The sequence below is a fragment of the Sphingomonas sp. CV7422 genome (assembly GCF_027945725.1).
GTDB lineage: Bacteria > Pseudomonadota > Alphaproteobacteria > Sphingomonadales > Sphingomonadaceae > Sphingomonas > Sphingomonas kyungheensis.
Genome location: NZ_CP115900.1, coordinates 7,501 through 228,713 on the forward strand (window position 1 = coordinate 7,501; position 221,213 = coordinate 228,713).

The following is a 221,213-nucleotide window of genomic DNA, read 5'->3' on the forward strand; positions in this document are numbered from 1 at the left end:
CCGCGCTGGTGATGGCGGCGGGCGTGCGGCTGGTCGACTCGCTGCTGCCGCCGCTCGCGCCGCCGCTGCGGCTCGCCGCGCTGGTCGCCACCGGGGTCGCGCTCTACGGCAGCGGGATGCTGCTGCTCGCCCGCCCGCTGATCCGCGAGCTGATCGCGCTGCTGCGCAAACAGCCGCTGCCCGGCTGATCAGCCGCGCTGGATATAGTCGCGCATCGCCGCGGCCTCCGCCTCGATCCGGTCGATGCGATGTTTGACGAGGTCGCCAATCGAGACGAAGCCGGCCAGCCGCGCGCCATCGATCACCGGCAGATGGCGGATGCGCCGCCGCGTCATCAGCGACAGCGCGCCGATCACCGGCTCGGATGGCGCGACCTGCTGCACCGGCTTAGTCATCACCTGTGCGAGCGGCGCGTCGAGCGCGGCGACGCCCTGCCTGGCGAGCGAATAGACGACGTCGCGTTCGGAGACGATGCCGACCACCGTGCCGTCGTCGATCACCGGCACCGCGCCGATCCGCCGTTCGGCGAGCAGGCGGACCGCCTGCCCCAGTGTCGCATCGCTGGGCAGCGACACGACCTCGCTGCCCTTGTCACGCAGGATCGCCGCGATCGTCATCCATCCTCTCCTCGCTTCCCGACTCCGTCCGATGCGGAGTCGGTGACACGGCAGGAGATCATGTTTGCAGCGACTTGGCAAAGCCGCCGGCACGCCGTCACGAAAAAGGCCGGCTCCTGGCGGAACCGGCCCTTCGACATGACGCGATCGACGGCGGATCACTCCGCGGCGGGTGCATCCACGGCGGGAGCACGAACGCGGCGGCGACGCGGCTTGGGCGCCTCCTCCCCGTCGTTGGCCGCAGCGATGTTGAGCGACGGCGGCAGCCGGTCGGCATCGACACCGTTGCTCTCCGCAACGGGCGCCGCCTCGGCGGGAGCGGCGGTCGCCTCCGCCTCGGGCTGCGCGTCGCGGCGCGGGCGGCCGCGGCGCGGGCGCGGCGCGAGCACCGGCGAATCGGCTTCCAGCACCGCTTCGGTGCGCTGCTGGAGATCCTCGCCCTCGGCGAGCGGATCGGCGCGGCGCTGGCCGGCGACCTCGACCGGCGTCTCGCTCTCGAAGCGTGGGCGGCGGGTGCGATCCTCGCGCTGCGGACGATCGTCGCGCGCGGCGCGTTCCTCGCGCTGCGGCTGGGCGCGCTCGTCGCGATTGCCACGGTCTTCCCACTGGCGCGGCTGGCGCTCGCCGCGGGCCTCGCGCTGGCCCTGGTCGTTCCGTCCCTGATCGCGCTGGTTCTGTTCGCGCTGGCCCTGCTCGCCGTCCTGATCGCCGGCGCGGATCGGTTCGCCCTCGTCGCCGTAATCGTCGTCGTCGTTGAGGTCGAAGGGCTGCTGCCGCTTGGGCTGATTGTCCTCGAACCGGCCGCGCTGATCGGCGATCACGCGGAAATAATGATCGGCGAACTGGAGGTAATATTCGGTGTTGACCCGATCGCCCTGCCGCTGCGCCTCGCCGGCGAGATTCTTGTATTTCTCGAACAACTGGTTCGCGTTGCCGCGCGCGCGGCTGTCGATACGGTTGCCGTTGTCGGGCCGGCCCTGGCCGCCCTGGCGGGGGCCGTTATTGCCACCATTGTTACCGCCACGACCGCGACGGCGGCCGTTCTGCTGCCGATTGTTGATCAAGCTACTGTCCCATGATCAGAGTTAAATGGTCCCTGGACAACCAATCCGGTCGATCGCGGCCTGTCCGCATCGACCAGCCCGACCCGGCACATGCCGGTCGAACCAAGCGCCCTTCCGGGTCGCCGCGCGCCAAAGCAACGCTCGAGCCTGCCACGGCCACCGCGACGGTGGCGTCATGACGAAGGATGCGGGGTCAGCGCCTGACGGTGCGGCCAAAGCGAATGGCGAAAGCTGCTGCAACGTGCCCCGGCCCGACCAATAGCTGGCGCAAGGCCGCTCCGACAAGCGAAATATGCGGACGATGCGTGCCGATTTCAAGCTGCGGCGTCCTGCTCGACCAGCAGGCAGCGGTCGCGCCCGCCGAGATCGCGGTGCAATGTCGCCGTCAGCCCCGCCGCGGCGAACAGCGCGGCCACCGCCGCCGCCTGGCGATGACCAATCTCGACCGCGGCGCAGCCTCTCGCCGCGATCAGTCGCGGCAGCTGGCGGGCGAGGATCCGATAGTCGTCGAGCCCGTCGGCGCCGGCGAACAGCGCCGCCGCCGGTTCGTGTGCGCGCACCTCGTCGGGGAGCGGCTCGTCGCTGCCGATATAGGGCGGGTTGGCGAGGACGAGGTCGAACGCCGCATCGACCGCCGCCGCCCAGTCGCCGCGCACGAAGCCGGCGCGCGACGCGAGGCCGAGCCGCGCCGCATTGGCGCGCGCATAATCGAGCGCGACCGGCGAACGGTCGATCCCCAGCCCGCGCGCCTGCGGCCATTCGTCGAGCGCGGCGAGCAGCAGCGTTCCCGGCCCGGTCCCGAGATCGAGGATGGTGCGCGGCGTCGCGCCCCGCGCCAAAGCGGCAGTGAGCAGCGTCTCGCTGTCGGGGCGCGGCACCAGCACGCCGGGGCCGACCGCCAGCTCGATCGTCCAGAAGCCGCGCCGCCCGGTGATATAGGCGACCGGCTCGTGCGCCGCACGCCGTTCGACCAGCGCCGCGAAGCCGGGCGGCACGACGCGCGCCGGATCGAGCAGCAGCTGCGTCCGCTCGGTCCCCAAGGCATGCGCCATCAGCAGCTCGGCATCGAGCCGTGCGGTCGGCGAGGCGAAGCGCGCCGCGGCGGCGGCGAGCGTCGCGTGCATCGTGCGGGCGAGGTCGGTCATGCGGGTGTCACCTGCGGCCCCTTCCCTGACCTTGTCTGTGACTTGGCCACCTTAGTTCGTCATCCCGGCGCAGGCCGGGATCCATGGACACGGTAACGACGTGAGACGCGCACCATCGGCCGCCCGTAACCATGTATCCCGGCCTTCGCCGGGATGACGAATCGAGGGTCGTGTCGAACGTGGAATACCACACCGCGCGCGCCGAACGCCCCTCACCCGTCGAGCGACGCGAGCCGTTCCGCCTCGTCCTGCGCGATCAGCGCGCCGATCAGCTCGTCCATCTCGCCTTCGAGGATCTCGGGCAGGCGATGCAGCGTCAGGTTGATGCGGTGGTCGGTCACCCGCCCCTGCGGGAAATTATAGGTGCGGATCCGCTCCGACCGGTCGCCCGATCCCACCATCGCCCGCCGCGTGCCCGAGCGTTCGGTGGCGAGCCGCTCGCGCTCCGCCTCATAGAGCCGGGTCCGCAGCACCTTGAGCGCCTTGGCCTTGTTCTTGTGCTGCGACTTCTCGTCCTGCTGGATGACGACGAGCCCGGTCGGCAGGTGGGTGATGCGCACCGCGCTGTCGGTGGTGTTGACCGACTGGCCGCCCGGCCCCGACGAACGATAGACGTCGATGCGCAGATCCTTCGCCTCGTCGATCCGCACGTCGACATCCTCCGCCTCGGGCAGCACCGCGACCGTCGCGGCGGAGGTGTGGATGCGCCCGCCCGCCTCGGTCGCGGGCACGCGCTGGACGCGGTGGACGCCCGCCTCGAACTTCAGCTTGGCGAACACGCCGGTACCGGTGACCGAGGCGACCACCTCCTTGAACCCGCCCGCATCCGATGACGAGCCGCTGATCAGCTCGACGCGCCAGCCCTGCGTCTCGGCATAACGCTGGTACATGCGGAACAGGTCGCCGGCGAACAGCGCCGCCTCGTCACCGCCGGTGCCGGCGCGGATTTCGAGCATCGCCGCGCGCGCATCGGCGGCGTCGCGGGGCAGCAGCGCGAGCGCGAGCCGGCGGTCGGCAGCGTCGAGCGCGGTGCGATTGTCGCGCAGCTCCTCGGCGGCCATCAGCCGCAATTCCTCGTCGCCGGTATCCTCCGCCATATAGGCGAGGCTGTCGGCCTCCTGCCGCAGCCGCCGCACCTCGCCCGCCGCGATCGCGACGGGTTCGAGCTCGGCATATTCCTTCGACACCGCGACGAAGCGGTCGGAGGGCAGATCGCCCGTTGCCATCAGCGCCTGCAATTCGTCGCGCCGCGCCTCGATCTGCGCGATCCGCTCGGGGGAGATGGTGGTCATCGACCCATCCTCCGGGCGGTGGAGCGTGTGCGGAAGCCCCCCACCGTCAGCGCGCCGCGCTGCCACCTCCCCGTGCCGGGGAGGAAGTGCCCCGCGGTCATCGCAGCGCCTCGGCGAGATCGGCGAAGGCCACCTGTCGCTGCTCGCCGCTCGCCAGCGTCTTGAGCTGCGCGACGCCCGCCGCCAGCTCGTCGTCGCCGAGGATGATCGCGGTGCGGGCGCCGAGCGCGTCCGCCTTGGCGAGCCGCTGCTTCATCTTGCCCTTATAGGCCATGTCGACCGCGACGCCGGCGCGGCGCAGCTCGGCGACGAGGCCCGTCGCCCGCGCTTCCGCCGCCGCGCCCATCGGCACGACCACCGCGTCGATTGAGGCTGCCGCCGGCTCCGCGAGCAGCATCGCCAGCCGCTCGACGCCCGCCGCCCAGCCGACGCCCGCGGTCGGCGCGCCGCCGAGGCTCTCGACCAGCCCGTCATAGCGGCCGCCGGCCAGCACCGTCCCCTGTGCGCCGAGCCGGTCGGTGACGAACTCGAAGGCGGTGTGGCGGTAATAATCGAGCCCGCGCACCAGCCGCGGATTGCGCGTCCACGCCACCCCGGCCGCATCGAGCCCGGCGGTGACCGCGTCGAAGAAGGCACGCGCCTCGGCCGTCAGAAAGGCATCGATGTCGGGCGCGGCATCGGCGATCGGCCGGTCACGCGGGTCCTTGGAATCGAGGATGCGCATCGGGTTCTTGTCGAGCCGGACGAGGCTGTCCTCGGACAGCGCGCCGCGATGCGCCTCGAAATGCGCGACGAGGCCCGCCCGCCACGCCTCGCGCGTCTCGGCATCGCCCAAGGTGTTGAGCTGCAGCGTCACACCATCGGCGATCCCGAGCGTGCGCAGCAGCTGGTCCGCCATCACCAGCAATTCGACGTCCGCCGCCGGCTCGGCCGCGCCGAGCACCTCGGCATCGATCTGGTGGAACTGACGATAGCGCCCCTTCTGCGGGCGTTCGTAGCGGAACACCGCGCCGCTCGTCGTGATCTTGAGCGGCGCATATTGCTGCCAGCCCTCGGTCAGGAAGGCGCGCGCGATCCCCGCGGTGAATTCGGGCCGCAGCGTCAGCGAATCGCCGCCACGATCGGGGAAGGTGTACATCTCCTTCGACACGACATCGGTGGTCTCGCCGATCGAGCGCGCGAACACCTCGGTCGCCTCGAACACCGGCAGGTCGACGCGGCCGAAGCAATACAGGCGCCGCACGCGCTCGAAGGTGTCGAGCACCTGCGCGAAGCGGCGTTGTTCGTCGCCGAAGATGTCCTGGGTCCCGCGCACCCGGCGCGGCGTTTCGATACGGGCCATATGCGGGCGCTATCTAGGCGAGCCCGCTGCCAAGCGCTAGCACCCGCGCATGAGCCATCCGCAACGTTTCGGGGGAATCGGCAGCCGCATCGCGCCGCCGCGATTCGCGCTGTTCGCCGTGGTCTTCGCGATCGGCCTGGCGGTGCTGATCCCGCGGCTGGGCGCGGGGCGCGGCGCGATGGCGTCGTTCGATACCGCCGCAATCGTCTTCCTGCTGTCCGTCTCGACGCTGTTCGGCCATGGCGAGGCGGCGCGGATGCGGCAGACGGCGCGCGACAATGACGCCAACCGCGCGCTGCTGCTGGCGATCACCGCGGCGACGATGGTGGTGATCCTGGTCGCGGTGGCAGGCGAGCTGAAGGGCCGCAACGATGCCTTTGCGATCGCGCTCGTCATCACCACGCTCGTGCTCGCCTGGCTGTTCTCCAACATGGTCTATGCGCTGCATTACGCGCATCTCTTCTACCTCGCCGATGGCGAGGATGCGGCGGCGGACGCCGGCGGACTCGAATTCCCGTCGTGCAAGGAACCCAATTACTGGGACTTCCTCTATTTCAGCGCGACGCTGGGCATGACCTTCCAGACCTCCGACGTGTCGATCACCTCGCGCCGCATCCGCCGCGTCGTGCTCGGCCATTGCCTCGCCGCCTTCGTCTTCAACCTGGGCGTGCTGGCGTTCACGATCAACGTGCTGGGCGGCGGCGGCAATTAGGCCGCCGACCGGGGCGTGACGGGGGATCCCGCCGGCGCTTCGCCACCCGCCGGTCCTCGCCGCACCGTCATCGGCAAAGGACTGGACGGGTGACCTTTTGGGCGCTTACACTTTCGCCATTCCTTCAGCTGAAAGCGCTCCATGATCCGCACGTCCGCCGTCGTCTTCCTGCTCTCCGCCGCCGCGCCCGCCTCCGCCCAGGTGCCCGCCGGCAACAGCGCGCCGCAGCCGGCGCCGTTCGTCGATACGATCCCCGCCCCGCGCGACGTCCCCTATCCCGGCACGCTCAAGGTCGCGGTCGATGCCACGGATACCGATCGCGGCATCTTCCGGGTCAAGGAGACGATCCCCGTCGCGCAGGCCGGCGCGATGGCCCTGCTCTTCCCCAAGTGGCTGCCGGGCGCGCATTCGCCGCGCGGCGAGATCGAGAAGCTCGCCGGACTGGTGATCCGCGGCAACGGCCGCATCCTGCCGTGGACGCGCGATCCGGTCGACGTCTTCGCCTTCCACATCGACGTGCCTGCCGCGGTGAAGACGCTGGACGTCGAATTCCAGTTCCTGTCGGCGACCAAGCCCGATCAGGGCCGCATCGCGGTGACCCCCAACCTCATCAGCATGCAGCCCAATTCGGTCAGCCTCTATCCGGCGGGCTATTTCACCCGGCAGATCCCGGTGCAGATGACGGTGACCTATCCGACCGGCTGGACCGCGGCGAGCGCGCTGCCGTCCAAGGCGGCGGGATCGACTTACACCTACGACAAGACCAATTACGAGATCCTGGTCGATTCGCCGATGCTCGCCGGCCGCTACGGCAAGACCTGGCCGCTCAGCCCGCGCGTCAACCTCAACGTCTTCGCCGATTCGCCAGACCTGCTCGCCGCCAAGCCCGAGCAGATCGACGCGCACAAGCGGCTGGTCGATCAGGCGGTGAAGACCTTCGGCGCCCAGCATTACGACCATTATGACTTCCTGCTTTCGCTGTCCGACCAATTGGGCGGCATCGGCCTCGAACATCATCGCAGCTCGGAAAACGGCTCGCGGCCGACCTATTTCACCGAATGGGACAGCAACGTCGCCGCGCGCAACCTGCTGCCGCATGAATTCACCCACAGCTGGGACGGCAAGTTCCGCCGCGGCGCCGACCTGTGGACGCCCGATTACCGCACGCCGATGCGCGGATCCTTGCTGTGGGTCTATGAGGGGCAGACGCAATTCTGGGGCTATGTGCTGCAGGCACGCTCGGGCCTGGTCAGCAAGCAGGATACGCTCGATGCCTATGCGGGCATCGCCGGCAATTACGACCTCGCCCCGGCGCGGCGCTGGCGCGACCTCGTCGACACCACCAACGATCCGGTGATCTCCGCGCGCAAGCCGAAGGGCTGGACGAGCTGGCAACGGTCGGAGGATTATTACAACGAAGGCCTGCTGGTCTGGATGGAGGTCGACGCGATGCTCCGCCAGCAGTCGGGCGGCACCAAGTCGATCGACGATTTCGCCCGCGCCTTCTTCGGCGTGCGCGACGGCGACTGGGGCGAGCTGACCTATCGCTTCGAGGATGTCGCCGCGACGCTCAACGCGATCCAGCCTTATGACTGGGCCGGCTTCCTCACCAAGCGGCTGACCGAGACCGGCCAGCGGGCACCGGTCGACGGTTTCGCGATGAACGGCTATACGCTCGTCTATGGTCCCGAGCCGACCAAATACTTCACCAATGCGGAAAAGAGCGGGACGATCAACGTCACCTATTCGGTCGGCCTGTCGATCGCCAAGGATGGCGAGGTCGCGCAGGTGATCTGGGATTCGCCCGCATTCAAGGCGGGGCTCGACGTCGGTACGGTAATCGCCGCGGTCAATGGCAATGCGTATAGCGGCGACGCGATGAAGGCGGCGATCGTCACTGCGCAAACGTCCAAGGATCCGATCCGTTTATTGCTCAAGAATGGGCCACGTTATCGTGAAGTTGCCATCGACTATCATGGTGGCCCGCGGTATCCGCACCTGCAGAAGACCGGCACCGGCGAAACCGGTCTCGACAAGCTTCTGATGCCGCGGTGAACCGCGGCCGACACGACTGACAAGGGAACTCCATGCGTATCGATCTGATTCCGGTCGGCAAGAACCCGCCCGACGACCTCAACGTCATCATCGAGGTGCCGACCGGCGGTGAGCCGGTGAAGTATGAATTCGACAAGGCGAGCGGCGCGCTGTTCGTCGACCGTATTTTGCACACGCCGATGCGCTACCCGGCCAATTACGGTTTCGTGCCGCATACGCTGTCGCCGGACGGCGATCCGCTCGACGCGCTGGTGATCGCACGCTCGCCCTTCATCCCCGGCTGCGTCGTCCGCGCCCGGCCGATCGCGGTGCTCAACCTCGAGGACGAGGCCGGCGGCGACGAGAAGCTGGTCTGCGTCCCCGTCGATCAGGTCTTCCCATATTATTCGAACGTCGGCGGCCGCGCCGACGTGCCGGAGATCGTGTTCGAGCAGATCGAACACTTCTTCACGCACTACAAGGACCTCGAGAAGAAGAAGTGGGTGCGCGTCGGCACCTGGGGCGATCGCGACGAGGCCCGCCGCATCACGCTCGAGGCGATCGAACGCTATGACGCCGCCAAGGCGCAGGGCGAAGAGCCGCACAATCACGAAGTGCCGGGCCGCGAATAAGCCCGGGCAGGCGCCGGTTCAGCCGGCGCCTGCGGCCAGCCGGGTCAGCGCCGCGCCGCTGACCCGCTGCACCGTCCATTCGTCCATGCCGATCGCGCCCATGCGGCGATAGAAAGCGATCGCGTCGCCGTTCCAGTCGAGCACCGACCATTCGAAGCGCGTGCAGCCGCGCGCCACCGCCAGCCCCGCGACATGGCGGAGCAGCGCGCCGCCCACCCCGCGCCCGCGCGCCTCCGGCGTGACGTAGAGATCCTCCAGATAGATGCCACGCCGACCGGTCCAGGTCGAGAAATTGTGGAAGAACAGCGCAAAGCCCTGCGCCACGCCGTCCGCCTCGGCGATCACCGCCTCCGCCGCCGGGCGCTCGCCGAACAGCGCCTCCGCCAGCAACTCCTCGGTCGCCACCACGGCATCGGGTTCGCGCTCGAACGCGGCCAGTTCGCGGACGAAGCGCAGGAGGGTGGCGACATCGTCGCGGGTGGCGGCGCGGATCATAAGGCAGCTTCCGTTTGCGGGGCGGACGCCGGGCGGCGCACCGCGTAGAGACAGCCGGCGATGATGAACAGCGCACCGCCGACGGTATAGGGCGACACGCGCTCGCCGAAGACGAGCCAGCCGAACAGCGCCGACCAGATGAAGGCGGTATATTCGGTCGTCGCCAGGCTCTGCGCCTCGGCCCGCGCATAGGCCCAGGCGAGCGCCACCGCGGACACCGAGCCGAGTGCGGCGGCGAGCAGCACCGCCGGCAGCTGCCCCGGCTGCGGCAGGGTGCCGAACCACGGCGCGGCGAGCAGCATCCAGCCGCTCAGCACCAGGCTGGTGAACAGCGCCACCTCGATCGGATCGGCCGCCTGCGCCTGCTGGCGGAGCAGCACGAGGCTGACCGCATAGATCAGCGAGGCGGCGAGGATCGCGATGCTGCCCGCCACCACCGCGTCGGAGGCATGCGCCTGCACCTGTCCCGCCGCGATGATCAGCACGCCGAGACTGGCGACGAGCGACCCGGCGATCGCCGTGCGCCGGATCCGCTCGCCCAGCGCCAGCCCGGCGAGGAACAGCGCGATCAGCGGCGCCAGAAAGGTCAGCGCGACGCCCTGCGCCATCGGCACGCGGGCGAGCCCCCAGAAGAACAGCAGCACCGATGCGCCCCCGGTGCTCCCCCGCAGGACGTGCAGCCGCAGCGCGCGCCGCCCCGGCCAGCGCGTCCGCCGCGCGACGAACACCGGCGCGAGCAATGCCACCCCGACCAGCGACCGCCACAGCACAGCGGCATAGGCCCCGCTCGCGATCGACAGCCCCTTCATCACAGTGTCCATCGCCGAATAGACGGCGATCCCCGTCGCGGCGACGGCGAAGGCGGCATGGGTGGCAGCGGCGGGCTTCATCGGATCAGGCGGATGTCGAGGTCGAGACCGAGCGTGAGCCAGGCCCGATCGGCGGTCAGCACCGGAAGATTGCTGCGCATGGCGAGCGCGAGACAGGCGCGATCACCAAACGACAGGCCGCGACGACGCGTCAGCAGTCGCAAATCACCGACGATCCGCGCAAGCTCACCGTCAAAAGGATCAATGCTGAGCGGCAAGGCTGCCAGAAAGGCGTCGACATCGGCGCCCGCGCCGCCCCGTTCGAGGACTTTCGAATAGACCTCCCCCAGATTGACCGCCGAGAAATGGAAGGTTTGCCCTGGCCGGAGAAGCACCTCGCCGCCGACTTCGCCCAACAGGCCCGCCAACAGCACCGACGTGTCGACGACCTGGATCATTCTCCCCAGTCGGCGCGACGCTCGGCCAGGAACTGGTCAACGCTATAATCACGCATGGCTTCGCGCAGGCGATGGATCGCGTCCTGTCGTTCGTCTTCACGCCGCACAAACAATGTGCTGCCCGTCCGATCGACGCTGACCCGATCGCCCGGCGCCAGCCCAAGCTCCCGTGTCAGCTCGCTGGGAAGCGGCAGGCTGCCATCGGCAGCGAGTTGGGCGTGGTAGGTCATTGTGGGACCGTTGCCATATTTCTCACGCCGCGGTGACCGCCGGCACCGGCTGCGCCGCCGCCGCCGCCTCCGCCTCCGCCGCATCGATCTCGGCTGCCTTGGCCTCGACCAGCCGGACGATATGGTCGATCATCCCCTCGTCCTGGACGTGATGATCGGTGACGCCGGACAGATAGACCATATGCTTGCCGTTGCCGCCGCCGGTGATGCCGATGTCGGTCTCGCGCGCCTCGCCGGGGCCGTTGACGACGCAGCCGAGCACCGACAGGCTCATCGGCGTGCGGATATGCTGCAGCCGTTCCTCCAGCGCCTGGACGGTGCGGATCACGTCGAAGCCCTGGCGCGCGCACGACGGGCAGGAGACGACGCGCACGCCGCGGTTGCGGATGCCGAGCGCCTTGAGGATCTCGAAACCGACGCGCACCTCGTCCTCGGGCTCGGCGGAGAGCGAGACGCGGATCGTGTCGCCGATCCCGTACCAGAGCAGGCTGCCGATGCCGATCGACGACTTGACCGTGCCGCCGACGAAGCCCCCCGCCTCGGTGATGCCGAGGTGCAGCGGGCAATCCACCGCCTCGGCGAGCTGCTGATAGGCGGCGACCGCGAGGAACAGGTCGGACGCCTTCACCGCGACCTTATATTCGTGGAAGTCGTGGTCCTGGAGCAGCTTGATATGATCAAGCGCCGATTCGACCAAAGCATCCGGGCACGGCTCGCCATATTTTTCGAGCAGGTCCTTCTCGAGGCTACCGCCGTTGACGCCGATGCGGATCGAACAGCCGTTCGCCTTGGCGGCGCGCACCACCTCGGCGACGCGCTCCGACGAGCCGATGTTGCCCGGATTGATCCGCAGGCAGGCCGCGCCGGCATCCGCCGCTTCCAGCGCGCGCTTGTAGTGGAAATGGATGTCGGCGACGATCGGCACGCGTGATCCGCGGACGATCTGCTTGAGCGCCGCGGTCGATTCGACGTCGGGGCAGGAGACGCGGATGATGTCGACGCCCGCCTCCTCGCAGCGGCGGATCTGATCGATCGTCGCGCGGATGTCGGGGGTGGGCGTGTTGGTCATCGTCTGCACGGTGACCGGCGCGTCGCCGCCGACGGGAACGGTGCCGACCATGATCTGGCGGCTCGGACGGCGGATGATATCGCGCCACGGACGTAAGGACATGGGGGATATATACAGCGTTCGGGTTGCGGTTCAAAGACGCTGGTGTAGGCGTCCCCCGGTGACGACGCCGCGCGCCCCGATCCCTCGCCACTATGGCCTAGACTGGCTGCGCGTCGCCGCCTTCGCGATCCTGATCGTCTATCATGTCGGCATGGTGTTCGTGCCCTGGGGGTTCCACGCCAAGAGCGCGCATGGCGCCGCCTGGGCGGTGCTGCCGATGCTCGCGGTCAATGCGTGGCGGCTCAGCCTGTTGTTCGTCGTCTCCGGCTATGCCTCGCGCGCGCTGCTCGGCCGTGCCGCCGGTCCCGGCCGCTTCCTGCGCCAGCGCAGCCTGCGCCTGCTCGTCCCCCTCGCCTTCGGCATCGCCGTCATCGTCCCGCCGCAACCCTGGGTCGAGCTGGTGACGCAGCATGGCTATGCCGGCGGCTTCCTTACCTTCTGGACGCACGATTACTTCCGGTTCGCGCCGCTCGGCGGGATCGTGCTGCCCGCGGTCAACCATCTGTGGTTCGTCCTCTACCTGTGGCTCTACACCGTCGTCCTCGTACTGCTCGTCATGCTGGTGCGCTGGCGCGGCGCCCAGCGGGCATTCGATACGATCTTCGGCGGGCCGGGACTGCTGGTGCTGCCGATCGCTTGGCTGGTGTGCATCCACGGCTGGTGGTTCCCGATGGGCTATGAGACGCAGAACCCGTTCGACGATGCGATGGCGCATTGCCTCTATCTCCCCGCCTTCCTGTTCGGCTTCGCGCTGGCGGGGTCGGCGCCGGTGATCGCCGCCTGCGTGCGGTGGCGGTGGCCGGCGGCGGCGCTGGCGCTCGCCGGCTATGGCGTCATCCTCGCCATCGAGCTCGGCCAGAGCACGATCGCGCCGCGCTGGCTCTATCCCGTCTATGGCGCCGCGCATGCGGTGCAGCAATGGGGGGCGATCGTCGCGCTGCTCGGCTTTGCGGAGCGGCACTGGAACCGCGATTCGCGGCTGCGCCCGACGCTGACCGAAGCCGTCTTCCCCTTCTATCTCGTCCATCAGACGATCCTCGTCGTCGTCGCCTATTGGCTGATCCCGGCGGGCCTGCCGGGCGGCGTCGAATTCCTGTTGCTCGTCGCGGCGACGATCCTCGGCTGCTTCGCCTTCTACCGGATCGGCCGGCGGATCGCGTGGCTGCGCCCGCTGATCGGCCTGCGCCCGTTGCCCCACCCCAAGCCCGAGGTTGCCCCATGACCGCCACGCCAGACTGGTCGCTCGTCCTCCACGGCGGCGCCGGATCGATCGAGCGCCACCGGCTCACCGCCGCGCAGGACGAGGGCGTCCGCGCCGCGCTCGGCCTCGCGCTCGATGCCGGCGGCGCGATCCTCGCCGACGGCGGCAGCGCGCTCGACGCGGTCGAGGCGGCGGTGCGCGTGCTGGAGGAGGACCCGCATTTCAACGCCGGCCGCGGCGCCGCCTTCAGCCGCGACGGGACGATCGAGCTCGACGCGGCGATCATGGACGGGCGCAGCCGGGCCGCCGGCGCGGTCGCCGGCCTGACCGCGACGCGCTCGCCGGTCGGCCTCGCCCGCCGGGTGATGGAGGCGAGCCCGCATGTGCTGCTGAGCGGCGCGGGGGCCGAAGCCTTCGCCCGCGAACAGGGGATCGCCGCGGTCGACCCCGGCTGGTTCGCCACCGACGAACGCCGTCGCCAGCTCGACGAACTGCTCGCGCGCAACGCCGACGCCTTCGACGTCGACATGAAATACGGCACGGTCGGCGCGGTGGCACGCGACCGCGCCGGCAGTCTCGCCGCGGCGACCTCGACCGGCGGCGTCACCGGCAAGCGCTGGGGCCGGATCGGCGATTCGCCGCTGATCGGCGCGGGCACCTATGCCGACGACCGATCGGTCGCGGTGTCGTGCACCGGATCGGGCGAATATTTCATCCGCATCGGCGTCGGCCATGAGATCGGCGCGCGCGTCCGCCTGTCGGGCGAGTCGCCGCAGGCCGCCGCCGATGCGGTGATGGCGGAGGTGCGCGCGCTCGGCGGCACCGGCGGCGTCATCGTCACCGCCCCCGGCGGCGAGGTGGTGTGGAGCTTCACCACCCCCGGCATGTACCGCGCCCGCGCCACCGCCGCGGGGCTGCGCGAGGTGGCGGTCTACGGCGACGAGTGACGCGGCTTGCCGCCTGTGCGCGGTCCCTCCCGCCGGCCTTCAGTGCCCCTGCCCACCCGCATCGCGTTGAGATAAGGCGCTTCTAGCCGTCGCGATCCGCCGCTATGGGCTACGCCCATGAAAATGCTCCGCTTTGTCGCCGCCGTGCTGCCGGCGCTGGGTTTCGCCGCGCCGGCGTCCGCCTATTGGGAATTCGGGCACCAGACGGTGGCGCGGATCGCTTATGCCAATGTCACGCCGCGCACGCAGGCGGCGATCCGCACGCTGCTGGCCGAGACGCCGCTGCTCGACACGCCCGAATGTCCGGCGACGACGATCGAGGGGGCGAGCACCTGGGCCGATTGCGTCAAGCCGCTCAAGGGGCCGGACGGCAAGTCGCGCTTCGGCTATGCCTATAACTGGCACTTTCAGGACGTGAACATCTGCCAGCCGTTCACGCTCGAAGAGGCGTGCAAGGACGGCAATTGCGTCTCCGCGCAGATCACCCGCGACGTCGCGATCCTCAAGGATCGCCGCGCCCCCGCCAAGGCGCGCGCGCAGGCGCTCGTCTTCCTGATCCACTTCGTCGGCGATCTCCACCAGCCGCTCCACGCCGGCGAGAAGGGCGACAAGGGCGGCAACGACGTCGCCGCCGTCTATGGCGGCTATGGCCCGCGGCGCTTCAACCTCCATTCGATCTGGGACGGCACGCTCGCCGAGCGCGCGATCACCAGCGGTCCGTCGCTGGTGCGCCGCTACCCGGCGGCGGAGCGGCGCCGCATCGCCGCCGGGACCGTCACCGACTGGAGCCGCGAATCGTGGCAGGTCGCGCATGACGTCGTCTATGCGAGCGCGCTGCACGGCGACCCCTGCGCGCCCTCGCCTGCCAAGGTGTCGCTCGACGAGGCGACGATCGAGAAGATCGTCCCCGTCGCGCGGCTGGAGGTGGAGCGCGGCGGCCTGCGGCTGGCCAAGCTGCTCGATCAGGCGCTCGGCTGAGGCTGTCGCGCGGCGGCGCGGAGGGGGACGCGCGTGCGGCAGGCGCGGTCCGCCGCACGATTCGTCGCGGCTGACAAACCACAGCGCCTTGAGCGACGCTACTGGGCGAACCCGAATCTAGGCCATCGCCCCCGCGCTGATCACCGGCTGCGTATCCTGCTCGCTGCACAGCACCACCAGCAGGTTGGAGACCAACGCCGCGCGCCGGTCGTCGTCGAAGGTGATGATGTTCTTGTCGGCGAGCTGCTTCACCGCCAGCTCGACCATCCCGACCGCGCCGTCAACCAGCGCGGTGCGCGCCGCGATCACCGCCTGCGCCTGCTGCCGGCGCAGCATCGCACCGGCGATCTCCTGGGCATAGGCAAGGTGGGTGAAGCCGCATTCGTCGACGGTGATCCCCGCCACTGCCAGCCGTGCGATCAGCTCGTCGCGCAGCGCGGCGCTGACCTGCGCATGGCCGGCGCGCAGCGTCACCTCATGCGGATCGTGATCGTCATAGGGATAGCGCGAGCCGATCGTTCGGACCGCCGCCTCGATCTGCACCTGCGTGAAGTCGCGGAGATAATCGACGTCGAACAGCGCCTGCGCGGTATCGGTGACGCGCCACACCACCTGCGCGGCGATCTCGATCGGGTTGCCGCGCAGGTCGTTGACCTTGATTTTCTCGGACAGGACGCTGTTGGCGCGGAGCGAGATCTTGCGGGCGGTCGCCCAGGGCAGCGTCCAGCGCAGGCCGGTGACGCGATCGGTGCCGTGATAGCGGCCGAACACGATGATCGCCGCGGCATGATTGGGCTGCAACATGTAGAAGCCCTTGGCGATGAAGATCACCCCGGCGACCGCCGCGATGAGAACGACATCGCCGATCACCGACCCGGCCGCCACCTGTGGCATAGCGACGATGCCGATCACCGCCAGCGCCGCGACGAGCGCGAGCATCGTGTAACCACCGGTCGCACCGGCCCGACGCTCCTTCGAGCGCGTCAATTCCTGTTCCATCGCCGCCCCCGCGCTGCCCATCCTTCCTTATAGCGGCGGCGCAGGGGGCGAGGGCATCACGCCGGCAGATCGGGCGGGTCCGTCGAACCCGCCCCCACCGGTATGCGCGTCAGTTGAGCACCACCGTCACCGAGCGGCGGTTCTGCGCCCAGCTCGCCTCGTCCGACCCCAGCGCCACCGGGCGCTCCTTGCCGTAGCTGATCGTCGTCAGCCGCGACGGGTCGATGCCCCTGGCGACCAGATAGTTCTTCGCGGCATTGGCGCGGCGGTCACCCAGCGCGAGATTGTATTCGCGCGTGCCACGTTCGTCGGCATGGCCCTCGATCGTCGCCCGCACCTGCGGATAGCGCTGCAGCCACGTCGCCTGACTGTCGAGGATCGCGCGCGCCTCGCTGTCGATGTCGCTCTGGTCGAGGCCGAACAGGATCGTGTTCGAGCTGACCGAACGGCGGAAGTCGGCATCCGAACCCGGGACGATCGCGCCGTCGGCATTACCGCTGGTGGCGGGCGGCGGCGTCATGCCGGCATTCTGGTCGACCGGCGGCGGCGGCAGCTGCTTGGGCTTGTGCGCGCAGGCGCCGAGCGAGGCGAGCGCCGCAGCGGTCAGCAGGGTGTGGGTCAGTCTGGCCATCGTCGTATCTCCCGTGGATGATGAACGTATCGCGGATCAGGGGCGCAGCGGCCCCCAGGCAGGGTCCGACCCGTCGAGCGGCGTCGGGATCTTGCGTTCGACCTGTCCGGTCAGATCGACCATCCACAGATCGGCGCGCCCGCCGCTGCCCTGGCCGGTGCGATAGAAGGTGATGACGCGGCCGTTGGGCGACCAGCTCGGCCCCTCGTCCTGCCCGCCGGTGAGGATCTTCTCGCCCCCGCCGGACGGCGACATCGTGCCGATACGGAAGGCGCCGCCCAATTTGGTGAAGGCGATCAGGTCGCCGCGCGGGCTCCATACCGGCGTCGCATAGCGGCCGCCGCCGAAGCTGATCCGCTGCTGGCCCGATCCGTCGGCGTTCATCACATAGATCTGCTGCCCGCCCGACCGGTCGCTCTCGAAGACGATGCGCGATCCGTCGGGCGAATAGCTACCGCCGGTGTCGATCCCCGGCGAGGTGGTGAGCCGCTGCGGCGTGCCGCCCTGCGCCGAGACGCGGTAGATGTCGGTATTGCCGCCCTGCGCCATCGAGAAGAGGATCCAGCGCCCGTCCGGCGAGAAGCGCGGCGCGAAGGTCAGCGCGGCATTCTGCACCACCCGCCGCGGCCGCCCCGAGCCAAGATCGTAGACGTAGATCGACGGCCGGTCGTTCTCGTAGCTCATATAGACGATCGACTGCTGGTTCGGCGCGAAGCGCGGCGTCAGCACGATCGACTGGCCGTTGGTGAGGAAACGGTGGTTGGCGCCGTCCTGGTCCATGATCGCCAGCCGCTTGATGCGCTTGCCCTTCGGCCCCGTCTCGCTGACGTAGACGACGCGGCTGTCGAAATAGGGGCCCTCGCCGGTCAGCCGCGCATAGACCATGTCGGCGCATTTGTGCCCGGCGCGGCGCCAGTCGGAGGGCGAGACGACGAAGCCCGAGCGGGTCAGCTCGATCTTCGACGACACGTCATACAGGTAGCAGCCGATCGTCAGATTGCCGTCGCCGGTGGCACGGACGAAGCCCTGCACCAGCGCCTGCGCCCCGGTGCCGCCCCAGTAATCGAACGCCGGCGCATTGACCTCCTGGAAGCCGACGGGCCGCAACTGCCCTGCGCCGAGCGGCGAGAACAGGCCGGAGTTCTTGAGATCGTTGGCGATGATCTCCGCCATCTGCCGGCCAAGCGCGTCGGTCGATCCGGCGGGGGTCGAGACGATCTGCGCGGTCGGCATCGCCGGGATCGCGATCGGCAGCGGAGCCGAGACGCCGCCGGTGACCGAGACCTCGAGCGGCGCCGCCTCCTGCCCCGCCGCGGTCGCCGGCTGCTGCGGCGCGGGGGCTGGCGCAGGCGCGGGTGCCGATGCGGTCTGGGCGAGCGCCGGCACGGCGGCGGTGACGGAAAGCGCGATGAGCAACGACCGGATCATGACCTCAAACCCTTTTCGCACCTGATTGTCCCGTGGAGACGCATACCGTCCCCCTTAGCCCGTTCGCCCTGACCCTGTCGAAGGGCAGTGGGTCGCATGCGCCCGCCTCGGATCGCGCCGGCGGCTTCGACAGGCTCAGCCCGCCCGGTGGACGCGGACGCCTGCGCCCCCGTCATTGCAGCTTCCACTGGAAGTTGATGTTGTTCCAGCCGCCCGACGGCGTCGAATAATATTCCGCCGGCAGCTTGAGAGGCGCACAGCCCTTGAACGCGGCGATGCCGAGATCGACGACGCGCTGCTTGTAGCGCTCATTCTCATCGGTGACGCCCGACTGGCGGACCATGCGCGGCGTCGCGGCGAGCGTGCCGTCCTCGTTGAGCCGCAGGTTGAGCGTCGTCACGATCTCGTTCGCGCCCGGCCCCGGATTGACCTGGCGATCGGCGCACGGCTGGATCTGGCGCGCGATCGCCTGGACGATCGAGGCCATGGCGCGGCCGTCGATCTTGGCGGCGCGCGGCGCGGTCGATTTGCTCGGCGACGGATCGCTGCTCAGCCCGGCGAGGAAATCGTCGCCGAGTCGCGAACCGCGCGGCCTGGCGGCCTTGGACGATTCACTGCTGCCCGATCCCTTGGCGGCGGCGGGCTTGGCCGGCTTGGCGGCGCTGCTCGACGGCTTGGCGGCGGACTTGGCCGGCGCGGCGGGTGCCGCCTTGGCGGGCTTGGCCGGCGCAGGCTTGGCCGCCGGCTTGGCGGGCGCCTCGGCCGGCCGCGGCTTGGGCTTGGCCGGCACCGGTTTGGGGGCGGGCGCCGGCTTGGGCGCAGGCTTGGGCGGCGCCGGTTTGGCCGGAGCGGGTTTGGCGGGCGCCGGCTTGGGCGGCGTCGGCTTGGGCGGTGCCGGCTCGGGCTGCGGCGCGGGCGGTGCGGGTTCCGGCTCGGGCGCCGGTTTCTCGGCGGGAGCGGGCGGCGCGGCATCCTCGGGCGCGCCGGTGTCGGGCGCGGCCGATTGCGCCGGCGGCGTCACCGCCTGCGGCGCGCTCGCCTCGAGCGCGACGTCGGGGACGAGGCTCACCTCCATCGGCGTCTGCTGGAGCTTTTCCGGATTGGGCGTGGCGAGGAAGCCGACCGACAGCAGGCCGAAGAGCACGACGTGCCCGACGACCGCTATCCCCAGCCCGATCCGCTCCGCCCGATCCATCAGCGCGCGCTTCCGCCTTCGACGGTGAGCAGCGAGACGCGGTTGAGCCCAGCGCGGTTGAGTTCGCCCATCACCCGCATCACCCGCCCGTAATCGAGCGCGCGGTCGGCGCGCAGGAACACCTGCGGCGGCTGTCCGCCCGCCTGCACCGCGGCGATCTGTTCGAGCCGCTGCGGCAGCGCCGTCTCGCCGATCTCCTCGTCGTCGAGGTACAGCTTGCCCGCTGCGTCGAGCGACAATTGCACCGGCTTCTGGTCCTGGTCGAGCGCCTTGGCGCGGCTGTCGGGCAGATTGACCGGCACGCCCGCGGTGAGCAGCGGCGCGGTGACCATGAAGATGATCAGCAGCACCAGCATCACGTCGACCAGCGGCGTGACGTTGATGTCCGCCACCGGCGCGCGTCGGCCGCGACCGCGGTTGGAGGGCAGGTTCATGCTCATCGCCGGCTTACCGCCCCGAATCGAGCTGACGCGACAGCGTCGTGTGGAAACCGTCGGCGAAGCGATTAAGCGCCGCCTCGATCCGGTTCACACCATGGCTGAAGCGATTGTAGGCGATCACCGCGGGGATCGCCGCGAACAGGCCGATCGCGGTCGCGAACAGCGCCTCGGCAATCCCCGGCGCGACCACCGCGAGCGAGGAATTCTGCGCCTGGGCGATGCCGGTGAAGCTGCGCATGATCCCCCAGACGGTGCCGAACAGCCCGACGAACGGCGCGACCGAGCCGATCGTCGCGAGGATGTTGAGCCGGTCGGAGATGGTGTCGATCTCCAGCGCCGCCGCCGCGCCCATCGCGGTGGCGAGCCGCTCGCGCGTGCCGCTCTTGTCGATCGCGCCGCCCGCGGTCGAACGGCGCCATTCCTTCACCCCGGCGACGAAGACCCGCGCCGAGGGCAGATCCTTGTCCGCCTCCGCCTTGTAGAAGGCGTCGATATCCTCGGCCTTCCAGAAGTCGCGCTCGAACCCCGTCATGCCCTTGCGGATGCGGCCGAGCCGCCGCCAGAAGGCGATGATCAGCGCCCAGGTCCAGATGCTGGCGAACAGCAGCCCCGCCATCACGACCTTCACCACCAGATCGGCCTGGAGGAAGAGCGCGACGGGCGACAGCGTCGCCGCATCCATGTTGAACACCGGATTCATGAGTTGGTCCCCTGCCAGATCAGGCGTTGGTAGATATCCGTCCAGGCGGCCGGCTGACGCGTCGGCCGCCCCGACGGCGCGACCAGCGCCACCGTGACCTCGGCCTCCGCCAGCACATGCGAACCGCGCCTGACTGTGTGATGAATGACGGTGCTGGCCGCGCGCACCCGCATCACCCGGCTGACGACGATCAGGGCATCGTCGAGTCGCGCCGGCGCGCGATAGCGGATGGCGAGATCGGCGACCGCATAGGCGCCGCCGCCTGATTCGTGCGTCGCGCGCTGGTCGATCCCGGCGAGCCGCAGCATGTCGGAGCGAGCACGCTCCATGTAGCGCAGATAATTGGCATGATAGACGACGCCCGACAGATCGGTGTCCTCGAAATAGACGCGCACGGCGAACCGGTGCTCGCGCCCCGCGAACCGTCCTGCCTGCGGCTGGTCCTCGTCCGTCATCGCGGCCGGCGTTAACCGAACCTTGCCGCCGGGGAAACCCTATTGACGGATGTAACGCATGGGTTACATGTCACCTGTAGGTTACAGGAGGGCGTGATGGACACGATCGAATTGGCGGAACGCACCAGCCGCGCCTGGGCGCTGATGCTGTACCTGATGGGAGCGATGCTGTTGCTCTCCGAACTCTGCGGCATGATCCTGCTGCGCCGCGACTTCGTCGACGGGTTCTGGCTGGGCGTCGCGCTGGTCTGCGCGCTCACGCTGCTGCCGTGGCGGCGATGGCTGAAGCCGAACAGCGCGCTGAACAAGGTGCTGGAAGACGAAGTGGTGCGCGAACACCGGCGGATGAGCTGCACCGCTGGCTTCTGGGCCAGCCTTGTCGCCGCGCTCGTCACTGCCCCGTTTGCGCATGACGCGATGATCGGCGGCTATGACGTCGCTCGCATCGTCGCCACCGCGGGCCTGTTTGCCGCGATGATCAGCTTCGCCACACTCGAGCTGCGCGCCGCCCGGTGAGCGAGCTGCGCAACAGCCTGAAGGAGGAACGCGAGCGGCTGGGCCTGACCCAGGCGGCGCTCGCCGAGCGCGTCGGGGTCAGCCGCAAGACGATCAACACCGTCGAGAATGGCGTCTTCATCCCCTCGACGTTGCTCGCGCTCAAGCTCGCCGCGGCGTTGCAGCGGCCGGTCGAATCGCTGTTCCGAATCAGTTCGTGACGGTCGCCGCGGTTTCGGCGAACACGCTCGGATCGAGCGTCAGCCGGGGGCGCGGCGGCGGCGCGGCGGCGGGCACCGCCTGGACCGCGAGCACGCGCGGCGCCGGCGCGACCGGGGCGAGCGCCATCCGCGTCTCGGCGGCGCGTTGCGCCCGCCAGGCGTCGTAGGCGGCGTAGAAATCGGTGAACGGCTTTTCGAGCACCGCCAGCCGGCCCGCGGCGAAGGCCGGCAGATCCGCCGGCGCGATCGTCGCACCATCGGCGAGCGTCGCCGCCGCGGCGTTGCAGAAGGCCTCGCGCGCCTGGCTCTGCGAGAAGAAATTGTAGAGCCGCGTCATCTCGTCGTCATAGCGATCCTGCCAGTCGCCGCCGCCCGCTTTGTATTCGGCCGTCAGCCGCGCCTGCGCCGTACCCAACCCGTCCTTCTGCCGCGCGAGCAAGGCGTTATAGCCGGCGATGATCGCCGCCTCGTCCGGCCCGCGGCAGGCGAGCGCCGCGACGTTGAGCGCGGCGCGCAGATGCCACACGGTTCCGTCGGCGGAGAGGTTGCGATTGGGCGTCGCATAACGGCCATCCGCCATCAGCGCCGGGATCTGCATGCCGACATAGGCGCCCCTGGGCATCGCCAGCGGCGCCGGCGTCGGTGTCGCCACGGGCTGCGGCGGCGCCACCGCGACCCGCTTGGGCCGCACCGCACAGCCCGCGAGCAAGGCCAGTCCGATCCCGGTAAGCGCTATGATCTGCCGCATCGCCTCGATTCCTTCCAGCCCCCCGGCCGGTCGGAATGTGCGCCCGCAATGGTTAACGGCTGGTAAGCATCCTTGCCGCGACGGGAAGGAATTATGCCGCGCGCTTGTCCAGTGCGTGCGCCGCCTCGTCGATCAGCGCGGCGATGATCTCGGCGATCGGCTCTTCCTTGGTGACCATGCCGACCGACTGGCCGGCCATCACGCTGCCATGTTCGACGTCGCCGTCGATCACCGCGCGGCGCAAGGCACCCGCCCAATAATGTTCGATCTGCAACTGCGCCTCGGTCATCGCGACGCGACCCTCGTCGAGCGACAGCGCCACCTCGCGCTGCTTGGCGGTGAACAGCTCGCCGCCCGCGTTCTTGAGCGCACGCACCGGGATCACCGGCAGCCGCGGATCGAGCTGGACGCTCGCCACCGCGTCGCGCGCGCTGGCGCGGATGAACGCCTGCTTGAACTTCGGATGCGCGATCGATTCGGTCGCGCAGACGAAGCGCGTGCCGAGCTGCACCCCCGCCGCGCCCATGTCGAGATAGCCCGCGATCGCCTCGCCGCGCCCGATCCCGCCGGCGACGAACACCGGCACCTGGTCGGCGATCTCGGGCAGCATCTCCTGCGCGAGCACGCTGGTCGAGACCGGGCCGATATGGCCGCCCGCCTCCATCCCCTCGATCACCAGCGCGTCGACGCCCGAGCGGATCAGCTTCTTGGCCAGCGCCAGCGTCGGCGCGAAGCAGATCACCTTGGCACCGCCCGCCTTGATCGCCTCGAGCGAGCCCTTGGGCGGCAAACCGCCGGCGAGCACGACATGGCCGACGCCGTGGCGCGCGCACACCGCGATCAGCTCGGTCAGCGCCGGGTGCATGGTGATGAGATTGACGCCGAACGGCTTGTCGGTCAGCGCCTTGGTCCCGGCGATCTCGGCGTCGAGCAGCTCGGGCGTCATCGCGCCGCAGGCGATCACGCCGAAGCCGCCAGCGTTGGACATCGCCGCGACGAGATGGCGCTCGCTCACCCACGACATCGCGCCGGCCATGATCGCCACCTCGCTGCCGAGGAAGGCGGCACCGCGCGCCATGCGGCGGGTCAGCCGCTCCTGTCCGACGCTCACGCCGCGGCGTCCGCGGCGTCGAGGCCGTAGGCGGTGTGCAGCATGCGGACGGCGAGTTCGGTCTCGTCCTCGTGGATCAGCACGCTGACCTTGATCTCGCTGGTCGAGATCGCCTGGATGTTGATGCCGCGCTTGCCGAGCGTGGTGAACATCGTGCTGGCGACGCCCGCATGGCTGCGCATGCCGACGCCGACCACCGAGACCTTGGCGACGCGCGTGTCGTGGACCAGCTCGGCGAAGCCGATCGACTCGCGCGCCTGGTTGAGCGCCTCAAGGCTGCGCGCGAGGTCGGCGGACGGCACGGTGAAGGTGACGTCGGTCGAGCCATGGTTGTGCGCGATATTCTGGATGATCATGTCGACGTTGATGTTCGCCGCGGCGAGCGGTTCGAAGATCGCCGACACCGCACCTGGCTGATCGGGAACGCTGGTCAGCGTGATCTTCGCCTCGTTCTTGTCATGCGCGATACCGGTGATGAGCTGTCGTTCCACGTCGCCATTCTCCTGCTGGCCTGCCTCCTCCTCGCCCACGATCATCGTGCCGGGCAGCGTATCCGCCATCGGTGCATCGGGTCCGGTGAAGGACGAGAGCACCTGGACGCGGACCTGTTCCTTCATCGCCAGGCCGACCGACCGGGTCTGCAGCACCTTGGCGCCGACGCTGGCGAGTTCCAGCATCTCTTCATAGGTCACCTTGTTGAGCTTGCGCGCGCGCGGCACGATGCGCGGATCGGTGGTGTAGACGCCGTCGACGTCGGTGTAGATGTCGCAGCGATCCGCCTTGATCGCCGCCGCTACCGCCACCGCCGACGTGTCCGATCCGCCGCGGCCGAGCGTGGTGACGCGGCCGTCCTCCGCCAGCCCCTGGAAGCCGGGGATCACCGCGACCTCGCCCGCCGCCATGCTCGCGGCGAGCGCGTCGACCGCGATCTCGCCGATCCGCGCCTTGGCATGCGCCGCGTCGGTCTGGATCGGCAATTGCCAGCCGAGCCACGAGCGCGCCGGCACGCCCGCCGCCTGCAGAGCGATCGCGAGCAGGCCGCTGGTGATCTGCTCGCCCGCGGCGACGACGACGTCATATTCGCGCGGATCGTAGAGCGACGAGGCCTCGCGGCAGAAGCCGACCAGCCGGTCGGTCTCGCCCGCCATCGCCGAGACGACCACCGCGACCTGATTGCCGGCATCGACCTCGCGTTTGACGCGCGCCGCCACGCTCCGGATGCGCTCGATCCCGGCCATCGACGTGCCGCCGAACTTCATCACGATCCGTGCCATGCCGCGTCGCCAAACTCCTTGGGGTAAAGGGGCCGCACTGATAGGTAGCGGTCATGATGATGGCAAGCAGCACGATCGATCCGCGCGAGGCGAAGCATTTCGGCGCGATGGCGAAGGACTGGTGGGACCCGAAGGGCTCGTCGGCGATGCTGCACAAGCTCAACCCCGTCCGGCTCGGCTATATTCGCGCGGCGATCGACCGGCATTGGGACGGCGACGACACCAGCTTCACCCCCCTCGCCGGCCGCCGCGCGCTCGATGTCGGCTGCGGCGCCGGGCTGCTCTGCGAACCGCTCGCCCGGCTCGGCGCGGCGGTGACGGGGATCGATGCGGCGGCGGAGAATATCGCCGTCGCCACAGCGCATGCCGCTGAGGCGGGGCTGACGATCGACTATCGCGCGGTCGGGGTCGAGACAATGACCGGGACGTTCGACCTCGTCACCAGCCTCGAGGTGATCGAACATGTCGCCGATCCGGCCGGCTTCGTCCGCGGCCTTGCCGAGACGCTCGCCGACGGCGGCCTGCTGGTGCTGTCGACCCCCAATCGCACGCCGCTGTCGCGCCTCGCGCTGATCACGCTGGCCGAGGGCACCGGCCGCATCCCGCGCGGCACGCACGATTGGGACAAGTTCCTCACCCCCGACGAGCTCACCGATCTGCTCCGCCGCGCCGGCCTGACCGTCACCGACGTGCGCGGCCTCGGCTTTTCGCCCGCGACCGGCTTCACGCTGAGCGATTCAACGCAGCTCGATTATTTCGTCACCGCGAAGCGGGGATAGGGCGGGGACCGGCGCGATCCGCGCCTGCCGCCATTCCCGAATTGGCACGCCGCGCACCCGTCGCTACCGCGGGTCGCCATGTCCCCCCTCGCCAATCCGCGGCTGCGCCTGCCGATCCTCGTCCTCGTCGCGATCGCGGCGCGGGCGCTGACCTTCGGCAACCCGGTCGTCCATGTCGACGAGGAATTCTATTTCGTCACCGCGCAGCGGATGTGGCAGGGCGCGCTGCCCTTCGTCGATATCTGGGACCGCAAGCCGGTCGGGCTGTTCCTGCTCTACGCGCTTCCCGCGAGACTCGGCGTGCCGGCGGGGATCTGGGCCTATCAGCTGCTCGCGCTGGTCAGTGCGATCGCCACCGCCTGGGGCATCGCCAAACTGGCCGAGCGGCTCGGCTTCGCGGCCGGCGCGACCGCGGGCGGCATCGCCTATCTGCTGTGGCTCGACCTGCTCGGCGGTCAGGGCGGTCAGGCGCCGGTCTTCTACAATCTGCTGATGCTCACCGCGGCGGCGCTGGTGCTGCGGCCGCGGCGCGCGACGCACGGCATCGCCGCGATGACTTTGGTCGGCATCGCATTGCAGATCAAATATTCGGTGGTGTTCGAAGGCATCACCTTCGGCCTCTGGCTGCTCGCCGATACGTGGCGTCGCCAGCGCCGGCCGCTGCGCCTGATCGCCTATGCCGCCGCGCTGGTCGCCGCGGCGCTGCTCCCCACCCTGCTCGCGGCCGGTTATTATGCCGCGGTCGGGCAATGGGACGCGTTCGCCTACGCCAATTTCCTGTCGATCCTGCACCGCAACCCCGATCCGCTCACCGATCTCGCGAGCAATCTCGGCCAGCTCGTGCTGATCGTCTCGCCGCCGGTCGCGCTCGCCATCGTCGCGCTGCTGCGCGGCGGCGCGTCGCGGCCGCGGACCTTCGTCGCGCTCTGGCTGGCGGGCGCGATCCTCGGCGTCGCGATCTTCCGGCCGTGGTTCGATCATTATGCGCTGCCGATCCTGCTCCCCGCCTGCGCCGCGGCGGCGGGGATGCTGGGGCGGCCCGAGTGGCAGCGCTGGCGTACCCCGGCGCTGCTGCTCACCGCCGCGTTCGCCGGGCAGATCGTGTTGATCGTCCAGCGTATCGGCCGCGGTGATGGCAAGCAGCTCGACGCGGTCGCGCACGCCATCGGTCGCGGGCCGGGCTGCCTCTACGTCTATTCGGGCAGCGACATGCTCTACAGCGCGACCGGCCGCTGTCTGATGTCGCGCTACCTCGTCCCCTCGCACCTGATCCGCGCGCGCGAGGCGGGCGCGACCGGCGTCGATCAGGACACCGAGATCCGCCGCATCCTCGCCGCGCGGCCGGCGGTGGTGGTGGTCCGCCCCTTCTACAGCGGCGAGCGCCCGGCCGCGCATGCGCTGGTCGCCGCCGCAGTGGCGCGCAATTATCGGCTGACCGCGTCGCTGCCGATGGGCAACGAGATCATCCGCGTCTATCATCGCGCGCGATGAAACGCCTGTTCGCCTCGATCCACGACGTCTCGCCCCGGTTCGAGGGGCAGGTCGACCAGCTGCTCGATCATCTCGCCCCGCATGTCGGGCGGCGGCTGGCGATGCTCGTCGTGCCCGATCACTGGTCGAGCGCGCCGATCACCCCCGCCTATGCGACGCGGCTGCGCGGCTGGGCGGACGAGGGCGTCGAGATGTTCGTCCATGGCTGGACGCATCGCGACGACAGCGCCCACAGCGGCACGGCCGCCGCGCTCAAGGCCAAGCATATGACCGCGGGCGAAGGCGAGTTCCTCGGCCTCAGCCATGCCGAGGCGCTGGCGCGGATGCGGCGCGGCAAGGCGCTGGTCGAGGATATCACCGGCCGCGCCGCGACCGGCTTCATCGCGCCGGCGTGGCTCTATTCGGAGGGCGCGCGCGCGGCGCTCGCCGATGCCGGCTTCGCGCTCGCCGAGGATCATGCGCGCGTCTGGCGACCCGGTGGCGCGGTGGTCGCGCGCGGGCCGGTGATCACCTGGGCGAGCCGCACGCGGATGCGCCAGTTGAGTTCGCTCGCCGCCGCCGGCGCGCTGCGCCACGCGCTCCAGCCGACGCGCAACGTGCGGATCGCGGTCCATCCCGGCGACACGACGGTGCCGGCGCTGCTCACCAGCATCACCGCCACCTTCGCCGCCTTCCGCCGCCATCGCCCCGCGGCTTATGCGGAGCTGCTCGGCTGATCTTTGCGGCGGTTGGCGCAGAGGCACAAAGGACGCGCAGAGGACCCGCCGCGCCAGCGGCTCCCATCATCGCGCGGCAAGAGCTAGTCTGCGAACGCGGTCGCTCGCGAACCCCCTCCGCGCCTCCGCGCCTCCGCATGAACCAGAGTTGATTGCCGCTCGCCCTCGCGTTGCGACCGCATCCGTACAGCGCCACCGGCGGGCAAGCCGAGGTTTCACGCGGAGGCGCGGAGGCGCGGAGAAGATGCGATCGCTGGAACGGCGGCGTGCCTCTCGAATCTGTGATTGGCGGGCCGCGCTTGTCGCGAGCGAAGCCCTCTGCGTCCTCTGCGCCTCTGTGCGCGCCATTCACCGCCCGGCCAGAGGCCGGAATCTAGGCCCGCAACCGCCGCGCATCGCGCGCCGCGATCGCCGCGGCGTAATGCGCGACCAGATCGGCGGCATGTTCCTCGTCGTTGCGCACCCGCGTCGACGCCACCCGCGCGGCGCGGCGGACGAGCGCGCGGTCGCGCGCCAGCATCCGGCCGATCGCGTCGGCGCAACTCTGCACGTCGCGCTGGGCATAGACTTCGGCGAACATCGGCTCGGCGATCTCGGCGGTGCCGCCGCCGTCCGGCACGATCAGCGGCGTGCCGCTCGCCAGCGCCTCGGCGGGGACGAGGCCGAACGTCTCGGTGCCGCAGCCGTGGATGTAGACATCGGCGCTCGCCATGATCGTCGCCAGCCGCCGCCGATCATAGACGGGGCGGAACAGGCGGATATGCGGGCTCGCGCCGATATGCCGTTCGAGCGTCTTGGTATCCATGCCCTGGCCGAGGATCACCAGCCCGACCGGCGCCTGCGTCGCGACGCGATGCACCGCGTCGATCACCGTCGGCCAGCGCTTCTCGGGATGATGGCGGCCGACGCCGAGCAGCAGCGTCGCCTCGGGCGGCAGCCCGCATTGCCGCAGCAGTGCGGCGCGCAGCGTCTCGTCGCGCAGGTCGGGCGAGAAATGCGCCTGTTCGATGCCGAGCGGCATCGTCGCATCGACGCGGATGCCGCGTGCGGCGAGCTGCCGGGTCAGCGCCGGCCCGTTGGTCACCACCGTGTCGTAGCGGGCGAGGCAATGGTTGAGATAGCGATCGTACCAGGCGAAGGCACGCTCGATCCGCGGCTCGGAGGCGAGCGGCTTGAACCAGCGTTTCGGATAGGCCTCGAGATTGTCGTTGTGCATGAAATAGGAGCGCAGCGCCCGCCCCTGCCATTGCGCGACGATCCACGAGGATTTCCACGGCGAGCAATTCTCGACCACGTCGGGATCGAGCGCGTCGAGCCGCTGGTGGATCGGCGCGGCGTCCCAGAACAGCCCGTAATTGGCGTCGAACGGCATGCCCGGCGCCTTAATGTAATGGATCGCGCCGCCGCCGGGCCGTTCCTCGATCCGATCCTCGCGCCCCGGCGCGAGCACGATCAGCTCATGCCCCATGCCCGCCAGCACCTCGATCTTGCGATCGATATAGGTGCGCACCCCGCCGCCGGTCGGCGAGTAGATCTCGTTGACGTCGACGATCCGCATCAATCGTCCTTGGTCGGGGAGAAGCCGCCGAGGCCGTGCAGATATTGCATCCGGATCGTCCGGGTGACCGTACCCTCGCCGACGTCGACCAGCGCGCGCTCGACCTTGGGGCGGGACATGCCGATCTTGCCGGTACCGGGGAAGCCGGCGCCGTCGGCGAAGAAGTTGAACTTGTTCTTGTTATCCCGATCGTGCGTGACCAGCAGCGCATAGCGGCCGGGGCGCGGCACGCGGATGCACACCTGGATGCTGCCGGACTGCGGAATCGTCGTCCACACCCGGCGGAAGGTCTTGCCCGCCGCGATCAGCACCGAATCGTCAGCGAGGAAGTCGGTCTCGTTCGCCGGATAGAGTTCGAGCTTGATCCGCCCCTTTCGATCCTTGAGCCCGGCGATCTGCGCGAGGATCGCCGGCCCGCCGCCGAGCGAACAGGCCGCGGCATCGCTGCCCAGGATCTGTGCCTGCGCCGGCATCGCCGCCGCCATCGCCGCCACGGCGAGCGCCGCCCGGATCATTCGCGTGATCATGCCGGCTTCCGCGTCGCAAGATGGTGGATGCCGAAGCCGACGATGAGCAGCGCATGCACCAGCAGCACCGCCGCCGCGGTGAAGGCGATCAGCTCGGACAGCGCCTTGTCCTGGCCGATCATCAGAATCGCGAAATTGGCGAACAGCAGGTCCTTGTTGGGCAACAGCGGCAGGCGCGAGAACAGCATCCGCCCCGCCGACAGGAACAGCCAGGTGCCGATCGCCACGCTCGGCATCGCCAGCGCCCAGGCGAGCGCAAGGAAGAACCCGCCGAGGATCAGCCGCAGGCAGTGGATGCCGAAGATCGCCCACAGCTCGCCGCGCGACAGCGAGAACACCTTGCGCGAGAAGATCAGGAACGGCAGCGACGTGCCGAAGATCACCACCAGCGATCCGTAGACGTAGCGCATCATCTCGGGCGGGATGAGGTTGCGCCCGACCGGTAGCGCCACCGCGATCATCGCCAGCGTCACCGCATTGCCGGCGATCGCCGACAGGATCGACACGTCCTTGACCGCGCCGAACGGCGCCGCGACGGCCTGCGCCCGGCTGCGCGCCCAGGCGTAGAAATAGGCCTCGCCCGAATAGCCCATGACGACGTCGTTCGCGATCCGCTTCTTGATCAAGGCGACCAGCCCGCCGAGCGGGATGCGCCACAGGCGGCGGAAGATCCAGTAATCGGCCAGCGGCGGCACGAAATACAGCGCAGCAAAAGCCACGTAGAACAACGGGTTGCGCGGCGTCACACGGTTCAGCCCGGCGAGCCCCGAGCCGAGCAGCTCGTGCGCCAGTCCGGCGAGCATCGCCAGAGTCACCAACCCGCCGATGATCGCAGGCCACCGGCTTTTGATGGTTTTCAAGGGTTGAAGTCCCGCGATGTCGGGGGAGGGCGGCACGATCTCGACGAGACTGCGGCCGGCGGTGTGATCGATCTGCACCCGTTGATCCGAACGATGACGATGGGATCATTTAGCGTTAGTGCGCCAATGTTGCACATGAATTTCGCTTCACTGTCCCGTCACTCTGGCCGGCGGCGGCCATGACCGGGCCGGAGCACGTGACGGACCGGAGCGGATCCGCTTCGATGAGGCGTTGATGGCGATCGAACAGGGTCGTGCCGACCGCCGATGCGCCGGACGCCGGCGCGCCCGCGCTAGAGCGCCGGGTAGCGCAACCGCCCGACGAAGCGCGACAGGCTCGGCCGATGCTCATAGCGCTTGCCGAACGCCGCCTTGGCCTTTTCGAAGCGCATGATCCCGTCGATCCGGCGGGCGAGGAAGGCGCGCGTCTCGGCATAGCCTTCGCTCTCGTCGTCGAGGAAGACGGTGATCGTCGCGGCATAGACGCCGAGCAGGATCGTGCGCTTGGTGTAATGATTATAGTCGGTCGCGGTATCGCCGGCCAACCGCCACATCAGGTCGACGCTGCGCCAGCCGAGCCGCGCCGCCTGCGCCACGTTCTGCGGCAGCGCGAGGATCGCGCGCGCCCGGCGCAGCGATTCGCGATCGGGCGCGACGATCGCGAGCCGCGCCTCGACCAGAGCGGAGATGCGCGCGCGAATCTTCATCGCCGCGAGCGTTTCGGGCGGCAGCCGTTCCGCCATCCGCCGGTCGATCGCCGCGAACCAGGCATCGATCATCGCCACCGCGCCGTTGGCGAAGGCGAGCCGCGCGACGTCGCGATCGATCCCCGCCGCCTCCGCCGCCATGTCGCGCGCGGCGTCGCCCCAGCCGTCGAACGCGGCATTGGCGGCGATGCCCTCGGCGAGCGCGTCGCGGATCTCATCGAGCGTCAGGTCCTGCGTCATGCCTCTACCTCCTGCTGCGCCTCCTGCGCCGCCGCGCGCGCCGGTGCAACCTCCGCGCGCCGCACCAGCACCAGCGCGAGCGCCACCAACGCGACGCCCAGCCAATCCGGTCCCTGCAACCGCTCGCCATAGACGATCCAGCCGACCGCGCCGGCGACCACCGGCTGGATCAGCAAGGCGATGCCGATCACCAGCGGCGACAGCCGGCCGAGCGCATAGATCATGCACCCCTGACCGATCACCTGGCTGACCAGGGCCAGACCGAGCAGCGGCGTCCATTGCTGCGGCAGGATCGCCTCTCCCAACAGCCCGGCGAACAGCAGCAGCGGCAGCGCCGTCGCGGCGCTGGCCAGCGCCAGCGTCGGCAGCGGGCGCAACGCGCGGCGGACGCGCGCCATCATCACGATATAGACGGTGTAGAGGATGCCGGCGAGGATGCAGAGCAGGTCGCCCGCGAGATTGCGCGAATCGAGCTGGTACGATCGTCCCATCAGCAGCGCCGCGCCGAGCGCCGCAAGCAGCAGCGCGATCCCCTGCGTCCGCGTCGGCCAGATCCGCGCGACGAGGAATCCGTAGAGCGGATAGATCAGGATCGCCGAATTGCCGAACAGCGTCGCATTGGCCATCGTCGTGCGGACGATGCCGAGGTGCCAGCTGGCGAGATCGGCGGCGAAGGCGATGCCGCCGGCGACGATCAACACCCAGAGCAGCGGCCCGATCCGCCCCGGCCGCGCGCCGCCGCCGAGCGCGAGCGCGGCGAGGATCGGCACCGCGAGCGTGATCCGCCAGAAACCGGCCGCGACCGGGCCGACATCGGCAAGCCGCACGAACCACGGGCCGAAGGCGAGCGCGACATTGGCGACGACCAGCGCGACGAAGGCGGTTCCCTGATCCTGCGTTGGCGGCACGACAGATTTTCTTGGCGACGGCGGCCGATGCATGCCGCGCTGTAGCGCCCTATCTTGAGCGCGTCAGGTCCTTTGGAGCATCTATGCCAAGTCTCTTCGATCCCATCCAACTCGGCGATATCCCCGCCGCCAATCGCATCCTGATGGCGCCGCTGACCCGCGGCCGCGCCACCGACGATCACGTACCGACCGATCTGATGATCGACTATTACCGCCAGCGTGCCGGCGCCGGGCTGATCATCAGCGAGGGCACCGGCGTCAGCCGCCAGGGGCTCGGCTGGCCCAATGCGCCGGGGCTGTGGACCGAACCGCAGGTCGAGGCGTGGAAGCCGGTGACCGACGCGGTCCATGCCGCGGGCGGGCGGATCGTCGCGCAGATCTGGCATATGGGCCGGCTGTCGCGGCCGGAGGTGATCGGCATGACGCCGCTGTCCTCGTCGGCGACGCGCGCGCCCTATCACAAGGAGGACAATCCCTATGTCGAGGCGCAGGCGGCAACGCTCGACGATATCGCCCGCGCGCAGGACGATTATGCGACCGCGGCGCGCAACGCGATCCGCGCCGGCTTCGACGGCGTGCAGATCCACGGCGCCAATGGCTATCTGATCGACCAGTTCCTGCGCGACAACACCAACCTGCGCGACGACGACTATGGCGGCAGCCCGGAAAACCGCATCCGCTTCATGCGCGAGACGGTGGCGCGCGTCGCCGATGCGATCGGCGCGGGGCGGACGGCGATCCGCCTGTCGCCCAATGGCGAGACGCAGGGCGCCGACGACAGCGATCCGGCGAGCGTCTTCGTGCCCGCCGCGGCGGCGCTCGACGCGCTCGGCATCGCCTTCCTTGAGCTGCGCGAACAGGCGCCCGACGGCACCTTCGGCCGGACCGACGTGCCCAAGCTCAGCCCGCAGATCCGCGAGGTGTTCAAGCGGCCGCTGATCCTCAACCAGGATTATTCGGCCGAGGCGGCGGCGGCGGATGTCGAATCGGGCCGCGCCGACGGCATCGCCTTCGGCCGCAAGTTCATCGCCAATCCCGATCTGGTCGAACGGCTGCGCCAGGGCGCGCCGCTCGCCGAGGACAATCCGGCGACCTGGTACACGAAGGGGCCGCAGGGCTATACCGACTATCCGGCGCTGGAGACGGCGGCGGCCTGAGCCCGACGATCCCGTCGGACGGCAGGGTCCAGCAAAAAGCCCCGGGGGAGACCCCGGGGCTTTTTCGTTAGTCGATCTTCGGCAGCGTTTCGAACTGGTGATAGGGCGGCGGCGAGGACAGCGTCCATTCCAGCGTCGTCGCGCCCTCGCCCCACGGATTGTCGGGCGCCTTGGGGCCCGCGATCAGCGAGTAGATGACGTTGACGAAGAAGATCACCATGCCCGCGGCCATGATCTCATAGCCGTGGCTCGCCAGCGCGTTCCAATGTGCGTAGGCGTCCGGATAGTCCGGATAGCGCCGCGGCATGCCCTGCAGGCCGAGGAAGTGCATCGGGAAGAACAGCAGGTTCACGCCGACGAAGAACACCCAGAAGTGCAGCTGGCCGAGCAGCTCGTTATACATCTTCCCGAACATCTTCGGGAACCAGTAATAGAAGCCGGCGAACAGGCCGAACACCGCGCCGAGGCTGAGCACGTAGTGGAAGTGCGCGACGACGTAATAGGTGTCCTGCATGTAATCGTCGATGCCGCCGTTGGCGAGCACCACGCCGGTGACGCCGCCGACCGTGAACATGAAGATGAAGCCGATCGCCCAGACCATCGGCGTCTTGAACGACAGCGATCCGCCCCACATCGTCGCGATCCAGCTGAAGATCTTGATGCCGGTCGGCACGGCGATGACCATCGTCGCGGCGGTGAAGTACATCTTCACGTTCACCGACAGGCCGGTGACGAACATATGGTGCGCCCAGACGACGAAGCCGACCACGCCGATCGCGACCATGGCATAGGCCATGCCGAGATAGCCGAAGACGGGCTTGCGGCTGAACGTCGCGATGATCTGGCTGACGATGCCGAAGCCCGGCAGGATCATGATGTACACTTCGGGGTGACCGAAGAACCAGAACAGATGCTGGTAGAGGATCGGATCGCCGCCGCCGGCCGGATCGAAGAAGGTCGTGCCGAAGTTGCGGTCGGTGAGCAGCATGGTGATCGCCGCGGCGAGCACCGGCAGCGCGAGCAGCAGCAGGAAGGCGGTGACCAGCACCGACCAGACGAACAGCGGCATCTTGTGCAGCGTCATGCCCGGCGCGCGCATGTTGAAGATGGTGGTGATGAAGTTGATCGCGCCGAGGATCGACGAGGCACCCGCGAGGTGGAGCGCGAGGATCGCCATGTCGACGCTCGGCCCCGGCTCGCCATAGGTCGACAGCGGCGCGTAGACCGTCCAGCCGGTGCCGGCGCCGCCGAAGAAGGGCGAGGCGAGCAGCAGCGTGAATGCCGGGATGAGCAGCCAGAAGCTGACGTTGTTCATCCGCGGGAAGGCCATGTCGGGCGCGCCGATCATGATCGGCACGAACCAGTTGCCGAAGCCGCCGATCATCGCCGGCATGACCATGAAGAAGACCATGATCAGGCCGTGCGCGGTGATCAGCACGTTCCACAGGTGGAGCGCATGGTCGAGCCCGCCGTCGCCGCCGGGCAGCCAGTTCGCCCAGCCGACCAGATACTGGATGCCCGGCTGCGCGAGCTCGGCGCGCATCAGGCCCGAGATCGCGCCGCCGATGATCCCCGCGATGATCGCGAAGATCAGGTACAGCGTCCCGATGTCCTTGTGGTTGGTCGACATGAACCAGCGCGCGAAGAAGCCCGGTTTATGGTCCGCATCGCTATGGGCATGATCGTCGTGCGCGACGAAGGCATGGGGGTGGAGGGCGGTATCGGTCATCTTACTGTCCCGCGTTGCCGGTGGCCGGATTGCCGGTTGCACCCTGCGAAGAGGAAGGAGCGGCGGTCGTCACATTCTCGACCGGGCCGGTGGCGGCGTCGGCGGCATTGCCCTCCGCCTGCTTGGCGGCGGAGCCTTCGGCGCCCGGCTGCGGGATCACCTTGTCGGACGGCTTGCCCGGCGTCGGCATCGTGCCGCCCTTGGCGCGCACCCAGGCGGCAAATTGCGCCGGCGGCACCGCTTCCACCGCGATCGGCATGAAGGCGTGGCGCGCGCCGCACAATTCGGAACACTGGCCGAAGTAGAGGCCCGGCTTCTCGATCGTGAAGCTCGTCTCGTTGAGCCGGCCCGGCACCGCGTCGAGCTTGATCCAGAAAGCGGGCATCGCCCAGCTGTGGATCACGTCCTGCGAGGTGGTGATCAACCGGATCGGCACGCCGACCGGCAGCACGACGCGATTGTCGGCGGCGAGCAGGCGCGGGCCGTCGGCATCGGTGCGGAACCGCTCGCCCTTGGCGACCTGATCCTTTTCCTTGAGCATGTTGGCGGTGATCTCGAACCCGCCGTTATCGGGATATTGATAGGACCAATACCATTGGTTGCCGATCGCCTTCAGCGTCACCGCGCCCGCCGGGGCGGGCTTGAACTGCGCCTGGAGCAGTCCGATCGACGGCACCGCGATCAGCACCAGGATGAGCACCGGCGCCAGCGTCCAGATGATCTCGATCGCGGTATTGTGGCTGGTCTTCGACGGCACCGGATTGGCCGCCCGGCGGAAGCGGAAGACGACCCAGAGCAGCAGCAGCAGCACCAGCACGCAGATCGCGACGATCAGCGGCACCAGGATCGAATCGTGGAACCAGTGGGCGAACCGGCCATTGTTGGTCACCTGCGGCTGCAGGCCGTAGCGGCCGGCGACGGGATGGCCGATGCCGGCCTCCGCGGTCATCGCCGGCGCACCGTCCATCGCCAGCAACGGCGAGGTCGGTGCGGCCGGCGCGGTGGCACTGGCGGTGGTCGGCGCGATGTTGGATACGCCGGCCGGCGCGGCGGCGCCCTGCGGCGTGGGAGCGGCGGCGATCGGCGCGGCCGCGGCGAGCGCCAGCCCGGCAGCCAGTGCGATCCCATGTAAGCGTCTGCGCATGTGTGTCGTCACCCCGTCCAGATCCCCTCGCCGCCCGGCCAGAGGGCCGATGTCAGGCGTAAGGTACGCCCCTTTTGCCACGACCTATACGCGGGGGGTGGCCCGGCCTCAAGCGCCCATCTTTATCGTCCCCGCCCGCTTGGCGGCGGCGCGGCGACTTTCTATGAGCGGCGGCATCCGATCACATCCCGGGACCGCCGATGACCGACGACGACGTGCTGGCCGAATTCCGCGCCGCCGATGCGCTGCTCGAGGGGCATTTCATTCTCTCGTCGGGACGGCACAGCTCGCGCTACCTGCAATGCGCGCGCGTGCTGATGGACCCGCGCCGCGGCGCGCGGCTTGCCGAGGCGCTCGCGGCGCGCATTCCCGACTCGATCCGCACACGGATTGCGGCGGTGGTGTCGCCGGCGATGGGCGGGGTGATCGCCGGCCATGAGATGGCGCGCGCGCTCGGCGTTGAGGCGATGTTCGTCGAACGTCCGACCGGCACGTTCGAGCTGCGCCGCGGCTTCCGCCTCGCCGCAGGACAGGAGGTGCTGATGATGGAGGACGTCGTCACCACCGGCCTCTCCTCGCGCGAGGCGATCGGCGCGATCGAGGCGGCGGGCGGCACGGTGATCGCCGGCGCGGCGCTGGTCGACCGGTCGAACGGCAGCGTCGATCTCGGCGTGCCGTTCTTTCCGCTGATCCGGCTCGACGTCCCGACCTATGCCGCCGACGCGCTGCCGCCAGAGCTCGCCGCCGTCCCGGCGAGCAAGCCGGGGAGCCGCGCGGCGTGAGCGCGCCGCTGCGCCTCGGCGTCAACATCGATCACGTCGCGACGGTGCGCAACGCGCGCGGCGCGGGCTATCCCGATCCGGTGCGTGCCGGGCTGCTCGCCGCCGAGGCGGGGGCGGACGGCATCACCGCGCATCTGCGCGAGGATCGCCGCCACATCACCGACGACGATATCGCGCGGCTGTCGGCGGCGCTGACCATCCCGCTCAACTTCGAAATGGCGGCGACCGACGAGATGCTGCAGATCGCGCTGCGCCATCGCCCGCATGCCGCCTGCATCGTCCCGGAAAAGCGCGAGGAGCTGACCACCGAGGGCGGGCTCGACGCGGCAGGCCAGCACAACCGGCTCGCGCCGCTGGTCGGCGAACTCGGCGCGGCGCGAATCCGCGTCTCGCTGTTCATCGAACCCGATCCGCGCCAGATCGAGGCGGCGATCCGGCTCGGCGCGCCGGTGGTCGAACTCCACACCGGCCGCTACGCCGAACTCGATGGCGAGGCGCGCACCGCCGAGCTGCGCCGGCTGTCCGACGCCGCGGCACTGGCGGCGAAGAACGGCATCGAGGTCCATGCCGGCCACGGCCTCACCTTCGACAATGTCGGGCCGATCGCCGCCATCCCGCAGGTGCGCGAGCTCAACATCGGCCACTTCCTCGTCGGCGAGGCCCTGTTCGTCGGCCTCGACGCGGCGGTCCGGCGGATGCGCGAGGAGATGGACGCGGCGCGAGGGTGACGACGGACTGACGTTTAGCGCTGCTCGGTATCCCCCCGTAACCGCACCGGGCAAAGTCCTCGCCCTTCCTCCGCGTGTTCGATCGTCTTGCGGAGATGCACCAGCAGAGGCGAGGCGTAGCGTGCGGGCACGAAGAGGGTTCACGCGGAGGCGCGGAGGCGAGGAGGAAGAAGCCGGGCCGCGTTGCCGGAAAGGCTGCGCATCACCGGTGCTGGCGGAGGTAGCCCCTGATATAGGCGTCGACGGCGCGCAGGTCGTCGGCGGTCCAGCGATGCGGCGGGATGTGGACGTTGTTCTCCCGCAGCACCCGCGGGATCAGGTCGCCATTCGGGCGCAGCACGACCGAGGCGACGATGACGCCGGGATAGGTGGCCAGCCGCCGCCGGAAGGGCAGCGCGGTCAGGTCGATGGTCGGCGGGTTGCTCTTGTGAGCGAGCGGGCCGGTGCCGCGCAGGTCGGCACCGTGGCAGATGGCGCAACGCTGTTCGTACAGCTGCCGCCCGACATCGCCCGTCCCGGCCAGCACCGGCGTCGGCATCAGCAGCGCGATACAGGCCGACAGCCACCCCGCCCGCATCCTTGAGCCCTCCTCTGCCGCGATCCTTCACCCTTATAGCGGCAAGCGGCGGCGAGTAACGCGGATGCGCTGCTTTCCCTGCCGACCCCCGCCGCGTAAGAGAGCAACATGATGCGCGCACCGTTCCGCCCGGCCCCATCGTCCCGCCGCTCGGGCGGCGCGGCATGATCGTCGGCCTCGGCTCCGACCTGTGCAACATCGAGCGGATCGCGGCATCGCTCGAGCGGTTCGGCGAGCGGTTCGAGGCGCGGGTGTTCACCGACGCCGAACGCGCGCGCGCAGCGCGGCGGCCGTTCACCAAGGCGGGCACGCTCGCCAAGCGCTTCGCCGCCAAGGAGGCGTTTTCCAAGGCGGTCGGCACCGGGTTCAAGGCGGGCGTGTTCATGAAGGACATCGGCGTCGTCAATGCCGCTTCGGGCGCGCCGACGCTGGCGCTGACCGGCGGCGCGAAGGAACGGCTTGACGCGATGATCCCCGAAGGCCACGTCGCACGCTTACATGTGACCCTGACCGACGATCATCCATGGGCGCAAGCCTTTGTGATCATCGAGGCAATTGCGAACCCCAAGCCATGAAGGAAGCGGTGTTGGACGGCAGCAAGTCCACCGAGGCGGCCCCGATCGCGCCGGCTACGCCCGCGCCGGCAGCGCCGACGACGAAGAAGACGGACTGGTGGGGGGAGATCAAGGGCATCTTCTGGCTGATCCTGATCGTCCTCGGCTTCCACAGCTTCATCGCCAAGCCCTTCTATATCCCCTCCGAATCGATGCTGCCGGGCCTGCGCATCGGCGACCGGCTGGTGGTGTCGAAATTCGCCTACGGCTGGTCGTTCGTCTCGCCGACGATCCCCAATCCGGTGGCGATCTTCAAGGGCGTGGTGCTGCGCCAGCCCGAGGAGAGCTGGAGCGTCGGCCTGCCCTTCATCCACGGCCGCCTGTTCGGCAGCCTGCCGACGCGCGGCGACGTGGTGATCGTGACGCCGCCGGGAACGCGCAACGACTATATCAAGCGCGTCATCGGCCTGCCGGGCGATACGCTCGCGGTGCGCGGCGGCGTCGTCATCCTCAACGGCAAGCCGATCGCACGCGGGCCAATGCATTACGTCGACCTGCCGGTGGATACCAACAGCCCGTGCAGCGACCGCGACTATTACGGCGCGCGCCGGCCGGCGCCGGGCGGCGGCTATGTCTGCCATCTGCCGATCGTCACCGAGACACTGCCTAACGGTCGCCATTACGACACCGTCGACCTCGAACCCGACAGCCCGGGCGACAATTATCCGCAGGTGACGATCCCCGCCAACCACGTCTTCCTGATGGGCGACAATCGCGATCGCTCGGCGGACAGCCGCTTCCCGCTCGCGCAGCTCGGGCTCGGCGGGCCGGTGCCCTATGAGAATCTCGGCGGGCGCGCCGAATTCCTGACCTTCAGCCTCGATGGCGATGCGACACTCAACCCGCTGACCTGGTGGGGATCGCTCCGCGCCGATCGCGCCGGCCTGTCGCTCCACCCGGCAAGCGGACAGTAAGATGAGCGGGACGCCGCGTGCGCCGAGCCCGGCCGAACTGCGTGACCCGTTCGTCCGCCGCGAACTGACCCGGGCCGCGGTGTGGCTCGGCCTCGCCGGCGCGATCGCGCTGGTGGTGCTGCTCGTCCAGCCGCTGCTGATCATCTTCGCCGGGCTGGTCTTCGCCGCGCTGCTCGACGGCGGGGTGCGGCTGCTCGGGCGGGTGCTGCCGATCGGACGCGGCTGGCGGCTGCTGATCGTCGTGCTGCTGACGGTCGTCTTCCTGCTCGGCACCTTCTATCTGACCGGCGTCCAGGTCGCCGAGCAGTTCGCGCAATTGCGATCGACGCTCGAATCGCAGGCGGGCAAGCTCGCCGGCTGGCTCGGCCGGCAGGGCCTGATGCCCGGTGCGTCCGACGTCAGCGGCATCGCGCGCCAGGCGCTGGGATCGGTCGGGCGGATCACCGCCTGGGTCGGGACGGCGTTCGGCGCGCTGACGACGATGTTCATGATCCTCGTCATCGGCCTGTTCGTCGCGATCGATCCCGGCACCTACCGGCGCGGGATGGAATGGCTGGTGCCGCGCCGCCACCGTGCGGAATTCGCGACGGTGACGGGGCGGATGGGGCAGACGTTGCGCCGGCTGCTCGCCGGGCGGCTGGTCGGCATGGTCGCGGAGGGCGTGCTGACCGGCATCGCGCTCCGCATCGGCGGCGTGCCGATGGCGATGATCCTCGGCATCCTCACCGGGCTGCTTGCCTTCATCCCCAATATCGGCGCGTTCATCAGCGGCGCATTGATGATCGCGGTCGGGTTCTCGGCGGGGACCGAGGTCGGCTATTGGGCGATCGGCACCTATGTCATCGTGCAGGGATTCGACGGCTATGTGCTGCTGCCGATCGTCGCCAAGAAGACGGTCGACCTGCCGCCGGCGCTGACGCTCGGCGCGCAAATCCTGGCGAGCGCATTGTTCGGCATCCTCGGGCTGGCACTCGCCGATCCGATGACCGCGATGATCAAGAGCGCACTCGAACGCAGCAGCGAGCGCGAGGGCGAGCGTGACGGATCAGGCGAGCCGGTCGAACAGCGCTAGATAGCGTGCGGCCGAGTCGGCGCCCGGCTGCGGCACCGGCGCCGGGCGTGGCGCATCGAGCCAATGGTTGAGCGCGGCGGCAAAGCCCGCCGCATCGTCGCAGGCGACGACGCTGCCGAGCCGCGCGTCGCCGACGATCTCGCGCACCGACGGGCTCGACGCGGTCGCGACGACCGGCGTGCCGACCGACAGCGCCTCGCGCAGCACGCCGGGCACGCCCTCGTAATCGGACGGCAGCGCGAGCAGCGCCGCCTGCGCCATCGCCGCCAGCGGATCGGCGACATGGCCGGGCAGGCGTACGCGATCGCCGAGCCCGGCGGCGGCGATCTGCCGTTCGAGCGCGTCGCGCATATCGCCCTCGCCGAGGATCACCACCGTGACGTCGGCCGGCAGCGCCGGCACCGCGGCGATCAGCCGGTCCCAGCGCTTCTGTGCGACCAGCCGCCCGACGCCGAGCACGATCCGCCCCGCCGGCAGCGCGATCCCCGGCGCGCCGGGCGCGGGCGGGGCGGGCGGATTGGGGATGACGCTGGTGCGTCGCTCCATCCGCATCGCCCGCGCCGCGACCGCCGCGGTGGCCGGCGTCATCGCGACGAGATGATCGAGGAAGCGGCCATGCTGCGCGAGCCACAGCCGATGCCCGGCATCCATCACCCGGCCGTGATCGGCGCGATCGATCGCATTCGACAATTTGGCGACGATCGGCGGGCAATCCGCACCGAGCCGCCAGCGCAGCCACGCGGCGACCAGCGTATAATGGTTGCCGGCACAGAAGATCACGTCGGGCCGCAGCCGCCGGGTGATCGCGGCGAGGCGATATTGGGCGAGATAGTTGCGCTGGCCGAGCGACTCGACGTCGATCCCCGCCGGCACCTCCGCGGCGAGCGGTCCGCGCGCGTCGCCGACCACGAGCGTCACCCGCCGCCCCGCCGCCAGCCATGCGCCTGCGAGGCGGAGCTGCGCCCGCTCGACGCCACCGCCAGCCAGGTCCTGAGCAAAGGTAAGGATATGATCGGCCGGCATTTGCGGCAACCGCCCTGCCATAGACCCGCTGCGGGTGGAAGGCCGGCGATAGGGCGGCGGTGAATCGCGCCGCGATCGGAGCCGGTAGAAAAAGCCGCTGCCTTCGACTGCCCTTCCCGCTCACGCCTCTATAAAAGATTAATCGTCCACCGGACGCTTTCCATCGGTCGAATGCGGCCACCGCCACTTTACTCCCCCCTGGGTAAATGATAATCACTTGCATCATGGATATGTCGCGCACCGTCGTTCCTGCCCTCGACCTCGTCTCCCTGCCGCGCCGTCAGCGCGCGACGGTCGCGGCGATCGACTGGACCCGTCTCGCGCTGCCCGAAGCGCGACGGTTGCGCGAACTCGGCTTCGATGAGGGCGTGCCGGTCGAGGTGCTGCATCGCGCCTCGCTGGGCAGCGGGCCGATCGCCTGCCGGATCGGCCGGATGACCGTGGCGCTGCGTCGCGCGGTCGCCGGCGCGGTGCACGTGGCGCCAGCCACCGCCGACTAATCGTGCATGCAGCCCCGCTGGTCGCGCTGGTCGGCAATCCTAATGCCGGCAAGAGCGCGCTGTTCAACGCGCTGACCGGCGCGCGGCAGAAGGTCGGCAATTATCCCGGCGTCACCGTCGAACGCCATTCGGGCCGCTGGGTGCTCGATGACGGACGACCGGTCGAGCTGATCGACCTGCCCGGCGCCTACAGCCTTGAACCGTCCAGCCCCGACGAGCGCGTCACCCGCGACGTCGTCACCGGCGCGAGCACGCTCGAACGGCGACCGGACGCGCTGGTCGTGGTGGTCGATGCCGCCAATCTCGACAATCATCTGCGCTTCACGCTCCAACTGATCGCACTCGGCCTGCCGGTGGTGGTGGCGCTCAACATGGTCGACCTCGCCGAGCGCGACGGGCTGACTCTGGATGCCGCCGTGCTCGCCCGTGAACTCGGCGTGCCGGTGGTGCCGACCGTCGCGGTCCGGCGGCGCGGGCTCGACGATCTGCGCGCGATGGTGGCGGATGCGATCGGCAGCGCCGCGCGTCCCGCGGCGGCGGGCGCGGGAACGCAGGACGATATCGTCGCGCTGCAACGCCGCGCGCGCCAGATCGCCGCCGCCGCCACCGTATCGGAAACCGCGGCGCGGCGCTGGGCGAACTGGCTCGACGCGGTCGCGCTGCACCCGATCGCCGGGCCGCTGCTGCTCGTCTCGATCCTGTTCGTCATGTTCCAGGCGGTGTTCACCTGGGCGGCGGTGCCGGCCGATGCGATCGACGCCGGCTTCGCCGCCTTGCAGGGCGCGATCAAGGCGGCGATGCCCGACAGCTTCCTGCGCTCGCTGCTCACCGACGGGTTGATCGCCGGGGTCGGCGCGGTGATCGTCTTCCTGCCGCAGATCCTGATCCTGTTCCTGTTCATCCTGATCCTCGAATCCTCCGGCTATATGGTGCGCGCGGCGTTCCTGATGGACCGGCTGATGGCGACGGTCGGCCTGTCGGGCCGCGCCTTCATCCCGCTGCTGTCGAGCTTCGCCTGCGCGGTGCCGGGGATCATGGCGACGCGGGTGATCGAGGACGAGAAGGACCGGCTGACGACGATCCTGATCGCGCCGCTGATGACGTGCAGCGCGCGCTGGCCGGTCTACACCCTCATCATCGGCGCGATGATCCCCAACACGCCGCTGCTGCCCTTCGTGCGGTTGCAGGGCGTGGTGATGTTCGGGCTGCTCGTCATCGGCATCGCCGGTGCCTATGTCGCGGCGCTGGTGCTGCGACGCACCGTCACCAAGGGCGCCTCGTCGGGCTTCATGATGGAGATGCCGAAATATCAGGTGCCGCTGCTGCGCGACGTGCTGCTCGGCCTGTGGCAGCGCGCAGTGATCTTCCTCAAGCGCGCCGGCACGATCATCGCCGCGACGACGGTGGTGCTGTGGCTGCTGCTCAGCTTCCCCAAGCCGCCCGAGGGCAGCGGGATCAGCCCGGTCGACTATTCGGTCGGCGGGCGCATCGGCCACGGCATCGAATATGTCGTCAAGCCGATCGGCTTCAACCGCGACATCGCGCTGGCGCTGCTGCCGGCGATGGCGGCGCGCGAGGTCGCGGTGTCGGCGATCGGCACCGTCTATGCGATCGACGACAAGGACGGCGGCACCGACCGTATCACCGACCAGATCCGCGGCCGCTGGACGCTGCCGACCGCGCTCGCCTTTCTGATGTGGTTCGTCTTCGCGCCGCAGTGCATCTCGACGATCGCGGTGACCCGGCGCGAGACCAACGGCTGGAAATGGCCGCTGTTCATGGTTGGCTATTTGTTCGCCGCCGCCTACATCATGGCCGGGATCACATATTGGCTGGCGGTGTTCGCCGGCCTGTAGGCATTTTCGGGGCAGTTCATGGCGGGTAGCGTCAACAAGGTCATTCTCGTCGGCAACCTGGGGCGCGACCCCGAATCGCGGTCGTTCCAGAACGGCGGCAAGGTGGTCAACCTGCGCATCGCGACGTCCGAATCCTGGAAGGACAAGAACAGCGGCGAGCGCAAGGAGAAGACCGAATGGCATTCGGTCGCGATCTTCAACGAAGGGCTGGCCAATGTCGCCGAGCGCTTCCTGCGCAAGGGCTCCAAGGTCTATATCGAAGGCGCGTTGCAGACGCGCAAATGGCAGGACCAGCAGGGCAACGACAAATATTCGACCGAGATCGTGCTGCAGGGCTTCAACAGCGTGCTGACGATGCTCGACGGTCCCGGCGGCGGCCAGGGCGGCGGCGCCGGCGGCGGCGGTAGCCGCGGCGGCGACGATTATGGTGGCGGTGACTTCGGCGGTGCGTCGGGCGGCGGCTATGGCGGCGGCAACCGGACCGGCGGCGCGTCGGGCGGCAGCCGCGGCGGCGGCAGCTTCGGCCAGACGGGAGGCTTCGCCGACGATCTCGACGATGACGTGCCGTTCTGAGCGATCCTGCATCCCTGTCCTGCGCCACGCCGGCAGCCGGCTGGTGCGTCGACGAGGCGACACGCCGCGCCGCGATCGAGGCTTATGATCTCGACTCGCTGCGCGACGGCGCGGCGCTGCGCCAGATCACCGACTTCGCTGCGGCATTGTGCGGCACGCCGGTCGCGCTGGTCAGCCTGGTCGAGGAGCACGAACAGGTCTTCCTCGCGCGCACCGGGCTGACGCTGACCGAGACGCCGCGCGAGATGTCCTTCTGTCAGCATGCGATGCTGCAACCGGATATCATGGTCGTGCCCGACGCGACGCAGGATCCGCGCTTCATCGACAATGCGCTCGTCACCGGCGATCTGCACCTGCGCTTCTATGCCGGGGCACCGCTCGTCTCGGACGACGGCGTGCCGCTCGGCTCGCTATGCGTGATCGACACGATTCCGCGTCGGGGACTCACGGCATTGCAGCGCCAGGGGCTGCGCGTGCTCGCCGACAATGTCATGGCGCGGCTGCGCGACAGCCGCGACGCGGCGGCCTGGCGGGCGACCGAGCGCGCGACACGCCGCCAGCTCACCGACAGCGAGGATCGCTTCCGCACGCTCGCCGATACGATGCCGCAGATGGTGTGGTCGACGCTGCCCGACGGCTATCACGATTATTACAACGCGCGCTGGTATGAATTCACCGGCACGCCGCCCGGCTCGACCGACGGCGAGGGCTGGAACGACGTCTTCCACCCCGACGATCAGGCGCGCGCCTGGGCGGTCTGGCGGCAGTCGCTCGCCAGCGGCGATCCCTATCAGATCGAATATCGGCTGCGCCATTTCGACGGCACCTATCGCTGGGTGCTCGGCCGTGCCCTCCCGATCCGCGACGCCGCCGGGCAGGTCACCCGCTGGTTCGGCACCTGCACCGACATCCACGAACAGAAACTGGCACTGCACGAACGCGAGCTGATCAGCCAGGAGCTGTCGCACCGGATCAAGAACATCTTCGCGGTGATCTCGGGACTCATCTCGTTCGCCGCGCGCAGCAAGCCGGGCTTCGCGCCGATCGCGGCCGACCTGCGCGAGCGGATCACCGCGCTCGGCCGCGCGCATGACTTCGTCCGCCCGCACAGCCCCCAGTCGCGGCCGAACGCGCAGCAGGACAGTCTGCACGGCCTGCTCGGCGAATTGTTCGAACCCTATCGCCGCGACGACGCGCCGCCGATCCGCATCACCGGCGACGAGATCGCCATCGACGACCGCTCGGCGACACCGCTCGCGCTGCTGTTCCATGAGCTCGCCACCAATGCGACCAAATATGGCGCGCTCGGCACCGACGCCGGCACGGTAGAGGTCAGCATCCGGCGCGGCGCCGACACGGCCGAGCTGTGCTGGACCGAACGCGGTGGCCCGGAAGTGACCCCGCCCACCGGTGCCGACGGCTTCGGCAGTCAGCTCATCGAACTGTCCGCGGTGCGGCAGCTCGGCGGCAGCATCCGTCGCGACTGGCAGCCCGAAGGTCTGGTGATGACGGTGACGGTGCCGCTCGCCGCCTTCCGGCGGGACTGAGCTAGGCGCGATCCCGTTCGGTCACGACGATATCGTCGTTGGCGGGCTTCTGCCCATCGGCCGCATAGGCCGCCGCGGCAAGAATAGCTGCCTCGCTGAACGGCTTGCGGATATAACCGAGCGCGCAGTCGAGCCCCTTGTCGATCTGTGCCGGGTTGGCGGTGACGAACACCACCTTGACGCCATGTTCGCGGGCGATCTGCTCAGCGATCCCCGGTCCGGTCGCCCCGTCGCGCAGGTTGACGTCGACGAAGGCGAAGCCGCATTGCGGCGCCGCGGCGAGCGCGCTCGTGGTGTCGGCAGCGATACCCGCGACCGTATAGCCCGCGTCGAGCAGGATACGCTCGAGGTCGAGTGCCACGAAAATCTCGTCTTCGACAATCAGCACGGTCTTGGTCATCGTACGTCCCGGTATTGGCAAGGCCAAACCTCTGTTCCACCGGATTGTTCCCGCCTTAACCCTGTTACGTCCGAAATGAACCGACCTTTAGCGTCGCAGCAGGAATATCGCATGCTGGGCGAGCAGATTGGCCGCCGCCGAACTGCGCTGGCGATCGCCCGACAGAAACCATGCCCCCTCGACCGTGATCCGCCGGTCGCGCAGGAAGGCGCGGAAATCGTCGATCGTGACATGGTGGATGTTGGGGGTGTCATACCATTGTTCGGGCAATTGCCGCGTCACCGGCATCCGCCCGCCCCACAGCAACGACACGCGCACCCGCCATTGCGCGAAATTGGGAAAGCTGACGAAGGCGCGCCGGCCGATGCGCAGCAGATGGTCGAGCACCACGTCGGGCGCGCGCGCGGTCTGCAACGTCTGGCTGAGGATCGCATAGTCGAAGCTCTGGTCGGGATAGCCGGCGAGATCGACGTCGGCATCGCCCTGGATCACCGACAGGCCGCGCGCCACCGCCGCGGCGACGTTGCCGGGATCGATCTCCAGTCCGCGCGCGTCGCAGCCATGCGCGTCGCGTAACGCCGCCATCAGCGCGCCGTCGCCGCAGCCGATGTCGAGCACGCGACTGCCCGGCGCGACATGATCGGCGATCACCGCAAGATCGGGGCGCAGCATGCTCATCGCCCGCCGCGCAGGAAGCCGTCGACCACGCGGTTCATCTCGGGCGCGTCGAGCAGGAAGGCGTCATGGCCATAGGGACTCGTCAGCTCGACGAAGCTGACCGGCGCGCCGGCGGCGTTGAGCGCCTGCACGATGTTGCGCGATTCGAGGGTCGGATACAGCCAGTCGGTATCGAAGCTGACCAAGCAAAAGCGCGTCGTGCCGCCGCGGAAGGCGTTGGCGAGCAGCCCGCCATGTTCCTCGGCAAGGTCGAAATAATCGAGCGCGCGGGTGATGTAGAGATAGGAATTGGCGTCGAACCGGTCGACGAAGCTCAGCCCCTGGTGGCGCAGATAGCTTTCGACCTGGAAGTCGGCGTCGAAGCCGAAGCTCTTCGCCTCCCGCGCCTGTAGCCGGCGGCCGAACTTCTCGGTGAGCCCGGCCTCCGACAGATAGGTGATATGCGCCGCCATCCGCGCCACCGCGAGGCCGGCGGCCGGCGGCTCGCCGCCATAATAGTCGCCGCCGTTCCACTTGGGGTCGGCCATGATCGCCTGTCGCCCGACCTCGTGGAAGGCGATGTTCTGCGCCGAATGGCGCGCGGTCGAGGCGATCACCACCGCCGCCGCGACGCGATCGGGAAAGGTCGCCGCCCAGCTCAGCGCCTGCATACCGCCCATCGATCCGCCGACCACCGCCTTCAGCCGCGCGACGCCGAGATGATCGAGCAGCATCGCCTGCGCGCGCACCATGTCGCGGATGGTGATGACCGGAAAGCGCATCCCCCACGGCCGCCCGGTCGCCGGATTGACGCTCGCCGGCCCGGACGATCCCATGCAGCTGCCGATCACGTTGGAGCAGATGACGAAGTCGCGCGCCGGATCGATCGGCTTGCCCGGCCCGATCAGCCGCGTCCACCAGCCCGGCTTGCCGGTGCGGGGATGCGCGGAGGCGACATGCTGGTCACCGGTCAGCGCATGGCAGACGAGGATCGCATTGCCACCGTCCGCCGCGAGCGTGCCATAGGTCTCATAGGCGATCTCGACCGGCGACAGCAGCACGCCGCCGTCGAGTCGCAGCGGCCCCGGCAGCGTCGCCAGCCGATTGCATCCGAAACGGTCATCCGCGGTCATCCCCCGGTCGCTACGGCGCTGCGCCCGACAATACAACCGCCGTCTCTGGGCACGGGTGCAGGCGGTTTGTGCGCGCAAGGCGCAGAGCCGGTGCAGGCCACAGGATTGGCTTGCCCGCCATTCCCGCTTACAGCCACGCGCATGACCGCACCTGCTCCCAAGCCGTGGATTCTCGGAATCGCGCCCTATGTTCCCGGCCGCGCCACCAGCGAGGACGGCCGCAAGGTCGTCAAACTCTCGTCCAACGAAAATCCGTTCGGCACGCCCGAGCCGGCGCGCGCCGCCTATCGCGCCGCCGCCGATCACCTCGAACGCTATCCGGACGCCGCCGCGGTCGACCTGCGCGCCGCGCTCGCCGCGCATTACGGCGTCGAGGCGGAGCGGCTGATCTACGGCACCGGATCGGACGAGGTGCTCCACCTCGCCGCCGGCACCTTCGCCGGGCCGGGCGACGAGATCATCCACGTCCGCTACGGCTTCGCGGTCTATGAGATCGCGACGCGCCGCGTCGGCGCGACGCCGGTGATCGTCGCCGACCGCGATTATGCCACCGACGTCGACGCGATCCTCGCCGCGGTCACCGAGCGGACCAAGGTCGTCTTCGTCGCCAATCCCAACAACCCGACCGGCACCTATGCGACGGCTGCGGAGATCGCGCGGCTGCACGCCGGCCTGCCTGCCTCGGTGCTGCTGGTGCTCGATCAGGCCTATACCGAATATCTCGATCCCGAGGATGACGACGGCGGCCTCGAACTCGCGCGCACCGCGTCCAACGTGCTGGTGACGCGCACCTTCTCCAAGATCTTCGGGCTCGCTTCCGAACGCGTCGGCTGGGGCTATGCCGCGCCCGAGATCATCGCGGCGATGCATCGCATCCGCGCGCCCTTCGCGTTCAGCATCGGCGCGCAGGCGGCGGCGATCGCCGCGCTCGGCGACGACGCGTTCGTCGCGCACAGCCGCGAGCACAACCGCACGTGGCGGCAGTGGTTCAGCGATCAGGTCGATGCCATCCCCGGCCTGCGCGCGGTGCCGAGCAAGGCCAATTTCGTGCTGGTGCTGTTCGAGGGCCTGCTCACCGCGGAGGATGGCTATAAGGCGCTGATGGCGGCGGGCTATGCGACGCGCTGGCTGCCCGGCCAGGGCCTGCCGCAGGCGCTGCGCATCACCATCGGCAGCGAGAGCGAGATGCGCGACGTGGTCGCGGTGCTGCGCGCCGAGGTCGAGCGCGCCGGCTGATGCTGCCCTTCGCGCGCGTCACGATCATCGGCCTCGGGCTGATCGGCTCGTCGGTCGCCCGCGCGGTGCGGCAGGCGATGCCGACGGTGCGGATCACCGGCTATGACGCCGATCCCGCGGTACGCGCCACCGCGGTGCGCATTGATCTGGCCGACGATGTCGCCGACAGCGCCGGCGCGGCGGTGATCGATGCCGATCTGGTGATGCTCTGCGTCCCCGTCGGCGCGATGGGCGCGGTCGCCGCGGAGTTCGCCGACGACCTGCCCGCCGAGGCGATCGTCAGCGATGTCGGCGGATCCAAGGCGAGCGTGATCGCGGCGCTGCGCGCGGTGCTGCCACAGGCGACGATCGTCCCCGGCCATCCGGTCGCCGGCACCGAGCATAGCGGGCCGGAAGCGGGCTTCGCGACGCTGTTCCGCGGCCGCTGGTGCATCCTGACGCCCGAGGAGGGCACCGCCGAGGCACCGGTCGCGCGGCTGCGGGCGTTCTGGGAGGCGCTCGGCGCGCAAGTGGAGATCATGACGCCGCGCCACCACGACCTCGTCCTCGCGGTGACCAGCCACGTGCCGCACCTCATCGCCTATTCGATCGTCGGCACCGCCAGCGACCTCGAAGGCGTGACGCAGAGCGAGGTGATCAAATTCTCCGCCGGCGGCTTTCGCGACTTCACCCGCATCGCCGCCTCCGACCCGGTGATGTGGCGCGACGTCTTCCTCAACAACCGCGAGGCGGTGCTGGAGATCCTCCAGCGCCTGACCGAAGACGTGACGATGCTGCAACGCGCGATCCGCTGGGGCGACGGCGACCAGTTGTTCGACCTGTTCACCCGCACCCGCGCGATCCGCCGCTCGATCATCGAACAGGGCCAGGACGACGCCAAACCGGATTTCGGCCGGACGCACTGACGGCGCCTGCGGGCGGATCGTTGGTGCGCACGGAGAGTGCAGAGGGTGCAGCCCGTATTGCAGCGCGTGCTGTCTCAGGCGACGGCACCGGATGGGTTCACGCGGAGGCGCGGGGGCGCGGAGAGCCACCGCCCGGGGCCGGCGTCGGACTGGCTCGCGATGGCCTTGGGCCCGGCGAGCCAAACCGCCTTCGCTCCGCGCGACCAACGACCAAGTGGGTCACGCGCGCCACGTCCACTTCGACGAGACCTCTGCAACACACTCTCTGGCATGCCGGACATGTTCCGGCATCCACGGTTCCGCATGTGCGGAAGACGGTATTGTCGCGGCACGATGGACCCCGGAACAGGTCCGGGGTGACGACGCACTTTTGGGTGAGGCCGAGCGTGCCGCCGGCGTATCGCTGCTGATCAAGCCGACCGCTCGCTGCGGCGCAGTCGTTAGCAGACGCCCCACCATGAACGTGGCCACCCAAGACCCACCTGATTCGCCGAAGACGATCCGAACGTCTCGCCGCTCCCCTCCGCGCCCTCCGCGCCTCCGCGCGACATCTACCTGCGGAACGCGACGATCGCGCACGCCCCCCTCAGGCGAACACGCCATGCACGTACCACGCCCGCGCACCCTCGTCGGCGGCGTGGAAGATCCACAGGCGGCGGCCGCGGCGATCTTCGATGCGGTAATAATCGCGCAGTCCGGCGGCGTCGTGCCGCCACCATTCGCCCGCGATCCGCTCCGGCCCGGCGGCGCGTGCGACGTCATGCACGCGCCGGCGCCAGCGGAAGCGCAGCGGCGCGCCCTCGGGCGAATCGAGCACGCCCTCGATCCGCTGCGGCGGGTCGAACAGATGGATCGGCCGCGCGTCGCTCTCGGCGATCGCCCCCACCGGCGCGGCGGCGGGCAGCAGCAGCAGCTCGGCCTGCCCGTCGACCAACCGCCCGCCGCCACGCGCCTTGCGGCGGGCCGGCGGCACCGGGGCCCCTGCGTCGCCGCCATCGAGCCGCAGCAGCGCCGCATCGAGCCGGTCGGCGAGCGTCACCTCCAGCCGCACGAGATCATAGCCCGGATCGATTCCGGCCCCGCCAGTCCCGACCTGCTCGGCGAGACGACGCGTCACCGACGCGACATCGCGCGCCGCCTCGCTTTCCGCGTGCAGCCGTCGCACCGGCCCGTCGGACCGGAACAGCCAGGCCTGCCAGCGTCGCCCGCCCTGCCCGCGCGCCGCCAGCATCGCCGCCGCCTCGTCCGCCAGAGCCGCGAGCGCCGCCGCCACCGCCTCCCCGGCGAGCGGCGCGTCGAAGCGCCGGTCGAGCGACGACACCGCCCGCCGCATGCAGGGCCGCGCCGGCGCATCGAGCGCGTGCAGCGCCGTGATGACCTCCGCACCGAAATGCGCCGCCAGCTCACGCGCCGGCCGCGCCATCACCTCGCCGATCGTGCGCAGCCCCGCCGCGGTGAGCGCCGCCGCCGTCTCCGCCTCGAGCCCCAGCGCCGCGACCGGCAGGCGGCGCACTGCGCGCGTCTCGTCGGGGGCCGGCGCACCGGCATGGCGGGCGAGGGCGCAGGCGATCGCAGGCGTATCGCCGAGCGCCACCCGCGCCGCGACGCCGCGCCGCGCCAGCCGCGCCTCGACCTCGGCGAGCAGCGCCCGCTCGTCCGCGCCGCGAATCACCACTACCACCGCGTCCGGCGGCATCGCCAGCGCATCGCCATAGCGGCTCGCCTCCTCGGCAAGCCGGTCGAGCCAGTCCATGTCGGCGTGCGGATCAGCGGGAAACGTCTCGAGATCGGGCGCCAGCCGCAGCGCCTCGACCAAAGTCGCACCCACCGTCAGCCCGAGCCGCGCCGCCGCCGCATCGATCGCGCTGATCTGCTGCGCCGCGCCCTTGCCCTCGACGCAGGCGACCGGCGCCGCCGCGCGCCCGGCAAACAGATGCGGCCGCGTCAGCCGCAGCCGATCGACCGCGAGCCACGGGAAAACGAGCGCGAGACAGCGCGAGGCGGATGAGTCGCTCACCCCCGTTCTTCTAATGTTCACCCGTCGCATCCGCCAGATGCGAAATCATTCGCGCTTTTTTCGTCTTTGCTGTTGCAGCCCTCGCAGAGCGCTGCTAGTGGCGCGCCTCACCCAAACGGTGGCTCGCCAGAGCAGCCGTTTCAAGGCGCCAGAGCGGGCGTAGCTCAGGGGTAGAGCACAACCTTGCCAAGGTTGGGGTCGAGGGTTCGAATCCCTTCGCCCGCTCCAGTCTTCCCAGACATCATGAAACCGACGGGACGTCCGTCCGGACGCCCTAGACCGCCGCGAGCGAGGCGAGCAGCGTCGCGATCCGCATGCGCAGCGCGGTGTCGCGGGTGATCTCCAGCATCGCGGCGAGGCTGCTGCGCGCGGTGGTGACGTCGCCGTCGGCGAGTTCGAGCCGGGCGCGCTCCCACCAGCCGTGGCCGTAATCGGGCGCGACCACCGTCATCCGCCGGTAGAGGATCAGCGCCCGCCGCGCCGCCCCCGCCGCCTCGGCACGCGTCGCCTGGTTGAGCAGCAGCCGCACCAGCACCGCGCGATTCGGCATCGCCGCGACATGGCTCACCGCCGGCGCGCGACCGCCCGCCACGCCCTGCACCATCGCGGCGAGTTCGGCGGCATCGACGAAGCGGCCGTCGCGGAACGGATCGATCATCACCGGCGCGGCCTCGCCGCCGATCAGCACCAGCACATGGCCGGGCACGTCGAGCACATGCGCGCTCCAGCCGAGCCGCCGCGCCGCGGCGACGTAGAGGATCGACAGGCTGACCGGCAGCCCGCGCCGCCGTGCGATCACCTGGATCAGATCAGCGTTGGCGGGATCGTCATAGCTGTCCGAATCACCGCTGAAACCGAATTCGTCGGCGAACACCTGCGCCAGGACCTCGGCCTGGGTCTGCGCGTCGCGCGCGACGGGGGCGAGTTCGTCGAGCCGGTCGGCGACGGCATCGATCACCGCCCGCGCCGGATCGTCGTCGCCTTCGGCGTGGTCGAGCAGCGCAAGCGCCAGCGCGGCGTGGTCGAGAACGATATCCTCGTCATCGAGCAGGCCCAGGCGCAACAGATCATCACTCATGTCGCCAACATGGGGGCGGCAACGGCGGTGGCAAGCCGCCCGGCGCCTCACTCGGTGAGCAATTGCACCGTGCGGATCGTCGTCGCGAGATAGATTTCGATCGCGGTCACTGCGGCGGGGGCGAGCACGATCGTATCGTCGAGCGTCGCATCGGCGGGCAGCACCAACCCGCTGCGCGTCAGATGCTGCAACCACCGCGCCACCGTCGGCCCCGAGCAGGCGAGATTCGCGGCGACCATGCCGCCGGTCAGCGGCTTGCCGGCGGCATCGGCGATGAACAGGGTGAGCAGCATCTCCCACGGCCATTCGCCGAACAATTCGGTCGGCAGCAGTCCGTAACGCGAGCGGCGGTTGACCAGGATCGCGAGCGCCGCCTCGGTCAGCCGGTCGCCGCGGCTCTCCGCGCGCTCGCCGTCGACGAAACGCGTCATGCCCGCGTTCCGCATCGGTCGCGGCCCGCGCGCAACCCCTCATCTGCCATCGTCACCTCCCTCGGCGATCGCGGCACATGCCGCCCCCTTTAGCCTTATAGCGGCATCAGCCGGCCAACCGCTCGGCGAGGAAGTCGACGAACACGCGCACCCGCGCCGGCAGGTGCGCGCCGCCGACGAACACCGCCTGGATCAGCTCGATGTCACCGGGATTATAGTCCTCGAGCAGCGCCACCAGCCGCCCGTCGGCGATCTCGCGCTCGACGCTGAACCGCCCGACCCGCGCCACGCCGACGCCCGCCGCGGCGAGCTGACCCAGCGTCTCGCCGTTGTTGGCGACGATCCCGCCCTCGACGCACAGGGTGAAGTCGCCACCGTCGCGGCGGAACGGCCAGGTCGGCTCGGCGCGGCGGAAGCTGAAGTTGAGGCAGTTGTGCGCGTGCAGGTCCTCCGGCACCGCCGGCATGCCATGGCGCGCGAGATAGTCGGGCGCGGCGACGATGACGCGCCCGCTCTGGCCGATCTTGCGCGCGGTCAGCGCGCTGTCGGCGAGCGGGCCGAAGCGCACCGCGACGTCCGCCTGCCCCGCCGCGACGTCGACCAACGTGTCGGTCAACGCGATGTCGATCAGGATGTGTGGATAGGCGCGCGCGAAGTCGCCGAGCAGCGGCACGACGCACAGCCGCCCATGCGACAACGCCGCAGAGACGCGCAGCCGCCCGCGCGGGCTGCCCTGGTCGGCGATCTGCTGCTCGGCATCGTCGAGGTCGGCGAGGATGCGCCGCGCCGCGAGCAGATAGGCCTGCCCCTCCGCGGTCAGCGTCAGCGCGCGCGTCGAGCGCAGCAGCAGCCGCACGCCGAGCCGCGCCTCGATCCGGTCGACCGCACGCGCCACCGCCGAGGGCGTCAGCGCCAAGGTGCGGGCGGCGGCGGAGAAACTCCCCGCCTCGACCACGGTGACGAACAGCGCCAGCGCGCGCGCCCGGTCACTGCCACCCGCCAGCTTTGCATCCATCGCACAGATCCTTCGCCTGCCGCGGCGGTTCTCCACCGCCTTCTCCTGCGCCACCTAGCCGCTTCGGAACGGACAGCAAAAGGTGGATGATGGACTATCGGCAAATCGGATCGTCGGGGCTGCGCGTGCCGGCGCTGTCGTTCGGCACCGCGACCTTCGGCGGCAAGGGCGCCTTCTTCGGCGCCTGGGGGCAGAGTGACGCCGCCGAGGCGCGCCGCCTGCTCGACATCTGCCTCGACGCGGGCGTCACATTGTTCGACACCGCCGACGTCTACTCGGACGGCGCGTCGGAGGAGGTGCTCGGCGCGGCCATCAAGGGCCGGCGCGAAGCGGTGCTGGTCTCGACCAAGACCGGCCTGCCGATGGGCGACGGTCCGCAGGACTGGGGCGCCTCGCGCGCGCGGCTGATCCGCGCGGTGGAGGACTCGTTGCGGCGGCTCGGCACCGATCACATCGACCTGCTCCAGCTCCACGCCTATGACGCGCACACCCCGGCCGAGGAGCTGATGGCGACGCTCGACCGGCTGATCGCCGCGGGCAAGGTCCGCTACGCCGGCGTCTCCAACTATCCCGGCTGGCAGCTGATGAAGGCCCAAGCGGTCGCGGATCGCCACGGCTGGCCGCGGCTGGTCGCGCATCATGTCTATTACTCGCTGATCGGCCGCGCCTATGAGTGGGAGCTGATGCCGCTTGCCGCCGACCAGGGCGTCGGCGCTCTGGTGTGGAGCCCGCTCGGCTGGGGCCGGCTGACGGGCAGGATCGGTCGCGATCGCCCGATCCCCGCGGGCAGCCGCCTGCATGACACCGCCGCCTTCGCGCCGCCGGTCGCGGACGAGCATCTCTACCGCGTCGTCGATGCGCTCGAGGCGGTCGCCGCCGAGACCGGGCGGACGGTGCCGCAGGTCGCGCTCAACTGGCTGTTGCGACGGCCGACGGTCGCCTCGGTGATCATCGGCGCGCGCGACGAGGCGCAGCTGCGCGACAATCTCGGCGCGGTCGGCTGGGCGCTCAATCCGGAACAGATCGCGACGCTCGACGCCGCCAGCGACCAGCTCCCACCCTATCCCCACACGCCCTACCGCCAGCAGGAGGGCTTCGCCCGCCTCGCGCCGCGGCTGATCTGAGCGGAGATCCGTCATGAAGCTCAATCCCGGCCTGTTCGCGCTGGCGATCGGCGCCTTCGGCATCGGCGTCACCGAATTCGCGCCGATGGGCATGCTGCCCGTGATCGCCGCCGACCTGCACGTCTCGATCCCCTCGGCGGGCCTGCTGGTCAGCGCCTATGCGCTCGGCGTGCTGGTCGGCGCGCCACTGATGACGCTGACCACCGCGCGGCTCGATCGCCGCACGCTGCTGATCGCGCTGATGGCGATCTTCACGCTCGGCAACGCGCTGTCCGCGCTCGCCGGCGGCTATGCGCTGCTGATGGCGGCGCGCGTCGTCACCGCGTTCAACCACGGCGCCTTCTTCGGCGTCGGCGCGGTGGTCGCGGCGGGGCTGGTGCCGCCCGAGCGACGCGCCGGCGCGGTCGCGGCGATGTTCACCGGGCTGACGGTGGCGACGATCGGCGGCGTGCCACTCGCCACCTGGGCGGGCGAGACGATCGGCTGGCGTCCCGCCTTCGCCGGCATCGCCGCGATCGGCGCGGTGGCGATGGCGGCGCTGCGCCTCGCCCTGCCGCCGCTGCCCGCGCCGGCGGGGGTGGACCTCGCCGCCGAGCTGCGCGTGCTCGGTCGCCCGCGCGTGCTGCTCGCGCTGGCGCTGACCACGCTCGGCTTCGGCGGGGTGTTCACCGTCTTCACCTATATCGTGCCGATCCTGCGCGACGTCGCCCATGCCTCGACCGCGATGGTCACGGTCTCGCTGATGCTGTTCGGCGTCGGCGCGACGATCGGCAACATGATCGGCGGTCGGCTCGCCGACCGATCGGTGACGCGCGCGCTCGCCGCGATGCTCGGGCTGCTGACGCTGGTGCTGCTCGCCTTCGCCTGGCTGATGCACGCCCCGCTCACCGCCGCCGCCGCGATCCTGGTCTGGGGCATCGCCAGCTTCGCGACCGTGCCGCCCTTGCAGATGCAGGTGATGGCGGCGGCGGGCGAGGCGCCCAATCTCGCCTCGGCGATGAACATCGGCGCGTTCAACCTCGGCAATGCGATCGGCGCGGCCTTGGGCGGCGGGGTGATCGCCGCCGGGCTCGGCCTGCCCGCGGTGGCACTGGCGGGCGCGGCGACGGCGGCGGCGGCGCTGGCGCTGCTGCTGGTGGCGGCGCGTCAGCCGCTCGGTCGGGCCGGCGCGCGCCTTACTCGAGGCACAACAGACGCAGCCGTGTGAGATCCGCGTCGCTCAGCCCCATCGCCTCATGCAACCACCCGGTTGCGCCACCCGGGTGGTGGTCGAGCACCGCCAGCGCCGCTTCGATATAGCGCCGGTCCGCCGCGGTCATCGCCGTCAGCACTCCCGGCGGCAGCTGCGACCAGCCGGCGCTCGCCGGAGCGGCGGCAAGCGTCGCGGCATCGAGATAGCGGTTGGTGAGCAGATAATCCGCGATCACCGTTTCGCGCGGCACGCCCAGCGCGGTGAGCAGCAGCGCCGCGGCGACGCCGGTGCGATCCTTGCCCGCCGAACAATTGAAGGCGAGCGGCACATGGCCGGCGAGCAATTCGGCGAACATCCGCCGATACTGGCCGCGGAACTGGTCGAGCAGCCGCGGATAGCTGGCGGTCATCGCCGCGCGTGCCGCCTCCGCCGTCCAGCCCCGCATCGGCCCGGCGGGAAGCCAGTCCGCCATGTCGAGCGCATAATCGTCGCTCAGCACCCGCGGCGCCGGCGCGGGCCATGCCACCGGCTCCGCGCCGCGTTCGCGGCTGTCGCGCAGATCGCAGACGGTGCGGATGCCGCGCCGGCGCAGCTCGGCGAAATCCGCCGCGGTCAGCCCGTGCATCGATCCCGACCGGTAGAGCAGCCCCCAGCGGACCTGCCGCCCGTCGGCGGTGCGATAGCCGCCGAGATCGCGGAAATTGCGCCCGCCCTGCAAGGGGATCAGGCGTTGCGACACCAGCCCGGCGGGCGGTGCCGGGCGCGCCTGCGCCGGCGCCACCGGCGCGGCGTGCACCATGGCGACGAGCGCCAGCGCGATCACGCCGCGCCGACGCATCAGAAGGTCACCTGCGCCTGCACGCCCAATGTGCGCGGCTCGTTATAGAAGCCGGACAGGCCGGTGGTCACCGCCAGCGATTTGTAGAAGACATGCTGTTCGTTCAGCAGGTTGCGCGCCCATAGCGACACCGCGAGCCGGGCGTCGCCCTGCCCCATCGCGATGTCCGCCAGCCCGAGCGTGCCGTTGACCAGGACGGCACTGTCGCCCTTGGGCTGATAGACGTTCGCCGCGGCACCCGGCCCGACATAGACCGGGTCCTTCGAGTCGCTGAAGAAGCCCGAATCGTAATTGCCGTCGAGATGCGCGCGCAGCGTCGCGCCGGGCACGGGCGTTTCGTAATCGACCGCCACGCTCGCCGAATCGCTCGGCGTATACGGCTGGTAGATCGGCACCGCGAGCGCGCTGACGTCGCCCTTGGCGTTGGGATAGGGGTTCACCGCGGCAGGGATATGTACATAGGTATGCGCATAGCTGCCGTGCAGCGTCAGCCCGCGCGCCGGCAGCACGGTCAGCTCCGCTTCCAGCCCATGAATGCCGCCGGTGCCCGGCGCGTTGAGCGTCGCGATCGTCGTCCGCGTCGTCGCGCCGTTCTTGCCGTCGATATAGGGCCGCTGGAAGTCGACCTGGATGTCCTTGTACGTCCCGGCATAAGCGGCGAGGTTGAAGCGCGCGCGATGATCGAGGAATTCGGTCTTGGCGCCGATCTCGAACACCGACACCGTTTCCGGATTGAAGGCATCATATTCCTGGCTGCGCGAATTGGCGCCGCCCGACTTATAGCCGGTGCTCCACTTGCCGTAGACATGCACGTCGCGGGTCGCATCGACCGCGACATTGACCATCGGATCGATCCGCGCCCAATGCGCATCGAGCGGCAATTGCCGCGACACGCCGGCGCGGTCGACCGGCAGCTTGCCGTTGACGGTCAGCAAGGTTCCCAATTTGCTGTCCCGCGTCCAGCGCAGCCCGCCGGTGACATGGACGCGATCGTCGAGCGCCGTCGGCGACCACGTCGCCTGACCGAAGGCGCCGATGCTGCGCGTCGTCACATAGCTCGCCCGGTCGATCCGTTGCGCGGTATAGTCGAGCGGCAGCGCGGCATAATTGATCACGTCGGTGCGGAAATTGGGTGGCAGGATGACATAGCCCGTGCACCGCGCATTGCTGCACTGATCGGTGTAGAAGGCGCGGGCGTTATCCTCGACATGCTCCTGGTAATAAAGCGCGCCGGCGACGAACTTGATGTCCGGCAGGTCGCCGATCAGCTGCACTTCCTGGCTGAACTGGTTCTGGCGGAAATCGGCGAGGCTGTAGCGGGCGAAGACCCAGGGGATGGTATTGCCCCGCGCGTCCTTGGTCGTGAAGACCCCGTCCTTGGCGGACAGCGTCGTCGATGCCGAGCCATTGTCATATTGGGTCTGCGTCATCGTGCGATAGGCGCTGATCGACTTGACGGTCAGCGACGCCGCCGGCTCATAGGCGAGCGTCAGCTGGTTGCCGCGGACCTTGCCGATGCTCGGCTGCTGCGGCACGCCGACCGCGGCATTGCGGGCACGCCGGCCCTGCACCACGCCGAGCGGCGCCTGCGTGTAGCTGCCCGGCGCGAGCAATTGCAGATAGAGCGGCGTCGACGCGTCATAGGAAGTGTCGAAGGCATAATCGGCGCTGAATCCCGCCGCCGGCTTCCACAGCAATTCGTAGCGCAGGCCGCGCTTGTCATAGGCGTTGAACCCGTCCGCGCCGTCGAGCGGATTGCGTACCAGCGGGCCGCGGTGCGCGACCACCGCGTCGATCTTGACGCTGAGGTCGGCGACGGCCGGCAGATCGAGATGCACCTCTCCCTTCGCTCCGCCATAATTGCTGACGCCGGCGATCGTATTGAGATGGAAATGGCCGCTCGGCCGTTTGGTGACGATGTTGAGCGCACCGCCTTCAGTGTTGCGACCGAACAGCGTTCCCTGCGGTCCTTTCAGCACTTCGACATTGTCGATATCGAACAGGGCGGTGCCGAGGCCCTGCGCCCGGCCGAGATAGACGCCGTCGACATAGACGCCGACGCCCTGGTCGCGCGCCGGCTGGTTGCTGTCGCCGAGCACGCCGACGCCGCGGATGTTGACGATCAGTGCCGAATTGCGGGAGTAGAAGGGCGCGACCTTGAGCGACGGGATCGCCCCGTCCCCCAGGTCGACCAGCGACACGACATGGCGGTTGGCAAGGTCGTCGCCGCTCATCACGCTGATCGAGATCGGCGTCTTCTGCGCATTCTGCGGGCGCTTCTCGGCCGTGACGACGATGTCCCCGAGCTGGTCGGCGGTCTGTGCCGGTTCGGCACTGGCCGCGGCGGCGACCGCCTGCGGATCGGCGAGCGCCGGCGAGACGAGCAGCGTCGATGACAAAGCGCTCGCGGCGAGCAGCCGCAGCGCGGCCTTGGACGTGACGAACATCAGATTTTCCCCCGTTGATGGCGAACCATTGCCGGGCCCGATGCGGTCGGTTCGTTTCGGACGTATGACGTTTGCATCGCGGTTTTGCGACATGGCTCATCCGAGCCGCACAAACCGCGTCTGTACCCCCTCATGGTACAAGCCGCTCCATCCGACGGCCGAAAGCTACCAGGAACTTATCAGCTTAACCCAGGTTGTAGGACCATAACGGCCCTTTGGCCGCATCCCTGCAACCACGGCAATCCGCCCGGCTGCCTCCGTCGCCCGTCGCGCCGGACCGGTGGTCGTGCGACCGGAGTAACGTATGAACACCCATGAATGGCACGGTGGCGCCCGCTATGTCGGCGGCAAGGTTGAGAAAGCGGTCGGCGACGTGGCCGACAGCCGCGAGTGGCAGGCGGACGGCATCGTCGATCAGGTCGCCGGTGCCGCCGAGAACCTCTACGGCCGCGCCCAGGAGAAGGTCGGCGATGTGGCCGATGCGATCCCGCCGCTCGCCGACAAGGCACGCGAGGCGCTGACCGATGCCGGCCACCGCGCGGGCGAGGCGGCACAGCACGGCCGCGCCGTCGCGGCACGCAGCCTCGACGATCACCCGGCGGTCTGGGCGGCGCTTGCCGCCGCCGCGGCCGGCTATGCGCTCGGCTGGCTGGTCCACGGCCGCCACGGGTGAGCGACGCGCGCCCGGCGATGTCGACGCTGCCCAAAAGCCTGCGCGCGACCAGCGACCTGCGTCACCTGCGCCAGATCATCGCCGGGCTCGACGAGGGCGTGATCCTGATCGACCCCGACCAGAGCCTGCTCTGGGCGAATGATGCGGCCTTGGCGATGCACGGCGTCGAACGGCTCGACCAACTGGGCGAGACGGTCGACGATTATCGTGCGGGGTTCCGCCTGCGCTATCGCAACAACCACCGCCTTGCCGCCGACGATTATCCGATCGAGCGCGTCGTCGCCGGCGAGGCCTTCTCCGAGGTCGTCGTCGAGGTGACGGTGGCGGGCGAGGAGGAGGCGCGCTGGGTCCATCAGGTGCGCAGCCTGGTGCTCAACGACGCCGACGAGGACGCGCCCACCTGTGTCGTGATGATCATACAGGACGTCACCGCGCGCTACGAGGCGGAGGAGCGGTTCGAACAGTCGTTCAACGCCAATCCGGCGCCCGCGGTGATCTGCCGCCTCGCCGACCTGCGCTTCGTCAAGGTCAACCAGGGGTTCCTCGAGATGCTCGGCGTCGAGCGCGAGGCGGTGCTCGGCCGCACCGTCTACGACATCGACGTGCTGCACGCGGCGAGCGACCGCGACCTCGCCAAGCAGCGGCTCGGCGAGGGGCGGACGATCCCGCAGATGGAGGCCGAGCTGCAGCTTCCCGGCGGCGGCACGCGGCTGGTGATCGTCGCCGGCCAGCCGATCGAGCTCGACGATCAGCCGTGCATGCTGTTCACCTTCGCCGACCTCGAGCCGCGGCGCCGCACCGAAGCGGCGCTGCGCCACAGCGAGGAACGCTTCACCCGCACCTTCCAGCTCGCCCCCGTCGCGATGGCGATCGGCGCGCGCGACGGCCATGTGCTGTGCGAGATCAACGCGAGCTTTGCGGCGCTCACCGGCTATGAGGCCGAGGCGATCGTCGGCCAATCGCTCGCCGACCTCGGCCTGTGGGCGGACGAGACGGTGCGCGCCGGCGTCGAGGCGGCGCTCGCCGCCGGCGGCGACCTGCGCAACCACGAAGCGCGCATCACCACGCAGGACGGCCATCCGATCGACTGCGTCGTGTCGAGCGAGACGATCACCGTCGGCGAGGCGACCTGCCTGCTCTGGGCGTTCCAGGACATCACCCGTCGCAAGGCGACCGAACTCGAACTGGTCGAGGCGATCGAGGCGGTGATGAAGGATACGAGCTGGTTCAGTCGCTCGATCATGGACAAGCTCGCCCGGCTGCGCGCACCGCAGGCCAACAGCGACGGCCCCGGCCTCGACGCGCTCACCGCGCGCGAGCGCGAGGTGCTGGCGCTGATCTGCCGCGGGCTCGACGACAAGAGCATCGCACGGACGCTCGACGTCTCGGGCAATACGGTGCGCAACCATGTCGCGCGGATCTACGCCAAGATCGGCGTTAACCGCCGCACCGCCGCCGCCGCATGGGCACGCGCGCGCGGCTTCGATGACGGCGCGATCGCGCTGCGGCCGGGACGCGGCGGATGAGCAAGCCCCCCGTCAAGGCCACGACCCGCGCCGCCAAGGGCGCGGCGCACGAGACGATCGGCAAGTTGCTCGGCGACGATGCGGCGGTGCGCAAGGGACGCGCCGAGCAGCGCGACCGGCCTGATCCGACCGATCCCAAAGATCCAGAATAACCACAGGAGTATATATGGCTTTACATTCGACGGCCGGGACGTTCCCGGCCGATCAGGCGGGGGTGCGCGGCAAGCGTCTGTCGTGGGGGGCGGTGTTCGCCGGGGTGGTCATCGCGATCGCGGTGCAGCTCGTGCTCGGCATCCTCGGCACCGGCATTGGTCTGGCGATGGTCGACCCGGTCGAGGGGACGACGCCCGGCGCCGCCGGCTTCGGCATCGGCGCGGGGATCTATTGGCTGATCACCACGGTGATCGCGCTCGGCGCCGGCGGCTATGCGGCGGCGCGCGTCAGCAGCGCGCACGACCGGTTCGATGCGCTCGTCCACGGCCTCACCGTCTGGGGCGTGACGCTGATCCTGACGCTGTATCTGCTCACCTCGGCGGTCGGCGGCATCATCGGCGGCGCCTTCCGCACCGTCGGCGCGGTCGCCGGCGCGGCGGGCAGCGGCATCAGCGCCGCCGCACCGCGCGCCGCGCAGATTGCCGGCGTCGACGCGGGCGACGTCCGTGACGAAGCCTCCGCCTATCTGTCGAACGCGCCGGCCGACCCGGCGCAGATGACGCCCGAGCAGGCGCAGAAGGAAATCGCCAAGCAATTGCCGGCGATGGCCCGCGGCGGCAGCGACGGCGCTCAGGCCGAAGCGCGCGTCGTCGACATCGTCGCCGCGCAGCGCAAGATCAGCCGCCCCGAGGCGCAGGCGCAGGTCAGCCGCGCCAAGGCCGATGTCGTCCGCACCAAGACGCAGGCGATCGCCACCGCCAAGCAGGCGACCGACGCCGCCGCCGGCGCCGCGTCGCGCACCTCCTTCCTCCTCGTGCTGGCGCTGGTGATCGGTGCCGGTGCCGCCGGTTTCGGCGCCACCGCGGCGGCCCGCCGCCGGCGCTGAACAGTCGCGGCGGGTCGGGCGTATCGCGATCCGCCGCCGGTAAGGCGTACCCAGTAAGCGCGTATTTCGCGCCGTCGTCGCCGGGCCCCCTCCGCCCGGCGCCGGCGGCGCGGCTTGCCTTCTGGCCGTGCCGCCCCCATCTATGTGTCTCGAACAGTCGCATATCGACGGACCGACCCGGCCTGACGCCGTGCCGCTCGCCCTTCCCTGCCTCTCCTTTCCGCTGACGAGGTACCCGATGTCGAGCGACGCCACATTCTTCCGCAAACAGGCCGTGCAGGAGCGCAGCAACGCCTCCGAGGCCGATCTCGCCAACGTCCGCGACCGGTGCGAGCGCGCCGCCCGCTCATGGGAGGCGATGGCCGCCCGCGCCGAGCGCACTGAGGCGATGCGCGACCAGCGCGCCGCCGCGACCCGCGCCGCCAGCGTGCTCGCCGAAACCGACGATCCGGTCGCTACCCAGGCGTGAGGCCGCTTCGTGCCGCGCCGCTGCAGGGGGCAGCGGCGGCGCACGCCACGCTGACCCGGGGCGCGACCTTCCTCGCCGCGCTCGCCGACCGGCCGATGCTGGCAGGACATTGGCCCGATGGAGCCGCGGCGCGACCGCGGGCGCGCTTCGTCGCCAATTGCCTGCGCGAACTCGATCGGTTCCTCCACACGCTGCTCGACGAGCTCGGCAGCTCGGCGGGGCAGAGAGTCGATCGCGAGCAGCGCAATACCGCCAACAAGCTGCGCGACTATGGCGGCCCTGCGCTGACCGCGGGTGCCGACCGCCTGCGGCTGCTCGCGCTCGGCCGGTCGAGCGCCTGTCTGATCCATTGCAACGGACTGGTCCGCCGCCCCGACATAGCGGGTGGCGACGGGATGACGGCTGGCTGGCGCGGCACCGCGGGCGAGACGTTGCGCCGCTATCCGCTCGGCGACCGCCTCGCCCCCGGTCCCGCCGAATTGCGCGACGTCTGCCGCTTCTACGAGCGGCTCGGCAACGGGCTGATGCGGGGCGCGCGCGACGATGCGATCCTCCTGCCGCGGCCGCTGCAGCCCTATCTGCCGCAGCGCGACCATGAGGCGGTCGTCAAGCCCGTCCGTCTTGCCGGCCCCGCGCGGATCTCCGCCGGCGTGCTGGAAGAGACGCTGCGGCCCGGCGACCGTATCTAGCTCAACCGACGGGGTCGCCTCCATCCGCGCTCCAGCCGCAGGCGCCCCAACCTACCTTTACCCGCGACGATCAATTCTTTCGTCGCATGCGCCCGTCGCCACCCCTACATGCCCGCGATGAACAGGACGCTCGCGCAATGACCCGCCCCCCGTTCGGTGTGCAGGTTTTCATCGGCATGGCCATCGGCCTCGCGCTCGGCTTCGCCGCGCGCCGCTATGACCTGGCCGGTCTCGCCGAGGGGCTGAAGATCGTCGGCGACATCTTCGTCCAGTTGCTCAAGGCGCTGGTCGTGCCGCTCGTCTTCACCGCAATCGTCGCGTCGATCGCGGCGTTGCGCGATCTGCACAATGCCGCGCGGCTCGTCGCCGGCACCTTCCTGTGGTTCGGCCTATCGGCGCTGATCGCGGTCAGCATCGGCCTGACGCTCGGCACCCTGCTGCAACCGGGCGCGCATGCCGGGGTCAGCGCCGCGGCGGCGGTGCGGCCGGATACCGCGGGATCGTGGCTCGATTTCCTGCGCGGTCTGGTTCCCGCCAACATCTTCGGCCTCGAAGCCTCGACCCGGCTCACCGACGGCGTGGCCAAGACCGGCCTGTCGTTCAACGTCCTCCAGCTGATCGTCGTCGCGATCGCGATCGGCGTCGCCGCGGTGCGCAGCGGTGAGGCGGGCGCGCCCTTCCTCGCGTTCAACGCTTCGGCGCTGGCGATCTTCCGCCGCATCCTGCGCTGGGTCGTCCGCCTCACCCCGATCGGCACCGGTGCGCTGCTCGGCAGTGCGATCGTCCGCTACGGCTGGCAGTCGCTGTCGGCGCTCGGCACCTTCGCGATCGCCATCTACCTCGGCCTCGCGCTGGTGCTCGGCGTCGTCTATCCGCTGCTGCTGCTCGCCAACGGGATCAGCCCGCGGCGGTTCTTCGCCACCGCCTGGCCGGCGATCCAGCTCGGCTTCGTCTCGCGCTCGTCGATCGCGACGCTGCCGGTGACCGAGCAGGTGGTCGAGCGGCTCGGCGTCGCGCGCAGCTATGCCGCCTTTGCGGTGCCATTCGCCGCGACGACCAAGATGGACGGCTGCGCCGCGGTCTATCCGGCGGTGGCGGCGCTGTTCGTCGCGCAATATTACAACATCCCGCTGCACGGGGTCGATTATCTGCTGATCGTGCTGGTCTCGGTGCTCGGCTCGGCGGCGACCGCGGGGCTGACCGGTGCACTGGTGATGCTGACGCTGACGCTGTCGACGCTCGGCCTGCCGCTCGAAGGCGCCGGGCTGCTGCTGGCGATCGACCCGATCCTCGACATGGGCCGTACCGCGGTCAATGTCGCGGGGCAGGCGCTGATCCCGACGATCGTCGCCAAGCGGCAGGGGCTGCTCGGGGGGACGCTGGTCGAGGCGGAGCCGGCGTTCGCCTGAGGGCCGTCGCTTGGCGGGGACGTGGCGATCGGCGCGCGCGCCGGCTTGCGGCTGCCGAGACGCTAGGCTTCCGCAGAACCGAGACTAATCGAAAGTCGACGCTCATCCTCACCGCACCACCCCGGCGCAGGCCGGGGTCCAGTTGGGTGGAGCTTTGTCAAGACTAACGAACGTGTCCCAACTGGGCCCCGGCCTTCGCCGGGGTGGTCAGTAGGGCTTTGAATCGGCGTATCGGCTCGCCGCTGGCTCGATGCTTCGCCCGACCGATGTCACATGCCGACGGCTTCGCCCGCCGCGAGCGGTGCGAAGCGCGCCACCTGCCGGCCGATCAGGCCGAGCTGCTCGACCACCGCGGGGTCGCTGGCGCCGCCCTCGGCGTCGAACTTGGTGACCTGTGTGTTGATCGCCGCGGCGAACGGCGTCGGCCAGCCGCGCAGCGCGTGGACGATCGAGCGCAGCGCCGCGATCGTCGATCCGGTCGCCTGCCAGCCATAAGCGGTGGCGATCAGCCCGACCGGCATGTCGGCGAGATACGGCCGCGCGTCCCGGGCGGTCTCCTCGAGCAGGTCGAGCGCGTTCTTGACCACGCCCGAGATGCTGCCGTGATAGCCCGGGCTGGCGATGATCACCGCCGATGCCTGCCGCACCGCATCGACGAACGCCTCCTCGTCGGCGGTGCGCTGCGTCGCGCGCGGGTCGTAGAGCGGCAGCCGCGCCATGTCGGCGCCCCCGAACATCCGCGTGCGGAAGCCTTCGCGCTCGGCGGCATCGAGCGCGATGCGCAACGCGCGCTCGGTCGACGAGACGCCGCCGATGGTACCGCCGATGCCGACGACGAGCGGAGAGGAGGCGGAATCGACCATGGCCGCTGCGATAGCGCGGCTCGACGGACGGCGCCAGCCAAGGTAGACCGCTCCGCCCAATCCGCCCCGCGCTTGCCACCGCCGCTTTAGGATAGTAATACACCTCATGGCTGACCGCTGGGACGAGCCGATGCGCCAAGACTCCACCCGCCGCAGCGCGATCGGCCAACGCTATATCCTCGACGATGACCGCCCGCACGACGCGCGCTTCTCCGGGCGTTTCGACGATTTCGTCGCGCCGGGCGATCCGGCGGGCGAGCCGCCGCCGCCGCGCCGGCCGCGCAACCTCGGCCGCTGGATCGTCCGCGGCCTCGGCGTCGGCATCATCCTGCTCGTCATCGCGATCGGCTGGCTGGCGATCACCGCGCCGCTCAGCAAGTCGCTGCAACCGCCGACGCCGCCGTCGATCACGCTCACCGCCGACGACGGCACGCCGATTGCGCGGCGCGGCGCGATCATCGGCGCGCCGGTCGATGCGGCGAAGCTGCCCGCGCACGTCACCGACGCCTTCCTGGCGATCGAGGACCGCCGCTTCCGCTCGCATTGGGGGATCGACCCGCGCGGCATCCTGCGCGCCTTCGTCCACAACGTCGGCTCGGGCGGGGTGCGCGAGGGCGGCAGCACGATCACCCAGCAGCTCGCCAAGAACGCCTTCCTCGATTCGGACCGCACCGCCGCGCGCAAGATCCGCGAAGTGATGATCTCCTTCTGGCTCGAAGCGTGGCTGAGCAAGGACGAGATCCTGTCGCGCTACCTGTCGAACGTCTATTTCGGCGACAACGTCTATGGCCTGCGCGCCGCGTCGAAACATTATTTCGGGCGCGAGCCGGACAAGATGAACATCGGCCAGGCGGCGATGCTCGCCGGCCTCGTCAAGGCGCCGTCGCGGCTCGCGCCGACCGGCAATCTCGAGGGCGCGCGCAAGCGCGAGATGCTGGTGGTCAAGGCGATGGCCGACGCCGGCTTCATCACCAAGGCGGAAGCCGCGGGCGTCGAGCCGCAACGCGTCCTCGCCAGCCGTCCGGAGCAATTGCCGAGCGGTACCTATTTCGCCGACTGGGTGCTGCCCGACGCGCGCGACCAGGCCGGCGAGATCAAGACCGAGGCGACGGTCAAGACGACGCTCGACCGCCGCCTGCAGAACACCGCCGAGCGCGTCGTCCGCCAGGCCGGGCTGCGGCAGGCGCAGGTGGCGATCGTCGCGATGCGGCGGGACGGCCGCGTCGTCGCGATGGTCGGCGGCAAGAACTACGCGAAGAGCCCGTTCAATCGCGCCACGCAGGCGCGCCGCCAGCCGGGCTCGACCTTCAAGCTGTTCGTCTATCTCGCCGCGATGCGCGCCGGCATGACCCCCGACACGATGGCCGACGACAGCCGCGTCGAGATCGCCGGCTGGAAGCCCAAGAACGACGACAACCGCTATCTCGGCCAGATCCCGCTGCGCCGCGCCTTCGCCCGGTCGAGCAACGTCGTCGCGGCGCGGCTGACGCAGGAGGTCGGCGTGCGCAACGTCATCAAGGCGGCGCGCGACCTCGGCATCTCGACGCCGATCCCCAATGAGGCGACGATCGGGCTCGGCACCGCCGAGGTCTCGCTGCTCGAACTCACCGCCGCCTACGCCGCGGTCGCCAACGGCAGCTATCCGGTCCATCCGCGCGGGCTGGAGGACAGCGGCGCGAGCAAGAGCTGGCTGCAATCGCTGACCGGCGGCCCGCGCCGCATGCCCGACGGCATCCGCGACCATATGCTCGACCTGCTCGGCGCGTCGCTGCGCGGCACCGGCCGCGCCGCGGTGCTGACGCTGCCCGCCTATGGCAAGACGGGGACGTCGCAGCAGAGCCGCGACGCCTGGTTCATCGGCTTCGCCGGCGATCTGGTCGTCGGCGTCTGGGTCGGCAACGACGACAGCTCGCCCAATGCCGGGCTGCACGGTGGCGGCATCCCCGCGCAGATGTGGCGCCAGTTCATGGTCTCCGCGCTCAACATCGCGCCGGTGGTGACGCCGGTGGTGGTCGAGGAGAATGCGATGGACCCCGATGCGGTGGTCGGCCCCGAGGAGGGGATCGAGGCGCCGATCGGCGATCTGCCGATTCCGGAGGGGACGATCGACGGGCTCGGCATGCAGATGAAGCTCGGCCGCGACGGCAGCATCAGCATCGCGCCCAGCCGCGATCGCGGTCCGCCGCCGCCCGACGCCCCGCCGCCGCGCGATCGGCGCGGAGAGGATGACGGCGAGGAGTAGCGCCCTGCCATCGCCGCCGCGGCTGCGCTAGACGGATGCCACGATGGCGCAGCGACGCTCCCCTTCCCGCGCCCGGCGGCGCCGTCAGGACCTGACGAGCGAACGCTGGCTGCTGCTGCTCGGCGTCGTCGCGGTGGTGGCGGTCGTCGCCGGCTCGATCGGGCCGTGGCCGTTCGCCGCGCCGCCGGCGCCGCGCACCGCAAGGCCGCTCACCATGGCGGAGGCGCGGGCCTCCAACGCCGCGGTGCCGATCGACGCCAGCCGCCGGCTGCGCGCCCTGCCCTATCGCTTCCAGGGCGGCGCGGCGGCGCGCGAACAGGCCGCCGAATGCCTCGCCACCGCCGCGCTCTACGAGGCGGGCGACGACGCCCGCGGCCAGCAGGCGGTGATCCAGGTGATCCTCAATCGTGTCCGCGCGCCGGGTTTCCCCAAGACGATCTGCGGCGTCGTCTACCAAGGGTCGGATCGCGTCACCGGCTGCCAATTTTCCTTCACCTGCGACGGCTCGATCGCACGCCGGCCGATCCACCTCGGCTGGGGCGCGGCACGGCGGGCGGCGCGCGCGGCGCTGCGCGGCCGGGTGTTCGCGCCGGTCGGCCGCGCGACGCATTACCATACCGATTGGATGGTGCCCTATTGGCGCGACACGTTGGTCAAGGTCGCGCGGGTCCGCTCGCATCTGTTCTACGTGCGGCATTAACCGAAGCCTTTTCGCCGCCGATCTGGCAACAGGCTCCGACACTTTCAGGAAGAGCGACATGGCAAAACGATTCTGGGCGCAGATCATCGAGATGGACGAGGAGATCGCCGCCGCGAGCATCCCCGGCGTGACCGATCACGAAAGCGCCGCCGATGCGCTGGTCACCGATTTCGTCGGCGCGATGGGCGGCGAGATCACCAGCGGCGCGGTGCGCGTCTGGGTCGAGGGCGGCGCCGCCAAGATCTACGACTGGAGCGCCGAATTCGACATGCCCGAGGATGCCGATCTCGACGGCGACGAGGATATCGTGGTGGAGGGCGAGATCGTCCTCACCGAACGGATGGGGTGAGCGGTCGCGGCGGTTGACGGTGACGGCGCCGCGCCGCAAGACCCTGGGCGATGCGCTTCTTTTCCGACAATGCCGCCCCCGTCCACCCGCGGGTGATGGCGGCGATCGCCGCCGCCGACACGCTCGACACCGCCTATGACGGCGACGCCCGCTCGCGGGCGCTCGACGGGCGCCTGTCCGAGCTGTTCGGCACCGAGGTCGCCGCCCTGTGGGTGCCGACCGGCACCGCGGCGAACTGCCTCGCGCTCGCCGCGCTCTGCCCGCCGCACGGCGCGGTGGTCTGCCATCGCGACGCGCATATCCAGAATGACGAGGGCGGCGCGCCCGAATTCTACACGCACGGCGCCAAATTGTACCTTGCCGACGGCGAGGGCGCCAAGCTTACCCCGGCGGCCATCGCGACGGTGGTCGACGGCATCGCCAACGACGTCCATCGCGTCCAGCCGCATGCAATCTCGATCACCAACGCCACCGAATATGGCCGCGTCTATTCGCCCGACGAGGTCGCCGCGATCGGCGCGCTCGCGCGCGACCGCGGCCTCGGCCTGCATATGGACGGCGCGCGCTTCGCCAATGCGGTGGCGACGCTCGGCTGCTCGCCCGCCGCGGTGACGTGGCAGGCGGGGGTCGACGCGCTGAGCTTCGGCTTCGTCAAGAACGGCGCGATGAGCGCCGAGCTGCTCGTCTTCTTTCGCCCCTCGCTTGCCGCCGCGACGCTGTACCGCCGCAAGCGCGCCGGGCTGCTGCTCTCCAAGGGCCGCTATCTTGCCGCGCAGGTGCTGGCGATGCTCGAGGACGATCTGTGGCTCGACAACGGCCGCGCCGCCAATGCGCGTGCCGCCGAGCTTGCCGCGGCGGCGGGGGCGCGGCTGGTCCATCCGGTCGAGGCGAACGAGGTGTTCCTCCACGCCACGCCCGAGGAAGCCGCCCGGCTGCGCGCCGCGGGCTTCGACTTCTATGACTGGGCAGCGGGCGAGATCCGGCTGGTCACCGCCTGGGACAGTCCGGCGGATCAGGTCGCGCGGCTCGCCGCGGCGATCGCCGCGCTGTGACGCAGGCCCCGCCGCGCTCGACGCGCGCGGCGATCCTGGTGCCGTTCGCCCTCGTCACGCTGATCTGGGGATCGACGTGGCTGGTGATCCGCGACCAGATCGCGGTGGTGCCGCCGGGCTGGTCGGTGACCTATCGTTTCCTCGCCGCGAGCGTCGCGATGGCGATGGTGGCATGGTGGCGCGGCGAGCGGGTGACGCTCGACGCCCGCGGCTGGGGCTTTGCCGCGGCGGTCGGCGTGCTGCAATTCTGCCTCAACTTCAACTTCGTCTATCGCGCCGAACAGTACATCACCTCCGGGCTCGTCGCGGTGGTGTTCGCGATCCTGCTGGTGCCGAATGCGCTGTTCGCGCGGCTCTTCCTCGGTCAGCGGATGGGCGGCCAGCTGATCGCCGGCTCGGCGGTGGCGATGGCGGGGATCGCGCTGCTGTTCCTGCACGAAGCGCGCGAGGGGCCGACCGGCGCGGCGGCGACGCTCGCCGGCATCGGCTTCACCGCGGTCGCGATCGTCTCCGCCTCGCTCGCCAACGTCTTGCAGGCGACGCAGACCGCCAAACGCTATCCGATGATGGCGACGCTCGCGATGTCGATGCTGATCGGCGCGATCGTCGACGGTCTCGTCGCCTGGACGCTGACCGGGCCGCCGGTGATCGAGACGCGGCCCGGCTATTGGGCGGGAATCGCCTATCTGGCGGTGTTCGGCTCGGCGATCGCCTTCCCGCTCTATTATCGCATCCTGCGCGAGATCGGCCCGGCCAAGGCGGCCTATTCGAGCGTCATCGTCCCGGTGATCGCGATGCTGCTGTCGACGCTGTTCGAAGGCTATCGTTGGTCGCTGCTCGCCGCGGCGGGGGGCGTGCTCGCCGCGATCGGGCTGGTCATCGCATTGAGGGCGCGCAGGCCGAACCGATAATCGGGATAGGCCGGCTGCCAGCCGAGCACGCGCTTCGCCTTGCCGTTGGCGACGCGGCGGTTCTCCGCATAGAAGCCGCGCGCCATCGGTGACAGCGTGTCGAGCGCGACCAGCGGCGGCGGCGGCAGGCCGAGCAACCGCGCGGCGAAGGTCACGACGTCATCCTGCGCGCACGGCCGGTCGTCGGCGAGATTGTAGGCCCCGGCCGGCGCGTCGCGTGCGGCAAGCACGCCGCTGACGATATCGTCGACATGGACGCGGCTGAACACCTGATCGGCGCGGCCGATGCGATGCGCCTTGCCGCCGGCGACGCGATCGAGCGGCGAGCGCCCCGGACCGTAGATGCCGGGCAGCCGCAGCACGCGGGCGCCGCGCGCCAGCCACGCCGCATCGGCGGCGGCGCGCGCCGTTCGCCGCCCGCGCCCGGTCGGCGCCTGTTCGTCCACCCAAGCCCCCGCCGCATCGCCATAGACGCCGGTCGAGGACAGGTAACCGAGCCAGCGCCCGCCGAGCGCCTCGCCATATCGGCTCAGCACCGGATCGACCTCGTCCGCCGGGGGCACCGAGGAGAGGATATGCGTCGCCGCGCCGATCGCCGCCTGCACCGCCGCCGCATCGTCGAAGCGCAACGTGCCGTCGCGACCGTCGCGCGTCGTGCCGACGCTGGCGCCGGGCCATGAAGCGGCGATCCGCGTGGCGGTGTAACCGAGGCCGAAGATCAGCAGCATCGTGCCTCCATGTGGCTTGAACGGCGGCATTATGTCGCCGTTCCACGATCGCCGCCACCCGCAGGGACTGGCAGAGCCGCCGGGCGGTCCTATAAAGGCCGGATGCTCGACATCTCGCATGCCATCGCCCAGCCCGATCACGCCCCCGGCGCGATCAGCCGCCATGCCTATCGTCCGCCTGCCTGGCTGGTGCCGGAAACGCGGCTGGTGTTCGATCTGGATGCCGCCGCGACTCGCGTCACCGCGACGCTGCACGTCACGCGGCAGCATGGCGAGGAACCGCTGCGGCTCGACGGCGCGGGCCAGACGCCGCTGGCGGTGCGGATCGACGGCGTCGCGACCGACGCCTGGCGGATCGAGGGCGAACAGCTCGTCATCCCGCTCACCGGGACCGCACATACGGTCGAGACCGAGGTGGAGATCGCGCCCGAGCGCAACACGCAGCTGATGGGCCTCTATGCCAGCGGCGGTATCCTGTGCACGCAATGCGAGGCGGAGGGCTTCCGCCGCATCACCTATTTCCCGGATCGCCCCGACGTGCTCAGCCGCTACAGCGTGCGGCTGGTCGCCGATCCCGCGCGCTATCCGGTGCTGCTCGCCAACGGCGATCCGGTCGACGCGGGCGAGCTGGCGGACGGCCGCCATTGGGCGGAGTGGAACGATCCCTTCCCCAAACCCTCCTATCTGTTCGCGATCGTCGCGGGTGACCTTGCGGTCAACCGCGGCAGCTTCACCACCATGTCGGGCCGCGAGGTGCAGCTCGGCATCTGGGTGCGCGCGGGCGACGTCGCCAAGACCGACCATGCGCTCCACGCGCTCACACTGTCGATGGCGTGGGACGAGCGCGTCTACGGCCGCGAATATGACCTCGACGTGTTCAACATCGTCGCGGTCGACGACTTCAACTTCGGCGCGATGGAGAACAAGGGGCTGAACATCTTCAACAGCCGCTACATCCTTGCCGACCCCGATACCGCGACCGATTACGATTACGACGCGATCGCCGCGGTCGTCGCGCACGAATATTTCCACAATTGGTCGGGCAACCGGATCACCTGCCGCGACTGGTTCCAGCTCAGCCTCAAGGAAGGCTTCACCGTCTATCGCGATCAGGGCTTCTCCGCCGATCAGGGCTCGGCGGCGGTCAAGCGAATCGAAGACGTCCGCGGCCTGCGCGCCGCCCAGTTCCCGGAGGATGCGGGGCCGCTCGCGCATCCGGTCCGCCCGGAAAGCTATATCGAGATCAGCAACTTCTACACGGCGACCATCTACAACAAGGGCGCCGAGCTGATCCGGATGATGGCGACGATCCTCGGCCCGCAGGCCTTCCGCGCCGGCACCGACCTTTATTTCAGCCGCTTCGACGGCACCGCGGCGACCTGCGAGGATTTCGTCGCCTGTATGGAAGAGGCGAGCGGTCGCGATCTCGGCCAGTTCCGCCTCTGGTACAGCCAGGCGGGCACGCCGCGCGTCGCCGCCAGCCTGTCGCATCAGGCGGGCGAGGGCCGCGCGACGCTGCGCCTCGCCCAGCACGTCCCCGCGACGCCGGGCCAGCCCGACAAACAGGCGATGGTGCTGCCGCTGCGCATCAAGCTGTTCGGCGCGGAAACCGGCCAGCCGCTCGGCGACGAACGGCTGGTGCTGCTCGACCAGCCGGCCAGCACGATCGTGTTCGACGGCATCACCGAACGCCCGGTATTGTCGGTCAACCGCGGCTTTTCCGCGCCGGTGATCATCGAAAGCGACCGTTCGGCCGCCGACCTCGCTTTCCTCAGCGCGCAGGACGACGATCCGTTCGCGCGCTACGAGGCGATGCAGCAGCTGATGCTCGACACGCTGGTCGCCGCGACCGTCGAGGGGCGGGCCGATCACGATGCGGTGGTCACCGCGGTCGCCAATACGCTCGACGACCGCGCGCTCGACCCCGCCTTCGTCGCCGAGGCGGTGCTGCTGCCCTCGGAGAGCTTCATCGGCGACCAGCTCGCGATGGTCGATCCCGAGGCGATCTTCCGCGCGCGCGAAGGTCTGCGCCGGGCGCTCGGCCTGCGCCTCGCCGCTCGCTGGCGCGACGCCTATGACGGTGTTCCGGACGGCGCCTATGTCTACAGCCCCGCCGCCAAGGGCCACCGCCGGCTGCGCACCGTCGCGCTCGGCTATATCGCGGCGAGCGGTGCCGACGATGCCGCGACGATCGCCTTCCGCCAGTTCGAGCGCGCCGACAATATGACCGACCGTCAGGGTGCGCTCGGCACGCTCGCCAACGGCTATTCGGACGAGCGCGAGGCGGCGCTCGACATCTTCTACCATCGCTATGCCGGCAATGCGCTGGTCATCGACAAATGGTTCCAGACGCAGGCGCTGTCGTCGCGCGACGATACCGGGCGGCTGGTCGCCGAACTGGCGCGGCATCCCGACTTCACGCTCGCCAACCCCAATCGCGCGCGGTCGCTGGTCGGCGCGTTCGGCGCCAACCAGCGCGCCTTCAACGCCGCCGACGGCAGCGGCTATCGCTTCCTCGCCGACCAGTTGATCGCGCTCGACCGGCTCAACCCGCAGACGGCGGCGAAGCTGTTGCCGCCGCTGGCGCGCTGGCGCCGCTTCGACGCCGGCCGCGCCGCGCTGATGCGTGCCGAGCTCGAACGGATCGTCGCCGCGCCCGGCCTGTCCAAGGATGTGTTTGAACAGGCGACGAAGAGCCTCGGCTGAGGCGCGCGCCGGGGCGGCACGTCCCTACGTCCCGATAGAAATTTGAGCCCGCACCAACAGGTGGCCGCCGAGTCGTCGCAAAATGAAGTCAAAGTAATAAGTCGCTGAGTTTGATCCGTTATTGGTCGCAATCGCGATTGCCGCCGGCGAAAACCAAGCTTAGGCTCGTGAAGACATAAGGGGGATTCGACCGGTGGTGATACGGCGGACGGTGACGGGCGTGGCGATGGCAGCGATGCTGGCGAGCTGCGGCGGCGGGGGTGGCGGCGGCTCGACCGGGTCGATCGGCAGCGTCACGCCGACCCCGACGGCGACCGCCACGCCGACGCCGACCGCCTCGACCGGCTGTTCGCTGCGCGACCGGCAGGACTGGGTCGCGGCGCAATTGCGCGAATGGTATCTGTTCTACGACACGCTGCCCGCGAGCCTCGACCCGACGCCCTATACGACCGTCGACAGCTATCTCGACGCGCTCACCGCGACGGCGCGGTCGCAGAGCAAGGATCGCTATTTCACCTATCTCACCTCGATCAAGGAAGAGGACGCTTATTATAATTCCGGCTCGACCGCCGGCTTCGGCTGGCGGTTCGGGCTGACCAGCGATCTCCACCTCTACGTCACCGAAGCCTTCGAAGGCTCGCCGGGCCTCGCCGCCGGGGTCGACCGCGGCGCCGAGATCGTCGCGATCGGCACCAGCGCGAGCAACCTGCAGACCGTATCGGCGCTCTACCAGGTCGACAACAACGGCACCGCGCTCAACACCGCGCTGGGGTCGGACACCGCGGGGACGACGCGCTACTTCCAGGTGCGCGACGCGAGCGGGACGCGCACCGTCTCGGTCACCAAGGCCGATTTCACGCTGAGCCCGGTGTCGAGCCGCTACGGCGCGCAGATCATCACCGATGCCGGCCAGCGCTACGGCTACGTCAATCTGCGCACCTTCATCTCGACCGCCGATGCGCAGCTGCGCGCCGCGTTCGACCAGTTCCGCACCGCGGGCGTCACCAACATCATCGTCGATCTGCGCTACAATGGCGGCGGCCTGCTCACGACCGCGCAGCTGCTCACCAACCTGCTCGGCGCCAATCGCGCGACCACCGACGTGCAGAGCTACACCACCTTCCGCCCGGAGAAATCGGCGGAAAACCAGACCGCCTATTTCGCTCCGCAACCGCAATCGGTGGCGGCGACCAAGATCGCCTTCATCGGCAGCCACAATACCGCCTCGGCGAGCGAATATGTCATCAACGCCTATATTCCCTATCTGCACGCCAACGCCGGGCTGATCGGCACCAACACCTATGGCAAGCCGGTCGGCCAGATCGCGCTCGACCGCTCGGCCTGCGACGACCGGCTGCGCGTCATCGCCTTCGCCTTGCAGAATTCGGCGCGGCAGGGCGCGTACTATACCGGGCTCGCCGGCACGGTGGAGGCGAGTTGCAGCGCCGGCGACGACATCGGTTACGCGATGGGCGACCCGCGCGAGGCGTCGACGCGCGCCGCGCTCGACTTCCTCGAGGGCAAGAGCTGTACGCGGATCGGCAGCTCGGCGAGCGCCGACGCACGCGCGCTGTCGGTGGCGACCGCACGCGAGGCGCTGCAACCGGTCGGTCCGCGCATCTCCACCGCGCAGCGCGAGGTGCCGGGGCTGTTCTAACCCGGTCGTCAGCCTGTATGGGCGTCGCCTCAACCTTGGGGGCTATGCGATGCAGGACGACGATGACAGCTTCGTCTATGACGAGGCGACGGGCGAATGGATCAGCGCGGCGGATGCCGCCGCGGCGACGGCGGGGACCAGCCCTGGGGACGTGGTCGAGGTGCGCGACTCGGTCGGCAACCTGCTCGCCGATGGCGATCAGGTGACGCTGATCAAGGACCTCACCGTCAAGGGGGCCGGACAGACGCTCAAGCGCGGCACGCTCATCAAGAGCATCCGGCTGACCGGCGACGCGCAGGAGATCGACTGCAAATTCGACGGGATCAAGGGCCTGGTGCTGCGCGCCGAATTCGTCCGCAAGCGCTGAGGTGACGCCGGCGATCGATCCGAGCTGGCAGGCGGCGCTCGCCGGGGCGCTCGCCACGCCGGCGATGGCGGCGCTCGACGCCTTCCTCGCGGCGCAGGCGGCATCGGGCGAGATCATCTTCCCGCCCGCCGACGAGCGGTTTCGCGCCCTCGCGCTGACCCCGCTCGACCGGGTGCGTGTCGTCATCCTCGGTCAGGACCCCTATCATGGGCCGGGCCAGGCGCACGGCCTCGCCTTCTCGGTGCGGCCCGGGGTCAAGCCGCCGCCGAGCCTCGTCAACATCTACAAGGAGTTGCAGGCCGATTGCGGCATCGCTCCGGCGCGACACGGCTTCCTCGACCATTGGGCGCGGCAGGGCGTGCTGCTGCTCAATACGGTGATGAGCGTCGCCAGCGGCCGCGCCGCGTCGCACCGCAATCGCGGCTGGGAGGCGTTCACCGACGCGGTGATCCGCGCAGTCGCGGCGCAGCCCGGCCCGATCGTCTTCCTGCTGTGGGGCGCGCATGCGCAGGCGAAGGCGGCGTTCGTGCCCGACGATGGCACGCATCTGGTGCTCACCGCGCCGCACCCTTCGCCGCTGTCCGCCTACAAGGGTTGGTTCGGCAGCCGCCCGTTCAGCCGGACGAATGCCTTTCTGGTCGCGCATGGTGCTGCGCCGATCGACTGGGCGCTGCCGGAGATGGTCGAATCTTGACATTGGACAGGTTGTTGTCCAATGAGACGCTATGCATACCGTCAGCTATTCCGATGCGCGCGAGAACCTCAAGGCGATGATCGACAAGGTCGTCGCCGATCGGGCGCCGTTGGCGATCACCCGTCAGCGGGGTGAAGGCGCAGTGCTGGTTTCGGCAAGTGAATGGGCCTCGATCGAGGAGACACTGTACCTCCTGCGCTCGCCCAAGAATGCGGAGCGCTTGCTGGAGGCGGTGCGGGGCTTCGAGAGCGGCGAAGACGGTGTGCCGTTTTCGTGAACGTCAGTTTCTGGCCGACGGCGTGGGATGACTATCGCCATTGGCAGCAGCAGGATGCGAAGGCAGTCGATAAGATCAACGCGCTGATCGAAGAATGTCGTCGCCATCCGTTTTCCGGTATCGGCCGGCCCGAGCCGCTTGGCGGTAATCTGACCGGCTGGTGGTCACGCCGGATCAACCACGAACATCGGCTCGTCTATCGCGTCGCGGGTCACGGCGAGGAGCAGGTGCTGCAAGTCGCGCAATGCCGCTATCATTACTGATGCTCCGTCGCATCCTTTGTCGGCCCCGTGCGATTGGCAGCACGAAGGAGAGCCGGACATGACCGAAGCCTATTGGAACGGCACGCGCATCGCGGCGAGCGACGATATCGTCACCGTCGAGGGCAACGCCTATTTCCCGCGCGATGCGGTCAACCCGGCGGTGCTGGTCGATAGCGCGACGACCAGCGTCTGCCCGTGGAAGGGCACGGCGCATTACCATAGCCTACGCGTCGGCGACGCCGAGAATCGCGACGCCGCCTGGTATTATCCTGAGCCCAAGGACGCGGCGCGCGAGATCAAGGACCGGATCGCCTTCTGGAAAGGCGTCGAAATCCGGTGACCGGTCACCAGATCGGCACCGTCACCCGTTCCTCGTCGGGATGGACGACATAGGTGATGCTGGCCGGCACGATGCTCGCGCCGCGATAGGTGGGGACGACCGTCAGGGTGCGCCGCCTGCCGCCGCCTACGGCCAGCAGCATCAGCCGTGCCGTCACCGCGGCGATCCGCCGTGCCGCCTCGGGCGGGACGAACAGTTCGTTGACGCGATCCGCCGAACCGCCGAGGTCCCGTGGAACGAGCCACGTCTGCACCAGCGCCCCGCGCATCGCCAACACCCGCGCCTTCGCCCGCGACGACACCGCGGCAAGATCGACCGCTGGTTCCGCGGCCTGAGCCATGACGATCGCTACTGCCATGCCTAACCCCCGGTTGCTGGTCCATCCGATCTGTGACGCCGCACCGCGGCGGTATTGCTGGCTTTCGGTGTCGCACCGGGCGGGCAGCGGTTATCTTGCGATCCGCCACATACCGTCGCGAAAGCGGTAGACGTTGGGCGAGACACACCGTGACTGCTGCTCGCAATCTTCGACGACCGCCGCCTTGAATCCGTCGAAGTCGACGCCATCCGGCTTGGTCGCGACGAAGACGTAATCGTCGGCAACGACGGTAACGAACAGATCAGGCCCGATTGCCGCGGATAGACGCGCCCAGCCGGGAAGGTCGATCAACAGCGCCGCGGCCAACGGCCAGTGCTCGAAAACGATCGGCGCGTTTCGGAGAGCGGCGACCGTCGGTAGCTTCGGAAGCGTCGCCCGAGTCTGGCGCAACGCCAACGTCCAGCCCTCGGCGGGATTCAGTCCCAAGTCCCGAAGCCTGGCAGGCGACATCAGCACCGTTGTCTTTGCTGTATCCGCCGCCACGATCGCAAACAGATCCTCACCGACCGGATGCATCACCGGCAAGCGCTCTCCGGCCATCGTCGACTTGACGTAATCGACATAGTCTTTGCCGCGGATCACGACCCGCAACTGGCTACGGTTGAATTGCGGTTTGGGAGGAAGAGCCAGCGTGTTCTCGACGAATTCTGTTTTCGTCGACGCACAGTCCGCCGGAGTCGAGTGCGAACAGACGTGCCGCAGATGGTCGAGCATCACCGTCATCGGCTCCCGCCCGGGCATCGTGACGCGCAACGTCAAGGCATCCCGCGGGTCGATCGTGACGGAGACACCCGGCTTTGCGTCGCGGAACCGCTGCGCCATGTCGCGGGCGAACCTGTCCTCCGCCGGCGCTGCCGAGCAGCACGCCAGCGAAAGGCACAGCAAGGACAGTGGCCCAATCCCTCGCACGTCCGTCATCCCGATCGATGCGGGAAGATTAAACCGTCACCTGCATCGATCAAGTCCGATCAACTATGTCCCTGATGCACAATAGATCTGTCTGCGGGACGCAAGCAGGCAGCAATCGTCTCGGCTCAGTTCGAACAATAAAAGTCTTTATTCCACCGGTACATAGACCTCGCCACCCTGCGCGCGGAACTGCTCGCTCATCGCCGTCATGCCGGCCTCCGCCTCCGCGGCGGCGACGAAGCTTGCCACCGGCGCGTTCTGCTTCGCCGCGAAGTCCCTCACCTCCTGCGTGATCTTCATCGAGCAGAATTTCGGCCCGCACATCGAACAGAAATGCGCGGTCTTCGCGCCCTCGGCCGGCAGCGTCTGGTCGTGGAACGATTCGGCGGTGTCGGGATCGAGCGACAGGTTGAACTGGTCGCGCCAGCGGAAGTCGAAGCGTGCGCGGCTCAAGGCGTCGTCGCGCAGCTGTGCGGCGGGATGCCCCTTGGCGAGATCGGCGGCATGGGCGGCGAGCTTGTAGGTGACGACGCCGGTCTTGACGTCGTCGCGATCGGGCAGGCCGAGATGTTCCTTGGGCGTGACGTAACAGAGCATCGCACAGCCGAACCAGCCGATCATCGCCGCGCCGATGCCGCTGGTGATATGGTCGTAGCCCGGTGCGATATCGGTGGTCAGCGGCCCGAGCGTGTAGAAGGGCGCCTCGCCGCACGCCTCCAGCTGCTTGTCCATGTTCTGCTTGATCTTGTGCATCGGCACATGGCCCGGCCCCTCGATCATCACCTGCACGTCCTGCGCCCAGGCGCGGTGGGTCAGTTCGCCGAGCGTATGGAGTTCGGCGAATTGCGCCTCGTCATTGGCATCGGCGATCGCCCCGGGGCGCAGGCCGTCGCCGAGCGAATAGGCGATGTCATAGGCCTTCATGATCTCGGTGATTTCGTCGAACCGCTCGTAGAGGAACGATTCCTTGTGATGCGCGAGGCACCATTTCGCCATGATGCTGCCACCGCGGCTGACGATGCCGGTGACGCGCTTGGCGGTCATCGGCACATAGGCGAGGCGCACGCCGGCATGGATGGTGAAATAGTCGACGCCCTGCTCGGCCTGTTCGATCAGCGTGTCGCGGAATACCTCCCAGGTCAGGTCCTCGGCGATGCCGCCGACCTTCTCGAGCGCCTGATAGATGGGCACGGTACCGATCGGCACGGGGCTGTTGCGGATTATCCATTCGCGCGTGTCGTGGATGTTGCGGCCGGTGGACAGGTCCATCACCGTGTCGGCGCCCCAGCGCGTCGCCCAGACCAGTTTGTCGACCTCCGCCGCGACGTCGCTCGCCACTGCCGAATTGCCGATGTTGGCGTTGATCTTGACCAGGAAGTTGCGGCCGATCGCCATCGGCTCGCTTTCCGGGTGGTTGATGTTGGACGGGATGATCGCGCGGCCGCGCGCGACCTCGTCGCGGACGAACTCGGGCGTGACGAAATCGGGGATCGCCGCGCCGAAGCTCTCGCCGTCGCGGACGTACTGCGCCAGCCGCTCGCGGCCGAGATTCTCGCGCGTCGCGACATATTCCATCTCGGGCGTGACGATGCCGCGCCGGGCATAATGCATCTGGCTGACATTGTGGCCCGCCTTGGCGCGCAGCGGACGGGTCAGGCCGGCGCGCGGGAATTGAGCGACGCCGCCCGACCGGTCGGGGCCGAGCTGGCCATTGTCCTCCGGGCGGATCGCGCGACCGTCATAGGCCTCGACGTCGCCACGCTCGGCGATCCATGCCGCCCGGCGCGGCGGCAGGCCGGCCATGATGTCGATCGTCGCGGTCGGATCGGTATAGGGACCGGAGGTGTCGTAGACGCGCAGCGGCGGCTCGCCCGAGGCGGGGTCGAGCGCGATCTCGCGCATCGCGACGGCGAGCGGACCGACGTGGATCTTGCGCGATCCCCGAATCGCGCCGGTGGTGACGCCGATCGCATTGGTGGCGGCGGGGGCGGGTCGGTCGGCCATCTGTCTCTCTCCATGCGCGGAAAGAGAATGCGGATTTCCCGATGAAACCGCTCCCTCCCTCCGCCGGTATCAACCGGATCAGGTTCAGCGGGTCGAGGGCTGCGGCCCTCCTCTCAAGCGCTGCGTCAGCGCTCCCCCGGGGAATATGTCGTCGTTATACGCGCTTGGCGGGCGCGATCAACCGCTCGCCGCCGAGGTGCGGATATTGCCGTTGAGCCCCGCCGGGAAGAAGCCACCCGAACCCACCGCGGTCTTGTTGAGATAGACGATGTTGAGCACCTGCCCGGTCGAGCGGCTGTAGGCGACGCCGTTGCTGTCGGTCGGCACGACATTGGCGGTGGTGGTGTCGCCGATCCCCTGATCGTCGTCGCTGCTGCCGTCGAGGCTGTCGCGCGCGTCGGAGATCTTCTGCGTGTTGGCGAGGATCGTCGAGGCGCCGGCCAGCGTCTCGGCCGGGTCGACGCCCTTGCGGTAGAGCACCGAGCGGATCAGTCCGGCGTGATAGCCCTCGGTGGCGAGGATACCCGCCGCGGCTTCGAGGAACACCTTGTTGACGATCAGCGGCGAGGCGCCCTTGTAGGCGGAGACGCCGACATCCTCGAACAGATAGGCGCCGAGCAGGAAGCTGATGTCGTCGGCATAGGGATTGAAGACGTCGCTGCTGCCGATCACCCCGGCGGCGCGCGCCGCGGCGGTGAACGCGCCGTTCGCATCACCCGAGATGTTGATTGCCGGCATCGCCACCGCCGAGCTGCTCAGGATCGAGCGCAGGAAGGTGACGTGCGCGACCTCGTCATTGGCGATCTCGCGCGCATATTGCGCCACGATCGGGTCCTGGAACGGCACCAGCGCGCCGCCGGTGACGCTGCCGAGCGTGCCGACGCCGCTGACGATGCCGCTGGTCAGCCCCTGGCCGAACGCCGCCCAGCTGTAGAAGCTCGCCTCGAGATATTCGAGGTTGAGCGCGAAGTTGAGCACGTCGGCATCGGCGGCGAGCGTCGGCGTCGTCGCGGTCGGCGTCGGTGTCGGCGTACCGCTGCCGCTATCGCCGCCGCAGGCCGCGAGCAGCGAGAGCGCGCCCGCCGAGGCGGCGGCGCCGCCGGCGTAACGCAGGAAGTTGCGCCGTTCGGCGCGGCGATCGGCGATCGCGTCGAGGATCGTGTCGGTCGGAAGGTCGGTCATCGGGGCTACCCCTGCAAGCGTTCGGATTCGGGCGGGATCAGGAGGCGACCGCCGCCTTGATGGTGCCGTTGAGGCCGGCGGGGAAGAAACCGCCCGCGCTCGCCGCCGCGGCGTTGAGATAGACGATGTTAAGCACCTGATTGGGGGTGCGGGTGTAGACGATGCTGTTGGCGTCGGTGGGGACGATGTTCGACACCGCATAGGTGGGCGTCGGCGTCGCGGTCGCGGTCGGCGTGGGAGTCGGCGTCGCGGTCGCCGTCGCGGTGGGGGTCGGCGTCGGCGTCGCCTGGCCCGGCGCGACGGTGGTGCCGGGGGTGATCCCCTGGTCGATGTCGGTCCCGCCGTCGAGGCTGTCGCGCGCGTCGGAGATCGCGCTGGCGCTGGCGATCAGCGCCGATCCGCTCGCCGATCCGCGCCGGAACAGCTCGCCGCGGATCGTCGCGGCATGATAGGCCTCGACCGCGAGAATACCCGCCGCCGCTTCGACATAGGTGGTGGTGAGGAGCGGCGCCGCGCCCTTGTAGGCGGTGACGCCGACGTCCTCGAACAGATAGGCGGCGAGCAGGAAGGCATCCTCGCTCGCATAGGGATTGAAGCTGTCGCCGCTGTTGATCAGCTTGGCGGCGAGCGCGGCGGCGGAGAAGGCGCTGGTCGGGCTCACCGACAGATCGAGCGCCGGTTGCGCGACGGCGGCGCTGCCGAGCGCGGTGCGCAGATAGGTGACGTGCGCGAGCTCGTCCGCGGCGATCTCGCGGGCGTAGCGGGCGAGCACCGAATCGGTGAAGGTCACCGCGCGCGCGCCGCTGAAATTGGCGGCGCCCTGCGTGCCGGCACCGGTCAGCAGGTTGGCGGCGATGCCGGCGCCGCCGGTCGCATAGGCATAGAATTGCGCCTCGAGATATTCGAGGTTGAGCGCGAAATTGAGGATGTCGGCATCGGCATAGGTGGTGGTCTGCGCCTCGGCCGATCCCGCCATGGTCAGCGCCGAAACGCCGGCGGTGACCGCCATCGCACCCATCGCGGTGCGGAAGAAGTCGCGGCGTTCGGTGCGGCGCTGGACGCGGGCGTCGAACGCGGCGGCGATCGCGCTGTCGGTATCGGTCTGGGCGGTCATTACTCGGGATCTCCCCACGCGCGGGCGGCGCAGCCGTCGCCCCTGGATGGCTTGCCGTTCCGCATCCCGCCGGAGGCGTCAAGCCCATCGCGGCGGAAAACGCCCATGATGCGACGGAAGCGGCACCCGCGGGAAACGAAAATCCTCCCCCGGTCGCAAGACCGAGGGAGGACCCGTGCGCCGGCCGGCCGGGAAGGGGCAGTCGACCGGCCGCGGACCGACCCGTCAGCCGAGGCCGACGGTGTAGTTGGGATCGGGATTGTTGGTGCCCGCCGGGAAGAAACCGCCGCGGGTGCGGTTGCTGCCACTGACGTTCAGATAGGCGATATTGTGCACCTGCTGGACGCTGCGGCTGTAGGCGATGGCGTTGGCATCGGTCGGGACGATGTTCGAGATCGCATTCGCCTGGCCGATATTGGTGCCGGCGATCCCCTGATCGTCGTCGCCGTTGGTGCCGGTGCTGGTGCCGTCGAGCAGATCGCGCGCGTCCGAGATCTTGGTGGTCGCGGTGATGATATCGGCGTTGGTGATGCCGCGCGTGTAGAGGATCGAGCGGACCAGCCCGGCGTGATAGGCCTCCGCCGCCAGGATCCCTGCCGCCGCGTCGAGATAGGTCGCCGAGATCACCGGCGACGCCCCCTTGTAGGCGGTGACGCCGATATCCTCGAAGATATAGGCGCCGAGCAGGAAGTTGGTCGGGCTGGCATAGGGATCGAACAGCCCGGTCGACCCGACCACCCCGGCGGCGCGCGCCGCCGCGGTGAACGCGCCGGTCGACGTGCCCGACAGGTCGATCGCCGGCTGCGCCACCGCGGCGACACCAAGAGCCGTGCGCAGGAAGGTGACGTGCGCGATCTCGTCCTGGGCGATCTCACGCGCATATTGGCCGATCAGCGGATCGCCGCTGAAATCGACCGCGCGCGGATAACCGGCGCCCGAGCCGGTCACCACCGCGCCGGGCGTCCCCGTGCCGGTCAGCAGCGAGGCCGACAGGCCGACGCCGAATGCGGCGTAACTGTAGAATTGCGCTTCGAGATATTCGAGGTTTAGCGCGAAGTTGAGCACCGCCGCATCGGTGCTGACCGAGGTCGCGGTCGGCGTCGGCGTGGGTGTCGGGGCCGGCGAGGGATTGTTGTCGTCGTTGCAGCCGGCGAGCAGCGCGAGGCCACCCGCTGCGGCGACGCTGGTGGCGGCGGTCTTCATGAAGGCGCGACGCGCGGCGCGACGGGCGACGGCAGCCTCGACGATGGCGAGGACGGAAGTTTCGTGTGTCATAGATCCACCCCTGCTCAGTTCGCGGCGCTGCTGCGCAGCCCGCTGTTTCCGTTGTTGATGCCGTTCGGGAAGAAGCCGCCCGCCGTCACCGATTTCGGATTCAGATAGACGATGTTGAGCACCTGCGCCGGGGTCCGGCTGAACGCGAGACCGTTGCTGTCGAGCGGCACGATGTTCGACACGGTGCCGGCGCTGCTGCTGCTCGTGGTCAGCCCCTGGTCGAGGTCGCTCGAACCGTCGACCGAATCGCGCAGGTTGGAGATGGCGTTCGCCGCGGTGATGTCGCTCTGCGCGGTGCTGATCGCCGGTGTCGCGATACCGCGGGCGTAAAGCGCGCCGCGGACGATCGCGGCATGATAGGCCTCGACCGCGAGGATGCCGGCGGCCGCCTCCAGATAGGTCTTGTTGTTAATCAAGGCGCCGGCCGCACCCTTGTAGGCGGTGACGCCGACGTCCTCGAAGACATAGGCCGCGATGAGGAAGCTGTCGTCATTGGCATAGGGGTCGAACCCCGCCAGCGACGGGCTGGTGCTCGAGGCCGCCGCCGCGAAGGCGCCGCCGCTCGATCCGGAAATGTCGATCTGCGGCATCGCCGCGATCAGCGAATCGCTGGTGCCGGTGCCGCGGATCGCGGCGCGCAGGAAGGTGACGTGGGCGACCTCGTCGGCGGCGATCTCGCGCGCATAGGCGGCGATGCCGGCGTCGCTGAACTGCACCTGCCGCGCCATGCCGGTGCCGCTGCCGGTCACCACCGAACCCTGCGTGCCGACGCCGCCGGTCAGCAGGTTGTTGGGCAGGCCGACGCCATAAGCGGCATAGCTGTAGAATTGCGCTTCGAGATATTCGAGGTTGAGCGCGAAGTTGAGCACGTCGACCTCGGACACGGCGGTTTGCGCCGCGGCCTCGCCGGTGAACGACATCGCCGCCGCGCCGGCTGCGGTCACCGCGGCCAGGCCCATCGCGTTCTTGAAGAATTCGCGGCGCTCCTCGCGCCGCCGGGCGCGCGCATCGAACGCCTCGATGATCTGCTGTGTCTCGGCCATCGGTAGCAACCTCCCTCACCGTGTCACGGTCCGCCGGTTACGCTCCCACCGGAGCGGGCGGCCGTCGGTCAGATACGTCGGTGCCATCCCGAAAGATGCGGCGACTCCCGCAACAATGTGTCTTTGTGGCAAAAAACATTCGCTTCGGTATCATTTGGGTCAACGGACCATTGCCGGGCAGGCGACGGACGGTTAGCCTTCGCGCGTGTCATCCCCCGATCCCTCTTCCGCCAACGCCGCACGCGCCGCGCTGGTCGAGGCGCTGATCCGCACCGGTGATGCCGATCGCGACGCCTTCCGTTCGGTCTATCAACTCACCTCTGCGAAGCTTTTCGGCATCTGCCTACGTATCTGCGAAGACAGGCAGGGTGCGGAGGACGTGCTGCACGACGTATATCTCACCATCTGGCATCGCGCCGCCACCTATCGGCCGGAACGGGCGAGCCCGATCGCCTGGCTGGCGACGATCGCGCGCAACCGCTCGATCGACTGGCGCCGTCGCCAGACGCGGGCGCGCGCCGCCCCGGTCGAGGCCGCCGACGCGCTCGCCGATCCGGCGCGCGCGCAGGACGAGACGCTGATCGCCGACGAATTGCACGGCCGCCTGCATGGCTGCCTCGAGGCGATCGAGCCGCGCCAGCGCAGCGCGATCCGCAGCGCCTTCTTCGGCGGGCTGACCTATGCCGAGCTGGCGCTGGCGCAGGCGGTGCCGCTCGGCACGATGAAAAGCTGGGTGCGGCGTGGCTTGCTCGCGTTACGGGGGTGCCTCGATGCCGCCGCCTGACGAACCCGATATCGCCGCGGCGGAGCTCGCGCTCGGCCTGCTCGACGGCGAGGAGCGTACCGCCGCGTTGCGCCGGCTGGCGCGCGATCCGGACTTTGCCGCGGACGTGGAGCGCTGGCGCGACTGGTTCGGCGCGCTGTTCGCCGACTGGCCCGAGGTGGCGGCGCCGCAATCGCTGGCGTCGCGGATCGAGGCGTCGCTGGACGGCAAGGCGGCAACGCCCGCCAACGACAATATGGCATGGCGCCGTCTCGCGCTGGTGGCGAGCTTTGCTGCGCTGCTGCTGCTCGGCGTCACCATGTTCGAGCTGTTGCGCCCGCTACCTGCCCCGGTGCAGATCGCGGTGCGCATGCCGGCGCCGGCCCCCGCCCCCTTGCTCGCCGCGATCGCGCCGACCGGCGGCGGGGCGCCGCTCGCTGCCGCCTACGATCCCGCCCGGGCGACGGTGCGGATCACCGGCGCGCTCCCCGTCCCCGCCGGACGCTCCGCCGAGCTGTGGGCGATCCGCGGCAAGGAGGCGCCGCGCTCGCTCGGCCTGGTGGCGGGCGGGCCGACGCGGCTCGTCGTCCCCGCGGCGGCGCGGCAGGCGATCGCCGCCGATACGGTGCTGGCGATCTCGATCGAACCGGTCGGCGGCTCACCGACCGGGCTGCCGACCGGACCGGTGGTTGCGACCGGCACGCTCACCGGCTGATCAGAAGGTATAGGCGAGCCCGACCGCCCCGAGCCACTGGTTGCGCGAACCTGCGACGCTGACCAGCGGACTGTCGGCGAAGCCGTTGAGCATCCGCACATAGGTGCCGCCGGCGACGATCTTGAAGCCGTGCAGCAGGTCGCCTGTCAGCGCATAGGTATAGAGGCCGCCGAGCGAATAATTCTTCCAGCCCGACCGCGCATTGTAGGTCGGCAGTCCGCTCGCCAGCGTCTGCGTCGGCGATACCGAGAAATAGGTGGTCGCATAGCCGCGGCCGGCATGTTCGGCCGAAGCGAACAGCGCCACCGCCATCTTGGTGCTGAGCGGGGTCAGATAACTGACGCTCGGCTGCCAGATGCCGCTGTCGTGCGCGCCGGCGACGTCGTGGCGATAGCTGACCGTCGCCGCGAGTTGATCGTAATCGCTGGTGATCACGCCGGTCTTGCCGATGCCGACATAACCGCCCAGTTCGATCGCGGTATCGACCTTGCCGAGCGCGCGGACGCGGGGATCGTCGATGCTCTTGAGGCTGCTGCGGTTGAAGTTGACCACGCCGATCGGGCCGGCCTGCACGTCCCAGACCGGACCCGGCTTGTCGCGGATCAGGTCGACGCTGAACCGGTTGCCGGCGATGATGAAGCCATAGCCCTTGATCGAGCCGACCGCGCCCGGCGCCGCGGTGAAGCGATAATCGTTCGAGCCTTCGTAGTCGCTGAGATAGACGCCGCCGGCGCCGACGGTGACGGTGTCGCGGTTGAAGTCGAAATCGGTCGGCCCCGGTGCGGCGGCCTCCTGCGCCTGGGCCGGGGCGGCGGTGATGGCAGCAGCGGCGAGCGCGAGCGGCATGAGAAACTTGAGCGACACGGCTACGGCTCCAAACCTGTTACGACGGCGTAACGCGGTGAACCGCTTTTGCTATCCCTGCCCGACCGATCAGAGCATGTAATGCATCTTGATCTGTTGCTGATTTGCATCACCGGTGATCGCAAAACGCGCGGCGGCGAAGCGCGGCGCGCCGAAGCGGATCGGCGGGTTGCGCGAGAAGCCGAAGCCTTCGCGCGGGATGCCGGCGAACGTGTCGAGCTTGCGATTGCCGTTCTCGTCGTGGATCACCGCGACGGCATATTGGCCGTGCGGCAGGCCTTCGAACCGCATCGCATGCGCATCGGCGGGTACCGAGCGGGTGATCGCATCGGCATCGTCGACGCAGGCCGGGAAATTCTCCGGGTCGGCGGTCAGGCAGACGCGCAGCATGCCCTTGGCCGAGCGCATCTGGCTGACCGAGACGTCAAGCCGGGCGATCGGCGCCGCGCCCAAGACCAGCACGGCCGCCGGCACCAGCGCGGCGATCGCCGCCGCCCGCGACCTGCGCCCTGGCCCGCGCATGGCTGCGCGCGAAATCGCCGACGCCGCGATCGGTGCCGCACAGGCGATCCCAGAACCGGAAATAGAGCCCATAATTACACCCATAGAGTTCATGATGCCGCTGATGATGGCTGGCGGTGATCAACCAGCCCCCCAATGGCCCCCGCCACATGAACCGCGGGAAAACCTCCCAGCCCATATGATTGGTTACGCCCATAACCGTCATGATCATCAGCACGAAGCCCAGAGCCGAGACGTGGATCGGAATTGCCAGCACCAGTGCCGGAATTGCCACAGCACCGGTCAGCGCCTCGATCGGGTGAAAGGCCATCGCCGCCCAGGCGGTCGGCGGGCGGCTGGCGTGGTGGACGGCATGCGCCGCCTTGAACACCTTGGGCCGGTGCATCCAGCGATGCGTCCAGTAGAACCAGGTGTCGTGCAGTACGAGATAGACGAGGATCGAGACGGGCCAATACCATAAGGGATAAGCGTGGACATCGCGATAGACGCGCGTCCAGCCATGCGCCTGCCAGCCCCAGGCGAGCACGCCCGCCGGAATGCCGTAGATCGCCGCGGAGGCGAGGCTCCACGCCACCTCGCGGCGCATCTGCGCATCGAGCCCGCGATACAGGCCGGGATGCCGCAGCCGCGTCGCCGCCGCGAACGCGCCCGAAACGATCAGATAGCGAACGCCGACGATCAACGTCATCGCCAGCGCGGAGAGGGTGACGGCGAGCAGCATGGCGACGGATGTAGCGGATTTCCGTGCGCGGGGGCAGCGTTAATCGCGGACGCCGCGCTCCAGCACCTGCACCGTGCGGCCATGATAGGACGCCTCGCGCACCGCTTCATAGCCCAGCTTGGCGGCGAGGCGCAGCGACGGCGCATTGGCGGGATCGATGATGCAGGTCGTCCGCGGTGCACCATGCGCCGCCGCCCAGTCGAGCGCCGCGGTCATCGCCTCCTGCGCATAGCCGCGGCCATGCTGCGCGGGTGCGAGCGTCCATCCGGCCTCCGGCCAGGCGAGCGGCGGCTCGATCGCGCGCCGCGATTCGAGCAGCCCCGCCTCGCCGACGAACGCGCCGTCATGCGTGCGCACCACCCAGCTGCCATAGCCGAACGCCTGCCACTGGCCGATGCTGCGCAACAGCCGCAGCCACACGTCCTCGGGCGGACGCGCGACGCCGCCGATCCGCGTGTAGACGGCCGGATCGGCCCACATCGCCGCCAGCTCGGCCCAATCCTGCGGCCGGTGGACGTGCAGGGTCAGTCGGTCGGTGGTGAGCTGCGGCGGGGTCATCGTCGCTGGGGATAGCGCGGCGCGGGCGAGTCGAAAATGGCAGTTCTCGCGCGCGACGCTTTGCGGTAGGCGCAGCCATGGGCTCCACCATCCCTTGCGATGTTGCGATCGTCGGCGGCGGCCTCGCCGGCGGGCTGATCGCCCTCGCACTGCACAGCCGCCGCCCCGACCTCGACGTGCGGATCATCGAGGCGGCGCCGCATCTCGGCGGCGATCACGTCTGGTCGTTCTTCGGCAGCGACGTCGACGCGGCGGACCGCTGGCTGGTCGCGCCATTGGTCGTCCACGACTGGACCGGCTATGACGTCACCTTCCCCGATCTCGCGCGGCCGATCGCGGCGACCTATCATTCGGTGACGAGCGAGCGATTGCACGCGGTGCTGCGCGCGCAGCTGCCCGAGCGAGCGTTCCTGCTCGGGCGCAAGGTGCTCGCCGCCTCGGCGACCGCGGTGGTGCTCGCCGACGGCGACCGCATCGCCGCCAAGGGCGTGATCGACTGCCGCGGCCCCGGCGATCTGTCGGTGCTCGACCTCGGCTGGCAGAAGTTCCTCGGGCAGGAGCTGTTGCTCCACCATCCGCACGGCAAGCCGATCCCGACGGTGATGGACGCGACGGTCGCGCAGATCGACGGTTATCGCTTCGTCTATTGCCTGCCGTTCGCCGACGACCGGATGTTCGTCGAGGACACCTATTACAGCGATACGCCGCAGATCGACCGCGCCGCGCTCGGCACCCGCATCGCCGCTTATGCCGCCGGCCGGGGCTGGCTGGTCGACAGCGTGATGCGGACCGAGGCCGGGGTGCTGCCGATCACGCTCGGCGGCGATTTCGAAACCTATTGGCGGTCGAGCGGCGCGCATGTCGCCAAGGCGGGGATGCGCGCCGGGCTGTTCCAGCCGACCACCGGCTATTCGCTGCCCGATGCGGTGCGGCTGGCGGTGGCGCTCGCCGGGCAAAGCGACCTGTCGGGCAAGGCGCTGGCGCGCTTCACGCATGATTATGCCCGTGCTGCCTGGAAGCGCGGCGCCTTCTACCGCATGCTCAGCGCAATGATGTTCCGCGCGGGCGATCCGGCGGAACGTTGGCGCATCATCGAGCGCTTCTACCGTCTCGACCCGACGCTCATCACCCGTTTCTATGCGGGGCGATCGAGCCTCAAGGACAAGATGCGGATACTGACGGGCAAACCGCCGGTGCCGGTGCGCAGCGCGATCCGCGTCCTGCGCACGACGGCATGGCGGTGAGCGGCAGCAAGGGGATGGACAGGATGAAGTCGGCGATCGTCATCGGCGCAGGATTCGGCGGGCTGGCGCTCGCGATCCGGCTGCAATCGGCCGGGATCGCGACGACGATCGTCGAGTCGCGCGACAAGCCGGGCGGCCGCGCTTATTATTGGGAGCGCGACGGCTTCACCTTCGACGCCGGGCCGACCGTGATCACCGACCCCGCCTGTTTGCAGGAATTATGGGCGCTGAGCGGACGCGACATGGCCGAGGACGTGACGCTCGAGCCGGTGACGCCCTTCTACCGGCTCAACTGGGTCGACGGCACCAATTTCGACTATACCAACGACGAGGCGCTGCTCCAGCGCGAGATCGGCAAGCTCAACCCCGCCGATATCGCCGGCTATCACAAGTTCCTCGAATATGCCGAGGGCGTCTATCGCGAAGGCTATGAGAAGCTCGGCCACGTCGCCTTCCTCGACTTTGCGACGATGATCAAGGCGGCGCCGGCGCTCGCCAAATATCAGGCGTGGCGGTCGGTCTATTCGATCGTGTCGAAATATGTGCAGAACGAGAAGCTACGCGAGGCGCTGAGCTTCCACACGCTGCTGGTCGGCGGCAATCCGATGACGACCAGCGCGATCTATGCGCTGATCCACAAGCTGGAGCGCGACGGCGGCGTCTGGTTCGCGCGCGGCGGCACCAACCGGCTGGTCGCCGGGCTGGTCGCGCATTTCGAGCGGCTCGGCGGCACGCTGCGGCTCGGCGATCCGGTCGCCTCGATCGAGACGCTCGGCGACCGCGCCACCGGCGTGCGCTGCGCGAGCGGCTGGGAAGCGCAGGCGGATGCGATCGCCGCCAACAGCGACATCATGCACACCTATCGCGACCTGCTGAACAGTTCGCGCAGCGCGCAGCGCACCAAGGCGCGGCTGGAGCGCAAGAGCTATTCGCCGTCGCTGTTCGTCGTCCATTTCGGCATCAAGGGCACGTGGCCGGGCATTCCGCACCACATGATCCTGTTCGGCCCGCGCTATAAGGAACTGCTCGCCGACATCTACGATCACGGCGTGCTCGCGCAGGATTTCTCGCTCTACCTGCACCACCCGACCGTCACCGATCCGAGCCTCGCGCCGGAGGGGCATTCGACCTTTTACGCGCTGGCGCCGGTGCCGCACATGGGCAAATTCCCGGTCGACTGGGACGAGGTCGGCCCGATCCTCGAAAAGCGTATTCTCGACGAGGTCGGGCGGCGGCTGATCCCCGATATCCACGAGCGGATCGTCACCAAGTTCAGCTATGCGCCGCATGATTTCGCGACCGATCTGAAGGCGCATCTCGGCAGCGCGTTCAGCCTCGAACCGGTGCTGACGCAGAGCGCCTATTTCCGCGTCCACAATCGCGACGATCATATCCCCAATCTGTATTTCGTCGGCGCGGGGACGCATCCGGGCGCGGGCATCCCCGGCGTGGTGGGCAGCGCGAAGGCGACGGCGGCGCTGATGCTCGGCGCGCGCTAGGGGCGCTGCCCCCGCGCGCCGTTCGGGCTATGCGGATAAGGCCCGCTTCTCCCCGGACCGCATGCTGCCGGGGAAAATTGCCCTTCGGCAAGCTCAGGGCGAACGGTGGGGGAGCGGCGTGGCGCGCACCGCCCCCTGGCCCCGTTCGGGCCGAGCCTGTCGCAACCCACCTCTCCCCGGGCGGGAGGCTGGTGGAAGCCTGACATCGACCCACCCGCGCGAACCGTTCAGCCGGCCGGCGGCGCGCCGGCTGTCACCCCGCCGTGCGGCTCGGCGTGTTGACGCCCATCGATTGCAGGTAGCGCTTCACGTTGCGCGCCGCCTGCCGCAGCCGCTGCTCGTTCTCGACCAGCGCGATGCGGACGAAGCCTTCGCCATTCTCGCCATAGCCGACGCCCGGCGCCACCGCGACCTGGGCATGGGTCAGCAACTGCTTCGAGAATTCGAGGCTGCCGAGATGCGCCACCGCCGGCGGCAACGGCGCCCAGGCGAACATCGACGCGCGCGGCGCCGGAATCTCCCACCCCGCCCGCGCAAAGCTCTCGACCAGCACGTCGCGGCGCTTGTGGTAGAGCTGGCGGTTCTTCTCCACGATGTCCTGCGGCCCGTTGAGCGCGGCGCAGGCCGCCGCCTGGATCGGGGTGAAGGCACCGTAATCCAGATAGGATTTCACCCGCGTCATCGCCGCGATCAGCTGCTTGTTCCCGACCGCGAAACCGATCCGCCAGCCGGCCATGCTGTAGGTCTTGCTGAGCGAGGTGAATTCGACCGCGACGTCCTTGGCGCCCTTGACCTGGAGGATCGAGGGCGTCGGATTGCCGTCATAATAGAGTTCGGAATACGCGAGGTCGGAGATGATCCAGACCTGATTCTCCTTCGCCCAGGCGACCAGCCGTTCGTAGAAGGCGAGGTCGACCGCCTCGGCGGTGGGGTTGGACGGATAATTGACCACCAGCACCGACGGCCGCGGCACGGTGAACGCCATCGCGCGCTCGAGGCTTTCGAAATAGGCTTCGTCCGGCGTCGTCGGCACCGCGCGGATCGTCGCCCCGGCGATGATGAAGCCGAAGGTGTGGATCGGGTAGGACGGATTCGGCGCGAGCACGACGTCGCCCGGCGCGGTGATCGCGGTGGCGAGGCTGGCGAGCCCCTCCTTCGATCCCATCGTCACCACCACCTCGGTCTCGGGATCGAGATCGACGCCGAAGCGGCGGCCGTAGTAATTCGCCTGCGCGCGGCGCAGGCCGGGGATGCCCTTCGACTGCGAATAGCCGTGCGCATCGGGCTTGCGCGTCACCTCGATCAATTTGTCGAGCACGTGCGCGGGCGGCGGCAGGTCGGGATTGCCCATGCCGAGATCGATGATGTCCTCGCCCGCCGCACGTGCCGCGGCCCGCATGCCGTTGACTTCGGCGATGACATAGGGCGGCAGACGCTTGATGCGGTAGAATTCGTCGGACATGGGTCACCTTATCGTTGACCCGGCCATCCTACGCCGCGGACGACGCTTTCACCACCTCTTCCGATGCGGCCGGTTCGAGCGCGTTGATCGCGGCGTGGACGCGTGCCTCGATCGCCTCGCGCTTCAGGCCGGACGGGATCACCTCGCCGATCCGGATGGTGACGACGCCGGGGCGTTTCGGCCCGTGCTTCGGCCAGACCGTGCCGGTGTCGAGCGCGACCGGGATCACCGGCAGGCCGAGCGCGCGATACAGGCCGGCGAAGCCCGATTGCAGCGGCGGCTGCTCGCCCGGCGCGACGCGCGTGCCCTCGGGATAGATCAGGATCGAGCGGCCCTCGTCCTTCAACGCCTTGGCGGCGCGCATCATCGATCGCAGCGCGCTCGCCGATGCCTCGCGATCGGCGATGATCCCGCCGTAGCGCATCGCCGCATAGCCCCAGAAGGGGATGCGGCTGAGTTCGCGCTTGATCACCATCGCCGGGCCGCCGAGCAGCAATTGCAGCTCCAGCGTCTCGAACATCGCCTGGTGCTTGGCGGCGAAGAAATAGGTGCCGGGCGGCACCGTCCCCTCCACCCGCACCCGGATGCCCATGATCGTCCGGTAGAGCAGCCGGTGCATCTGCGCCCAGATATGCGCGTGCCGCATCACCGCGCGCCGCCCGAACAGCGCCGATACCGGCACGCTCAGCACGATCGGCACCGACAGCGCATAGAACAGCATTGTGAACAGCAAGGTGCGCAACCGGTTCATCCCCCTACCCCCAGCCACAGCGCGACACGCCGCAGGATCAGCTTGTTGTATTCGTTGACCAGCGTCGCGAGCCGCGGCGTGCTGCGCACCCCGTCGCCGAGCACCAGCACCTGCGGCCCCATCGCCGCCGCCAGCTCCATCCGCGCGCGCGGCACGTGCCAGTCGGAGGTGACGAGGCGGACGGTGCGATAGCCGTGCGTCTTGACCCAGGCGGCGGTCTCCTCGGCGTTGGAGCGCGTATCGACCGCGTCGGCGCCGAGATCGATGCAGCAGCTGAACAGCGCCACCGGCGCCTTATATTCGCGCGCGAGGTCGATCGGCCGCACTCCCGGCGCGACGCCGGTGACGAGCATCCGCCGCGCCTGCCGCGCCTGGAGCAGCGCGATGCCGCGATCGATCCGTCCCGCGCCGCCGGTCGGCACGACGATCGCGTCGGTGGTGTTGGGCGCGAGCGGTCCGGGCAGCATCAGCATGAACGCCGCGAAGCCGAGGCACCAGGCGAGCGCCGCCAGACCGAACAGCCGGACGATCACAGCGACCGCCTGAGCGAGGCGACGACGGTGACGCGCGCCGCCGCCATCGCCAGCGCGATGAAGCCGACCGGCACGATCCCCAGCGCCGCCCAGTCCCCCGCCCCCAAGGCGATGCCGCCGAGCAGTTCCGACCCCAGCGCCGCGAGCCGCGTGCCGAGGAACAGCAGCACCGCCAGCGCCGCCGCGCAGCCGGCGACGCCGCCCATCGCCGCGTCGAGCGCGATCCGCCGCTGGAACAGCCGCGCGACCTGCACGTCGGTCGAGCCGAGCATATGCATCACCTCGATCGTCGCGCGATGCGTCTCGAGTCCGGCGCGCGCGGCGAGCACCACCACCGCGCCGGTCGCGGCGAGCATCAGCACGACGAGCGCGAAGGCGAGCCAGGTCAGCGTATCGAGGAAGCCGACGACCGGCGCCATCCAGCGTTGATGCTGGTCGATCCGGCTCGCCGCGCTGATCCGCCGCGCCGCGGCGACGATCGCGGTGGCGTCGGTGCCGGCGAGGTCAACGTCGATCATCGCCGGCACGGGCAGCTCGGCGTCCGCCCCGACATCGCCGAGCCACGGCGCGAGCAGCCGGGTCAGTTCGCCCCGATCGACCAGGGTCGCGCGACGCACCTGCGGCAATCGGCGCAGCGCCGCGAGCGTGCGTGCGGCGAGGGCGTCGCGCGTCGCCGGGCTGCCCTCGACGATCTGCACGGTCAGCCGCCCGGCGAGCTGGCGTTCGAGCGCGTCGGCCGACTGGCGCGTGCCGAGCCCGAGCGCGGCGGCGAGCAAGGTCAGGAACAGCATGATCGCCATCACCCAGGTCATCGCGCGCAGGCCCCCCGCCTCGTCGAGGACGCGTCGGTCGGCGCCGCTCATGCCTCGCCTCGCGGCGGCGGCGGGTAGCGCAGATGGCCGGTCGGATCGAGCAGCCGTCCCTTGTCGAGCCGCATCATATGCGCCCCCGGCACGCGGCTGAGCAGCTGGAAATCGTGCGTCGCGACCACCACCGTCGTGCCGAGCGTGTTGAGCGAGCCGAACAGGTGGATCAGCCGGTCGGCCATCTCGGGATCGACGTTGCCGGTCGGCTCGTCGGCGACGAGCACCTCGGGCCGGCCGATCACCGCGCGGGCGATGGCGACGCGCTGCTGCTCGCCGCCCGACAGCGTTGCCGGCCGCGCCTCGGCCCGGTCGCCCAGCCCGACCCAGCCGAGCATCTCGCGCACCGGCTGTTCGATATCGCCTTCAGGCACGCCGGCGACGCGCAGCGGCAGGGCGATATTGTCCCAGGCGGACAGGTGCGGCACCAGCCGGAAGTCCTGGAAGACGACGCCGATGCGCCGGCGGAAGCCCGGCAGCCGGCGGCGCGGCATCGTCACCGCATCCTCGCCGAACAGGCGGATGATGCCGCGGCTCGGCCGCTGCGCGAGATAGAGCAGCCGCAGCAGCGAGGTCTTGCCCGCGCCGCTCGCCCCGGTGAGGAAATAGAAGGCGCCGGCGCCGAGCGTGAAGCTGATATCCGACAGGGTTTCCTGCCCGGTGCCATACCGCAGCCCAACATTTTCGAACTGCACGATATTTGCCATGCGCCTGGCCGCAACCGCTCCGTGTGACGAATTTCCGGGCGGCGCGACGCCGCGGCGGCAGCCTTCGCATGGCCGGCGCGTGGCTTCAAGCTTGCCACGCAGGCGGCCGACGTGCTTAGCAGTGCAGGCAATCCGGTCATCGGTCCGGCCCCCGTCCGTAAAGCGTTGCGCATGATCCTCGAATGTCCCGAATGCAGCACCCGATATCTGGTGCCCGACAGCGCGATCGGTACCGAGGGGCGAACCGTGCGCTGCGCCAATTGCCGGCACAGCTGGTTCCAGGACCCGCCGCCGCCCGAACCCGCACCGCCACCGCCGCCGCCCGCGCCGGCACCCGCGCCTGAGCGGTTCGCCGAGGCGGCCTCCTATGCCGCGCCGGTCGCCGAGACCGAGCGCCCCGCCTTCCTCGAGCCGGCGGCGATTCCGCAGCCGCGCACGGCGATTCCCGAATCGGTGCTCCCGGCGCCCGACTATGACGCCTTCGCCGCGCGCCAGCCCTTCCGTGCCCGGCGCAACACGTCGAAGCGCTGGACGGTGATCGCGATCGTCGCCGGGCTGCTGATGATCGCCGGCGTCGCCGCCATCGTCTTCCTCGGTGCGCCGGGCCTGCTCGCGCAGATCGGGCTGCCGATCGGCACGCAGGAATCGCCGCTTCGGCTCAAGGACAATCCGATCGAGCGGCGCGGGCTGGAGAACGGGTCCGAGCTGTTCGCGGTGAGCGGCCAGATCAGCAATCCCTCGACCGAGCGGCAGCGCGTGCCCGACATCCGCGCCGAACTGCGCGATGCGCAGGGCCGCATCGTCTACAGCTGGACGATCACGCCGCAGCAGCGCACGCTCAACCCCGGCGGCACGATCGACTTCAACTCCGCCAAGCTCGACGTTCCCGCCAATTCGAAGCGGCTCGAACTCAGCTTCGCCGGCGAAGCCGCGAACTGACCAGCGCGAACCGGCCGCCGTGCAGCAGCGCGGCGGCGACCATGCCGATCCCCGACGCCCAGACCAGCGCCATCGCGCCGCCGCCCTGCTGCACCAGCCACCAGCCGGCGCCGCCGGTGACGAGGAAATAGGCGATGATGCTGTTGATCCCCGCGGCGATCTGGTCGCCGAGGCTGCGCAGCGCATAGACCAGCACGATCTGGATGCCGTCGAACACGATGAACGGCGCCCAGCGCGGCAGCATCGCCGCGGCGAGCCGGTGCACCTCGATTGTCGCCGGGAACAGCGCGACCAGCGCCGGCGTCGCCACCGCGAGCAGCAGCGCGCCGATACCGAGCGCCGCCACCGCAAGCACCAGCGCGATCAGCGTCCGCCGGATCGCCGCCGCGGGCTGCCCCTCGCCCACCGCATTGCCCGCACGCACGCCGGCCGCCGAGCCGAGCCCGAGCGCCACCGCGAAGGTGAGGTTGTGCATCGCGAAGACGATCTGGAAGGCATGCGCCGCCGCGTCGCCCAATTGCGTCGACAAAGCGATCAGGATCGAGAAACCGGCAAGTTCGAGCCCCGAGGCGATCGCCGGCACGATCCCGAACGTCGCCAGCCGCCACGCACCGCGCGGCACCGCCCGCCACGCCGCCGCATCGGTCCGGCCTATGCCGCGCGCGGCGGCGCGCGGCAGCGTCAGCACGCTCGCCACCATCCCCGCCGCGCCGAGCAGCGAGGCGATCGCCGTCGCCAGCGCCGCGCCGACCGCCCCTAGCGCCGGCAGGCCGAGATGCCCCGCCGACAGCGCCCAGGCGAGCAGGCCGTTGACCGGCAGCACCGCGAGATTGACGACGGTAACGCGCTGCGGCCGGCTCACGCCTTCGAGGAAGAAGGCGGCGGCGACGGTCATCAGCTGGAACGGATAGGCGATTGCGAACGCCCGGACGACGCGGGCGCTCTCGTCGATCCGGTCGGCCGCGACGCCGACCAGCGCGAGCAGCGGCTCGGCAGCGACGAGGAACAGCCCGCCGATCGCCAGGCCGAGCAGCAGCCCGAGCGCCAGCCCCTCGCGAAGCACCGCGCCGGTTCGCGGCAGGTCGCCGGCGCCGTCCGCGCGCGCCGCCATCACCAATACGCCCGACAGCCAGGCGAGTCCGGTCACAATCCCGACGAAGCCGAGCGCCCGGCTCGCCCCCAGCGCCGCCACCTGCTCGGTCGAGACGAGGCCGACGACCATCACGTCGGTGACCTGCAACAACGTCCAGTTGAGGCTGGTCAGCACCACCGGCCAGGCGAGCGCGAGCAGCCGTCGCGTCTCGGCGGGCGTGGTCAGGGGAAGCGGCACCGTCATGCCGAACGCGCTACCCACTCCCTATGACAGCGAAAAGCGCAGCTTCGTGAAAAAGGGGCGTTGCGGACCGGCAAAGCCTTTGCTAGGGGCCTGCGCCTGCCAGATGCCGGCTCAGCCCGGTGTTCTTCACGTGCGGCCGTGGCGGAATTGGTAGACGCGCAACGTTGAGGTCGTTGTGGGCGAAAGCCCGTGGAAGTTCGAGTCTTCTCGGCCGCACCACTCTTCACGCAGAGAGAAACGCCCGCGCCCCATGGGGTTGCGGGTTTTTTCTTGTCTTATTGGAAAATGTTGCCGATCTGTTCTCGTCGCAACGGGGCGGAGCGACGATATGCGGGTGTCGATCGAGGCGAAACGGCGGGCCTATGCGGCCTGGCTGAGGACCGGACGGTGGCCGGTGATGCGGGGGACCGACGGGACGGAATGGAAGTTCAATCCGTATCATGACCCGAAGGATGGCCGGTTTACGACGGCCGGTGGTGGAGGCGGAGCTGGCGGCTCTCGTCAGTCGGTAAGAGTGACGAGCACGTTGCAACCACGTCAGCTATCTTCAAAATCAAAAACTGACATTCTCGCCGGACCCCGGTTAATCGCGAAGGCGATCGATACTGCTGCTAAAACTGAGCTCGACTTTGCCGATGGAGTCAGCGACGGCGCTTACGACGCTGTAAAAGGCACAATCACCGCCACGATTGCGTTCGCCAAAAATCCTATCTCGGCAACCCGAAATAACAACCTCGCCTTGGCTGGGCTAATCGATAGCGCGATAGCTGCCGAGGACACACCCGCTCGTATCCAAATAGCTCGCGCGGCGGATCGTATTCGCCATACAAATGCACATGAAGTTGGATATGTTGCTGGCAACATTGCAGCGGGTGCCGCCATCAGTCGAGCCACAGGTTTGGCCATTGGCAAGATATCAGCGATAAGAAAAGCGCGATTACCACAGCGGCTACGACCAGAGTTTCCTCCGCCCGAGTACAAGTGGGTGAAGGAGCGTTTACGACCAGGAGCGCCGCAACGCTATAATGACGGCGCACCGAATGCTCGCCCCGGATATGCCCCGGCCCTTACCAGGACACTGCCGAACGGCGGTAAGAGGCTCGTTAAGTTCGATGGCATTCAAGCCGACTGGCCAGCCGATAGAAAGCATGGCATATATTTTTCGAAAAAGTCGGTCGACCAAGCCATTCGGCAATCGCACGCCCTGGCGGAGCACAAAATTACCGGGCTTTGGGAAGTGCCAGACAATTATCAAAAATCCCAAGCCCTTAAGCTGCTTAATAAAGCAAACGTTAAAAATATCAAAGTAAGGGTTGCGAAACCATGACGATGCTTCCAATCGCTCGCCTTATCGCTAACTTTTTACTCAACATAGAGCTGACCGACGAGGGGACCATGCATCCTGACGACGCATGTCAGATTCTTGAGCAGGCCGCTCACGATCTTTCATTAATTGACAAAGCGTGGCTCGATCAACTGACCCAAGCCTTTGCCGAGATAGCGACAGAATATCCTGACGACCAAGCGGAATTCGTGAGAAATATTCCCGCTAACTTCTATCATTCCGACCCGGACGGCGGCGGCGGCGAGTAGGGTCGGAGGCCGGCTTTCACCGTCTCCGCGCCACCCTACCCCGCCCCCATCCGCCGCAAATAGGCGGTCACCGCCGTATAGCCACTGTCGCTCAAGGAAATTTCCATACGGCGGCGGTCGACCGGGTCGATCACTCGATCGATCAGCTTGAGCTTGTGGAGATGGTCGATCCATCGTTGCGAGGTGGTCACCGGCGCGCTGGCGCTGCCGACCAGGGTCTTGACGTTCATCGTCCGCCGCTCCTCGTGCGCGACGAACAGCGCGAGCAGCATGTCCCAGGCGGGTTCGTGGAACAGCTCGGCGGGAAAATGATCGAAGCGCGCCAGCCGCTGGGCGAGCAATTGCTTGGCGAGCTCGCGCGCGTCGAGCGGCGTGGCGGGCTGCGCCTCGCCGGTGCCGACCGGGGCGGCGTGGAGCCGGTCGGCGCGGGCGCCGAACTCCACCGCGATCGCGGAGAGCTGCGTCGTCAGGTCTTTGACCAGTCCCGCGATGGACTCAGTGGGCACGTCGCTTTCCCCGTGCGTCGTTGATAGGCAGGAAGTACCATCTGTTTCTGAAATAATGCAATCAGCTTAATGACATGGATGGTCACGCCGCGCATCGGGCCGAGCCGTGCGCGCAGCGACGGCGCCTTGGGTGGGAACACCGCATCCAAGTCGCGTCCCCGCGCGTTTAACGATGTACGGAATTGTGCGCGTAACCAAAGGATGCCGGTGGTCGCCTACCTCAATGCAATCGGCACCGCCGTGCCGCCCCACGACGTGCATCAGCATTTCATCGATTGGGCGAACACCCGCGTCACGCCGGAGGCGCGCGGCCTGTTCCGGCGGATGACCGCGCGCGCCGGGATCAGCCATCGCTGGTCGGTGCTCGGCGGGACGGACGGCGGCAGCGCGATCGATCCGGGCGGCTTCTACGGCGCGGCGCTGCCCGGCACCGCGGCGCGGATGCGGCTCTATGCCGCGGAGGCGCCGGCGCTGGCGCTGGCGGCGATCGCCGCACTCGGCGACCCGGTGCCCGAGGGGATCACGCATCTCGTCGTCGCGAGCTGCACCGGCTTCGTCGCGCCGGGAATCGATCAGATCATCGCCCGCCGGCTCGGCCTCGCCTCGTCGGTCGAGCGGCTGCTGATCGGCTTCATGGGCTGCTACGCCGCGGTCGTCGCGTTGCGCAGCGCGCGGCATATCGTCCGCTCGCAGCCGGCGGCGCGCGTCCTCGTCGTCACCGTCGAACTCTCGTCGCTGCATTTGCAGGACGACAGCGAGGTCGCGCCGCTGCTCGCGATGCTCCAGTTCGGCGACGGCGCCGCGGCGGCGCTGGTCAGCGCCACGCCCGCGGGGATCGCGCTCGGCGAGCCCTTCGCCGCGACGCTCACCGAGAGCGAAGAGCTGATCCGCTGGACGATCACCGACACGGGCTTTGCCATGCACCTCGACGGCGCGGTGCCGGGTCGGATCGGCGACGCGCTCACCGACCCGGCGTTCGTCGCGGCGGTGACCGGCGGCCAGGCGCCGGACTCGCTGTTCTGGGCGGTGCATGCCGGCGGCCGCTCGATCCTCGATGCGGTGCAGAGCGGACTGGCCCTGCCGAAGGAGGCGCTCGATCCGTCGCGCCGGGTGCTTGCCGATTATGGCAATATGTCGTCGGCGACGCTGATGTTCGTCCTCGCCCGGCTGCTCGCCGCGCCGCCGGACCAGCCCGAGGGCGTGGCGCTCGCCTTCGGTCCCGGCCTCGCCGCCGAGGGCCTCGCGTTGCGGATGGTGCGATGAGCCTCGCGGCCCGCGCCGAGGCCGAGGAGCTGATGGACGCGGACGACCTGCCCGCCGACGTCTATGCCGCGGTCGTCGCCGACCTCGCCCGCGTCAACACGGTGACGCTCGCGGCGCGGCCGACGCTCGCCTTCCTCGACCGGGTCGCGGCGGGGGCGACGCACCTGCGGGTGCTCGACGTCGGCTATGGCGATGGCGACATGCTGCGGCGGATCGTCGCCTGGGCGGCACGGCGCGGCATCAGCGTCGACGGCGTCGGCATCGATCTCAACCCACGCAGCGAAGCCGCGGCGCGGGTGCATAGCCCGGCTCGGCTCGGCATCGACTGGCGGACCGGCGACTATGCCGATTGCGCCGGCGAAGGCTGGGACGTGATCCTCTCCAGCCTCGTCGCGCATCATATGACGCACGATCAGCTGATCGCCTTCCTGCGCTTCATGGAGGCGGAGGCGGCGCGCGGCTGGCTGGTCAACGATCTCCACCGCCACGGCTTCGCGCATGCCGGCTTTCCGCTGCTCGCCGCGCTCGCGGGCTGGCATCCGATCGTCCGCCACGACGGCAGGCTGTCGATCGCGCGCGCCTATCGCCCCGCCGAATGGCCGCCGCTGCTCGCCGCGGCGGGGGTCAGCCACGCGCGGGTGTTCCGTGCCTTTCCGTTCCGGTTATGCGTCGAACGCCGGCGCTGATCGTCGGCGGCGGGCCGGCGGGATCGGCCGCGGCGATCCGACTCGCCCGCGGCGGCACCGCGGCGGTGCTCGTCGAACGTCAGGACGATGCGGATGCCTTGTGCGGCGGCTTCCTCAGCTGGCGCTCGCTCGACCGGCTCGCTGCGCTGGGCGTCGACGCCGACCGGCTCAATCGGGCGCGGCTGACCGAGGTGACGCTGTTCGCCGGCGATCTGATCCGCGAGGCGCGTCTGCCGCGGCCCGCGCTCGGCGTCTCGCGCCGCCGGCTCGATCGCGTCCTGCGCGACGCCGCCGACCGCGCCGGGGCGGTGATCGAGACGGGCCATGTCCGCGCGATCGACGGCACGACGGCGCAGATCGGCGAGATGGCGATCACCGCCGACGCGCTGTTCCTCGCCACCGGCAAGCATGACGTCCGCGGCCTTGCTCGCCCGGCCGCGGCGCGCGGCAGCGACCCGACGCTCGGACTGCGCCTGCGCCTGCCCGCCTCCCCGGCGCTGTCCCGTACGCTCGCCGGACGGATCGAGCTGCATCTGTTCGATCGCGGCTATGCGGGGATCGCGCTCCAGGAAGACGGCAGCGCCAATGTCTGCATGGCGGTGCACCGGTCACGCCTGCACGCGGCGGGAAGCCCGGCGGAGCTGCTCGCGCTGCTCGCCCAACAATCGCCGCGGCTCGGCGACCGGCTCGCCGGGCGGGACCCGGCGGGGCCGATCGATGCGATCGCCAATGTCCCCTATGGCTGGCGGCAGCGGCACGGCAGCGCGGGGCTGTTCCGCCTCGGCGATCAGGCCGGCGTCATCCCCAGCCTCGCCGGCGAGGGCATGGGCATCGCCCTGGCGAGCGGCGTCTCCGCGGCCGATGCCTATCTGCGCGGCGGACCGGCGGCAGCGGCGGCGTGGCAGCGCGATTTCGCGCGCAGCCTGGCGCGCCCGATGGCGGTGGCGGGAATGGTCCGCCGCCTTGCCGAATCACCGCGCGCCGCGGGCGTGCTGCGCTGGTTGCCGCCGGCCCTGATTCAGGTGGTGGCGCATGCCACCAGAATGGCCCGATGACAGTTGACGCGACGGTCCCTCATCACGAGATTAACATATATGGATCATCTGAACCTTTCCGAAGCCGAATGGCGCAAGCGCCTGACCCCCGCGCAATATCATGTGCTGCGGGAGGCGGGCACCGAACGCGCCTATGCCGGCGCGCTGACCGACAACAAGGCGGACGGCCTGTATTATTGCGCCGCCTGCCATCAGGAGCTGTTCGACAGCGCCGACAAATATGACAGCGGCTCGGGCTGGCCGAGCTTCACCCAGCCGATCGCGCCCGATCGCGTCTCCGACCATAGCGACACCAGCCATGGCATGACGCGCACCGAGACGCGCTGCGCGCGCTGCGACAGCCACCTCGGCCACGTCTTTCCGGACGGACCGCCGCCGACCGGCCTGCGCTATTGCATGAACTCGATCGCGCTCGAGTTCCGCGCGCGCAAGGCCGCCTGACGGTGATCGCTGCGACGGGAGACAGGCTCCCGTCGCCGAAGATCGCCGCGGGGCGCTTGTCCACATCGCGCTAAGCCGGTAATCGCCACCGTCTCCATGGCCCGTGCGCGCACCCCCCGCTCCGCTCCCGCCCGCCGCGCCCCGTGGCGCCGGCGGATCGTCCTCTCCGTCCAGATCCTGATCGGGCTCGCCGTCCTCGCCTTCGGCGCGCTGGTCATCGCGGTCTATGTCGCGAAATCGCAGCTGCCGAGCTTCGAGGAGCTCAAATCCTCGCCCAACGGCCAGATGATCCGCGTCCACGCCGCCGACGGCACCGTGATCGTGTCGATGGGGCCGAGCTATGGCGAATGGCTGCCCTATGACAGCATTCCGCGGGTGATGCGCGAGGCGACCGTCGCGGTCGAGGATCGCCGCTTCTACAGCCATCCCGGCGTCGATCCGATCGGCATGGTGCGGTCGCTGCGCGTCAACCTCGAACGCGGCCGCCGCGTGCAGGGTGCCTCGACGATTACCCAGCAGCTCGCGCGCAACGTCTTCCTCAACAACCAGAAGAAGTTCGGCCGCAAGTTCCGCGAGGCGATCCTGGCGCTGGCGCTCGAGCGCAAGTTCAGCAAGGAGCAGGTGCTCGAGCTGTACCTCAACAAGGTCTATTACGGCGGCGGCGCCTATGGCATCGACGCCGCCTCGCGCAAATTCTTCGGCCATGGCGCCAATACGCTCAACCTCGCCGAGGCGGCGGTGATCGCCGGGCTGGTCAAGGCTCCCTCCAATTATTCGCCGACCGCGGATGCGCAGGCGGCGGTCGGGCGCGCCGGGGTCGTGCTCGACGCGATGGTCCGTGCCGACGCGATCACCCCCGAACAGGCGCGCGAGGCCGATCCGGAAGCGCTGCGCCTCGCCCCCGAACCCAAGCAGAACAGCGCGCGCTATTTCACCGACTGGGCGCTGCCGCAGCTCGATACGCTGATCGACGAGACGCAGGCGCCGCTCGACGTGTGGACGACGCTCGATCTCGGCATGCAGCGCGCGGCGGATGCGGCGATCCGCGCCAATGCCCCCGATGGCGCGCAGGGGGCGCTGGTCAGCCTTGATCGCGACGGCGCGGTCAAGGCGATGGTCGGCGGCAAGGATTACGTCTCGTCGATCTACAATCGCGCGACGCAGGCGCAGCGCCAGCCGGGCTCGGCGTTCAAGCTGTTCGTCTATCTCGCCGCGCTCGAAGCCGGGCACAAGCCCGAGGATCAGGTGGTCGACGAGCCGGTGACGATCGACGGCTGGAGCCCGCGCAACGATTCGCGCCGCAACAGCGGCCCGGTGACGCTGCGCACCGCCTTCGCCTTCTCACTCAACACGATCGCCGCCAAGCTCGGGCAGGAGGTCGGCTTCACCACCGTCGCCGACATGGCGCGGCGGTTCGGCATCACCACGCCGATCAACACCCATCCGTCGATGGTGCTCGGCACTTCGGACGTGCGGCTGATCGACATGACCCGCGCCTTCGCCAGCGTCGCCGCCAAGGGCGTCGCGGTGACGCCGTATGGCATCACCCGCGTCACCGCCAACGGCCAGACGATCTACACGCACGAGGTCGATCGCAGCCATGTCCTCGTCGCGCCCTATGTCGCTGCCGAGATGACCGACCTGTTGCAGACCGCGGTCAACACCGGCACCGGCCGCGCCGCGCAGATCGGCCGACCGGTCGCGGGCAAGACGGGCACCACCACCTCGTCGAAGGACGGCTGGTTCCTCGGCTTCTCGAGCGGACTGACCACCGGCGTGTGGATGGGGCGCGACGATGCGCGTCCGATCGCCGGGCTGCACGGCGGCACCGCGCCGGCGCGTGCCTTCGCCGCCTTCATGAAGCCCGCCACCGCCAATCGCCCGATCGAACAGTTCGAGACGCAGGTGACCTTGCCCGAATGGCAGCTCGAGCCCGACGAGGAGAGCTATTACGGCCAGCCCGACAATGGCGGCGCGATGGTCGACGAGGATGGCAATCCGGTGCCGGTGGCGCCGCGCGACGACCAGCAGCAGCAGGACGAACAGAGCATCCGGCCGCAGGACAGCGCGCCGCAGCAGCTCGACGATCTGATCGACCGCGTCACCGGCCGCGACGCACCGCCGGCCAGAGACGACCACCGCGACGACCGGCGCGACGACCGGCGGGACCCCAATGCACCGCGACCGCCGTCAGCGCGGGACGGCACCGCCGGCCGTCAGCCGCTGCAACGCCCCTATCAGGACGATCGCCCGACCCAGTGAAGCGCGGCGCCGTGCTCGCGTAGCCAGGCGCGCGCCGGCGTCGGGTCCTCGCCGTACAGTTGCGCGACGAGCGCATGAAACGCGGGCGCGTGGTTCATATGGACACGATGCGCGACCTCATGCGCCACCGTCGCGCGGCGGACGAAACCGGGGGCGAGGATCAGCCGCCAGCTGTAGCGGATCGCGCCGTCGTGCGCGCAACTCCCCCACCGCCCGCGCGGATCGCCGATCGCGACGCGGGCGACGGTGACCCCTGCCCTGGCGGCATAATATGCGGTCTCCTCGGTCAGCAGTTCGAGCGCCTGCCGCTTGAGCCAGGTTTCGACCCGTCGCGGCAGCGTCTCGATCGGGCCGGACAGCGACAGCGTCTCGCCGATCGTCTCGACCCGGCGGCGGCTGCCCGGCTGCCAGTCGATCGTCAGCACCGTGTCGGCGACGGTCAGCACCAGCCCCGGTGCGAAGGGCCGCGGCTGCGGCAGGCGCGCGCGCTGCTCCGCGATCCACTCGGCCTTGCCCTGCGCCCACGCCACCGCGGATTTGAGCGCGGCACGTTTCGGGACGATCAGCCGCGCCCGCCCGCTCGCCGGATCGAGCGTCAGCCGGATGCGCCGCGCGGTCGGGTGCCGGACGATCTCGAACTCGGCCGCGGCGGGGGCGCTCACAAGTCGCGTTCGACGATATGGTTCTCCATATCGCCGACATCATCCTCGCTCACCGTCCAGCCGCGCACCGAGATGCCGGCGCGATGCACCGTCTCGCGATCGCCGCTGATCAGATAATGCCAGTCGCGGAGCGGCTCGCCCGCAGCGCGCAGGCGATAGGCGCAGGTCGACGGCAGCCAGTCGATCTCGCGCACCGAACGCGCGGTCAGCCGCACGCATTCGGGGACATAGGCGTGGCGATGCTTATAGTCCGAGCAGAAGCCGCTGCGCCGGTCGAGCAGGCGGCAGGCGACGTTGGTCGGGACGATCTCGCCCGTCTCCTCGTCCTCGAGCTTGTGGATGCAGCATTTGCCGCAGCCGTCGCACAAGGCCTCCCATTGGCCGCGATCGAGCTGCTCGATCGGCAGCTCCCAGAATTTGGTCATTTCGCCCAGCGCTTGATCTCGGCGGCCACGGCGCGCGGCCCCTGCTCGGTCGGCAGCAGCGCAAGCGGCTTGCCGTCCGGATCCATCAGATAGGTGGTGCGGCTGTGATTCACCAGATAGCCGCCGCCCGGCTGCGTCGCACCCTTGCCGGCATAGACGCCGAACGCCTTGCTAACCGCGGCGATCTGCGCCGGCGTGCCGGTCAGCCCGATCATCCGCGGGTGGAAGGCGGCGGTGAAGGACTTGAGCACCTTGGGCGTATCGCGCGCCGGATCGACAGTGACGAAGATCGGCACGATGCGCTTGGCGAGATCGGGATCGCTGCGGTCGAGATCGCTCAGCGCGGCGCCGATCGTCGCCGCGTCGGTCGGGCAGACGTCGGGACAGAAGGTATAGCCGAAGTACATGATCCGGTAGCGGCCGGCGAACGCACGGTCGCTGACGGTGCGGCCGTCCTGATCGGTCAGCGTGAACGGCCCGCCGATCTTCGCTCCCGCAAGCGGCGGCGTCTCGGGTGGCGCCGGCTGGCAGGCGACCAGGGCGACGGCGGCGAGCGGGGCGAGACGCAGAATGTTCATGACCGCGCCAGCTCTGATCTGTTACGCCACGCCCCGCAAGCCTTCGTCGTCAGGGACCCCGTCATGAACCGTTCGCGCTTTCTTTTCGCGCTCGCCGTCGCCCTCGCCCCGCTTCCCGCCGCCGCGCAGCAGCAGTCGGAAAGCTACAAGTTCCTTTCCGCGATCGAGAAGGAAGACGGCAAGGAGGTCACGACGATGATCGAGACGCCGGGCAGCACGATCATCAACACCAAGGCGGTGACCACCGGCAAGGGCGCGCTGCACATCCTCGTCGATCATTCGGGCAGCCTCTACATGCAGTATCTGCTGCAGCATAAGGCCGATCCCAACATCCGCGATGCGCGCGGCAACACGCCGCTGATCCTCGCGGCGCAGGCGGGGCGCGAGGATCTCGTCGACCTGCTGCTGACCTACAATGCCAATATCAACCTCGCCAACGGCGCGGGGCAGACGCCGCTGATCGTTGCGGTCAATTCGCGCAACGAGCCGATCGCGCGCAAGCTGCTCGCCAAGGGTGCTGATCCCGACCAGACCGACAATCTCGCCGGCCTCTCCGCACGTGCCTATGCGCTGCGCGATTCGCGCAACCCGGCGATGGTCGCGCTGTTCAAGGATGCGCCGAAGAAGACGCGCGCGCAGGTGGCGGGGCCGAAGTTCTGATATTGGTCCGCACGGCGGCGCAGCGGAATCTATGACCGTGTCGGCGGCCTCGCTCCCCCACCTGGTGGGGTGACGGGGCCGCGCTTTGATGCGTGCCCCCTCTGCGCCTCGGCGTGAATCCTCAGGCCGCGAGCAATCGCGCGACCGTGGCAAAATCCCCCGCCACCGCGTCGACCCCCAGCGCCCGCAGCCGCGCATCGTGGCCGATGCCGCAATGCGTGCCGGCGCTCAGACCGATCACATAGCCGCCCGAGGCGACCGCCCCGGTCGCGCCGACCGGCGAATCCTCGATGATCGCGCAATCGGCGATGGCGACGCCGAGCGCCTCGGCGCCGAACCAATAGAGGTCGGGCGCGGGCTTGCCGTTGCGGACATGTTCGCGGCCGCTGTAGATATGATCGCCGAACGCATCGCTGAGGCCGATATGGTCGAGGTGACGCCGGATCCACGCGGTCGGGCTCGACGACACCACCGCACGCGGCAGGTCCGCGGGCAGCGAGCGGACGAACGCCACCGCGCCGGCGACCGCATCGATCCCCTCCGCCATCGCGCGCGCATCCTCCGCCTGCCGCGCCGCGGTGAAGCTCTCCGGCAGCGGCCCGCCGATCCAGCCTTCGATCGCCGCGCGGAAATCGGCGCCGGCCAGCCCCATGAACTGCGCCATCGACTGTTCGGGCGTGGTCGGATGCCCCGCCGCGGTCAGCCATTCGGCGATCTGGCGGTTGCCGGCATATTCGCTCTCGATCAGCACCCCGTCGAAGTCGAACAGCAAGGCCTTGCAGCGCATCATGCCGCCCCCCGCGTACCGAACAGCGCGCTGCCGACGCGGACATGCGTGGCGCCGAGCGTCACCGCCGTCTCGTAATCCGCCGACATGCCCATGCTGAGCCCGGCCAGCCCGACCTCGCGCGCCAGCTTGGCGAGCAGGGCGAAATAGGGCGCCGGCTCGACATCGGCGGGGGGCAAGCACATCAGCCCCGCCACCGGCAGCCCCGCGTCACGCGCACGGGCAAGCAGCGCCGGCAGCGCGTCGATCGCGCAGCCGCCCTTCTGCGCCTCGTCACCGATATTGACCTGCAGGAAGCAATCGGGACGCCGCCCGCTCTTGGCGATCGCCTTGCCGAGCGCATCGACGAGCGACTCCCGATCGACGGCGTGGATCGCATCGAACAGCGCCACCGCCTCCTCGGCCTTGTTCGACTGGAGCTGGCCGATCAGGTGGAGCGCGACATCGGGATAGGCCTCCCGCAGTGCCGGCCATTTCGCCGCCGCCTCCTGCACGCGATTCTCGCCGAAGACGCGCTGGCCGGCGGCGAGCAGCGGTCGGATCGTCTCGGCGTCATGCGTCTTGGACACGGCGATCAGCGTCACGGCGTCGGCGCGGCGGCCGGCGATGCGTGCGGCGTGCGCGATCCCGGCGGCGACCTGGTCGAGCGGACTGGTGGAAGGCGTCATGCCCGCCCTATAGCGGGGCGGTGGGCAATCTGAACCGCAATATCGATCCGCGCCGCCATGCCTGGTTGATGACCGATCCGCGAATCGACGCGGCGCTGTTCGCGATGCTGCGCGCGCTGCCACCGGGCGCCGGGGTGGTCTTCCGGCATCAGGCGCGGTCACGACGCGAGCGCCATGCGCTGTTTCTGCGCGTCCGCCGGCTCGCCCACGCCCGCCATTTGCGGCTCAGCGCCGCCGGACCGATGCCGGGCGCGGCGGCGCACAACGGCCGGCACGCGCTGACCCACGCGGTGCATGACCGGCGACAGGCGATGACCGCGATGCGCGCCGACGCGACCTGGCTGTTCGTCTCGCCGCTCTATCCGACCCGCTCGCATCCCGGCGCGCCTGCATTGGGGATCAGGCGCGGCTTGGCGATGACGCAGGGGCTGGCAGGACAGCGGGTGGCGCTCGGCGGGATGACCGCGGCGCGGTGGCTGCGGTTACGCGGCTACGGCTTCGACGGCTGGGCCGCGATCGACGGCCTCACCCCGGATCAGAAGCGGAAGGCCGTCCCGACATAGACCGACTGGCTGTCGCGATGCTCGTCGTCGAGCCGCGCCAGCCGCTCGCGATCCGAACGATAGCGCATGCCGGCGGTGACATCGAGGTTGCGGGTCAGCGCATAGGAGCTGCTCACGTCGACCGAATAGCTCGGCAGTTCCTGCGTCAGCTTGGGCGTGTTGTCGAGCGGCCGGTCGGCGACGGCGATCAGGCGGCTGCTCGCGCGGCCGGCGCGATAGCTGACCGCGACGTCGGTCGATTCGCGGCTGCCCGGGATCGGCCCGAGATCGATGCGGTTGACCGCACCGGAGACGGCGAAGCGCTTCCAGCCGACCGAGACGCCGAGATTATAGGCGATCGGAGCGATCCCCACCGTCGGTGCCGCCAGCGCGGCGGCCGGGCGGGTATCGATCAGCGCGGTCCGGCTCGACCGCGCGCGCACCGCGACCGTGACGGCGCGCTTGTCCTGCTGCGCCTCGGCCGGGGTGAAACGGAAGTCGGCTTCGTCAAGACCGCCGCGTGCGATCGCCGCGGCGAGTCGCGGATCGGCGGCGGCGGGCGTGAACGCACCCGACAGGCGCGAGGGCATCGCGCGCTTGACCGTCGCCACGCGCTCGCTGGCGCCAAAGGCAGGCGCGACCATGAGAGCGGTAACGCTGAGCGCCACCGTCGTCACTCCGGTCATCGCACGCCGCATGGCACGCTGGGCAAACACGAGCAGTCCCCTCAATTCCCGCTTGGCAACGCGCCTACCACGATTCCGGCGCACACCAATATGGAACCTTGCCGCCGTCAGGCGACATTTCGCCCGACTGTTGCAATAGTCACACATATTGGCCGCTCCCCGCGGTCACGACGCGTCGCTTGCGGCGCCTCTCCTGCATCTATAGAGCGAAAAGCGCCCTTTTTATCGCAGGACCGTTACGCCCATGATCCGCCCGTTGCGCACCGCCCTCATGGTCGCCGTCATCGCGCTGCCGCTCGCCGCTTGCGGCGGTCGCGGCAACAAGGCCGTCGCCCGCACCGACCTTGCCGCCTCGAAGGTGACGACGATCGGCGTCAATGCCTATCTGTGGCGCGCCAGCCTCGACACCCTGTCGTTCATGCCGCTGGTGCAGACCGATTCCAACGGCGGCGTCATCGTCACCGACTGGTACGTCAACCCGCAGGTGCCGACCGAGCGGATGAAGGTGACGGTGTCGATCCTCGATCAGGATCTGCGCGCCGATGCCGTCCGCGTCGCCGCGCTGCGCGAGGTCAACCGCAACGGCCAGTGGGTCTCCGCCCCGGTCGCTGCCGCGACGACGCAGAAGCTCGAAGACGTCATCCTCACCCGGGCCCGCGATCTGCGCCGCGCATCGATCGCGGGGTAAACCAGACCATGGCCACGCGTTTCAACGCGCTGCAAGCGGACTCGACCTGGCAGAAGGTCTGGGACGACCGCCAGACCTTTGCCGCCCGCGACGACAGCGGCAAGCCGCACAGCTACGTGCTCGAGATGTTCCCCTATCCGTCGGGGCGCATCCATATGGGCCACGTCCGCAATTATACGATGGGCGACGTGCTGGCACGGTTCCGGCGGATGCGCGGCTATGAGGTGCTGCATCCGATGGGCTGGGACGCCTTCGGCATGCCCGCCGAGAATGCGGCGATGGAAAAGGGCGTCCATCCCGGCACCTGGACGCTCGCCAATATCGAGACGATGAAGGCGCAGCTGAAGCGCCTCGGCTTCGCGCTCGACTGGAGCCGCGAACTCGCCACCTGCAAGCCCGATTATTACGGGCATGAGCAGGCGCTGTTCCTCGACATGTTTGCCGCCGGGCTGGTCTATCGCAAGGAATCGGCGGTCAACTGGGACCCGGTCGACATGACCGTGCTCGCCAACGAGCAGGTGATCGACGGACGTGGCTGGCGCTCCGGCGCGCTGGTCGAGAAGCGCAAGCTCAGCCAGTGGTTCCTCAAGATCACCGACTTCGCCGACGAGCTGATCGACGGCCTCGGCAAGCTCGATCACTGGCCCGACAAGGTCAAGCTGATGCAGGAAAACTGGATCGGCAAGAGCCAGGGGCTGACCTTCTCCTTCGAAATCCTCCCCGGCACGGGGAGGGGGACCGGCGAAGCCGGTGGAGGGGGGCTTCCCCAAAGTGCTTCGCCTGTTGAAGCCCCCCTCCACCACCAGCCTGCGGCTGGCGGTCCCCCTCCCCGTTCCGGGGAGGAGCGGGTCGCGGTCTTCTCGACCCGTCCCGACACGATCTTCGGGGCGAGCTTCGTCGCGGTGGCGGCCGATCACCCGATCGCGCAGGCGATCGCCGACCGGCCCGAGGTCGCGGCCTTCATCGAACGCTGCAAACAGGGCGGCACCACCGCCGCCGAACTGGAAACGCAGGAAAAGCTCGGTTTCGACACCGGGCTTACCGCCGCCCACCCGTTTGACGCAACCCGGCGGTTGCCGATCTACATCGCCAATTTCGTGCTGATGGACTATGGCACCGGCGCGGTGATGGGCGTGCCCGCGCACGATCAGCGCGATCTCGATTTCGCGCGCAAATATGATCTGCCGGTACAGCGCGTCGTCGCCGACGGTGATTTGCGCGATCCCGTCTTCGTTGGCGACGAGGCCTATACGGGGCCCGGCGCGCTGGTGAACTCGGACTTCCTCGACGGTCTCGATGTCGAGGCCGCCAAGCGCGAGGTGATCGCGCGCGCCGAGGCCGGCGGCTGGGGCAAGGGCGCCACCGTCTACCGCCTGCGCGACTGGGGGGTGAGCCGCCAGCGTTACTGGGGCACGCCGATCCCGATCATCCATTGCGATGCGTGCGGCGTGCAGCCGGTCCCCAAGGCGCAACTGCCGGTCGTGCTGCCGGAGGACGTCTCCTTCGCCATCCCCGGCAATCCGCTCGATCGTCATCCGACCTGGAAGCACGTCGCCTGCCCGGCGTGCGGCGAGCCGGCGCGGCGCGAGACCGACACGCTCGATACCTTCGCCGACTCATCCTGGTATTTCATCCGCTTCGCCAGCCAGCCCAAGGACAAGCCGTTCGATCGCGCGGTCGCCGAGCGCTGGCTGCCGGTCGGCCAGTATATCGGCGGGGTCGAGCATGCGATCCTCCACCTGCTCTACGCCCGCTTCTGGACGCGCGCGCTCAAGCATATCGGCATGCTCGATATCGCCGAGCCGTTCACCGGCCTGTTCACGCAGGGCATGGTGACGCACGAGACGTACAAGTCCACCGACAATCGCTGGCTGTCGCCCGACGACGTCCGCGACGGCATCGAGATCGCGACCGGCCAGCCGATCACCGTCGGCCGCGTCGAGAAGATGTCGAAGTCGAAGAAGAACACGGTCGACCCTGAGCCGATCGTCGATCGCTACGGCGCCGACGCGACGCGCTGGTTCATGCTCTCCGACTCGCCGCCCGAACGCGATCTGCCGTGGAGCGAATCGGGTATCGAGGGCGCGTGGCGCTTCGTGCAGCGCCTGTGGCGGCTGTTCGACGGCGACGATACGGTCGCCCCCGGCGGGGGCGGCGATCCGGCGCTCGACCGCAAGCTGCACCAGACGATCCTCGGCATCGAACAGGATATCGAGGCGCTCGCCTTCAACAAGGCCGTGGCCAAGCTGTACGAGCTGTGTACCGCGATCGAACGCGCCGCACCCAGCCCGTCGCGCGGCAACGCCATCTACACGCTGATGCTGCTGGTCGCGCCGATGGTGCCGCACGTCGCCGAGGAAGCCTGGGCCGCCAAGGGCTTCGACGGACTGATCGCCGACGCCGCCTGGCCCGAGGTCGATCCGAAACTGCTCGTCGAGGATGAGGTGACGATCGCGGTGCAGGTCAATGGCAAGCTGCGCGACACGCTCACTCTGCCCAAGGACATGGCGCGCGAGCAGATCGAGGCGGCGGCGCTGTCCGCCGACAAGATCGCGCGGCTGCTCGACGGCAAGCCCCCCAAGAAGGTGATCGTCGTGCCCGGCCGTCTCGTGAACATCGTCGCATGAAGCGCCTGCTCGCCCTCGCGCCGCTCGCGTTGCTTGCCGGCTGCGGCCTCCATCCGCTCTACGCGGGCGGCGGCGCCGGGCCGGTCGCCGGCACGCTCGCACATGTCGAGGTGACGCCGATCGACGGCAAGTCGGGCTGGCTGATGAGCAATGCGCTGCGCGACCGGCTCGCGGCGAGCGGCACGCCGCAATATCGGCTCGACGTGCGGCTCGACGACAAGATCGCCGGCTTCGGCGTGCGTCGCGACGACAGCGTGACGCGCGAGCGGCGGACGCTGCGCGCACGCTTCCAGCTGGTCAATCTCGCCGACGGCAGCGTGCTGCTCGACGATACCGCCGGGTCGGATGCCGGCATCGACGTCGTCCAGTCGGAATATGCGACGATCGCGGCGGAGAATACCGCGCTCGAGCGTCTGTCCGGCATCGTCGCCGACCAGATCGTCGCCCGCCTCGCCGTCTACGCGCGCAGCCGCCCGAGCCGATGAAGGCGAACGCGCGCGACATCCGCACCGCGCTCGAACGCCCCTCGCCCGACATCCGCCTTTATCTGCTGCACGGACCGGACGGGTCGGCGGCCGCGGACCTCGCCGGCCTGCTCGCGAGGGCGATGGGGCCGGAGGCGGAGCGGATCGACCTCGACGGCGCGACGCTGCGCTGCGACCCGGCACGGCTCGCCGACGAGGCGGCGTCGCTCTCCTTGTTCGGCGGCGCCCGCCATATCCGCGTCGCCCCGGCGGGTGAGGAATGCCTCGACGCCTTCACGACGCTGCTCGCCGCGGATCATGCCGGCAACCCGGTGGTTGCACTTGCCCCGACGGTCAAATCGACCGCCAAGATCGTCAAGCTGGCGATCGAATCCCGCCGCGCGCTCGCCTATGCCGCCTATGAGCCGAGCGCGGCGGACTTGGAACGGCTTGCCGCGACGATGGCGCGTGACGCCGGGCTGCGGCCGGCGCCCGGAGTCGCCGCGCGGCTCGCGGCGAGTTGCGGCGGCGATCGCCTCGTGCTCGGCCGCGAGATCGACAAGCTCGCGCTGTTCCTCGACGCCGCGCCCGACCGTCCGCACGATGCCGACGAGGCGGCGCTCGATGCGATCGGCGCCGATCTCGGCGAGGCGGAGATGACGCAGGTGGTCGATGCCGTGATCAGCGGCCAGACCGCGTTGCTCGGCGCCGAACTCGGCCGGTTGCACGAGGCGGGAACGTCGCCGATCCCGTGGCTGCGCCTGCTCGCCCGCCGGCTGATGACGCTCGCCGAGATGAAGGCGGAGATCGATGCCGGCGCCGGTCAGGACAGCGTCTTCAAACGCCATCGCATCTTCTTCCGCGAGGAGGCTGCGACCGCGCAGGCGCTGCGCCGCTGGACGCCGGCGATGCTCGCCACCGCGCTGCTCCGCGTCCGCCATGCCGAGCGTGCGATCATGGCGAGCGGCAATGCCGGTGGCGTGCTTGCCGACCATGCGCTTACCGAATTGACCCGCGGGGTCGAACGCCGCGGTTAGCCGCGCAGGACGCGATCGAACAGCGCCAGCGCCCATCCGGTCGCTGCGACGAACAGCGCCGGATCGTAGCGCGGCCCCTCGTCGCGCAGGAAGGCGTGCTGGGCATTCACCTCATGCCATTCGTAGCGCGCGTCGACCGCCTCCAGCCGGGCGCGGATCGCCTCGCGTCCGGCGAAGGGCACATGCGGGTCCTGCCGCCCGAAGACGAACATCGTCTCCGCCTGTAGCTCGGCCATGCGCACGAGGCTGTCGTCGCTGCGCCCGGCCCCCAAGGTGCCGCTGTGGATATCGGTGGGATAAAAGAGCGCCGCGGCCGACACGCGCGGATCGAGCGCGGCGCGATAGGCGAGATGCCCGCCGAGGCACACACCGATCGTTCCGACGCGGCCGCTGCACGCCGGATGCACGAGCAAGGCACCGATCACCCGCGTCGCATCGGCATCGAAGCCGGCCACCGGCTTGGTGAATTTGAGATCGTTGCCCCGCGCCGTCCCCTCGGCGTCGTAGCGCAGCACCGTCCCCGGCGCCTCATAGTCGTGATAGACTTCCGGCACCGCGACGACATAACCGTGACCGGCGAAGAACGCCGCCAGCCGCCGGATCGGATCGGTGACCTGGTAGATTTCCGAATAAAGGACGAGGCCAGGAAACCGCCCCTCCCCCGCCGGCCGGAACCAATGCGTCCGCATCAACCCGCCGGCTGTCGGCAGATCGTCATATTCGTCGCTGCGCAGGATCATCAGATCGAATCGCCGGTGAGTCGCTGACAGACCATGTCGAGCTGATCGAGCGTCGAATAGGTCAGCGTGATCGTGCCGCCCTTCTCGCTATGCGCGACGCGGACGTGCAGCCCGAGCAGATCGGACAATTGCCGTTCGAGCGCGGTGATATCCGCATCGGGCGGCGAGGTCGGGGCGCGGTCGCGGGACGCACCACCGGGCCGTTCGGGTTTGGCCCCCTTTGCCAGTTTCTCGGTCTCGCGCACCGACAGGCCGCGCGCGACGACCTGTTCGGCAAGCATCTCGACGTCGCGCGAGCCGAGCAGCGCCCGCGCATGTCCCATCGACAGCGACCCGTCGGTGACGCGATCCTGAACCGCAGCCGGAAGTTCCAGCAATCTCAATAGGTTAGCGACGTGGCTACGCGATTTGTGGACGATCTTGGCGAGCGCCTCCTGGGTATGGCCATATTCGCCGGCGAGTCGCTGATAGGCCTGTGCCTCTTCGATCGCATTGAGGTCCTGCCGCTGGATATTCTCGACCAGCGCGATCTCGAGCGTCTGCGCATCGTCGAACTCGCGCACGACGACCGGCACTTCGTGCAGCCGCGCCCGTTGCGCCGCGCGCCAGCGCCGCTCGCCCGCGACGATCTGATAGTCATGGCCGTGTGGCCGCACGACGATCGGCTGGATCAATCCGCGTGCCGCGATCGATGCGGCGAGTTCGTCGAGCAGCGCATCGTCGAAATGCCGGCGCGGCTGATCCGGGTGCGGCGCGAGCGCGCTGACCGGGAGCATCCGCACGCCGGTCGGCACCTTATTCTCGCCGCCGGGATTGACCGGCGCTTCGGTGGCGATCTCACCTAGCAGGGCGCTGAGGCCCCGACCCAGGCCGGCCGGCCGGCTGCGCTTCGCGGCGTCGCTCATGCCGCGGCTGCCGTCGGCGGCATCTGCGGCAACCGCGCGATCAGCTCGCGCGCCAGACCGATATAGGCCTGCGACCCCGAGCACCGATAATCGTAGATCAGCGCCGGCAGGCCGTGGCTCGGCGCTTCGGACAAGCGGACGTTCCGCGGGATCACGGTATCGAACACCACCTTGCCGAGCACCGCACGGACATCCGCCGCGACCTGATCGGTCAGCCGATTGCGGCGATCGTACATCGTCAGCGCGACGCCGAGGATCGCCAGCCCCGGATTGAACCGTTCGCGGATCCGCTCGACCGTGGTGAGCAATTGCGACAGGCCTTCGAGCGCGAAGAATTCGCATTGCAGCGGCACGAGCAATTTGTCCGCCGCGACCATCGCGTTGATCGTCAGCAGCCCGAGCGAGGGCGGGCAGTCGATCAGCACGATATCCCAACGGTCCTTGGCATGGGCGAGCGCGCGATCGAGCCGGTGGGTACGATGATCGAACTCCACCAGTTCAATCTCCGCGCCCGACAGATCCTGCGTCGCCGGGACGAGATCGAGCCGCGGCACCTTCGTCGTGATGATCGTGTCGGCGATCTCCGCCTCGCCGATCAGCACGTGATAACTGGACCGGCCACGCTGGCCCTGGGAAATGCCCAGGCCGGTCGAGGCATTGCCCTGCGGATCGAGATCGATCAGCAGCACCGTCTTGCCGGTTGCCGAGAGCGCCGTGGCAAGGTTGATCGCACTGGTGGTCTTGCCGACACCACCCTTTTGATTGGCCACCGCAATACAGGTCATCGCGCGCGTCCTTGCTTGTGGTCCACGAGGAGGATCGTGGATTGAGGATCGGTCAAACTGTGTTCCACGTGGAACACTCGGGTTCGGTCACGCCGGAGCCGGGCCAATTCTTCGGCCTCGATCCGTCCACGTGGGAGGATCCAGCGTGTCTCCGGTGTGGCGCAATGCTCCGCCGCTTGCAAAAGCTTTTCGACCGATGCCACCGCCCGTGCCGAAATCGTTGCGAACGTACCGGTAACAGACTCGACCTTGGCCGCCACGACGCGGGTGTTCGTCAGGCCGAGACGGGAGGCAGCCTCCTCCAGAAACGCGGCGCGCTTGCGTCGCGGCTCGACCATGGTCGTAGGCTGGTCACCGCAGATGGCAACGATCATGCCGGGGAAGCCGCCACCGGTGCCGATGTCGAGCCAGTCTCCAGATTGTTCCACGTGGAACATAAGCTGCGCCGAATCCAGTCCATGGCGGCTCCAGATCGAAGCGACGCTGGCCGGCGAGATCAGATTCTGCTGCTCCGTCTCGACACATACCATGTCGAGAAAGACGCCGACCCGCGCCGTCCGCGCCTCGCCGAACCGCTCGACGAACCACGCACGTGCCTCCGCTTCGGTCATGCCGCCCGCCGTTGCGCATAGAGATAGATGGCGGTCATCGCGGCGGGCGTCACGCCCTGGACGCGCGCCGCCGCACCCAGCGAGGTCGGCCGTGCCTTGCCGAGCCGGTCGATCATCTCGTTCGACAGTCCGGGGATCGCACCATAATCGAGGGCCGGCGAGAGCGCCACCGCCTCGTCGCGACGCATCCGTGCCACCTCTTCCGCCTGCCGTTCGATATAGGGAGCATAGCGGGCATCCTCGACGACCTCGTCGACGATCGCTGCGGGCGCCATCCCCCGCACCTCGGGCGCCAGCCGGTCGAGCGACAGGTCACCGATCCGCAGCCATTCATACAGGCTTCGCCGGCTGCCATCCTGTGCCACCTGCACGCCGAGCATCGCGACCTGCGCCGCGCTCACCATCGTCTCGAGCGCCGCGCGGATCGTCGCCCGCGCCTCGGCCTGCCGCTGCTGATGCGCCAACCGGTCCGCGCCGACACAGCCGAGCGCAGCGGCAATCGGCGCCAGCCGGGTCTCGGCATTGTCCGCCCGCAGCGACAGCCGGTATTCCGCGCGCGCGGTCAGCATCCGATAGGGTTCGGTCACACCTTGCAGGACGAGATCGTCGATCATCACGCCGGTATAACTGGAGGCGCGGTCGAGCACGCAGGGGGCGAGATCACAAGCGACAGCAGCCGCGTTCAGACCCGCGACGAGCCCCTGCCCTGCCGCTTCCTCATATCCGGTGGTGCCGTTGATCTGCCCGGCGCAATAGACGCCGGGGATCGCCGCAAGCGCCAGCGTGGCGTCGAGCGCGCGCGGATCGAGATAGTCATATTCGACCGCATAGCCGGCGACGGTGATCGTCGCCCGCTCCAGACCAGCGATGCTGCGGATCATCGCGGTCTGTACATCCGCCGGCAGCGAGGTCGACAGGCCGTTGGGATAGACGGTCGCGTCGTCGAGACCTTCGGGCTCGAGGAAGACCTGATGGCCGTCGCGATCGCCGAAGCGATGCACCTTGTCCTCGATCGACGGACAATAACGCGGTCCCTGCCCCTCGATCGCACCCCCGAACAGCGGCGAACGATCGAGCCCGGCGCGGATCGCATCATGCGTCGCACCGTTGGTCCGCGTCACCGCACAGGCGATCTGCGGCAACAGCCGGTGTTCGGTCATCGGCGACATCGTCCAGGGATCGACGTCGGATCGCTGCTCCTCGAGCCGCGCCCAGTCGATCGTCCGGCCGTCGAGCCGGGGCGGCGTTCCGGTCTTGAGGCGTGCAAGCGGCAAGGAGAGTGCACGCAACTGCTCGGCCAGCCGCCGCGCCGGGCGTTCGCCGATCCTGCCGCCCTCATGTCGCTCGTCACCGCGGAACATGCGACCGCCGAGGAAAGTCCCCGTCGCCAGGATCACCGTCCGGCCCGCGATACGACTGCCGTCACCCAGTAGGACGCCAGCGACGCGATCACCGGTGAGGTCGAGCGCCTCGACATCTCCTTCCGCCACCGTCAGCGCCGGAAGGGCTGCGAGCATCGTCTGGATCGCTGCGGCATAGCGACGCCGATCCGCCTGGACCCGCGGCCCCTGCACGGCCGCCCCCTTGCTGCGGTTGAGCATACGATAGTGGATCGCGGCGGCATCGGCAGCGCGACCGATCAGGCCATCGAAGGCATCGACTTCACGGACGATATGCCCCTTTCCGAGGCCGCCGATCGCCGGGTTGCACGACATCGCGCCGATATGGCGGCGGTCGTGACTGAGCAGCAAGGTCTTGGCACCGCGGCGGGCGGCGGCAGCGGCGGCTTCGGTGCCGGCGTGGCCCCCGCCGACGACGATCACGTCATACATGCCCTCCGCCTAAGCCAGAGCCATGCGCAGGTCAAAATTGTTCCACGTGGAACACTTTGATCAAGTAACTGCCCTAGGGTTTCACGTGGAACAGTCTGTGCGCAACTGCGGGATAAACGTTCCACGTGGAACATCATTTGCCGATGCAGAACCGCCCGAACAGCGCATCCAACATCACCTCAGTGGCATTCTGACCGAGGATCGATCCTAACGTTCGAACGGCATAACGAAGCTGTTCCGATACGATCAGCGGATCGTTGCTCATCCCGTCGAGAGCCGCCAGAGCCTCACCACACGCCGCCCGTTCGCTCTCCCGGAACGCCAGCGCATCCCCACGCGGCATCAGCATTTCCGCGCGTGACGCGATCATCGTCCATAGCGCCTCGACGCTCGCCGGATCGTTCTGCGCAACCGCGATCCCTGCCCCCGCCACCGGCACCCGGCCGGTGGCATCACTACGCGCCTGCACCCAGATCGCATCCTCGCGCGGAGGTTCGTCGTCCCCCAACCACAGCAGCAGGTCGGCGCGCGCAATCGCATCGCCAGCTCGCGTTACCCCGATCCGCTCGATCGGATCGGCACTATCGGTGAGGCCGGCGGTATCGGTGAGGACATAGACCAGCCCCTGCCGCACCACGGTCGCCTCGATCCGGTCGCGCGTCGTGCCGGCGATATCCGATACGATCGCGACATCGCGCTGGCAGAGCAGATTGATCAGCGTCGACTTGCCGCTGTTCGGCGGTCCGCCCAGCACCACCTGGACGCCGTCGCGCAACCGCTCGACCGCCGGCGCGGCGAGCACATGATGCAGCTCCGCGGCGAGTGTGGCCATACCCTCATGTACCGCGGCAAGACCGTCGTCATCGCCGACGTCATCCTCATCGGCGAAGTCGAGCTGCGCCTCGGTCAGCGCGGCGAGCATCGCCAGCCGGTTGAGCCAGCCGCGCACCTGCTGGCTGACCCGGCCCTCCGCCGCAGCGAGCGCGGCGACGCGCTGCCGTTCGGTTTCTGCGGACAACAGATCGGCAAGGCCCGCCGCCTCGGCAAGATCGATCCGGCCATTGGTGAGCGCGCGACGCGTGAACTCCCCGGCTTCGGCGGCGCGCATTTCCGGCTGTGCAGCGAGTGCACGCAGTATCGCTGTGATCACCGCCCGCCCGCCGTGGCAATGGAGTTCGGCGAGATCTTCGCCGGTCGCCGTTTTGGGTCCCGGAAAGGCGAGGACCAGAGCCCGGTCGAGCAAGGCGCCCTCGTCGTCACGCAACGCCCGCACCTGCGCCGTGCGTGGCGGGGGCAGACTGCCGGCCAGCCGCGCCACCGCCGCGAAGGCCTGCGGTCCGCTCACCCGGATCACGCCGATCCCCGCAGGCGCCGCACCGCTCGACAGCGCGAAGATCGTCTGCATCAGCTGCCCGACTTGCCCCCGGCGCCGGTCGCCTGATCGAACACCTGCCGCCATAAAGCGACGCTGGCATCGCCCATCGGCGACCAGCTGCGCATCAGATTCTCGAGCAGCTCGGGCCGCACCTGGCCGTTCATCGCTTCGAGCAGCGAGGTGACGTAGCGGTCGTGCAGCGGCGTCAGATCGGGCAGACCCATCGCCCGCCGCGCTTCCTCCGGGGTCAGATCCACGTTCACGGTCAGCTTCATACGCGTCGCCCCTTGAGCAGCTCTCTGCCGCGCTGCATAGCTCAGCCCGCCCCCACGCGCGAGAGGACGCCATGACCAAGACCATCCAGATCGAGACACTCGACCACCGCGGCCAGTTCGACGTCTATGTCGCCGAGCCCGCCGGGACGCCGCGCGCCGCGATCGTCGTCATCCAGGAGATTTTCGGCGTTAACGCCGGCATCCGTGCCAAGGCCGACGCCTTCGCGGCGGAAGGCTATCTCGCGCTCGCCCCCGACCTGTTCTGGCAGATCGCTCCCGGCGTCGAGCTCGACCCCGACGTGCCCGCCGAATTGCAGCGCGGGCTCGACCTGATGGGCCAGTTCGATCAGGACGCCGGCATCCGCGACATCGAGGCGACGATCCGCACGGCGCGCAGCCTGCTCATCGATGCCCAGTCCGGCAGCGGTCTTGCCGCGCGCGTCGGCGCGGTCGGCTATTGCCTCGGCGGCCGCCTCGCCTTCATGACCGCGGCGCGTACCGACGTCGATGCGAGCGTCGGCTATTATGGCGTGGGTATCGACGGACTGCTCGGCGAGGCGCATGCGATCGCGCACCCGGTGCTGCTGCACGTGCCGCAGGAGGATCATTTCGTCGACAAGGATGCACAGGCGCGGATGCACGCCGGGCTCGACGATCATCCCAAAGTGACGCTGTACGATTACCCCGGCGAGGATCACGGCTTCGCCGCGCAATTCGGCCAGCGTCGATCGGACGAGGCGGCGCAGCTCGCCGATCGGCGGACCGCCGCCTTCTTCGCCGAGCATCTCGGCTGATACGACAAGGGGGGCGTCGCGCCCCCCTTCCCGCTTACGCGAACAGCGTCATCACGCCGACCCGTGGATCGACCACGCCTTCGTAGATCATCTTGCCGGCGACGTAGAGGATGACGAGCAGGCCGACATAGGCGATCCAGCGATAGCGCTCGATATATTTGGCGATCAGGTTCGCGGCGATGCCCATCATCGCCACCGACAGCAGCAGACCGATGATGAGGATGCCGGGATGCTCGCGCGCCGCGCCGGCGACGGCAAGGACGTTGTCGAGGCTCATCGACACGTCGGCGACCGCGACCGCCCAGGCCGCCGCCGCAAAGCTGCGCGCCGGCTTGACCCCCGCCGCCTCGCCGTCTGCCGCGGCCTCGCCGCCGCCCTGACGCAGCTCGCGCCACATCTTCCACGCGACCCACAGCAGCAGGATACCGCCCGCGAAGATCAGCCCGATCACGCCGAGCAGCCAGCTCACCGCCAGCGCGAAGATGATCCGCAGCACCAAAGCCGCGAGGATGCCGATCAGGATGACCTTCTTGCGCTGATCGATCGGCAGGCCCGCGGCGAGCGCGCCGACGACGATGGCATTGTCGCCCGCGAGCACGACGTCGATCATCAGCACCTGCACGAAGGCGGCAAGCGCGGCCGGCGTGCCGATGTTGGCGAAGTCGCTGACGATATGCTGCCAGATTTCCGCCGGTGACCCCGGCCCGCTGGCGGCGGCGGCGCTCAGCATGGTGATGATGGACACGATACACACTCCCGGTTGATCGACCGGTCCATAACGCAGCAACGCGCGAAAGCCATCGAGCTTCCGCGCGTCGTCGATCCTGCCCTGACGGCTGCCATTCGTCCCCGCGTCGGCCGGCGGTCGGGGTGATCCTCCCCGCCCTCCGGCCAGCCGTGGCGCTTACTGGTTCATCGAGTCGAAGAAATCCTCATTGGTCTTCGAGTTCTTCATCTTGTCGAGCAGGAACTCCATCGCGTCGATCGTCCCCATCTGCATGAGGATGCGGCGCAGGACCCATTGCTTGGACAGCTTGTCCTTGTCGACCAGCAGCTCTTCCTTGCGGGTGCCCGACTTGCCGACGTCGAGCGCCGGGAAGACGCGCTTGTCGGCAACCTTGCGATCGAGCACGATTTCCGAATTGCCGGTGCCCTTGAACTCTTCGAAGATCACCTCGTCCATGCGGCTGCCGGTATCGATCAGCGCGGTGGCGATGATCGACAGCGAGCCGCCCTCCTCGATGTTGCGCGCCGCACCGAAGAAGCGCTTGGGACGCTGCAACGCATTGGCGTCGACGCCGCCGGTCAGCACCTTGCCCGACGACGGCACGACCGTGTTATAGGCGCGGCCGAGGCGGGTGATGCTGTCGAGCAGTATCACCACGTCCTTCTTGTGCTCGACGAGGCGCTTGGCCTTCTCGATCACCATTTCGGCGACCTGGACGTGGCGCTGTGCCGGCTCGTCGAAGGTCGAGGAGACTACCTCGCCCTTCACCGAACGCTGCATGTCGGTGACTTCCTCGGGCCGCTCGTCGATCAGCAGCACGATCAGGAACACCTCGGGGTGATTGTCCGAGATGGCGCGCGCGATGTTCTGCAGCATCACCGTCTTGCCGACGCGCGGCGGCGCGACGATCAGCGTGCGCTGGCCCTTGCCCTGCGGCGAGACGATGTCGATGACGCGTGCCGACTTGTCCTTCTGCGTCGGATCGGCGGGATCGAGCGTCAGCTTCGATTCCGGATAGAGCGGCGTCAGATTGTCGAAATTGACGCGATGGCGGACCGCGTCGGGATCGTCGAAATTGACGCTGGTCAGCTTGGTCAGGGCGAAATAGCGCTCGCCGTCCTTGGGGGCGCGGATCTCGCCCTCGACCGTGTCGCCGGTGCGCAGGCCGTGCTTGCGCACTTGATTGGGCGAGACGTAGATGTCGTCCGGCCCGGCGAGGTAATTGGCTTCGGGCGACCGCAGGAAGCCGAAGCCGTCCTGCAACACCTCGATCGTGCCGAGGCCCATGATCTGGTCGCCATTCTCGGCCTGGACCTTGAGGATCGCGAACAACAGGTCTTGCTTGCGCAGCGTCGATGCGCCCTCGACCCCCAGCTCTTCGGCCATGCTGACCAGCTCGGCCGGGGTCTTTTTCTTCAAATCTCTAAGATGCATGGAATAATCCGAATGCGTAACGGGGAGCGGCTCAGATCGGCGAAGGACACGCAGCGACGGACAGCCAGGAGGAGAACGCGGAGTCGCCGGACGGCGGCTCTACGCGTGTTCAGGACGTAAGAGGACGAACCGGCTTCGTCAAGCGCGGTTACAGCAGGTCGCCATAATCGCGGGCGCTGTGGACAATGTGGAGGATAACGACGGCGTCGTCATCGATCCGGTAGAGGATCACGTAGCGCTTATGGATACGCCGCCGTATGCCGGTGCCCCATGCTTGGCGAACAATCGGGAAACGCCGCGGGAAGTCGCCAAGATCGAGGCATTTAGCACGAAGTTCGGCAACAAACCCACCCGCGGCCCACGGATCGTCGCGGGCAATGAAGTCACCGATCTCCTCCAGCTCTCGCTCGGCGTGATCGGTGAAGCGGACGGTCATTCTTGCGACGGACGCATGGCACGATATTTGGCCTCCAGTCGGTCAAAGACCTGCTCGGCCGGCTTGGTTCGTCCTGCATCGGCATCCTCCTCGCCGCGCCTGACCCCGGCTGCGACCGCCGCAAGCCAGGATTCGCGCTCCTGAACGAGCCGCACGCCCTCGCGCAGCACGTCGTTCGAGGAGCCAAACCGCCCGTTCGCCACGAGTTCGGCGACGACCGCTTCCAGAGGCTGGCCAAGATCCGCGCTGATCACTCCCGTCTCCATCGTTGACGCGCTCGCATCCTATCAAAACGGCTTCACGAACGCCAAGACGACGATCACCGCACCGGCCAGCGCCGGCACCTCGTTGATCAGCCGCAGCCGCCGGCCGTCGAGGCGCATCTCGCCCCGCGCCAGCCGCTTGGCATAGCCGACCGCCCAGCCGTGATAGCCGCTGAGCAGCAGCACGAACGCCAGCTTGGCGTGGAGCCAGCCCTCGGCCCAATGCTGCCCCACCGTCGCCAGCGTCAGCCCGAGCAGCCAGACGAGGATCATCGCCGGCGTCAGGATGATCGACCGCAGCTTGCCCTCGCGCTCGACCCAGCGCGCGGCATCGTCGTCGCGCCCGGCGACCAGCGCCTCCTGATGATAGACGAGATAGCGCGGCAGCATGAACAGGCCCGCCATCCAGAAGATGACGAAGATCACGTGCGCCGCGACGATCCACAGATAGGCACCCGCCAGTACGTCCATCACGATCCCCTCACCCGTGCGACCAGTTGCTCGACATGCGCGATCGGCGTGAACTGGCCGATGCCATGCCCGAGATTGAAGACGTGCGGCCGGTCGCGGAAGGCGGCGAGCACGCGGTCGATCCCGTCATCCAGCGCCGCGCCGCCGGCAAGCAGCGCGAGCGGATCGAGATTGCCCTGCACCGGCATGCCGGCGGGCAGATGCCGGTCCGCCCAGACCGGATCGACCGTCTCGTCCAAGCCGATCGCATCGACGCCCGTCTCGCGCGCATAAGCGGGCAGCTTGCCGCCGGCGCCCTTGGGGAAGCCGATGATGCACGCCTCGGGACAGCGCGCCCGCAGCCCGGCGACGATCGCCGCATTGGGTGCGATCACCCAGCGTTCGAACTGCGCCGGCGACAGCGATCCCGCCCAGCTGTCGAACAGCTGCACCGCCTCGACCCCCGCTGCGATCTGCCGCGCGAGATAGTCGATCGTCATCGTCACGATCGCATCGATGATCGCACTGAAGCCGACCGGATCGGCATAAGCGAGTCCGCGGGTGTCGGCGTGATCCTTCGACCCCTGCCCGGCGACCATATAGGTCGCCACCGTCCACGGCGACCCGGCAAAGCCCAGGAAGGTGGTCTGAGGCGGCAAGGCGGCCGCCACCCGCTCGCAGGTCGCATAGACCGGCTCGAGACGCTCGGGCACCGCCTGCAGCGCGTCCAGCGCATGATCGACCAATGGTGGCGCCAGCCGCGGTCCCTCGCCCGGCCCGAAGCTCAGCGCCTGCCCCAGCGCCCAGGGCACCATCAGGATGTCGGAGAACAGGATCGCGCCGTCGAAGCCGAAGCGCCGGATCGGCTGCAGCGTCACCTCCGCCGCCGCGACCGGATCGGTGGCGAGCGCAAGGAAGCCACCCTTCTCCGCCCGCAGCGCGCGATACTCGGGCAGGTATCGCCCCGCCTGGCGCATCAGCCAGATCGGCGGCACCGCCGGCTTGGCACCGCGCAACGTGGCGAGCAGGGGCTTCACGGCGGACATGTTCACAGGATCGGACAGGGCCTTCTTCCTACTTAAGAAGATTCTAGAAAAGGATGATGCAGTGGTTGGCGCGTGGAACGCGGGATAAAGCATTTCATGCCCTAACCACCCACAGGTTGACCGGCAAGGATCGGCAGAAGCGCGTCGATTCGGGACCCGCCGCCAACACCATCCACAGGCTGTGGATAAAACTGTTCCCTGTGTGTGGCGATGTGGATGGAATCCGGTTTGTCCACGGCGTCGGCGTCGCTTGGCGGGGGTGCCGACTTGCCCTATCGCTTATGCCCATGTTGTCCACAGACTTGCGCGAGAGGGTCGATCAGCGGTCCGATCGCGATGCGCGCCCCGCTCCGACCGGCAACCCTGCGGTTGCCGATTTTTCCGGCCGCCGTTGATGCGGCTCCATCTTCATCTGCTGTCGGACTCGACCGGCGAGACGCTCGAGAACATCGCCAAGGCGGCGCTCGCGCAATATGACGACGTCGAGACGGTGCGGCATTTCTGGCCGATGGTGCGCACCGAAGCGCATCTCGAACGCATCCTCCAGGAGATCGCGCAGAACCCCGGGCTGGTGATCTTCACGCTGGTCAACGTCGCGACGCGGCGCATCCTCGAGCAGCGTTGCCTCGCGCTCGGCCTGCCTGCGGTGGCGCCGCTCGATCCGGTCAACGATGCGCTGTCGGGGCTGCTCGGCCAGCAGGCCAAGGCGCGGCCGGGTCGCCAGCACGTGCTCGACGCCGCTTACTTCGCCCGCGTCGATGCGATCCAGTGGACGATCGCGCATGACGACGGCATCGCCTCGGAGGATTGGGAGGAGGCGGATATCGTCCTTGCCGGCGTGTCGCGTTCGTCGAAGACGCCGACCTCCATCTATCTCGCCAACCGCGGCTGGAAGACGGCCAATATCCCGATCGTCGTCGAAAGCCCGCCGCCGCGCATCCTCTTCACGCTCAGCCGGCCGCTCGTCGTCGGGCTGACGACCAGCGCCGACCGGTTGATCCAGATCCGTCGCAACCGCCTGCTGTCGCTCAACCAGATGCCCGATACGCCCTATGTCGAGGAGGAAGCGGTGACGCGCGAGATCGCCTTCGCCCGCCGCATGTTCGCCGACAACGGCTGGCCGGTGATCGACGTCACCCGCCGCTCGATCGAGGAAACCGCCGCCGCGATCATCGCGCTGGCGAACGAGCGCAAAGTGGCGCGGTGAGGATGGTCCGTCGCCGGTCGAATACCTCTTCGCCGTCACGCCGTCTGGTGTCATTCCCGCCTGCGCAGGGATGACAGGGAGCCGATCGAAACCCAAAGGACGTCCGCATGATCCTCCTCGCCTCCCAGAGCGCCTCGCGCCGCGCGATGCTCACCGCCGCGGGCGTGCCGTTCGACGCGACCGCCGCCGGCGTCGATGAGGACGCCGCCAAGGCCTCGCTCGCCGGCGCGCGGCCGCGCGACCTCGCCGATGCGCTCGCCGAGATGAAGGCGGTCAAGGTCAGCCTGCGTGCGCCCGGCCGGCTGGTGCTCGGCAGCGACAGCGTCGTCGCGCTCGCCGACGGCAGCCTGCTCGACAAGCCGGAGAGCCGCGACCAGGCCGCCGAGCATCTCGCCCGCATGTCCGGCGCGCGCCACGACCTGTGGAGCGCGGCGGTGATCGCCGAGAACGGCCGCCCGGTCTGGCGTCATGTCGAGGCGGCGCGGATGCACGTCCGCCCGCTGTCACCCGCCTTCATCGATCAGTATCTCGATCAGGAATGGCCGGCGATCGCCGGCTGCGTCGGCTGCTACCGGATCGAGGGCCCGGGTGCGCAGCTGTTCCACAAGATCGAGGGCAGCCAGTTCACCGTGCTCGGCCTGCCGCTGCTCAACGTCCTCGACTATCTTAGAGTCCGCAAGGTGATCCCGTCATGACCAGCCCCTTTGCCTCGCCCGGCGACGGTCGCCCCTATGCGGAGGTGATCGGCGACCCCATCGCCCAGTCCAAGTCGCCGATCATCCACGGCTTCTGGCTGGAGCAGCTCGGGCTCGACGCGGCGTATCGCAAGACCCTGGTCGCGCCCGCCGATCTGCCCGCCTTCTTCGCGGCGCGGCGCGACGATCCCGACTGGCGCGGCTGCAACGTCACCATGCCGCACAAGCTCGCCGCGCTCGACCATGTCGAGGATCGCGGCGACGTGCGCGGCGGCATCGGCGCGATCAACACGGTGTTCCGCGCGGAGGATGGCGCCGCGGTCGGCACCAATACCGATGCCGGCGGTTTCTACGCGCCGCTCGCCGGGATCGACTTCGCCGGTCGCGCGGTGACGGTAATCGGCGCGGGCGGCGCGGCGCGCGCGATCCTGTTCGCGCTGGCACGGATGGAGGTCGGCGCGGTGACGCTGCTCAACCGCAACGTGCTCAAGGCCGGCGTGCTGCTTTCCGCCTTCAAGCTCAAGGGGCAGGCGCTGCCGCTCACCGCACCGCTGCCCGACGATACCGCATTGCTCGTCAACGCCAGCACGCTCGGCATGACGGGGCAGCCGCCGCTCACGCTCGACCTGTCGCCGCTCGACGAGGAGGCGATCGTCTACGACATCGTCTATTCGCCGCTCGAAACGCCGCTGCTCGCCGCGGCGCGCGCCCGCGGGCTCGAGACGGTCGACGGGCTCGAGATGCTGATCGGTCAGGCGGCGCTCGCCTTCGAACTGTTCTTCGGCGAGGCGCCGCCGCGGACCCGCGACGATGCGTTGCGGGCGTTGCTGCTCGGATGATCGTGCTCGGTCTGACCGGCTCGATCGGCATGGGCAAGTCGACCGTCGCGGCGATGTTCGCCGCCGAGGGCGTGCCCGTCTTCGATGCCGATGCCGCGGTGCATCGCCTGCAGGGTCCGGGCGGGCGGCTCGTCGCCGCGATCGAGGCGGCGTTTCCTGGCACCACCGGCGCGGGCGGAGTCGATCGCCCTGCCCTCGCCGCCGCGGTGCTCGGCGACGATGCGGCGATGAAGCGGCTGGAGGGAATCGTCCATCCCGCCGTCGCGGTCGAGCGCGCCGCCTTCCTCGCCGCGCATGCCGACGCCCCGCTCGTCGTCTTCGACGTGCCGCTGTTGTTCGAGACCGGCGGCGATGAGCAGGTCGACGCCACCGTCGTCGTCTCCGCCGCGGCCGAGGTGCAGCGCGCGCGCACGCTTGCCCGCCCCGGCATGACCGAGGCGAAGTTCGACGCGATCCTCGCCCGCCAGCTGCCCGATGCGGCAAAGCGCGCGCGCGCGACGCATGTCGTCGCCACCGACGTGTCGCTCGACCACACGCGCGCCGCGGTTCGCCGCGTCATCGCTTGCATGGCGGCGCGCGCAGGCGGATAACGTCCCGATGCGCGAGATCGTCTTCGACACCGAAACCACCGGATTGAGCTTTGCCGGCGGTGACCGGCTCGTCGAGATCGGGTGCGTCGAGATGATCAACCGAGTCGAGACCGGCCGCACCTTCCACGCGTATTATCACCCCGAGCGCAACATGCCCGCCGAGGCGCAGGCGGTGCACGGCATCTCGGAGGCGTTCCTCAGCGACAAGCCGAAATTCGCCGAGGCGGTCGACGATCTCATCGCCTTCCTCGACGATGCGCCGCTCGTCGCGCACAATGCCGGCTTCGACTTTTCCTTCCTCAACGGCGAGTTGCAGCGCTGCGGCCGGCCGATCGTCCACGTCAAGCGGATGGTCGACACGTTGCAGATCGCGCGCAGCCGCCATCCCGGCGCCAAACATACGCTCGACGCCCTGTGTTCGCGCTTCGGCATCGACCGCTCGCACCGCGTCCTCCACGGCGCGCTGCTCGACGCGCAGTTGCTCGCGCAGGTCTATGTCGAACTGCTCGGCGGTCGCCAGATCGGGCTCGGCCTGGTCAGCGACGTGCCCATCGCTACCACGACCCAGGTCGCGGTACGCCGCCCCGTCACCGTCCGGCCGCCGCGGCAGTTCCGCGCCTCCGAGGCGGAACTTGCCGCCCATGCGGCTTTTGTTGCGAAGCTGCAGGACCCGCTGTGGGGGGTCGCGGCGTTGGAATGACGCCAACCGGGTGAAGGCCAACAGGCCAGCCCCATAACCATGGAGACTATAATGGATATCCGGATTTCAGGTCATCAGGTCGCAACCGGCGACGCGCTCAAGGATCATGTGAGCGACCGACTTCAGGGTATCGCCAGCAAGCATTTCGAACGTGCCATCTCGGCCGAGGTGACGTTCGGCAAGGGGCCGCATGACGTCGGCTTCCGATGCGATATCGTCGTGCATGTCATGAAGGGCCTGGTGCTCAAGGGCAGCCATCAGGCGCAGGAGGCGCATCCCGCCTTCGACGCCGCCGCCGCCAAGATCGAGACGCAGCTGCGCCGCTACATGCGCCGGCTCAAGGATCGCCACGCCAGCGAGGCGGTCGCCGCGCAGGAGGACCTCGGCTATGACAATGCCGGCTACACGCTCTTCCAGGAGCCGGCGCAGAGCGACGAGGACGTCGGCGACGCGCCGCTGATCATCGCCGAGACGCGCGTCGACATTCCCGACGCCAGCGTGTCGGATGCGGTGATGATGCTCGATCTGCGCAACACCGCCGCGCTGATGTTCCGCAACGCCGGCACCGGATCGTACAACATGGTCTATCGGCGCGGCGACGGCACGATCGGTTGGGTTGAGCCGCAGCGCGAGGTCGCGCAGCAGCCCGCCGCCGGTTGATCTTCCCCTGCCCCGCCGGTTTGGCTACAGCCCCCGGCGGGGCCACCAATCGAGTCATGCATGCACGATTTCAGCGATCTGCTGCGCCCTGAGGCGGTCTACGAAGGTATCGCCGCCGCGCACAAGAAGGCGCTGTTCGCGCAGCTCGCCCTTGCCGCCGAGACGCTCGGGTTCGACGGCAAGCTCACCGCCGAACGACTCGCCGCGCGCGAGAAGATCGGCTCGACCGGCTTCGGCGGCGGCGTCGCCATTCCGCATGCGCGCCTGCCCGGCCTCGGTGCGGTATCGGGTATCTTCATGCGAATGGCGCAGCCGATCGAATTCGACGCGGTCGATACGCTGCCGGTCGACCTCGTCTTTACCCTGCTCTCGCCGGTCGATGCGGGTGCCGAGCATCTCAAGGCGCTCGCCCGCGTCTCGCGCCGGCTGCGCGACCGCACTTTTCTCGCCAAGCTGCGCGGTGCGGGATCGCCGGATGCGCTCTACGCGCTGTTCACCGCCGACGCGGCGCGCGATGCCGCCTGACGCCGGCGCGCTCGCGCATTTCCGCGCGCTGGAGTCGCTCTACGCCGCCGCGCCGATCAACCGAATGTTCGAATCGCGGCTCGAGGTGGTCGAGGCGGGTGTCGCGCGCATCCACTTCCGGCTGACCGAGGATCATTATCACGCCGCCGGCGCAGTGCACGGCACCAGCTATTTCAAGATGCTCGACGACGCCGCTTTCTATGCCGCGAACAGCCTCGTCACCGATCGCTTCCTGCTCACCACCGCGTTCAACCTGCTGCTCACCCGCCCGCTCAAGGCGGGACCGGTGGTGGCCGAGGGGCGGTGGATCAGCGGCAAGCGGCGCGTCTACGTCGCCGATGCCCGGCTGATCGATGCCGAGGGGGAGGAGGTCGCGCGCGGCACTGGCACCTTCATGCGCTCGCAGATCGCGCTGTCCGGCCTGCCCGGCTATCGCAGCGCGTGACCGCGCGGCTGCCGACGCAGCTCGTCGTCGGCGCGCTGCTCCGCCGCGTCAACGACGCCGGCGGCATCGCCATGGTGCGGGCGCGCGGCGAGGCGCAGGGCGGGGCGATCCTGCTGCTGATCGAACAGCGCGACGGCCCGACGCGCGTGCTCGAACGCCGGATCGACTTTGATGGGGAAGCGACTCTGGCCGATTCGGCCGTGACCGGGGATGTCGAAGGCTATTGGCGGCGGCGCCGCCAATCCGATCCGGATTTGTGGGTAATCGAACTGGACATCCCGGAAGCCGAACGGTTCGCCGCTGAAACGATCGCGTCGAATTGACTATGACAGCCCCGTGACGAAAGCCGCGCGCACAGTGAATGCGCGTTGTGCCGCGCCCGGGTGCGATCCGGGGTGGTGACGCAGTCGGGGGGACGCCCGGACGATCGGCCTGGCCGATCGGGTCCGTGATCTCACCGCACATCGAAGACGTAGATGACGATTATGCAGCGCGCCGCGGCCATCGCGGCGATGACTTTCTCTCTGGCGGGCCTGATCAGCCACAGCTCGCCCGTCAAGGCATCGGACATCGATCGCACCGCGATCCCTGCGCCTGCCTCGACCATCCGCATCATCAATGCGGTCAGCCCCGTCTCGGTTCCCGTCCCGGTCGCCGCCGATCCCGCTCCTACCGTCAGCGCCGCTCCGCAGGCTGCGATGGTTCAGCCGATCCCGACCGAAGAGCAGGACGAGGACGATCATTACAACAGCCTCGCCGAAGCCGTCGCCGCGCAGGACGCCGACGATATCGATTCGTCGCAGCGCTGCCTCGCCGGTGCGATCTATTTCGAGTCGAAGGGCGAGCCGCTCGCCGGCCAGCTTGCCGTCGCCAACGTGATCATCAACCGCTCCAAGTCGGGCCGCTTCCCGACCGACATCTGCTCGGTCGTCAAGCAGCGTGGCCAGTTCAGCTTCGTGCGCGGCGGTGAGATCCCGTCGATCGACCAGGGCCGTGCCAGCTACCGCACCGCGCTCGCCGTCGCCAAGATCGCGCTGGCCGCAGCTTGGGAGAGCCCGGCACCCAAGGCGTTGTTCTTCAATACGCCGAACCGCCGCCCGGCCGGCAACGTCATCAAGATCGCAAGCATCGGCAACCACGTCTTCTATCGCTGAGACGCGACGGACGGGCTTGCTCCGTTCGCATAATGTTCCTAAGCGGGGGTCATGTTGGACATGGCCCCCGCTTCGTGTTTGGACGGCGGCGATGCCGCGCTTTGCGCTGCGGATGTCGCCCGCGGCGTGACGCGGATGTTGCTGCGCCACGATCTCACCACCATCGCCGAAGTGCCGCTCGACGGCGGTCGCCGGGCCGACCTGATGGCGATCGACGCGCGCGGCCAACTCGTCGTCGTCGAGATCAAGGTATCGCGCGCCGATCTGCTCGGCGACGGCAAATGGCCGGACTATCTCGCGCATTGCGATCGATATTACTGGGCGGTGCCGGCGGGATTCGACACCGGTCCGCTCGACGGCGCCGCCTTCCTCCCCGAACGGACCGGGGTGATCGTCGCCGACCGCTACGATGCCGCGATCATCCGCGAGGCGCATACTGTGCCGCTGCCCGCGCACGTCCGCAAACGTTGCACGCTCGCCTTCGCGCGCCGCGCGGCGCTGCGGCTGACCGGGATGATCGATCCGGAGGCGTTCACCGCCTAGGTTCGCGTCGCGCCGGCAATTCGTGTCTTTCGGGTTCGCGTAGAGGCGCGGAGGGCGCAGAGAGGTTGCCCTTTGCGCGGCTGGTGCTCCCTGTCCCTATGGGGACAGAGACGTGCAATCATCCCGCGCCAGCCTCGGCGATCCCGCTACAGCTGATGGCCGGTGCGATCGCGCTTGGTGGCGAGATAGCGCGCATTATGCGGGTTCGGCGGCAGGGCGTGCGGCACGCGCTCGATCACATCGATCCCCGCAGCTTCCAGTCCCTCGACCTTGGCGGGATTGTTGGTCATCAGCCGCACCTGCGTCTGGCCGAGCAGTTCCAGCATCCGCGCGGCGACGCCGAAATCGCGGGCATCGACCGCAAAGCCCAATCGCGTATTGGCATCGACCGTGTCGAATCCCTGATCCTGCAAGGCATAGGCGCGCAGCTTGTTGACCAAGCCGATGCCGCGTCCTTCCTGCCGCAGATACAACAGGATGCCCCAGCCGTTCGCTGCGATCGCCGTTATCGCGGCATGCAATTGCGGGCCGCAGTCGCATTTGAGGCTGCCGAGCACGTCGCCGGTGAGGCATTCGCTGTGCAGCCGGACCAGCGGCGGCGCGCCGTTGGGCTGGCCGATCAGCAGCGCGACATGTTCGTCGCTTGAATCGGGCGCGCGGAAGGCGACGATCTCCGCCTGTTCGGCACCGTCGACCGGCAAGCGCGCGCGCGTCGCCAGCCGGAGCGCGCGTGCGTCCTGATGCGCATCGATCGCCTGCGGGGTGATCGTCACTTCGGCGCCAATGCCGTCGAGGAAGAAGGCGGGAAGCAGCCCGGCGATCCGCGCCAGCCGGATCGCCGCGAGACCCGCCGCGGTCGCATCGACCGGGGCGGTGCGGAACGGCCCCTTCATCGGCGTCGCCAGATCGAGCTGCGGATCGGCCAGCGCGAGCGCGGTCGAGAAATCGAGCCACGGCGCCGCGGCGACGACCACCGGACTGTCCGGATCGGCGGCGGCGAGCTGGTTGGTCAGCTTGAGCGTCGCGGCTCGGCCGTGGGATATCAGCACCTTGCCTGGTTCATTCTGGGTGAACGCCTGCCATCCCGCCGGATCGGCCGTCTCGATCGCGAGCAGCGACAGCGGCGTCTCGCCCGGCGCCTGCATGGCGATCGGCCAGCCGCGGCGCATCGCATCGATCGCGCGGGCGACGGCGCGCGCGTCGGTCACCAGGCGAACTCGGTCATGATCGGCACATGGTCCGACGGCTTGAGCCAGCTGCGGCAATCCTCGTGTACGCTATGCGCCACCGCCTGCGCCGCGACATCGCGGCTCGCCCACATATGATCGAGCCGCCGGCCGCGATCGTTCTTGGTCCAGTCGGGCGAGCGATAGCTCCACCAGGTGTGGAGCCGCGCCGGGGCAGGGTGGAAGTGCCGGCCGAGATCGACCCAGTCGTTCGACGCCTGCAGCCGGTCGAGCGCCTCGACCTCGATCGGCGTATGGCTCACCGTCTTGAGCAGCGCCTTGTGGCTCCACACGTCGCTCGGCAGCGGCGCGATGTTAAAGTCGCCGGTGAGGATCGTCGGGACCGCCAGATCCGCCGACCAGCGCGTCATCCGCTCGAGAAAGTCGAGCTTCTGCCCGAACTTGGCGTTGACCGCCCGATCCGGCACGTCGCCACCGGCGGGGACGTAGACATTCTCCAGCCGCACGCCGTTGGGCAGCCGCACGCCGATATGCCGCGCCTCGCGATTGGCCTGCCAGTCGAACCGATCATCGGCGACGATCGGCACGCGGCTGAGGATCGCGACGCCGTGATGCATCCGCTGGCCGTGGATGACGGTGTGGACATAGCCGAGCGCGTGGAACGCCTCGTGCGGGAAGTCCTCGTCGACCACCTTGGTTTCCTGGAGGCACAGGATATCCGGCGCGACCTCGCGCAGGAACTGCTCGACGATGGCGATCCGGAAGCGGACGGAATTGATATTCCACGATACGATCTTCACGCCGCCGCATCTAGGCAATGGGGCAGGGGCGGGCAAGGTGGACACCGGCCGCCGCGCGCCCAAACGGAAAGGCCCCCGCTCCGGGGGCATGGAGCGAGGGCCGACCTGGCGTTCGTCACGCAGGCGGGAAGGGGGTTGTCCATCCGGGCAACAGGGGGAAAAATCCCGGACGCCCCACATCCGCAAGTGGGTATTTACGCCCGCCAACCTGTCGCGATGATGAATGGCGAGGGCATTTCGCGTTCATTATCGCGTAGTTGACCGCCGTGGGTCGACCCATTTGAACGTTCCGTCGCTAACCGGCACGCCGAAGCGCTGATTGGTCAGGCGAATCGTCGTGCGGTTGTTCTGGCTGTCGAGCTGCACCCAGCCTTGCAGCGCGAGTCCTGCCGGCGCCGCGGCGTCGCGGGCGAAGATCATCGTGATCCGGCCGATCTCGGGATGTTTGGGATCGCTCGCCTCGACCGAGACGACCCGGTCGTTGCCGGTCTGCACCAGCCGGGCGTAGCGGCTGATGTCGCGACTCGGATCGAGCAGCACCGACAGCGGCGAATTCTTGATCGGCCAGCGCTGCACCTGCCGCACCGAATAATCGATGAAGGTGAGCGCGCCGCCCTCCGCGACGATCAGGATCGGCACGCCCTTCTCATATTGGAAGCGCAGCTTGCCCGGGCTCTTGAGCGTGAAGGTGCCGGTCAGCACCTTGCCGGTGCGATCGGTCTGGGTGAAGCCGGCGGTCATCGTCGTCAGCGCCTGGAGATGGCGTTGCACCGCGGCAAGATCGCCGGTCTGCGCCTGAACGGCAACGGGAGCGCTGAGCGCGGCGGCAAGGGCGAAAGCGGATCGGATCATGCGGGTCCTGATGGGCAAGGGGCGTTGAATGGCCGCTTAACTGCGCAACCGGGATGGTGGGTCCCGACGCGCCCGGTCAGCGATGCGGAGCGGCGGCCGGTGCGCGTCGGGGGAGGGTGCGTACAATCAAGCGCCCGCTCGCGGAGATCCGTGCTTCGACAGGCTCGGCACGAACGATGGAGGAGGCCTTTCATCCTACCGTTGGCCCTGACCCTGTCGAAGGGCGGGTAGCACACGGCCCCCCCCGCCGCCGACGTCAGATCGCATGCCCCTCGGTATCGCGCAGCACCTCGCGGCGGCCGACGTGATCGGGGCGGCTGACGATGCCGTCCTTCTCCATCTTCTCGATCAGCCGCGCCGCGGAATTGTAGCCGATGCGCAACTGGCGCTGGAGCCAGCTGGTCGACGCCTTCTGCGATTCGCACACCAGCTGGATCGCGCTGCGATATTGCTGGTCCTCGGCGGAATCCTCCCCCTCCGGCGCGCCTTCCAGCGCGAAGCTCTCCTCGGGCTCCTCGGTGACCGAGGTGATATAGTCGGGCTGGCCCTGCGCGCGCCAGTGATCGGCGATATGGTGGACCTCGTCGTCGCTGACGAAGGGCCCGTGGACACGGACGATGCCCTTGCCGCCGGGCATGTAGAGCATGTCGCCCTTGCCGAGCAGCTGTTCGGCGCCCTGTTCGCCGAGGATGGTGCGCGAATCGATCTTGCTGGTGACGTGGAAGCTGATCCGCGTCGGCAGATTGGCCTTGATGACGCCGGTGATGACGTCGACCGACGGGCGCTGCGTAGCCATGATCAGGTGGATGCCCGCGGCGCGCGCCTTCTGCGCCAGCCGCTGGATCAGGAACTCGACCTCCTTGCCCGCGGTCATCATCAGGTCGGCGAGCTCGTCGACGATGACGACGATCTGCGGCAGCGGTTCGTAGTCGAGCTGCTCCTCCTCATAGACCGGCTGGCCGGTCTCGGGATGATAGCCGGTCTGGACGCGGCGGCCGAGCCGCTGGCCCTTCGCCTTGGCGGCGCGCACCTTGTCGTTGAAGCCGGCGAGGCTGCGCACGCCGACCGAGGACATCTGGCGATAGCGGTCCTCCATCGTCTCGACCGCCCATTTCAGGGCGCGCACCGCCTTGGCGGGATCGGTGACGACCGGCGACAGCAGATGCGGAATATCGTCGTACATGCTCAGTTCGAGCATCTTGGGATCGATCATGATCATCCGGCACTGGTCGGGCGTCAGCCGGTAGAGCAGCGACAGGATCATGCAGTTCAGGCCGACCGACTTGCCCGAGCCGGTGGTGCCGGCGACGAGCAGGTGCGGCATCGGCGCGAGATCGGCGATCACCGGGTCGCCGGCGATGTTCTTGCCGAGGATGATCGGCAGCTGCGCCGCCTGATCCTCGAACGTCTGGCTGCCGACCAGCTCGTGCAGCGACACCGATTCGCGCTTCTGGTTGGGCAGTTCGATGCCGATGACGTTGCGCCCCGGGATCACCGCGACGCGCGCCGACACCGCCGACATGTTGCGCGCGATATCGTCGGCGAGCGCGATGACGCGGCTCGCCTTGATGCCGGGGGCGGGCTCCAGCTCGTACATCGTCACGACCGGGCCGGGCCGCACCTCATTGATGACGCCGTGCACCTTGAAATCGTCGAGGACGTTCTCGAGCAGGCGCGCATTGCGTTCGAGCGCCGCCTTGTCGATCGTGCCCTTGGGCGCGGGCGGCGCCGGGGTGAGCAGGTCGAGCGAGGGCAGGGTATAGCTGTGACCGAGGTCGAGGCTCTGCTGGCGCGGCTTGGGCTTCGCTGCCGACGGTGCCGAGCTGCGGTCGGCGATGACGGGGGCCGGGCGCGGATCGGGCTCGGCGAGCGCGCGTGGTTCGACCTTGCGGGCGAGCTGCAACGGCTCGTCGGCAAGGTCATCGTCATAATCGTCGTCGTCCTCGACGTCATAGGCGTCGGTAACCGAATCGTCCGCGGTCCGCACGCGACGCAGCCGGAAGCGCCGTTCGCCGAGGTCGATCTCGAGGCTCTTCGCCCAGATGATGATGCCGCCGACTCCCGCCGCGAGGCCGACGCCGCGCGCCAGCCAGCGCGCTACGCCGGGCTGGCCGAGGAAGCCGAGCGCCCATTGCACGGCGTGCGCGACGGCGAGGCCGATGATGCCGCCCCAGCCGGCGGGGAGCGCAAGCACCGACGAATCGGAGACGAAGGCGAGCGCCGCCGCCATCAGCGCGACGCCGATCGCCGCGTTGCGCAGCATCGCCGCCCAGCGCCCCGGCGGCTGATCGCGCCACAGGCGCAACGCGACGATCGGCGCTACCGGCAGCAGCAGCGCCACCGCCGGCCCGAACAGGGTGAGCGCGCAATCGGCGAACCACGCTCCCGGCGGCCCTGCCCAATTGAGGATCGGTCCGCCCGATGCGGTGTTGAGCGCCGCGTCGCTGGCATGGTAGCTGGCCAGCGCCAGCACCATCAGCACGGTGAGGAGGAACAGCGCGATCGCGGCGATCAACGCACCGCCCCGCACCGCCCCTGCCTTCACCGTCTCACGCAACAGCCCTGGCTGCGCACGGCTCGCCATTCCCAGTTCCTTCAATGTGCGAAATGCGCCGGAATCATCGGGCCGCCGGTGCGTTACGTCAAGGCAGTTGGCGACAGGCCGATTGGCACCCGCGCGGTGCAGGCGTAGGGAGGCGATATGGATACAGATGTCATCATCCTGGGCGGCGGCCTGGTCGGCGCGACGCTCGCACTCGCGCTCGACACGCATGGCCTGACCAGCACCGTCATCGATCCCGCCGACCCGGCGGTGGTGCTCGCACCCGGCTTCGACGGCCGCGCCTCGGCGATCGCCAGCGCGAGCGGGCGGATGCTCGACGCGATCGGCATCGGGGCGACGCTCGCCGGGCAGGGCTGCGCGATCCGCCATATCCGGGTCAGCGACGGGCTCGCGCCGGGCAAGCTCGATTTCCGCCCCGCCGACGACGATGGCGCGCTCGGCACGATGTACGAGAACAAGGCGCTGCGGTCGGCGCTGTTCACAGCGGCGAGCGGCGCGGCCGGCATCGACCTGCGCATGCAGACCCGTGCGGTCGACGTCGTTCGCGGTCCCGCCGGCGTCACCGCGACGCTCGATTCGGGGGAGACGGTGCGCGGGGCGCTGCTGATCGCCGCGGAGGGCCGCAATTCGCCGACGCGCGAGGCGGCGGGCATCCCGGTCGCGCGCTGGCAGTATGACCATGCCGCGATCGTCGGCGCCTTCCACCATCAATATCCGCACGAGGACGTCGCCTACGAGATCTTCTATTCCGCCGGCCCCTTCGCCCTGCTGCCGCTGCCCGACGATGCGATCGGCCATCGCTCGGCGATCGTCTGGTCGGTGAAGGGCGAGGACGGACCGGCGATGATGAAGCTCGGCGACCGCGCCTTCCTCGCCGAGGCGAGCAAGCGGATGGGCGGCTTCCTCGGCGCGCTGCACGACGCCAGCCCGCGCGCGAGCTACCCGCTCGGCTTCCACCATGCGGCGCGAATCACCGCGGACCGGCTGGTGCTGGTCGGCGACGCCGCGCACGGCATCCATCCCATCGCGGGGCAGGGGCTCAACCTCGGCCTGCGCGACGTCGCGACGCTGGCCGAGGTGCTGGTCGAGGGCAAGCGGCTCGGCCTCGACCTCGGCGATCCCGCGCTGCTCGAACGCTATCAGCGCTGGCGCGGGCTCGACACCTTCATGGTCGCCGCGGCGACCGATACGCTGACCCGGCTGTTCGGCATCCCCGGCAAGACCGCGAGCGCGGTGCGGCGGTTCGGGATCAGCGCGGTCGATCGCCTGCCGCCGCTCAAGGACCGGTTCATGGCCGAGGCGCGCGGCGAAAGCGGCACCTTGCCCAAGCTGTTGCAGGGGCTGCTGGTATGAGCGAGCCGGTGTCTGCGCCGAAGCGGTCGCCGCAGACCGGTGTCGCGCGCGGCATCGGCATCGGCCTGGGGCTGACGATCGCCGCGGCGATCCTCGGCAGCTATCGCAGCAGCGCCGCGGTGCTCGAGGCGCGGCTGACCACCCTGGGCATCGCGCTGCTGGTGCTGGGCCTGTGGATGGCGGCGGCGATCGGCGACGTGGCACGCCGCCGTTTCGCCTCGACGGCGGCGATCGGTGGCCGCGACGGTGTCGACGACCGGGTCGATGCGGCCAATGCGATCCTGCGCAACACCGCCGAACAAGCGCTGCTCGCCAGCATCGCTTATGCCGCGCTGACCCTGATCAGCGATCACGCGCGCGTGCCGGTGGCGCTGTTCGCCGCCTGTTTCACCGCCGGACGGCTGCTGTTCTGGAGCGGCTATCGCGATGGTGCCGAAGCGCGCGCGCTCGGCTTCGCGCTGACCTTCTACCCCAGCATCGCCGCGCTGCTGATGGCGGCGCTGGCGATGCTGCGCTGAGGTCAGAGCTCGTCGGCGACGAGCCGCGGGTTGGCGATGACCAGGCCGGCGCCGAACACCAGCGCGTCCTCGACGAAGCCGCTCGCGGTCTGACCGAAGCGGTCCATCGCGGCGCAGCGCAACCGCCAGCCGATATAGGAGGAGGCGAGCGCGCTGGCGACGGCGATGCCGCCGCCGAGCAGCCGCTTGCCGCGCGGCGCCAGCGCGGCGCCGGCATAGGCCGCGGTGACGCTGCGCACCGCCAGCCCGACCGGGACGATACGATCGGGCGCCGTCTTCATCTTGTCGCCCGCCATTTCGGCGGCGGCAAAGGCGGCCGTCCCCGCGGCGACCAGCGGATGGCGCATCAGCGACTGGAGCGGCAGCGCGGCGGGCACCTCGTGCCGGCGCGTCGCGGTGGCGATCACCGCCAGCGGGGTGATGCCGCGCTGGCCGGCAACCAGGCCGATGAGGAACGAACGGATCATGGCAAAACCTTCGGAAGAGTAGGCTGCTACAATCCGCGTGCCGCCATCCGTATCCGCGAGCCCGTCATCAGGCGAGCGTCAGCCCGACATCGACGTTGCCGCGCGTCGCGTTCGAATAGGGGCAGATCCGATGCGCCGCCTCGACCAGACGGTTCGCGTCCGGCTCAGCGATGCCGGGCAGCGCCACCGCGAGATCGGCGGTGATGCCGAAGCCGCCTTCGGCGCGCGGACCGATGCCGACCGTCGCGGTCACCGCGACATCGTCCGGCACGGCCAGCTTGAGCTCGCGCCCGGCGACCTTGAGCGCGCCGATGAAGCAGGCGGCGTAACCGGCGGCGAACAGCTGCTCGGGGTTGCTGCCCTCGCCACCGGCGCCGCCCAGCTCGCGCGGCGTCGACAGGCCGATGTCGATGCGACCATCGTCGGACCGGGCATGGCCGTCGCGGCCGCCCGTGGCGGTGGCGGTGGTGCTGTATTTGACGTCGACCGACATGGCGAACTCCTGTTTGTTATCGCGATAATGATTTAGGATCGTCGCGGCGGTCCGTCGATATCATTATCGCGATAACTATCCGCGGAGCGGTCGATCAGTCGGTGCCTTGCCGCCGGGCGCCGGTGATCATCCGCTGCGCGATCGCGCGCACGCCCGCATCGTCCTTGCTCGCATCGTCGGCCGGGTCGCCGAGATGGTCGAGGCTCTGTTCCAGGAAGTCGAGCAGGCCGGGATGCCGGTCTTCGACATATTCGATCAGCTTGAACAGCAGATGTTCGCTGGCGATCTCGCGCTGGCGGGTCTGAATGGCGGTGTCGGTCATGAAGCCTCCTCGTGGAACAGCCGCAACGCATCACCGCCCGGTTGGTGACGGCGGGCGATCACGGAACATTCGTCGCCGCGCGCCGCTCTTCCCCGGCTGACACCGGGAGATAGCGAGATGGAAGACAGTCGCCTGTGGACGTTCGAAGAGAGCCTGTGGACCGAGGGTCCCGACAATTACCGCGAGAAGGTCGATGCCGAGGTGGTGATGGTGCTGCCGCGGCCGCCGTTCGTGCTGCGCGGCGACGCCGCAATCGATGCGGTCGCCGCGACGCCGGTCTGGGAGACGGCCGAGCTCAGCGAGCGGCAGGTGTCACGCCCGCAGGAAGGGCTGATCGTGATCGGCTATAAGGTCCACGCGCAGCGCGGGGACGAAGGCTATGAGGCGCATTGCACCTCGACGATCCGGCGGATCGAGCATGAGGTATGGCGCGTCGTCCAGCATCAGCAGACGCCGGCGCTCGCCAAGCCGTTGACGGACGGCTGAGTCCCTGTCGCCGCCACCGCCCGGCGCGCGCCGGGGGTGGTGGCGTCAGACGCGGTCGATCAGCGATCGCGCTCGGCGCGCTTGCGATCGGCCTTGCGCGCGCGGCTGACAGCGGCGGCATGCTCGCGGGCACGCTTTTCCGACGGCTTCTCATAGTGCCGGCGGAGCTTCATTTCACGGTACACGCCTTCCCGCTGCAGCTTCTTCTTGAGCGCGCGGAGGGCTTGGTCGACGTTATTGTCACGAACGATGATCTGCATGAAGGTCTTTGCTTTCGGTTGGCCACCAATGCGCCTAATTGAAGTTCTTGCGCGCCAGCGTCAATCGCGGATCGTGACAGAATCGACACTGTGGACCGGAAAAAGCGGCCTGTCCGTCGCTTTTCCCCTTCAATTGCCAGTCGAGCCAGGCGGTGACCACCTCCGCACCGACCCCGCCATGCGGTTGCATATAGGTGCCGCCATGGCCGACCGGGATGTTGACCAGGGCGGCCGGCACCCGGGTGATTCGCGCGAAATCGTCGGTGCCGTTCGCCGCGGCGATATCGGTCGGGCCGCCGAGCACGTAGAGCACCGGCCCGTGCAGACCGGCGAGCATCGCCTTGTCGGAGGCGACTCCGTTGATCGGATTCGCGCCTTCGGGGAAGAAACCGCTGTTCATGATGACGGCGGTCGTCACGCGCGGGTCCTGCGCGGTCGCCAGCGCCTGCAACCCGCCGCAGCTCCACCCCGATGCGGCGATCCGGTCGGTGGCGATCCGGCCGGCGAGCGGACTGCCGGCGCGATGATTCTCCGTCTGCGCCCAGTCGATCGCGTCGCGGAGCAACCCGGTCTTGGTCGCGACGGTCAGCGCGCCCGGCGTGGCCGGCGTGGCCGGCGCGGCGGCGGGCTTGGCCGGGCCGGGGATCGTCCCCGACGCGATGACGAGATAGCCGTGCGATGCGATCTCGAGCAGGTGGTTGCGCGAACTCGTCGCATCGGCGCTGCACCCGCCATTGCCCCAGACGTAGATCGGCAGCCGTTCGCGCCCGAGTCGCGTCAGATCGGCGGGACGATAGACGACATGATCGGGCAGGCCCGGCAGCGCCTCGTAGATCGCCGGATAGCGGCCGCTGCCATGCTCCGCCTCGGGCGCGGCGGCCGCCGTGCCGGCGAAGGTAGTTGATGCGAAGGCGAGGGCGGCGGCGAGCGACAGGCGCATGGAGGCTCCGGCTGGACGATCGGGACGGGCAGGCTGCCGGATCAGGCGCGCCGCGGCTAGTCCGATCGCTTCAAAAACCCGCCTAACCTGAATTACTTTGCGCAGGCGGAACGATCCGGCCCGCGGCGGCTTTAGCGAATCCGGAACGTATCGTTTTGTTTCCGGGGGGCTTTATGGTGCGTTCGACCGACATGATGCCCGCGTGACGCCGGGGGCATCCCTCATCATCGCCGGCAGCCCCGCCAGTCGTCAGGCCATGCGGACGGATGCCGATGCGCATCGCACGGCCCCGACCCTCCCGACCGGGCCGCACAGCAGGAGCCGCCATGAGCGAGCGTGACGACCAGAAGAAGACCACGCACGATCAGGCGGACGACGATGCCGATGACGCGGCGACCTCCGCCGACAAGGGCGACGACCAGCAGGACGACGATTCGGACGACGACGATGCGGACTCCGACGATGACGATTCGGAAGACGACGACGACGATGCGAAGGAGAAGAAGCCGTCGCTGTTCAAGAAGCCGCTGTTCTGGATCATCCTGATCGCGGTGGTCGTCGTGCTGGTGATCGGCGGTACGCTCTATTACCTGCACGCGCGGCAATATGAATCGACCGACGACGCCTTCGTCGACGCGCATATCGTCAGGATCGCCCCGCAGGTCGCCGGCACGTTGGTCAGCGTCGCCAATATCGACAATCGCCACGTCGAACCGGGCCGGCTGCTCGCGGTGATCGAACCGTCGGGACCGGAGGCTCAGGTCGCGGAGGCGCGCGCCAATGTCGTCCAGGCGCAGGCGGGCGTGCAGCAGGCGCTGGCGCAGGTATCCGCCGCGCTCGCCGCGCGCGATCAGGCGGCGGCGCAGGCGCGCGTCCCGCTCGCTAGTGCGATCAAGGCGGCGCAGGACCTCGACCGTTATCAGGCGCTGCTCAAGCTCGATCCGACCGCGGTCGCCGGTCAGCAGCTCGATCAGGCGCGCGCCACCGCGCGATCGACCGCCGCCGATGCCGCCGCCGCCCGCCGCCAGGTCGACGCCGCGGACGCGCAGGTCACCGTCGCCGCGCGTCAGGTCAAGGCGGCCGAGGCGGTCGTCACCGCCCGCCGCGCCGCGGTGGAACAGGCCAATGTCACGATCAACGACCTGCGCCTCACCGCGCCTGTCGCCGGGCAGGTGGTCAACCGGCAGGTCAACGTTGGCTCCTATGTCGGGCCGGGGACGCAGCTGATGGCGATCGTCCCCGACAGGATGTGGGTCACCGCCAACTTCAAGGAAACGCAGCTCCAGCTGATGCGCATCGGCCAGCCGGTCGACATCCACGTCGATGCCTATCCGACCGTCAAGTTCACCGGCCATGTCGATTCGATCCAGCGCGGCGCGGGGCAGGCGTTCGCGCTGCTGCCGCCGCAGAATGCGACGGGCAATTACGTCAAGGTGGTGCAGCGCGTGCCGGTGCGGATCGAATTCGACCGGCATGACGGCAGCCCCGATCCGCGCCGCTATCCGATCGGCCCCGGCATGTCGGTGGTGCCGACCGTCAAGGTCCGCTGAGCGATGGCGAGCGCTGCGGCGGGCTGGTCGCCGAGTCGATCCGCCGCGGGCAAGTACAGCCCGTGGCTGATCGTCGCGATCATCTCGATCCCGACCTTCATGGAGGTGCTCGACACGTCGATCGCCAATGTCGCGCTCGACCATATCGCCGGCGGCCTGTCGGTCTCCAACGATCAGGCGACCTGGGTGCTGACCAGCTATCTCGTCGCCAATGCGATCGTCATCCCGATCTCGGGCTGGCTGTCCGACGCGATCGGCCGCAAACGCTATTTCCTGCTGTCGATCGCGCTGTTCACCGCCTCGTCGCTGCTGTGCGGCCTGTCGCCCAATCTGACGACGCTGGTGCTGGCGCGCGTGTTGCAGGGGATCGGCGGCGGCGGCCTCGCCCCGGTCGAGCAATCGATCCTCGCCGATACCTTCCCGCCGGCGCAGCGCGGCATGGCCTTTGCCGCCTTCGCGATCGTCGTGGTCGTCGGGCCGGTCCTGGGGCCGACGCTCGGCGGCTATATCGTCGAATATGCCTCGTGGCATTGGGTGTTCCTGATCAACGTGCCGATCGGCATCGCCGCCTGGCTCGCGGTGCGGGCGCTCGTCGACGAGCCGGCACAGGTGAAGAAGGACCGCGACAAGAAGTTCAGGAACGGCCTGCGCATCGATTATATCGGCGTGCTGCTCGTCGCGCTCGGTCTCGGCTTCCTCGAACTCACCTTCGATCGCGGCGAGCGCGAGGACTGGTTCTCGAGTCCGCTGATCCTGACCAGCGCGATCATCTCCGCGACCGCGCTGATCGCGCTGGTGCTGTGGGAGCTCAACCGCGACGATCCGGTGATCGACCTGCGGCTGCTCAAGAACCGCAATTTCGCGCTGACGATCGGCGTGATGGCGATCACCGGCATGATCCTGTTCGGCACGACGCAGCTCATCCCGCAGATGCTGCAACAGGTGCTCGGCTACAGCTCGCTCGACGCCGGCCTCGCGCTCACCGCCGGTGGCCTCGCGACCTTGGTCGCGGTGCCCTTCGCCGGGCGGCTGAGCGGCAAGGTCGACGTGCGCTTCCTGCTGTTCCCGGCGCTGCTCGTCCAGGCGGCGGCGCTGTACAACATGGCCAATCTCAATGCCGAGATCACCTTCTTCGACGCGGCGACCGCGCGCCTCTATCAGGCGATGGCCTTGCCGTTCCTGTTCGTGCCGATCAACGCCATCGCCTATGTCGGGCTGAAGCAGAGCCAGACCGCGCAGGCCTCCAGCCTGCTCAACGTCGCGCGCAACCTCGGCGGCACGCTCGGCATCTCGCTGTCGCAGACGTTGCTGTCGAACGGCCTGCAGAAACACCAGACCGAGCTGGTGCAGACGCTCAACCCGCTCGACGCCAATTACAACGACTGGATGCGCAAGGCCGCCGGCCAGTTCGCCGGGCAGGGCGATCCGTCGACCACGCCGCTTGCCGTGCTGTACAGTCAGGTGCAGCGGCAGGCGACGATGCTCGCCTTCCTCGACGTGTTCCGCACGCTGATGATCGTCGTGCTCGTCGTCGCGCCGCTGGTGCTGTTCATGCGCGCCAGCAAGACCGGCGGCAATCAAGGGGGAGCGCATTGATGCGGCGGTTTCTGGCACTTACCGCAGCGGCGCTGCTCGCCGCCTGCACCGTCGGGCCGGACTATCATCCCGCCGATGTCGTCGCGGTGCCGCCGCGCTTCGCCGGGCCGCAGCCGGCGGGCGCGGGGATCGACCCGGCGACCTGGTGGACGACGTTCGGCGATCCGCAGCTCACCGCGCTGATCCAGCGCGCGCTGCGCGACAATCCCGACATCGGCCTGGCCGCGGCGCGGGTGCGCGAGGCGCGGTTGCAGGAGATCGTCGCACGCTCGGCCTATAGTCCGCAGGTCAACGCCAGCGCCAACGCGACGCATGTCGAATTCAGCAAGAACGCCGGCTTTTCCTCGCTCGCGCGGCTGTTCGGCGGCGGCAGCGGTGGCGGGAGCAGCAGCAGTGGCGGAGGCAGCGGATCGAGCAGCGGCATCGCGCTCCCCGGCAGCGGCATCACCACCTACGCCGCCGGCTTCGACGCGTCGTGGGAGCTCGACGTGTTCGGCGGGGTGCGCCGCGGCGTCGAGGCGGCGACCGCGCGGACCGAGGCGGCGGAATGGAACCGCCGCGACGCCGCGGTGATGATCGCCTCCGAAGTCGCACAAGCCTATCTCGCGCTGCGCACCGACCAGGCGCAGGTCGCGGTGATCGAGGCCGAACTCGCCCGCCAGCGCGGCGCGCTGACCGTCGCTGGTCATGTCGCCGCGGTCGGATTGGTGCCGCCGGTCGACGTCACCCGCCAGCGCGGATCGATCACCGGCACCGAGGCGCGGCTGGCGCCGATCCGCGCCGATATCGACGTTCGTCGCCACGCGCTGGCGATCCTGCTCGCGCAGCCGCCCGCCGCGCTCGATGCCGAATTCGTCGGCCCCGGCGTCACGCTGCCGCCTGCTCCGGCGATCCCGCCGGGCCTGCCCTCCGATCTGCTCCGCCGCCGTCCCGACGTGCGTGCCGCCGAACGCAACCTCGCCGCCGCCAATGCCGAGATCGGCGTCGCCACCGCCGATCTCTATCCGCATTTCAGCCTGACCGGCATGGCGCAGCTGATCTCGACCGCTTTGTCGAACCTGATCAGCCGCGACAGCCTGCAACTGACCGGTACCGGCGGGGTCCAGCTGCCGCTGCTCGACGGCGGGCGGCGGCGCGCGACCGTCAAGCTGCGCGAGGCGCAGCGCGACGAGGCGCTGCTGCAATATCGCGCCATCGTCCTGCAGGCGCTGCGCGATGTCGAGGATCCGCTGTCGCAGATCGCCGCCGAGCGCCTTCGCCATGCCGCACTCGCCCGCGCCGTCGCCGATGCGGAGGCGAGCGCGCATGCGATCGCCGCGCAATATCAGACCGGCTTCGTCGCGCAGGACGCGCTGCTCAACGCGCAGGCGCAGGTGCTGTCGGCGCGCGAGCAATTGACGCTGAGCGACGCGCAGCTTCGCCAACAGACGGTGGCGCTGTTCAAGGCGCTCGGCGGCGGGTGGAGCGACACGCCGGCATCGTGACGCGCCGGGGGATGAGGCGCGCCGCGCTTCGCCACCGTCGCGAACGGCGGGCGTCGTGATTCACCGATATTCATAGATGTATCAGGACGACGGGTCGTTATCGTGATCGCGAGGGCAGGGCCCGGGATCGTCGAGAGCGCCGCCGTGCCCGTCCGCGCCGACCGCAACCTCGACCATGTCGCGAACGACGAGACGGTGACGGTGTCGCGCTGTTCGTGAGCGGCTAGCGGGGCAGCGGGCGCGGGCCGACGCCGCCGGCGGTCATCACCACCGGCGCGATGCTGCCGTCGCGGCGGAAATGGAGGCGGTCGATCGCGATCTCGCGGTGATTGCCGTCCCGTTCGCCGAGCGGGCGGCGGTGATAGACGATGTACCAATCGTCGCTGCCCGGGATTCGCACCAGCGAATGATGCCCGGCGCCGCGCGCGATCCGCGCATCCTGCTGCAGGATGACGCCGCGCGGCGTGAACGGTCCGAGCGGCCCGGGCGCGGTGGCATAGGCGACGCGATAATCCGGCCCGGTCCAGTCGTTCTCGGACCACATCAGATAATAGACGCCGTCGCGCTTCGCCATGAACGGCCCTTCGACGTAATCGGGCGAGGGGGTGATCGATTTGAACCGGCTGCCGTCGGCGAACGGCCGAATTGCGGTGCAATCATCCGACAGGCGCGCGACGTTGCAATGCTTCCAGCCGCCATAATAAAGGTAGAGGCTGCCGTCGTCGTCGCGGAACACCATCTGGTCGATCGGTTGCGCGCCCTGTTCGATCGTGCCGATCAGCGGCCGCCCGATCGCATCGCGGAACGGGCCCTCCGGCCGCGTCGCGACCGCGACGCCGATCCCGCCGACCTGCGCATCGCTCTTGAGGTCGTTGGCGCCGAAGGAGAGATAATAGCGTCCGCGATGGTTGATCGCCGATGGGGCCCACATCGCATAGGCCGCCCAACTGACCTGCGCGACATCGAGCACGCGCGGATGCCGCGTCCAGTGGACGAGGTCGGGTGAGGAGAAGGCGTCGAGGAATGTCTGGCGCAGGAACGGCGCCCAGATGTGCGGCGCGCGGCGCTGCTCGCGCTGCCACGCGCTCAGCCGGCTGGGTGGCGCAGGCGTGTGACGGTCGGCGGAATAGGTCGGGTAGATCCAGTAGCGATTGGCGAAGATACGGATCTCGGGATCGGCATACCAGCCGTCAATCAGTGGCCGGGCCTGCGCCTCGGCCCGCCCCTGTGCCGCGTTCGGGAGGACGAGCGCGGCGCCCGCGCCGGCGATCAGGGCGCGGCGGTTCAGCTGGCGTATGCCGCTGGCTTCAATGGCGTTTTCCATCTTGGCGGTTTGCAGATGGAAAGACGCGACCGCAACGCCTCAGCGCGAAGTCCCGCCGCCAAACCCGCTTCTAGCGGCGGCTACACGCCGTGATCTGTCACGGAAAAAATGGTGCTGCCGGTGAGGATTGAACTCACGACCTCAGCCTTACCAAGAAAATTCCCGATGGGTTCCATAGGTTCCTGTTGGTATCTAGCGGGTGTTAACTGGCAGAAATCTGCGGTTTATTAGGCCTCATAGGTACCCGGTGGGTGCCGCAGGTTACTTCCTGCGAGTGACCCGGTCATGACCGATTTTTTGGTCATCCGGCTCGATGAGGATCGACGGAGATGGCAGACGAACGCGGCGTATCGAGACGTTCGGTCACGCGGATCACGAAGTCCAGCGTGGAGGCTCTCGCGGTCCCGCCGCCGGGCGGACGGACTGTCCTCTGGGACGCGGAGGTGAAGGGCTTCGGCGTCAGGGTCAGCAGCGGCGGCGACAGGACATACGTGCTCCGCTACCAGGTCGGCGGTCGTGACGAGAAGCAGCGGCAGGTGACGATCGGCCGGCACGGCTCCCCCTTCACGGCCGAGCAGGCGCGAAGACGCGCCCTCGAAATCTTAACTGCGGTGAGATCCGGCTCGGACCCCGCTGGCGAACGCGCGTCTGCCCAGCAGGCCAAGGCGGCGGAGGACGATCGGCGCGCTGAACGGATGTTCGACGTGCTCGCCGATCGCTGGTTCGACCGCCATGTGAAGGGCAACGGTCTACGGAGCGTCAAGGACGTCGAGGGCGTGCTCGAGCGAGACATCAAGCCTGCGTTCGCGGGATGCACGGTGGACGAGGTCACGAAGGCGAAGGTGACCGAGGCGCTGGAGGCCGTCGGTGAACGCAGCAAGGCGGCGGCCAACAAGATGCACAAGTGGCTGCGCCAGATGTTCAACTGGTTCGTCGAGCGCGGCATCGTCGAGCATTCCCCGCTCGACCGTGTCCGGCGCCCTCATGCCGAGCCGAGCCGCAAGCGGGTGCTGTCGCTTCTGGAAGTGGCCACGGTCTGGCTGGCGGCTGGTGAGCTCCCCGACCCGTTCCGTTCCTTCTACCGTCTTCTAATCCTCACCGGACAGCGTCTCCGGGAGGTGGCGGGCCTCCAGTGGGCGGAACTCGACTTCGACTCCGGCGAATGGTTGCTGCCGGCCGAGCGCACCAAGAACAAGAACGATCACGTCGTACCTCTCTCCAACCAGGCTCTGACCGTTCTGCAAGTCTTGCGCGGGGACGGGACAACGCCGGGAGCCGCGATCACGACCGATGGACGCGTCCCGATCGCCGGATACAGCAAGCTGAAGATCGCGTTGAACGAGGAAATCGGCTCGGTCCTGGCCGGCAATCCGCCGGCGGCACTCAGGCTGGGCACCGCTCTGCAGCCTTGGGTGGTGCACGACCTGCGTCGTTCGCTCGCCACAGGGTGCCAATCCATGGGTGTCCCGATGGAGGTTACGGAAGCTATCCTCAACCAAGTCGGTACCCGACAGGCGGGGGTTCGTGGCATCTACCAGCTCTACGACTATTTCGATGAGAAGGCCGACGCCCTGCAGCGCTGGAGCGATCTCGTCACCACTGCTGCTTTCGAGTTGGCAAACGGCAACATCCGTGCGGTGATCGCCATGGATCCCGCAAGAAGGTCTAGGACGCGGCGGACGACGGCAGGAATTGCCGTCTAGCCGGATGGGTCCATGGGGGGCGCCGAACGGCTGCAAGGACGGCGGTCGTGCGATATTGGGCCAGCTATGCTGAGCTGGAATTCGACACCGCTCCGCCGAGCGGTGCGCTTTCGCCGTCCCGATTGGACATCATGAAGATGTTCCGGAGGGGGAAGGGGAAAAGGCGGAGGCCGGGCCCGGCCCCGCGGCTACGCCGTAGCCAGTGATCTCTTAACAATTGATTACCTCGCCCGATCTTTTGGAAAAGTTAGACGGGAGCACGCATCGCATTAGGCGGTCGCCCGATGGCAGCAGGCCACCGGGCGACATCGGCCTAGGCGGCCCTAGGCGGCCTTGGCAAAGGTCCCGGACCACGCTTTGATGTCAAGCGCCGTGATCAAACCGCCGACGGGAGCAACGATGGGGACGTTGCCCGGCTTCATCGCGGCGCGTGCCGCGACGGCGGTGAGGGCGGCCTCGTAGCCTCGCTCGCCGACGTTGCCGGGCATGCGGGCGACCTTGAGCCGACCCTTCGCGTTCAGCGACACCATGAGGCGGGTGTCGGCGAACATCAGGACCGCCGCGCTGCGATCGGTCCGCTTCCACAGGCGTCCGCCTCGCAGTACGATCGTCTGGGCGAGGCCATCGGTGACGGCGACGTGGAACGTCGTCGGCAGCGTGGCGCCGTCGGTGGCGTCAAACGACGGATAGACGATCTTGTAGTTCTTGCTGCAGGCGAACTGCCCGAGCGCGTCCTCGTCGGCCATCGTCGGTAGCGTTCCCCCCATGAACAGCGTGTCGCCGTTCGAATGCGGGCGTCCGGCGAGGGCCATCTCGCACTCGATGGCCACCGTCACGTCGTTGACGGCCTGAAAGTCTAATTTGTCGGTCATGATATTCCTTCCGGCGAGTTCGCGGCCGAGCCGCGATGGTTCAGGAAGCCTGCGAGGAATTTTTTTCCCCTCTGCACGAGCTTCCAAGCTGACCCCCGCCGTGAGGCTTCCACTCCAGTTGCAAATTGGGTCCGACACGTGGGCTGCGCCTATCGATTGTCGCCTGCTGGATACCAAAGGCTTGACTAGTGTACCATAGGAACCTATAACGGATTGCGAAAGGAACGGAGATGCATGACATTCCCACCGTCGACTTCGATCGCTTCGCAACCGTCCCGGATGAGTGCTTCGATACCCGCGCCGCCGCCGCGTACATCGGCTGCAGCGCTGGCCATCTGAAGAAGCTGCGTCTCGAGGGGGGAGGGCCGAACTATCATCGGCTCTTTCGCCGCCGCGGCATCGTGTACCGGCGGCACGACATCGATGAATGGCGCTCCTCCCGCCGGTTCGGTTCGACGACCGAATATCCGGAGACGCTGTCGTGACCGCGAGGAACGGCGTGGATGCCTTCGCTCTGCCCTACGGCACGTTGGAGCGGACGATCGCCGAGATCAGCGGCACCGACCCGGAGTCCATTCGCATCAGGTTCCGCAAGCTTCGGCTAAGGCCTTTCCCGCGCGACATACGGACGGGAACCGGTGTTCGAGTTCGCTACGATCTCGCCCGGTCGATCGCCCTCGCGACCGTCTTCGAACTCAATTCGCTATGGGTGCCGCAGGGGAGCGCCGTGTCGATCGTCGAGCGTGCCTGGCCCGAAATCTGCCGCGCGGCGATCTGTGCGGCATCGAACCAGGGGCTGCTGCGGCTTCCTCCGGCGGCGCCTTCCTCGGTAGGTCCGGTGGTCACCTTCATGCCGGATGGGTTCGCGTCCGCAGCCACCGCGGACATCGTGGCGGCGCGTGTCGGCAGTCGGCAGGATGCGGCGGGCAGCGGGCTCCGCTTGGACATGAGCCACCAGATCTCGGCACTGGTGTCCGCGGTCGACACCGGCGATCCGGGTGTCGCCTTTGCCGACCTGGAGGCGAGGTTCGGCTGGACGCGATCTCACGACGCCGCCGTGCCGGATCACCCGGCGGGTGATTTCCTGGATGACGGTCCGTACTTCGACCGTGCCGAGGCGCTGCTGAGCCTCGCGCCCGATGTTGACGTCGCGGCGGACGCCGTGCCCTCCGAGCGAATGCAGGCGCTCGTCGATTATCTCGCCGACCCTTCGCCGGTGGACGTCTGGAAGGCGAACCTGGGGACGAGCGCCGACAAGCCGAGGCTGGGCCATCTCCTCATGGCGTTCGCGAGGCTGCGTGGCTTCGACGCGGCCACGTACGACTTCGTGGAGGCGGCGGTAGGGCCGGACGAGCTCGGTGTCGCGGCAGCTGCCATCGTCCGAAGGGCTCGCGCCCGGCACCCGTGATCAAACTGACGCTGCCGACCATGGATTTCCCATTCGTTGGACAATTATTCTCGGAGAACGAGATGCCTGCTTCGCGCAAAGCCACCAAGTCGACCGCACTCGTCCCCGTCGGCGCCGCGACCGACGATCGGATCGTCGCCGCCCTTCGGTCCGTGTCGGCAGCCGCCCGCATCGGTGGCAGCGGCGGTACGATCGAGCAGGATCAGGGGACGATCCTCATTTCGAACCGCGCTTACGTTACGGCCAGCGGGCTGACGATCGATGCTCAAGAGATTTTCTACAGGTCGGACGACGAGACGTCTCCTGCCCGGCGCCTCGGGGAGGCGGACAAGGTCGCATGGCTGGACGCCGAGACGCAGCTCGAGTGCATCATGATGCGTGCCGGAGCAGGTGGATTTCTCGGCGGGTACGTTGGCGTGCCTCCTACCCATCCTCTCTACGGCTTCACCGCGGGCGCAGTGCCCACGGACATCGATGTCCATGGCGGCATCACCTACGGCAAGGCCTGCCAGCATGGTCCTTCGGCATCACGCCGCTTGGGTGCCGAAGCGCGAAGGATATGCCATCCGCCCGGACGATTCCAGACGCCGGAGGCTACCGTGTACGCGACCGACTACCGGGTGCACGAAGACGCCTGGTGGCTCGGGTTCACCTGCGACAAGGTCTACGACGTCGTTCCCAACGATTCCGACGCCAGCAAGCGGTTTTCCGGTTCCGAGATCGGAGCGACGTACCGCGATGACGACTACGTATGTCGGGAGATCGAGCATCTGGCGCGTCAGCTGAAGGCGATCGCCGACGGCGCGCCTATGCCGACACGAAGGGGGGCGCCGTCGCCGCCGCCGCTGGGTCTCGATGTGAGCAAGGGCGCGTGACGTCGCCTAATCGCGGTCCGAACAGCGGTAGGAATCAGCCACTTCCATGGGGGCATTGGCTGACCCAGATCGGCTACCGCGTGGAGGACGGCCAGGGCGGAAGCTGGCGCAGCGTCCGGGAGGCGTTTTGGGTCGGGCGTCTCGGCTTTCCGTCCATCCACTTTGTGCCCGAGCAGCAGGAACTGCTGTTGCGCGTCCTGTCCACCATCGAACGCGGAACTGACCAGCGTTCCGAGGGGAGACACGAGCTGTTCTCCGGCGACATGCTGTTCTGGCGCTTCTACATATGTTGGATCGTGTCCATCGGCCTTGCAGACGTCGATGGTCGAGGAAACCCCCTGAATCCGCTTCTGACCGAGGAGGGGCTGCAGGTGCGCCTTATGCTCTCGGCGACCGCCGACCCCGCATGGGCGGAGTTGCGTATGTCCGAAGTGGTGGATGCCGTCCGCAGGGCTCACCACGGCGGCCCTGAGGAGCTGCGCGAGGCGATGCTGCAGTCGTTCGAACGGGAGTCTGCTGCGAGACCCACCGGCTTTGCGCGCAAGACGGTTGGACGATCTCACATGGTGACACTGACCGGTCTCAGCACGGAGGGCCGCATGCCGCTGCGGCGAACCTTCTGGTCCTTGGGCTTCGCCGACCCCGAGCACCGGGACGACTTCTACGGCTGGCTGGCGCAGCGGGTTCATCGTTGGGACGACTGGGCGGCCATCGCCTACAACAAGGGTGCAGATGCGTTGACGCAGCATCTGCTCACATTGATGTCATCGAGCATCTGCAACCTTGATATGCCCGGTTAGAGGTCGGACGCTTTGAATCTCATAACGCTATCGACGGATGGACGCTTTGGTAGGGTTACACTTTTCGCGCTGGGAGGGATTGGTGGGAAGCGGCCGGGCCGCTTTCGGGCGGCAAGTGCCAGAACCGGACGATTGTTCAGGTGATAGGGCAGGGGGCTCGAACGTCCATGCGTGGTAGTAAGCGGCCCGTCGACCACAAATAGGGTTGGGCGCTGCTTGGGGCCTCCTAGTGAACTGCGGTTCACCTGCTTCCGCCAACGAGTGGCCGAACAGGAGATTTGTCGCGAAGGAGCATCGAGCCGCAGCGATCATTTTCAAGTATCGACGCACACGTTCGAACGAAGAGGTTAAACTCCGCCAACGTCCAAGGATTGAAAGGCAACTCTTATGAAGCCGCATCCCTCGGTCGATTAACCAACCCGCTGCCGTTCACGATCAGCGCCAATCCGATCGGCGTTCGCAGGCCGGCAGGAAGCGAGACTTCGAGAACGTCTTCCATCCGGCGAAAAGACAGCGCCGGGCCACCGGGTAGCGAGACGCGTTCCACGCTTCCTCGAGCGACCGGGTTCGAGCTGCCTAACAGCGTCATGCGGACGACTCCGTCGTCTGGCCAACCCAACACCAGCGCATGCAAGGCATTGCCCTTGCGGACATACCGGATGTCCTTGGCCGTATAGCTGCTATCCCGTCCACCTTCAGATAAGGCCCCGCTCCCAGGTCCGGTTGAACCTTCGGCGTGGATGCGCCAGGGCCGGCTGCCGTAGATCGCGTCACCGTAACGACGCATCCAAATACCAACCTCCTCGACGATCTCCCGCTCCTTTGCGTCGATCGTGCCGTCGCCACGAATTGGCACGCTGAGCATCAGATTACCGTTTTTTGAGACGACATCACAAAGCGTATGAATGACCTTTGCCGGGGTCTTGTAACGATCTTCACGGAGGTACTGCTCGCCGTAGAACCAGTTGCCGAGGCAGGTTTCCGTCTGCCACGGATATGGATCGATGAAGCTCTTCTGACCACGCTCCACAACGTCGACCAAGCCCATCCGTCGCTGGGGCGGCGTTTCCTTCGCGGTGCAGACACCTTCCAGGCGACCACCGTTGCGCTGCATGTTTTGATTGTAGAAGTAGGCTGCGATATCGAGACCGGCCTGCCCAAGCGGTAGATCGTGATTGTCAAAGTAGAGCATGTCGGGCTCATAGCGGTCGATCAGTTCGCGGCATCGAAGTAGCCAACGGCTGACGAAAGCCGGATCAGGCGAAGGCCCTTCGTTCCAGAGGCCATCGGTGGCAGCATGCCAAGCGTTGGCTTCGGCAAGGGAGCCGATGCCATCGGGCATCTGCATCGAGGCGCCACCGTAGAGGTGTTGCGGATCCAGCCCATTCCACCATGTGCCTCGACCATTTGCCAACGTGAGGCGTGCCGCATCGTAACGTTGGCCACGTCGAGGCCCTTCAGGGTCGTACCCATAAGCAGGCTGGTTCCAGTGCCAGGCATGCGCGGAGTGATTGGACACCGCAAAGCGCAGGCCGCGTTCCCGAGCTAACCCCGCCCATGTGCCGACGATATCCCTCTTCGGACCGATGCGTGTGGAATTCCATCCATGGTGGGATGAGGCGAAGCAGTCCAAATTGTCATGATGGTTCGCCAGCGCCATGAAGTAACGCGCGCCTGCGCGCTTGTAGAGGTCGAGTAATTCCGCCGGGTCCCAGCGCTCCGCCTTCCACGCGTTTTGGATTTCCATGAAGCCGCGGTCTGCAGGGTGGCCATAATGTTTTAGATGATGTTGGTATGAGGGATGGCCTTGCAGGTACATGTCACGGGCGTACCAGTCGTCACCGGCAGCAGGCACGGACGCCGCCCCCCAATGTGCCCATATTCCGAATTTTGCGTCCCGGAACCAGTCTGGCGCCGTGTAGCCAGACGTTAGCGATGCCCAATCGCCAGTGAAACTTCGAGGCGCCGGCACGTTCATTGGCCGCAACGCTGCATCGGCCGAAGGCGTCGCGCGGGGGTTAGAAACGGCACTGGCGGTTTGGCGAAATCCCAACGCGGCGCTTCCCGCCAACAGGGTACGGCGATCGATAGACGTCATTGTGTCTTCCTTAGCGCCTGCGCAATGGCGGCTGCGGCGATCGGCGTCATGCGCGCGTAGCCATTATCGAGAGGGTGGACGCCATCGTTCGTGTAGCGCGCCGCCATCAAGCCGCGCTTGTCGACTAGCGCGGCATAGTAGTCGGCAAAGGCATAACCACGCCGTGCGCAAAATGCCCTCAGCCATGCGTTAAGCACACGCAGCTCGGCTGGATTGCGCTCCTTGACAACGTTTCGCGCAGCTTCGGTGTAGTCGTTGACCGGCAGGAGGGCACCGAAAACGACTGCAATGCGGTGCTGATCGGCAAGATCAGCCATAGCTTCCCAATTCGCCTCGATCTGGTCCGGCCGCTCCTGCTGCAGGAAGCCTTGCACGTCATTGATGCCGGCGAGGATAACCACCACGGTAGGATGCAGCGCGATGACATCCTGATGGAATCGCAGAAGCATCTGCGAGGTCACCTGGCTACCGATGCCGCGGTTGATGTATCCCTTTCCCGGAAAGCTCGAAGCCAAATTCCAACGATCGGTGATGGAATCGCCGATAAAGACGACGCGTTGCTCGCCAGCATGCGGCGGTGGAAGCGCGGCATTGGCCTCGCGATAGACGTAGCGCTCGCCAAAGTCCTGCATCAGCACCGGGACTAGCTTAGCACGAAACGGCCCGAGCCACGGTCCCCAATCGCGCTCCGCCGCCGTGCGCCGCTCCGGTGAGCTTTTGTATGACGTTTCCGACGCTAGTGCCGGCAAGGCCGTGACTGCGTGCAGGCTGATCAATGCCGCTGTGGCGGTCTTTATACAGCTTAATATCAACGACATGTTCGGAACGAACCTTCTCTCGATGTCGGCTGGAAAGCTCATGCTTCACGGCCTTTCGAATGATGCACCAATAAAAGCTCTTTTTATATTTCATAATGTCGTACATATGTCTATCGCGATTTCAGTGCTCCGTACCAGGGGCCGATGCTCAGGAGAGGGATGTGATGAAGAGATTGGTTGCCGCACGCCGTTTACGCCGCCTCCAGCTGGCGACCGGAGCCTCAGCAGTTGCTGTGCTGATCGGCATGGCGACACCCGTATTCGCTCAGGCCACGTCTTCGACGCCTGTTGGAACACCAACCCAAGCAACGGACGCTGCGGCTCAGAGCGCCACCGTTTCTCCTAGCGGCGATCAGGGTGTCGCCGACCAGCAGGCTGGTAGCGGCGTGCCGGATGACGACATCGTCGTAACCGGCGTTCGCGCAAGCTTGCAGAGCGCACAGAACATCAAGCGCAACGCCGACCAGATCGTCGACTCGATCGTTGCCGAGGACATCGGCAAATTGCCCGATCGCAACGTCGCCGAAGCGTTGCAGCGTGTCACGGGCGTGCAGATCCAGCGCAGCTACGGCGAGGGCAGCTCTGTAGCGATCCGCGGCCTCAGCCAAGTCCGCATCGAGATCAATGGCCGGGACATCTTCACCGCAAGCGGCGGCCGATCGCTCAGCCTCGAGGATGTTCCTTCCGAGCTTCTCGCCGGCGTCGACGTCTACAAGAACCCGTCAGCTGAGTTGATTGAAGGGGGCATTGGTGGCCTGATCAACCTGCGCACGCGCAAGCCGTTCGACTTCGACGGCTTCAAGCTCTCCGCCTCGGGAGGGGTGAACTACTACGATCTGTACGGCGTCAGCAAACCCCAGGCCAATCTGCTCGTCTCCGATCGGTGGAACACCGGCATCGGAGAGATTGGCGTGCTGGTCGACGTCGCGTTCCAGCAGACGGCCTTCCGTCAGGATCAGATCTCGAGTCAGCCGTTCTACCTGCTCAACGAAGCACGCAACGCGGACGGCACTTTCGTGAACCCCGTTGATGCGGCGACAGCGGCGGGCTTGGGCCGGACGGGCAAGCCCACGTATCTGTCGCACGGAGTTGGCATCGGAGAATACCTGGGCGACCGACGGCGCCTGGGCGTCGACGTCGCCCTGCAATGGAAGCCTACGGACACGCTGCAATTCACGGGCGAGTACATCCGTTCTGACTACAACTTCCGTTATGCTGACTACAGCTACTTCGCCTATACCGGCGATAATCCCATTACTCCGGACTTCACCAAGCCGTTCACCTATGACGAGGACGGCAACTTCCGCAGCGGAACCTTTGTTAACGTTCCGACCAACGCTAATACCAGTCTGGAAACCCGTCACTCGGTAACGAGCGACTACTCGCTGAACGCGAAGTGGACTCCTTCCGATCGCCTCACGATCAATGGCGATTTTCAATATATCCGCGGCACGACGGACGGACAGCGTTCGATCGTTATCCTCGGCTCGACCGCGGAAAGCTTGTTCCTGGCGACCGGTGACGGCGTCCCGACGATGCTGATTTCGCCGGACACCAACGCTGCGAATGGCAACGGCCTGACCACCGATCCCGCCAACTATGCTTCAGGTGCGGGCTATCTGGATCATATCGAGCACTCGGTAGGCACCGAGTACGCCGGGCGCCTTGATGCGAAGTACACCTTCGACGGCTTCCTGAAGTCGATTTCAGCCGGCCTCCGCTACACCGACCGATCGGCGGTGACGGACAGCAGCACCTACGCCTATTACGGTTTGACCCGCCCGCTTGCATCGTCGCTCTATGAACTGCGACCCTTCCGCGGCGAAGTGTATCGCGGCTACCAAGGTGTGCCGGATGGCGCGATCTTCTTCGATCGCAATATCGTTCTCGACTACGATGCCACGCGCGCGGCGCTTGCCCCATATGTTGATCCGTCGCAGACCCAGGCCCTCCTTAACGGCGTCGGTTATCAGCCGAGCGATCGCAATACCCAAAGCGAGAAGACGTATACCGCCTATGGCGTGGCACGATTCGGCACGAGCGACTTTGCCGTGCCGTTCGACGGGAACATCGGGCTTCGTGTCGTGAAGACGAAGGTCGGGACCTCGGGTTTCGAAAGCCGCTCGCCTCAGGTGCAGACCGGCGTTGATGCGACGACTGGTCAGCCGATCTTCGGCAATGGTCCGGTGTCATTCGTTCCTATCTCAGTCAACTCGGATTACACTAAGTTCCTGCCAAGCGTGAACCTCACTTTCCATCTTACCGACAAGCTGCAGCTTCGCTTGGCGGGGTCGAAAGCGCTCACCCGTCCTGATTTTACCCAGCTGAACCCGAACGTCTCGATCAACGAATTCGTGGCCACTGGCGGCCAGCGCGTAGCGACGTCAGGTAATGCGAATCTGAAGCCTCTGACGGCGACCCAATTCGATGCTTCGCTTGAATACTACTTCTCGCGAACTGGATCCCTGTACGCTGCCGGCTTTTACAAGAAGGTCGATGGCTTCATCGCCAACATAACGGGGCCTGAGAGCTATAGTTTCGGAAATAATACGTACACGTATCAGGTTACTCGGCCCGTCAACGGTGACAATGGTAAGATTAAGGGCTTTGAAATCGGCGCAAACAGTTTCTTCGACTTTTTGCCGGGTTGGCTCTCGGGGTTTGGAACACAGGCCAACTTCACCTTTGTCGACAGCAAGGCGCCAAGCCCGGGCGCAACCGACACGTCTGGAAACCGCCTGCTGGTTCCGCTCGAGCAATTGTCAAAGTACAGCTACAACTTGATCGGCTTCTACGATCGCGGGCCTTTGTCGGCACGTGCCGCCTACAATTGGCGAAGCAAGTATGTCGTAACGACGGCAGGAAACGGCAGTGGCAACCTCCCAATTTTTAACGCGGCGAGGGGCCAGCTCGATGCCTCGGTGACTTACACTGTAGCACCACATTTTGCGCTGACGGTGGACGGCACGAACCTGACCAACACCACAAACCGGACGTATTATGGCATTGCGAGCCGTCCTCAGTCTTACGTGTTGAACGATCGACGAATCAGCGTGATCGCACGCCTGACTTATTGACCGGGCTGTCTCCTCGGGTCGGGCGCTCACGTCCGACCCGAACCGGGCTATCGACTTCGCTGGAGTAAGCAGTTGCATTGCGCACCGAAAATGCATTGTTTATCGTTGATTGTAATGCTGTAGCGTCGCCTGCTGCTGTGTGGCCGGCAAACTCCTTTTATTGTGAGCTTTATTAAAGCTTGTATCGCGACTTATGATTGGGCAACCCCTCTACAAAGCGCCGGCTCTAACTAAGGGCCTAGAGATCTTGGAATTTTTATCGCTGGCCCGCGATGAGCTGAATGCGGAGGAAATATCGACCGGCCTAGGGCGATCAGTCGGTGAGATATACCGAATGCTACAGGTTCTCAAAGAGCTTGGTTATATCAAGGAATGACAATAAATTTAGTATAACGAACCGCCTCCACGTCATAAGTATGGGGTGGTCTCCTATCCGCAACTTGGTAGCGGCTGCCCTTCCAATAATGCGTAATGTTTCTTCAATGTCCCGGCAGAGTTGTCACTTGGCGGTTGAATCGGGCGTAGAGATGGTCGTTATCGCGGGCGTAGAGGCGCCGGGCTTTTTCGGGTTTGCTGTGCGCCCTAGTTATCGGCAGCCGCTTCATCGCTCCTCGTCAGGCCGAATTCTGCTCGCATTCCAGTCTCTAGACGCACGGCAGCTGATGATTGACGAGATCCGTCAGTCGGGCCAACCGATTGATGATGATGCTCTGGGGAGAGAACTAAACAAAATCTCTCGAGAGGGAGGCAGTGTAACACCTAGCCCAATCTTTACTGGTATCACTGATCTTGCGGTCCCGATCTATATCGCAGGGCAGGTTTGCGCGGCGCTCACTGTTCCATTCATTGATGGACTTGGAGCGCACACAAACCTAGCCTCTGTACGGACACTGATATCATCTGCAGCGATGAACATATCTAATCAGGTAGGGTTGGCCGCCTCGAGTGGTGGGTCGGCGCCATGAATCTTGCCACCTTAGGCGGTACATGAGAGTTGTCGGGTTGAGATATTTCTTCTTAACATACAGGTGAGCCCCTTTCGTCTGGTGGGGGCGCACTTACTTTAACGGATTACTATTCACGAATGTGAATTATTCTACACTTCTGGGTGGAAAGCCGCCCGTCCGCGTTCAGGCGACGGCCGCGAGATAGCGGACATTTGTTCAGACCGCAGGGCAAGGGGCTCGAACGCCTCTGCGGGTGGGGAGCGGCCAGCCCGCTTTCAGGCGTCGATCACGGAAAGCGCGATTGCCACTTCCGAACGCTACATGCGGCGGCTGCCGTCCATCCAAGTGGCTCAACCCGCTGATTAATGCAGGAGCGGTTACAAAGAGCAACAGAGTCGACAGCGTCTCGAGCTGAGTCCCGCCCAAGGCATTTAACGCAAAAGGCGGCACTCGCATCCGGCCATCGGCTGCTCGCGCGGTGGAGGCCTGACCAAAATACAAGCTTACACGAAGGTCATCGAACGTCCGTATGCCCAGATGCTCATAATTAGCAATGTCTGCGTCATGAAGCGGCGCCGATCGTAGTCGACCGTGCTGCTCACATACGCAGGCGAAGGCTATGACGCAACCGGCGTGGCGCTGCTTCGAAACACCGTTGCGGTTCTCTTGCTTCCTGGCCGATGCAGGCGCGAGGCGTTACCGCCACAATAAGAAACGATACGATAATTAGTACCTTCTAGAAACGCCTTCTGCCGCCTCGAACAATATCGTAGCGTCGCTGAACGCTAAGACGAACTCGCCGGCAGCTCTCTCTCTCTCTCTCTCTCTCTCTTCGGGCATTGCGTTTGCCATGCCCGCGTAATTCGATTTTGAATGAATTTTAAACACCGATCCAGCCTGATGCAGGCTATCTGTTGATGCGCCTACGATCATGGTTTGAAGGAACCGCTGTCCCGCAGCTGAGCGGGGCTGATATAAGGCTTTTCTCCACTCTTGGCCGGTACGCTCCGCCGCATGACTTTCCGCCTTATCGGATCAACACCGCCCGCCCGCCCATGGTACCGGTTTGCGGCGGGGCCGTTGCCGTGGCTGCTGTTGCTCGCCGCTGTGCTGCGGACGATCATGGCGTTCCGACCGGGCTTTCATCATCCAGACGCCATTTATCAATATCTTGAGCCCGCACACCGGATTTTGACAGGCGATGGTGCGGTGACGTGGGAATGGCGCGTTGGCATGCGCAGCTGGCTGCTACCGACGTTGCTGGTCCCGCCGATGACGTTGGGTGAAGCATTAGGGCCGGCGGGACCCTGGCCGGTTGCCATGCCACGCCTGGCGATGGGGGCTGCCTCACTGTCGATCGTCTGGTCGGCATGGCGGCTCGGCCATCGCCACTCGCCCTTCGCCGGATTGCTCGCCGGCTTCGTCGCGGCGACCTGGTTCGAGTTTTTAGACCTTGGCGTGCAGACGCTTGCCGAACCGGCCGCGACCGCCGCCTTGCTGCCCGCTGCCGTGCTCGTCACCGCCGCTCGCCCGAGCCGGCGCGGTGCGGCGATCGCAGGATCACTGCTAACGTTGGCGGTGCTGATGCGACCGCATTATGCACCGGCCGTCGCCACGCTCGTCCTCGTCGCATGGTGGCCGTGGCGGACCGAGCCCGTCGCCTGGAGCCTTTGGGGCGCATTGATTGCTGGCGCGCTGGCGAGCGCTATCGTGGGCGCCGGTATCGACATGGCGAACGGCGCTCCCCCCTTCTCCTGGATCGTCGAGAACGTCCGCCAGAACATCGTCAGCGGTGTCGCGGCGCGGTACGGCGTGTCGCCGCCGCTGACCTATGTCACCTGGCTGTTGCAGATGTGGCTGGTTTGCGCGATCCCGCTCGCCATAGGCTTGCGCACTGGCTGGCGTGCCTGCCCGCCGCTGCTCGGGGCGGCCGCAGTGACTATCGCCGTCCATATGCTGATTGGACACAAGGAATATCGTTTTATTTATCTGGCCGTGGTGACGATCGTCATCCTTTCGGCGATCGGGTGGTGCGACATCATCGATCACGCCGTAGCCCGCTGGGGAGAGCGGGAGCGGCCGCAGCTCCGCATCGCCCTTATTGCGGGGTGGGGCATCGCCTCTGTGTTGCTGGCGTTCGGCCCGGTCGCGCAGGCGCACCGTCGACAAGGCGGACCGGGATCCCGGATATTCGCCATGCTGCGTGATGATCCGCGAACCTGCGGCGTCGCCTTGGTCTATGGCGCAAGCTATGCCGACGTGCCGGGCACCACCGGTTTGCGGCCGGTTACTCCGCTCGGACTGTTCTGGTTCGCCGATCCTGCCGCACACGGCGCCACCCCCTGGCAAAGCGTGGCCCGCAACCAATCAGGATACAACCGCATCGTCGGCTCGATACCCAAAACGGGTACGCCCCCACGTGACTATCGCGAGGTCTATTGCGAACCAGCTAGCGACGTCATCGGCATGTGCCTCTATGCCCGCCCGGGTGGCTGCACCTCAACACAGGGTTCGCCGTTCCGGCTCAACCGCGTCCTCGCCCGGATGGTGTTCTGATGCTGGGAATGAGGTCTTAGCCCGCGAATCGCGTGGACACACCCTGACGACCTGAGCGCGAGAAGTGCTTCGGTGATCTGATGAGGCACTTAGGATCGCATTTAAACGGTGAGAAGTGCCTACCCACTCGTTGTTTCCGCCGATCGTCAGGATTGACGTGACCCCTGTCTTTCATCCAGCTGCGACCAGAGACCGACGGGTGTTGTCGCGCATGAGCGCAGGTGAAGCAATGGGCGGGGTTAACCCCGCCCGTTGCTGTTCGAGCCCGGCAGCGAATGCGGCCGGGGTCGCGTAGCCGAGCGATGAGTGCGGCCGCTCGGTGTTGTAGTCGTCGACCCAGCGCGCCAGGATCGAGCGGGCCTGACCGATGGTGAAGAACAGCGTCTCGTTGAGCAGCTCGTCGCGCATGCGACCATTGAAGCTCTCGACGAACCCGTTCTGCGTCGGCTTGCCAGGCGTGATGTAATGCCACTCAATGCCGACATCTCCCGACCAGGCGAGCACCGCGTTCGACGTCAGTTCAGTCCCGTTGTCGCTGACGATCATCTTCGGCTTGCCGCGCTCGACGATCAGATCGGCCAGCTCGCGCACGACCCGCCGGCCCGAGATCGAGGTGTCCACCACCGCCCGGAGGCATTCGCGCGTCACGTCGTCGACGATGTTGAGCACGCGGAACCGTCGGCCGGCGACGAGCTGGTCGTGGACGAAGTCCAGGCTCCACCGCTGGTTGGGGAGTGCCAGCACCGGTGCAGGCACCCGCGCGCCCACGGCGCGCCTTCGCCCCTTCCGGCGCCTGACCGTCAGACCCTCCTCGCGATAGAGCCGCTGGGTCTTCTTGCGGTTGATCGTGATGCCGTCCCGGCGAAGCAGGATGTGTAGACGTCGATAGCCGAACCGCCGGCGCTGCTGCGCCAGCTCACATAACCTCGACCGAAGGTCACCATCATCTGCTCGACACGAGCGATATCGCATACTCGTGCGATCCGCTCCGACGACAGCACACGCCCGCCGCTCGCTCATCCCCAGCGTCGTCTGGAGATGCGCGACTGCTTGCCGCTTCGCGGCGGGCGTCACCATTTTTTTGACAGCAGGTCCTTCAGACCGGCGTTGTCGAGCATCGTGTCGGCGAGCAGGCGCTTGAGCCGTGCGTTCTCTTCCTCGAGCGACCGCAGACGCTTTGCGTCGGATACCTCCAGGCCGCCGAACTTCGCCTTCCAGGCATAGTAGGTCGCGCTCGACATCCCGTGCTTGCGGCACAGCTCCGTCACCACCGCACCCGCCTCGGCCTCCTTCAGGATGCCGATGATCTGCTCTTCCGAAAACTGCTTCCGTTTCATTCCGTCCGTCCCTCCAAGGGCCGGTCTCTAGTTCCAGGTGGATGAAGAAACGGGGGGCACGTCAGGATCGCCCTACGTTTATGGTCGAGCGACCAAGCGCGCCGACAGCGCGCCCGGCAGTATTTACATGCCTCAATCGCGCGGATGATCATGCGCACGGCCGCAGTCAGCGAACCTTTAACCTGGTGAGCCGTAGGTGTCGGTATATGCCGCCGTTACCGAAGGCTATGGCCAGGCGGCGACAAGCGGGGGCATGGCACACGTGGTGACGAACGGTCCGTCCATGGGTCAGGAAGAAGCAACAGACTGCGCGCGACGCGTGCGGTTGCTGTCGATTGCCATCCTGCTGGTGTTGGCATTGGTGGCGATGGTCATGCCGCAGATCATGGGACGGATCGGGTCCCCGCAGCCGACGCCGACGATGCTCTATGCGCAGGATCTGATTCTGCTGCCGCTATTCTGCATCTCGGTTCTGCTGTTCGGATCGGGCAGATCGGAGATGGGGACGCCGGCATCGCTTCGCCTGACGCGAGAAGGCCTGGCGGTGGCGGCGGTCGTAATATTCGCGATTTGCCTGTGGGGGCATGAATTAATCTTCCAGGGCATGGATTTCAGCCGTGACGAGCAGATGGCGGTGTTCGATGCGGCCGTGTTCCACAGCGGGCAGCTGGTGGCGCCAATCCCGCTCGCCTGGCGCGAGATCGCGCCCGCGCTGAACCTGCAATTCATGCTGCCGCTGGGCGATCATGCGGCATGGGTCTCTGCCTATCTGCCGATCAATGCCATGATGCGTGCGCTTGTCGCCACCGTCATCGATCCTCTGGCGACGTCGCCCTTGTTGGTGGTCGTCGGACTGCTGGCTCTGGCTGCGATCGGGCGGCAGCTGTGGCCGGATTCGCCGGGCAGCCAGGTCGTCGCGTTGCTCTGCTACCTGTGCTCGTCGCAGGTCGTGATCACCGGCATGACCGCCTATGCCGTCTCGGCGCACCTGGCGCTCAACCTCGTGTGGCTGCTGCTTTTCATGCGCGGCGACCGGATCGGATTCGCCGGGACGTTGATCGTCGGCTTCCTGGCGACAGGGGCGCATCAGCCGCTCTTCCATCCTTTGTTCGCGCTACCGTTCGTGCTGGGGCTGATATGGCGGCGGCAATGGTGGAGCGTATTGGGATACGGGATCGGCTATACGGTGATCGTTGGCTTCTGGCTGGCGTGGCCGGTGTGGCTGAGCGGTCAGGCGGGGCCGGTACCGGCCGCAAATGATGCCGAGGGGATCGATTACGTCACGCGCCTGCTACACGTCCTTGCGTTGATCAACCGCGGCGCCCTCTGGACAATGGCGGCCAACCTGATCCGGTTCGTCACGTGGCAACATTTGTTGCTGCTGCCGTTGATGCTGCTCAGCGTGGCAGGGGGGCGTCGATCGCCGCTCGTATTGCCGCTGGCGATTGGCATCGTGCTGCCGATCCTCGTGATGGGCGTGTTGCTACCTTGGCAGGGACATGGCTGGGGCTATCGCTATCTGCACCCGGTGCTCGGCAACGCCTGTCTGCTCGCCGGTTTCGGGTGGCAGCGCGTGGAAGCGCTGCGGCTCGACCTGCGCCGGCCGATGCTATGGACGACCGTTGCTAGCGTGGTGCTGCTGCCGGTCCATGGCTGGATGACGTATCGGATGGTCGCCTCGCAGGCGGTGCCAGACCAAAAGATCGCGCGAATGGCCGCGGATATAGCAATTGTCGACTCGGCGCCCTACAGCGCCAATTTAGTTATAAACGCCCCCGACCTCAGCAACCGTCCGATTCGATTGCAGGGCTGGACCCTGCGGCCTGCCGATATCGCGGCGTTGTGCGGGACGCGCTGGATTGCCTTCGTCGATGCGCCCCAGCTCGACAGCCTGAACGTCTACTACAATGACAAGCCCGTCGCCGCGCCGAGTCCGCACCAGCGCTTGCTGCATGCGGCCGCGCGCAATGCGGGATGTCATGTGGATCAGGGAGTGAGGTCGCCGATCGCCGCGGCGACCGCGGCCGCCATGCCGGGCCAGCTGTAGCATCGCGCCGCCTGCGCCGCCATCTCAGCGGGCGGCGCGCCAGCGGGCAGCCTATCGATGGCGGTTGCGACCCGTTCCGCCGTGCCGACGGGATCCGCGAGGTCAATATCGGCATGGTTGATCCAGACGCGCGCGTTAGGATCGGCGTGGGCGGTGTCGGTGCCGCACAGGACGCGCAGCCCGCTCGCCAGCGCTTCTTGGACGACCAGCGGAAAGCCTTCGCCGACGCTCGGCAGCAGCAGGAGATCCGCCGCGCGATATAGGCCGGCGAGCGTCGAGGAGGGCTGTTGCGGGATTACGGTAACGTTTGGCAGGCCCCAGGCGCAGGGATCGATCGGGCCGCGACCGACCAGGACGAAGCGCAGGTCGGGCCGGCGCCGCGCGAGGGCGGCGATGACGTGCAGCCCCTTCTTTGCGACGAAGCGCCCGACGAACAGCATGATCTGCTCGTCACCAAAGCCGTATCGCACCCGAAGCGCGATGCGGGCATCGGGTGATGCGGGGTGGAACAGGGCGGTATCAACACCATTGAACACCAGCCGCGGAGGGCGGCGGAAGCGGGCGTCGGCGAAGCGGTCGCGCACCGTCGCGCTGATGAACACCACCTGGTCCGCGGCGCGCAGCATTGGTCGCGTGACCGCTCGGTTGGCGAGCGCCATTATGCCGCGTAGCACCGGGCTGGAAAAGGGAATGTCGGCGATATGCTGGATCAGCAAAACCGGCTTGCGATGCCGACGCGCGGCAATCACCGCCAGGATCGACGAGGCGTATAGCGCATCGTGAACAATCACCGCCTCGCTTGCGGCGACCGCGCGCCACAGCTTACGAACCGCTCCCGGCAGAGGGATCGGCATCGGCAGTCCGCTGAGGCGCTCCAGCCAGTCGATGCAGGCGAGGCCAATCGGCTGCGTTGCGCCGAGGTCGGGCAACGTCCCCTCCTGCGCGGCGGCCCATTGCGTGTCATGACCCGATGCTGCGAGTTCGCGGTTGAGATGACCGGCGACTAGCTCGATCCCGCCGCCATGCGGCGTGAAGAAATGCGAGGCGGTCAGAAGGCGCACGAGACTTAGCGCCGCTCCCAGCGCATGGCGATCTCAAGGCGATTGGGAAAAACCCGTGCCAGCAGGCCGTGACGATAGGTGTCGGTGCGCACTGCGGCGATGCGATAGCCGCTCGCAGCGGCCAATGCCTCCCAGTCGGCCATGCTCAGGTAATTGGCGCGGACCATGCCGGCGAAGGCGATATTGCCGATCATGTCGAGCGCGGTCAGCCGTGCATCGTCCACCCAGCCGCGCGTGGCATGATCCTTGATATAGAGCGGCCCGTCGACGACGCGGGCGATGTCGTGAAACAGGGGGGCACGGACCGCGACGGGGACGTGATGGACCACGTTGTTGATCGTTGCTGCATCGTGCGATCCGTCGGTGAAGGGCAGACGCTCGCCGTCATAGACGTGGGATGCGATCGTCAGTCCGTCGCAGAAGCGGTTCTCGACATCGACACTGGTGACGGCGTCGACCGGGAACAAATCTGCGATGCACTGTGCGATAACGCCGGTGCCGCCACCGACATCGAGCAGGCGGTCGTGCGGACCGCGCCACAAATCGCGCAGGCTCCGTAGCATGACAGTCTGGTAGTGCGGGCTGCGGTAGCGATAGAGGTCGAAATGCCGGCCAAGCGTCTTTGCCACCGCTTCAGGGGTGATCAGTGCGCCCGTGCGTGAGGCTGCGCTGGCTCGGCCGAAAGTCTGCTGAATCATGACGACATTCCTACGGTGCGGCGCGTCGGATGGGTGATCGCCCAGCGGCTGGAGAGGAAGTTGACGGCGAGCATCGTCGCGGTGACAGCGGGCGCGGCCAGCGCCATCGGCCAGTGCAGAACGCGTGCGAACAGCCAGAGCAGTAGCGTCGACATCGGCAGGTTCGCCGCCATTGCCAGAGTATAGCGCAGAAAGCCACGCCAGTGTCGGGGCGCATCAAAGGTCACCGCGGCATGGAGCGCATAGCCTGCGAGGCAGACGATGATGAACGACACAGCGATGCTGAGCCCCAGCGGCAGGCCTAATGCCCCGGCGCCGACCAGCACGGTGGTGTTGATGAGTGCGCAACTGCCGCCTACCACCAAGTAGCGCGGTATAAGGACGATCGGCTTCATACCGAGGCCTTCACGCAGCGCACGACGTAGATGCAGGCATTGTCTCGGATTAGCGCGGCCGGGGTGATTCGATCTTCCAACCAGCCGCGCAGGTTCATCACCATGGTAAGCAGTGCGGCGATCGGCGAACCAATCAGTGGCAACCGGCGCAGCACGAAGGCGAAGCCGGTCAGCCGAATGAGTGTCGTTGTGGCGAGTGGCCCGACCAACGCCTCTACCGTCTGCACGACGAAGCCGCGCGCCTCGATGTCGAGGATCAGTCCGGTACGCGTCCAGCGGCGATGATCTTCGGGGTGGGGGTGGTATAGCCAAGCGCCATGCGTCGACAGCAGCAGCGTGCCGTCGTCCTTCAGCACCCGCGCCGCCTCGGCCAGGTAGCGGTCGAGGTCGCGGACGTGTTCTAGCACCTGCACTGAAAGCACTGCGTCATAGCCTGCATCGGCGATCGGTAGCGCGCCCGACGGACTGATCGAAAGCGTTGGGGATTCGAAATCGGCGCCGGCGTAGCTGAAGCCTTGAGCTTCTACGATCGACCTGTAGGGCATCGATCCGCAGCCAAAATCGAGGAGATTACGCGACGCGGCACCGCGCCTGACCGACGCCAGTTCGCGGCCGATGACGGCACCGAGCTTGCGCAGCATCAGCCAGTCGGTGTGCCAGGGTCTCGGGGTCAGCCGCCGGGTGCCACTCTCCGCGTGCATCAGGCGTGACGGATACGGGGGAGGATATCACCCGACGAACCGCCGACTATGGCCAGCATGATTGCACCGAACATCGTCTGCAGTCCGATCGCGCCCAACGCCGCAGCGCCGACGATTGGCAGCACGCTACCGGGCGCGGCGAAATCGCTGGCGGTCCATCGCCATGCGGCAATGCCGCCGAGCAGAAGCGATGACGCAATCAGCACGACGCCGATCAGCAACAGGATCTCCATGCGCGCGACACGAAAAATGCGGATGACCCGGCGGGTGAGCAGACGATGACCTTCGCGCACGCTATGCAGGTGCATCGCGGCGGCCATGACGCCGGCGCCGTGACCGCAGGTTACGAGGAAGCCGGCAACGATCAGCCAGCTCGATCCGAACGGCCCCGTACCGGGCAGGATCGCCAGCTGGTGCAACAGCGCGACAGCGAGGATGATTGTGCCAGCCGTCATTGAGACGGCCGAGGGGATGCCAAAGGCCCAGGTCGGGCTCATGATGAGCAGATAGCGCAGGTGTCGCCAGCCGTCGCGCCAGGGCCGCAGGTGCGGCCCGCGGTTCCGTAGGTCAATCGACAAAGTTGCGGGCACCTCGGCAATGCGGAGGCGTCGCAAGCTTGCTTTGATCACCATCTCGCTGGCGAATTCCATGCCGCAGCTCGACAAGCCGAGAGTCAGTAACGCGTCCCGGCGGATTGCGCGCAGGCCGCAATGGGCATCGTCGATCTTGGCGTTGAAGAAGAGGTTCAGGATACCGGTAAGCGCGGGATTGCCGATGTAACGATTCTTCCACGGCATAGCGCCGCGGGCGACGCCGCCCTTGAAGCGCGATCCCATGCATAGGTCGGCACCTCCGGCGACCCGCCCGATCATCGGCACGCCGTCTGTGAAATCATAGCTGCCATCGGCATCGCCGATCAACAGATATCGACCAAACGCACCTTCGCATCCGCCGATGATGGCGGCGCCATAGCCGCGTGGGACGACGGGGACGACGCGGGCGCCGAGCGCCTCGGCGAGTGCCTGGCTACCATCGGTCGAGCCGTTGTCGGCGATGACGACCTCGCCCCCGAAGCCGTACTGCGCCTTAATTCGGGCGAGTGCGTCGTGCGCATTGGCGATACAATGCGGCAGGCTCTCGACCTCGTCGAGGCAAGGCATGACGATCGACACATCGATCGCCTGTGCGCGCTGACGCATGGCGATGAGCATTTCACTGCCGATGTCGCGCATTAAAAGCTCCCCCGTCCAATGCTGAGGGAAGTAATAGGTAATGGTTAACGGACGGTAGCCTAGCCTTTGACGATGACCGCTTGCAAAGGTGTTATACGGCCTCTTGTCGATATATCAGATCGCAGCGAGTGCCGCCGCTGCTACGAGTTTCCGAGGGCGTCAAACAGACAAGAAACCTATCCGCCTCTCATGCTCAGAGGTAGAGTATCGCCCGTTTCCCCAATGATGCTGGCTATCATCACTCCCTCGCGGTGGTCTGGTGCTTGTAAAGCTGTGGTGAAGTCTGCGCTCACAAGCAGCGGACGTTTCGCTCTAGCCCGGGAGCAGACGTTCGCCCGCTGAGCATAGCCGCAGATGGAGCACTATCCTGCAGCTGAACAAGTGGCGGGATGTGGGAGGCCAGCAAAGCACGCAGATTGTCCACTTGTGGGTCACAGGGTCTAGTCCATTGACAGGCCATGCGTAGCGTCTGCTGCATGACTGGCGTTGGGGCGTTCGCCCCGAACGACGACAATGCTGCCGAGCACAATCAGCATTCCGCCCAGCAGGACTGGCCATCCCACCGGATCACCGAACAGGCCGATGCCGAGCGTGGCACCGATCAACGGCTCGATGTTTATGAAAACGCCTGCACTGGCGCTATCGACGCGGGCCGCACCATACTGCCACGCGGCCGTGGCGAGGAAGGTGGAGAGAAGACCCTGCCCGATGATCCCGCTCTAGGCGACCGCGCTCAGCGTGAGTGGGGGCGCACCATGTAGCAGCAGGGCGATCGGCAGCACGGTGAGCGTGGCCACAACCAATGTGACGGAGGGCACAGCCATCGCCGATCGCGTCGCTGGCACGCGTTTTAGCGCCAGCAGCCAAGCTAGGAAGATCAGCAGCGATGCCAACGAGAGCGCGATGCCGATCGCTGTGCCGGCCCCGCCAGGCTTGCCAGCGATCAGAGCCGCGCCACCCGTCGCTGCGACGACGCCGATCCAGGAGGCGCGTGTGACACGTTCGCCGATCAGATACGCTGAGATCGCGATCAGCGCAGGCATCGCTCCGACCAGCAGGGCAGCAAGAGTGACGGTAACCCCGGCCAGCCCCTCGAACTGGATCACAAAGGCCAATCCATAAAACGCGCCCGCCAGCAGCACCGGTGGCGAACGGAACAGCGCTCGGGCCTCCTTCGTGGCAAAGGCGAATGGACAAGCGACGATGCTGGCAACGATGAAGCGGAGCAGCACCATATGCGCCGGGTCGAGTTCGCGCAGGGCCAACTTACCAAGCGGAAAGCCAAGCCCCCAGGCAAGTCCCGCCAGAGCGAGGGCAAGAAAGGCAAGACGGTTCATGCCGTGCCGTTGCCGTATTTCGCGCCTTTTGGCGATAGGCGGTGCCCGATGAACCAACGTCCGCTATTGACGAGCCGGGAATGAGCAGCGGACGGCCGCAACTGGGTCAAGCTAGCCACCGTCATCACCTTGAACGGCCCAGCTACATCGGCGGCGTCAGGCCATCCTTGCCGATCGCGACGAACTGCGCGTTCTTCTGATCGTCGGCCAGCTTGATGAACAGCTTCTGGCCTCTCGCGAGCGATGTCTTCTCGGTCGGTACGAAACGTACGACCGGCGTTCCTTCCGGGACGCTCACCTGCGCGGTTCCGCCCTTGTAGCCGACGGTCAGTTTCGTCGTTGCCGAGCCATTCTCGGCCGCAGTGACAGTGCCATTGGTCATCCCGCTCTGCTGCACGGTTCCGTTGGTCATGGCGCTCTGCTCAACCGTGCCGTTCGTCATCGTGCTCTGCGTTACGGTGCCATTAGTCATTCCGCTGGCGGCCCCACTCGCTTGCCCGGCTGCCTGCTTCACTCCGGGTGTATCCCAGCCGTAATGGCCCTCACCGGCTCCGCGCATGTCCTCAGGAAAGATCACGATTTCGACCGCTTTCAGGTCGCTGTCCGGGCCGGTCGTCGCGGTGCCGATGAAGTCGCCGTTCTTGAGCGTGGCGAGGCTGGATTTGACGACCCAAGCGTATTTCGTCTGGCCGTTAAGCAGCACCGGCATCGACGCGCCGTCGTAGGTGGTAACTGTCATGGTATTCGAATCGATGGTGGCGAGCGTGCCGCGCAGTCGGCCGGGGCCGTTGGCGGGCATCGCCGCTCCGTCGGTCGAACCGTTCGACGCGGTCCGCGCAGTCGAACCCGTGGGCGTTTGATCGCAGGCTGCCAAGCCAGTCAGCGCCATTCCGATTAGCCCCAGAGTCGCCGTTTTTGCCATCGTCGAGTTCCTCGCAAAGCTGTTTTAGCCACCGCACCCAACGACCTAAACATCTCGCGGCCGACATCGTGCCCTGCGCACGGAACAGGGTGACTTCGCATCAGGACGATGGAGATTCGAATATTCAATCCCGGCAGAGCAGGCTTCCTGCATCGTGAAGGGGATTTTGCCACTTAGGTCGGCGATGGCCGAGATGAACAAACAACCGAAATCGGGGAGCCGCAAACAGTCCGCGAACGTCTGCAAATGGGTCCTCTTGGTCGCCTTGTCATCGGAGCTAAGCTGCTCGATCTTTGACCTTTGCGGTATGAGAAAGGGCCGCTGCGATTATCGCGGCTAAAGCTTCCTCAGCCTGCTGGCGCCCGGCAGGATCTTTAGCGAGCAGATCGTGCCTGATCCATTCGGGCGCTCGACGTAGGACGCTCGTGATCGAAGCAAGCTGCTCATCAGACATTGCGTTTGCAGCACTCTCTCGTCCGTTTGCGATCGGGTGCGAATGGATACACCCCTGCGGCTAGACCTTAACTTATCCTGCCACTTTGTCGGTCGACGTGGTGGGAACAGGCTCATTGCTGCGGCCAAAGCGTATGGCTGACGCCAACGCTGTGGCGTTGTATGGCTTCGGCAGAACTACACAGTCGATCTCGTTCGCCACGGCTCCGGGATCGCCGGTCGCGAATATGACGATGGCATCCGGCCGCAACGCGCGTGCTTTTTCGGCGAGCTCGCGTCCGGAAGCTCCTGGCAGGTTGAGGTCGGTGACCAGAACGTCGACAGGGGCCGTCTGCAGCGCCATCAATGCTTCTTCGGCGCTGGCGGCCTCGACCACGACGAAGCCGGCCTCCTTCAGCATCTCGCCAGTGTTGCCGCGGATCAGATCGTCATCTTCGACCAATAGGGCGGTCTGACGGATGGTCGCCGAAGATGCGATCGGCGCGGAGCAGGTGGTGACAAGCTCGGCGTTTGCAGCTGTCGTGGCAAATGTTTGCTTCCGCTGGCGCTGATTGGCCAGCACGTGCCGAAACTTTCGAGCCAACGCATCGCGCGTGTATGGCTTGGAAAGCAGCTCGACCCCTTTGTCGAGCTTGCCGCCGTGCACGATCGAGTTTTCGGTATAGCCGCTGGTGAATAGCACAGCGAGGTCGGGTAGCCGCTCACGGGCCTTGCGAGCGAGTTCCGGGCTCTTCAATGCTCCCGGCATGACCACGTCAGTGAACAGCATGTCAATTGCGACACCGCTTTCGATCACCGCCAATGCGCTGGTCGCTTCGGGCGCCTTGAGGACGCTGTAGCCAAGATCGGTCAGCATCTCGACGACAGTGGCACGAACCTCCTCGTCATCCTCCACAACGAGCACTGTTTCCGTGCCGCCAGTGACCGGTCCTGCATCGCTGACGACCTCAAGGTCCTCGGCCTCGGTCGCGCGCGGCAGGTAGAGCCGGATGGTCGTGCCCTCGCCGGGTTCCGAGTAGATCTTTACGTGACCGCCGGATTGTTTGACAAAGCCATAGACCATCGACAGGCCAAGACCTGATCCCTTGCCCTCGGCCTTTGTCGAGAAGAATGGTTCGAACACCTTGGCGATGATCTCGGGCGACATGCCCGACCCAGTATCGCTCACCGCCAGCATGACGTACTGGCCCGGCGTCACCTCGTCATGGGAGCGCGCATAGGCGTCGTCGAGATGCGCATTGGCCAGCTCGATGGTCAGCTTGCCGCGACCTTCCATCGCATCGCGTGCGTTGATCGCGAGGTTGAGTAGTGCGTTTTCGATCTGAGCGGGATCGATGAAGGTGTTCCACAGCCCGCCCGAAAAGACGGTTTCCACCTCGATTGCCTCACCGATCGCACGGCGCAGCATGTCGTCCATTCCCTGCACGAAGCGCGTAACGTTAACGACTTTGGGCTCGAGCGCCTGGCGGCGCCCGAAGGCCAGGAGCTGCGCCGCCAGCTTTGCACCACGTGACACGCCGGCCATCGCGTTGTTGACGCGTTTCTCGGCGCGCTCGTTACCGGCAACGTCGCGGCTGAGCAGCTGAAGATTGCCGCCGACCACCTGGAGCAGATTGTTGAAGTCGTGCGCGACGCCGCCTGTCAGCTTGCCAACCGTCTCCATCTTCTGGGATTGAGCAAGTTTAGCCTCAGCTTCTCGCCGATCAGCAATTTCCTGGATGACACGGCTTTCTAGATTTTCATTGAGATGTCTGAGCTGATCCTCTGCCCGTTCGCGATGCCGGACCTGCCGTGAGAGGCTTTCGGCATGCTCGCGCAAGCTCGCCTCCGCCGCGCGTTGATGTGAGATATCGGTATGGACGCCGACCCACTCGGAAATCTCGCCGGCATCGTCGAGGATGGGCAGGGCCCGAATAGCAAAGGTCCGCCATTCCCCGTCGTAACGGCACACGCGATGTTCATGCACGAACATGCTGCGGGCAGAGACGGCCTGATTCCACGCGATGACGGTTGCCGCTGCGTCATCCGGATGAACGGCTGATGCCCAGCCAAATCCCTGATATTGGTCTTGGCTCTGCCCGGTGAGCGCACTCCAGCCTGGCTGTTCGCCCACCATCCGGCCATCGGCGCTATTGGTCCAAAGCACGCCGTGCACGGCCTCCATGGCAGTGCGGAAACGGCTGTTGCTCGCCTTGATCTCTGCTTCGCGCTCGGCGCGATCGCCGATATCGATGCCGAGGATATAGACGCCGAGCGTCTCGCCGCTGTCCCCGACATGGGGTACATATCGGATCTCGGTCTGACGTGGGCCAAGGGTCCGATGATGAAATACCGTCTCCGCGACGAGCGGGCTGCCCGTCAACGCGAGGTCTAGGTCTTTTATGCGGGTGCGGTACGCCTCGTCACCGATCACTTCCCGCACGGATTTGCCGACGACTTTACCGGGCGAGATGCCGAACCAGCTTTCATAATCGGCGTTGGCGAAGCGGTAGACGTGCTCGCGATCAACGTAGGACACCAGCATCGGCACGGCATCTGCGATGCGGCGCAGCTCAGCTTCGCTCGCGGCAAGTTTTTGCTCGGTGGCAATTCGGCCGCTGTTGTCGATGATGGTGCACAGCACGCCACCAGGCGTCCCATCCGCATCGTAAACCGGCGTGTAAAACAGGCTGAGGCCCAGCGTCTGCGGGCCATTGGCGCGCTGAAAGACGATCGGCTGATCAAAGTAGGATTGCGTCTCACCCTGACGCACCGCTGCCAGTATCGGACGGTTCCAGTCCCATACTTCGGGAAAGGCGTCCGCCACCGGTGTGCCGAGCGCCAGAGGGTGACGTTCGCCAGCTATATCTCGATAGGCATCATTGTAGAACATGATGTGGTCTGGTCCCCACATCAGCACCTTGGCGACCGGCGAGTTGACGAGATTGGAGATCGTGGCCCGCATCTCGTGCGACCATGCTTCCGGCATTCCTAGCCCCGTGCGACTCCAATCGCGGTTACGGATCAGGGTGCCGCACTCACCACCGCCCACTGGCCAGCCATCCACCACCGTCTGAGAGGCGCGGCGCGGACCGTCTCGCAGCGAACACAACCCCGCTCGAACGACCTCGCTGACATTGGCATAATCACCCGTTGCCAAGCTGCTTGAGATGAAGCTCTTCAGCTCGGGGGTCAGCGATACATTGCAGGAAAGGCGCGTCGTCATCATCCGGCTTTGCGCACACAACGCGCTTGTGTCAACAGATGGCACACCTCGACATCTAAGAGTACAGCTAGGCTGTATGCGCAACCACATCGGTCCGCGCCGCGTGCGCTTTGTCTAATTGGCGCGCTCATCCATCGCCCCCGTAATGCGCCTGCCCACGCGGTGACTTCCCAGCGAAGTTTCTTGGCTTCTGGTGCTCCTCACCACGCTCAGCGCTCATGAATGAATGGCAGAATCTGGGAAGCGGGCAGGGCGCTCCGAGTGGCCGGTTTTGGGTCGTTGCGGCGAAGCGGAGGGCGGCAGCTTTAGCCCAAGCTTGGACGACTAGGCTGGCAATCTGACTAAATCGAAAGCGGCCATTGGTTCAGGCCGACGATCCCGTGCTATGAACCAAGCCGCATTTGCCGGAGACCGTGGCGGTTATGTTACCGATGATATTGGTTTTACTGAGCGCGGTATCTGTGAACACCCCGATGGCGCCGGGGGTAGCAACCTTTGTGAAGGATCATCACCTCACTCGGTACAGCGTCGCGTTGGTTGATCTGAATGGCGATAACCGTGCCGAAGCACTGGCTTACGCAATGTCCACCTCCGCCGGGGGTCAACAATCCGACCTCTGCGGGAGCGGTGGTTGCGATCTTTATGTTCTATCCCTGACGCCAGCCGGCTATCGGCAAGTCTCGGATATATCCCTATCACGTGCGCCGATTCGGGGCCTGCCGACCATCACGCACGGATGGCGCGATCTAAGTGTCACCGTCGCGGGTGGCGGGATCATCAAAGGTCACGAAGCGAGATTGCGGTTTGATGGTCGGAGCTATCCGACGAACCCTACGGTTTCACCAGCCCTCCCACTGAAGATAACCACTGGGAAGGTGTTGATCCCGAACGACCCGCCCTTGCCCTAATTCTGGTAGCGCCATCGGCTTGTTAGGGTTGGTGCCACGGCGTGTCGGCTATCGCCCTCGGCGTTTCGGTAAGCAGACGTTTCGCTTCCCCCCATATTAAGTCGGTGAGCTGAAAGGGTCAGGTGTCAGGCGCGGTCGAATTTCGGATATGAATGAATGGCCGAAATTGGAGAAAGGGAAAGGTCACGAATGACCGCAAATGGGTCATGCCGTAAGATCGCGAGCTTCCACCGACCAACCATCCCAATGCGTCACGATATCGCGCGCGGTCTGAAACATGGCGAAATAAGTGCCGGTCGCGCCAAGCTGGTCTGCATACGGCTGCAGTCTGTCCAGCCACTTTGTGCGTACCTTCCTGACGTCGCTTGGCAGAAGATAACGATGCCACAAGCGTGCGACGCGATGTTCGGCGAATAGGCACTCAAGAACATCATGCATACGGGCTAAAGAAATGCCGGCATGCCGCGGTTTCAGTTCGCCGACCATCTGAGCAGGATAGATTTCGGGTCGCGTCGCAAGCAAGTCGAGAATGGCCTGCTCCAATTGCCTGTTGTCTATGGTCATGGTCAGCCTGGAACTCCAGCAAACGAATGGTCATCGCGCGAGTGCGATCAACTGGGCAAGGCCATTGGCGCCCGTCTTTGCGACGATCGAGGCCCGATGGTCCTCGATCGTTTTGGGACTGAGCTCGAGCATATCGGCGACCGCCTTGTTGCTATGCCCTTGGACGAGCAATTCAAAGACCTGACGCTCTCGCGCAGACAGGGTCGCGGTACGGGCGCGCGCACTGCGCTGTTGCCGGGACCAGGCGACCCCCTCGGCGACCGCATCAAGGAGGCGTGTCTCGTCCAGCGGCTTCTCGAGATAGTCGAGGCCGCCGTAGCGACGGACTGAGTCGACGGCATTCGCAGTCGTCGGCCAGGCCGTCATGAAGACGATCGCGACGGCAGGATCGATGGCCCGCACCCGGTCCGCAAAGCCGAACCCGTCGAGATCACCCATCATGATGTCGGTGACGATGCAGTGCGCCTGCGCATCTGCATAAAACGACAACAGCATGACGGGATCGAGGAACGGTTCGGCTGCATAACCATGGCGTCCCAGCAACCGCGCGACGGCTGCGCCCAGATCACGGTCATCATCGACGACATAGACGGTCGCGCGATCTGATTGGTTCGCGGAATGTGTCATGCGGGGACTCCTGCGAGCGGGAGCGAGAGGGTCGCGCGTATGGCGCCATCGCTCTGGGTGATGCGATCGACCGTCCCGCCGTGCGCTTCGACAATTGCGCGGGCAACAAGGGCACCGACGCCCATGCCGGGTTTTGGCGTGCTTCGATCCGAACATCAGTTCGCGACGGTTACAACGACCTGGTCGTCGTGACGGTTTGCCGACAGCACAACGTGACCGTCGCACGCCTGCACCGCGTTACGAACAAGATTGATGATTGCCTGCGCCAGCTCGATCTCCTGAGCCAATACGACGAGGTCAGGATCGATCGGGACGACCTCCACAACGACGCCCGCTGCCTTAGCCTCGGCAGAGGTCAGCGCTGCGACGTTCTCGATCAGCGCGGATACGGGGAGGGCGCTAGGTTCGTCGACCGCTCTCCCCCCGAAACGGCGCAGGCGGCGCACGAGCGTCGACAGCGCCGCTGCCTTTCGGTCAATGAGGGCTGAAGTTTGCGCAATCTCCGGATCGGCAGAGACGGTGATCTCGTGGAGGTGTTTCGCCTCGATGGCTAATGTGGAAAGCGGCTGACTGATCTCATGGATCACCGCAACCGACATCGCCCGCAACGTCTTGAGGCGTTCCGCCTGGAACAGCAGGCGGTCGCGGCGCGAAAGATCGGTCTGAGCCCGTGCCTGCGCATCGGCGAAGCTGCCGGCGAGGTAACCGACGACTACGATCGAGGCGAGACTCATGTGCAACGCGAGCCGTTCGGCGACCGACATGCCGGTGGCGGTGTACGGCAGGACGATGGCCGCCACGATCAGGATCGCCCACCAACTGGCGGTACGCCCGAACCGCAGGCCAATCCACGCAACGGCGAGCAGGGCAGGGGTCGCGGGAGTACCCAGGCCGATACGGACAAGCGAGAGGCTGGCCACGATGGCCGCTCCGAGTACCGCGGCAGCTTCCCCCAGTGCAGCAACGTGTCGTGCGGCCGGACGATGCAGGACCAGCGTCCGGTCCTGCGCAGCCTGTATGACCCAGAGCAACGGCGGAGCAACCAGCAATACCCCGAGCATGTCGCCAACGGCGAAACCGGTAAGCGACGCCAGTGTCTGCCGCAGGCCGACGACACCGGTCAGCTCGGGACTGAGCAAAGACCAAGGCAGCGAGACCAGCGCTGCCGCGACGGGAGCCGTCACGGCGGCCAAGCCCAGCGGCATAGGCGCGACGCCAAGGCTAGAACTTGACCGGGCCGCAAGGTGGCGGACCAGCCAGACTACGATGCCGTAGGTCAATGCAGGTCGCGCGACGCCGATCGAAGCCGTAAGCCAGCCGGGCTGGCCTGGGACGATGATGCCGGCGATCGTCTGCACGACCAATTCCATCGCGATGAGCGAAATCGTCAGCCGCGGTCCACGGCTCCACAGTAACGCGAGTCTGACACCCGCTGCCGGATAGAGCAGCGAGTAATAACCCTGACCGCCCCAACCCGCAGCGATATGATGCGCACAGGCGAATGCCAGGGCATAGCCGGCGATCCACGGCAGGTCGCCGAGACGGGGTATTGCTGCACTCGTTGCGGTTCGAACCGACGGAGCAAGGGGAAGGAGCGGCAACGGCATGAGCACTGCCTAGCTGCATCGCACCTCCAGATACTATCGGGGAAAGTCCCGGATGTGTCGCCGTGTCCGGATGGCGTCGCGCGGTCAGGGATCTACCCGCAACCGCCATCGTTGAATTCGCTTATTCGGAGCTTCAAGGCGGCAGTTTCAATCGATGGGAACATAGGTCCGGTTAGGCGAAAGCCGAATATTGGCCGAACGGCCGAATTTGGGTCTCAAGGTAGCGGATGATCCCATATGCATCAGCTGAAATTCGGCACGCTGAGATGAGCAAGTTTTTTACCGGTGCGGTCCTACCAGGCGGCGCATGCCCCGACGGATACGTTCACATGATCTGCTTTCCCTTCTAAGCGACGAGGCAAAAAGGAGGTCGGAAGATCACGCGACCAACTGGGCCTCGATCATAGGTCCGCTGCACACCTTGCCACGCGCGAAGGGGCCTGGAGACGTATGGACGGTGATACCGGGCGGAACCCCTCAACAGCGGGCAACAATCAACGACGCAGTCAGGATCGTGTCCGCTGTTCACCCGGCAGTAAAATCAAGCTGACGGTTATGGTGAGGGCAGCGGCAACGTGAACGAACGGCTAAAGTTGGGCGGCGGGACAAGGGCCCTAAATGGCCGGATGTGGGTCATTTATCAGCAGCGGCAGACTTAGCTGAAGATGAAGCGGCGCCTACGGGCTTGACGAAGCGGTCGAGCCAATCGGTCATCTGCCAAAGCGTTTCCTCCGTGGATTCCAGTGCTCGGTAGCCATGCGGCTCGTTGGGGAGGACGACATAGCGGACCGTCGCACCGTTGCCTTTGAGGGCGGCATACATCCGCTCCGACTGGATCGGGAACGTGCCGCTATTGTCATCGGCTCCGCCATGGATGAGCAGGACCGGTGCCTTGATCCGGTCTGCGTAGGTGAAGGGCGACATCTCGGTATAGGTGGGCGTCGCCTGCCAATAGGTGCGTTGCTCAGCCTGGAAACCGAAGGGCGTCAGGGTGCGGTTATACGCGCCCGATCGTGCAATGCCGGCGCGGAACAGGGTGGTATGAGCCAGCAGGTTGGCGGTCATGAACGCACCATAACTATGGCCGCCCACCGCCATGCGTGAAGGGTCGCCGACCCCGAGCTTGGCCACCGCGTCGACCGCCGCCTGAGCGTCCTGCTGAAGCTGTTTGACATAGGTGTCGTTTGCTTCCGCGCCGCCTTCGCCGATGATCGGCATCGCCGGGTTGTCGAGGATCGCATAGCCCTGCGTCAGGAGGAAGAGGTGGCTGATGCCGCGCGGACGAACGAAGCGGTTGCCCTGGTCGACAGTTTGCCCGGCAACTTTGGCGTCGGTATACTCGGCGGGATAAGCCCAGAGCAGGGTCGGCAGCGGCCCGTCGCGCTTGGCGTCATATCCCGCCGGCAGGTAGAGCGTCCCCGATAGCGGTACGCCGTCGGCGCGCGAGTAGGTGATCGTCCGCTTCGTCACCCCCGCGAAGACGGGTGCGGGATCGGCGAAGGCGGTGATCGGCTTGGCACCGTTGCCCGCGACGGTGCGGATGACATAATTGGGGGCGAGCGTGGCGCTCTCGCGCCGTGTCAGGATCCGTCGGCTCTTATCGTCGAGCAGCGCAATGACCGTCTCGTAAAAGGGAGGTTTGGCAGTCCACCTGCGGACCTGCTCGCCGCCCGCGAGCGGCATGGTCGCAAGGAAAGGGAAGGCGCCCGCTTTGGTCGCACCGTCACCCGTGACGAAGACGGCGTCGTGGCTGGCAGTGAAGCGCATCACCGGCTTACCTGCTGCATTCTCCTCGAGGATCGGCTCGCCCGGATCGCCATACTGGTCCTGATAATTGCGCGTCATCAGCAACCGGGTCTTGCCGGGTTGAGACGGCGCAACGGCGAAACGATGCTCAGTCCGGGTCCGCCACTCGCTGTCGAGCACGAGCGCAAAACCGTCGTCCCCCCACATCGTCGTCGAATAGCGGGCAGGCGTCTGTGCCAGCTCGACCGGCGCCGCATCGAAGGGGGCTGCCTGCATCATGACCCGGTCATGGAAGGCGACCTTGGCGCGCGGATTGCCGCCGTCGAGCGCCTCAGCCCAGACCAGCGTCGCCGGAGCGTCCGAGCGCCAGATCGCCTCACGCGGGCCTTTCACCGTCGCGTCAAAGTCCACCGGCAGGTCGTCGGCAAGCGGACGGTCGACGAGCGTCCGCACCGGCTGTCCGTCGATCGTCGACACCGCGATCTCGGTCGGGAAGAAGCTAGCCGGGAGCAGATAGGAATAGGGGCGCTTGAGCCGCTCGGTCAGGAGGTAGCGGCCGTCCGGGGAGACGCTGAACGCGGTGACGAGACCGGGGGTGCCGATCGGCTGGGCGTTGCCGTCGAGCGCGACCCGGACCAGCTGGCCGGTGAAGTAATAGTCAAACAGCGCCTCATCGTGGGCGTCGCCGAGCAGATCCTCGTACGTGCGCGCCGCGGAGGTGCGGCCGGCGCTTTCCTGGACGATCGGTCCGGTCGGGGTCGTCGCGGCGACGGGCGGCGCGCCGCGACTACCGGGCACCGTGTTGACGATCAGCGCCTTGCTGTCAGGAGTCCAGACGAACGGCGTCCCGAACGTGCCGTTGAGCATGGTGGCGACCGCCCGGGCGGTGCCGTTCCGCTCTGCTACCCAAAGCGCCAAGCCATCCGGTCCTTGCACGTAAAACGCCAGGCGGCTGCCGTCAGGCGACCAGTCCGGCGCAGCGAACCGCGCCCCGGCCGGTAATGCGACCCGCGTCGTGCGACCGCTGCTGACGTCCTTGAAGGTCAGGCCGGTCAGCCACTGGATGCGCACCTCGGCCTGACCATTGGTTGCGGGGTCGATGCGGTAGCCGCCGAGGCGGAGGATGGGCTTCGATAAATTGGCGATTGTCGGCAGGTTCTCGCGATCGATGATGGCAAGCGTTCGGTGATCTGGGCTGACCGCGACGACCGGGGTCGGCGGTGTCTCGAGCACCTTGGCAATTGCGGACGGGGCGCGGTGGTATGCGCTGCCGGGCGTCTGGGCAGCAGCCGTGGAGGCGAGAAGCAGGGCAACGAAAGAAATACCGACGCGCATCAGTGACCCCATGTTTGTTATCAGAGCTAGTGTGGCACGCGGTGCCGGAGCTCGCCAGCGAATACGCTAAGGATGCTATTTAAAGTATCGCTCGAATGGTAAGTAGCAGTCGCAAGCCGGCGCCTATAAAACATAGTTAGTAAAATTTGTAAAACGCCGCGACTTCCCAATAGATATAAACCGATGCTAATTTGAAGCCGAAACTCATCGATTAGGACAACCTTGCTGAATTTGGTAGCATCGCATCCCGGGGTAGGAACAATTGGAGCAAATAAGGGGCTGGAGTCTCCGCGCGAGTCGGCTATCGCATCGGCGTAGCCGTAAGCGTCTTTCCGCTTCCCTCTAATCTGAGCCGTTTCGAGCAGCCGAGCGGGTTCGATCAAGCAGCCGATCCGCTCATATGAACAAGCGGCAGCTTTAGGGAAGCGAGAAGGTGCGTACGAACGGCCGAGATTGGGTCATGGCGGCGAAGGGGGGGCGGCAGCTCCGCCCCCACGTAGACGTTCAACGATCGTCGTGCCGTTCCCGATCGCAGTCGTTCGTTCAGCAAAATGTCGTTTCGCTTTTCCATTCAATCTCGCCATCGTCATGCAAAAATCAAAAGTTTTTCATCATCGGCTACGTACCAAAACGGCTGATTGGCTTCCGAGCGATTGCAGGCGCAATTCAAATCGTGGAGAAAGCAAGCATGGGCATCTTACAAATCGCTTTTATCGTCGGCCTGGCTGGCCAATCCACTAGCGCCGGGGCACAAACGACGCCGGCCGCCTCGGTTCCTATCAAACGGCAATTAAGCGGGGTCACCGCCCGAGAAGCTACGGACCTCATTGCCAAGCTGGAGGACGCTCAACGCCTCTTGAAAGCTGGGAAATTCCAGTCGTTTGAACTCCTTGCGGGATCGATCGCCTCATATGACACAACGAAGGTTTCGCCTCGCGAGGCCTTCTTACAGGTGCCTTTTAGGAGCGTGTGGAATGTCGAACGGATCCACAGCGACAATAAGCTAGCGCAGCCATACAGACTCGCTTACGCGCCCAGCGGCCTTGGAAAATCCTATTGGGATATTGAGGTCGTGCTAGATATTGATAACGATATCGATCGCGTATCCATGACTTATAGACCCCCCGCCCCATTTTAGGTTGCTGCGCCTGCCGACCATTCGTTATGTGGCCATGACGCGCAACTCACAGGTTTTGCATCGACCAACCATCTTCACGAAACCCGGGTGCCGCCTAAACAAAAGACTACTGCGCCTTGAGCGCCCGTTTGGTGGCTGGTTTGATGGCTTGCAGCGTAAAAATCAGCCGGTCCGCTCTCGCCACAAAGGGGCATGGGGTCTGGTAATCGATCAGACTACCGCTAACGCTCATAGTCAATCATCCCGGTTGCGCGTCGCGCTTGCCCGCAATCTCCCGATTGTTCAGCTGCTGGTGCGTTTAAGAGACGGAGAGCATGCGAATCTCACCCTCGCGCTGCCATCCCTTTGATGTGCGAATATAGCGAGCCTCTAATTCTCCACCGCAGAGGCCGGTGCATGAGTAGGCCAAATGGACGACGGCGCTCTTAACGTCGCTACTAATCTGTGGAACTCCGACAGAATAGATGAAGGCTTCTCGGATATGTTGGCCGGAAATAGGGGCGTGCACCGCTGCTCGCGATCGCGCATCGTCGTCTGCAATAAGATAGCTCTTGGGAATTTTATCCTTTAGACCAGGGCAAATCGTCAGCAGATCAGGGTGACTTGGGTCGGGAGCGACGTAGTATGCATCAAATCCTTTGTTGTGGCTGATGCTTGGCAGCTCACGCAGAGCGATGCTTCCAATTTCGCAGACAACTGTTGGCTCTGCCGAGCTTGGAGAGGCGGCTGTCATCATGAGACCGACCACTGAAGCAATCATCTGCCGTCTCCCGGCTACATCGTTGAGGCGAATTCACGGCGGCAATCGTAGTCCGTCAACGTCTGCCTTGACCGAACCTGGCCTAAAAGCAGTCAGGCCGCAATCTTCCCAATGCCAGACGTTCGGTCATCCAATTAGGCTTTGGAAGAGACGCCTTTTGCAAGGTGAATGAACGGCAGCAATCGGGACGCGGCAATACCGCGCTGAATGGCCGCAACTGGGTCGTCGCTGCGTCCGCGACCAAGGCCTCGGGACGCAGCGACGATGCGGTTCAGCCGTGCGGGCGCATCACCACCTTTATGACACCATCCTGCTTGTCGCGGAACTTCGCATACATCTCAGGCGCGTCTTCAAGGCTGGCCGGGTGTGTGATGACGAAGCTCGGGTCGATGGCGCCGGACACGATCTTCTCCAGCAGCGGCTTCGTATAGCGCTGCACGTGGGTCTGGCCGAGCTTGAGGGTCAGGCCCTTGTTCATGGCCGCGCCTATCGGCAGCTTGTCGCCCATGCCGACATATACGCCGGGCACCGACACCGTGCCGCCCTTGCGACAGCTGATGATGGCCTGGCGCAGCGAGTGGACGCGGTCCGTCGCCAGCATCAGGCTCGCCTTCACCTTGTCCATGACGGCGTCCGCCGAGCCGTGTGCGGCAGCCTCGCAGCCGACCGCATCGATGCAGCTGTCTGGGCCACGGCCCTTGGTACGTGCCTGCAGCTCGTCATAGACGTCGGTCTCGGCGAAGTTGATCGTCTCGGCGCCCCCCGCCTCGGCCATGGCGAGCCGCTCTGGCACCTCGTCGATCGCGATCACCCGGCCTGCACCCATCATCAGCGCGGAGCGGATGGCGAACTGGCCGACCGGGCCGCAGCCCCAGATCGCGACGGTGTCGCCGGGCTCGATTTGCGCATTCTCGGCGGCCATGTAGCCCGTCGGGAAGATATCGGACAGGAACAGCGCCTGATCGTCGGTGACGTTTTCGGGAATCTTAATCGGCCCGATGTCAGCCATCGGTACGCGGAGATACTCCGCCTGGCCGCCGCAATATCCACCCAGCATGTGGCTGAAGCCGAACAGGCCGGCCGGCGAGTGGCCCATCGCTTTGGCGGCCATCTCGGCATTCGGGTTGGTACGATCACAGGCGGCGAACAGGCCCTTCTTGCAGAACCAGCAATCGCCGCAACTGATCGTGAACGGCACCACGACGCGGTCGCCGATCTTGAGGTTGGTCACTTCCGAGCCAAGCGCGACGACCTCGCCCATATTCTCGTGCCCGAGGATGTCACCGGCTTCCATCGTCGGCTGGTAGCCGTCGAGCAGATGAAGGTCGGAGCCGCAGATGGCGCAGGCGGTGACCTTGATGATCGCGTCGCGCGGGTGCTTGATCTCGGGGTCCGCGACGGTGTCGACGCGGACGTCGCCTTTACCGTGCCAGCATAAAGCGCGCATGTCTCTTCTCCGTTTCAGCAGGGGCTCGGCCGGGATCGGAAAAGCGACTGGATTGTCTCAACGTCCCTCGACGGCGAATGGGGGCAGGCACTCCGTGCCCGCCCTGCAATGCCGTTGCGTTAAACCAAGATTGTCTCACTTCAGGCTGATTGGCCCGTTCATCCCCGGCCAGTCGGAGTAGCCGACCGAGCCTCCGCCGTACCAATATTGCTTGGGAGCCTCGGCGAGCGGGGCGCTGGTACGCAGACGGTCGACGAGATCGGGGTTGGCGAGGAACGGCCGGCCGAAGCTGAACAGATCGGCATCGCCGTTCGCCAGCGTCTCCTCGGCGAGATCGAGCGTGTACTGATTGTTGGCGATGTAAGCGCCACTAAAGCGCTTGCGCAGGTTCTGGAAGTCGATGCCGTCCGGCACGTCTCTGGTCTGCTGGGTCACGCCTTCGATGTCGTGGATGTAGAGCAGGCCTATCTCGGACAGCGCGTCGACGAACGTGTCGAACGTCTGCACGACCTGGCTGTCGAGCGGCGTCTTGCCGGGCTCGGTCGTCGCCGGCGAGATACGGATGCCCACCCGCTTCGCACCCCAGACCTCGACCACGGCACGGACCACGTCGAGCGGGAATCGGAGGCGGTTCTCGATGGAGCCGCCATACTCATCCGTCCGCCGGTTGGTGCTGTCGCGGATGAACTGCTCGAGGAGGTAGTTGTTCGCGGCGTGAACCTCAACGCCGTCGAAGCCGGCAGCCTTCGCTTGCTGGGCGGCGTGCCGGTAATCCTCGACGATGCCGGGGATCTCGGCTGTTTCAAGCGCGCGTGGGGTGACGAAATCCTTCAGGCCGTCATTGGTGAATGCCTGTCCTTCCGCCGCGATCGCGGACGGCGCCACGGGAAGTTCGCCGCCGTGCAGATCAGGGTGCGAGATGCGGCCCGTGTGCCAGAGCTGAAGGAAGATCAGACCGCCGCGCCGGTGCACGGCCTCGACGATCGGCCGCCACGCAGCAACCTGCGCGTCCGACCAGATGCCGGGCGTCATTGCATAGCCGCGCGCTTGGGCCGAGATGTTGGTCGCCTCGGTGATGATGAGGCCTGCATCGGCACGCTGGCCATAATAATCGGCGGCGAAGCCGGGCGGCACGCCGTCGTCGTTTGAGCGGCTGCGTGTCAGCGGCGCCATGACGATGCGGTTCTTGAGTTGCAGATCGCCAATCGTGACGGGTTGCAGGACGCGGCTGGCAGATGGGGTGGACAAGAGATGATCCTCCGTTGGAGCGACGAGGCCCCAAGCGAGGCGAGGGTCACAACGCGCGAGCGCCGGCTTGCTCCCGAAGGATTGAGGATAAGCGCCTACCGCAGTCCATATCGCACCCGACCATCTACAGCTGCGGCGGTCACTGAACGGCTCGGACGTGAGCTGAACAAACGTCGGAAGTCGGGAACGACAATGGCCCGCTTAACGGCCGCAAGTGGGTCGTGGAAGCCACGGCTTATGCCCGAGATGTGATACTCGAAAGCACGAACTCAGCTCAGCTTACCGTCTGCTCACGCCCAGTTCGCGACATTCGCGATCGTGGCGGCGTTCCCGACTCCTTGGACGAACATGAGTTTTGGGAAGCTACCAGCGTTCCCGCCTGACCACCTCTCGCGAGGAAGTTTAATCGGAGCAGAATGTCCCCTTGCGAACATCGTCATGATGCATGACGCTGTTCGGGGCCGACACGTGGAGGCGTAGATGATTGACGTTCAGCAAGCTGAGGTGTCACCAATAGCGGCCCCGTCTGCGGAAAGCTCGTTGCTGCCCAGCGACGCGCCGATCGATATCCTGACGCGAAACGACCGCAGCTGCGCCCAAAACTCTGACGCTGAAGAGGTTGTGGTTTGTGGCCGAAGGAACGACGAAGAATATCGTCTACGCCCGCTGACACCGCCACCTGTGTCCCCTGGCCCTCTGTCCCGTCCCCTGAGGATACAGATCGCTCCGGGAATATCCCTAGGGTTTCAGCGTGGCGGTGGTTTCGGACTCCGGGCGGAGTTGGGGCCGGGCAAAAAGACCGACGAGCCAAAACGTGAACCATGAAAGTGGGGCGAGCTAGGTCCGCTAGCCTCCTAGATCTCGACATTCGTCAGTGGATGGTCAGGGTAGCAAGCTGGTCGTCCGCGACGATGAACAAGCGTCCGAAGTTGGGGAGCAGGAAGGGTGGGCTGAATGTCCACTTCTGGGTCGGCCCGCTAAATCTTCTTAATGAGCCAGCCCAGTTTGCGACGCGTAAGGATCTTTGATGACCGCAGTCAGCGTATCCAACCACACTTGCGACTGCGTAGTTTCCGAGGCTGACCCGAACGGCGGCAAACGCCTAGCTTAACATCTCCTTGCAGCATGTGCCCGGCCCATTCGGCAGAATGCTCTGCCCGTACATCCCGTGCGGCACCGCTGCGCAGAAGATCGGGTCTTACGATGAGCGTACAGGAACAGGTCGTCGCCCGCGATGGGCGGCACGCGGTCATCGTCTGCCATCCCGACCCGGACAGTTTCGACCATGCGATCGCTGCCCGCTACTGCGATGAAGTGCGCGCGGTCGGGCAAACCGTCGTCCTGCGCGATCTCTATGCCATGCACTTCGATCCCGTCCTCAAGGCGGAAGAGCGACCGACGCTCGCCGCGCCGGTCCGATCCCTCGTGACGTGCCCCCCGTTTCTTCATCCACCTGGAACTAGAGACCGGCCCTTGGAGGGACGGACGGAATGAAACGGAAGCAGTTTTCGGAAGAGCAGATCATCGGCATCCTGAAGGAGGCCGAGGCGGGTGCGGTGGTGACGGAGCTGTGCCGCAAGCACGGGATGTCGAGCGCGACCTACTATGCCTGGAAGGCGAAGTTCGGCGGCCTGGAGGTATCCGACGCAAAGCGTCTGCGGTCGCTCGAGGAAGAGAACGCACGGCTCAAGCGCCTGCTCGCCGACACGATGCTCGACAACGCCGGTCTGAAGGACCTGCTGTCAAAAAAATGGTGACGCCCGCCGCGAAGCGGCAAGCAGTCGCGCATCTCCAGACGACGCTGGGGATGAGCGAGCGGCGGGCGTGTGCTGTCGTCGGAGCGGATCGCACGAGTATGCGATATCGCTCGTGTCGAGCAGATGATGGTGACCTTCGGTCGAGGTTATGTGAGCTGGCGCAGCAGCGCCGGCGGTTCGGCTATCGACGTCTACACATCCTGCTTCGCCGGGACGGCATCACGATCAACCGCAAGAAGACCCAGCGGCTCTATCGCGAGGAGGGTCTGACGGTCAGGCGCCGGAAGGGGCGAAGGCGCGCCGTGGGCGCGCGGGTGCCTGCACCGGTGCTGGCACTCCCCAACCAGCGGTGGAGCCTGGACTTCGTCCACGACCAGCTCGTCGCCGGCCGACGGTTCCGCGTGCTCAACATCGTCGACGACGTGACGCGCGAATGCCTCCGGGCGGTGGTGGACACCTCGATCTCGGGCCGGCGGGTCGTGCGCGAGCTGGCCGATCTGATCGTCGAGCGCGGCAAGCCGAAGATGATCGTCAGCGACAACGGGACTGAACTGACGTCGAACGCGGTGCTCGCCTGGTCGGGAGATGTCGGCATTGAGTGGCATTACATCACGCCTGGCAAGCCGACGCAGAACGGGTTCGTCGAGAGCTTCAATGGTCGCATGCGCGACGAGCTGCTCAACGAGACGCTGTTCTTCACCATCGGTCAGGCCCGCTCGATCCTGGCGCGCTGGGTCGACGACTACAACACCGAGCGGCCGCACTCATCGCTCGGCTACGCGACCCCGGCCGCATTCGCTGCCGGGCTCGAACAGCAACGGGCGGGGTTAACCCCGCCCATTGCTTCACCTGCGCTCATGCGCGACAACACCCGTCGGTCTCTGGTCGCAGCTGGATGAAAGACAGGGGTCACGTCACTTCAGGGCTCGTCGCCCGGGAGGCAGCTGACGCCGTCGCCGATGCTTGGAGAAGCCTCTTGGTGGATCAGGTATCGCTCGTCATCGGCTTCGGCATGACCCAGTGGAATCTGGATTTGGATAGTCTCGCTTGGGGCCTCTCGCGAGAACGCGGCAGAACCGCACGACGTCATTCCACCCCGCCGCCCTTGAGATTGGAGTCGCCGCTCGGGCGGACAGTCGTTGAAGCTTTCATCGCCCATGGGGCGTTCGATGTGCCGACAAGGACCGATTCGCCGGCCATAGGCGACGCGACCTTGAACGGCCCTTTGGCTCATAGGAGGAACGGCAAATCCGCTCGAGCCTGACGAGGAATGTGGAGATATCGGCGGTGAGCCGCCTGACGCAGGGAACGCCCTGCCGATTTTCTACCGGGTGACCAACGAACCGCGGTTGTGACCCCGTTCTGACCCGTCAGTTTTCCAACCCAGCCACGAGGGCTAAGTCATTGAGAAATGGTGCTGCCGGTGAGGATTGAACTCACGACCTCAGCCTTACCAAGGATGCGCTCTACCACTGAGCTACGGCAGCACTCGACCCGTTCGGGCGAGGTGCGCCTAGAGACGTTCCGGAACACATTGTCAAGCGCTTGTCGTCGCGGCTAGGCAGAAGCGATGGCGGATCACGACGAACGGGCGCAGCGGCTCGCCGCGCAATTGCGTGCCAACCTCCACCGGCGCAAGGCGCAGGCGCGCGCTGCCGCCGCGGACGATCCGCCGCGCGAGCCGCCGAGCGCGCCTGCCAGACCCGATTAACCCGCGGCGATCGGCGCGCATTTCGCCGCCAGCCAGTCGCGCGTCGCGGGATCGAGCGCGGGGCCGATCCGCGCCAGCACGTCGCGATGATAGGCGTCGAGCCAGTCGCGCTCGGCCGGGGTGAGCAGCGTCGCGTCGATCAGCCCGCGCTCGATCGGCGCGAAGGTCAGCGTCTCGAAGCCGAGCATCGCGCGATCGGGATCGCCGCCCGCCACCGCCACCGGCACGGTGAGCAGCAGATTCTCGATGCGGATGCCGTAGGCGCCCGGCTTGTAATAACCCGGCTCGTTCGACAGCATCATGCCGGCGCGCAGCGGCTCGAGCGATGCGCCGCCGGGATAATTGGGCGCGGCGATCCGCTGCGGCCCCTCGTGCACCGACAGGAAGCTGCCGACGCCGTGGCCGGTGCCATGGCCGAAATCGAGCCCCGCCTCCCACAGCGGCCGCCGTGCGAAGCCGTCGATCTGCGCGCCGCAGGTGCCGTCCGGGAAGATCGCGGTGGCGATGGCGATATGGCCCTTGAGCACGCGAGTGAAGCGGTCGCGCATCTCGTCGGTCGGCGCGCCGACCGGGATGACGCGGGTCACGTCGGTGGTGCCGTCGCGATACTGGCCGCCCGAATCGATCAGGAACAGCTCGCCCGCGCGGATCGGCGCGTTCGATTCGGGCGTGACGTGGTAATGCGGGCTCGCGCCATGCGCGCCGGTCGCCGAGATGGTGTCGAACGAGGAGTCGAGCAGGCAGCCGGTCTCTTCGCGGAAGGCGAGCAATTTGGCGGCGGCGGAGAGTTCGGTCTCGCCACCCGCGGCACAGGCGTCCTCAGCCCAGCGCAGGAAGCGGGTCAGCGCCGCCCCGTCGCGGATCGAGGCGGCGCGATGGCCGGCGATCTCGACCGGGTTCTTGCGCGCCTTGGCGAGGACGACCGGGTCGCGCAGCGCCAGCACGGTCGCGCCGCCCTGGTCGAGCGCGGCGAAGATCGCCGCCACCGCCCGGTCCGGGTCGGCGGCGACCCGGCGACCCTGGAAGCCGCCGAGCGCTGCGGCGAAGGCGGCGCGGTCGTGGACGCGCACCGCATTGCCGAGGTGCTGGCGCACCGTATCGTCGAGCTTGTCCGGGGCGACGAACAGGTCGGTGGTGCCGTCGCGCGCGACGATCGCATAGGAGAGCGCGACCGGCGTATGCGCGACGTCGCCGCCGCGGACGTTGAGCGCCCAGGCGATCGAATCGAGCGCGGTCAGCACCACCGCATCGGCGCGCTGGCTCGCCAGCCAGTCGGCGATGCCGGCGCGCTTGGCGGCGGAGGATTCACCCGCATAGGCATCGGCATGGACGGTGACCGGCGCGGGCGAGGGGGCGGGGCGGTCGTGCCAGACGCGGTCGATCGGATTGGCGTCGACCGCGACCAGCGTCGCACCGCGATCGGCGAGCGCCGCCGCCGTCTCGGTGACGAAGCCGCGCGTGTGCAGCCAGGGATCGTAGCCGATACGCTGGCCCTCGCGCACCGCCTCGGCGAGCCAGCCGGCGATGCTCGTCTCGGGCACGCCGACATACTCCCATTGCGCGCCGTCGACCTGCTCGCGGACCTGCAGCGTATAGCGGCCGTCGGTGAAGATCGCCGCGCGATCGGCGAGCACCACCGCGCTGCCCGCCGAGCCGCCGAAACCGGTCAGCCAGCCGAGCCGCTGCGCATAGCCGCCGACATATTCGCTCATATGCTCGTCGGTCAGCGGCACGATGAAGCCGTCGAGGCCCTGGCGGGCGAGTTCGTCGCGCAGCGCGGCGAGGCGGGCGGAGGTGTCGGTCATCGGATATTCCGTCGCTGGGGGATCGTCGCGGGTCAGGCGGTGCGTTCGGGCACCGCGGCGGCATCGGCGGCGATCGCCTGCGCCGGGGCCACCGCCTCCCATGGGAAGACGAACCAGTCCTTGGTCTGCTCCCGGTCGATCGTGCGCGCGGCATAATCGACCCGCTCGGCGGAGCGGACATTGTCGATCAGCGTCGCGAAGCGCACCCGTTCCGGCACCGCGCCAGCCGCGGCGAGTGTGGCGCGGATCTGCGCGATCGTGCCGCCGGTATCGTTGATGTCGTCGACGAACAGCAGCCGCGCGCCGTCGCACGTCCGTTCGGCAAGGCGGGCGAGCGGGGCGGCGGCGAACGCCTCGACCTGGCTCGAATAATCGACCGACAGCGTCGGCAGCCCGAGCGCGTGGCTGAGATAGACTGCGGGGACGAGTCCGCCGCGGCCGATGCCGATCAGATGATCGGGCGCCCAGCCGCCGTCGCGGATCGCCGTGGCGAGAATGTGCACCGCGGCGACGAACGCGTCGTTCGGGATCGACGTATAGACCGGCATCAGCGCCCCGCCTCGGGCGAGGGCCGGCCGCACGGATGATAAGTGAACGGGATCATCCGCCTATCATCGTGCGATCGGCCCCGCGGGGCAAGGCGCGCCGACTCAGATCGCGGCGAGCGCCTGATCGAAATCGGCGATCAGATCGTCGGCATCCTCGACGCCGATCGAGATGCGGACCAGATTGTCGGTGATCCCCAGCGCCGCCTTGCGCGCCTCGGGCACCGACAGATGCGTCATCGCCGCCGGATGGCTGGCCAGCGTCTCCGTCCCGCCGAGCGACACGGCGAGCTTGGCGATGCGCAGCGCGTCGAGGAAGCGGAACGCCTCCGCCTCGCCGCCCTTGACGAGCAGCGAGAAGGTCGAGCCCGCGCCGGTGCAATGGCGGCGATAGATGTCCGCCTGCCGCTCCATCCCCGGCGTGTCGGGCAGGAAGCCGAGATAGCCGACGCGCTCGACCTTGGGGTGATCCCGCAGGAAGGCGCAGACCTTGACCGCATTCTCGCCGGCGCGGCTCATCCGCAATTCCAGCGTCTCGAGGCTGCGCAGCAGCATCCACGCGGTATGCGGGTCGCAGATCGTGCCGATCGTGTTGCGCATCGCACGGATCGTGTTGATGTGCGCCTTGCTGCCGAGCACCCCGCCGGCGACGAGGTCGCTGTGGCCGCCGGCATATTTGGTCAGGCTGTAGACGACGATGTCGGCGCCGTGGCGCAGCGGCTGCTGCCAGAGCGGGCCGAGGAAGGTGTTGTCGATCGCGATCGGCGGCTTCTCGTCGGCATCGGCGAAGATCGCGTCGCGGCTTGCCGCCACCGCCTCGATATCGACCAGCGCGTTGGTCGGATTGGCGGGGCTTTCGAGATAGATCAGCGCGACGTTGCCGGTCCTCGCCTCGGTCAGCACCGCGTCGATCTCCTCACGGCTCGCGCCGGCGGGGAAGTCGAGCCACTTGACCCCGAACTTGCCGAGGATGCGGCCGATCAGCGTCTCGGTCGCCGCATAGAGCGGACCCGAATGGACGATCGTGTCGCCCGGCTTGGTCATCGCCAGGAACAGCGTCGCGATCGCCGACATGCCGCTGGAGAAGGCGAGCGCATCCTCCGCCTCTTCCCAGATGCCGAGCCGGTCCTCGAGGATCTCCTGATTGGGTCCGTTGAAGCGCGAATAGACGAGGCCGTCGGCGCCGCCCGGCCGCTTGCCGGTGACGCCCTCGAAATGGCGCTTGCCCGCCGCCGCATTGGGGAAGACGAAGGTCGAGGTGAGGAAGATCGGCGGCTTGAGCGCGCCTTCCGACAGCGCCGGGTCGAAGCCGTGGCCCATCATCATCGTCGCGGGCTTGAGCTTGCGATCGCCGATCTTTTCGACGCCGATATCGCTGGCGGCCGGGCTCTGGGTGCCGCCGGCGCCGGTCAGTTCTGCTTCGTCGGGCATGGTCTTCTCCTTGATGGGGAAGAGCATAGCCGCGGATCGTAACGGATGACACCAGTTTGCGATTGGCGGCGGCGAGGGGCTGGCGGTGCCATCCCTGCTCCGGGCAACCTTACCCCACCCCGATGACGCTGAGCTGACGCCCGTAATCCGCCTCGCCGCGATGCGTCGCGCGGCGGAAGCTGTAGAAGCGGTCGGCGTCGGCATAGGTGTCGAGCCCCATTGCCTCGATCCGCGACACCCCCGCCGTGGCGAGCCGGTGCGCGACATAGGCTTCGAGGTCGAACTGGTAACGGCCAGCGCGCCCGTCGGTGAAGAAGCGCTCGTTGGCAGCATCGGCCGCGGTGAAGGTGGCGAGGAAGCCGGCGTCGACCTCGTAGGAGGCGCGGGCGATGCACGGGCCGATCGCGGCGACGATCTGCTCGCGCCGCGCGCCGAGCCGCTCCATCGCGGCGAGCGTCGCATCGGTGACGCCGCCGATCGCGCCCTTCCAGCCGGCATGCGCGGCGGCGACGACGCCGGCGGTGCGATCGGCGAACAGCACCGGCGCGCAATCGGCGGTGAGGATGCCGAGCAGCAGCCCCGGTCGATCGGTGACCAGCGCATCGGCGCGCGGCCGCGCCTCGTCGGCAAAGGGCGCGTCGACGATCACCGCCTCGGCGGAATGGATCTGGTAAAGCCCGACCAGCGCCGCACCTGGCAGCACCGCGGCGCCGGCGCGGCGGCGGTTCTCGGCGATCGCGGCGGGATCATCGGCCGAGCCGAGGCCGCAGTTGAGCCCGGCGACGAGGCCGGCCGACACGCCGCCGCGCCGGCCGAGGAATCCGTGCGGCACGTCGCCGAGACGCGCGGCACGGATCACCTCGATATCCGGCCCGTCGGTCCCGTCGGTCATCTCGCTCACAACGCCAGCCGCATCAGATCGTCCTCGTCGCGATGATGGCCGACCATGAAGTCGTACCGCCCGATCCGTTCGAAGCCATAGCGTTCGTAGAAGCGACGCGCGCGCGCATTGTCGACATAGACCGACAGGAACAGCTCGCCCGCGCCGCGTGCCCGCGCGGTGACGATCACCCAGTCCATCATCCGCGCGGCAAGGCCGCTGCCCTGCGCCGCCGCGCGCAGGTACAATTGGCGCAGCTCGATCATCGCGCCGGCCGGCTCGACCGGCAGCGACTGCGGCCCCAGCTTGGCGAAGCCGAGCGCCGCGCCGTCGCGTTCGGCGAGCAGGAAGGCGAAGGCGGGATCGGCCAGCTCGCTGCGCCAGCGTTCGATCGTCAGCCCGTCGAGGAAGCTGGCGAGATCGGCGGGGGCGTAGAGCGGACCGAAGGTCGCGGTGAAGCAATCCGCCATCAGCGTCGCGATCGTCTCCGCATCGGCGACATCGGGGGTGCGCAGCATCACCGTCATGCGCCGAACGCCGCCGGGGTCGGCCAGTCGCGGTGCGTCACCGCCAGCGCCTTGAACAGGGTTCCCATCTCGCCCATCAGCCGCGCCCGGTCGGCGACGATCGCCTGTCCCCGTTCCGGCGCATGGCGGGCAAGCGCGGTGGCGCGGCCGTCGATGCCGAGCTGACCGAGCAGGTCGCGCTGCGTCACCGGCCCCCAGGCGACCGCACCCGCCGCCTGCGCCGCCGCGGCGAGCGTGGTGAAATCGACGTGCGCCGACAGATCGACCTCGCCGGGCGTCTCGAACGGATTGGCGAAGCCGTGGCCGCGCACCGCCTGCAACGTCTCGCCGAGCAGCGGGCCTTCGTGGCCATAGTCGATCGCGAGCAGCGCGCCGCCCTGCGCGGTGAGGCGGGTCGCAAGCGCCTGCATCACCGTGACGCTCGCCGGCGAAATCTCCAGCATCGATCCGGCCGGCGCGTCGCGCAGCGGCTCGGGCAGCACGGCGATCGGCACCGGCTTGCCCGCGATCGGCAGGAACAGCGTGTCCTGGCAGGCGACGAGCCGTTCGTGCCAGCCCTCGCCGCGGCGGACGAGCTGGCGGATCGGCAGCGCGTCGAAGAATTCGTTGGCGACGACGATCAGCGCGCGGTCGTCGGGCAGGGTATCAACGCCGTCATGCCAGTGCGCGGCGGGGACGCGCTCGGCCTGCGCGGCACGGAGCAGCGGGCTGGTCTCGACGAAATACACGTCGGGGGTCAGCCCGGCCTTGGCCATCGCGCGCAATGCGTCGGCAGCGAGCGTGCCGCGGCCCGGCCCGAGCTCGACCCAGGCGACCTCGGGGCGTCCGGCGCGATCCCACAGATCGGCGCACCACAGGCCGATCAGCTCGCCGAACATCTGGCTGATCTCGGGCGCGGTGATGAAGTCGCCGCTCGTGCCGAACGGGTCGCGGGTCGCATAATAATGCGCATTCGCCGCCGCCATGAACTGCGACACCGGGATCGGCCCGCCCAGCGTGATGGCGCGCGCGAGACGATCGGGGAGGGAGGCTTCGGTCACGCGCCGGGGGATGCCGCCATGGGTCGCAGCGCGCAAGGGGCGTATGCTGCGCCCCGAGCCCTTGGCCGATCATTCGACCTCATTTCATCATCCCGGCGCAGGCCGCGATGATGAAAGGGACGGCGGGATGACGAGCGAAACCCTTCCTAGGCCACGCTCTCCGTCCCCGCGATCGGCTCCACCCGCGTGCGTCGGCCGGGCGCGGTCAGCACCAGGTAGAGGCCGCCGGCGATCATCGGCAGGCACAGCCACTGGCCCATATGGATGCCGGTCGCCTCGACCCACGATCCGCGGAACTGCGCGTCGGGTTCGCGAAAGAATTCGACGATGAAGCGCGCGATGCCATAGCCGAGCACGAACAGCCCGACGAGCTTGCCCGGCTGATAGCGCGCCTTGGTCCGCCAGAAGGCGAACCACAGGATCGCGAACAGCACGATTCCCTCCAGCCCCGCCTCGTAGAGCTGGCTGGGGTGGCGCGCCGGCTCGGGCACGTCGAACGGCACGGTGCGCTCGAACACGATCGCCCAGGGCACGTCGGCGGGCTTGCCCCACAATTCGCCGTTCACGAAATTGGCGAGCCGACCGAAGAACAGCCCGAACGGCACGACGCAGGCGATGTAATCGTGCACCCGCAGCCAGTCGAGCTTGTGCTTGCGCGCGAACAGGATGATCCCGATCGACGTGCCGATCACGCCGCCGTGGAAGCTCATGCCGCCGTCCCACAGCCGCAGGATGCGGATCGGGTGGAGGATCATCTCGGGCGCGTAGAACAGTACATAGCCGATCCGACCGCCGAGGATGATGCCGAGCGTCGCATAGAAGACGAGATCGTCGGCATGCCGCCGCGCCATCGGCGCACCCGGCTGGGCGAGCAGCTTCAGCAGATACCACCAGCCGACCAGGATGCCGGCGATATAGGCGAGGCTGTACCAGCGCAGCGTGAAGAAGCCGATCGAGAAGACGTCCGGGTGCAGCCCCAGATCGGCGAAACGGATATGGCCGCCCGCGGCCGGCAGGGCAGCGGGAACGGCGGCGGCGAGCGACGGCAGGATCAAGGCTTTCCCCCAGGGTTTGCCGACTGCATAGTGGCGCAAAGGCACAAGACCAAGCGGAGAGAGATATGAGGACGCTGCTCGACGAGCGTATGGACGCGACCATCGCCGCGCTGACCGGGCCGGGGGCGATGCTGCCGCTGACCACCGTCGAGCGGGGCGGCCGCAGCTATCCGATGATCGCCGCCGCGCCGCCCGCTCTGCCGGCCTATTATGCGCATTATTGTCAGGACCATGCCGACAAGACCTTCCTCGTGTCCGGGCCCGAGCGGCTGACCTTCGCCGAGGTCTATGCGCTCGCCGCGGCGGCGGCGCGGGCGCTGGTCGCAGGCCATCGCATCGCACGCGGCGACCGTGTCGGCATCGCGATGCGCAACTCGCCGAGCTGGATCGCGCTCTACATGGCGATCACCATGGCGGGCGGCGTCGCGACCTTGCTCAACGGCTGGTGGCAGGCGGAGGAGCTGGTCGCGGCGATCGACGAGGTCGGCTGCGCGCTCGTCTTCGCCGATGCGCCGCGCGCCCGCCGGCTCGATGGCGCGGAGGTGCCGGTTGTGGTGCTCGACGACACGCTGCCGCTCGCCGAGGCGCTCGCGCCGCTGCTCGATCGCGCCGCCGATGTCGCCTTGCCGGCGCTGGCGGGCGAGGATCATGCGACCATCCTGTTCACCTCGGGCTCGACCGGCCGGTCGAAGGGCGCGCTGTGCGATCATCGCGCGGTGGTGCAGGGCGTGTTCAACTATCTTGCCCAGGCGCTGACGATGCTGTCGATCGCCGCGCAGGACGGCAATGCGCCGACCGAACAGCCCTCGACGCTGCTGACGCTGCCGCTGTTCCACGTCACCGCCGAGGTGCCGGTGCTGCTGCAGAGCTTCGCGATGGGCCGCAAGCTGGTGCTGATGCCGAAGTGGGACGCGGGCGAGGCGATGCGGCTGATCGCGGCGGAGCGGATCAGCTATTTCGTCGGCGTGCCGCTGATGAGCTTCGAGATGCTCACCCATCCCGATCGCCACCTGTACGATCTGTCGACCGTCACCGACTTCGCCGCGGGCGGCGCGCCGCGCCCGGTCGAACATGTCCGCCGCATCGCCGAGGAGATGGGGGCGGGCGGCGGCGGCGCGCCGCTGATCGGCTATGGCCTGACGGAGACCAATGCGGTCGGCACCGGCAATTGGCGCAGCAATTACCTCGCCAAGCCGAACAGCGCCGGCCGCGCCTCGCCGCCGCTGGTCGATCTCGCCATCCTCGACGATGCAGGTGCGCCGGTTCCGCAGGGCGCGCGCGGCGAGGTGGCGATCCGCTCGATCTGCAACTTCCTCGGCTATTGGAACCAGCCCGAGGCGACCGCCGCCTGCATGACCGCGGACGGCTATTTCCGCACCGGCGACATCGGCTATCTCGATGCCGAGGGCTATCTGTTCATCGTCGACCGCAAGAAGGACATCATCATCCGCGGCGGCGAGAATATCTCCTGCCAGGAGGTCGAGGCGGCGCTCTACGCGCATCCCGGCGTCGCCGAGGCGGCGGTGTTCGGCCTGCCCGATGCGCGCTTCGACGAGGTGCCGGGTGCGGTCGTCCACCCGCGCGACGGCGAGACGCTCGACGCGGGCGCGCTGCAGGCCTTTCTGGGCGAGCATATCGCCGCGTTCAAGGTGCCGGTGCGCATCTGGATCGCCGATGCGCCCCTGCCGCGGCTGGGCACGGAGAAGATCGACAAGGTCGCCCTGCGCGCCACCTATCGGGCGCTGGCGGCGGCCTAGCCGCGCGCGCGGCTCAGTCGGTCAGGCCGTGGATCAGCAGCAGCGCGACGAACGACAGCAGCGCCGCCCAGGCGAAGACCAGCAGCGCCGCGGTCCGCCAGGCGGCGGAGACGCGGCGCAGCGAATAGGCGCCGCGCAGCTGGCGGAACATGTGCAGCGGCGGCAGCGCGAACACCGCGAGCACGATCCACCCGCTCGCCACCCCGGCGACGCCGAGCAGCATCAGCGCGATCACCATCAGCATCATGAAGGCGAGGCTGTAGGTGACGAAGATGGCATGGTCGTACAGCCCGAACCGCCGCCGCCACAGGAACAGCAACGCGACGAACGGCGTCGAGATCGGGATCAGCAGCCAGCTATATTTGTAGGCGCTCGATTGCAGCTTGTAGAGCGCGAGGCCGGGGTTCTTGTCCGCCTTGGCGAGGCCGTGGTCGAGCTTGGCCCAGCCGGTGCGGACCTCGTCGAGGCCGAACCGCCCCTCGCCGTCCGCCGGCGCCTGCGCACGGCGCAGCGCCGTGACCGTCGTGCGCAGCGCGGTGATCTGCGAATCGATCTCCGCCGTCGGCCGGCCCGCGGCGACCAGGCGATCGCGTTCGGCCTGCGCTTTGGTCAGACCGCGCTCCGCCTTGTCGGCACTGCGGGCGATGCCGATCGTCGTCCCGTCCGCGCGATCCGCGGTGACCAGCCCGGCGATGTCGCCGCCGAGCGCGCTGATCGTCGCGAACATCAGGAAGACGGTGAACAGGAACAGTGCGAGCGGCGAGACGAAGCGCGCGCGCTCGCCCGCGACGTAGCGGCGGGTCAGCTCGCCCGGCCGCCACACCAGCATCGGCAGCGTCCGCCAGATCTTGCCTTCGAAATGGAAGACGCCGTGCGCGATCTCATGCCCGATCGCGCCGACGGTGCGATGGACGTGGCCGCTCTGCCCGCAGGCATGGCAATGCGCGCCGATCAGCCGCGTGCCGCAATTGAGGCAGAGGCCGCCGCCGTGCGACGCCTGCGCCTCGCCGGCATGCGGCTCGACCGCGCGCGCGGTGAGCGCACCGGTGATCAGATCCGTGGCTGCTGCGATATCCCCCGACATGGCTTCGACCTAGCAAGAGTGCGATCGTGGCGCGAGAGGGCAGTTGATGGTAACGAACGCCATGGCTGACGCAGACAATCCGACCGAATTGATCGCCGACATGGGCCGCCGCGCGCGAATCGCCGCCGCGGCGCTCGCCCGCCTGCCGACCCTGCGCAAGGCCGCCGGGCTCCAAGCCGCTGCCGCCGCGCTGCGCGAGGCGGCGCCGGCGATCCTCGCCGCCAATGCCCGCGACATGGCGGCGGGCGTGGCGCGTGGCCTGTCGGGCGCGTTGCTCGACCGGTTGCGGCTCGATGCGGCGCGCGTCGCGGCGACGGCGGATGGCGTGGCGGCGGTGGCGGCGCTCGCCGATCCGGTCGGCATGACGATCGATCGCAGCGCGCGCCCCAACGGATTGCAGCTCAGTCGCGTCCGCGTGCCGATCGGCGTGATCGGCATCATCTACGAATCGCGCCCCAACGTTACCGCCGATGCCGCGGCTTTGTGCGTGATGGCGGGCAATGCCGCGATCCTGCGCGGCGGGTCCGAAGCGGCGCACAGCAATCGCGCGATCGCGGCGGCGCTCGCCGCCGGCTTCGCCGCCGCCGGCCTGCCGGGCGATGCGGTGCAACTGGTGCCGACCACCGATCGCGCCGCGGTCGGCGCGATGCTCGCCGCCGAGGGGGCGATCGACCTCGTCGTGCCGCGCGGCGGCAAGAGCCTCGTCGCGCGCGTCCAGGCCGAGGCGCGCGTGCCGGTGCTCGCGCATCTCGACGGCATCAACCACGTCTATGTCGACGCCTCCGCCGATCCGGCGATGGCGCGGGCGATCGTCGTCAACGCCAAGATGCGCCGCACCGGCATCTGCGGCGCGATGGAGACGCTGCTGATCGACCGCGCCTTCGCCGCGCCGGTCGATCTGGTCGAGGCGTTGCAGGAGGCGGGGTGCGAGGTGCGCGGCGATCCGCTCGAGGCCTCGATCGGCGAGATCGTCATACCGGCGGACGCGGCGGACTGGGACACCGAATATCTCGACGCGATCGCCTCGGTTGCCTTGGTCGACGGCGTCGAGGGCGCGATGGCGCATATCGCCCGCCACGGCTCGCACCATACCGACGCGATCGTCGCCGAGGATGCCGCGGTCGCCGAACGCTTCCTTGCCGAGGTCGACAGCGCGATCGTGCTGTGGAACGCCTCGACCCAATTCGCCGACGGCGGGGAATTCGGCCTGGGCGCTGAGATCGGCATCGCCACCGGCCGCCTCCACGCCCGCGGGCCGGTCGCGCTCGAAGGGCTGACGACCTACAAATGGGTCGGGCGGGGGAGCGGGCAGGTGCGGTCCTGACGACATGTGGTGTCGGTTGAAGCCGAGTATCGGCGGGCGTAGGATAGGGATATGACTGCCGCCGGCTCCATTACCGCTCCGCTCGACACAGCAACGCTGGCGCTGGTGGAGGATCTCGCTCGCGCCCGCGGCATCAGCGGTCCGCAATTCGCCGCCGATGCGATCCGCCGGGCTACCCAGGATGCCGTCGATTGGCGCGCCTTCGTGCAGGAAGGGATCGATTGCGTCGAACGCGGCGAGGTCCATACGCAGGAAGAAGTGGAAGCCTGGTTCGAGGCTCGCGTGGCGGCTCGCCAGCGACAGTGAGGCGCGCGATCTGGGCGCGCCGGGCGCTGGATGATCTCGCCGGCATCGACGACTTTTTTGCGCAGGACGATCCCGCCCATGCCGATCATGTCGGCCGCGCTGCGGTGCGGGCCGCCCGTTTCCTTGCCGAGCATCCATACGCCGGGCCCCGGATGGAAGACGACAAGCGCAAGTGGCGTGTCCCCGGAACCTATTATCTCTTGCTCTACCGCGTCGTGCCGGCAGGTGTGGAGATTCTCCGCGTCCATCACGGGCGCGAAAACTGGATGATCTCTTGACCCCCACCGGCATCCTCGGCGGCTCGTTCAATCCGGCGCATCGCGGGCATCGGGCGATCACGCTGGCGGCGATTCGCGCGCTCGACCTCGACGAATGCTGGTGGCTGGTGTCGCCGGGCAACCCGTTGAAGGACGGGGTGAGCGACATGGCGCCGCTGAAGATCCGCCTCGCCTCGGCGAAGGCGCAGGCGCGCCGCGCGCCGATCCGCGCGACCGATATCGAGGCGCGGCTGCACACCCGCTACACCCGCGATACGCTGCGCAAGCTGCAGCGGCGCTATCCCAGGCGCGAGTTCATCTGGCTGATGGGCGCGGATAACCTCGCGCAATTCCATCGCTGGCGCGGCTGGCGCGAGATCGCGCGTACGATGCCGATTGCGGTGATCGCGCGTCCGGGGTATGAACATCAGGCCCGGGCGAGCGTCGCCATGGGTTGGCTGCGGCGCTTCCAACGGCCCGCAAGCCACGCGAAGCTTTGGACGACGTGGAGATTGCCGGCACTCGTGCTGTTGCGCTTCCGCCCCGACCCGACTTCCGCCACCGCGGCCCGAGCGGCCGATCCCGACTGGCACCGGCGCCATCCGGCCCAGCAACCCAGGAGTCCCCTTGGCGACTAACCCCCATGCCGTGCGTCCCGCCGATCCCGCCGAAGTCGAGGCGCTGCATCGGCTGATCATGGCGTCGCTCGAAGACGACCAGGCCGAGGAAGTGATCACCATCCCGCTCGCCGGCAAGTCGACGATCGCCGATCATATGATCATCGCCAGCGGCCGGTCGACGCGTCAGGTCGCCTCGATGGCGAACAAGCTCGCCGAGAAGATCAAGGCCGAGTGCAAGCGCACCGTGCGGATCGAAGGCCTGCAGACCGCCGACTGGGTGCTGATCGACGCCAATGACGTGATCGTCCATCTGTTCCGGCCGGAGGTGCGCACCTTCTACAATCTGGAGCGGATGTGGCAGTTCGGCGATACCGTCTCGTCGTCGCTCAAGCCGCTGCCCGCCGCCGCGCCAGAGGCCTGACATTCTGCTGCATATCGTCGCGCGCGGCCGGATCGGCCGCTCGCCTGAGGCCGATCTGGTGGCGCGATATGTCAAGCGGATCGGCTGGCCGATGCGGATCACCGAGCTGCCCGATACCGGCGGCAAGCTGCCCGCGCTGGAGGCGCAGACGATCCGCGTCCTGCTCGACGAGAAGGGCGAGGTGCTCGGCTCGCTCGATTTCGCGCGCCGGCTGGAACGCTGGCGCGACACCGGCACGCGCGAGGTGCGCTTCCTGATCGGCGCGGCGGACGGTTTCGGCGACGCCGAGCGCGCCGAGGCCGATCTGCTGCTGTCCTTCGGTCGCGCGACCTGGCCGCATCTGCTCGCCCGCGCGATGCTCGCCGAGCAATTGTTCCGGGCGACGTCGATCCTCGCCGGGCATCCCTATCACCGGGAGGGGTGAGTGGGGGTGACCGGCCCCTCACGTCGCCGCCGCCGCGCGATGCTCGTGGCGGCGCTCGCCGCGTTGAGCCTGCCCGCCGCGGGGCAGAGCCTCGCCGATCAGCGGCAGCGACTCGCCGCCGCCAAGCGCGATGCGGCGCAGGCCGTCCGGCGCGCGGCCGATCTCGCACGGGACGCCGCCGCCGAACGCGATGCGGCCGACAAGGCGCGCGCCGAGGAAGCGGCGCTCGCCGCGCGGGTCACTGCGGCCGAGGCCGAACTGGTCGCCGCGCGCGCGCGGCAGGCGATCGTCGCGCGACTGCTCGCCGATCAGCAGGCGCGGCTCGCGGCGCAGCAGGCGCCGGTCGCGCGGCTGCTCGCCGCCCTGTCGTCGCTCGCGCGCCGGCCGACCCTGGTCGCCGTCGCGCAGCCGGGTTCGATCGCCGATCTCGTCCACGTCCGCGCCGTGCTCGGCGGGGCGCTGCCGGTGGTGCGGGCGCGGACGCAGGGCGTGCAGCAGGCGATCGGCGCGACCCGGGCATTGCAGGGCGATGCGGCGCTGGCCGCGGCGGCGCTGCGCCAGGGGCGCGCGCGGCTGGAGGCGGATCGCACCGCGCTCGACCGGCTCGCCGCGGCGCACCGCCAGCGCAGCGAGACGCTCGGCCGCAGCGCCTTGAGCGAGTCGGATCGCGCGCTGGCGCTCGGCGAACGGGCGCGCGACCTCGTCGACTCGCTCGGCGCGGGCGATGCGGCGCGTGTCACCGCCGCCGATCTCGCCGCGCTGCCCGGGCCGGTGCCGCGTCCGCTCGCGCCGGGCAGCGTCGCGCCGGTACGGATGCACGGCGTCTATCGGCTGCCGGTCCGCGGCCGGCTGGTCACCGGGCTCGACGAAGTGTCCGACGCCGGCGTCCGCGCGCGCGGCCTGACCTTCGCGGTCGCCGACGATGCCGCGGTGATCGCACCGGCCGCCGGCGTCGTCCGCTATGCGCGGCGCTTCCGCGGCTATGGCGATATCGTCATCATCGATCACGGCGACGGCTGGACCAGCCTCGTCACCGGACTCGGCCTGCTCGCGGTGCGGGCGGGTCAGCGGCTCGCCGCCGGCGCTCCGCTCGGCCGCGCCGCCCCCGGCGAACCCGCGCGCATCACCGTCGAGCTGCGCCGCCGCGGCCGGCCGATGGACATCGCCGCGCTGCTCGGCTGAGCCGGCGAAGGTCAGCGTTCGTTCAGCCGCGCTCTGCTTTGCTCCCGCCGGAGATTGCGGCTAAACGGACGCGGTCTCTTCCGCCTTCAGGATGTTCGATGGCTCGTCCGCTACCGCTACTTACCGCGACCGCCCTGCTTGGCTCGCTGTGCCTCATTCCGCTCGCGACACAGGCGATGGCCGCGGTCGATACCGATACCTATCGCGAATTCGACCAGTTCCTCGACGTCTTCAACCGCATCAAGTCGGACTATGTCGACAAGGTCGACGACCAGAAGCTGATCAAGGGCGCGATCCAGGGCATGCTCGCCAGCCTCGATCCGCATTCGAGCTATGTCGACGCGCTCGATTACGACAATCTGCGCATCCAGACCGAGGGCAATTACGGCGGCCTCGGCCTCACCGTCCAGATGGAGGACGGCGCGGTCAAGGTGGTGGCGCCGCAGGAGGACACGCCCGCCTATCGCGCCGGCGTCAAGTCGGGCGACTATATCACCCATATCGACGGCAAGCTGATCTACGGCGAGACGCTGGACGAGGCGGTCGCGCTGATGCGTGGCAAGCCGGGCAGCAAGGTCAGCCTTACTCTGGTGCGTCCCGGTCAGGACAAGCCGGTCGAGGTGACGATGAACCGCGAGGTCATCACCCAGAAGCCGGTGAAATGGGAGGTGCGCGGCGACGTCGGCTACGTCAACATCAACACCTTCTCGGAAAGCACCGGCGCCGATACGCGCGCGGCGATCATGGCGATCGACAAGAGCCTCGGCCATCGGCCGCTCGGCTATGTCGTCGATCTGCGCGACAATGGCGGTGGGTTGCTGACCCAGGCGATCGCGGTGAGCGACGCCTTCCTTGACCATGGCGAGATCGTCTCGCAGCGCGGCCGCGAGAAGACCGACATCGAGCGGTACTTCGCCAAGCCCGGTGACGACGCGCATGGCCTGCCGGTGGTGGTGCTGACCAACCCCGGCACCGCCTCCGCCTCGGAGATCGTCGCCGGCGCGTTGCAGGATCATCACCGCGCGCTGGTGATGGGCGAGCGCAGCTTCGGCAAGGGATCGGTGCAGACGCTGCTCCAGCTCGGCCCGCAGACCGCGCTGCGCCTCACCACCGCGCGCTACTACACCCCGTCCGGACGGAGCGTGCAGGAGGGCGGGATCGAGCCGGACATCAAGGTGCCGCAGCTCAGCGATCCCGACTTCAAGTCGCGTCCGGTGTTCCGCGAGGCGGACCTGCGCCGCCACCTGATCAACGAGGTCAAGGCCGACAACAAGATCCTCGAGGAGGATACCAAGGAGGATCCGCGCTTCGCGATGACCGCCGATCAGCTCAAGAAGCAGGGGATCGACGATTTCCAGCTCTATTATGCGCTGAAGACGGTGGCGCGGCTCGGCGGCCCGGCGCAGGTCGCCGCGGCGACCCGGCCCAAGCTGCCGGTGCCCGCGGCGACGCCCGCCGCCAAGGCGAAGTGATCGGGCGATGACCGGCACCGCGCGTCTCGCCCGCTGGATCGCCCTGCTGCTGCCCGCGGCGCTGCTCGCCGGCGCCTGGGGATCGCAGCTCATCGGCCATCTCTACCCGTGCGAGATGTGCCATTGGCAGCGCTGGCCGCATTATGCGGCGCTGGTCGTCGCGCTGCTCGCCTTCCTGCTGCCGGCACCGCGGCTGGCGCGGACGCTGGTGGTGATCGCGGCGCTGCTGATCGCGGCGTCGGGCGCGATCGGCGTCGCGCATGCCGGTGTCGAATATCATTGGTGGAACGGCTTCACCGCCTGCACCCAGACGGTCGACCTGCGCGGGCTCGGACCCGATGCGCGGCTGGCGGCGTTGATGAAGGCGCCGGTGGTCCGCTGCGACGTCGCGCAATGGACGTTCGCGGGCATCTCGCTCGCCGGGTTCAATGCGATCCTGTCGCTCGGCGGCGCGGCGGTGATCCTGTGGCTGATGAGGAAAGCGCGATGACTGCCGACAGTGCGACCCTGCCGCCGCCCCGCTGGCGCCCCGGCGACCGGCGCGAGCCGACCGAGGCGATGATCCGCGTCGATCAGGCGGGCGAGTTCGGCGCGATCCGCATCTATGCGGGGCAACTCGCCGTGCTCGGCGACCGTCATCCCGCCAGCCGCGCGATCCATCATATGGCGAGCCAGGAGGAGCGGCACCGTGCCTTCTTCGACGACCTGATCGTCAAGCGCGGCGTGCGGCCGACGCTGTTCCAGCCGTTCTGGGACAAGGCGGGCTTCGCGCTCGGCGCGATCACCGCGGCGATCGGTCCCAATGCCGCCATGGCCTGCACCGCTGCGGTCGAGACCGAGATCGACAAACATTACCAGCAGCAGATCGACGACCTCGGGTCGAGCGAACCCGAATTGTCCGCCGCGATCCTCGAATTCCAGGCCGAGGAGCTCGAACATCGCGATCATGCGCTCGCCAACGGTGCGGAAAACGCCGTCGCCTATCCGGTGCTGAGCGGATTGATCCGGCTCGGCTGCAAGGTGGCGATCGCCGCGGCGAAGCGGATTTGAGAGGAGCATCCATGCGTATCATCGTCGCCATCGCGGTGCTGACGAGCGCCATGCCGGCGCTGGCGCAACAGGCCAGGCCCGGCGCAGCGCAGGTGACCCAGACCCCCGCCGGCCCCGGCACCGCCAAGCCGGTGGTGATCGCGACGCCGGGCGAGGTCGCCAAGCGCGCCCCGGTCAACGGCGTGCTGGTGCTCTACGGCAACGAACGCTGCCCGACCAACAATGACGGCGCGGAGATCGTAGTCTGCGAACGGCGCAGCGCGCGTGAGCAATATCGCGTGCCCAAGGAACTGCGCGAATTCCAGGTGACGCCGCAGAACGAAAGCTGGGCGGCGCGCGCGCAGGGGACGCTCGACGCGGGCGTCGGCGCCAACAGCACCGGCAGCTGCTCGACCGTCGGCGCCGGCGGCCAGACCGGCTGCTTCCTGCAAAGCGCCCGCGCCGCGCGCAAGGAGAATCAGGCGCGCAAGGCGGAAGAGGCACGGCTGCCCTGACGCGGCACGTCGTCGCGTGATCGACCACCCGCCCTCGACCATTACCGCCGGGGCCGTTTATGGTTACGGGCATGCCACGGCACCCGACGCCGCCATCTGAACGGCGAGCGACGGGTCGGCGGGCGTGTTGAGGGGCGACGATGACGATCACGACTGAACCGGCGCGACGCGCGATGCGCCCCGTCCGCATCCTGCTGTTCGCGCTGGTCTGGTTCAGCTGCGCCTGGTTCGGCTCGTGGGAGCTCAACCCGAATAACGCGACGCGGTTGTTCGCGGCGATCAGCCTGGTCGAGGACGGCGACGCGACGATCGATGAATTCGCCGCGCTCACCATCGACAAGGCGAGCTTCGCCGGTCACGCCTATCTCGACAAGGCGCCGGGGATGACGCTGGCCGCGCTGCCCGCGGTGTGGATCGCCGATGCCGTCACCGGCACGCGCGCCGCCGATTTCGGTGCCGTCCCCGGCGGACCGGAGTTCGAAACCTATCTGCGCTTGCGCACCCGCATCGCGGTCGCGATCGGGCCGGCGGTGCTGACCGCGCTCGCCGCGGTGCTGCTGTTCGACCTCGGCATGGGGCTGACCGGCAGCGCCGCCGCCGGGCTGTTCGCGGCGCTCGGCTATGCGCTCGGCACACCGATATGGGGCTGGTCGACCACGCTGCTCGGCCATGCCGTCGTCGCCGATTGCTATGGGGTGGCCTTCTGGGCGATCTGGCGCGGCAGCGGCGGGCGAAGCGGCACGCGGCGATATGCCGCGATCGCCGGGGCGGCGCTCGGCTGGGCGGTGGTGGTCGAGCATCAGGCGGTGCTCGCCGCGGTGCCGATCGGGCTGTGGGCGCTGTGGCAGCTGCGCGACCGTGCCGACCGGCTGCGGCTCGCCGGCATCGCCGTGGCGGCGGGGATCGTCGCGCTGTTGCCGCTCGCCGCGTATAATATCATCGCTTTCGGCATGCCGTTCCGCGTCGGCTATTCGGGCGTGGTCGGCTGGGAAGGGATGCATCAGGGATTGTTCGGGCTGGGCTGGCCGCGGCTGACGGTGATGCGCGCGGTGCTGTTCAGCTTCCAGCTCGGGCTCGTCTGGGTCGCGCCGGTGCTGCTGCTCGCGCCGCTCGGCCTCGTCGCCTGGCTGCGGCGGCCGAAGCGGCGCGCTCTGGCGATCACCGCGATCGCGACGGCGCTGATCGTGCTGCTGGTCAATGCCGCCTATGTGTACTGGGACGGCGGCAACACCACCGGCCCGCGCTTCCTGATCCCGGCGGTGGCGCCGCTCGCGCTCGGGCTGGCGGCGGAATGGTGGCGGGCGGGGGGACGCGGCGAGCGGCTGGCGATGACGCTGCTGCTGACGCTGTCGATCGCGGTCAATGCAATGATCGCCGCGGCCGAAATCTATACGCCGCCGCTCGTCACCTTCCCGGTCGGGCAGTGGGTCGCCGTCGCCTTTGCGCGCGGGCTGCTGCGGACGGTGCCGAGCGAATGGTTCGGCTGGAGTCCATGGGCCGGGTTCGCGCTGTGGGCGGTGCTGGCGGTGCCGGCGCTGGCGTGGCTGGCGCGCCGCGTCAGCCGTGCCGCTTGAGCCCGCGCACCCGGTGCCAGATGTAGAAGGCGACCAGCGCGATCACGACGATACCGATCAGCAGGTCGGCGCGATGGAACGCCGCCTTGACGCGCGGATCGCTGTTCCACTTGTCGCCCAGCGTCATCCCGACCCAGGCGAGGCCGAAGCACCACGGCCATGAGCCGAGGAAGGTGTAGACGTGGAACGGCAGCAGCCGCATCCGGGCGACGCCGGCGGGGAAGGCGATGAAGCTGCGGATCACCGGCAGCAGCCGGCCGACCAGCACCGCCATGCTGCCCCAGCGCGCGAAGAAGCGGTCGGCGGCGTCGAGCTCGCCCGGCCCGATCAGCACATAGCGGCCCCATCGCTCCGCCATCGGTCGCCCGCCGCGCTTGCCGACCTCATAGCCGACGATCGAGCCGATATTGCAGCCGATCGCGCCCGCGGTGGCGGCGAGGATCAGGTCGAACCGTCCGGTCGAAACCAGATAGCCCGCGAACGGCATGATGATCTCCGACGGCAGCGGGATGCACGCGCTTTCGATCGCCATCAGCACGGCGATGCCGACATAGCCGCCGCTCGAGATCACCCAGATGGTGAAGGTGGCGAGAACGCCCAGGATCTTTTCGAACATGGGTCCGGGGCTTGGCGGATCAGGGCGGCCAAGGGAAGGGGGAACCGGCGGGGCGACTCGCGCGCTCGTCCCGCCATGACCGATTTGACCCTGAACGACGGCCGCAGCATCCCGCAACTCGGGCTCGGCACCTGGAAGCTTCCCGATCCGCAGGCGCCGCTCGCGGTCCGCAAGGCGCTCGACCTCGGCTACCGGCTGATCGACACGGCGGCGATTTATGGCAACGAACGCGGCGTCGGCGAGGGCGTGCAGGGCAGCGACGCCTTCGTCACCACCAAATTGTGGAACGACCGGCAGGGCGATCCCGGAGCGGCGCTCGACGAAAGCCTCGCGCTGCTCGGGCTCGACGCGGTCGACCTCTATCTGATCCACTGGCCCTCGCCGGCGCAGGACCTTTATATCGATGCGTGGAAGGCGCTGATCGCGTTGCGCGATGCGGGCAAGACGCGCTCGATCGGCGTGTCCAACTTCCTGCCCGAGCATCTCGACGCGATCATCGCCGCGACCGGCGTCACCCCCGTGCTCAACCAGATCGAGCTGCACCCGCGCCACCAGCGCCGCGATCTCGTCGCCTATCATCAGGCGCATGATATCGTGACGCAGGCGTGGAGCCCGCTCGGCCAGGGCGGCGCGCTGTTGCGCGAGGCGGAGATCGTCCGCATCGCCGAAGCGCATGCGCGATCGGCGGCGCAGGTGGTGCTCGCCTGGCACCTCGCGCACGGCTTTTCGGTCATCCCCAAGGCGGCGGATAACGACCATATGAGCGACAATTACGCCGCGCTCGACCTGACGCTGAGCGCCGACGAGATGGCGGCGATCGACGCGCTCGAAGCCGGCGAGCGATTGGGACCCGACCCGCTCGACATGTGATCCGATCCGCCCCGGTACGGGGAGGTGGCAGCGCGCGGCGCTGACGCGTGGCGGCCTGCCTCCCGTACCGCAGGGGGGCTTATCCGCCCACCGCCGCCTTCGCCAGTTTGAGATCCTCGACGAACCGCACGAACTCCGCCTCCTTCTGCGCCGGATCGGGCAGGCGGAGCAGATAGCTCGGGTGGACCGTGATCCACGCCTCGCCGCCGTCGGGCAGACGCAGCGCACGGCCGCGCTCCTTTCCGATCGTCACCGTGCGGCCGAGCAGCGAGCGCGCCGCCGTCGCGCCGAGCGCCACCGTCACCTGCGGGCGGACGAGCATCTGCTCCTGTTCGATCCACCAGCGGCAGGCCTCGATCTCGCCGGTGTCGGGCTTGGCGTGGATGCGCCGCTTGCCGCGCGCCTCGAACTTGAAATGCTTGACCGCGTTGGTGACATAGACCTGCCCGCGGTCGATCGCCGCGGCGGCGATGGCGCGGTTGAACACCTGTCCCGCCGGGCCGACGAACGGCGTACCGGCAAGGTCCTCCTGATCGCCCGGCTGTTCGCCGACGAACATCATCGCCGCATCGACCGGCCCTTCGCCGAACACCGTTTGCGTCGCGTGTTTATAGAGGTGGCAGCGCGTGCACGCCGCCGCCTCGTCGCGCAGCGCCGCCCAGGCCGCCGCGACATTGTCGCCGATCGTCGGCGCCTCGCGTGATTGGCTGATCATCCCGCTCTCCCGTGCCTGCGCCCCGGCGATCAGCTGGCCGACCAGCGCCGTTTCGGGCATGTTCTTCCAATATTTGCGCGGCATCTCCTTGAGCATCGCGCCGATCTTGACGCGCGCCGGGTTGAAGATGCTGGCGTAATAGGTCTTCCACACCTCTTCGGTCGGATCGCCGTCGGGCGCGTCGCCTTTCGCCGCACCGGGACCTTCGGAGAGCATCGCGCCGTCCCAGTGCAGCGAGAGCTCGGGCGTCAGGATCGACCAGCGCATGCTGGCGAAGCGGTTGACGAAGAAGGCGGCGTTGGCACGGACGATATGATGCTCGGGCTCGAACCAGGCGACGTAGCGGCTGGCGCCGTCATCGTCGGCGACTTCGCGGAAGCGCAGGAAGGCGCGCATCTTGTGGATATCGCGACGGACGTTCTTGGCCAGCACCTCCAGCCGGCGGACCAGCGGGTCGGCATGATCCTCGATCAGCTTGGGCTCGCGGCGCAGACGGTGCAGCGCGGTATAGAGCAGGGCGAACCGCTCGGGCTCCGCCGCCATGACGACGCTGCGCGCGAGGTCGAGGAAGGCGCGCGGTACCGACAGCGTGCCCGGCACCGGCGGCGGCACCGTCGTGTCCGTGGTGGTGGCGAACAGGTCGGCGGGCGCGGCACCGACCTGCCAGACGACGTCGTCGGGCGGGACGTCCGCCGCGGCGAAGCCCCGCGCCGCGTCGCGCCACGCATCGAAATCGTCGGGCGCGGACAGCGTCGCGAGGCGCATGCGGCGCGTCAGTCCCGCTCGTCGCCGCCCGGCGGGTTGGACTTGGCGATCTCCAATTCCTCGGGCTTGCGCTCTTCGTAGATCGTCGCGAGCTCCTCCTCGGTCGAATCGTCGAGTTCCTCGGCGGCGGCGGGGAACATCTCTTCCTCTTCCTCGGTGATATGATGCTCATAGCGGCGGCGCATGTGGAAGAACTTTTCGCTCCACGCATCCGAGCCGAACTCCTCGTCGGCCATCTCGCCGAGCAGGTCGTCGACCTCCTTGTGCTCGCTCACCGAATGGCGCGCATCGTCGCGCAATTCGGGATCGCGCAGCATCGTCGCGTAGAGCGATTCCTCCTCGGCGGCGGCGTGGCTCTGCACCTCGAGGCGGAACGCCTCGAACAGCCGCTGACGCTCCTCGCCCGCGCCCTGCATCTCGGCGAGCTGCTTCAGCATGTCGCGTTGCTTGTCGTGATCGCGTTTGAGGTCCGCGTAAATCTGCGCCAGCGCCATCGTCCGTCTCCTTCGCGGCGACCAACCGGCGAGGCGACGGAGCGTTTCACCTGTGAATCATTCTCAGGCGGCGAACAGTTCGAGCTGCTGCCGCTTCGGCGCGACGAGCGGCTTGAGATCGGCACGATCGGTGAGCAGCACCGGCCGCCAATCCTCGGCGACGATGAACGGGCGGACCTTGGCGACGCTCACCGTCAGCCGTGCGACATCGTCGAGCCGCAGCCGGCGCCAGCGGCGGCTGGCGACGATCCGGTTGACCGCCTTGACGCCCAGACCGGGGACGCGGAGCAGCAGCTCGCGGGGCGCGCGATTGACGTCGACCGGGAAGCTGTCGCGGAACTTGAGCGCCCAGGCGAGCTTCGGATCGATATCGAGCGGCAGCATGCCGGTCGCATCGTCGGCGGCGGCGACCACCTCGTGCGGGCTGTAATCGTAGAAGCGCATCAGCCAGTCCGACTGATACAGGCGATGTTCCCGCATCAGCGGCGGGCGTTGCAGCGGCAGCACCGTGCTCGCATCGGGGATCGGGCTGAATGCGCTGTAATAGACGCGGCGCAGGCCGAAGCGGTCATAGAGCGTCGAAGCGCGGGTGACGATTTCGCCATCGGTGGCGGCGTCGGCGC

The 221,213-nt window shown here is 67.9% G+C and carries 228 protein-coding genes, 3 tRNA genes and 1 riboswitch (2 of these 232 only partly in view); of the genes, 111 read left to right on the forward strand and 120 right to left on the reverse strand.

Annotation, left to right across the window (positions count from 1 at the left end; genetic code table 11):
• On the forward strand, positions 1-188 hold the end of the coding sequence (locus PBN85_RS00035) for a lipopolysaccharide biosynthesis protein (RefSeq protein WP_271299746.1). 1,285 nt of this gene lie to the left of the window's left edge; 188 of the gene's 1,473 nt are visible here — the last part of the coding sequence; its start codon lies off the left edge, out of view; its stop codon occupies positions 186-188.
• Here PBN85_RS00035 and PBN85_RS00040 read toward each other — a convergent pair whose 3' ends face one another.
• The 5 genes from PBN85_RS00040 to hisS form a co-directional block, all read right to left on the reverse strand.
• Entirely contained in the window at positions 189-617 is a 429-nt protein-coding gene (locus PBN85_RS00040) for a CBS domain-containing protein (RefSeq protein WP_037536136.1), read from the reverse strand. It abuts the gene before it with no gap.
• Positions 618-775: 158 nt separating this feature from the next.
• Positions 776-1,681, reverse strand: a complete 906-nt coding sequence (locus PBN85_RS00045) for a DUF4167 domain-containing protein (RefSeq protein ID WP_037536133.1) — start codon at positions 1,679-1,681, stop codon at positions 776-778.
• Positions 1,682-1,995: 314 nt separating this feature from the next.
• Positions 1,996-2,826 carry a peptide chain release factor N(5)-glutamine methyltransferase gene (gene prmC, locus PBN85_RS00050; RefSeq protein ID WP_037536132.1) on the reverse strand — a complete coding sequence of 277 codons (831 nt, stop codon included), beginning with the start codon at positions 2,824-2,826 and terminating at the stop codon, positions 1,996-1,998.
• Between the two features lie 212 nt (positions 2,827-3,038).
• Positions 3,039-4,118 (reverse strand): peptide chain release factor 1, encoded by a 1,080-nt coding sequence (prfA, locus tag PBN85_RS00055; protein WP_271299747.1) that lies wholly within the window; start codon positions 4,116-4,118, stop codon positions 3,039-3,041.
• Between the two features lie 97 nt (positions 4,119-4,215).
• On the reverse strand, positions 4,216-5,460 hold the full coding sequence (hisS, locus tag PBN85_RS00060) for a histidine--tRNA ligase (RefSeq protein ID WP_271299748.1): 1,245 nt from the start codon (positions 5,458-5,460) through the stop codon (positions 4,216-4,218).
• 49 nt (positions 5,461-5,509) lie between these two features.
• Between hisS and PBN85_RS00065 the strand changes: the two genes are divergently transcribed.
• The 3 genes from PBN85_RS00065 to ppa all read left to right on the forward strand — a co-directional run bounded on the left by PBN85_RS00065 (position 5,510) and on the right by ppa (position 8,838).
• Positions 5,510-6,172, forward strand: coding sequence for a DUF1345 domain-containing protein (locus tag PBN85_RS00065; protein WP_037536126.1), 663 nt, complete (start codon positions 5,510-5,512; stop codon positions 6,170-6,172).
• A 141-nt stretch (positions 6,173-6,313) separates the two neighbouring features.
• Entirely contained in the window at positions 6,314-8,227 is a 1,914-nt protein-coding gene (locus PBN85_RS00070) for a M61 family metallopeptidase (RefSeq protein ID WP_271299749.1), read from the forward strand.
• 32 nt (positions 8,228-8,259) lie between these two features.
• Complete coding sequence (gene ppa, locus PBN85_RS00075; protein WP_037536123.1) at positions 8,260-8,838, forward strand: inorganic diphosphatase; 579 nt, start codon at positions 8,260-8,262, stop codon at positions 8,836-8,838.
• Positions 8,839-8,856: 18 nt separating this feature from the next.
• Here the strand turns inward: ppa and PBN85_RS00080 are convergent, their stop codons facing one another.
• Genes PBN85_RS00080 through ispG form a run of 5 tightly spaced genes read right to left on the reverse strand, consistent with a single transcriptional unit; the run spans position 8,857 to position 12,001 of the window.
• A complete protein-coding gene (locus PBN85_RS00080) occupies positions 8,857-9,333 on the reverse strand; it encodes a GNAT family N-acetyltransferase (protein WP_271299750.1) in 477 nt (158 codons plus the stop codon).
• Positions 9,330-10,223 (reverse strand): DMT family transporter, encoded by an 894-nt coding sequence (locus PBN85_RS00085; RefSeq protein WP_271299751.1) that lies wholly within the window; start codon positions 10,221-10,223, stop codon positions 9,330-9,332. Before PBN85_RS00085 ends, PBN85_RS00080 begins: the two co-directional genes overlap by 4 nt.
• On the reverse strand, positions 10,220-10,600 hold the full coding sequence (locus tag PBN85_RS00090) for a PIN domain-containing protein (protein WP_271299752.1): 381 nt from the start codon (positions 10,598-10,600) through the stop codon (positions 10,220-10,222). The genes PBN85_RS00085 and PBN85_RS00090 overlap by 4 nt, the downstream gene beginning before the upstream one ends.
• Positions 10,597-10,830, reverse strand: coding sequence for an AbrB/MazE/SpoVT family DNA-binding domain-containing protein (locus tag PBN85_RS00095; protein ID WP_271299753.1), 234 nt, complete (start codon positions 10,828-10,830; stop codon positions 10,597-10,599). The genes PBN85_RS00090 and PBN85_RS00095 overlap by 4 nt, the downstream gene beginning before the upstream one ends.
• Before the next feature lie 22 nt (positions 10,831-10,852).
• A complete protein-coding gene (gene ispG / locus PBN85_RS00100; RefSeq protein ID WP_271299754.1) occupies positions 10,853-12,001 on the reverse strand; it encodes a flavodoxin-dependent (E)-4-hydroxy-3-methylbut-2-enyl-diphosphate synthase in 1,149 nt (382 codons plus the stop codon).
• A 58-nt stretch (positions 12,002-12,059) separates the two neighbouring features.
• Here ispG and PBN85_RS00105 point away from each other — a divergent pair, with 58 nt between their 5' ends.
• The 3 genes from PBN85_RS00105 to PBN85_RS00115 all read left to right on the forward strand — a co-directional run bounded on the left by PBN85_RS00105 (position 12,060) and on the right by PBN85_RS00115 (position 15,127).
• Entirely contained in the window at positions 12,060-13,223 is a 1,164-nt protein-coding gene (locus PBN85_RS00105; protein WP_271299755.1) for an acyltransferase family protein, read from the forward strand.
• Positions 13,220-14,149: an isoaspartyl peptidase/L-asparaginase family protein gene (locus PBN85_RS00110; protein WP_271299756.1), complete on the forward strand. Its 930-nt coding sequence runs from the start codon at positions 13,220-13,222 to the stop codon at positions 14,147-14,149. The genes PBN85_RS00105 and PBN85_RS00110 overlap by 4 nt, the downstream gene beginning before the upstream one ends.
• A 117-nt stretch (positions 14,150-14,266) precedes the next feature.
• Positions 14,267-15,127 carry a S1/P1 nuclease gene (locus tag PBN85_RS00115; protein ID WP_271299757.1) on the forward strand — a complete coding sequence of 287 codons (861 nt, stop codon included), beginning with the start codon at positions 14,267-14,269 and terminating at the stop codon, positions 15,125-15,127.
• A gap of 117 nt (positions 15,128-15,244) precedes the next feature.
• Here PBN85_RS00115 and PBN85_RS00120 read toward each other — a convergent pair whose 3' ends face one another.
• The 7 genes from PBN85_RS00120 to PBN85_RS00150 all read right to left on the reverse strand — a co-directional run bounded on the left by PBN85_RS00120 (position 15,245) and on the right by PBN85_RS00150 (position 20,975).
• Positions 15,245-16,147 carry an SPFH domain-containing protein gene (locus tag PBN85_RS00120; RefSeq protein ID WP_271299758.1) on the reverse strand — a complete coding sequence of 301 codons (903 nt, stop codon included), beginning with the start codon at positions 16,145-16,147 and terminating at the stop codon, positions 15,245-15,247.
• 88 nt (positions 16,148-16,235) lie between these two features.
• Entirely contained in the window at positions 16,236-16,757 is a 522-nt protein-coding gene (pal, locus tag PBN85_RS00125) for a peptidoglycan-associated lipoprotein Pal (protein ID WP_037536112.1), read from the reverse strand.
• A 36-nt stretch (positions 16,758-16,793) separates the two neighbouring features.
• Positions 16,794-18,185 (reverse strand): Tol-Pal system beta propeller repeat protein TolB, encoded by a 1,392-nt coding sequence (tolB, locus tag PBN85_RS00130; protein WP_037536106.1) that lies wholly within the window; start codon positions 18,183-18,185, stop codon positions 16,794-16,796.
• Between the two features lie 172 nt (positions 18,186-18,357).
• Entirely contained in the window at positions 18,358-19,380 is a 1,023-nt protein-coding gene (locus tag PBN85_RS00135; protein WP_271299759.1) for a cell envelope biogenesis protein TolA, read from the reverse strand.
• Entirely contained in the window at positions 19,380-19,820 is a 441-nt protein-coding gene (tolR, locus tag PBN85_RS00140) for a protein TolR (protein WP_271299760.1), read from the reverse strand. The genes PBN85_RS00135 and tolR overlap by 1 nt, the downstream gene beginning before the upstream one ends.
• A gap of 7 nt (positions 19,821-19,827) precedes the next feature.
• Positions 19,828-20,520, reverse strand: coding sequence for a protein TolQ (tolQ, locus tag PBN85_RS00145; protein WP_037536101.1), 693 nt, complete (start codon positions 20,518-20,520; stop codon positions 19,828-19,830).
• Positions 20,517-20,975, reverse strand: a complete 459-nt coding sequence (locus PBN85_RS00150) for a YbgC/FadM family acyl-CoA thioesterase (protein WP_037536099.1) — start codon at positions 20,973-20,975, stop codon at positions 20,517-20,519. Before PBN85_RS00150 ends, tolQ begins: the two co-directional genes overlap by 4 nt.
• A 96-nt stretch (positions 20,976-21,071) precedes the next feature.
• On the opposite strand from PBN85_RS00150, the gene PBN85_RS00155 reads away from it, so the two are divergent.
• Entirely contained in the window at positions 21,072-21,491 is a 420-nt protein-coding gene (locus PBN85_RS00155) for a hypothetical protein (protein WP_037536097.1), read from the forward strand.
• Positions 21,488-21,691 (forward strand): helix-turn-helix transcriptional regulator, encoded by a 204-nt coding sequence (locus tag PBN85_RS00160; protein ID WP_037536096.1) that lies wholly within the window; start codon positions 21,488-21,490, stop codon positions 21,689-21,691. Before PBN85_RS00155 ends, PBN85_RS00160 begins: the two co-directional genes overlap by 4 nt.
• Here the strand turns inward: PBN85_RS00160 and PBN85_RS00165 are convergent.
• The 3 genes from PBN85_RS00165 to PBN85_RS00175 form a co-directional block, all read right to left on the reverse strand.
• A complete protein-coding gene (locus tag PBN85_RS00165; RefSeq protein ID WP_271299761.1) occupies positions 21,681-22,439 on the reverse strand; it encodes a hypothetical protein in 759 nt (252 codons plus the stop codon). The genes PBN85_RS00160 and PBN85_RS00165 overlap by 11 nt on opposite strands.
• 91 nt (positions 22,440-22,530) lie before the next feature.
• A complete protein-coding gene (locus PBN85_RS00170; protein ID WP_271300804.1) occupies positions 22,531-23,517 on the reverse strand; it encodes an NAD(P)H-dependent flavin oxidoreductase in 987 nt (328 codons plus the stop codon).
• A gap of 29 nt (positions 23,518-23,546) precedes the next feature.
• Positions 23,547-24,824 (reverse strand): aspartate kinase, encoded by a 1,278-nt coding sequence (locus PBN85_RS00175; RefSeq protein ID WP_037536091.1) that lies wholly within the window; start codon positions 24,822-24,824, stop codon positions 23,547-23,549.
• 53 nt (positions 24,825-24,877) lie between these two features.
• On the opposite strand from PBN85_RS00175, the gene ubiG reads away from it, so the two are divergent.
• The 3 genes from ubiG (at position 24,878) to PBN85_RS00190 (ending at position 27,810) form a co-directional block, all read left to right on the forward strand.
• Positions 24,878-25,603: a bifunctional 2-polyprenyl-6-hydroxyphenol methylase/3-demethylubiquinol 3-O-methyltransferase UbiG gene (gene ubiG / locus PBN85_RS00180; RefSeq protein ID WP_081793176.1), complete on the forward strand. Its 726-nt coding sequence runs from the start codon at positions 24,878-24,880 to the stop codon at positions 25,601-25,603.
• 78 nt (positions 25,604-25,681) lie between these two features.
• Positions 25,682-27,094: an ArnT family glycosyltransferase gene (locus tag PBN85_RS00185; protein ID WP_271299762.1), complete on the forward strand. Its 1,413-nt coding sequence runs from the start codon at positions 25,682-25,684 to the stop codon at positions 27,092-27,094.
• Positions 27,091-27,810, forward strand: a complete 720-nt coding sequence (locus PBN85_RS00190) for a polysaccharide deacetylase family protein (protein ID WP_271299763.1) — start codon at positions 27,091-27,093, stop codon at positions 27,808-27,810. Before PBN85_RS00185 ends, PBN85_RS00190 begins: the two co-directional genes overlap by 4 nt.
• A gap of 373 nt (positions 27,811-28,183) precedes the next feature.
• Here the strand turns inward: PBN85_RS00190 and PBN85_RS00195 are convergent, their stop codons facing one another.
• From PBN85_RS00195 to PBN85_RS00215, 5 genes are all read right to left on the reverse strand, one after another.
• A complete protein-coding gene (locus PBN85_RS00195) occupies positions 28,184-29,368 on the reverse strand; it encodes a glycosyltransferase (protein ID WP_271299764.1) in 1,185 nt (394 codons plus the stop codon).
• Positions 29,368-29,895, reverse strand: a complete 528-nt coding sequence (locus PBN85_RS00200) for a DUF2141 domain-containing protein (protein ID WP_271299765.1) — start codon at positions 29,893-29,895, stop codon at positions 29,368-29,370. Before PBN85_RS00200 ends, PBN85_RS00195 begins: the two co-directional genes overlap by 1 nt.
• On the reverse strand, positions 29,892-30,710 hold the full coding sequence (locus tag PBN85_RS00205) for a hypothetical protein (protein WP_271299766.1): 819 nt from the start codon (positions 30,708-30,710) through the stop codon (positions 29,892-29,894). The genes PBN85_RS00200 and PBN85_RS00205 overlap by 4 nt, the downstream gene beginning before the upstream one ends.
• 338 nt (positions 30,711-31,048) lie before the next feature.
• The gene (locus tag PBN85_RS00210) at positions 31,049-31,702 is read right to left on the reverse strand and encodes a COQ9 family protein (RefSeq protein ID WP_271299767.1); all 654 of its coding nucleotides are present in this window, start codon (positions 31,700-31,702) and stop codon (positions 31,049-31,051) included.
• Positions 31,699-32,643: a DMT family transporter gene (locus PBN85_RS00215; protein WP_051583653.1), complete on the reverse strand. Its 945-nt coding sequence runs from the start codon at positions 32,641-32,643 to the stop codon at positions 31,699-31,701. Before PBN85_RS00215 ends, PBN85_RS00210 begins: the two co-directional genes overlap by 4 nt.
• A gap of 50 nt (positions 32,644-32,693) precedes the next feature.
• Here PBN85_RS00215 and PBN85_RS00220 point away from each other — a divergent pair, with 50 nt between their 5' ends.
• Positions 32,694-33,767, forward strand: coding sequence for an alkene reductase (locus tag PBN85_RS00220; RefSeq protein WP_037536079.1), 1,074 nt, complete (start codon positions 32,694-32,696; stop codon positions 33,765-33,767).
• Positions 33,768-33,834: 67 nt separating this feature from the next.
• On the opposite strand, the gene ctaD is transcribed toward PBN85_RS00220, so the two are convergent.
• Positions 33,835-35,496, reverse strand: coding sequence for a cytochrome c oxidase subunit I (gene ctaD / locus PBN85_RS00225; protein WP_037536077.1), 1,662 nt, complete (start codon positions 35,494-35,496; stop codon positions 33,835-33,837).
• A gap of 1 nt (position 35,497) precedes the next feature.
• Entirely contained in the window at positions 35,498-36,640 is a 1,143-nt protein-coding gene (gene coxB / locus PBN85_RS00230; RefSeq protein WP_037536076.1) for a cytochrome c oxidase subunit II, read from the reverse strand.
• A 200-nt stretch (positions 36,641-36,840) separates the two neighbouring features.
• On the opposite strand from coxB, the gene pyrE reads away from it, so the two are divergent.
• Entirely contained in the window at positions 36,841-37,422 is a 582-nt protein-coding gene (pyrE, locus tag PBN85_RS00235; RefSeq protein WP_037536074.1) for an orotate phosphoribosyltransferase, read from the forward strand.
• Positions 37,419-38,150 (forward strand): pyridoxine 5'-phosphate synthase, encoded by a 732-nt coding sequence (locus PBN85_RS00240; RefSeq protein WP_037536072.1) that lies wholly within the window; start codon positions 37,419-37,421, stop codon positions 38,148-38,150. Before pyrE ends, PBN85_RS00240 begins: the two co-directional genes overlap by 4 nt.
• Before the next feature lie 202 nt (positions 38,151-38,352).
• Here PBN85_RS00240 and PBN85_RS00245 read toward each other — a convergent pair whose 3' ends face one another.
• Complete coding sequence (locus tag PBN85_RS00245; protein WP_271299768.1) at positions 38,353-38,727, reverse strand: c-type cytochrome; 375 nt, start codon at positions 38,725-38,727, stop codon at positions 38,353-38,355.
• Between the two features lie 164 nt (positions 38,728-38,891).
• On the opposite strand from PBN85_RS00245, the gene acpS reads away from it, so the two are divergent.
• Genes acpS through PBN85_RS00260 form a run of 3 tightly spaced genes read left to right on the forward strand, consistent with a single transcriptional unit; the run spans position 38,892 to position 41,327 of the window.
• Entirely contained in the window at positions 38,892-39,302 is a 411-nt protein-coding gene (gene acpS / locus PBN85_RS00250; RefSeq protein WP_037536066.1) for a holo-ACP synthase, read from the forward strand.
• Positions 39,299-40,255: a signal peptidase I gene (gene lepB / locus PBN85_RS00255; protein ID WP_051583652.1), complete on the forward strand. Its 957-nt coding sequence runs from the start codon at positions 39,299-39,301 to the stop codon at positions 40,253-40,255. The genes acpS and lepB overlap by 4 nt, the downstream gene beginning before the upstream one ends.
• Position 40,256: 1 nt before the next feature.
• Complete coding sequence (locus PBN85_RS00260) at positions 40,257-41,327, forward strand: AI-2E family transporter (RefSeq protein ID WP_271299769.1); 1,071 nt, start codon at positions 40,257-40,259, stop codon at positions 41,325-41,327.
• Here PBN85_RS00260 and PBN85_RS00265 read toward each other — a convergent pair.
• Positions 41,301-42,350, reverse strand: coding sequence for a glycosyltransferase (locus tag PBN85_RS00265; RefSeq protein WP_271299770.1), 1,050 nt, complete (start codon positions 42,348-42,350; stop codon positions 41,301-41,303). The genes PBN85_RS00260 and PBN85_RS00265 overlap by 27 nt on opposite strands.
• Before the next feature lie 224 nt (positions 42,351-42,574).
• Between PBN85_RS00265 and PBN85_RS00270 the strand changes: the two genes are divergently transcribed.
• Genes PBN85_RS00270 through PBN85_RS00285 form a run of 4 tightly spaced genes read left to right on the forward strand, consistent with a single transcriptional unit; the run spans position 42,575 to position 46,826 of the window.
• Complete coding sequence (locus PBN85_RS00270; RefSeq protein ID WP_037536060.1) at positions 42,575-42,850, forward strand: FeoA family protein; 276 nt, start codon at positions 42,575-42,577, stop codon at positions 42,848-42,850.
• Positions 42,851-42,852: 2 nt separating this feature from the next.
• Positions 42,853-44,706, forward strand: a complete 1,854-nt coding sequence (feoB, locus tag PBN85_RS00275) for a ferrous iron transporter B (protein WP_271299771.1) — start codon at positions 42,853-42,855, stop codon at positions 44,704-44,706.
• 18 nt (positions 44,707-44,724) lie between these two features.
• Entirely contained in the window at positions 44,725-45,279 is a 555-nt protein-coding gene (ssb, locus tag PBN85_RS00280) for a single-stranded DNA-binding protein (protein WP_037536055.1), read from the forward strand.
• A 14-nt stretch (positions 45,280-45,293) separates the two neighbouring features.
• Positions 45,294-46,826, forward strand: a complete 1,533-nt coding sequence (locus tag PBN85_RS00285; RefSeq protein ID WP_271300805.1) for a PAS domain-containing protein — start codon at positions 45,294-45,296, stop codon at positions 46,824-46,826.
• Position 46,827: 1 nt separating this feature from the next.
• On the opposite strand, the gene PBN85_RS00290 is transcribed toward PBN85_RS00285, so the two are convergent.
• The 3 genes from PBN85_RS00290 to metX all read right to left on the reverse strand — a co-directional run bounded on the left by PBN85_RS00290 (position 46,828) and on the right by metX (position 49,016).
• Positions 46,828-47,226, reverse strand: a complete 399-nt coding sequence (locus tag PBN85_RS00290; RefSeq protein ID WP_037536052.1) for a response regulator — start codon at positions 47,224-47,226, stop codon at positions 46,828-46,830.
• 87 nt (positions 47,227-47,313) lie between these two features.
• On the reverse strand, positions 47,314-47,904 hold the full coding sequence (metW, locus tag PBN85_RS00295; protein WP_037536051.1) for a methionine biosynthesis protein MetW: 591 nt from the start codon (positions 47,902-47,904) through the stop codon (positions 47,314-47,316).
• Complete coding sequence (gene metX, locus PBN85_RS00300) at positions 47,901-49,016, reverse strand: homoserine O-acetyltransferase MetX (protein WP_271299772.1); 1,116 nt, start codon at positions 49,014-49,016, stop codon at positions 47,901-47,903. Before metX ends, metW begins: the two co-directional genes overlap by 4 nt.
• A gap of 141 nt (positions 49,017-49,157) precedes the next feature.
• Between metX and hisC the strand changes: the two genes are divergently transcribed.
• Positions 49,158-50,252: a histidinol-phosphate transaminase gene (gene hisC / locus PBN85_RS00305; protein WP_271299773.1), complete on the forward strand. Its 1,095-nt coding sequence runs from the start codon at positions 49,158-49,160 to the stop codon at positions 50,250-50,252.
• Positions 50,252-51,157: a prephenate/arogenate dehydrogenase family protein gene (locus PBN85_RS00310; RefSeq protein ID WP_271299774.1), complete on the forward strand. Its 906-nt coding sequence runs from the start codon at positions 50,252-50,254 to the stop codon at positions 51,155-51,157. Before hisC ends, PBN85_RS00310 begins: the two co-directional genes overlap by 1 nt.
• Positions 51,158-51,743: 586 nt before the next feature.
• On the opposite strand, the gene PBN85_RS00315 is transcribed toward PBN85_RS00310, so the two are convergent.
• Positions 51,744-53,174, reverse strand: a complete 1,431-nt coding sequence (locus PBN85_RS00315; protein WP_271299775.1) for a DNA polymerase Y family protein — start codon at positions 53,172-53,174, stop codon at positions 51,744-51,746.
• A gap of 153 nt (positions 53,175-53,327) precedes the next feature.
• On the opposite strand from PBN85_RS00315, the gene PBN85_RS00320 reads away from it, so the two are divergent.
• Positions 53,328-53,402, forward strand: a tRNA-Gly gene (locus PBN85_RS00320).
• Positions 53,403-53,448: 46 nt separating this feature from the next.
• Here the strand turns inward: PBN85_RS00320 and PBN85_RS00325 are convergent.
• The 3 genes from PBN85_RS00325 to PBN85_RS00335 form a co-directional block, all read right to left on the reverse strand.
• Positions 53,449-54,252, reverse strand: a complete 804-nt coding sequence (locus PBN85_RS00325; protein ID WP_271299776.1) for a transglutaminase-like domain-containing protein — start codon at positions 54,250-54,252, stop codon at positions 53,449-53,451.
• Positions 54,253-54,299: 47 nt separating this feature from the next.
• Positions 54,300-54,683 (reverse strand): hypothetical protein, encoded by a 384-nt coding sequence (locus PBN85_RS00330; RefSeq protein ID WP_271299777.1) that lies wholly within the window; start codon positions 54,681-54,683, stop codon positions 54,300-54,302.
• Positions 54,684-54,789: 106 nt separating this feature from the next.
• Positions 54,790-55,698, reverse strand: coding sequence for a LysR family transcriptional regulator (locus tag PBN85_RS00335; RefSeq protein ID WP_271299778.1), 909 nt, complete (start codon positions 55,696-55,698; stop codon positions 54,790-54,792).
• An 89-nt stretch (positions 55,699-55,787) separates the two neighbouring features.
• Here PBN85_RS00335 and PBN85_RS00340 point away from each other — a divergent pair, with 89 nt between their 5' ends.
• Both PBN85_RS00340 and PBN85_RS00345 read left to right on the forward strand, forming a co-directional pair.
• Positions 55,788-56,822, forward strand: coding sequence for an aldo/keto reductase (locus PBN85_RS00340; protein WP_271299779.1), 1,035 nt, complete (start codon positions 55,788-55,790; stop codon positions 56,820-56,822).
• Positions 56,823-56,835: 13 nt separating this feature from the next.
• A complete protein-coding gene (locus PBN85_RS00345) occupies positions 56,836-58,029 on the forward strand; it encodes an MFS transporter (RefSeq protein WP_271299780.1) in 1,194 nt (397 codons plus the stop codon).
• Here PBN85_RS00345 and PBN85_RS00350 read toward each other — a convergent pair.
• Both PBN85_RS00350 and PBN85_RS00355 read right to left on the reverse strand, forming a co-directional pair.
• A complete protein-coding gene (locus tag PBN85_RS00350; RefSeq protein WP_271299781.1) occupies positions 57,998-58,852 on the reverse strand; it encodes a tyrosine-protein phosphatase in 855 nt (284 codons plus the stop codon). The two genes, PBN85_RS00345 and PBN85_RS00350, sit on opposite strands and share 32 nt — an antisense overlap.
• The gene (locus PBN85_RS00355; protein WP_271299782.1) at positions 58,852-61,299 is read right to left on the reverse strand and encodes a TonB-dependent receptor; all 2,448 of its coding nucleotides are present in this window, start codon (positions 61,297-61,299) and stop codon (positions 58,852-58,854) included. Before PBN85_RS00355 ends, PBN85_RS00350 begins: the two co-directional genes overlap by 1 nt.
• A gap of 304 nt (positions 61,300-61,603) precedes the next feature.
• Here PBN85_RS00355 and PBN85_RS00360 point away from each other — a divergent pair, with 304 nt between their 5' ends.
• The 7 genes from PBN85_RS00360 (at position 61,604) to PBN85_RS00390 (ending at position 67,104) form a co-directional block, all read left to right on the forward strand.
• Positions 61,604-61,972, forward strand: coding sequence for a CsbD family protein (locus PBN85_RS00360; protein ID WP_271299783.1), 369 nt, complete (start codon positions 61,604-61,606; stop codon positions 61,970-61,972).
• Complete coding sequence (locus tag PBN85_RS00365) at positions 61,969-63,498, forward strand: PAS domain S-box protein (protein ID WP_443026754.1); 1,530 nt, start codon at positions 61,969-61,971, stop codon at positions 63,496-63,498. The genes PBN85_RS00360 and PBN85_RS00365 overlap by 4 nt, the downstream gene beginning before the upstream one ends.
• Positions 63,495-63,650: a hypothetical protein gene (locus PBN85_RS00370; RefSeq protein ID WP_271299784.1), complete on the forward strand. Its 156-nt coding sequence runs from the start codon at positions 63,495-63,497 to the stop codon at positions 63,648-63,650. The genes PBN85_RS00365 and PBN85_RS00370 overlap by 4 nt, the downstream gene beginning before the upstream one ends.
• Positions 63,651-63,664: 14 nt before the next feature.
• A complete protein-coding gene (locus tag PBN85_RS00375; RefSeq protein WP_271299785.1) occupies positions 63,665-64,537 on the forward strand; it encodes a hypothetical protein in 873 nt (290 codons plus the stop codon).
• A gap of 238 nt (positions 64,538-64,775) precedes the next feature.
• Positions 64,776-65,006, forward strand: a complete 231-nt coding sequence (locus PBN85_RS00380) for a hypothetical protein (RefSeq protein ID WP_037536030.1) — start codon at positions 64,776-64,778, stop codon at positions 65,004-65,006.
• Positions 65,003-65,695, forward strand: coding sequence for a hypothetical protein (locus PBN85_RS00385; RefSeq protein WP_037536026.1), 693 nt, complete (start codon positions 65,003-65,005; stop codon positions 65,693-65,695). Before PBN85_RS00380 ends, PBN85_RS00385 begins: the two co-directional genes overlap by 4 nt.
• A gap of 137 nt (positions 65,696-65,832) precedes the next feature.
• Complete coding sequence (locus PBN85_RS00390) at positions 65,833-67,104, forward strand: dicarboxylate/amino acid:cation symporter (RefSeq protein WP_271299786.1); 1,272 nt, start codon at positions 65,833-65,835, stop codon at positions 67,102-67,104.
• A 269-nt stretch (positions 67,105-67,373) separates the two neighbouring features.
• On the opposite strand, the gene PBN85_RS00395 is transcribed toward PBN85_RS00390, so the two are convergent.
• Positions 67,374-67,967 (reverse strand): NADPH-dependent FMN reductase, encoded by a 594-nt coding sequence (locus tag PBN85_RS00395; protein ID WP_271299787.1) that lies wholly within the window; start codon positions 67,965-67,967, stop codon positions 67,374-67,376.
• A 130-nt stretch (positions 67,968-68,097) separates the two neighbouring features.
• On the opposite strand from PBN85_RS00395, the gene PBN85_RS00400 reads away from it, so the two are divergent.
• From PBN85_RS00400 to PBN85_RS00420, 5 genes are read left to right on the forward strand one after another with little or no spacing between them, the layout of a single operon-like run.
• Positions 68,098-70,209: a transglycosylase domain-containing protein gene (locus PBN85_RS00400; protein ID WP_443026755.1), complete on the forward strand. Its 2,112-nt coding sequence runs from the start codon at positions 68,098-68,100 to the stop codon at positions 70,207-70,209.
• 43 nt (positions 70,210-70,252) lie between these two features.
• Positions 70,253-70,909, forward strand: a complete 657-nt coding sequence (locus PBN85_RS00405; protein ID WP_051583649.1) for a cell wall hydrolase — start codon at positions 70,253-70,255, stop codon at positions 70,907-70,909.
• Between the two features lie 58 nt (positions 70,910-70,967).
• On the forward strand, positions 70,968-71,258 hold the full coding sequence (locus PBN85_RS00410; protein ID WP_271299789.1) for a hypothetical protein: 291 nt from the start codon (positions 70,968-70,970) through the stop codon (positions 71,256-71,258).
• 50 nt (positions 71,259-71,308) lie between these two features.
• Positions 71,309-72,310 (forward strand): threonine aldolase family protein, encoded by a 1,002-nt coding sequence (locus tag PBN85_RS00415; protein ID WP_271299790.1) that lies wholly within the window; start codon positions 71,309-71,311, stop codon positions 72,308-72,310.
• Complete coding sequence (locus tag PBN85_RS00420; protein WP_037536016.1) at positions 72,307-73,221, forward strand: DMT family transporter; 915 nt, start codon at positions 72,307-72,309, stop codon at positions 73,219-73,221. Before PBN85_RS00415 ends, PBN85_RS00420 begins: the two co-directional genes overlap by 4 nt.
• On the opposite strand, the gene PBN85_RS00425 is transcribed toward PBN85_RS00420, so the two are convergent.
• Positions 73,131-73,949, reverse strand: a complete 819-nt coding sequence (locus PBN85_RS00425; RefSeq protein ID WP_271299791.1) for an NAD(P)-dependent oxidoreductase — start codon at positions 73,947-73,949, stop codon at positions 73,131-73,133. The genes PBN85_RS00420 and PBN85_RS00425 overlap by 91 nt on opposite strands.
• Positions 73,950-74,051: 102 nt before the next feature.
• Between PBN85_RS00425 and pepN the strand changes: the two genes are divergently transcribed.
• The 7 genes from pepN to PBN85_RS00460 all read left to right on the forward strand — a co-directional run bounded on the left by pepN (position 74,052) and on the right by PBN85_RS00460 (position 80,253).
• Positions 74,052-76,655, forward strand: coding sequence for an aminopeptidase N (gene pepN / locus PBN85_RS00430; protein ID WP_271299792.1), 2,604 nt, complete (start codon positions 74,052-74,054; stop codon positions 76,653-76,655).
• A gap of 226 nt (positions 76,656-76,881) precedes the next feature.
• The gene (locus PBN85_RS00435) at positions 76,882-78,312 is read left to right on the forward strand and encodes a S41 family peptidase (protein WP_271300807.1); all 1,431 of its coding nucleotides are present in this window, start codon (positions 76,882-76,884) and stop codon (positions 78,310-78,312) included.
• A 49-nt stretch (positions 78,313-78,361) separates the two neighbouring features.
• Positions 78,362-78,679: an alkylphosphonate utilization protein gene (locus PBN85_RS00440; protein ID WP_271299793.1), complete on the forward strand. Its 318-nt coding sequence runs from the start codon at positions 78,362-78,364 to the stop codon at positions 78,677-78,679.
• Between the two features lies 1 nt (position 78,680).
• Positions 78,681-79,373: a uracil-DNA glycosylase gene (gene ung, locus PBN85_RS00445; protein ID WP_037536013.1), complete on the forward strand. Its 693-nt coding sequence runs from the start codon at positions 78,681-78,683 to the stop codon at positions 79,371-79,373.
• 31 nt (positions 79,374-79,404) lie between these two features.
• Positions 79,405-79,650 (forward strand): type II toxin-antitoxin system Phd/YefM family antitoxin, encoded by a 246-nt coding sequence (locus PBN85_RS00450; RefSeq protein ID WP_037536012.1) that lies wholly within the window; start codon positions 79,405-79,407, stop codon positions 79,648-79,650.
• A complete protein-coding gene (locus PBN85_RS00455; RefSeq protein ID WP_271299794.1) occupies positions 79,647-79,913 on the forward strand; it encodes a Txe/YoeB family addiction module toxin in 267 nt (88 codons plus the stop codon). Before PBN85_RS00450 ends, PBN85_RS00455 begins: the two co-directional genes overlap by 4 nt.
• A 58-nt stretch (positions 79,914-79,971) precedes the next feature.
• The gene (locus PBN85_RS00460; RefSeq protein WP_271299795.1) at positions 79,972-80,253 is read left to right on the forward strand and encodes a DUF427 domain-containing protein; all 282 of its coding nucleotides are present in this window, start codon (positions 79,972-79,974) and stop codon (positions 80,251-80,253) included.
• A gap of 4 nt (positions 80,254-80,257) precedes the next feature.
• Here PBN85_RS00460 and PBN85_RS00465 read toward each other — a convergent pair whose 3' ends face one another.
• The 7 genes from PBN85_RS00465 to PBN85_RS00495 form a co-directional block, all read right to left on the reverse strand.
• A complete protein-coding gene (locus tag PBN85_RS00465) occupies positions 80,258-80,593 on the reverse strand; it encodes a hypothetical protein (RefSeq protein ID WP_271299796.1) in 336 nt (111 codons plus the stop codon).
• A 108-nt stretch (positions 80,594-80,701) separates the two neighbouring features.
• Complete coding sequence (locus tag PBN85_RS00470; protein ID WP_271299797.1) at positions 80,702-81,454, reverse strand: hypothetical protein; 753 nt, start codon at positions 81,452-81,454, stop codon at positions 80,702-80,704.
• A gap of 234 nt (positions 81,455-81,688) precedes the next feature.
• Positions 81,689-83,545, reverse strand: a complete 1,857-nt coding sequence (thiC, locus tag PBN85_RS00475) for a phosphomethylpyrimidine synthase ThiC (protein ID WP_271299798.1) — start codon at positions 83,543-83,545, stop codon at positions 81,689-81,691.
• Between the two features lie 38 nt (positions 83,546-83,583).
• A riboswitch (TPP riboswitch) is annotated at positions 83,584-83,693 on the reverse strand.
• Between the two features lie 29 nt (positions 83,694-83,722).
• Positions 83,723-84,727 (reverse strand): ferritin-like domain-containing protein, encoded by a 1,005-nt coding sequence (locus PBN85_RS00480; RefSeq protein ID WP_271299799.1) that lies wholly within the window; start codon positions 84,725-84,727, stop codon positions 83,723-83,725.
• A gap of 37 nt (positions 84,728-84,764) precedes the next feature.
• On the reverse strand, positions 84,765-85,841 hold the full coding sequence (locus PBN85_RS00485; protein ID WP_037536000.1) for a ferritin-like domain-containing protein: 1,077 nt from the start codon (positions 85,839-85,841) through the stop codon (positions 84,765-84,767).
• A 225-nt stretch (positions 85,842-86,066) separates the two neighbouring features.
• The gene (locus PBN85_RS00490) at positions 86,067-87,116 is read right to left on the reverse strand and encodes a ferritin-like domain-containing protein (protein ID WP_037535998.1); all 1,050 of its coding nucleotides are present in this window, start codon (positions 87,114-87,116) and stop codon (positions 86,067-86,069) included.
• A 14-nt stretch (positions 87,117-87,130) separates the two neighbouring features.
• Positions 87,131-88,159 carry a ferritin-like domain-containing protein gene (locus PBN85_RS00495; protein ID WP_037535997.1) on the reverse strand — a complete coding sequence of 343 codons (1,029 nt, stop codon included), beginning with the start codon at positions 88,157-88,159 and terminating at the stop codon, positions 87,131-87,133.
• A gap of 205 nt (positions 88,160-88,364) precedes the next feature.
• Here PBN85_RS00495 and PBN85_RS00500 point away from each other — a divergent pair, with 205 nt between their 5' ends.
• Together PBN85_RS00500 and PBN85_RS00505 are read left to right on the forward strand one after the other, a co-directional pair.
• Positions 88,365-88,943 carry a sigma-70 family RNA polymerase sigma factor gene (locus PBN85_RS00500; protein WP_271299800.1) on the forward strand — a complete coding sequence of 193 codons (579 nt, stop codon included), beginning with the start codon at positions 88,365-88,367 and terminating at the stop codon, positions 88,941-88,943.
• Positions 88,930-89,637: an anti-sigma factor gene (locus PBN85_RS00505; RefSeq protein WP_037535993.1), complete on the forward strand. Its 708-nt coding sequence runs from the start codon at positions 88,930-88,932 to the stop codon at positions 89,635-89,637. The genes PBN85_RS00500 and PBN85_RS00505 overlap by 14 nt, the downstream gene beginning before the upstream one ends.
• Here PBN85_RS00505 and PBN85_RS00510 read toward each other — a convergent pair whose 3' ends face one another.
• From PBN85_RS00510 to PBN85_RS00525, 4 genes are all read right to left on the reverse strand, one after another.
• Complete coding sequence (locus PBN85_RS00510) at positions 89,638-90,483, reverse strand: MipA/OmpV family protein (protein WP_200870463.1); 846 nt, start codon at positions 90,481-90,483, stop codon at positions 89,638-89,640.
• 87 nt (positions 90,484-90,570) lie between these two features.
• Complete coding sequence (locus tag PBN85_RS00515; RefSeq protein WP_443026773.1) at positions 90,571-90,978, reverse strand: DUF2141 domain-containing protein; 408 nt, start codon at positions 90,976-90,978, stop codon at positions 90,571-90,573.
• A complete protein-coding gene (locus PBN85_RS00520; RefSeq protein ID WP_037535987.1) occupies positions 90,926-91,744 on the reverse strand; it encodes a sterol desaturase family protein in 819 nt (272 codons plus the stop codon). Before PBN85_RS00520 ends, PBN85_RS00515 begins: the two co-directional genes overlap by 53 nt.
• Positions 91,745-91,783: 39 nt before the next feature.
• Complete coding sequence (locus PBN85_RS00525; RefSeq protein ID WP_271299802.1) at positions 91,784-92,302, reverse strand: GNAT family N-acetyltransferase; 519 nt, start codon at positions 92,300-92,302, stop codon at positions 91,784-91,786.
• Between the two features lie 77 nt (positions 92,303-92,379).
• On the opposite strand from PBN85_RS00525, the gene crtY reads away from it, so the two are divergent.
• Both crtY and PBN85_RS00535 read left to right on the forward strand, forming a co-directional pair.
• Positions 92,380-93,546, forward strand: a complete 1,167-nt coding sequence (gene crtY, locus PBN85_RS00530; protein ID WP_271299803.1) for a lycopene beta-cyclase CrtY — start codon at positions 92,380-92,382, stop codon at positions 93,544-93,546.
• A gap of 23 nt (positions 93,547-93,569) precedes the next feature.
• Positions 93,570-95,045, forward strand: coding sequence for a phytoene desaturase (locus PBN85_RS00535; protein WP_271300808.1), 1,476 nt, complete (start codon positions 93,570-93,572; stop codon positions 95,043-95,045).
• 253 nt (positions 95,046-95,298) lie between these two features.
• Here the strand turns inward: PBN85_RS00535 and PBN85_RS00540 are convergent, their stop codons facing one another.
• Genes PBN85_RS00540 through ftsE form a run of 5 tightly spaced genes read right to left on the reverse strand, consistent with a single transcriptional unit; the run spans position 95,299 to position 99,361 of the window.
• Positions 95,299-96,507, reverse strand: a complete 1,209-nt coding sequence (locus PBN85_RS00540) for an LL-diaminopimelate aminotransferase (RefSeq protein ID WP_037535982.1) — start codon at positions 96,505-96,507, stop codon at positions 95,299-95,301.
• Between the two features lie 28 nt (positions 96,508-96,535).
• Positions 96,536-97,258, reverse strand: coding sequence for a lysophospholipid acyltransferase family protein (locus tag PBN85_RS00545; protein WP_271299804.1), 723 nt, complete (start codon positions 97,256-97,258; stop codon positions 96,536-96,538).
• Positions 97,255-97,791, reverse strand: coding sequence for a YdcF family protein (locus PBN85_RS00550; RefSeq protein ID WP_037535980.1), 537 nt, complete (start codon positions 97,789-97,791; stop codon positions 97,255-97,257). The genes PBN85_RS00545 and PBN85_RS00550 overlap by 4 nt, the downstream gene beginning before the upstream one ends.
• The gene (locus PBN85_RS00555; RefSeq protein WP_271299805.1) at positions 97,788-98,654 is read right to left on the reverse strand and encodes a cell division protein FtsX; all 867 of its coding nucleotides are present in this window, start codon (positions 98,652-98,654) and stop codon (positions 97,788-97,790) included. The genes PBN85_RS00550 and PBN85_RS00555 overlap by 4 nt, the downstream gene beginning before the upstream one ends.
• Positions 98,651-99,361, reverse strand: a complete 711-nt coding sequence (gene ftsE, locus PBN85_RS00560; protein WP_037535976.1) for a cell division ATP-binding protein FtsE — start codon at positions 99,359-99,361, stop codon at positions 98,651-98,653. The genes PBN85_RS00555 and ftsE overlap by 4 nt, the downstream gene beginning before the upstream one ends.
• A 171-nt stretch (positions 99,362-99,532) precedes the next feature.
• Between ftsE and PBN85_RS00565 the strand changes: the two genes are divergently transcribed.
• The gene (locus tag PBN85_RS00565; RefSeq protein ID WP_271299806.1) at positions 99,533-100,300 is read left to right on the forward strand and encodes an MJ0042-type zinc finger domain-containing protein; all 768 of its coding nucleotides are present in this window, start codon (positions 99,533-99,535) and stop codon (positions 100,298-100,300) included.
• On the opposite strand, the gene PBN85_RS00570 is transcribed toward PBN85_RS00565, so the two are convergent.
• Positions 100,272-101,636 (reverse strand): MATE family efflux transporter, encoded by a 1,365-nt coding sequence (locus tag PBN85_RS00570; RefSeq protein WP_271299807.1) that lies wholly within the window; start codon positions 101,634-101,636, stop codon positions 100,272-100,274. The genes PBN85_RS00565 and PBN85_RS00570 overlap by 29 nt on opposite strands.
• Before the next feature lie 132 nt (positions 101,637-101,768).
• Here PBN85_RS00570 and PBN85_RS00575 point away from each other — a divergent pair.
• From PBN85_RS00575 to PBN85_RS00585, 3 genes are all read left to right on the forward strand, one after another.
• Positions 101,769-101,855: transfer RNA gene (locus PBN85_RS00575), tRNA-Leu, on the forward strand.
• Between the two features lie 109 nt (positions 101,856-101,964).
• Positions 101,965-102,963 carry a hypothetical protein gene (locus PBN85_RS00580; protein WP_271299808.1) on the forward strand — a complete coding sequence of 333 codons (999 nt, stop codon included), beginning with the start codon at positions 101,965-101,967 and terminating at the stop codon, positions 102,961-102,963.
• The gene (locus PBN85_RS00585) at positions 102,960-103,229 is read left to right on the forward strand and encodes a hypothetical protein (RefSeq protein ID WP_051583644.1); all 270 of its coding nucleotides are present in this window, start codon (positions 102,960-102,962) and stop codon (positions 103,227-103,229) included. Before PBN85_RS00580 ends, PBN85_RS00585 begins: the two co-directional genes overlap by 4 nt.
• A 35-nt stretch (positions 103,230-103,264) precedes the next feature.
• On the opposite strand, the gene PBN85_RS00590 is transcribed toward PBN85_RS00585, so the two are convergent.
• Entirely contained in the window at positions 103,265-103,735 is a 471-nt protein-coding gene (locus PBN85_RS00590; protein ID WP_271299809.1) for a hypothetical protein, read from the reverse strand.
• A gap of 126 nt (positions 103,736-103,861) precedes the next feature.
• Here PBN85_RS00590 and PBN85_RS00595 point away from each other — a divergent pair, with 126 nt between their 5' ends.
• From PBN85_RS00595 to PBN85_RS00615, 5 genes are all read left to right on the forward strand, one after another.
• Complete coding sequence (locus PBN85_RS00595) at positions 103,862-104,998, forward strand: type III polyketide synthase (RefSeq protein ID WP_443026774.1); 1,137 nt, start codon at positions 103,862-103,864, stop codon at positions 104,996-104,998.
• Positions 104,995-105,684, forward strand: coding sequence for a methyltransferase domain-containing protein (locus tag PBN85_RS00600; protein WP_271299810.1), 690 nt, complete (start codon positions 104,995-104,997; stop codon positions 105,682-105,684). Before PBN85_RS00595 ends, PBN85_RS00600 begins: the two co-directional genes overlap by 4 nt.
• Positions 105,663-106,739, forward strand: a complete 1,077-nt coding sequence (locus tag PBN85_RS00605; RefSeq protein ID WP_271299811.1) for an NAD(P)/FAD-dependent oxidoreductase — start codon at positions 105,663-105,665, stop codon at positions 106,737-106,739. Before PBN85_RS00600 ends, PBN85_RS00605 begins: the two co-directional genes overlap by 22 nt.
• A gap of 39 nt (positions 106,740-106,778) precedes the next feature.
• On the forward strand, positions 106,779-107,180 hold the full coding sequence (msrB, locus tag PBN85_RS00610) for a peptide-methionine (R)-S-oxide reductase MsrB (RefSeq protein WP_271299812.1): 402 nt from the start codon (positions 106,779-106,781) through the stop codon (positions 107,178-107,180).
• A 96-nt stretch (positions 107,181-107,276) separates the two neighbouring features.
• Positions 107,277-109,442, forward strand: coding sequence for a transglycosylase domain-containing protein (locus tag PBN85_RS00615; protein ID WP_271299813.1), 2,166 nt, complete (start codon positions 107,277-107,279; stop codon positions 109,440-109,442).
• Here the strand turns inward: PBN85_RS00615 and PBN85_RS00620 are convergent.
• From PBN85_RS00620 to PBN85_RS00630, 3 genes are read right to left on the reverse strand one after another with little or no spacing between them, the layout of a single operon-like run.
• On the reverse strand, positions 109,418-110,104 hold the full coding sequence (locus tag PBN85_RS00620; protein WP_271299814.1) for a M48 family metallopeptidase: 687 nt from the start codon (positions 110,102-110,104) through the stop codon (positions 109,418-109,420). The genes PBN85_RS00615 and PBN85_RS00620 overlap by 25 nt on opposite strands.
• The gene (locus tag PBN85_RS00625) at positions 110,101-110,529 is read right to left on the reverse strand and encodes a YcgN family cysteine cluster protein (protein ID WP_037535958.1); all 429 of its coding nucleotides are present in this window, start codon (positions 110,527-110,529) and stop codon (positions 110,101-110,103) included. The genes PBN85_RS00620 and PBN85_RS00625 overlap by 4 nt, the downstream gene beginning before the upstream one ends.
• Entirely contained in the window at positions 110,526-111,107 is a 582-nt protein-coding gene (locus tag PBN85_RS00630; protein ID WP_271299815.1) for an SCO family protein, read from the reverse strand. The genes PBN85_RS00625 and PBN85_RS00630 overlap by 4 nt, the downstream gene beginning before the upstream one ends.
• Before the next feature lie 63 nt (positions 111,108-111,170).
• Here PBN85_RS00630 and PBN85_RS00635 point away from each other — a divergent pair, with 63 nt between their 5' ends.
• A complete protein-coding gene (locus tag PBN85_RS00635; RefSeq protein ID WP_037535954.1) occupies positions 111,171-111,767 on the forward strand; it encodes an ankyrin repeat domain-containing protein in 597 nt (198 codons plus the stop codon).
• Between the two features lie 121 nt (positions 111,768-111,888).
• On the opposite strand, the gene PBN85_RS00640 is transcribed toward PBN85_RS00635, so the two are convergent.
• Entirely contained in the window at positions 111,889-112,554 is a 666-nt protein-coding gene (locus PBN85_RS00640) for an HAD family hydrolase (protein ID WP_271300810.1), read from the reverse strand.
• Positions 112,554-113,222 (reverse strand): YggS family pyridoxal phosphate-dependent enzyme, encoded by a 669-nt coding sequence (locus tag PBN85_RS00645; RefSeq protein WP_271299816.1) that lies wholly within the window; start codon positions 113,220-113,222, stop codon positions 112,554-112,556. The genes PBN85_RS00640 and PBN85_RS00645 overlap by 1 nt, the downstream gene beginning before the upstream one ends.
• Before the next feature lie 20 nt (positions 113,223-113,242).
• On the opposite strand from PBN85_RS00645, the gene PBN85_RS00650 reads away from it, so the two are divergent.
• Entirely contained in the window at positions 113,243-113,785 is a 543-nt protein-coding gene (locus tag PBN85_RS00650) for a thiamine phosphate synthase (protein ID WP_333781835.1), read from the forward strand.
• Here the strand turns inward: PBN85_RS00650 and PBN85_RS00655 are convergent.
• Positions 113,758-114,450 (reverse strand): hypothetical protein, encoded by a 693-nt coding sequence (locus PBN85_RS00655; RefSeq protein ID WP_037536168.1) that lies wholly within the window; start codon positions 114,448-114,450, stop codon positions 113,758-113,760. The two genes, PBN85_RS00650 and PBN85_RS00655, sit on opposite strands and share 28 nt — an antisense overlap.
• Positions 114,451-114,694: 244 nt before the next feature.
• On the opposite strand from PBN85_RS00655, the gene PBN85_RS00660 reads away from it, so the two are divergent.
• From PBN85_RS00660 to holA, 4 genes are read left to right on the forward strand one after another with little or no spacing between them, the layout of a single operon-like run.
• Positions 114,695-115,138: a DUF3576 domain-containing protein gene (locus PBN85_RS00660; protein ID WP_037535950.1), complete on the forward strand. Its 444-nt coding sequence runs from the start codon at positions 114,695-114,697 to the stop codon at positions 115,136-115,138.
• An 8-nt stretch (positions 115,139-115,146) separates the two neighbouring features.
• The gene (gene leuS, locus PBN85_RS00665; protein ID WP_271299817.1) at positions 115,147-117,765 is read left to right on the forward strand and encodes a leucine--tRNA ligase; all 2,619 of its coding nucleotides are present in this window, start codon (positions 115,147-115,149) and stop codon (positions 117,763-117,765) included.
• On the forward strand, positions 117,762-118,250 hold the full coding sequence (gene lptE / locus PBN85_RS00670) for an LPS assembly lipoprotein LptE (RefSeq protein ID WP_037535946.1): 489 nt from the start codon (positions 117,762-117,764) through the stop codon (positions 118,248-118,250). The genes leuS and lptE overlap by 4 nt, the downstream gene beginning before the upstream one ends.
• On the forward strand, positions 118,247-119,266 hold the full coding sequence (holA, locus tag PBN85_RS00675; RefSeq protein WP_271299818.1) for a DNA polymerase III subunit delta: 1,020 nt from the start codon (positions 118,247-118,249) through the stop codon (positions 119,264-119,266). The genes lptE and holA overlap by 4 nt, the downstream gene beginning before the upstream one ends.
• Here holA and PBN85_RS00680 read toward each other — a convergent pair.
• From PBN85_RS00680 to PBN85_RS00710, 7 genes are all read right to left on the reverse strand, one after another.
• Complete coding sequence (locus PBN85_RS00680) at positions 119,263-120,006, reverse strand: dienelactone hydrolase family protein (protein WP_271299819.1); 744 nt, start codon at positions 120,004-120,006, stop codon at positions 119,263-119,265. The genes holA and PBN85_RS00680 overlap by 4 nt on opposite strands.
• Positions 120,006-120,911, reverse strand: a complete 906-nt coding sequence (locus PBN85_RS00685; RefSeq protein WP_271299820.1) for a ParB/RepB/Spo0J family partition protein — start codon at positions 120,909-120,911, stop codon at positions 120,006-120,008. The genes PBN85_RS00680 and PBN85_RS00685 overlap by 1 nt, the downstream gene beginning before the upstream one ends.
• On the reverse strand, positions 120,908-121,696 hold the full coding sequence (locus PBN85_RS00690; protein ID WP_271299821.1) for a ParA family protein: 789 nt from the start codon (positions 121,694-121,696) through the stop codon (positions 120,908-120,910). The genes PBN85_RS00685 and PBN85_RS00690 overlap by 4 nt, the downstream gene beginning before the upstream one ends.
• On the reverse strand, positions 121,693-122,307 hold the full coding sequence (rsmG, locus tag PBN85_RS00695) for a 16S rRNA (guanine(527)-N(7))-methyltransferase RsmG (RefSeq protein WP_271299822.1): 615 nt from the start codon (positions 122,305-122,307) through the stop codon (positions 121,693-121,695). Before rsmG ends, PBN85_RS00690 begins: the two co-directional genes overlap by 4 nt.
• Entirely contained in the window at positions 122,304-124,139 is a 1,836-nt protein-coding gene (gene mnmG, locus PBN85_RS00700; RefSeq protein ID WP_271299823.1) for a tRNA uridine-5-carboxymethylaminomethyl(34) synthesis enzyme MnmG, read from the reverse strand. The genes rsmG and mnmG overlap by 4 nt, the downstream gene beginning before the upstream one ends.
• 133 nt (positions 124,140-124,272) lie before the next feature.
• Entirely contained in the window at positions 124,273-125,544 is a 1,272-nt protein-coding gene (gene mnmE / locus PBN85_RS00705; protein WP_271299824.1) for a tRNA uridine-5-carboxymethylaminomethyl(34) synthesis GTPase MnmE, read from the reverse strand.
• Positions 125,544-125,789, reverse strand: coding sequence for a DUF6489 family protein (locus tag PBN85_RS00710; protein WP_271299825.1), 246 nt, complete (start codon positions 125,787-125,789; stop codon positions 125,544-125,546). Before PBN85_RS00710 ends, mnmE begins: the two co-directional genes overlap by 1 nt.
• Positions 125,790-125,860: 71 nt before the next feature.
• On the opposite strand from PBN85_RS00710, the gene PBN85_RS00715 reads away from it, so the two are divergent.
• Positions 125,861-126,583: a dienelactone hydrolase family protein gene (locus PBN85_RS00715; protein ID WP_271299826.1), complete on the forward strand. Its 723-nt coding sequence runs from the start codon at positions 125,861-125,863 to the stop codon at positions 126,581-126,583.
• A 34-nt stretch (positions 126,584-126,617) separates the two neighbouring features.
• Here PBN85_RS00715 and PBN85_RS00720 read toward each other — a convergent pair whose 3' ends face one another.
• From PBN85_RS00720 to hemE, 6 genes are all read right to left on the reverse strand, one after another.
• Complete coding sequence (locus PBN85_RS00720) at positions 126,618-127,313, reverse strand: YjbE family putative metal transport protein (RefSeq protein ID WP_443026775.1); 696 nt, start codon at positions 127,311-127,313, stop codon at positions 126,618-126,620.
• A 174-nt stretch (positions 127,314-127,487) separates the two neighbouring features.
• Positions 127,488-128,744, reverse strand: a complete 1,257-nt coding sequence (gene rho / locus PBN85_RS00725) for a transcription termination factor Rho (RefSeq protein ID WP_037535927.1) — start codon at positions 128,742-128,744, stop codon at positions 127,488-127,490.
• Positions 128,745-128,892: 148 nt separating this feature from the next.
• Entirely contained in the window at positions 128,893-129,180 is a 288-nt protein-coding gene (locus PBN85_RS00730; RefSeq protein ID WP_271299827.1) for a type II toxin-antitoxin system RelE/ParE family toxin, read from the reverse strand.
• Entirely contained in the window at positions 129,177-129,446 is a 270-nt protein-coding gene (locus PBN85_RS00735) for a type II toxin-antitoxin system ParD family antitoxin (RefSeq protein WP_271299828.1), read from the reverse strand. The genes PBN85_RS00730 and PBN85_RS00735 overlap by 4 nt, the downstream gene beginning before the upstream one ends.
• Positions 129,447-129,467: 21 nt before the next feature.
• Entirely contained in the window at positions 129,468-129,914 is a 447-nt protein-coding gene (locus tag PBN85_RS00740; RefSeq protein WP_271299829.1) for a CopD family protein, read from the reverse strand.
• Complete coding sequence (gene hemE / locus PBN85_RS00745; protein WP_271299830.1) at positions 129,914-130,939, reverse strand: uroporphyrinogen decarboxylase; 1,026 nt, start codon at positions 130,937-130,939, stop codon at positions 129,914-129,916. The genes PBN85_RS00740 and hemE overlap by 1 nt, the downstream gene beginning before the upstream one ends.
• A 394-nt stretch (positions 130,940-131,333) precedes the next feature.
• Here hemE and PBN85_RS00750 point away from each other — a divergent pair, with 394 nt between their 5' ends.
• The 11 genes from PBN85_RS00750 (at position 131,334) to PBN85_RS00800 (ending at position 138,297) form a co-directional block, all read left to right on the forward strand.
• On the forward strand, positions 131,334-132,146 hold the full coding sequence (locus PBN85_RS00750; protein WP_443026756.1) for a pyruvate, water dikinase regulatory protein: 813 nt from the start codon (positions 131,334-131,336) through the stop codon (positions 132,144-132,146).
• Positions 132,147-132,253: 107 nt separating this feature from the next.
• Positions 132,254-132,841 carry a Maf family protein gene (locus tag PBN85_RS00755; protein ID WP_271299831.1) on the forward strand — a complete coding sequence of 196 codons (588 nt, stop codon included), beginning with the start codon at positions 132,254-132,256 and terminating at the stop codon, positions 132,839-132,841.
• Positions 132,838-133,680, forward strand: coding sequence for a shikimate dehydrogenase (aroE, locus tag PBN85_RS00760; RefSeq protein ID WP_271299832.1), 843 nt, complete (start codon positions 132,838-132,840; stop codon positions 133,678-133,680). The genes PBN85_RS00755 and aroE overlap by 4 nt, the downstream gene beginning before the upstream one ends.
• Positions 133,677-134,270, forward strand: coding sequence for a dephospho-CoA kinase (gene coaE / locus PBN85_RS00765; protein ID WP_271299833.1), 594 nt, complete (start codon positions 133,677-133,679; stop codon positions 134,268-134,270). The genes aroE and coaE overlap by 4 nt, the downstream gene beginning before the upstream one ends.
• A gap of 7 nt (positions 134,271-134,277) precedes the next feature.
• Entirely contained in the window at positions 134,278-134,970 is a 693-nt protein-coding gene (gene dnaQ, locus PBN85_RS00770) for a DNA polymerase III subunit epsilon (RefSeq protein WP_037535921.1), read from the forward strand.
• Between the two features lie 51 nt (positions 134,971-135,021).
• On the forward strand, positions 135,022-135,630 hold the full coding sequence (gene hpf / locus PBN85_RS00775) for a ribosome hibernation-promoting factor, HPF/YfiA family (protein ID WP_037535919.1): 609 nt from the start codon (positions 135,022-135,024) through the stop codon (positions 135,628-135,630).
• A gap of 60 nt (positions 135,631-135,690) precedes the next feature.
• On the forward strand, positions 135,691-136,155 hold the full coding sequence (locus PBN85_RS00780) for a PTS sugar transporter subunit IIA (RefSeq protein ID WP_271299834.1): 465 nt from the start codon (positions 135,691-135,693) through the stop codon (positions 136,153-136,155).
• Positions 136,145-136,600, forward strand: a complete 456-nt coding sequence (locus PBN85_RS00785; protein WP_037535917.1) for a PaaI family thioesterase — start codon at positions 136,145-136,147, stop codon at positions 136,598-136,600. The genes PBN85_RS00780 and PBN85_RS00785 overlap by 11 nt, the downstream gene beginning before the upstream one ends.
• On the forward strand, positions 136,597-136,923 hold the full coding sequence (locus tag PBN85_RS00790; RefSeq protein ID WP_037535915.1) for a DUF1491 family protein: 327 nt from the start codon (positions 136,597-136,599) through the stop codon (positions 136,921-136,923). The genes PBN85_RS00785 and PBN85_RS00790 overlap by 4 nt, the downstream gene beginning before the upstream one ends.
• A gap of 153 nt (positions 136,924-137,076) precedes the next feature.
• On the forward strand, positions 137,077-137,754 hold the full coding sequence (locus PBN85_RS00795; RefSeq protein ID WP_271299835.1) for a cell wall hydrolase: 678 nt from the start codon (positions 137,077-137,079) through the stop codon (positions 137,752-137,754).
• Between the two features lie 51 nt (positions 137,755-137,805).
• The gene (locus PBN85_RS00800) at positions 137,806-138,297 is read left to right on the forward strand and encodes an MmcB family DNA repair protein (protein WP_037535911.1); all 492 of its coding nucleotides are present in this window, start codon (positions 137,806-137,808) and stop codon (positions 138,295-138,297) included.
• 146 nt (positions 138,298-138,443) lie between these two features.
• Here the strand turns inward: PBN85_RS00800 and ribA are convergent, their stop codons facing one another.
• The 4 genes from ribA to PBN85_RS00820 all read right to left on the reverse strand — a co-directional run bounded on the left by ribA (position 138,444) and on the right by PBN85_RS00820 (position 143,720).
• Positions 138,444-139,466, reverse strand: a complete 1,023-nt coding sequence (gene ribA / locus PBN85_RS00805) for a GTP cyclohydrolase II (protein ID WP_271300813.1) — start codon at positions 139,464-139,466, stop codon at positions 138,444-138,446.
• Between the two features lie 35 nt (positions 139,467-139,501).
• Positions 139,502-140,284, reverse strand: coding sequence for an exodeoxyribonuclease III (gene xth, locus PBN85_RS00810; RefSeq protein ID WP_271299836.1), 783 nt, complete (start codon positions 140,282-140,284; stop codon positions 139,502-139,504).
• Positions 140,285-140,530: 246 nt separating this feature from the next.
• Entirely contained in the window at positions 140,531-141,136 is a 606-nt protein-coding gene (locus tag PBN85_RS00815; RefSeq protein WP_037535906.1) for a LolA family protein, read from the reverse strand.
• A 256-nt stretch (positions 141,137-141,392) separates the two neighbouring features.
• Positions 141,393-143,720 carry a DNA translocase FtsK gene (locus PBN85_RS00820; protein WP_037535904.1) on the reverse strand — a complete coding sequence of 776 codons (2,328 nt, stop codon included), beginning with the start codon at positions 143,718-143,720 and terminating at the stop codon, positions 141,393-141,395.
• A 117-nt stretch (positions 143,721-143,837) separates the two neighbouring features.
• Between PBN85_RS00820 and PBN85_RS00825 the strand changes: the two genes are divergently transcribed.
• Together PBN85_RS00825 and PBN85_RS00830 are read left to right on the forward strand one after the other, a co-directional pair.
• Positions 143,838-145,052: a UbiH/UbiF/VisC/COQ6 family ubiquinone biosynthesis hydroxylase gene (locus PBN85_RS00825; RefSeq protein ID WP_271299837.1), complete on the forward strand. Its 1,215-nt coding sequence runs from the start codon at positions 143,838-143,840 to the stop codon at positions 145,050-145,052.
• Positions 145,049-145,570, forward strand: coding sequence for an MAPEG family protein (locus PBN85_RS00830; RefSeq protein WP_271299838.1), 522 nt, complete (start codon positions 145,049-145,051; stop codon positions 145,568-145,570). Before PBN85_RS00825 ends, PBN85_RS00830 begins: the two co-directional genes overlap by 4 nt.
• 2 nt (positions 145,571-145,572) lie before the next feature.
• Here the strand turns inward: PBN85_RS00830 and PBN85_RS00835 are convergent, their stop codons facing one another.
• The 3 genes from PBN85_RS00835 to PBN85_RS00845 all read right to left on the reverse strand — a co-directional run bounded on the left by PBN85_RS00835 (position 145,573) and on the right by PBN85_RS00845 (position 146,852).
• The gene (locus tag PBN85_RS00835; RefSeq protein WP_037535898.1) at positions 145,573-146,037 is read right to left on the reverse strand and encodes a membrane protein; all 465 of its coding nucleotides are present in this window, start codon (positions 146,035-146,037) and stop codon (positions 145,573-145,575) included.
• Positions 146,038-146,104: 67 nt separating this feature from the next.
• Positions 146,105-146,530 carry an organic hydroperoxide resistance protein gene (locus PBN85_RS00840; RefSeq protein ID WP_037535897.1) on the reverse strand — a complete coding sequence of 142 codons (426 nt, stop codon included), beginning with the start codon at positions 146,528-146,530 and terminating at the stop codon, positions 146,105-146,107.
• A gap of 94 nt (positions 146,531-146,624) precedes the next feature.
• Complete coding sequence (locus tag PBN85_RS00845) at positions 146,625-146,852, reverse strand: hypothetical protein (protein ID WP_037535895.1); 228 nt, start codon at positions 146,850-146,852, stop codon at positions 146,625-146,627.
• A 117-nt stretch (positions 146,853-146,969) separates the two neighbouring features.
• Between PBN85_RS00845 and PBN85_RS00850 the strand changes: the two genes are divergently transcribed.
• The gene (locus PBN85_RS00850; protein ID WP_037535893.1) at positions 146,970-147,338 is read left to right on the forward strand and encodes a hypothetical protein; all 369 of its coding nucleotides are present in this window, start codon (positions 146,970-146,972) and stop codon (positions 147,336-147,338) included.
• Between the two features lie 59 nt (positions 147,339-147,397).
• On the opposite strand, the gene rpsU is transcribed toward PBN85_RS00850, so the two are convergent.
• Together rpsU and PBN85_RS00860 are read right to left on the reverse strand one after the other, a co-directional pair.
• On the reverse strand, positions 147,398-147,598 hold the full coding sequence (rpsU, locus tag PBN85_RS00855; protein WP_037535892.1) for a 30S ribosomal protein S21: 201 nt from the start codon (positions 147,596-147,598) through the stop codon (positions 147,398-147,400).
• Positions 147,599-147,632: 34 nt separating this feature from the next.
• Positions 147,633-148,538: a hypothetical protein gene (locus PBN85_RS00860; RefSeq protein ID WP_271299839.1), complete on the reverse strand. Its 906-nt coding sequence runs from the start codon at positions 148,536-148,538 to the stop codon at positions 147,633-147,635.
• A gap of 326 nt (positions 148,539-148,864) precedes the next feature.
• Between PBN85_RS00860 and PBN85_RS00865 the strand changes: the two genes are divergently transcribed.
• Genes PBN85_RS00865 through PBN85_RS00875 form a run of 3 tightly spaced genes read left to right on the forward strand, consistent with a single transcriptional unit; the run spans position 148,865 to position 153,168 of the window.
• Entirely contained in the window at positions 148,865-150,088 is a 1,224-nt protein-coding gene (locus PBN85_RS00865; RefSeq protein ID WP_037535888.1) for an HlyD family secretion protein, read from the forward strand.
• Positions 150,089-150,091: 3 nt separating this feature from the next.
• Positions 150,092-151,684: a DHA2 family efflux MFS transporter permease subunit gene (locus tag PBN85_RS00870; protein WP_037535887.1), complete on the forward strand. Its 1,593-nt coding sequence runs from the start codon at positions 150,092-150,094 to the stop codon at positions 151,682-151,684.
• The gene (locus PBN85_RS00875) at positions 151,684-153,168 is read left to right on the forward strand and encodes an efflux transporter outer membrane subunit (protein ID WP_037535885.1); all 1,485 of its coding nucleotides are present in this window, start codon (positions 151,684-151,686) and stop codon (positions 153,166-153,168) included. The genes PBN85_RS00870 and PBN85_RS00875 overlap by 1 nt, the downstream gene beginning before the upstream one ends.
• Before the next feature lie 223 nt (positions 153,169-153,391).
• Here the strand turns inward: PBN85_RS00875 and PBN85_RS00880 are convergent, their stop codons facing one another.
• A complete protein-coding gene (locus PBN85_RS00880) occupies positions 153,392-154,492 on the reverse strand; it encodes a glycoside hydrolase family 43 protein (protein WP_271299840.1) in 1,101 nt (366 codons plus the stop codon).
• A gap of 329 nt (positions 154,493-154,821) precedes the next feature.
• On the opposite strand from PBN85_RS00880, the gene PBN85_RS00885 reads away from it, so the two are divergent.
• Positions 154,822-156,195 (forward strand): tyrosine-type recombinase/integrase, encoded by a 1,374-nt coding sequence (locus PBN85_RS00885; RefSeq protein WP_271299841.1) that lies wholly within the window; start codon positions 154,822-154,824, stop codon positions 156,193-156,195.
• A gap of 323 nt (positions 156,196-156,518) precedes the next feature.
• Here PBN85_RS00885 and PBN85_RS00890 read toward each other — a convergent pair whose 3' ends face one another.
• Positions 156,519-157,067 carry a hypothetical protein gene (locus PBN85_RS00890; protein ID WP_271299842.1) on the reverse strand — a complete coding sequence of 183 codons (549 nt, stop codon included), beginning with the start codon at positions 157,065-157,067 and terminating at the stop codon, positions 156,519-156,521.
• A gap of 230 nt (positions 157,068-157,297) precedes the next feature.
• Here PBN85_RS00890 and PBN85_RS00895 point away from each other — a divergent pair, with 230 nt between their 5' ends.
• The 4 genes from PBN85_RS00895 (at position 157,298) to PBN85_RS00910 (ending at position 160,150) form a co-directional block, all read left to right on the forward strand.
• Positions 157,298-157,552: a hypothetical protein gene (locus PBN85_RS00895; RefSeq protein ID WP_271299843.1), complete on the forward strand. Its 255-nt coding sequence runs from the start codon at positions 157,298-157,300 to the stop codon at positions 157,550-157,552.
• A gap of 14 nt (positions 157,553-157,566) precedes the next feature.
• The gene (locus PBN85_RS00900) at positions 157,567-158,475 is read left to right on the forward strand and encodes a hypothetical protein (protein ID WP_271299844.1); all 909 of its coding nucleotides are present in this window, start codon (positions 157,567-157,569) and stop codon (positions 158,473-158,475) included.
• Positions 158,472-159,350: a hypothetical protein gene (locus PBN85_RS00905; protein WP_271299845.1), complete on the forward strand. Its 879-nt coding sequence runs from the start codon at positions 158,472-158,474 to the stop codon at positions 159,348-159,350. The genes PBN85_RS00900 and PBN85_RS00905 overlap by 4 nt, the downstream gene beginning before the upstream one ends.
• Positions 159,351-159,430: 80 nt before the next feature.
• The gene (locus PBN85_RS00910) at positions 159,431-160,150 is read left to right on the forward strand and encodes a hypothetical protein (RefSeq protein WP_271299846.1); all 720 of its coding nucleotides are present in this window, start codon (positions 159,431-159,433) and stop codon (positions 160,148-160,150) included.
• A gap of 385 nt (positions 160,151-160,535) precedes the next feature.
• On the opposite strand, the gene PBN85_RS00915 is transcribed toward PBN85_RS00910, so the two are convergent.
• Together PBN85_RS00915 and PBN85_RS00920 are read right to left on the reverse strand one after the other, a co-directional pair.
• Complete coding sequence (locus tag PBN85_RS00915) at positions 160,536-162,248, reverse strand: alpha-L-fucosidase (protein WP_271299847.1); 1,713 nt, start codon at positions 162,246-162,248, stop codon at positions 160,536-160,538.
• The gene (locus tag PBN85_RS00920; protein WP_271299848.1) at positions 162,245-163,108 is read right to left on the reverse strand and encodes a GDSL-type esterase/lipase family protein; all 864 of its coding nucleotides are present in this window, start codon (positions 163,106-163,108) and stop codon (positions 162,245-162,247) included. The genes PBN85_RS00915 and PBN85_RS00920 overlap by 4 nt, the downstream gene beginning before the upstream one ends.
• Positions 163,109-163,230: 122 nt before the next feature.
• On the opposite strand from PBN85_RS00920, the gene PBN85_RS00925 reads away from it, so the two are divergent.
• The 4 genes from PBN85_RS00925 to PBN85_RS00930 all read left to right on the forward strand — a co-directional run bounded on the left by PBN85_RS00925 (position 163,231) and on the right by PBN85_RS00930 (position 169,646).
• On the forward strand, positions 163,231-166,143 hold the full coding sequence (locus tag PBN85_RS00925) for a TonB-dependent receptor (RefSeq protein ID WP_271299849.1): 2,913 nt from the start codon (positions 163,231-163,233) through the stop codon (positions 166,141-166,143).
• 193 nt (positions 166,144-166,336) lie between these two features.
• On the forward strand, positions 166,337-166,519 hold the full coding sequence (locus PBN85_RS18990) for a helix-turn-helix domain-containing protein (RefSeq protein ID WP_443026757.1): 183 nt from the start codon (positions 166,337-166,339) through the stop codon (positions 166,517-166,519).
• 106 nt (positions 166,520-166,625) lie between these two features.
• On the forward strand, positions 166,626-167,108 hold the full coding sequence (locus PBN85_RS18995) for an IclR family transcriptional regulator domain-containing protein (RefSeq protein WP_443026776.1): 483 nt from the start codon (positions 166,626-166,628) through the stop codon (positions 167,106-167,108).
• A gap of 1,062 nt (positions 167,109-168,170) precedes the next feature.
• Positions 168,171-169,646: a hypothetical protein gene (locus PBN85_RS00930; protein ID WP_271299850.1), complete on the forward strand. Its 1,476-nt coding sequence runs from the start codon at positions 168,171-168,173 to the stop codon at positions 169,644-169,646.
• Between the two features lie 171 nt (positions 169,647-169,817).
• On the opposite strand, the gene PBN85_RS00935 is transcribed toward PBN85_RS00930, so the two are convergent.
• Positions 169,818-170,983, reverse strand: a protein-coding gene (locus PBN85_RS00935; protein ID WP_271299037.1) for an IS3 family transposase whose coding sequence is annotated in 2 segments (ribosomal slippage) — positions 169,818-170,722 and positions 170,722-170,983 — 1,167 coding nt in all. Because the reading frame shifts where the segments join, the coding sequence is not laid out codon by codon here.
• 253 nt (positions 170,984-171,236) lie between these two features.
• Here PBN85_RS00935 and PBN85_RS00940 point away from each other — a divergent pair.
• On the forward strand, positions 171,237-173,030 hold the full coding sequence (locus PBN85_RS00940; RefSeq protein ID WP_271299851.1) for a hypothetical protein: 1,794 nt from the start codon (positions 171,237-171,239) through the stop codon (positions 173,028-173,030).
• On the opposite strand, the gene PBN85_RS00945 is transcribed toward PBN85_RS00940, so the two are convergent.
• The 13 genes from PBN85_RS00945 to PBN85_RS01005 form a co-directional block, all read right to left on the reverse strand.
• Entirely contained in the window at positions 172,970-174,091 is a 1,122-nt protein-coding gene (locus tag PBN85_RS00945) for a glycosyltransferase family 4 protein (protein ID WP_271299852.1), read from the reverse strand. The genes PBN85_RS00940 and PBN85_RS00945 overlap by 61 nt on opposite strands.
• Positions 174,092-174,096: 5 nt before the next feature.
• A complete protein-coding gene (locus PBN85_RS00950; RefSeq protein WP_271299853.1) occupies positions 174,097-174,789 on the reverse strand; it encodes a class I SAM-dependent methyltransferase in 693 nt (230 codons plus the stop codon).
• A complete protein-coding gene (locus PBN85_RS00955) occupies positions 174,786-175,184 on the reverse strand; it encodes a GtrA family protein (protein ID WP_271299854.1) in 399 nt (132 codons plus the stop codon). The genes PBN85_RS00950 and PBN85_RS00955 overlap by 4 nt, the downstream gene beginning before the upstream one ends.
• The gene (locus PBN85_RS00960) at positions 175,181-175,825 is read right to left on the reverse strand and encodes a class I SAM-dependent methyltransferase (protein WP_271299855.1); all 645 of its coding nucleotides are present in this window, start codon (positions 175,823-175,825) and stop codon (positions 175,181-175,183) included. Before PBN85_RS00960 ends, PBN85_RS00955 begins: the two co-directional genes overlap by 4 nt.
• 59 nt (positions 175,826-175,884) lie before the next feature.
• On the reverse strand, positions 175,885-177,117 hold the full coding sequence (locus PBN85_RS00965) for a glycosyltransferase family 2 protein (RefSeq protein WP_271299856.1): 1,233 nt from the start codon (positions 177,115-177,117) through the stop codon (positions 175,885-175,887).
• Positions 177,118-177,557: 440 nt separating this feature from the next.
• Positions 177,558-177,830: a DMT family transporter gene (locus tag PBN85_RS19000; RefSeq protein WP_336546224.1), complete on the reverse strand. Its 273-nt coding sequence runs from the start codon at positions 177,828-177,830 to the stop codon at positions 177,558-177,560.
• Between the two features lie 6 nt (positions 177,831-177,836).
• On the reverse strand, positions 177,837-178,454 hold the full coding sequence (locus PBN85_RS00975) for a DMT family transporter (protein ID WP_271299858.1): 618 nt from the start codon (positions 178,452-178,454) through the stop codon (positions 177,837-177,839).
• 142 nt (positions 178,455-178,596) lie between these two features.
• Positions 178,597-179,376 carry a hypothetical protein gene (locus tag PBN85_RS00980; protein ID WP_271299859.1) on the reverse strand — a complete coding sequence of 260 codons (780 nt, stop codon included), beginning with the start codon at positions 179,374-179,376 and terminating at the stop codon, positions 178,597-178,599.
• Between the two features lie 526 nt (positions 179,377-179,902).
• Positions 179,903-183,034, reverse strand: coding sequence for a PAS domain-containing protein (locus tag PBN85_RS00985; protein WP_443026758.1), 3,132 nt, complete (start codon positions 183,032-183,034; stop codon positions 179,903-179,905).
• A 1,112-nt stretch (positions 183,035-184,146) separates the two neighbouring features.
• Positions 184,147-184,506 (reverse strand): hypothetical protein, encoded by a 360-nt coding sequence (locus tag PBN85_RS00990; protein ID WP_271299860.1) that lies wholly within the window; start codon positions 184,504-184,506, stop codon positions 184,147-184,149.
• 30 nt (positions 184,507-184,536) lie between these two features.
• Complete coding sequence (locus PBN85_RS00995; RefSeq protein WP_271299861.1) at positions 184,537-185,133, reverse strand: response regulator transcription factor; 597 nt, start codon at positions 185,131-185,133, stop codon at positions 184,537-184,539.
• A 155-nt stretch (positions 185,134-185,288) separates the two neighbouring features.
• Positions 185,289-186,740, reverse strand: coding sequence for a sensor histidine kinase (locus PBN85_RS01000; RefSeq protein ID WP_271299862.1), 1,452 nt, complete (start codon positions 186,738-186,740; stop codon positions 185,289-185,291).
• Between the two features lie 633 nt (positions 186,741-187,373).
• Positions 187,374-189,821 (reverse strand): S9 family peptidase, encoded by a 2,448-nt coding sequence (locus PBN85_RS01005; protein WP_271299863.1) that lies wholly within the window; start codon positions 189,819-189,821, stop codon positions 187,374-187,376.
• A 433-nt stretch (positions 189,822-190,254) separates the two neighbouring features.
• On the opposite strand from PBN85_RS01005, the gene PBN85_RS01010 reads away from it, so the two are divergent.
• Positions 190,255-190,959 carry a hypothetical protein gene (locus PBN85_RS01010; RefSeq protein ID WP_271299864.1) on the forward strand — a complete coding sequence of 235 codons (705 nt, stop codon included), beginning with the start codon at positions 190,255-190,257 and terminating at the stop codon, positions 190,957-190,959.
• 298 nt (positions 190,960-191,257) lie between these two features.
• Here the strand turns inward: PBN85_RS01010 and PBN85_RS01015 are convergent, their stop codons facing one another.
• The 3 genes from PBN85_RS01015 to PBN85_RS01025 all read right to left on the reverse strand — a co-directional run bounded on the left by PBN85_RS01015 (position 191,258) and on the right by PBN85_RS01025 (position 194,414).
• On the reverse strand, positions 191,258-191,719 hold the full coding sequence (locus PBN85_RS01015; RefSeq protein WP_271299865.1) for a hypothetical protein: 462 nt from the start codon (positions 191,717-191,719) through the stop codon (positions 191,258-191,260).
• 271 nt (positions 191,720-191,990) lie between these two features.
• Complete coding sequence (locus PBN85_RS01020) at positions 191,991-193,166, reverse strand: zinc-dependent alcohol dehydrogenase (RefSeq protein WP_271299866.1); 1,176 nt, start codon at positions 193,164-193,166, stop codon at positions 191,991-191,993.
• A 135-nt stretch (positions 193,167-193,301) separates the two neighbouring features.
• A complete protein-coding gene (locus PBN85_RS01025; protein ID WP_037531167.1) occupies positions 193,302-194,414 on the reverse strand; it encodes an alkene reductase in 1,113 nt (370 codons plus the stop codon).
• A gap of 1,203 nt (positions 194,415-195,617) precedes the next feature.
• Here PBN85_RS01025 and PBN85_RS01030 point away from each other — a divergent pair.
• Positions 195,618-195,908 (forward strand): NAD(P)H-dependent oxidoreductase, encoded by a 291-nt coding sequence (locus PBN85_RS01030; protein WP_271299867.1) that lies wholly within the window; start codon positions 195,618-195,620, stop codon positions 195,906-195,908.
• A protein-coding gene (locus PBN85_RS01035) for an IS3 family transposase (RefSeq protein ID WP_271299037.1) occupies positions 195,905-197,070 on the forward strand; the annotation gives its coding sequence in 2 pieces (ribosomal slippage) (positions 195,905-196,166 and positions 196,166-197,070; 1,167 coding nt in all). Before PBN85_RS01030 ends, PBN85_RS01035 begins: the two co-directional genes overlap by 4 nt.
• A 513-nt stretch (positions 197,071-197,583) precedes the next feature.
• Here PBN85_RS01035 and PBN85_RS01040 read toward each other — a convergent pair.
• A tRNA-Thr gene (locus PBN85_RS01040) sits at positions 197,584-197,658 on the reverse strand.
• Between the two features lie 83 nt (positions 197,659-197,741).
• On the opposite strand from PBN85_RS01040, the gene PBN85_RS01045 reads away from it, so the two are divergent.
• The gene (locus tag PBN85_RS01045; protein WP_271299868.1) at positions 197,742-197,882 is read left to right on the forward strand and encodes a hypothetical protein; all 141 of its coding nucleotides are present in this window, start codon (positions 197,742-197,744) and stop codon (positions 197,880-197,882) included.
• On the opposite strand, the gene PBN85_RS01050 is transcribed toward PBN85_RS01045, so the two are convergent.
• From PBN85_RS01050 to lgt, 7 genes are all read right to left on the reverse strand, one after another.
• A complete protein-coding gene (locus PBN85_RS01050) occupies positions 197,879-199,687 on the reverse strand; it encodes an aminopeptidase P family protein (RefSeq protein WP_271299869.1) in 1,809 nt (602 codons plus the stop codon). The genes PBN85_RS01045 and PBN85_RS01050 overlap by 4 nt on opposite strands.
• A gap of 32 nt (positions 199,688-199,719) precedes the next feature.
• A complete protein-coding gene (locus PBN85_RS01055) occupies positions 199,720-200,235 on the reverse strand; it encodes a phosphoribosyltransferase (RefSeq protein WP_271299870.1) in 516 nt (171 codons plus the stop codon).
• 102 nt (positions 200,236-200,337) lie between these two features.
• Entirely contained in the window at positions 200,338-201,663 is a 1,326-nt protein-coding gene (locus PBN85_RS01060) for a cystathionine gamma-synthase family protein (protein WP_051583656.1), read from the reverse strand.
• A 109-nt stretch (positions 201,664-201,772) separates the two neighbouring features.
• Positions 201,773-202,555 (reverse strand): peptidoglycan editing factor PgeF, encoded by a 783-nt coding sequence (gene pgeF / locus PBN85_RS01065; RefSeq protein ID WP_271299871.1) that lies wholly within the window; start codon positions 202,553-202,555, stop codon positions 201,773-201,775.
• Positions 202,556-202,560: 5 nt separating this feature from the next.
• Positions 202,561-203,070 carry a GNAT family N-acetyltransferase gene (locus PBN85_RS01070; RefSeq protein WP_081793170.1) on the reverse strand — a complete coding sequence of 170 codons (510 nt, stop codon included), beginning with the start codon at positions 203,068-203,070 and terminating at the stop codon, positions 202,561-202,563.
• The gene (locus tag PBN85_RS01075) at positions 203,067-204,110 is read right to left on the reverse strand and encodes a class I SAM-dependent methyltransferase (protein ID WP_443026759.1); all 1,044 of its coding nucleotides are present in this window, start codon (positions 204,108-204,110) and stop codon (positions 203,067-203,069) included. Before PBN85_RS01075 ends, PBN85_RS01070 begins: the two co-directional genes overlap by 4 nt.
• 146 nt (positions 204,111-204,256) lie before the next feature.
• Entirely contained in the window at positions 204,257-205,165 is a 909-nt protein-coding gene (gene lgt / locus PBN85_RS01080) for a prolipoprotein diacylglyceryl transferase (RefSeq protein WP_037535878.1), read from the reverse strand.
• 65 nt (positions 205,166-205,230) lie between these two features.
• On the opposite strand from lgt, the gene PBN85_RS01085 reads away from it, so the two are divergent.
• Positions 205,231-206,922: a class I adenylate-forming enzyme family protein gene (locus PBN85_RS01085; protein WP_271299872.1), complete on the forward strand. Its 1,692-nt coding sequence runs from the start codon at positions 205,231-205,233 to the stop codon at positions 206,920-206,922.
• A gap of 13 nt (positions 206,923-206,935) precedes the next feature.
• Here the strand turns inward: PBN85_RS01085 and PBN85_RS01090 are convergent, their stop codons facing one another.
• Positions 206,936-208,006 (reverse strand): DUF3667 domain-containing protein, encoded by a 1,071-nt coding sequence (locus PBN85_RS01090; protein WP_037535873.1) that lies wholly within the window; start codon positions 208,004-208,006, stop codon positions 206,936-206,938.
• A 61-nt stretch (positions 208,007-208,067) separates the two neighbouring features.
• Here PBN85_RS01090 and PBN85_RS01095 point away from each other — a divergent pair, with 61 nt between their 5' ends.
• The 12 genes from PBN85_RS01095 to PBN85_RS01150 all read left to right on the forward strand — a co-directional run bounded on the left by PBN85_RS01095 (position 208,068) and on the right by PBN85_RS01150 (position 217,130).
• Positions 208,068-209,330: a glutamate-5-semialdehyde dehydrogenase gene (locus PBN85_RS01095; protein WP_271299873.1), complete on the forward strand. Its 1,263-nt coding sequence runs from the start codon at positions 208,068-208,070 to the stop codon at positions 209,328-209,330.
• Positions 209,331-209,381: 51 nt separating this feature from the next.
• On the forward strand, positions 209,382-209,636 hold the full coding sequence (locus tag PBN85_RS01100; protein WP_037535870.1) for a hypothetical protein: 255 nt from the start codon (positions 209,382-209,384) through the stop codon (positions 209,634-209,636).
• The gene (locus PBN85_RS01105) at positions 209,633-209,914 is read left to right on the forward strand and encodes a type II toxin-antitoxin system RelE/ParE family toxin (protein WP_271299874.1); all 282 of its coding nucleotides are present in this window, start codon (positions 209,633-209,635) and stop codon (positions 209,912-209,914) included. The genes PBN85_RS01100 and PBN85_RS01105 overlap by 4 nt, the downstream gene beginning before the upstream one ends.
• Complete coding sequence (locus PBN85_RS01110) at positions 209,911-210,531, forward strand: nicotinate-nucleotide adenylyltransferase (protein WP_271299875.1); 621 nt, start codon at positions 209,911-209,913, stop codon at positions 210,529-210,531. Before PBN85_RS01105 ends, PBN85_RS01110 begins: the two co-directional genes overlap by 4 nt.
• Positions 210,532-210,589: 58 nt before the next feature.
• Entirely contained in the window at positions 210,590-210,934 is a 345-nt protein-coding gene (gene rsfS / locus PBN85_RS01115) for a ribosome silencing factor (protein ID WP_051583654.1), read from the forward strand.
• 1 nt (position 210,935) lies between these two features.
• On the forward strand, positions 210,936-211,358 hold the full coding sequence (locus PBN85_RS01120; protein WP_037535866.1) for a 23S rRNA (pseudouridine(1915)-N(3))-methyltransferase RlmH: 423 nt from the start codon (positions 210,936-210,938) through the stop codon (positions 211,356-211,358).
• A gap of 39 nt (positions 211,359-211,397) precedes the next feature.
• Complete coding sequence (locus tag PBN85_RS01125) at positions 211,398-212,540, forward strand: murein hydrolase activator EnvC family protein (RefSeq protein WP_271300816.1); 1,143 nt, start codon at positions 211,398-211,400, stop codon at positions 212,538-212,540.
• A gap of 98 nt (positions 212,541-212,638) precedes the next feature.
• Entirely contained in the window at positions 212,639-214,012 is a 1,374-nt protein-coding gene (locus PBN85_RS01130; protein WP_271299876.1) for a S41 family peptidase, read from the forward strand.
• Positions 214,013-214,019: 7 nt separating this feature from the next.
• Complete coding sequence (locus PBN85_RS01135; protein ID WP_271299877.1) at positions 214,020-214,502, forward strand: disulfide bond formation protein B; 483 nt, start codon at positions 214,020-214,022, stop codon at positions 214,500-214,502.
• Positions 214,499-215,062 carry a demethoxyubiquinone hydroxylase family protein gene (locus PBN85_RS01140; protein ID WP_271299878.1) on the forward strand — a complete coding sequence of 188 codons (564 nt, stop codon included), beginning with the start codon at positions 214,499-214,501 and terminating at the stop codon, positions 215,060-215,062. Before PBN85_RS01135 ends, PBN85_RS01140 begins: the two co-directional genes overlap by 4 nt.
• An 11-nt stretch (positions 215,063-215,073) precedes the next feature.
• On the forward strand, positions 215,074-215,556 hold the full coding sequence (locus PBN85_RS01145) for a hypothetical protein (protein ID WP_037535862.1): 483 nt from the start codon (positions 215,074-215,076) through the stop codon (positions 215,554-215,556).
• A gap of 140 nt (positions 215,557-215,696) precedes the next feature.
• Positions 215,697-217,130 (forward strand): hypothetical protein, encoded by a 1,434-nt coding sequence (locus PBN85_RS01150; RefSeq protein ID WP_271299879.1) that lies wholly within the window; start codon positions 215,697-215,699, stop codon positions 217,128-217,130.
• Here the strand turns inward: PBN85_RS01150 and PBN85_RS01155 are convergent.
• Positions 217,114-217,746 carry a DedA family protein gene (locus tag PBN85_RS01155; RefSeq protein ID WP_037535859.1) on the reverse strand — a complete coding sequence of 211 codons (633 nt, stop codon included), beginning with the start codon at positions 217,744-217,746 and terminating at the stop codon, positions 217,114-217,116. The two genes, PBN85_RS01150 and PBN85_RS01155, sit on opposite strands and share 17 nt — an antisense overlap.
• Before the next feature lie 75 nt (positions 217,747-217,821).
• Between PBN85_RS01155 and PBN85_RS01160 the strand changes: the two genes are divergently transcribed.
• Positions 217,822-218,616, forward strand: a complete 795-nt coding sequence (locus PBN85_RS01160) for an aldo/keto reductase (protein ID WP_037535857.1) — start codon at positions 217,822-217,824, stop codon at positions 218,614-218,616.
• A gap of 79 nt (positions 218,617-218,695) precedes the next feature.
• On the opposite strand, the gene PBN85_RS01165 is transcribed toward PBN85_RS01160, so the two are convergent.
• The 3 genes from PBN85_RS01165 to PBN85_RS01175 all read right to left on the reverse strand — a co-directional run.
• Complete coding sequence (locus PBN85_RS01165; protein ID WP_271299880.1) at positions 218,696-220,096, reverse strand: UdgX family uracil-DNA binding protein; 1,401 nt, start codon at positions 220,094-220,096, stop codon at positions 218,696-218,698.
• An 8-nt stretch (positions 220,097-220,104) separates the two neighbouring features.
• Positions 220,105-220,590 carry a hemerythrin domain-containing protein gene (locus PBN85_RS01170; RefSeq protein ID WP_037535853.1) on the reverse strand — a complete coding sequence of 162 codons (486 nt, stop codon included), beginning with the start codon at positions 220,588-220,590 and terminating at the stop codon, positions 220,105-220,107.
• Between the two features lie 63 nt (positions 220,591-220,653).
• Positions 220,654-221,213, reverse strand: partial view of a putative DNA modification/repair radical SAM protein gene (locus tag PBN85_RS01175; protein ID WP_271299881.1) — the 3' end only. It continues 688 nt past the right edge of the window; only the last 560 of its 1,248 coding nucleotides appear in the window; its start codon lies off the right edge, out of view; its stop codon occupies positions 220,654-220,656.

Excerpts from the sequence above, each read along its gene's own strand:
- PBN85_RS00290 (WP_037536052.1), bottom strand. The coding sequence starts at position 47,226 with ATGACCAAGACCGTGCTGATTGTCGAAGACGAGATTTTCGTGGCACTC.
- PBN85_RS00360 (WP_271299783.1), top strand. The coding sequence starts at position 61,604 with ATGAACACCCATGAATGGCACGGTGGCGCCCGCTATGTCGGCGGCAAG.
- coaE (WP_271299833.1), top strand. The coding sequence starts at position 133,677 with ATGATCGTGCTCGGTCTGACCGGCTCGATCGGCATGGGCAAGTCGACC.
- PBN85_RS01170 (WP_037535853.1), bottom strand. The coding sequence starts at position 220,590 with ATGGCGCTGGCGCAGATTTACGCGGACCTCAAACGCGATCACGACAAG.
- PBN85_RS00310 (WP_271299774.1), top strand. The coding sequence starts at position 50,252 with ATGCTGCCCTTCGCGCGCGTCACGATCATCGGCCTCGGGCTGATCGGC.
- PBN85_RS00915 (WP_271299847.1), bottom strand. The coding sequence starts at position 162,248 with ATGACGTCTATCGATCGCCGTACCCTGTTGGCGGGAAGCGCCGCGTTG.
- PBN85_RS00090 (WP_271299752.1), bottom strand. The coding sequence starts at position 10,600 with ATGATCCAGGTCGTCGACACGTCGGTGCTGTTGGCGGGCCTGTTGGGC.
- PBN85_RS00400 (WP_443026755.1), top strand. The coding sequence starts at position 68,098 with ATGCGCCAAGACTCCACCCGCCGCAGCGCGATCGGCCAACGCTATATC.
- PBN85_RS00065 (WP_037536126.1), top strand. The coding sequence starts at position 5,510 with ATGAGCCATCCGCAACGTTTCGGGGGAATCGGCAGCCGCATCGCGCCG.
- PBN85_RS00600 (WP_271299810.1), top strand. The coding sequence starts at position 104,995 with ATGAGCCTCGCGGCCCGCGCCGAGGCCGAGGAGCTGATGGACGCGGAC.
- PBN85_RS00395 (WP_271299787.1), bottom strand. The coding sequence starts at position 67,967 with ATGGTCGATTCCGCCTCCTCTCCGCTCGTCGTCGGCATCGGCGGTACC.
- rsfS (WP_051583654.1), top strand. The coding sequence starts at position 210,590 with ATGGCGTCGCTCGAAGACGACCAGGCCGAGGAAGTGATCACCATCCCG.
- PBN85_RS00450 (WP_037536012.1), top strand. The coding sequence starts at position 79,405 with ATGCATACCGTCAGCTATTCCGATGCGCGCGAGAACCTCAAGGCGATG.
- PBN85_RS00470 (WP_271299797.1), bottom strand. The coding sequence starts at position 81,454 with ATGGCGCAGCGGTTCCGCGACGCAAAGCCGGGTGTCTCCGTCACGATC.
- prfA (WP_271299747.1), bottom strand. The coding sequence starts at position 4,118 with ATGACCACCATCTCCCCCGAGCGGATCGCGCAGATCGAGGCGCGGCGC.
- PBN85_RS00865 (WP_037535888.1), top strand. The coding sequence starts at position 148,865 with ATGAGCGAGCGTGACGACCAGAAGAAGACCACGCACGATCAGGCGGAC.
- PBN85_RS00080 (WP_271299750.1), bottom strand. The coding sequence starts at position 9,333 with ATGATCCGCGCCGCCACCCGCGACGATGTCGCCACCCTCCTGCGCTTC.
- PBN85_RS00435 (WP_271300807.1), top strand. The coding sequence starts at position 76,882 with ATGGCAGCGATGCTGGCGAGCTGCGGCGGCGGGGGTGGCGGCGGCTCG.
- leuS (WP_271299817.1), top strand. The coding sequence starts at position 115,147 with ATGGCCACGCGTTTCAACGCGCTGCAAGCGGACTCGACCTGGCAGAAG.
- PBN85_RS00635 (WP_037535954.1), top strand. The coding sequence starts at position 111,171 with ATGAACCGTTCGCGCTTTCTTTTCGCGCTCGCCGTCGCCCTCGCCCCG.
- PBN85_RS00785 (WP_037535917.1), top strand. The coding sequence starts at position 136,145 with ATGCCGCCTGACGCCGGCGCGCTCGCGCATTTCCGCGCGCTGGAGTCG.
- PBN85_RS00245 (WP_271299768.1), bottom strand. The coding sequence starts at position 38,727 with ATGCGGGCGGGGTGGCTGTCGGCCTGTATCGCGCTGCTGATGCCGACG.
- PBN85_RS01005 (WP_271299863.1), bottom strand. The coding sequence starts at position 189,821 with ATGCGCGTCGGTATTTCTTTCGTTGCCCTGCTTCTCGCCTCCACGGCT.
- PBN85_RS01165 (WP_271299880.1), bottom strand. The coding sequence starts at position 220,096 with ATGCGCCTCGCGACGCTGTCCGCGCCCGACGATTTCGATGCGTGGCGC.
- PBN85_RS00465 (WP_271299796.1), bottom strand. The coding sequence starts at position 80,593 with ATGGCTCAGGCCGCGGAACCAGCGGTCGATCTTGCCGCGGTGTCGTCG.
- PBN85_RS01100 (WP_037535870.1), top strand. The coding sequence starts at position 209,382 with ATGACTGCCGCCGGCTCCATTACCGCTCCGCTCGACACAGCAACGCTG.
- PBN85_RS00495 (WP_037535997.1), bottom strand. The coding sequence starts at position 88,159 with ATGGCCGAGACACAGCAGATCATCGAGGCGTTCGATGCGCGCGCCCGG.
- PBN85_RS00840 (WP_037535897.1), bottom strand. The coding sequence starts at position 146,530 with ATGTCGGTCGACGTCAAATACAGCACCACCGCCACCGCCACGGGCGGC.
- PBN85_RS00955 (WP_271299854.1), bottom strand. The coding sequence starts at position 175,184 with ATGAAGCCGATCGTCCTTATACCGCGCTACTTGGTGGTAGGCGGCAGT.
- PBN85_RS01020 (WP_271299866.1), bottom strand. The coding sequence starts at position 193,166 with ATGCGCGCTTTATGCTGGCACGGTAAAGGCGACGTCCGCGTCGACACC.
- PBN85_RS00325 (WP_271299776.1), bottom strand. The coding sequence starts at position 54,252 with ATGAGTGATGATCTGTTGCGCCTGGGCCTGCTCGATGACGAGGATATC.
- PBN85_RS00185 (WP_271299762.1), top strand. The coding sequence starts at position 25,682 with ATGTCCCCCCTCGCCAATCCGCGGCTGCGCCTGCCGATCCTCGTCCTC.
- ctaD (WP_037536077.1), bottom strand. The coding sequence starts at position 35,496 with ATGACCGATACCGCCCTCCACCCCCATGCCTTCGTCGCGCACGACGAT.
- PBN85_RS00950 (WP_271299853.1), bottom strand. The coding sequence starts at position 174,789 with ATGATTCAGCAGACTTTCGGCCGAGCCAGCGCAGCCTCACGCACGGGC.
- thiC (WP_271299798.1), bottom strand. The coding sequence starts at position 83,545 with ATGGCCGACCGACCCGCCCCCGCCGCCACCAATGCGATCGGCGTCACC.
- tolB (WP_037536106.1), bottom strand. The coding sequence starts at position 18,185 with ATGATCCGGTCGTTGCTCATCGCGCTTTCCGTCACCGCCGCCGTGCCG.
- holA (WP_271299818.1), top strand. The coding sequence starts at position 118,247 with ATGAAGGCGAACGCGCGCGACATCCGCACCGCGCTCGAACGCCCCTCG.
- mnmG (WP_271299823.1), bottom strand. The coding sequence starts at position 124,139 with ATGTATGACGTGATCGTCGTCGGCGGGGGCCACGCCGGCACCGAAGCC.
- PBN85_RS00340 (WP_271299779.1), top strand. The coding sequence starts at position 55,788 with ATGGACTATCGGCAAATCGGATCGTCGGGGCTGCGCGTGCCGGCGCTG.
- PBN85_RS00580 (WP_271299808.1), top strand. The coding sequence starts at position 101,965 with ATGCGGGTGTCGATCGAGGCGAAACGGCGGGCCTATGCGGCCTGGCTG.
- PBN85_RS00485 (WP_037536000.1), bottom strand. The coding sequence starts at position 85,841 with ATGACCGCCCAGACCGATACCGACAGCGCGATCGCCGCCGCGTTCGAC.
- rsmG (WP_271299822.1), bottom strand. The coding sequence starts at position 122,307 with ATGACCGAAGCGGAGGCACGTGCGTGGTTCGTCGAGCGGTTCGGCGAG.
- PBN85_RS00115 (WP_271299757.1), top strand. The coding sequence starts at position 14,267 with ATGAAAATGCTCCGCTTTGTCGCCGCCGTGCTGCCGGCGCTGGGTTTC.
- tolQ (WP_037536101.1), bottom strand. The coding sequence starts at position 20,520 with ATGAATCCGGTGTTCAACATGGATGCGGCGACGCTGTCGCCCGTCGCG.
- PBN85_RS00755 (WP_271299831.1), top strand. The coding sequence starts at position 132,254 with ATGATCCTCCTCGCCTCCCAGAGCGCCTCGCGCCGCGCGATGCTCACC.
- PBN85_RS00735 (WP_271299828.1), bottom strand. The coding sequence starts at position 129,446 with ATGGAGACGGGAGTGATCAGCGCGGATCTTGGCCAGCCTCTGGAAGCG.
- dnaQ (WP_037535921.1), top strand. The coding sequence starts at position 134,278 with ATGCGCGAGATCGTCTTCGACACCGAAACCACCGGATTGAGCTTTGCC.
- PBN85_RS01125 (WP_271300816.1), top strand. The coding sequence starts at position 211,398 with ATGCTCGTGGCGGCGCTCGCCGCGTTGAGCCTGCCCGCCGCGGGGCAG.
- PBN85_RS00170 (WP_271300804.1), bottom strand. The coding sequence starts at position 23,517 with ATGGCGCGCGGTGCCGCCTTCCTCGGCAGCGAGGTGGCGATCATGGCC.
- PBN85_RS00690 (WP_271299821.1), bottom strand. The coding sequence starts at position 121,696 with ATGACCTGTATTGCGGTGGCCAATCAAAAGGGTGGTGTCGGCAAGACC.
- PBN85_RS01140 (WP_271299878.1), top strand. The coding sequence starts at position 214,499 with ATGACTGCCGACAGTGCGACCCTGCCGCCGCCCCGCTGGCGCCCCGGC.
- coxB (WP_037536076.1), bottom strand. The coding sequence starts at position 36,640 with ATGCGCAGACGCTTACATGGGATCGCACTGGCTGCCGGGCTGGCGCTC.
- PBN85_RS00380 (WP_037536030.1), top strand. The coding sequence starts at position 64,776 with ATGTCGAGCGACGCCACATTCTTCCGCAAACAGGCCGTGCAGGAGCGC.
- PBN85_RS00980 (WP_271299859.1), bottom strand. The coding sequence starts at position 179,376 with ATGGCAAAAACGGCGACTCTGGGGCTAATCGGAATGGCGCTGACTGGC.
- PBN85_RS00175 (WP_037536091.1), bottom strand. The coding sequence starts at position 24,824 with ATGGCACGGATCGTGATGAAGTTCGGCGGCACGTCGATGGCCGGGATC.
- PBN85_RS00200 (WP_271299765.1), bottom strand. The coding sequence starts at position 29,895 with ATGATCACGCGAATGATCCGGGCGGCGCTCGCCGTGGCGGCGATGGCG.
- PBN85_RS01130 (WP_271299876.1), top strand. The coding sequence starts at position 212,639 with ATGGCTCGTCCGCTACCGCTACTTACCGCGACCGCCCTGCTTGGCTCG.
- PBN85_RS01150 (WP_271299879.1), top strand. The coding sequence starts at position 215,697 with ATGACGATCACGACTGAACCGGCGCGACGCGCGATGCGCCCCGTCCGC.
- PBN85_RS01085 (WP_271299872.1), top strand. The coding sequence starts at position 205,231 with ATGAGGACGCTGCTCGACGAGCGTATGGACGCGACCATCGCCGCGCTG.
- ubiG (WP_081793176.1), top strand. The coding sequence starts at position 24,878 with ATGATGATGGCAAGCAGCACGATCGATCCGCGCGAGGCGAAGCATTTC.
- PBN85_RS01155 (WP_037535859.1), bottom strand. The coding sequence starts at position 217,746 with ATGTTCGAAAAGATCCTGGGCGTTCTCGCCACCTTCACCATCTGGGTG.
- PBN85_RS00260 (WP_271299769.1), top strand. The coding sequence starts at position 40,257 with ATGAGCGGGACGCCGCGTGCGCCGAGCCCGGCCGAACTGCGTGACCCG.
- PBN85_RS00605 (WP_271299811.1), top strand. The coding sequence starts at position 105,663 with ATGCGTCGAACGCCGGCGCTGATCGTCGGCGGCGGGCCGGCGGGATCG.
- PBN85_RS00965 (WP_271299856.1), bottom strand. The coding sequence starts at position 177,117 with ATGCGCGACATCGGCAGTGAAATGCTCATCGCCATGCGTCAGCGCGCA.
- PBN85_RS01070 (WP_081793170.1), bottom strand. The coding sequence starts at position 203,070 with ATGACGGTGATGCTGCGCACCCCCGATGTCGCCGATGCGGAGACGATC.
- PBN85_RS00480 (WP_271299799.1), bottom strand. The coding sequence starts at position 84,727 with ATGACCGACCTTCCGACCGACACGATCCTCGACGCGATCGCCGATCGC.
- PBN85_RS00895 (WP_271299843.1), top strand. The coding sequence starts at position 157,298 with ATGCATGACATTCCCACCGTCGACTTCGATCGCTTCGCAACCGTCCCG.
- PBN85_RS00990 (WP_271299860.1), bottom strand. The coding sequence starts at position 184,506 with ATGACCATAGACAACAGGCAATTGGAGCAGGCCATTCTCGACTTGCTT.
- PBN85_RS00875 (WP_037535885.1), top strand. The coding sequence starts at position 151,684 with ATGCGGCGGTTTCTGGCACTTACCGCAGCGGCGCTGCTCGCCGCCTGC.
- PBN85_RS00535 (WP_271300808.1), top strand. The coding sequence starts at position 93,570 with ATGAAGTCGGCGATCGTCATCGGCGCAGGATTCGGCGGGCTGGCGCTC.
- PBN85_RS00195 (WP_271299764.1), bottom strand. The coding sequence starts at position 29,368 with ATGCGGATCGTCGACGTCAACGAGATCTACTCGCCGACCGGCGGCGGG.
- PBN85_RS01000 (WP_271299862.1), bottom strand. The coding sequence starts at position 186,740 with ATGCCGTTGCCGCTCCTTCCCCTTGCTCCGTCGGTTCGAACCGCAACG.
- PBN85_RS00165 (WP_271299761.1), bottom strand. The coding sequence starts at position 22,439 with ATGCGGCAGATCATAGCGCTTACCGGGATCGGACTGGCCTTGCTCGCG.
- PBN85_RS00815 (WP_037535906.1), bottom strand. The coding sequence starts at position 141,136 with ATGATCCGATCCGCTTTCGCCCTTGCCGCCGCGCTCAGCGCTCCCGTT.
- ssb (WP_037536055.1), top strand. The coding sequence starts at position 44,725 with ATGGCGGGTAGCGTCAACAAGGTCATTCTCGTCGGCAACCTGGGGCGC.
- PBN85_RS00645 (WP_271299816.1), bottom strand. The coding sequence starts at position 113,222 with ATGACGCCTTCCACCAGTCCGCTCGACCAGGTCGCCGCCGGGATCGCG.
- ispG (WP_271299754.1), bottom strand. The coding sequence starts at position 12,001 with ATGTCCTTACGTCCGTGGCGCGATATCATCCGCCGTCCGAGCCGCCAG.
- PBN85_RS01015 (WP_271299865.1), bottom strand. The coding sequence starts at position 191,719 with ATGATTGCTTCAGTGGTCGGTCTCATGATGACAGCCGCCTCTCCAAGC.
- PBN85_RS00390 (WP_271299786.1), top strand. The coding sequence starts at position 65,833 with ATGACCCGCCCCCCGTTCGGTGTGCAGGTTTTCATCGGCATGGCCATC.
- PBN85_RS01160 (WP_037535857.1), top strand. The coding sequence starts at position 217,822 with ATGACCGATTTGACCCTGAACGACGGCCGCAGCATCCCGCAACTCGGG.
- PBN85_RS00995 (WP_271299861.1), bottom strand. The coding sequence starts at position 185,133 with ATGACACATTCCGCGAACCAATCAGATCGCGCGACCGTCTATGTCGTC.
- PBN85_RS00800 (WP_037535911.1), top strand. The coding sequence starts at position 137,806 with ATGTTGGACATGGCCCCCGCTTCGTGTTTGGACGGCGGCGATGCCGCG.
- acpS (WP_037536066.1), top strand. The coding sequence starts at position 38,892 with ATGATCGTCGGCCTCGGCTCCGACCTGTGCAACATCGAGCGGATCGCG.
- PBN85_RS00345 (WP_271299780.1), top strand. The coding sequence starts at position 56,836 with ATGAAGCTCAATCCCGGCCTGTTCGCGCTGGCGATCGGCGCCTTCGGC.
- PBN85_RS00150 (WP_037536099.1), bottom strand. The coding sequence starts at position 20,975 with ATGACGGACGAGGACCAGCCGCAGGCAGGACGGTTCGCGGGGCGCGAG.
- PBN85_RS00565 (WP_271299806.1), top strand. The coding sequence starts at position 99,533 with ATGATCCTCGAATGTCCCGAATGCAGCACCCGATATCTGGTGCCCGAC.
- PBN85_RS00825 (WP_271299837.1), top strand. The coding sequence starts at position 143,838 with ATGGATACAGATGTCATCATCCTGGGCGGCGGCCTGGTCGGCGCGACG.
- ftsE (WP_037535976.1), bottom strand. The coding sequence starts at position 99,361 with ATGGCAAATATCGTGCAGTTCGAAAATGTTGGGCTGCGGTATGGCACC.
- PBN85_RS00070 (WP_271299749.1), top strand. The coding sequence starts at position 6,314 with ATGATCCGCACGTCCGCCGTCGTCTTCCTGCTCTCCGCCGCCGCGCCC.
- ribA (WP_271300813.1), bottom strand. The coding sequence starts at position 139,466 with ATGCGCCGCGGCTGGCCGATCGCCATGCAGGCGCCGGGCGAGACGCCG.
- pepN (WP_271299792.1), top strand. The coding sequence starts at position 74,052 with ATGCTCGACATCTCGCATGCCATCGCCCAGCCCGATCACGCCCCCGGC.
- PBN85_RS18995 (WP_443026776.1), top strand. The coding sequence starts at position 166,626 with ATGTCCCGGCAGAGTTGTCACTTGGCGGTTGAATCGGGCGTAGAGATG.
- pal (WP_037536112.1), bottom strand. The coding sequence starts at position 16,757 with ATGGCCAGACTGACCCACACCCTGCTGACCGCTGCGGCGCTCGCCTCG.
- PBN85_RS00850 (WP_037535893.1), top strand. The coding sequence starts at position 146,970 with ATGGAAGACAGTCGCCTGTGGACGTTCGAAGAGAGCCTGTGGACCGAG.
- PBN85_RS00370 (WP_271299784.1), top strand. The coding sequence starts at position 63,495 with ATGAGCAAGCCCCCCGTCAAGGCCACGACCCGCGCCGCCAAGGGCGCG.
- mnmE (WP_271299824.1), bottom strand. The coding sequence starts at position 125,544 with ATGCAGACGATCTTCGCGCTGTCGAGCGGTGCGGCGCCTGCGGGGATC.
- aroE (WP_271299832.1), top strand. The coding sequence starts at position 132,838 with ATGACCAGCCCCTTTGCCTCGCCCGGCGACGGTCGCCCCTATGCGGAG.
- PBN85_RS00890 (WP_271299842.1), bottom strand. The coding sequence starts at position 157,067 with ATGACCGACAAATTAGACTTTCAGGCCGTCAACGACGTGACGGTGGCC.
- pyrE (WP_037536074.1), top strand. The coding sequence starts at position 36,841 with ATGACCGACGACGACGTGCTGGCCGAATTCCGCGCCGCCGATGCGCTG.
- PBN85_RS00870 (WP_037535887.1), top strand. The coding sequence starts at position 150,092 with ATGGCGAGCGCTGCGGCGGGCTGGTCGCCGAGTCGATCCGCCGCGGGC.
- ppa (WP_037536123.1), top strand. The coding sequence starts at position 8,260 with ATGCGTATCGATCTGATTCCGGTCGGCAAGAACCCGCCCGACGACCTC.
- PBN85_RS01145 (WP_037535862.1), top strand. The coding sequence starts at position 215,074 with ATGCGTATCATCGTCGCCATCGCGGTGCTGACGAGCGCCATGCCGGCG.
- PBN85_RS00265 (WP_271299770.1), bottom strand. The coding sequence starts at position 42,350 with ATGCCGGCCGATCATATCCTTACCTTTGCTCAGGACCTGGCTGGCGGT.
- PBN85_RS00625 (WP_037535958.1), bottom strand. The coding sequence starts at position 110,529 with ATGACCAAATTCTGGGAGCTGCCGATCGAGCAGCTCGATCGCGGCCAA.
- PBN85_RS00510 (WP_200870463.1), bottom strand. The coding sequence starts at position 90,483 with ATGCCGCTCGCGCTCGCCGCTGCTGCCATCACCGCCGCCCCGGCCCAG.
- PBN85_RS00155 (WP_037536097.1), top strand. The coding sequence starts at position 21,072 with ATGGACACGATCGAATTGGCGGAACGCACCAGCCGCGCCTGGGCGCTG.
- PBN85_RS00110 (WP_271299756.1), top strand. The coding sequence starts at position 13,220 with ATGACCGCCACGCCAGACTGGTCGCTCGTCCTCCACGGCGGCGCCGGA.
- PBN85_RS01135 (WP_271299877.1), top strand. The coding sequence starts at position 214,020 with ATGACCGGCACCGCGCGTCTCGCCCGCTGGATCGCCCTGCTGCTGCCC.
- rho (WP_037535927.1), bottom strand. The coding sequence starts at position 128,744 with ATGCATCTTAGAGATTTGAAGAAAAAGACCCCGGCCGAGCTGGTCAGC.
- PBN85_RS00780 (WP_271299834.1), top strand. The coding sequence starts at position 135,691 with ATGCACGATTTCAGCGATCTGCTGCGCCCTGAGGCGGTCTACGAAGGT.
- PBN85_RS00795 (WP_271299835.1), top strand. The coding sequence starts at position 137,077 with ATGACGATTATGCAGCGCGCCGCGGCCATCGCGGCGATGACTTTCTCT.
- lptE (WP_037535946.1), top strand. The coding sequence starts at position 117,762 with ATGAAGCGCCTGCTCGCCCTCGCGCCGCTCGCGTTGCTTGCCGGCTGC.
- PBN85_RS00410 (WP_271299789.1), top strand. The coding sequence starts at position 70,968 with ATGGCAAAACGATTCTGGGCGCAGATCATCGAGATGGACGAGGAGATC.
- PBN85_RS00740 (WP_271299829.1), bottom strand. The coding sequence starts at position 129,914 with ATGGACGTACTGGCGGGTGCCTATCTGTGGATCGTCGCGGCGCACGTG.
- lepB (WP_051583652.1), top strand. The coding sequence starts at position 39,299 with ATGAAGGAAGCGGTGTTGGACGGCAGCAAGTCCACCGAGGCGGCCCCG.
- PBN85_RS00460 (WP_271299795.1), top strand. The coding sequence starts at position 79,972 with ATGACCGAAGCCTATTGGAACGGCACGCGCATCGCGGCGAGCGACGAT.
- crtY (WP_271299803.1), top strand. The coding sequence starts at position 92,380 with ATGGGCTCCACCATCCCTTGCGATGTTGCGATCGTCGGCGGCGGCCTC.
- PBN85_RS00680 (WP_271299819.1), bottom strand. The coding sequence starts at position 120,006 with ATGATCCTGCGCAGCGACGAATATGACGATCTGCCGACAGCCGGCGGG.
- PBN85_RS00820 (WP_037535904.1), bottom strand. The coding sequence starts at position 143,720 with ATGGCGAGCCGTGCGCAGCCAGGGCTGTTGCGTGAGACGGTGAAGGCA.
- PBN85_RS00405 (WP_051583649.1), top strand. The coding sequence starts at position 70,253 with ATGGCGCAGCGACGCTCCCCTTCCCGCGCCCGGCGGCGCCGTCAGGAC.
- PBN85_RS01055 (WP_271299870.1), bottom strand. The coding sequence starts at position 200,235 with ATGCCGGTCTATACGTCGATCCCGAACGACGCGTTCGTCGCCGCGGTG.
- PBN85_RS18990 (WP_443026757.1), top strand. The coding sequence starts at position 166,337 with ATGATTGGGCAACCCCTCTACAAAGCGCCGGCTCTAACTAAGGGCCTA.
- PBN85_RS00660 (WP_037535950.1), top strand. The coding sequence starts at position 114,695 with ATGATCCGCCCGTTGCGCACCGCCCTCATGGTCGCCGTCATCGCGCTG.
- PBN85_RS00270 (WP_037536060.1), top strand. The coding sequence starts at position 42,575 with ATGGATATGTCGCGCACCGTCGTTCCTGCCCTCGACCTCGTCTCCCTG.
- PBN85_RS00715 (WP_271299826.1), top strand. The coding sequence starts at position 125,861 with ATGACCAAGACCATCCAGATCGAGACACTCGACCACCGCGGCCAGTTC.
- pgeF (WP_271299871.1), bottom strand. The coding sequence starts at position 202,555 with ATGACCGACGGGACCGACGGGCCGGATATCGAGGTGATCCGTGCCGCG.
- PBN85_RS00835 (WP_037535898.1), bottom strand. The coding sequence starts at position 146,037 with ATGATCCGTTCGTTCCTCATCGGCCTGGTTGCCGGCCAGCGCGGCATC.
- PBN85_RS00615 (WP_271299813.1), top strand. The coding sequence starts at position 107,277 with ATGGCCCGTGCGCGCACCCCCCGCTCCGCTCCCGCCCGCCGCGCCCCG.
- PBN85_RS00555 (WP_271299805.1), bottom strand. The coding sequence starts at position 98,654 with ATGAGCGGCGCCGACCGACGCGTCCTCGACGAGGCGGGGGGCCTGCGC.
- PBN85_RS01045 (WP_271299868.1), top strand. The coding sequence starts at position 197,742 with ATGGCGGATCACGACGAACGGGCGCAGCGGCTCGCCGCGCAATTGCGT.
- PBN85_RS00655 (WP_037536168.1), bottom strand. The coding sequence starts at position 114,450 with ATGACCGGAGTGACGACGGTGGCGCTCAGCGTTACCGCTCTCATGGTC.
- PBN85_RS00545 (WP_271299804.1), bottom strand. The coding sequence starts at position 97,258 with ATGAACCGGTTGCGCACCTTGCTGTTCACAATGCTGTTCTATGCGCTG.
- PBN85_RS00120 (WP_271299758.1), bottom strand. The coding sequence starts at position 16,147 with ATGGGCAGCGCGGGGGCGGCGATGGAACAGGAATTGACGCGCTCGAAG.
- PBN85_RS00085 (WP_271299751.1), bottom strand. The coding sequence starts at position 10,223 with ATGAAGCCCGCCGCTGCCACCCATGCCGCCTTCGCCGTCGCCGCGACG.
- PBN85_RS00630 (WP_271299815.1), bottom strand. The coding sequence starts at position 111,107 with ATGAACATTCTGCGTCTCGCCCCGCTCGCCGCCGTCGCCCTGGTCGCC.
- PBN85_RS00040 (WP_037536136.1), bottom strand. The coding sequence starts at position 617 with ATGACGATCGCGGCGATCCTGCGTGACAAGGGCAGCGAGGTCGTGTCG.
- PBN85_RS01090 (WP_037535873.1), bottom strand. The coding sequence starts at position 208,006 with ATGTCGGGGGATATCGCAGCAGCCACGGATCTGATCACCGGTGCGCTC.
- PBN85_RS00330 (WP_271299777.1), bottom strand. The coding sequence starts at position 54,683 with ATGACGCGTTTCGTCGACGGCGAGCGCGCGGAGAGCCGCGGCGACCGG.
- PBN85_RS00830 (WP_271299838.1), top strand. The coding sequence starts at position 145,049 with ATGAGCGAGCCGGTGTCTGCGCCGAAGCGGTCGCCGCAGACCGGTGTC.
- PBN85_RS00505 (WP_037535993.1), top strand. The coding sequence starts at position 88,930 with ATGCCGCCGCCTGACGAACCCGATATCGCCGCGGCGGAGCTCGCGCTC.
- PBN85_RS00585 (WP_051583644.1), top strand. The coding sequence starts at position 102,960 with ATGACGATGCTTCCAATCGCTCGCCTTATCGCTAACTTTTTACTCAAC.
- PBN85_RS00490 (WP_037535998.1), bottom strand. The coding sequence starts at position 87,116 with ATGACACACGAAACTTCCGTCCTCGCCATCGTCGAGGCTGCCGTCGCC.
- rpsU (WP_037535892.1), bottom strand. The coding sequence starts at position 147,598 with ATGCAGATCATCGTTCGTGACAATAACGTCGACCAAGCCCTCCGCGCG.
- PBN85_RS00960 (WP_271299855.1), bottom strand. The coding sequence starts at position 175,825 with ATGCTGCGCAAGCTCGGTGCCGTCATCGGCCGCGAACTGGCGTCGGTC.
- tolR (WP_271299760.1), bottom strand. The coding sequence starts at position 19,820 with ATGAGCATGAACCTGCCCTCCAACCGCGGTCGCGGCCGACGCGCGCCG.
- PBN85_RS01095 (WP_271299873.1), top strand. The coding sequence starts at position 208,068 with ATGGCTGACGCAGACAATCCGACCGAATTGATCGCCGACATGGGCCGC.
- PBN85_RS00440 (WP_271299793.1), top strand. The coding sequence starts at position 78,362 with ATGCAGGACGACGATGACAGCTTCGTCTATGACGAGGCGACGGGCGAA.
- PBN85_RS00860 (WP_271299839.1), bottom strand. The coding sequence starts at position 148,538 with ATGCGCCTGTCGCTCGCCGCCGCCCTCGCCTTCGCATCAACTACCTTC.
- PBN85_RS00750 (WP_443026756.1), top strand. The coding sequence starts at position 131,334 with ATGCGGCTCCATCTTCATCTGCTGTCGGACTCGACCGGCGAGACGCTC.
- hemE (WP_271299830.1), bottom strand. The coding sequence starts at position 130,939 with ATGTCCGCCGTGAAGCCCCTGCTCGCCACGTTGCGCGGTGCCAAGCCG.
- prmC (WP_037536132.1), bottom strand. The coding sequence starts at position 2,826 with ATGACCGACCTCGCCCGCACGATGCACGCGACGCTCGCCGCCGCCGCG.
- PBN85_RS00425 (WP_271299791.1), bottom strand. The coding sequence starts at position 73,949 with ATGCTGCTGATCTTCGGCCTCGGTTACACCGCCACGCGGATCGCCGCT.
- hpf (WP_037535919.1), top strand. The coding sequence starts at position 135,022 with ATGGATATCCGGATTTCAGGTCATCAGGTCGCAACCGGCGACGCGCTC.
- PBN85_RS00375 (WP_271299785.1), top strand. The coding sequence starts at position 63,665 with ATGGCTTTACATTCGACGGCCGGGACGTTCCCGGCCGATCAGGCGGGG.
- PBN85_RS00925 (WP_271299849.1), top strand. The coding sequence starts at position 163,231 with ATGAAGAGATTGGTTGCCGCACGCCGTTTACGCCGCCTCCAGCTGGCG.
- PBN85_RS00685 (WP_271299820.1), bottom strand. The coding sequence starts at position 120,911 with ATGAGCGACGCCGCGAAGCGCAGCCGGCCGGCCGGCCTGGGTCGGGGC.
- PBN85_RS00975 (WP_271299858.1), bottom strand. The coding sequence starts at position 178,454 with ATGAACCGTCTTGCCTTTCTTGCCCTCGCTCTGGCGGGACTTGCCTGG.
- PBN85_RS00940 (WP_271299851.1), top strand. The coding sequence starts at position 171,237 with ATGGCACACGTGGTGACGAACGGTCCGTCCATGGGTCAGGAAGAAGCA.
- PBN85_RS00520 (WP_037535987.1), bottom strand. The coding sequence starts at position 91,744 with ATGCTGCTCGCCGTCACCCTCTCCGCGCTGGCGATGACGTTGATCGTC.
- PBN85_RS00710 (WP_271299825.1), bottom strand. The coding sequence starts at position 125,789 with ATGAAGCTGACCGTGAACGTGGATCTGACCCCGGAGGAAGCGCGGCGG.
- PBN85_RS00985 (WP_443026758.1), bottom strand. The coding sequence starts at position 183,034 with ATGACGACGCGCCTTTCCTGCAATGTATCGCTGACCCCCGAGCTGAAG.
- PBN85_RS00350 (WP_271299781.1), bottom strand. The coding sequence starts at position 58,852 with ATGCGTCGGCGCGGCGTGATCGCGCTGGCGCTCGTCGCCATGGTGCAC.
- PBN85_RS00355 (WP_271299782.1), bottom strand. The coding sequence starts at position 61,299 with ATGTTCGTCACGTCCAAGGCCGCGCTGCGGCTGCTCGCCGCGAGCGCT.
- PBN85_RS00095 (WP_271299753.1), bottom strand. The coding sequence starts at position 10,830 with ATGACCTACCACGCCCAACTCGCTGCCGATGGCAGCCTGCCGCTTCCC.
- PBN85_RS01060 (WP_051583656.1), bottom strand. The coding sequence starts at position 201,663 with ATGCCCGACGAAGCAGAACTGACCGGCGCCGGCGGCACCCAGAGCCCG.
- metX (WP_271299772.1), bottom strand. The coding sequence starts at position 49,016 with ATGACCGCGGATGACCGTTTCGGATGCAATCGGCTGGCGACGCTGCCG.
- PBN85_RS00570 (WP_271299807.1), bottom strand. The coding sequence starts at position 101,636 with ATGACGGTGCCGCTTCCCCTGACCACGCCCGCCGAGACGCGACGGCTG.
- msrB (WP_271299812.1), top strand. The coding sequence starts at position 106,779 with ATGGATCATCTGAACCTTTCCGAAGCCGAATGGCGCAAGCGCCTGACC.
- PBN85_RS00880 (WP_271299840.1), bottom strand. The coding sequence starts at position 154,492 with ATGGAAAACGCCATTGAAGCCAGCGGCATACGCCAGCTGAACCGCCGC.
- PBN85_RS00525 (WP_271299802.1), bottom strand. The coding sequence starts at position 92,302 with ATGACCCCGCCGCAGCTCACCACCGACCGACTGACCCTGCACGTCCAC.
- PBN85_RS00885 (WP_271299841.1), top strand. The coding sequence starts at position 154,822 with ATGGCAGACGAACGCGGCGTATCGAGACGTTCGGTCACGCGGATCACG.
- PBN85_RS00190 (WP_271299763.1), top strand. The coding sequence starts at position 27,091 with ATGAAACGCCTGTTCGCCTCGATCCACGACGTCTCGCCCCGGTTCGAG.
- PBN85_RS01050 (WP_271299869.1), bottom strand. The coding sequence starts at position 199,687 with ATGACCGACACCTCCGCCCGCCTCGCCGCGCTGCGCGACGAACTCGCC.
- PBN85_RS00920 (WP_271299848.1), bottom strand. The coding sequence starts at position 163,108 with ATGAGCTTTCCAGCCGACATCGAGAGAAGGTTCGTTCCGAACATGTCG.
- PBN85_RS00845 (WP_037535895.1), bottom strand. The coding sequence starts at position 146,852 with ATGACCGACACCGCCATTCAGACCCGCCAGCGCGAGATCGCCAGCGAA.
- PBN85_RS00720 (WP_443026775.1), bottom strand. The coding sequence starts at position 127,313 with ATGCTGAGCGCCGCCGCCGCCAGCGGGCCGGGGTCACCGGCGGAAATC.
- metW (WP_037536051.1), bottom strand. The coding sequence starts at position 47,904 with ATGAGCATGCTGCGCCCCGATCTTGCGGTGATCGCCGATCATGTCGCG.
- PBN85_RS00220 (WP_037536079.1), top strand. The coding sequence starts at position 32,694 with ATGCCAAGTCTCTTCGATCCCATCCAACTCGGCGATATCCCCGCCGCC.
- hisC (WP_271299773.1), top strand. The coding sequence starts at position 49,158 with ATGACCGCACCTGCTCCCAAGCCGTGGATTCTCGGAATCGCGCCCTAT.
- PBN85_RS00210 (WP_271299767.1), bottom strand. The coding sequence starts at position 31,702 with ATGACGCAGGACCTGACGCTCGATGAGATCCGCGACGCGCTCGCCGAG.
- PBN85_RS00640 (WP_271300810.1), bottom strand. The coding sequence starts at position 112,554 with ATGCGCTGCAAGGCCTTGCTGTTCGACTTCGACGGGGTGCTGATCGAG.
- PBN85_RS00135 (WP_271299759.1), bottom strand. The coding sequence starts at position 19,380 with ATGGATCGGGCGGAGCGGATCGGGCTGGGGATAGCGGTCGTCGGGCAC.
- PBN85_RS01030 (WP_271299867.1), top strand. The coding sequence starts at position 195,618 with ATGAGCGTACAGGAACAGGTCGTCGCCCGCGATGGGCGGCACGCGGTC.
- hisS (WP_271299748.1), bottom strand. The coding sequence starts at position 5,460 with ATGGCCCGTATCGAAACGCCGCGCCGGGTGCGCGGGACCCAGGACATC.
- PBN85_RS00415 (WP_271299790.1), top strand. The coding sequence starts at position 71,309 with ATGCGCTTCTTTTCCGACAATGCCGCCCCCGTCCACCCGCGGGTGATG.
- PBN85_RS00540 (WP_037535982.1), bottom strand. The coding sequence starts at position 96,507 with ATGTCCGACGAATTCTACCGCATCAAGCGTCTGCCGCCCTATGTCATC.
- PBN85_RS00335 (WP_271299778.1), bottom strand. The coding sequence starts at position 55,698 with ATGGATGCAAAGCTGGCGGGTGGCAGTGACCGGGCGCGCGCGCTGGCG.
- PBN85_RS00730 (WP_271299827.1), bottom strand. The coding sequence starts at position 129,180 with ATGACCGTCCGCTTCACCGATCACGCCGAGCGAGAGCTGGAGGAGATC.
- PBN85_RS00215 (WP_051583653.1), bottom strand. The coding sequence starts at position 32,643 with ATGCATCGGCCGCCGTCGCCAAGAAAATCTGTCGTGCCGCCAACGCAG.